Raw genomic sequence first — 230,686 nt, 5'->3', positions numbered from 1 at the left:
CTGCACGTCGCGGTAGTTAACGCTGAGGTGATCAACGATGAGTTTGGAAGCGATCGCCATAACAGTAGTTCCAGCGCAGTCTAAGGTTCAGGTCTCAGAACTCTCACCGACCCCTGCCTGGGGAAGATGCCCCCAGCTAACAGGAATTGTAGAGTCTGGTCTTGGAGCCACACCCAGTTTGGGTAACGGGGGGGCGAGCTCAAAAATGAAACGATTATGAAATATATTGTATCGTAAAAATGAAAGGAAAATGAAATACAGTCTATGCAACGCATCAGTCTTTTTTCACGGTACGGCAGCCTGCTGATTCTGGGATTGGCCGCAGGGCTAGGATTGGCCAGCTGCGAACCGCCTGAAAGTCGTACATCTACTGAGGGAGCCACGGCCCCAGAGGATGGCCGGCCCGCCGTGGTGGCGACCAGCACCCTGATTGCTGATTGGGCCAGCGAGGTGGGCGGCGATCAAATTGAGCTGACCAGCATTTTGCAGCCCGGTGCCGATCCCCACGTCTACGAACCCGTTCCCGCCGACAGCATTGCCTTTGAGCAGGCCGATCTAATTTTCTACAACGGCTACAACCTGGAGCCCAACCTGATTCGCCTGCTCAATGCCGCCGGGGTCAATGCTCGCCGGGTAGCCGTGGGCGAGGTCGTGCCGCCGCTCGACCTGGAGGAGGATGGGGCCACCGTGCCCGACCCCCATGTGTGGGGCGACGCCAGCAATGTGATTCCCATGGTCGAGACCATTCGCGATCAGCTAATTGAGTTGGCCCCCGACCAGGAAGCCCTGTTTACTCAAAACGCCGCCGCCTATATCGACGAACTCGACCAACTCCACAGTTGGATCGCAGATCAAACCGCCACCATTCCCCCCGACCAGCGGCTGCTAGTCACGACCCACGACGCCTTTCAGTACTACGCCAATGCCTACGGCCTCAGCGTCGTCGGCACCCTGATTGGCCTCAGCACCGAGGAACAGCCCAGCGCCCGCACGGTGCAGCAGCTAGTACAGACGATCCGCCAATTGGGGGTGCCTGCGATCTTTGCCGAAACCACGATCAACCCCCAGCTGATTACCACCGTGGCGAATGAAGCCGGAGTCACCCTGGCCCCTGAACAGCTCTACTCAGACTCGGTGGGCGCTCCCGGCAGCGGCGGCGACACCTACCTGACCATGATGGTTGCCAACACCCGCACCATTGTGGAAAATCTCGGCGGTACGGTGACTGAGCCAGGTTTTTAGCCTGAATTGAATCAGGTTCAGTAGATCGAAATTGCTTGTCTCTGCCCTCACCCCAAACCCCTCTCCCAATCCTGGGAGAGGGGCTCTGAGCTTTCCGGCTCCCCTGCTCCCAACATGGGAGAAGGGGCTGGGGGATGTAGAGCTTTGCTCTTCTTGAAGAGTGGGCCAGCGAGGGCTCTGTGATCTACTGAGGTTTAAAACCCTACCCACCGCTGGGGGGCAGCCCCTCCAGCACCACCAGGGCCTCGGTCACCTTTTTCACCAGGGGTGCCGCCACCGTCGATCCGTAGGCGTCGGCTCCCTGGGGTTCGTCGACAATGGCCTGCACCACGTAGCGGGGGTTGTCGATGGGCAAAATGGCCACAAAGCTGGTGATGCGGCCCCGACCGTAGCCCCCGGCCACGGCCTTTTGGGCGGTGCCGGTTTTGCCACCCACCCGGTAGCCGGGAATTTTGGCCGCGCTGCCGGTACCACTGTCCACCACCGCCTCCATCATGGTGAGCACCTGTTGGGTGGTCTGGGGCGAAAACAGCGACACCGGCTCAGGGAACGTAGGAGTCCAAACCGATTCCCCCGCTTCGTTGACCAGGCCCTTGACCAGGTGGGGGGTAATCAGCTTGCCGCCGTTGGCCAGGGTGGCCTGGAGCTGGAGCATCTTAATGGGTGACAGGGAAAAACCCTGACCAAAGGCGGTGGTGGCGGGCTCCACCAGGCTTCTGACGAACTGTTCGCGGTCTTTCATCTGACCAGAGGCCTCGGCGGGCAGGTCAATGCCACTGGGGCCATCCAGGGTGAGCCGCTGCAGCCAGGCAAAGTAGTCGGCGGCAGGCATTTTCTGCATAATCCGCATCATGCCCACGTTGCTGGAATACTTCAGCACGTCGGTGATGGAAATTGGGCCACGGCCGCCAGTGGTGGCAAAATCGTGGTTTCTGATCGTCCAGCGGCCAATCTGCATCTGGCCGCTGTCGTTGACCAACTCGTCGGGGCCAATCAGCCCCGCCTCCAGGGCGATCGCAATGTTGATCTGCTTAAAGGTTGACCCCGGCTCGTAGAGGTCGCTGATCGCCCAGGTGCGCAGGTGGTTGAGGTCAGCCCGGTAGTACTCGTTGGGGTCGTAGGTGGGCACACTGGCCAGGGCCAGGACTTCCCCCGTCGGCGCATCGATTACCATGACCGTGCCCCGCTTGGCCCGGAATTGTTGGACAGTTGCCTCTAGCTCCTGCTGGGCGGCCCGTTGCAAACGACTGTCGAGGGTAAGCTGAAGGCTGACTCTGCCCGTTTGCCAGGGGGGCAGGGGCTCACTGTCCGCCGGTGCGGCCAGGCCGGCCACCCCGGCGCTGTCCGCCGCCGCTTCCCCCGGTTCTGGCGGGCCGTAGAGGAGCGCCGGATCCACCGCTGCCACAGCCCCGTCCTGGGCCCCGTCCTGGGCCTCTAAATTATCTTCTGCAGCGTTTTCTGGGGGCTCAGGGGGGACCAGGGTAAGTTGCTCCTGGTAGGCCATTTCGAGGCCGGCCTGGGGCTGACCGTCAAAATTGACAAACCCCACCAGGGGCGCAAATAGGTGCTGCTGCGGATAAAATCGCTGCTGCTGAGCGTGCAGCTCGATGCCGTTGAGCCGCAGGGCGCGAATGCGGTCCACGCTGGCTTCGCTCAACCCATCGACCAGGCGAATGCCCGTGGGTTGGCGGCTAAACCGCTCCAGCAGTTCCGCCTGCGGCATCTCCAGCAGGGGGCTGAGCCCCGCCGCCACCTCTTGAGGCGACAGACTGAACAGCCGTGGGTGAACATACAAGGTATAGACCACCTGATCGACGGCCAGTACGTTGCCCTGGCGATCGACGATGGAGTGGCGCAGCTGCCGCTGAATAGAGGGCAAAAACCGCTGCTGCTGGGCCAGGCTGGCCAGGCTGTCGCCCTGGGACAGCTGTAACCAGGCCAGTCGCCCCGCGATCGCCACCATAGCGAGCACCAGCAACCCCCATACCAGCAGCACTCGCCTCTGGTTAGTAGCGGGTTTCATCGCCACAACGGCCCGTGGCCGAGGGCGTTGGCGGCGACGGCGGCGGGCAGAATAAGTAGAACTAGCCATGGATCAAGACGCCGATAGACAGTGGGCCAGGAACATTGGGGCTAGCCTAGTAGCCCAAAGGTACATCTACCTTGGGCAGGGCAAATCGACTGATAGCTGCAGCGGGCACCGCGGGAGACAAAGCCGTTGCCTGAGGCGTGGGCTTCAAAAAAATAACGCTATCCGGCTGGGGAGGCTGAAACCCCATTTCCTCCCCCCCCACCTGGCGGGCCAAGTGATTTTTGAGTACCTCGTTGGCCTTAGTCAGCTGCTGCTCATTGCGCTGAAGTCGACTTAGCCGCTGATTGGTCTGGTTGAGCTGGCGGCTGAGATAGACCGAGGTGCCATAGGTGAGCAGCGTCAGGACCACCAGCGACCCCGCCAGCACCGACGAAACCATGTGCAGCTGGGCCAGCCGCTGCACCAGGGGATTGGTTGCCGTGCCGGGGGAAGGCAGAACCACCGGAGGAGACGCCAGCGGGCTGGGCTCGGCTGGTAGCGGGGCCGCGCTATGGAGGTGCGGAGTAAGGGCTGTCGCTGCCCTCCGCCGAGACGGGAGCGGACGGGGCACATAGGATTTCAGCGCAGCAGACATAGACGACCCACACCAGTAGTAAAACTGAAGTCAGGATACTGCATTCTGAAAAACTTGAGCCATTACGCCGCAAAACTGCCCCAAGGCGTAGATTTTTTTGAGAGAAAACCCTAAGGGCTGTCACCAATTAGCAGCTCAACGCTCAAAAATGGCGGATTACAGCCCCTAGACTGTCTTTTGGGTCGGGCGTGGCAAGGCTGGATATATCGGGCTTTTGACCACAATTGATGACACGCCCTACAGCTTAGTCCCGCACTCCGAGCAGAAGTTGCTGGTGGAGGGGTTTTGATGGCCACAGCTAACGCAGAGAGCCGCATCGCTGCCCGCACCAATGCCGTGCACCTCAGGTAGACCAATCATCTGGTGGTTACCCTTGCCTGGGGCCACCATGGGGTAGCAGTTTTCGTCGCGGCGCACACCGACATCTAGCAGCACAGGCCCCGGGTGAGCCAGCATGGCGGCTACGGCTGGACCCAGCTGGTCGCGATCGCGCACCACCATCCCCTTGATGCCGTAGGCCTGGGCCAGCAGCTCAAAGTCGGGCATGCCCACCTCCATATTGGAGGAGGAGTAGCGCTCGCCGTGGAAGGCCTGCTGCCACTGCCGCACCATGCCCTGCCAGCCATTGTTGACGATCACCGTTTTTACCGGAATGTTGTACTGGGCCAGGGTGCCCAACTCCTGGAGGTTCATCTGGAAGCTGGCATCGCCGCTGATGCAAATCACCGTTTCATGGGGAAGGGCTACCTGTACCCCCATGGCCGCAGGCATGCCAAAGCCCATGGTGCCCAGTCCGGCACTGGAGACCCACTGGCGAGGGCCATTCTTCAGGAACTGGGCCGACCACATCTGGTGCTGCCCCACGTCGGTGGTGTAGTAGGCGTGGGGGGCCTGGGTGGCCAGTTCGGTAATCACTTCCTGGGGCGACAGCACGTCGGGGTAGCTCGGCACCACCAGCGGGTAGTCACGCTTCCAGCGGTCGATGCGATCGCGCCAGGCCGCCGTCTGGTTGGGAGGCGGCAGCTGATTCTCGGCCTCCAGGCGATTGAGCAAGTGGGTCAGCACCTGCTTCACATCGCCCACAATCGGCACCTGGGGAGCACGATTTTTGCCCACCTCCGCCGGGTCAATGTCGATGTGGATCACCTGGGCGCGAGAGGCAAACTCGTCCAGCTTGCCGGTGACGCGATCGTCAAAACGCGCCCCTACCGCAATCAGCAGGTCACACTCGCTAACGGCAAAGTTGGCGTAGGCGGTGCCGTGCATGCCCAGCATGCCCAGGGCCAGGGGATGGTGCTCGTCAAAGGCCCCCTTGCCCATCAGCGTGGTGGTAACCGGAATTTGGAAGTACTCGGCCAACTGGCGAACCTCGGCATGGGCACCGGCGGTGATGGCACCACCCCCTACGTAGAGCAGCGGGCGCTCGCTCTGACGCAGCAGCCGCAGGGCCGGATTTACCTGGCGCGCGTTCCCCTTAATGGTGGGCTTGTAACCGGGCAGGTTGACCTGACCAGGCTCGACGGGCACATAGTCAAACTCTGCCAGGCCAATGTCCTTGGGAATATCAATCAGCACCGGGCCAGGGCGTCCCGTCTGGGCGATGTAGAACGCCTCCGCCACCATGCGGGGAATTTGGTCGGGGGTGCGGGCGACGTAGGAGTGCTTCACCAGCGGCAGGGTGATGCCAAAAATATCGGTTTCTTGAAACGCATCACTGCCGATCGCGTGGCTGGGAACCTGCCCGGTGATTACCACCATGGGCACCGAGTCCATCTGAGCGGTGGCAATGCCGGTGACCAGGTTGGTGGCCCCAGGGCCCGAAGTCCCAAAGCACACCCCAACCTTGCCTGTGGCGCGAGCATAGCCATCGGCGGCGTGGGCCCCGCCCTGCTCGTGGCGCACTAGAATATGACTAATGCCCCCAGCTGCCTCAGCCCGGTAAAGCTCATCGTAGATGGGCAAAATCGCCCCGCCGGGGTAGCCAAAGATATGCTCTACACCGTGGCGTCTGAGGCTGTCGATTAGGGCATAGGCACCGGTGGCACGGCGCACAAGAACACTGCTAGGAGCGGCAACGGGAGTAGTCATAGCGGCGGGTGCTTGGGTTGGGCTTGGGCTAGAGTGCATTGCTGTAAGAAGAAAACTAAATCAGAACATTTTCTCCCTCGGGCCACACGGGCAGTGAACAGATTCACCGCCGCTGCTTTACAGGAATGGGGTTGCTAAATGCTGTTACATGAGAAACATTTCCCCCCATAGTAGCAGCAGAGGTCGGGGTCTTTATGGGTCAGGAGTCCACTTTGGGGTCCTGGTTATGAGCTGTTGATATTCATCCTACCTTCGGCATAGAGCAGCCCTGGGCCCTGAGCCGTCAAACTATGCCACTGGCCCTGTAGCGGCCCAGGGCCGCCTGCGATCGCTGACAGAGAAAGTCAGCTGCAGTCAGCTTTTGGCTGGGCTGATCAGCGGCGGTCTGACCAGTCCCTGTCACCCACCCCATGACCGCCTGGGGCTGCCGCCAGAGGGTCAGGTGAGGCACCGCTGGCTCGGCACAAAAATCATCATCCCCGGCCCCCAACCAGCGCGAGGTGTAATGGGTAAACCGGTCGTGGCTGAGTCGATGGGTGGGGATGGCTACATCGCGGGGCACGCCCCAGCCATCGACCAAAAACAGGGCCAGCACCGGGCCCCGGTGGCGCTGCCAGTGCGCCGCCAGCGCTGCCGCCCCCACACAGCCGGCGCTAAACGCCCAAATGATTAGCGCTGGCGGAACCGCCGCCTGTCCGATTGGCTGGGCCAGGGCCGTGTCAAGCGCCCGGCGCAGCGCAAAGGGGGACACGACCAGGGAGCCCTGGGGCACCCCGACCACCGTACTCAGCTGACTCAGCCTCTGATCCCGAGCCAGGGTGGTCAACACCTGCCCGCTATAGCTGGGGGAGTGCATTCCCCCACAGACCAGTAGAGCGACTGGCCGCAATCCCGACTCTGCAAGCACACCAGATACCACACTTTGAGCAGCTCTCAAGGGCGATTCATTCACCCATTACATTATGTAATACCTTGAAGGACCCCACTCCTGCCAAGACTAACAACGATTGAGAAACGATGCACTTTACATAGTTTTCACAATCACCTGAAAGAGAAAAATAATTATTTTCTAAAACTTAAGTAGGGCGATCGCCATTGGCCTGCATATATAGGGAGTATCTGATGGAGGTGGGACGTGTTTCGCTTCAGCGCTTTCAATCTTTTCCAGAGCTTGACTCTGACAACTAGCCCGACGACCAGCTCAGCTTCATTCCAAGGCTGAGGAGGTCGTCTCGACAAAAATTTGACTCAATCTTCGAATTCGGCATTCACGCCGTTCAAGCCAGCTTTTTTGCTGTTTAGCTTGATCCCTGACTTGATTAACCAGTCACGCCTAGGCTCATCTCTGCACATTCCTGGAGTTTAACCCTCATGAAGCAAGCGATTGTCAATCTAACTTTACCGATCGTAACTGATAAAATTGACGACATTTTAGCGGCCTATCCCCTCTACGAATATCGCCAGGTTTATGCCGTTCCAGAGCTGCGCCAAAAATTGACCGCTTACGTTCTCGCTCGGCTGCCCGTAGTCTACGTCACCATGGACAGCAGTGCCGCCTGTGAGATGACCTCAACCGGACACTGCTATTCCTCCGAGCAGCACGCTCAAATCCATCAACTCATTCACCAGGGAATTGATGCTCTGCTGGGGCGGCCTGAAGTTTGGCAACGCTGCCAGGGCAGAGAGCGGGTTGAAACCGAGCCTGTTCCATCCAGTTGGTTTGGGTAAGGCTGGGTTGGGCAGGGTTGGACTGACTCATCCTGGGGCAATGCCGGGTTTCCGTTCGGTTCTACCCATAGCTCAATGGGGGGCTCAGGGCTTAGTCTCGTAGTAGACAACAGGTTGTCTGAGATGGGCAACCTGGCAACTGTGGCTTATGGGTCGCAGTTGACTTCTCCCTGAGACAGGTGACGCCTTGGTGCAACAGTTTTCACCCCTGAGTTCATTGTTCCATGAGCCGCAAACCCCAACGGTTGCGGGCTCAGAGGATGCCCACTGGCAGCGGGAAGCCGCCCTTGGGTTACTGAGCGGTGGCACGGACGCTCTGCCCCAGGCCCACATGCAGGCCGAGCACGAATGGCTGGGTGGACTTACGGCCCTAATCAAGCTGCTGGTAGAACGTTCGGCAGCGGCAGCAGTCGCCGACCGGAGCAAGCCAATGCCGCTGATGGGCACAGTGTTGTCAGGTCCGTTTCCGGTGCTGCCCGATCGCCTGATGGGGCAGCGACTCTCCCACTGGCTTTTGGTGCCCGAGCCCCTGGAACAAATTCTTTCGGTGACGCGCCCGCTGCTGCCGGGCCACGGCCAGCGAGACACCGCTGGCCCCGCCTGCGATCTACAGATGGTGCCTTTGACCAACAACGATCCGCTGATGGGTGAGCGGTTTTGCCTGCTCTTGACCCAGCACTTTAGCCTGCTGCTGGTGCTGGGCTATGGCAGCAATGGACTACCGCAGTTTCAGTTTTCCTTTGACCCGGCGGTGGTGGAACAGGGGGTGCAACAACTGCGCGATCGCGTGGCGACCACCCGGCCCCCTCTGGTTCCAGCCCTCGATCGCCTGCTGGCGCAATTTCCTCCGGTAGAGCCCGACTACCGCCTGGTTACCCGCTACAGCCAGCTGCTACTTATGCAGCTCAGGCAGCGCTTTCAGCCCGACGCGGGAGCCGTTGGGCCACAGTCAACAGCGGCTATGCCGGCCCTGGCTCTGCCTGCTCGCCCTACCCTGGCGGCCTTTCAAACCGACCCCAGTCCCCACGTCGAAGCCCAGGTCAACCGCACCGCCTTTGCCGAACCAGAGGCCCCGCCCGATGACAGCCCCGACACCGAGCTGCTGAAGGCCATGGCCCACGAAATCCGCACGCCGCTGACCACCATTCGCACCCTGACGCGATCGCTGCTCAAGCGCAAAGACATCAGCGACGAGGCCGCCAAGCGCCTGCGGCAGATCGATCGCGAGTGTACTCAGCAGATCGATCGCTTCAGCCTGATTTTTCGCGCTGTGGAGTTGGAAACCGACCGGGCCGCCCGGCCGCGATCGCCCCTGTCGGCCATTTCCCTCAACCAGCTGTTCGACGACTCCATCCCTCGGTGGCAGCAGCAGGCCAGCCGCCGCAACCTGAGTTTGACAGTAAATGTGCCCCCCTGCCTGCCCATGGTCAACAGCGACCCGGCCATGCTCACCCAGGTGCTCACCGGGCTGATCGATCGCTTCACCCACAGCCTGCCCCCCTACAGCCATATCGAGCTGGCCGTGACCCTGGCGGGCCATCAGCTCAAACTTCAGTTTCAGTCGCAGCCCCCCGAAGGCTGTGCCCAGCCCCCCTCCGAAGCCGATTCATTCTCATCCCCGTTCAAAGCCCTGGGCCAGCTGCTCATGTTTCAGCCCGAAACCGGCGGTCTGAGCCTGAACCTGAACGCCACCAAGAATCTGTTCCAGGCCCTGGGCGGCAAACTGATCGTGCGGCAGCGCCCCCAGGCCGGAGAAGTGCTTACGGTCTTTCTGCCCCTCGAACCCAAAACTCTCTAATCCACCTCCGAACGCATCACCTCGATTCCAACCAGGAAGCTTGCGTAGGGGCAAACGGCGTTTGCCCAGCCAACCGGGGGTACTCAAAGCAAATTCAGCACGAGTTTGACAGACCGCCTGGTTTACGGGCGGTCTAGACCCCGTCTATTCAGGTATCCGTAGATACCCGTAGATAGAGGTCCGATCGGCAGGTAAATTTTTGTAGAGCTAGGGGATTTTAGCTAAAGTGGCCCGTTTTCGGCGGAGAGCCGCGATTTCTTTGGCCTGATTGGGCAATCTCAAACCAAGCTTTTACATCAATTCAGCTTGTGTTAATCGGCACGTCTGTCCCAGGCGTGGCGGTGTCAAGCCTCGGCCCCATGGGGCCTGGTCGCCCAATCCCCCAGGAGATTTCTATGCTCAAAAATTTCTGGTACGCCGTTGAATTTAGCGCCGCCGTCACCAGCGCTCCCTGCCCGGTGCGGCTGATGGGCGAAGACTACGTGCTCTACCGGGGATCGGATGGGCAAGTCGTGGCGATGCGCGATCGCTGCATTCACCGGGGCGCATCCCTGGCGGGGGGCTGGGTGGAGGGCAACTGCATCCGCTGCCCCTACCACGGCTGGCGCTACGACGCCGACGGCACCTGCGTCCACATCCCCGCCGACCAGCCCGGCACCCCCATTCCCAAGCGGGCCAAAATTGAAGCTTTCCCGGTGGAAGAGCACTACGGCCTGGTGTGGCTGTTTGTGGGCGACCTACCCGCCGAGGCACGCCCCCCCATTCCGCCTTTGCCCGAGTACGGCGACCCCGCCTGGCGCGCCATCACTGGGGAATACACCTGGAATGCCCACTATACCCGCGTGGTGGAAAGCGGCCTGGACAGCTCCCACGCGCCCTTTGTCCACTCGGTGTTCTTTAATCTGCGGGACGACGCGGTGGTACCCCCCTACGAGGTGCAGGTGGAGGACTGGAGCGCCACCGCCCGCACCGTCTCCAAGCCCCCCAAGCGGGCCGGGCTGCTGAAGCTGATCGTGAAGCGCGATCGCCCCTATTCCAGCGCCACCCTCACCGCCCACATGCCCAACATCAACCGCATTCACCTCGACTTCAACTTTCGCGGCTACCAGTACATCTACTTCGCCAGCAACATCCCGGTGGACGAAACCACCACCCTGACCAAGTGGATCGGCCTGCGCAACTTCCTGCCCCAGGCCTGGGCCGATTGGAATTCCCGCAAAAATACCAACGACACCTATTTAGAAGACAAAGCGGTGATCGAAAGCCAGGTGCCCCGGGTAGTGCCCCTGACCGGCGAAATTCTGCTGGCCTCCGACAGCCTGCAACTGGCCTACCGCAAGCTGATTCGCCAGTGCGTGGAATGGGGCTGGGCGATCGGCAGCGACTACGGCATCCCCCCAGTCTCGGTGGCCACCAACGGCAACGGCAAAGCCCCGGTCGAAGTCAGCGTCGGGTAGGCCGCCTTTTCCCAAAATTCTCTGGTGGGCAGTGCCCACCCTACCCATCCACCCATCCACCCATCCACCCATCCACCCATCTACCCATCCACCCACCTACCCGCCCACCCATCCACCCACTCCCCCACCGCCATGCTCGAAAACTTTTGGTACGCCGTCGAACTCAGCCACGAGGTGGGCTCCAAGCCCACGCCGCTAAAGCTCCTGGGCCACGACTACGTCCTCTATCGCGATGCCCAGGGACAGGTGATCGCCCTCGACAACCAGTGCGCCCACCGGGGGGCCAGCCTGGCCCTGGGCTGGGTGGAAGGCAACTGCCTGCGCTGCCCCTACCACGGCTGGAGCTACGAGCCCGACGGCCAGTGCAGCCACATTCCCGCCGATGCCCCCGGCACCCCGATTCCCAAGCGGGCGCGGGTGCGATCCTACCCGGTGCAGGAAAAGTACGGCCTGGTGTGGCTGTTTGTCGGCAGCCCCGAGCTACCGGCGGATCGCCGCCCGCCCATCCCCGAGTTCCCGCAGTTTGAAGCACCCGTGCGGCCCGCCACCTACAGCCGCCACGAGTTCGCCGCCCACTTCACCCGCACTATGGAGAATGCCATCGACACCTCCCATGCGCTGTTTATGCACAAGGGGGCGATCGGGGCCAGCAACGCGCCCCAGAACACCGAAATCGACGACTACGAGGTGACGGTGGGCGACTACGAACTGGCCGCCAGCCTGCCCATCAAGGTGAACCGCCTCAACGGCGTGATGCGGTTTGTGCTGCAACAGGACGACCCCGAAGCCCACAAGACCTACCGCTTTGCCCTGCCCAACGTCACCTACTCGGCGGTGCAGTTTGGCCGCTACAAAATCGAGAGCATCATGGTCCACATCCCGGTGGACGAGGCGATCACGGTGGTCAAGTCGGTGAACATTCGCAACTTCCTCAACCAGGTGCCGGGGTTGGGCCACTGGCTGGACGGCAACACCGCCCAGGTGGGCAACAAAATCATGCAGGAAGACGATGTGGTGGTCAAAACCCAGGTGCCCCAGGTCGCCCCCTACCAGGACATGCGGCAAGAACTGCTGGTGGCCAGCGACGCGACGCTGATCGCCTACCGCAAGCTGCTGAAGCGCTACGCGGTGCCCTCGGCCCTGCCGGAAACGGTGCTGCCGGTGGAGTCGGTGACGGGTTAGAACATGCCGTCCCCTCCTGGGAGGGGTGCCCGCAGGGCGGGGTGGGTCCGAGATCTGGGATGACCCACCCCTACCCCTCTCAGGAGGGGATGAGGCCGCAAAACCTTTGAAACCAAAGAATTTTCATCGAATTGAGGGCGGTGGGCAGTGCCCACCCTACGACAACTACCTGTAGGGTGCGTCATCGCCCTGTGTGACACAACGAAACCCACATAAGGAGAACGCCATGATGCCTGTCGTCGAGATCCCGATCGCCAACCGGACCTGGCAGTGGCGCGGCCAAGCCATTAATTATCAGCAAGCCGGTACCTCTGGCCCCGCCCTGGTGCTGATCCACGGCTTTGGAGCCAGCGTGGGCCACTGGCGCAAGACTATTCCGGCCCTGGCGGCCAACCACCGGGTGTTTGCGGTGGATCTGCTGGGCTTTGGCAAGTCGGCCAAGCCCGCCCCTGGGGAACCGCTGGCCTACGACTTCGACACCTGGGGCACTCAGGTGGCGGACTTTGTGCGGGAGATTGTGCAGGAGTCCGCGTTTCTGGTGGGTAACTCTATTGGTGGGGTGGTGGCGCTCCAGGCAGCGGTGATGGCCCCGGAGCAGAGCCGGGGAGTGGTGCTGGTGGACTGTGCGCTCAGGCAGATCTGCGATCGCAAGCTGCACACCCAACCCCCCATGCGCCGCCTGGGCCGCCCGGCGCTCAAGAAAGTCCTCCAAAACCGCGCCCTGGTGCACTGGCTGTTCGCCCAGATCGCTCGACCGGGACGGATCCGCGCCGTCCTCCGCACCGCCTACGGCAATCCCGAGGCTGTTACCGACGAGCTGATTGAACTGCTGCTGGAGCCCGCCCGCGAACCCGGTGCAGCCGATGTGTTCTGGGCCTTTATCAACAATTTCGACGGGCCGCTGCCGGAGGATCTGCTGCCGCAGATCACCTGCCCAGCGCTAATTCTCTGGGGCACCGCCGACCCCTGGGAACCGATCGCCCTGGGCCGCGAGTTGGCCAACTTCGCTGCCGTTGAAGAGTTCATTCCCCTCGAAGGGGCAGGCCACTGCCCCCAGGATGAGATTCCCGAGGTGGTGAATGGCCATCTGGAAGCCTGGGTGGCACGGCAGGGTGCGCCTGCGATCGCGCCCTCGGGAGTTTCGGTGGCTTAGCACGGTGCATTGCTTCGCGTTGGCGAAGCCTCGCCCCAGCGTTATGCACCCTACCCATCCACCCCTCACCCATCCACCCACCCACTCACCTACCCACCCATGTCCGTAACTCCCGTCAACGCCAAAACCCTCTCCGCACCCCGGCTGGTATTCATTTTCATCACCATCCTGTTCGACAAGCTGGGCGAGAGCCTGATTTTCCCGATTCTGCCGTTTCTGGTGGGGCGGTTCCAATCCGATGCCTTCACCCTGGGGATGCTGGTATCGAGCTATGCGATCGCCCAGTTTATCGCCATCCCAGTCATCGGTGCCCTGTCCGATCGCTACGGTCGCCGCCCGGTGATGTTGGTGTGTGTCCTGGGGACGGCGATCTCCTACTTTATCTTCGGCTTTGCCACCACCCTGTGGATGCTGTTCTTCTCCCGCATCCTCGATGGGGTGACCGGCGGCGTGGCCGCCACGGCCCAGGCCTACATTGCCGATATTTCGCCACCCGAGGACCGGGCCAAGAACTTTGGCATCACCGGGGCGGCCTTTGGCCTGGGCTTTACCCTGGGGCCAGCGGCGGGCGGAGCCCTGGCCAACATCAGCCTCAACCTGCCGGTGTTTGTGGCCGGGACCATTGCCCTGCTCAACTTTGTGCTGGGCTACTTTGTGCTGGCCGAATCCCTGGAGCCCGACCAGCGCCGTCCCCTAGCTCTGCGGGATTTCAACCCCCTGGGCCAGCTCAGCGACATTCTGCGCGATGGCCGCATCCAGGGCCTGCTGATTTCCTTCTTTATCTTTAACTTTGCCTTTGCGGGCTTCAGCAGTATTTTCGTGCTGTTTTTGAACACCCGCTACGGCTGGGGACCGAGCCAGGCGGCGATGGTGTTCTTCTTCATCGGCATTGTCTCCACAGTGGTGCAGGGGGGGCTGATTCGCCAACTGCTGCCCCGGTTTGGGGAGGCCAAACTGGCGGTGGCGGGGTTGGTTCTGGTGGCGTTGGCCTTTGGCGGGGTGGTGCTGATTCCGGCGGGCAGCCCGGTGCTGATTCCGGCCCTCTATACCACCCAGGCAATGCTGGCCCTGGGGGTTGGGTTTGTGATTCCGGCACTGCGGGGGCTGATTTCGATTCGCGTGTCGGCCCAGGAGCAGGGCAAAACCCTGGGCGGCAACCAGGCGCTGCAAAGCGTGGCCTCGATCGCGGGGCCTCTGTGGGCGGGCTGGGTGTTCGATCGCTCGGGCATGCTCTCCCCCTTCTGGATGGGGGCGCTGCTGCTGGTGATGGCGGTGGGCTTTGCGTTGACCAACCTACCCCGGCGACAGCTGACCACATAAACTCCATAAACCACATCACTGGATGGTCAATTTTTCGCCTGGGTGCCCGTCCTGCAAGATCCCGTCTAGGAGCCATCATGACTGCGCTATCACGTCAGGATCAACAAGTTGCCATCCCCGGCATTCTGGGCGGCCTCGGCCCTATGGCCCACGTGTTATTTGAGCAGCGCCTGATTCAGGGCAGCGCCGAACGGGGAGCTCAGGGCGACCAGGACCATCCCGTCTGGCTATTGGTCAACGGCAGCAATATTCCCGATCGCACCGAGAGCCTGCAGGGCAGCGGACCCGACTGTGTCCCTGGACTGGTGCGCTACGCGCAGCTGCTGGAGCGGGCGGGGGCCAACTTTTTAGTCGTCACCTGCAACACTGCCCACGGCGTTTATGACCAGGTACAGGCCCAGATTGGCATTCCCTGGATCCATCTTATGGCCTGCACAAGCGATTACATTCGCTACACCTATCCTGCGGTGCAGCGAGTGGGGGTGCTGGCCACGGACGGCACGGTGCGCTGTGGCCTCTACAGCCGCAGCCTGAGTCAGGCGGGCTTCACGCCAGTGGGCTTTGATGTGCATTCTCCCTGGCAAGATTTGGTGATGCAGTCGATCTATGACCCCGATTGGGGAATAAAAACCACAGGGACTCAGGTATCTACCAAAGCATTGACGGTATTAGAGCAGGCGACGAGTTGGCTCAAGACCCAGGGAGCGGACGTGGTGATTGCGGGTTGCACAGAGCTGTCTGTGGCCTTTGCACAAATGCCCACCCTACCCCTGCCCTGGGTGGATCCGCTAGCGGTGGTGGCCGACATCACCCTGGATCTGGCCTGGGGCCACCGTTCCCTGCCGCTCTGGCAAGCTGCCTAGGAGTAACTATGGTGCAGACATTGACGACGGCTCAGCCCTCTCCTCGCCTGGGGAAGGGGTTGGGAACCAGGGCCGCGAGAGCTGAGTGGCCCCTGCTGGTGGGCTGGGTACTGGGGCTACTGCTGGTTGTGACGCTGGGGTTTGGCAATTCGGCCCTGGCGGCTCAATCGCCTGCGGGAAATGCGATCGCATCGACGCCCCGAGCACAGTCCACGGCGGCTGCCACGACAGCCTCCCCCCGGCGATCGCCCCCAACGACCGCTGCCATCCCCGCCATGCCGCCCGAGATCGAGCGCATTCTGGCTCGGGGCAAGCTGACGGTAGCAGTGCTGGGCCAGGACAACGCCCCCTTCTTTATGGACAGGGAGGGGCAGCTCACGGGCCTGGACATTCAGCTGGCTCGCGCCCTGGCCGAACAGCTAGGGGTGGGTTTAGAAATTCACCGCTCGCCCCAAACCTTTGACCAGGTGGTGGATACGGTCTACGGGCGTGGGGCAGACATTGCGATTTCAAAAATTAGCCGCACCCTGAAGCGGGCCCAGCGGGTGCGGTTTTCGCGGCCCTACCTGCGCATGCGCCAGGGGCTGTTGGTGAACCGCCTGCAGATGGCCGAGCAAACCCAGGGGCGAACCATGGTCGAAACCATTCGCGACCTGCGAGGCCGGGTGGGGGTAATCCAGGGATCCTCCTACGTCGGTTTTCTCCAGCAAAAGTTTCCCCAGGCCACGATTGTGGAGTTTCCCACCTGGGAAGACACGGTAGCCGCGGTGGTGCGGGGTGAAATTCTTGCCGCCTACCGCGATGAACTGGAAATAAAAAAGGTAGTCCGCACCCAGCCCGACGCGGCTTTACAACTACAGACCATTGCCCTTACCGATACCCAGGATGCGCTGGCGGTGGTGCTGCCCTGGAGCAGTAGCCACCTGCTGGCCTTTGTCGATCAGTACCTGGATACCCTGACTGCCCAGTACACCGTAGACACGGTCCTGGATCAGTACGCCGACTACTGGGCTCCCCAGTCTCCCTAGCGACCGTAATTCTTTGGCCTTTTTGTTGTGGCACTCCCCATGGTTACTTCCCCCAAAGCCTATCTCCCCCGGCAGGCCTCGATCGATTGGTTGCGCAGCCCCTGGGCGATCGTGATCAGCGGTGGGTTAGGGGTGTTCATTGGCACCACCCAGCCCCAGCTCGCGGCGTGGATTGCCCCCTTTGGCACGCTCTACCTGGGACTGCTGAAGATGTGTGTGCTACCGATTTTGCTGTCGGCGATTACGAAAAGTTTGGGGCGCCTGATGCAAAGCCACGACGCGCGGCAGTATGTGCAGCGAATTGCGGTAGTTTTTCCGCTGAGTTTGCTGGCGGTCAGCGCGATCGCGGTGGCTATTGCCATCCTGGCTGGCCCCGGTCGCGACCTGTCCACCGAAACCCTCCAAACCCTGGGGGTGCTGGTCAACCAGTCCGGGGTCGACCTGGAAATGGCCCTCAGCGGTCCCCTGCCCGAGGCCGCAACCGGCGGCGTGACCACCCTGGTAGACAGCATGGTACCCGACAATATCTTTGCGGCCCTGAGCGAGGGGCAGACCCTAAAGGTGCTGCTGTTTGCGATCATTTTTGGCGTATCGCTGGGGCTGGTTAAGGCCCCCTCGACCACCGCCCTGTTTGATACCCTCGACAGCCTTTACCAGTCTTTTAATAAAGTCATCCACGGGCTGACCTACCTGCTGCCCTTTGGCCTGTGCAGCCTGCTGGCCTACCAGCTATCCCAGGTAGGGGTGGGAGTGCTGCTGTCCATGGTCGATTTTGTGGTGGTCGCGATCGCCACCTTTGCAGCCATCTACCTGCTCAGCACGGTGATCATCTGGCGGCGATCGGGACTGGGCCTGTGGGCAACGCTGCTGGCCCTGAAAGACCCCACCATTCTGTCGCTGGCCACCTCCAGCAGTCTGGCCTGTCTCCCCGCCGCCATCACCAGCCTGAGCGAAAACCTCAGGTTCAATGCTCAAACCACAAATTTGGTTACCCCCCTGGCGATTACCCTCTGCCGGTTTGGCTCCGTGATTTACTTTGCGCTGGCCACCCTATTTGTGGTGCAGCTCTACCAGCGTGAGCTGGGCCTGGCAGGGCTGGGCATAGTAATCATAGGTTCAATTTTGGCGGGCATGGCCACCTCCGGCGTCACCGGCATTCTGACCCTGACCATGCTGGGACTGGTGCTGGATCCACTCAAGCTGCCCCTGGAGGCGGTGCTGGTGCTGTTCATCGCCATTGACCCGCTGATGGACCCGTTCCGGACCCTGGGCATTGTCCACACCGGTATGGCCGCGACAGCCCTGGTGGCCAATCGGGAGGGATGAGGAGATGGAGGGATGAGGAGAAAGCCAACCTCACCTTCCTCATCCACCTCACCCCCTCACCTTCCTCATCCACCTTACCCCCTCACCTTCACCACCCACTCACCATGCCCCTCCCCTTTCGCCGCCCCAAACCCCCCGGACTTAAAGCCACCCTGGTCGGGGCGATGCTGCTGACGGTGGGGACGACGGCGGCGCTGGTTTATGTGCCCTGGTCGCTGGTGTCTAAGCGCAACATCGACACCATCGTTGACCAGGTGAACCAGGAGATCACCCTGGGTACCTCCCAGGAGGTGGAAAAGCTGTTTAACAATGCAGAATCGGCGCAGTCGCTGCTGAACAGCAGCCTGGGTCAGAATTTGATCGACCTGACCAGCGCCCAAGATCGGGAGCTGTTTTTGCTCAGCGTATTGCAGGCCAACCCCAACTTCACCTGGGTGCAGTATGGCGACGCGAAGGGCGATTTTTTTGGGGCCCAGCGGACCTCCGATGGCCGGCTACACTTCCACCTGCGCGACTGGGACTGGCAGAGCCGGAGCACGACGGCGACGGTCAATACCTACCAGAGCAGTGACGGTCGCCTGGAACCGGTCAAGACAGAAACTTACACTATGGATCCGCCATTCTTTGCCCCGGAGCGGCCCTGGTACAGAAACGCCCTGGAATCGACCCAGAAGCGAGCCTGGACGGTGTACGTTTATCGCTCGACCCAAACGCCTGGTCTAGATGCCACCACAGCGCTGATCAATCCCAAGGGAGAAATTTGGGGCGTGATCGGCGTCGGCATTGAGCTTACCCAGCTGTCGGAGTATTTACAGCAGCTGCAGACCAATCCTAACGGCGAGGCGTTTATCATCAATGCCCGGCAGGAATTGATCGCCTCAACGGACGTGGCGGAGGTGATGCCGACCCAGGGCAAGAACTCGGCGGACCCACACCTCCAGCAGCTAGAGACTGTAGAAAACCCTTTGCTGAGAATCGCCAGTCAGACCCTGCAGGAGCAGGGAGTAGACCTGAAGAACTTAACAGAACTCCAGCGCTTTGCTTTCAGGGATCCAGCTACGGGCAATCGCTACCTGATCTCGTTCACCCCCCTGGAGCAACTGGACTGGGTGGTGGGCACGGTGATCCCTGAGGCCAGCTACCTGGTGGAGGTGAACCGCAACAAGCGGATGCTGCTGGGCATCATCGCGATTTTTACCGGGATGACTGCGGGGGTGGCGGTGCTGATGGCCGATCGCCTGATTGCCCGCCCCGTGCTGGGCATTGCTCGCACCGCGGCAAATATTGAGGCCGAGCGGTTTGAGCTGGGCCAGCTGGGGGCGATCGCCCGTCGTAGCGACGAAATTGGCCAGCTGGCCCGCGTGTTTGACCGTATGGCGCAGCAGGTCTACAGCCGGGAGCAAAAACTAAAGCAGCAGGTGCGGGATCTGCGGATTGAAATTGACGAAGCCAAGCGCCAAAAGCAGGTCAAAGAAATTGTGGAAACTGATTTCTTCCAGGATTTGACCGCTAAGGCCCAAAAGCTACGCAACCGCAGCGACAGCAAAGCAGCGATCGCAGCTTCAAAGGAACCTGAGCAAGCGCTGCCAGGCTAATTCAGGCAAATCCAGGTGCACCGAATCAATTGGAATTGACGACAGCCCTAGATTAGCCAGCATCGCTCCAACCCGTAGTGCTCGTAGGTTCTCTGGTGCAGGGCAGCGTTCTGATCTGCTATTTGATGTCTGCCTAAACTGCTGATCGCGGTGGCACCACGCTGTAGCGCAGCTCAACAAAATTCTGGCCATAGGTTCTGGCCGACAGCAGCTTGAGCGGTGGATCCACGCGGCGGGGAAACAGCGGCGCACCGCCGCCCAGCGTGACCGAGGCAATCTGCACCACCATTTCATCCAGCAGACCAGCATCGTAAAACTGCCCCGCCAGGTCGCCGCCGCCGACAATCCACAGATTTTTGTCCCCGGCGGCGATCGCCATCTCGGCATGGATGGGCCGCACGTCGCCGCCCACACAGCGCACGTCGGCACCGGTAATCTCGGGCAGCTGGCGCGAGGTGAACACCCAGGCGGGCATCGGGTAGGGCCAGGGCTGGGGATTGTCGGCGTCCCCAAAGTCGTGGTCGTAGATCCACTGGTAGGTGGTCGAACCCATCGCGATCGCCCCCACCCCGGCCAGAAAGTCGTCAAAGGTGTTTGGCTCTAGCTCGCCGAACTGAAACAGCCAGTCGAGGGAGTTGTTGGGGTCGGCAATAAAGCCATCTAAGCTGGTTGCGGTATAGAAAATGGTGGCCATAGCAGACCCTGGTGGACGACGTTTGCCTTGAGGCTATAGCAGGTTCAAGTCGTTCAGGCAGCGGCGGGTAAGCTCTAGGCGGGCGGGGCCGTCGCTGTCCTGGCGCATGTCGGCATTGGTGGCAAACAGGTAGACGTTGTCGCCCTGCTCCAGGTAGCCGACGTACCAGCCAATTTGGGTTTGATCGGCCACACCATAACCAGCCCAGCCGGTCTTGGCGCGCAGCGTATAGTCGGGGGTGCGCTCGACGATCATGATGTCTTTTACCATTGCGATCGCGGCCTCTGAAAACGGCAGGTCGTTGTGATACAGGCGCTGCAAAAACTCTATCTGCTGCTGGGGGGTAATTCGCAGATCGCCCTCCAGCCAAAAGCTGTCGATCGCAGCAGGACTGCCGATGGTTTGGTTGCCGTAGCCCGCCGCGCTGACCCACTGCTGCATGCGATCGTGGCCAATGCGCCGGGCCAGTACCTGGTAAAACCAGACGGTGGAAAGGCTAAACGCCGTTCGCAGGTTTTGATCGCGGTTCCAGGCGGGTATCATGCGCTCAATGCCATCCCAGGTCAAAATAGCCAGATCGCTCTGGACAACACCCGTTTCGAGCGCAATCAACGAGTTGAGAATTTTGAACGTGGAGGCGGGCAGAAAGGGCTGGCGGTTGCGATCGCGGTTGTGCTCGTAGGTCACATTCTGGTTCAGGTCATGGATGATGATCGACCCTTCCACCCCCAGTTCTTGAAAGTGCCGAGCAAAGCCTTCCTCCACAGCGGCTGCCCTAGGGGCCGACTGCTGGGCGACCATGGGTGCGATCGCTCTACTTCCCGGTGTAGCCAGAGCAGCTGTAGCGGCGAGAACGACCACACTGCTGGTAACTAACCCCTGAAACCATCGATAAGCACGATTCATACGTTTTTACTGGGTGTTTAGCAAGAGGGTCAGCAGGGCGGCAGCACCCAGGGCGGCCACCGTTCGCACGTGGTTCCAGACTGTCCATAGGGTGAGGTACCTGACCCAGAGGGTTGCGCCCTCGGTGCTGTTTGGTTATACCACAGCCAGGGCTTGATTGAGCGGCACGTTAACGGCGGTCGTCACCAAAATGGTGCCTACCAGGTAGAGCAGGCTGCCAATGAGCAGGTAACCGGCACCGGGCTGATGGCCTTTGGCCAAGACAGAGAAAATCAATGCCAAACAACCCAGGGCGGTGCCAAACAGCGCTCCCATGAGCCAGGGGTTGATCACGGTTAGGTTAATCGACTGCCTGGCCGCGATCGCCGGTCTCAGCCCCTTTCACTTCAGCCATCAGTTCAAGCAGGCGATGGGCATGGCCCCCTACCAGTACGTGCTGCACCAGCGCATCGAGCGAGCCAAGCAGTTGTTGAAACAAACCAACCACTCTATTGTGGAAATCGCCCTGCTGTGTGGGTTCAACAGCCATAGCCACCTGAGCAAGCAGTTTCGCCAGCTCACCGGCACCACCCCCAGCGCCTACCGAAGAGCCCTCTAGTTGTGAACAAATTCGTGCTCTACAGCAAGCCCGGCTGCCACCTGTGCGAAGGGCTAGAAGAAAAACTTGCCGCCGCCCGCCATCTGCCCTTTGAGCTGGAGATCCGCGACATCACCACCCGCGACGACTGGTTTCAGCGCTACCAGTACGAGATTCCGGTGCTGTGCCAGGTGGTCCAGGGGGAATCGGGCCAGCAGGAACTTCCCCTGCCGCGCCTGTCGCCCAGGGCATCCCAGGCCAGGGTGGAGCAATTGATACAGACTTATTTGGGTCAGAGTAAGGCAGAATAGGTCAACTTCAGTGATGTGAGGAGTTGCTGACATGAAGCTGCGCCAACTGCTTGGGGACCTGCCCGCTGGGCTGATCGACGCCGGGTTCTCGCTGCCGGAGGGGGTGGGCGACCCTGACATCAAAGGCATCTGCACCAATTCCCACGCCTGCCAGCCGGGGGATGTGTTTTTGGGGATGCCCGGTACCCGCGTCGATGGCGGCGAGTTTTGGCCCAGTGCCGTGGAGGCAGGGGCGGCGGCGGCGCTAGTTTCCACCCAGGCGCTGGCGAACCGCCCAGAAATGGGCCATGCCTGGGTGGTGCCCATGACCGATATGGCGGTGGCCTGCGCGGAGGTAGCCGCCCGGTTCTACCACTACCCCGCCCGGCAGATGGGCCTGGTGGGGGTAACCGGCACCAACGGCAAAACCACTACGACCCATCTGGTAGAGCACCTGCTGAATGCGGCCCAACAGCCCACGGCCCTGCTGGGAACGCTCTACAGCCGCTGGCCGGGGCATCAGCAGACCGCCCTCTACACCACCCCCTTTGCCGTCGAACTCCAGGCGGAACTGGCTAAAGCACGGGATGCTGGCTGTCGCTACGCGGTGCTGGAGGTCAGCTCCCACGCCCTAGCCCAGAAGCGGGTCTGGGGTTGCCCCTTCGAGGTGGCGGTGTTCACCAACCTGACCCAGGACCACCTCGACTACCACCGCGACATGGAGGACTACTTCCAGGCCAAGGCGCTGCTGTTTAACGAAGCCTATTTGGCTGGCCGAGCAGTGGTGAATATCGACACGCCCTACGGCGATCGCCTCGTCGCCCAGCTGCCCACCGATCGCGTCTGGACCTACAGCACCCAAAATCCCAACGCTGACCTCTACACGGGTGACCTCACCTACCAGGCCAACGGCGTAACGGGAACATTGAAGACGCCGATGGGCACGGTGCCCTTTAGCTCACCGCTGGTGGGGCAGTTCAACCTGGAGAATGTGCTGGCGGCGGTGGGGGCGGCTCTACACCTGGGCGTTGCCCTGGACACCATTGCAGCAGCCCTGCCGGACTTTGGCGGCGTGCCAGGGCGGATGGAGCAGGTGAAGGTCTCCGACGCCCAGGACATCAGCGTGATTGTGGACTACGCCCACACCCCCGACAGCCTGAAAAGTTCCCTGACCGCCGCGCGGCCCTTTGTGCCGGGGCGGCTAATCTGCGTGTTTGGCTGCGGCGGCGATCGCGATCGCACCAAGCGCCCCCAGATGGGCCGCATTGCCTACGACCTGGCCGACGCCGTGGTGGTCACCTCCGACAACCCCCGCACCGAAGACCCCGAGCAGATCCTGCGGGATGTGGTGGCGGGGATTCCGGCCCAGCTGGGGGAGGATCAGGTGGTGGGCGATCGCGCCACTGCCATTGCCGCCGCCATTGCCATGGCCCAGCCGGGGGACGGCATTCTAATTGCGGGCAAAGGCCACGAAGACTACCAAATTCTGGGCACCGAAAAGATTCACTTTGACGACCGTGAGCAGGCCCGCCATTTCCTCGAAAAACGGTATAGTGCCTAACTTTTCTGTCGGCAAATGACGGCGTTTTGTGAAAACACGCAACATTCTCGCCGTCATTTTGAGCGGTTAAAGATACTCTAAAAGGTGCTAGCGCTGATCTATGCTTTGGTCAGTTCTAGTCTGGCCCAGGCCCGTTGGAGCACCATGCAGTCTTACCAAGAGCAAGAGGTGTCGCTACACCGGCTGCTTCAGCTGAGTGCGGCAACCCCAGACTACGTACAGGTAAAACCCAAGGGGTTTCGCACAATTCTGCAATCGACCGTAGAATTTCTCGAAGCCCAGAATATTCAGGCAAATTTACTGGTCAAACTGCCTGCTGGCGAGTCCTGGAGTGAAGATGTGCTGCGCTACAGCCAGGGGCTGCCGACACCGTATCAGGTGTACTGGTTCCTGCGCCCAGACACCAATCCCCTGTCGGTACCCCTGGGCGAGACAAACGTAATTGTCCCCCTCAGCCCTGGGCGGACCTGGCGCGGCGATTACTTTGTTGTGGTGCAGTCCGAGACCTTTGCGGCTATGGTGGTGGCCCATCGGCTGCAGCCCGCGTCTGCCAAAGCCCAGGGCACCGACCCTCGCCTGTCCTATACCGTTCAGGCGGACGCCGATACCGATGAGGAGGACGAAACCTCCCCGCCAGACGAAGCGATGGCGACCCGGCCATCGTACCTGTCGGTGTGCTGCTCGATTAACCCCGATCTGGTCGCCACTGTTGTCAACGCCATTTGCCATCAGGTCGGTCAAACCATGGCCGCCAGCGCCAACCCGGATTTGGACTGGTTGACGCAGCAGGGGTCAGAAATGCCAGCAGGGCAGACCCTCACCCCGACCTACCTGACTCTGGTCGATCGCTGGCTGAACTGGCAGCTCAAGCGTCAGGAGCATCTGCGCCAGTCGGCCTCGACCTATCGCCGTCAGGCCCTGGGCATGTCCAGCCTGTCCAGCCAAAACGAGGTGCTGCTCAACACGCTGCGCCTCAAGGATGACTTTCTCAACACCGTGGGTCAGGAGTTGCGCACGCCCCTGACCACCATCAAAACCGCCCTCACCCTGCTCGACTCGCCGCACCTGAAAGCCCCCCAGCGCCAGCGGTACATGGAGATGATCAGCCACGAGTGCGATCGCCAGAGTGCGCTGATCAGCGGTGTGCTCAACCTGCTGCAAATGGAAACCAGCGTGGGACAAACCCAGCTCGACCCGCTTTCCCTGGCAGAAACTGTGCCGCCCGTGGTCAGCACCTACCAGCCCCTGGCGGCCGAAAAGGGCATCCTGCTGGCCTACACCATTCCCACGCAGGTTCGGGCGGTTCAGTTTCCCGACAGCTGGCTGCGGCAGATCGTAATTCACCTGCTCAACAATAGCCTCAAGTACACCCCCAGCGGTGGTCGGGTGTGGGTAACAGCCCGCAGCACCTCAAAATTCGCCGAGCTGGAGGTGCGCGACACGGGTATCGGCATTTCGGCCAGCGATCTCCCCCACATCTTTGAGCACTTTTACCGGGGTCGCAACCTGCCCCCCAATGAAACCGAGGGGGCCGGGCTGGGGCTGTCGATTGTGCAGCAGCTGCTGCTTTCCTGCGGGGGAACGGTGGTGGCCCGCAGCCAGCCCGAGGAGGGAACGGCGATCGTGGTGCGGCTGCCGATCTATCCCAGCCGCCCCGACCGCTAGCCTGACAGGCCTTTTATCAACAGGCCTTTTGTCAATAGATGCCGTCGATAGGCGCGATCGCCGCCGCCAATAGCGGCTCATTGCCAAGACCGCTAGAATGCGTCTATCCATTGACTATGGGCCTGCACCGAAGTCACCGCCTTGACCCTACCTCGCTCTGCCACCTCAAGCCAGCCCAGCGACGCCAGCCTAGGCTCCCTCTACGCCCTCCTGGCCTACGGCAGCTGGGGGCTATTGCCCATCTACTGGAAGTTTTTTGGCGCCACCCCCGCCGTCGAAGTGCTCTGCCACCGCATGATCTGGTCCGCCGTGTTCTTGGGGGGCATTCTGCTGGTGCAGCGGCGATGGGGCGATCTGCGAGTACTGCTGAAGTCCCCCCGCCAAGTGCTGGTGCTGCTGACCACCGCCAGCCTGCTGAGCTTCAACTGGGGACTGTACATCTATGGGGTGAATAGCGATCGCGTGGTCGAAGCCAGCCTGGGCTACTACATCAATCCCCTGGTGACGGTGCTGCTGGGGTTTGTATTTCTCAAAGAGCGCCTGCTCCGGGGGCAGCTGGTGGCTGTAGCCCTGGCGGTGGTGGGGGTGGGCTACTTTGTCTGGCAGCTGGGTACCGTGCCCTGGATTGCCCTGGCCCTGGCCGTCTCTTTTGCCTTTTATGGGCTGTTGCGCAAGGTGGTGGCGGTGCCTCCCCTGGCGGGGCTGGCCATGGAAACGCTGCTAATCACCCCGATGGCGCTGGTGTTTATCGGCAGGCTGACCGCCACCGGGCAGGGCCACTTTGGCAGCAGTGGGGTGACGATGCTGCTGTTTATCGGGGCCGGGGTGGTCACCTCCATGCCCCTGCTGTGGTTCAACAAGGCGGCCAAACAGCTCAAACTTGCCACCCTGGGATTTTTTCAATACCTGGCTCCCTCCCTGTCGCTGCTGCTGGGGGTGTTTGTGTACGGCGAACCGTTTACCTGGATCCACGTCGTCACCTTTGGCTGTATCTGGGCGGCGCTGCTGCTGTACTCCGCGACAGCGCTGAGGGTGAGGGGAAGTGTGGGTGGGTAGCTAGCGCCAGTTTTCGCGGCGCTGGAGCGGGTTCATCAATTCGTTTAGGCCTTCCCCGACCAGGGACAGCCCCGTCACCATCAGCGTCAGAGCCAGGCCCGGAAACAGCGCGGTCCACCAGATACCCGTGGGCAACGCGTCGAGGGCCTGGCGAATGTCGGCCCCCCACTCGGGTACCTGCTCGGGCAGGCCCAGCCCCAAAAAGCCCAGCCCCCCCAGCACCAGAATGGCGTCGGCGGCGTTGAGGGTAAACAGTACCGGCACGCTTTGAATGACGTTGAGAAACAGGTAGCGGGTCAGCACCGTCCAGGGGTCGGCCCCCATGGCCTGGGCCGCTTCGACAAACAGCTCGGTCTTGACGCTGACGGTGTGGTTGCGCACCACCCGGTAGTACTGAGGAATGTAGGCAATGCTGAGGGCGATCGCCGCATTCACCACCCCCCGCCCCACCACAAAGGCCAGGGTGACCGACAGCAGCAGCCCCGGCAGGGTGTAGATCGTGTCCATAAAAAACAGCAGGGCGCGATCGAGCCAGCCGCCCAGGTAGCCGCTGACCATGCCCAGGGGCACCCCGATCGCCACGCTGAGCAGAGTGGCCAGCAGCACCACCTGCCAGGCGGCGCGGGTGCCAAACAGGGTGCGGGAAAACACATCGTAGCCTTGGCGGGTGGTACCAAACCAGTGGTCGCCGCCGGGGGGCTGGTGAATTGGGTTTTGCAGGGCCGTGGTGGGGTTGAGCAGCCAGCCCCAGCTCTGCAGCAGCGGCGTCAGCAGGGCAATCAGCACAAACGCCAGGGTAATGGCCAGCCCTACCCACATCAGCACCACCGACACGCTGGCGGCAGATCGGGTTGCAGATTGACGGCGAAAGGCGCGCAGCAGGGGCGATCGCGGCGTGGTAGCCATAGCGGCACCGTGAATAGACAGGCTCCTATTATGCCAGAGTTAGGCCAGCGCCCAGGGAAAGCCTGAGCGGCCCAGAGTCGAGTGCTTCAGCCCTACTGGGTTTCCAATCAATTGGGTGCAGGGGTTGAGGTGTACGGTTCAAAGTCGGTCGTGAACCCGAGACCCTGCACCTAAAACCCTCTAAGCTGTCTCTTGCGCTTGGCAGACTCCTGGGATCCCTTGACCTTGGCATAATGGTAGTCAAACCACCGCACTGCCCAGGCCAGGTTCACCCCCCACCCGATCAGCCGTAGCAGCGGCCCAACCGCAACTGGAGACGCCATGACTGTTACCGACAGCGCCCTTACACTACCCACCCCCGAAGCGCTAGCCGCTGTGGCGGCGGGGGCGAGGCTGGAGGGTCAGCAGATCACTGCGGCGCTGCTACGGGCCGAGCGACAGGCCAAACAGCAGCGGCAGTCGCTTTCGCTCGGGGCGCTGCTGGGCACCTGGCGGCTGCGGTTTACCGCTCCCAACAAGCCCACCTACAGAGCCGGAGAGTCTACCAGCAAAGGGTTTTATATGCCAGGGCTGGCCGTCGCCACCATCGCGTTTAGCCAGGACTCCGACCAGCAGCTGAGCATTCAAAACCAGCTTCAAGTTGGCCCGGTGCGGCTGCGATTTACCGGGCCCGCCAAATTTTTGGCCAAGAAAAACCTGCTGGCCTTTGACTTTGTGCGGCTTCAGCTCATGGTCGGCCGTCTGAATTTGCTCAACCTCCCCCTGCGCAGCAAAGCTGCCAAAGCAGGGGATTTCGCCGCTACTTCCGTCGCTAAGCTGCCGTTTTTCTCGTTCTTTGCCGCAGAAGAGGGATACCTTGCCGCCCGGGGCCGCAGCGGTGGTCTGGCCCTGTGGGCGAAGCAGCCCTAACCCCTACCCGATGTACCAATATAGCGATCGCTATGACTGAACAGCGGTCACTTCCGCCGAGGCAGAAATGACCGCTGCTAATGGACGGTTTCGCCCGTTGTTCAGCCTAGGCAAGCGTTTCAGGACAGTAGCCCAGACCCATCACAAACTGACGGCGAAAGGCTTCGATCTCTTCGCGATCGGGCTTGCCGTGGGAGACGATCGCCACCTGGTAGCGTCGCATCACATCGATGGGGGATTGTCCGGTTTCCAGTCCCCAGAGGGCCATCCGCACTCGAATGCCGGGGTCATAGGCGATACCCAGCTCGTTCATGTAGGCGCGAAAATCCTCAGCATCCGGGACGCCGATATTGTCATCCATTTTGACCCGAATGACCCATCCATCGATCTGATGAATCACCGTCATAAACTCCAGGGGCAATCTCGGGGTGCCCAGCAGATGTTCGACCACACGGAGGGTCAAACTGGCATTGGCAAGATAGTAGGTGTATTCCATCGTGGACCTTCAGACAGGTGCTACAGTTCTTATTGTCTTGGACTGGCCCTGGAACGGTTAGGGTTAAGTCCCCCTAACCCACATGGGTGTTTCCCCCCAACCTGGCTCGGCCATGCGCGATCGCGAAATACTGGCGTCTGAGACGTCTGCAAAGCACCATCCCGACTCCCCTGAATATTCCCTGGCGGCGTATCAATATACCCTGCCGCCCGAAAAGATCGCCCAGACCCCCGTTACCCCCCGCGACGCCTCCCGGCTGCTGGTGGTAGACGGTCCCACCACCCACCGCCACCACCACTTTCGCGACTTACCCACCCTGCTGCAGCCGGGCGATCTGCTCGTGCTCAATGACACCCGAGTCATCCCGGCTCGACTGCTGGGGTACAAGCCGAGCGGGGCCCAGGTCGAAGTATTTTTGCTTGAAGACCAGGGGGAGAACCGGTGGCTGGCCCTGGTGCGCCCCGGTCGCCGCCTCAAGCCGGGGGCTACGGTCCATTTTGGCCCCAACCCCGACCAGCCCGACCTGATCGCCCAGGTGCTGGATACCGACCCTGACACCAGCGGTCGCCTGCTGAGGTTTGAGCCCCAGGGCGAAGAATCTCTCTTTGCGCTGTTTGAGCGCCTGGGGGAAGTCCCCCTACCGCCCTACATCACCGATACGGCGGCGGCGCCCGAGCAGTACCAGACCGTCTATGCCGAGGCCCCGGGGGCGGTGGCGGCGCCCACGGCGGGGCTGCACTTTACGCCGGAGCTGTTTGAGCGGCTGGAAGAGAGGGGAGTGGGGCGATCGCGCATTACCCTCCACGTGGGCGTCGGTACCTTTCGCCCGGTGGAGACTGAGAACATTCGCGACCACAAAATGCACGGCGAATGGATTGATGTCTCGACTGAAACCGTCGCGCAGATTCAGGCGACCAAAGCCCGAGGCGGGCGGGTGATTGCCGTGGGCACGACGGTGGTGCGGGCCCTGGAGGGCGCTGCCCAGGGGGGCGAACTACAGCCCTACCAGGGCAAGGTCAACCTGTTTATCTACCCCGGCTACTGCTACCGGGCGATCGACGGGCTGATTACCAACTTTCACCTGCCGGGCTCCAGCCTGCTGATGCTGGTCAGCGCCCTAATCGGCCGAGAGCGCCTGCTGGACCTCTACGAGACTGCCATTGAGCAGGACTATCGCTTCTATTCCTTTGGTGACGCGATGCTGATTTTGCCTGAGGCAGTGCAGGGTGAACCCGGCAAAGCGTAGGGTCTGGCAACTCGGTTTGGCGGGTAGATTGACCGGACTGGGGCTGGGGTTAAAACTGCGCTAGTTGTTTCGAGGCCAGGGCTGGAAACCAGATGTCTTTTGCTCGTCACAGTTTATCGACTGCCTCGGTGCCCCTGTCGTACGCGCAATGGGGTGACGGCGAACCCGTCATGCTGCTCCATGGCCTGGCTGACCATGGCCTGGTGTGGGAGAGCTTGGCGGCAACCCTCAGCGATTCCGGCACGGAACCCGTCGCCAAGCGCTATCGCTGCCTCGCCCCTGACCTGCGGGGTCACGGTGACAGCGGTAAGCCCAACGATGCCGATGCCTACAATGCACTCGCCTTGGTTGACGATCTAGAGGCTCTGGCGATCGCCTGCAGCACTGACTCAATGACGGTCATCGCCCATTCCTGGGCCGCCAAACTAGCCTTGCTGTGGGCCAAACAGCAGCCTCAGCGCATTCATCGGTTGATTCTGGTCGATCCATTTTTTGTGAATCAGCTGCCGGGGTGGTTTCGGCCCACGTTCCCCTTGCTCTATCGCACCCTGCCCTTTTTGAAGGTGATGGGACCGTTTGAGAGCTACGCAGCGGCAGAATCCGTAGCCCGCACCCTGAAGCAGTACCGGGGCTGGAGCCCGCTGCAAGCGGCAGCGTTTAAAGCCGGTATGGAGCAAAAAGCTGACGGCACCTGGGGCAGTAAGTTTGCGATCGCAGCCCGCAACGGGGTGTTCAACGACATTCTGCAACAGGCAGGGCTGACAACGGAGCTGACGGTACCGACCCTGCTACTGCTGCCCGAGGCCGGACTCAACCGCACGGCCTGGCAGCTCAAACCCTACCGCACCTACCTGCCCCATCTGCAAGTGCAGACCATACCCGGCAATCACTGGCCCCACCTGGTAGAACCAGAGGCGTTTAATCAAAGCGTGGCTGGCTACCTGGGACGATGATCGGGAAAGGGGGCATTAGGTATAGGGTGCAAGGCCTAAGGTGCAAGGTTTTGGCAGCGGACCCATCCCTGAACCCTACACCTTGAACCTGGAACCTGGAACCTTCATCCCAACCCATCACAAATCAATCGTGAATCGAGCCATCGGGCATGATCGCCCCGGTGAGGATAGTGCCGGTGAGCTTGACCATAGTGCGGCCCCCCACGGCCACCTTTGCGCCGCTGAGGTCGGCTCCGCTGAGGTCGGCTCCGCTGAAGTCTGCGCCGATCAGGTCAGCCTCGCGCAGGTTGGCGTGGCTGAGGTCGGCCTGGAGCAGATTGGCGCGAAACAGTTTGGCCTTGCTGAGGTTGGCCCGGTTGAGGTTAACCTTGTGCAGAAAGGCATCGCTGAGGTCGGCCCCGCTCAGGTTAGCCTCGCTCAGGTTGCGGCCGGCAAAGTCTTTTTCGCGCAGGTTGGCCCCGCTCATGTCGGTGCCGCTGAGGTCAGGGCTCTGGCGCGATCGGTGGGTGCTGGTCGCGCCGTTGCGGGTGTGGGCGTTGTAACTGTTGTAGGAGTCGTTGGGCTTGCTGCCGGATGTGCCCTTGGCAGTCGTGCTGCCCCCAGCCGCTGAACTGCCGTTGGCGCTGGCCTGGCTTTGGCCGCTGGAGCTGCCGTTGGCACTGGAGCCTTTATCGCCGCCTACGCCTGCCGCTGCATCGCGTCGCTGCCGATAGGTCTGGGATGCACCAGAACTGGAAGCAGCCGATCCACTGGTGCCTGTACCGCTGGTGCTGGCGCTGCCGTTACTCTGTCCCGTGCCGCCGTTAGTCTGTCCGCTGCCGTAGTAGCTGCCGCCGTAGGTGCTGCGCTGGTAGCGGTAGTAGCGATTGTGGGAGGCCGATCGCGGCTCGTCGTCGGGATCCTCACTGGCGCTTTGGGAGCGAGGGCTGCCGTAGCCTTTGCTGGTGTAGCCACTGCCGTAGGCCGAGCGATAGTCGCTGGTGCCGTAGCTGGCGGTAGAGGCCCGATAGCCGCTGCTGGCGGTACCGTAGCGGCTGGCCGAGCTGGTGCTACTGCGGCCACTGCGACTGTGCGATCGCAGCAAGTCCCGCGCCTGGTTGAGCGCCTTAATTTTGTCCTGGGCCTTTTGGTACAGTCGCTCGTTGTCCTGGGGAATGCGGTCGGGGTGCCAGACAAACACTAGATCCTTGTAGGCCTGGTTGATATCCTCCAGGGATGCACCAGGCTCTAGCTCCAGAATTCGATAGGCGTTGTCCAGCTCACGCATGTAGAGGCTATCTCGCGTAGGGTGCTGAGGCCGGTGCTCAACTCATAACATTTTAGGCGGCTTCCCCCCGTAGCGTAAGGCCTGGGCGGTTATCTACCGTTTTGCTTAACGCCGTTAGGGACAAATTACGGCCAAATCCCTTGATTCTTCAAGAGAATAGAGGGGATCAGCGCGGCTTAATATACATACATTAAGTTCAGTGGGCCTGCTCGCAATTCCTGCGGGCCGCTGGTTAGCAGAAAGGAGATGGCTATGCGCGTACTGGTTATGGGTGGCACCCGGTTTATTGGGGTCTATCTTACCAAGCTGTTGATTGAGCAGGGTCACGAGGTCGTGCTGTTTAACCGGGGCAACCGGCCTGCCCCGGTCGCTGGGGTGCCAACCATTGTGGGCGATCGCACCGATGCCGACAATCTCAAAACCCAGCTCGCAGGCGAACGCTTCGACGCCATCTTTGACAACAACGGGCGCGAGCTGAGCGATACCCAGCCCTTGATTGAAATCTTCGGCGGCCAGCTCCAGCACTTTGTCTACGTCAGCTCCGCCGGGGTGTACCTCAAGTCTGACCAGATGCCCCACATCGAAGGGGATGCGGTGGATCCCAAGAGCCGCCACAAGGGCAAGTTTGAAACCGAGGCCTACCTGCAAGAGCAAGGGGTGCCGTTTACCTCGGTGCGCCCGGTCTACATCTACGGCCCGCAGAACTACAACCCGCTGGAGCAGTGGTTCTTTGACCGGGTGGTGCGCGATCGCCCCGTGCCCATTCCCGGCAACGGCATGCACCTTACCCAGCTCGGCCACGTGCAGGATCTGGCGGCGGCGATGGCGGCGGTGCTGGGCAACGAAACCGCGATCGGCCAGATCTACAATATTTCCGGCGAAAAGGCGGTCACCTTCGACGGGCTGGCCCGGGCCTGCGCCACTGCGGCTGGGAGAGATCCCGATGCACTCAAAATTGTCCACTACGACCCCAAAGCCTTTGACTTTGGCAAGGCCAAGGCGTTTCCGATGCGGGTGCAGCACTTCTTCACGGCAACAGACAAAGCTCAGGCGGAACTGGGCTGGGCACCCACCTACGACCTGGTCACCGGGCTCAAGGATTCGTTCCAGAACGACTACCTGGCCTCTGGCCATGACAAGGCCGAGGTTGATTTCGCCTTGGACGACAAAATTCTGGCCGCCTAAACAGTCTTGGTGTAGCTTGGCGTAGGGTGGGTATAGCCCACCATCAACCCTGCGGTTAGCAGATAAATTCTTAGTAATCCGCGGCGTAAGTTGGCCAACCATTCCTGACACCTGGCACCCAGCACCCAACACCCACAGCAAGGGTTGTTATAGTTCTGCCCGCCAATAATAGGCCACAGCCAACCGACTACAGATCTATAGATCTATGGAACTGTGGCCAGGGTTAACGGTGGGCACTGCCCACCCTACGCCTGGGTGATAATGGAAGGGTAGCTCCTGCTGTGCTATGACCACCAGCAATGATCGCCTCGATCGCATTGAAGCGCTAGTCGAAAAAAGTGCCGCAGCCATTGATAAAAATGCCTTAGCAATCGACAAGCTGACGGATGATATTGGGCGATTTAACGATCGCCTGGATACCTATGAAAAGGGCATGCGCTGGGTGGTACAGCTCGCCTTTGCGCTCCTGATCTCGGCCACAGTGGCCCTGATTATCAATGCGGCGGCATTTTTGGTGAAGCTGCTGTTGCCGAGCTGAGCGAGGTTGTGGCGATCGCCCCCCACTGGCTCAGCTTGCGATGGGCAAAAGTCTCTCCACAGATAGAATCTCTAACCCCTGGTTAAGACAATTGAGAACGCTTCTGTTTACGATGGAACCTGGCTCCCATCGACTCGTTGGCTAAACCCCATGGCTGCACGCCCCGATATTCTCTTTCTTGTGCTCGACACTCAGCGTGCCGATCGCCTCTCCTGCTACGGCTACGACAAGCCGACCTCGCCAAATTTGGACGCGATCGCAGCCGATTCCACCCGCTTCGCCCAGGCGGTCTCAGCAGCCCAGTGGACGGTGCCCTCCCACGCTTCCATGTTCACCGGGCTCTACCCCTCCGAACACACTATGGTGCAGTCCTATTCTGTGCTGCCCAAGGATTTGCCGACCCTGGCCGAGCGCCTGGAGGCCAGCGGCTATTACACTGCCGGGTTCTGCAACAACCCCCTGGTCGGCGTCATCAACAACGGGTTGCGGCGCGGCTTCACCAGCTTTCTCAACTACAGCGGGCTCTTGACTTCTCGACCGAACCAGGCGGGCAGCCATCCTGGCCTGATCAGCCGCTACCGCCAGTGGTTCAAGGGCAAGATCGCAACGTTCCTCAACCGAGTGCAAGATGCGTTTGCGCGATCGGATGCGCTCTTGGCGCTCAGTTTTACGCCGCTGATGGTGCCCCTGTGGCAGACGGCGCTGAGCTTTAAGGGCAACACACAAAAGTCGCTAGAAGACACCGCCAACCTGCTGATCAAACGGACTGGGGTACAGGCTGAGCAGCCCGTCTTTGCCTTTGTGAACCTGATGGGCACCCACATGCCCTACCACCCGCCTCGCCGCTACATCGAGCAATTTGCCCCCCACGTGCTGGCCGATCGCAAGGCCCAGACCTTTCTGCAACGGTTCAACGGCGATGTCTATGGCTGGCTGGCCCCGCTGACGGGCGCGCTGGACGATCACCAAAAGCAAACCCTCGACGGCATGTACGACGCTGAGGTGGCCTACCAGGATGCGCTGCTGGGGCAGTTCTTCGATCGCCTGAAAGTCTCCGGTCAGCTCGACAACACCCTGGTGATCATTTGCGCCGACCACGGCGAGCACCTGGGCGAAAAGCAGTACATGGGCCACAGCCTCTCAATCTACAATGAACTGGTGCGGGTGCCGCTGATCATCCGCGACCCGCAAAATCGGCTAGAGCAGGGTTCAGTGGTGGATGCCGTCGTTTCCACCCGTCGCCTGTTTCACACGGTGCTGGCCGCCGCAGGCATCGCCAACGAGAGGGAGCTGGCCCTAGATCTGGCCCACAGCCAGGATGCGCCCCAGCGGGACTACGTCTTTGCCGAGGCCATTCCGCCGCAGAATGTGGTCAACCTGATGCAGAAGCGCCAGCCGGAGCTGGTGAAGGAAATGGGGTGCGATCGCGTCCGTCGCGCCGTCTGGATGGGCCAGCACAAGCTGATCGAAACCGAAGGCTCAGTCGCCGAACTCTACGACGTCCTCGAAGACCCCACCGAGGCCCTCGACCTCAGCGCCATCCTGCCCGAAAATGTGGAGGTGCTGCAAGACTGCCTGCAAGCCTTCGCCGATCGCTCAGACCAATCCCTGGCCCAGGCCGCCGCCACCCGCGCCACCGACTACGACGACCCCGAAGTTCGTCGCCGCCTGGAAGACCTGGGCTATTTGGAAGATTAATTTGTGATGAGCCCAGAGATAAGCTTTGAGGGTCGTATCGTTAATCGCCAACGGATTATCGCTAACGGATGCGGACTTTGTATGGCCATCGCCAGAACGGTTAGGACATGACCCATGCCCCTGAAGCGATGGCGTATAGCCATCGCGCCACCCCAGTTTTTACCTTTAGAAGAGGCCAATGTCCTAAGCGCAATGGCCATCGCTATATTTATGGGGGAATATGAGTTGTAGCCCTATTCAGCAGCTAAAGCGCATTCTCGAGGACATTCGCCATGGGTTTAAAGCAGAAGCCATCGAAGCTTAGCGAACTGTATGACCAAGATTATGTGCTCTGGCTAGAGATGACCTATCAACGGCTGGCAGAACAACGGTTTACAGAACTCGATTTGCCTAACCTATTGGAAGAACTGGGCGACATGGGGCGCAGTGAAAAGCGAGCTTTGATCAGCAATCTAATTGTGGTGCTGATGCATCTTTTGAAATACGCTTATCAGCCTCAAAAACGCTCCAATAGCTGGCGATTTACCCTCAAAGAACACCGTCGTCGGCTTCAGGAAGCACTTAAGAGCAGTCCCAGTCTCAGAGCATATTTGACGCAAAATTTTGCCGAATGCTACGCCGAGGCCAGGGATCTAGCGGCTACCGAAACGGGGCTAGATCTAGAGGTTTTTCCTGAGACCAGCCCGTTTACACCCGAAGAAACCCTAGACCGAGAGTTTTTGCCGCAATAGACCTCTCCTGTCATCCACCCGCATACCCCCATCCACTCCATGTATCCTCCCGTCTCCCCCATCATCTTTGAGCTTGGCCCGTTTGCCCTGCGCTGGTACGGGCTGCTGATGCTGGCGGCGATTCTCACAGCGGCGACGGTGGCCGGACGCTACGTGGCCCGTCAGGGCGAAGACCCCGACAACCTCTGGGACATGCTGTTCTGGATATTGATTCCGGGGTTCATTGGGGCGCGGCTGTACTACGTGTTTATTCAGTCGCCGCGTGGGCCAGAAGGGCTGGGCTATTACCTCGAAAATCCGGGCCAGATTTTGCAGATCTGGGGCGGCGGCATTCACATTTTTGGTGGCTTTATCTTTGGGGCGATCGCCCTCTTCCTCTTTGCTCGCCTTCGCAAGCTCAACCCGCTGCCCTACCTCGACGGCATTGCTCTGGGGCTACCCCTGGCTCAGGCCATTGGCCGCTGGGGCAACTTCATCAACCAGGAACTCTACGGCCCGCCCACGACCCTGCCCTGGGGCCTGCGCATCGATGCCCAGCACCGCATCGCCCCCTACAACGACCTGGCCCAGTACCCTGACTCCACCCGGTTCCACCCGCTGTTTCTCTACGAGTCGCTGTGGAATTTTCTGGGCTTTGCGGTACTGTTCTGGGTGTCGCGCCGGTTTGAGCGACAGCTTAAACCGGGGGATTTGGCGCTGGGCTATTTGATCTGGTATCCACTGGGGCGATTCTTCATTGAGTTTCTGCGCACGGACTCGTGGTTTTTCCCCGGTACGCCGTTTAATGCGGTGCATATTTTGTCGGCGGGGGCGATCGCGATCGCCGCTTTCACCCTCTACCGCCGCCACCGCCGCGCCGTCACCTAAAGCTGCGCTTCCAGCTCCTCCAGGGCGTGGGATGTCCCCACCTGCCACGATCGCATCCCTACGTATCGGCTTAAGGTTGGCGTTTCATCACTCCGGTTTCCCAGACCGTTCTCGGATCGCTACAATGGGAAAATTGAGTATTTGTCGAGTTCAAAGGGTTTAAGTTCCCAGGGTCGCGAGTACTTGTGAACCCTGATCTCTACCCTTTCGCAAAAGAATTAGCCATGCCACTGCCTGTTGTTGCGGTTATCGGACGCCCCAATGTGGGCAAATCTACCCTGGTGAACCGACTGGCCGGGGCAAAGGATGCCATCGTCTACGACGAGCCGGGGGTAACGCGCGATCGCACCTACCAGCCCGCCTTCTGGCGCGATCGCGACTACCTGGTGGTCGATACCGGCGGCCTGGTATTTGACGACGACACCGAATTTTTGCCCTATATCCGCGAGCAGGCCCAGCTTGCCCTGGCGGAGGCCAGCGCGGCGGTGTTTGTAGTGGATGGTCAGGTTGGCCCCACCGAGTCTGACCGGGAGATTGCCACCTGGCTCAGGCAGCAGTCCGTCCCCGTGCTGCTGGCAGTGAACAAGTGTGAATCCCTCGATCACGGCCTGGTGCAGGCGGCTCAGTTTTGGGAGTTGGGCCTGGGCGAACCCTACGCCGTCTCGGGCATCCACGGCACTGGCACTGGCGATCTGCTCGATGCCCTGGTGGAGTTTCTGCCTGAAACTGTCGAGGAGGCCGAAGCCGAAGAGATCAAGGTCGCCATTGTCGGGCGGCCCAACGTGGGCAAGTCGAGCCTGCTGAATGCCTTTGTGGGCGAGGCCCGCGCCATTGTCAGCCCGATCTCGGGCACGACCCGCGATGCGATCGACATGCAGGTGCAGCACGGCGAGAAGATCTACCGCCTGATCGACACCGCCGGCATTCGCAAGAAAAAGAGCGTCGAGTACGGCCCCGAATTTTTTGGCATCAACCGCGCCTTTAAGGCCATTCGCCGCGCCGACGTGGTGCTGCTGGTGATCGACGCCCTTGACGGCGTCACCGAGCAGGACCAGAAGCTGGCGGGCCGCATCGAAGAGGACGGTCGCGCCTGCGTGATTGTGGTCAACAAGTGGGATGCCGTCGAAAAAGACAGCCACACCATCTACGACTTCGACCACCAGATTGCCGCCCGACTAAACTTTTTGGACTGGGCTAAGCGCATTTTCGTTAGCGCTAAGACAGGTCAGCGGGTGCCCAAAATTCTGGAATTGGTCGATCAGGCGGTGGAGCAGCACCGCCGCCGAGTCAGCACCTCGGTGGTCAACGAAGTGCTGGAAGATGCGGTAAAGTGGCACACGCCCCCCACCACCCGCCAGGGTCGCCAGGGCCGCATCTACTACGGCACCCAGGTCACCGTGCGCCCGCCTTCGTTCACGCTGTTTGTCAATGATCCCCACCTGCTGAAAGACAACTACCGTCGTTACGTAGAGCGCCAGTTCCGCGAAAACCTGGGGTTTGAGGGCACACCAATTCGCATTTTCTGGCGGGGCAAGGCCATGCGCGACCTGGAGCGCAACAACCCCAACCGGGCGACGAAAGTGTAAGGTGATCTTCGACCAATCTATTGATGCAACGGTGGGCGGTGCCCACCCTACGGCCAACTGTCCCAAGTCGATATAGATGGATCTTCTTCGCTCTCTACCCATTGGCCTTTACCTGGAGCAGCCGACCACATGGCTGCACCGGCTCGACCCTAGGGTCAAAATGGCCTGGCTGATGAGCATTTTGGTGTCGCCGATTCTGGCCAATGCCTACTGGCGGTTTGGGCTGGTGGCGCTGCTGGTGCTCCTTACCCTGGTGGGGCGAATTCCGTTTCGGGTGTGGCGGCAGCAGATGGGCTGGCTGGTGGTGCTCAGCGGCATCGTCATGCTGCTTACCTTTGTCATGCCCGATGGGCTTCAGGTCTCACAGACGCCCAGGTTACCGACTCCAGCGGCTATGGAAACCCTGGAGGATCCACCGGAGGTGCTACCGGAACTGCCCCAGCCGACGGGGTACCGCTACGTAGTGGTGGATTGGGGCCCGATTACAGTGACGCGGCGATCGCTCGATCTGGGCATTCGCGTCGGCACGCTGCTGTTTACCCTGATCTACGGCACCAACCTCTACCTGCTCACCACCGCGCCTGAGGAAATTACCGTGGCTCTGGAGGCGCTGATGGCGCCGCTGCGGTGGTTCAAGCTGCCCGTCACCGAAATTGCCCTGACGGTGACCCTCTCGCTCAGGTTTATCCCGCTGGTGCTGGAGGAAGTGCAGAATTTGGTGCGATCGGTGCAGACCCGCGCCATCAACTGGAAGAAGCTGGGCTTCCGCGGCTCGGCCCAGGTGTGGCTGGCGGTGATGGAGCGGCTGCTGGAAAATCTGCTGCTGCGGGCCGAACAGATAGCGGCGGCGATGGAGGTGCGCGGCTTTACCAGCCCCAACGAACACCGGGTGCGCTGGTACCAGCTGGTGCTCCGGTCATGGGACTGGTTTGCCCTGGGGCTGCTGGTGGTGTTCTGGTGGGCACGCTGGGTCTGGGGAGGGGAAATTTGAGCTGGTGGGTGCGATCGCAGCCCCTGGAGCAGCGTACCGGTAGCGATGTCTTTCAATCCCTCTACGGCGAGTTGCTGCGACAGCCGTCGACCACCGCCACGCTGGTCGCCCTACTGGAAAGTCCCTACCCGCTTCCGGCCCTAGCCCAGCCCCACGGTATCCACAGCCGGTTTTCCATTGCGGCCGGCCCCCCTCGGCAGCGAGATGGGCGGTTCCAGAGCTGGACTCCGGCGGTGGGCGACATTCTGCCAACCCTAAGCGAACGGCTGGCGACGGGCGAGCGGTTAGGCCTGGTCGGCGATGAGGCAGAGGCGGCTGAGCGCACCTTGCCTTTTATTGGCGGCTGGCTGGGCTGGTTGGGCTATGACCTGGCCTGGGAAATTGAGCGCCTGCCCACCCTCAAGGCCGACCCTCTGCCCTTTCCGATCGCGCTGTGGTACGAGCCTGCCACCTTTGCCGTGCTTGACCACCAGGCCCAGCGGCTGTGGCTGTTTGGCCCCGACTCAGCAGCTCTCGACGGGATGGAGAAGCAGCTGGCACAGCCCGAAGACAAGGCAGCCTTTGTCCCCGTCCCCGAGGGCGATCGCCGGGCCGTCACCCTGGGCATGACAGCGGCGGAATACCAGCAGGCGGTGCTGCAGGCCAAGCAGCACATCCAGGCCGGGGATGTGTTCCAGGTCAACCTGTCGCTGCGGTTTGCCACCGAGACCACCAACCACAGCTGGTCCCTGTACCGCAGGCTCCAGCGCATCAACCCGTCCCCCTTTGCCTGCTACTGGCGCACCCCCTGGGGCGATGTGATCAGCTGCTCCCCCGAGCGGCTGGTGAAGCTGCACAACGGCACCGCCCAGACCCGCCCCATCGCCGGCACCCGCCCCCGGGGATCCACCCCTGCCCAGGATGCCGAACTGGCCCAAACTCTACTGAGCAACCCCAAAGAGCGGGCCGAGCACATCATGCTGGTCGATCTGGAGCGCAACGACCTGGGTCGGGTCTGCCGGTGGGGCAGCGTGCGGGTGGACGAACTGCTGACGGTGGAATACTACAGTCATGTCATGCACCTGGTCAGTAATGTGGTGGGCGAGTTGCCGATCGCCCCTGGAGCTGGCAGTCCTGGGCATCCCCGACCCAATCGCACCGCTATCGACCTGATCCGCGCCGTCTTTCCCGGCGGCACCATCACCGGCTGCCCCAAGGTGCGCTGCATGGAAATCATCGAAGCCCTAGAGCCAGTGCGGCGCAGCCTGTTCTACGGCTCCTGCGGCTATTTAGATCGGCGTGGCCATCTCGATCTCAATATTTTGATTCGCACCCTGCTGCTGGGGCATAGTGAGGGCCACCCGTCGGCCGCTACCGTATGGGGGCAGGTGGGGGCAGGCATCGTTGCCGATAGCGATCCGGCTAAGGAGTGGCAGGAATCTCTGCAAAAGGCCAGAGCCCAACTACTGGCCCTGGGTTTGGAATAAATCAGCAAAAAGAGGGAAATCCTGGGCGATCGGATTGAAGAATGGATGCATACAGCACACCAGGTTCTAGAATGCATGTGGCGAATTGACCCAACGCAGCCATCGTCCTGACCAAAGGAAGAGTCTCTCCCAAACTTGAATGAGCACAGAAACCTATCTCAATCACCCAAATTTTGGCTTGCTCTTCAGAGTGTGCATGGTAGACGATGGGCAGGAGCTGTATGCCACGCTCTACGCTCAGCGCTTGTTTTTTGTGGTGACTCACTCCCCCACCGAAGGGCTGGTGTTTCAGCCCCTGGGCCGCAGTAACGCCCGCCTCCTGCTAGAAAGCCGTCTGCGTATTTTGCGGCGGGCGGGTCAGCAGGCCGACTACGATCGCCTCCAGCACACCTATAAGCAAACCTTTCAATGACCGCTGCCCCCAGCGCCCTGTCCCCCAACTTTGACGCCATTTACCAGAGCATTCCCCCCGCCGTAACGCTGATTGCGGTGACGAAGTTTTTGCCCGTAGAAGCGATTCGAGCCGCCTACGACAAAGGGGTCCGGCATTTTGGCGAAAGCCGAGTGCAGGAGGCGATCGCCAAGCAGGCCCAGCTGAGCGACCTGAGCGACCTGACCTGGCATCTGATCGGCCACCTGCAAACCAACAAAGCCCGTAAAGCAGTCGAACACTTCGACTGGATCCATTCGGTCGATAGCCTGAAGCTGGCCCAGCGGCTGGACCAGGCCGCCCAGGAGTTGGGCCAAAAGCCCCGCTGCTGCCTTCAGATCAAGCTAGTGCCCGACCCGCCCAAGTACGGCTTTGAAGCCACCGAGCTCGACTCTCTGCTGCCGCAGTTGGACCAGTTAACTCACCTCGACCTCTGCGGGATTATGACAATTCCGCCCCAGGGAGCCAGTCCCGATACCGTGCGGGAGGTGTTTATGGGTGCAAAAACCCTTGCCGACACCATTAATCAGCAAGGCTTTACCCGACTCCAGATTGCGCAGCTCTCGATGGGGATGTCGGGAGATTATCGGGAGGCGATCGCCTATGGGGCCACGATGGTGCGATTGGGTACAGTACTGTTTGGCTCCCGTCCGCTATCGCCCCCAGCCGCGACACCCTACGACTAAGCGATCTTCAGGCCCGATTTCTAACCCAAACTGGGGCGAGGGAAAGCGCGTGGGCCGGGGGTTAAGGCGATCGCCAACCGCCCTCGAACTCCAATTATTCTCTCAACCAGAATTTACGTTTAGCAGCAAAATCAAACCGCGCCCAGAACAATTTTTAACTAATTGTGAATTGGTTATTCTTTTTTTTGATTTCGTGTATACTGTGGTCTCAATATTCCGTTTACAGGATATTAATACGAAAGCCTAAACCTGCGTTAGCTCAGCGAGAAGCGTTTCACTGCGGTGTCGGTTATCCCTGGGTTTTCAGGTCAGGTTTAGGAGGTTAGATCCTCGCTCAGGGGTCCAACCATCCCCCCAGACCCCAGGTAGCCCCACTAATTTTCATAACTGCCGTTGCAAATGGAAATTTGGCGCTATCATGTCCCTCGGATAACCGGAGCAGAACGGCCCTACCGGTCTTTGACCAAGGGGTCACCCACCAAAGTGATAGTCATCGTGGAGTGTAAGTTGTGAGCAACATGTTTTCTAAACTGCGGGACTTCGTTGGCCTCAACGACCCAGCAGACTACGACTACGAGTACGAAGAAATGGATGGTGAGGAATATCAAAACCTCTACCAGGAAGAGAACACCCAGCCCATTGTGCAGCCCCAGCCGGAAGAAGTTCGGCGGAGCCGCCCCCGTCGCGAACGAATGATGCCCACTGATGCAGGAATGACCCCGATGGCCAGCAACGTAATTGGTATGCCTGGTGCTATGAACGGCACCTCCGAAGTGGTGGTAATGGAGCCTCGCTCCTTTGAGGAGATGCCCCAAGCCATCCAGGCCCTGCGCGAGCGCAAGTCGGTCGTCCTCAACCTGACCATCATGGATCCTGACCAGGCCCAGCGCGCCGTTGACTTTGTAGCGGGCGGCACCTACGCCATTGATGGCCATCAGGAGCGCATTGGCGAGAGCATTTTCCTCTTCACCCCCAACTGCGTCCAAGTCAGCACCCCCACCGAGTACGAAGAAGAGGTCTTCATGGGCCAGCCCCAGGGCATGCCCATGCCCGGTCAAATGCCCCCGGCGCCCACCTGGGGTGCAGAGCCCATGGCCCGTATGGCCTAGCGCGCTCTAGACCACTCACAACTCTGACTATCACTGCCCCCGGACTGGTTCTGGGGGCTACCTTGGGGTATGGTCATTCCTGACGGCACAAGTAAGGAAGTCGCAGGTGAGCGTATGCCCTTGGCAACATTTGGGGTTATCGGCGGCGGGATGATGGGAGAAGCTCTCATCACCCGCCTTCTTGATCAGAAAATTTTTACGCCTGGGTCAGTGATGGTGAGCGATCCCCAGGCGGCTCGGCGAGAGCTGCTGCACCAGAGCTACGGCGTGCAGACTACCGCTGACAACCAGTTAGTGATCGATTCGGCTGAGATAGTCTTGTTGGCGATTAAGCCGCAGATGCTGGCATCGGTAGCGGACCCTCTCAAGCCCCCAACCCGTGATTCCCCGCCGTTACTGCTGTCCATTTTGGCAGGGACGACCCTGGCCCGGTTGCAGGCGGCTTTTCCAGGCTGGGCGGTGGTGCGGGCGATGCCGAACACCCCTGCCACAGTGGGAGCGGGGGTAACGGCGCTAGCGACAGGGGAAGGGGTCAGCATAGAGCAGTTGTCCCAGGCCCGCACTATTTTCGCCAGCGTGGGCACTGTAGTCGAGGTGCCCGAGTATCAAATGGATGCGGTGACGGCGCTGTCGGGGTCGGGACCGGGGTACCTGGCCCTGGTGGTAGAGGCCCTGGCCGATGGTGGCGTGGCAGTGGGATTGCCGCGAGCCGTGGCGCTGGAACTGGCGATCGCCACCGTGCGCGGCACCGGCGAACTGCTGCACCAGAGCAACCTGCACCCCGCCGTGCTGAAGGACCGGGTGACCAGCCCCGGCGGCACCACCATTGCGGGCATTGGGGCGCTGGAAGCAGGCGGGCTGCGATCGGCCCTGATTGCAGCGGTGAAGGCGGCGTATCTGCGGTCTAAGGAACTCGGTCAGTCCTAATATCTGCTAGCGGTGTGGATGACAAGCTCTCCTCTATCTTGGAGCTGTTGGTATCTCTACTTGGTCTGCTCTAAACAGAGCGGTGACTTTGAGATCTCTCAAGAGTTGCTATCTGCCTTACCTAGACAAGGTACCAATGTAAGGTGCCGTGCCGATTAGTTTGTCAAGCTGTTTCTCTAGCAATACCAAAGCTTTCGGAGCGCTAGAGGAACCAAGATCGTGATCTACGGTTTTGAATAAACCATCAGCATATTCCACTGTGATTTTGCATGATGGCTGGCAGGTCATATCAGGCTCATAGAGATCAGCAAGAGAGCGAAAGTTGGCTTGGTGGAGTGCCTTCTCAATATCGGTAACTCTAGTTGTTGGCACAAGCCATGAGGCTGGCCCTGTAGTTTTGACGAAAAGTTCTCCTAGCCAGGTTACTGTGCCATTGGCTAGGAGCGTGACCTTGTATACGGGACATTCGCCAAAACACATACCTCGCTCTAGAATCACTTGGGCAATACTGGGCACATCTTGTTCCATAGAACCTAGCGAATTCAATAACCCATCAACTATGGCCTATACCACTGGATTATGGGGTAAATAGAGCTAGCTTTCGGTACTATCTGCTTCAAGGAATGTGTTACCACTGCGCTGCTTAAGACCCGATCGCCACTTCATTGACGGTTTGTGGCACGCGGGGATGACTACCACCAGTTCTCATAGCAACCTGCTCGGCCAAGTACTCCGCGTCGCGGGCGATGCCCGAGAAGCGGGCAGAACCCCAGGTGTAGAGCCAGGGCAGACCCAGGAAATAGAGCCCCGACACCGCAGTAACGCCTCGGCGATGGCCAGGATAGCCCTGACCATCAAACACAGGTAGCTCGATCCAGCGAAAGTCGAGCCCGTAGCCGATGCACCAGATCACCGAGGTGATGTTGGCCTCGCGGTAGTCGATGCCAGTTTCAACGGACTCCGGCTCCCACACGGGCCGATACGGAGGATCCAGAGGTGCGTCAATGCCGTTCTTCTCAATGTAGGCGTCGATGGTGCGCTTGATGCTCTCGGCCACGGCGTCGGCAGCGTCCAGGTTGGCCTTCAGGTCGTCGCCAAAGTGGAGCTGGGTGCCCTGGATCTCCTTCAGCCGCCCGTGGAGGGCCATGCCCTGGAGGGCGAAGTGGCGCAGGTCGATTTCGTGACCACCGTCGCGCCCGGTGACGTAGTGGTTGGTTTTGTGGCGCACGGTGTCTTTTTGGGGGTGGTTGTCGATCGCCAGGTCGTAGTAGCCCATCTGGTCGAGCCATTCCACCACGTCTTTGCCCCGGTAGCGGCGGGGCGATCGCGGCGCACCCCCCACGCACAGATGTACCTGCCGCCCGGCCAGGTGCAGGTCTTCGGCAATCTGGCAGCCCGACTGCCCCGTGCCCACCACTAGCACCGCCCCAGGGGGGAGCGCGGCGGGATTGCGGTATTCAGCGGAGTGAAGCTGCACTACATCGGGGGCCAGGCGCTCGGCCAGGCGGGGAATTTTGGGGGTGTGATAACCGCCAGTGGCCACCACCACCTGGTCGGCGGTGAAGGTGCCCTGGGTGGTGTTCACCTCAAAGGCAGTACTCTCTCCCCGCTGCACCCGCTCCACCGTCACCCCGGTCTTGATCGGCGGGTTGAAGTGGCTGGCGTACTGCTCGATGTACTCGACGATCGCATCGCGACCCATGAACCCCTCCGGATCGTCGCCGGGGTAGGGGAAACCGGGCAGCTGGCACTGCCAGTTGGGGGTGACCAGGCAGAACGAGTCCCACCGCTTATTGCGCCAGGAGTGGGCGATCTGGTGCTGCTCCAGCACCAGGTGGTCGATGCCCCGGCGGCTCAGGCAGTAGCTGATCGACAGCCCCGCCTGGCCGCCGCCAATGATGATTACGCCGTGGTGCAGGGACATAGAAATTGAGGATTTGAGATTTGGGAGGAATGGGCGAACTGGCTCAGTCTGCTCTGTACGCTAGGGTGTCCTGACCATTGGGCTTGTAACGTCGGCTACCGAAGGGCCGGGTCTGGTGGTAGTGGCAGGGGAAAGGGGGGCGATCGCGGCCCGCCATCTCCAATCACCACAAAATTGAGCCTCACCCCTATCACTTTCAACAGGGGTCAGCCGAATTTGAGGAGGAACACCGGAGGTTTGGCCGAGTTTACCTGTTGATTGCGGTAGACCCATGGGCTTTGTAATGGCTGATACGGGCGGTGGGGGCGATCGCCCCTAAGGTTCTGTTACATGCGGTTACGAATCCCTGACCGCCGCCAAGCTTTACAGAGGAGCTGAATCTATGCCTGAAGTAACGAAGCCAGCCAACCAGACTGGCGACTTTCTGGTTGATTACGAAGAAAAAGTATTCCCTGACGTGCAGGCGGAGCCCGGCGAAAAAGCCCTCATCACCTTTCACACCGTCGCCTTTGAAGGCTCCATTGGCCTGGTCAACCTGCTTCAGGCCACCCGCCTGATTCGCAAAGGTTTCGAGACCTCGGTGCTGCTCTACGGCCCCGGCGTCACCCTGGGGGTGCAGCGCGGCTTCCCCAAGCTGGGCGACGAAGCCTTCCCCGGCCATATGGCGATGAACAACCAGATTGTCAAGGTGATGGAGCTGGGCGGCAAGGTCTACGCCTGCCGCTTTGCCCTCCAGGCCCTCTACGGCCACGGCGAACCCTCCCTCATCCCCGGCATTCGCCCCATCAACCCCCTCGACGTGCTCGATCTGGTATTGATGCACCGCAAAGAAGGGGCCTTCATCCTCGACACCTGGACAATGTAGGTATCCTTCCCCATGGACTACACCAAAACCGTCCGCGCCGCCGCCGCCCAGATCAGCCCCGTGCTGTTCAGCCGCGACGGCACCACCGAAAAGGTGCTGGAGACCATCGCCCAGGCCGCCCAATCCGGCGTGCAGCTGATCGTCTTCCCCGAGACCTTCATCCCCTACTACCCCTACTTTTCGTTTGTGCAGCCGCCCGTGCTGATGGGCAAAGAGCACATGCGCCTGTACGAGGAAGCGGTGGCGGTGCCGGGGCCGGTGACCGATGCGGTAAGTCGGGCAGCGCGCTCCTACGGCATGGTGGTGGTGCTGGGGGTAAACGAGCGGGAGGCCGGTTCCCTCTACAACACCCAGCTGGTTTTCGACGCCGACGGCACCCTGGCGCTGAAGCGGCGCAAGATCACCCCCACCTACCACGAGCGCATGGTGTGGGGCCAGGGGGATGGGGCCGGGCTGAAGGTGGTGGACACCGCCGTGGGGCGACTGGGGGCACTGGCCTGCTGGGAGCATTACAACCCCCTGGCCCGCTACGCCCTGATGACCCAGCACGAGCAGATCCACTGCGGGCAGTTCCCAGGCTCGATGGTGGGGCAGATTTTTGGCGACCAGATAGAGGTGACCATGCGCCACCACGCCCTAGAGTCGGGCTGCTTTGTGGTGAATGCCACGGGCTGGCTGACGGCGGAGCAAAAGCAGCAGATTACGCCCGATGAGAACCTGCACCGGGTGCTGTCGGGGGGGTGCTACACCGCCATCATTAGCCCAGAGGGGGTGCCGCTGACGGAGCCGATTACCGAGGGGGAAGGCCTGGCGATCGCCGATCTCGACTTCTCTCTCATCACCAAGCGCAAGCGCATGATGGACTCCGTCGGCCACTACGCCCGCCCCGACCTGCTGCGCCTGACGGTGAATGCCGAACCCTGGTCAGTGGTGGAAATGCCCAGTGCTCATTCGGCCCAGGGCGCTGCTCCGGCCCTCTCCGAGGAGGAATCGGTAAAACCATCCTCCAACGGGGTTGAACTGACTGCCTAAGGAGAACCCTGGCTTCTCTTTCCACACCGGTCACTCCCAGCGGGTGACGCAGATTGACGCAGGTTTTATTGGGTATCGCACAGCAGGCCATGAACAAACAACGGCTGATTACGGAATTGCAGAGCCACGGGCTGCGGGTAGTGGACTCGCCCCCCGGCGCAGCGGGCAGGCGAGGCGGCGCAGGCCCCTCCGACCACCGCGCCATCACCATCGATGGCACCACCGTCATGGTGCCGGTCTACACCGATAGCGCCGCCCGATCGCCCTATACCCTCAGGGCGACCGCCGCCAGTCCGCTGCACCTGGAGGCTTCGGGGGAGGCGATCGCCCCCGTTGACGTACCCAACGCGCCCAAGTTCTACGGTCTCACCACCGCCGACGGCATCCCCTACTCAAAAATTGCCCTGCTCCACGGGCGCGACGTGCTGGCCACCACGGTGCAGCAGACCTGCATGCGCTACCGCGACCCCGCCACCGCCTGCCAGTTCTGCGCCATTGAGAAATCCCTGGAAGCAGGTCGCACGATCGCCCGCAAGACCCCGGCCCAGCTAGCGGAGGTGGCTGAAGCTGCCGTGCGGCTCGACGGGGTGACGAACATGATTATGACCACGGGCACGCCGAATACGAGCGATCGCGGGGCTGCCTACCTCACCGAGTGCGCCGCCGCCATTCGCCAGCGGGTGCCCCACCTGCCCATCCAGGCCCAGTGCGAACCGCCGGACGACTTCGCCTGGTTCGATCGCATGAAGGCAGCGGGGGTAGACAGCCTGGGCATGCACCTGGAGGCGGTAGACCCGGAGGTGCGGGCCAGAATCATGCCTGGGAAAGCCGAAGTACCGCTCACGGTCTACTATCAAGCCTTTGAAGCAGCCGTGAAAGTCTTTGGCTGGGGTCAGGTGAGCACCTACCTGCTGGCGGGCCTGGGGGACAGCCTGGAGACCCTGGTGGAGGCGAGCGATCGCCTGATTCAGCTGGGGGTCTACCCCTTTGTGGTGCCCTTTGTGCCCATCGGCGAAACCCCCCTGGCCCACCACCCCGCCCCCAGCAGTGAGTTTATGTTTGCCCTCTACCAGCGGGTGGGGGCACTGCTGAAGCAGTCGGGTATGGCCTCGGCGGACATGAAGGCGGGCTGCGCCAAGTGCGGCGCTTGCTCGGCGCTATCGACGTTTGAGGGGTGACCCACCCCTGCCCCTCCCAGGAGGGGATTGGTTGATTACCATTCACCTGATGATGAGGATCATGGCACTCCATCGCTACAGCTTTGAACTGGCCAAAACGCCCGCCGATATCCAGGGCTACTTCGCCCTGCGGCAGGCGATTTTCTGCGAAGAACAGGGTCTCTTTGACCACGACGATGCCGACGACCTTGATAGCCTCGCCTATCCCATTGTCGCCATCGACCATGAGGCCCCCAGTGCCGATCGCATCGTCGGCGTTGTCCGCATCTACGAAAAGTCGCCCCGCCTCTGGTACGGCGGTCGCCTCGGTGTTCACCCCGACTACCGCCGCGTGGGCCGCATCGGCAAAGGGCTGATCCACAAAGCAGTGACTACGGCAAATACCTGGGGCTGCGATCGCTTCCTCGCCACCGTGCAAGAGCAAAACGTCCGCTTCTTCCAGCGTCTCCACTGGGATTCCCTGGAGGAGATGGTGCTGCGCGATCGTCCCCATCACCTGATGGAAGCTGACCTGGCCCACTATCCCCCTGGCGAGGAGGTGCGGCCTGTTCTGAGCTGGCAGGAGCAGCAAGTATCGTAGGGTGCTGTACAGATTGGTAGGCTAGGATCCAATCAATAGTTATGATGGGGGAACGGGCAATGACAACCGGAGCGCGGGTAATTCATAGCGATCCTGATATTCTCGGTGGCACCCCGGTTTTTGTCGGCACCCGTGTACCTGTAAAAACCCTGCTCGACTACCTCGAAGCTGGGGATCCACTGGACGAGTTTCTAAACCATTTTCCCAGCGTTCAGCGCGAGCAAGCGATCGCAGCGCTGGAACTAGCCAAGCAAATGCTCCTGGCCTATGCGAATCCTGCTTGACGAGTGCGTTCCCCGCCCCTTCAGATAACAATGACAGATGAGGTAAGGTTATGGGAACTGGCCGCTGAACTGCGGCGATCGCTCGGCATTCTCCACAAGCGCGACATTCAGACCGCCGCCGATCGCCTGGGTCGCTACGTCCAGTCCACCGACCAAACCCCCATTCTGCTCGGCGATGACTGCGCCGCCATCCCCGACGGCGATGGCTACCTGCTGCTGGCCGCCGAGGGCCTGTGGCCCACCCTGGTGGAAACCGACCCCTGGTTTGCCGGCTGGTGCGCCGTCATGGTCAACGTCAGCGACATCTGCGCCATGGGCGGGCGGGCGATCGCCGTGGTCGATACCCTCTGGAGCCCGTCGCCCCAGGCCGCAGCCCCCCTCTGGCAGGGCATGGTTGCCGCCTCTCAAGCCTTTAACGTGCCCATCGTCGGCGGCCACACCAGCTGCCACAGCCCCTACGCCGCGCTGTCGGTGGCGATCCTCGGTCGGGCAACGAAGCTAATCACCAGCTTTAGCGCCCAGCCGGGGGATGTACTGCTACAGGTAGTAGATATGCAGGGCCAGATGCATCCGCAGTATCCCTTCTGGAATGCGGCCACGGAGGCGAATCGCGATCGCCTCCGCACCAACCTGGAGCTATTGCCCCAACTCGCCGAAGCGGGCCTCTGCGACACCGGCAAAGACATCAGCATGGGCGGCATTGTAGGGACAACCCTGATGCTGCTGGAGACTTCGGGCTGCGGGGCCGTGCTGGATCTGGGGGCAATCGCCCCACCCCCCGGCATTGACCTGCTGCCCTGGCTGCTTAGCTTCCCCAGCTATGGCTATTTGCTCAGCGTGCGCCCCAAAGCCGTAGACCAGATTCAGTCCCAGTGCCACCGCCGCAGCCTGGTTTGTAACCCCATTGGCACCGTCACCAGCGGGCACCGCCTGACGCTGAAGTTGAACGATGCCGCTCTGGACTTTTGGGATTTTGCTACCGACGCCCTGACTGGCTTTGCCCCAGCTGACTTATAACGCGCACTAATTTTCTTTTGTCAAAGCGTCGGGCTTATGGGCGGCTTGGCTGCCGGTCTTTTCGCTTTCCACCAGATACTGCGGCTCATCCTTAGAAGCCGCCACAGTATGACCTTTGATCTCGGTGCGGGAGGTCAACTTCTTAACCACCTTGCCAACGGTTTTTCCCTGGGCTGTATTCCAGGAAACTCGATCGCCTTGCTTAAACGTCTGCGTCATGGGTTTGTATTCAACAAAAAAGCAATTTAATGAAAGGTTGGCGGCTCAGGGCGTGTCATCAATTGTGGTCAAAAGCTCGGTACAGCAAGCTTTTCCACGCGACTCAAAAGACAGGTTTAGGGCTGTAATTCTTTAGTTTTTGGGCGTTTGGCAGCTAAGTTGACGACAGCCACTAGAACTCTCTCAATACACTCAATGATGACCGTGGCCCACAACCCACACGGGCTTCAAGCAGTCCTGCTGCCTAACGCGCCAGGGTCGTGGGCCGCAGCATCCTCGATTCAGGGGAGTTAGTCGTCGGTGGGTAGCGGACCGTTGTCCACGCCAGGCGTTAGGGTTCTAGCGTTCTGAGGATAGATTTCGGCCATGTTCTTGACGGCATCCGCCGACTCTTCAGCAATGCGCTTGAGTTTTTGACCGGGCTGTCCTTCCAGCGCTTCGTTTTCGGCCTGCCACTGATTCATGGTGCGAGGCCGGCCAACATCGCCTGCGGTCGGGATTTCGCTGTTAGATTGGGCCTGTCTGATAGCGTCTTGCTTAGCCTCAACACCACTGGCTGCCAAAAGAACAATAACGGCGGAGCAAGCCACTGCAAATTGCTTCCAGTGAATGCTGTACAGCACTTTTTTTAGAAATCCGAAAATCGCTTTCATCATAAATTACCTAACGAATTTGCCTGAACAAGAGTCAGCGACAGGCGATTCTAAAGGGCGCGTTGCCGATTGCTCCTGCCTTTGGTCACGGTACGTAACTCCTCAGGTAGCCTCATCGTTCAAAGGACGTATTTTCAAAAATAACAGGCTTGCATGGCTGGTATTTACTCTTGCTATCTGCTCGAAGAAAGAGGTTTTTGAATCTCAAGGATGAGAAAACAGTGAAATTAAACCGTAAGCCTGACAGGGGGCAGGCAGCAAATTTTGGACCTAAGGTGTGGAGGTAGTCCTTGTAGATAGTTATGGCTCGTTCTCAGGCCCCTAAAACCCATGCAATCGGCGATCGCGAACCGGGTAAGCATCCACTTAGAGATAGTCGATTTCAAGCCCTGGTTTGCCGTTTTTCTGAAGCCCTGGCTCGGGGAGAAAATGCCGTGCCAATTATGGATAATCTGCTGGCTATTTTAGGCCAGTGCCTCCAGTGCGATCGCGTCTTTCTATATTTTCGGTCCCCCGAGTCTCAGGCGGGGCGCGTCCCCGCTTGCTGGCGAAAGCAGGAATCGGTTCCCACCGTCTACGATCCAACCTGGAAGCTAGAATCGTCCGCGTTGCCCCAAACCGATCCCATGTTTGCAGCGGCGCTCAAAGCTCAGTCCAGCATTTTCATTGAAGACATCGAAACGGCCGGGCCTGAGGTGCTAAATCGAGAGTTTGAGCGCCAAACCTTTGGCCATCGAGCTTTGATTCACGCTCATTTGTGCTCCGAGCAAAAGCTGTGGGGCATCCTACAGGCCTGCATTTTTGACTCCCCTCGTCAGTGGAGTCCGGGCGATCGCCGCCTGATTGAACAAGCGGTGGCCTGGCTCACGCCTTTGGCCATTGAGTATGTGCACGCTCATCAACCCGATGCCCTCGCCCTGAGCCGCCCCTAGAGTGCCGCCCAGCCCCGAGCCAATCCTGGAGGCCCTGGGAAACATCCTGGGCCTCTGGTGATTTTGGCTCGCAACCGGCATCGCCCGCTACCGCAACAATGGTTTGACCTGCCCGCTCAACCAGCACCGACTATAGGTCTATGGGGTAAGACCTATAGCCTCCCTGACCCTCCCCCTGGGCAGATCCGCAACTAGCGATTACCTTTGCAACATCTGCCGGCGCTGGTCCGGGGCCACCGTGGACAGCCCCCGGTTGACGGCACTCAGCACCGCCAGCAGCGAGGCGGTGACAATGCTGCTGTGGATGCCCACCCCATGGATGGTGCCCTCCAACCAATCGGCGGCGATCTCGATCAGGGCGATCGCATCGGCGTCGCTACCGTGGCCGATCGCCTTCTCCTCGTAGCTGTGAATCCGAATCCCCAGGTCCAGGGCCGCCACAAAGGCATCGATGGGGCCGTTGCCCTGGCCCTCGCGGGTCAGCACGGTGCCGTTCACTTCCACGGTTGTGGAAATCGCCGCCGGGGTTTCGTCGTCGCGCCAGTGGTAGCTGACGTATTTAAACGGTGCATTGGCCCGCAGGTACTCCTGCTCAAACAAGTTCCACAGCATGGGGGCGGTCATCTCCTTGCCGGTGGCATCCATGGCCCGCTGCACCACCTGGCTAAACTCAATCTGCAAACGGCGGGGCAGGCTGAGGTTGTAGTCGCGCTCCAGCAAGAAAGCGATCCCCCCCTTGCCCGACTGGCTATTTACCCGCACCACCGACTCGTAGGACCGGCCCAGGTCCGCTGGGTCGAGGGGTAGGTAGGGCATATCCCACAGTTCTTCGGGATTTCGGGCGGCAAAGCCCTTGCGGATCGCGTCCTGGTGGGAGCCGGAGAAGGCGGTGAATACCAGGTCGCCCACGTAGGGGTGGCGGGGGTGAATCGGCAATTGGGTGCAGTCTTCGACAATGCGGGCCACCTCGTTGATGCACGAGAAGTCCAGCCCCGGATGAATGCCCTGGGTATAGAGGTTCAGCGCCAGGGTGACGATGTCCACGTTGCCGGTGCGCTCGCCGTTGCCAAACAGGCAGCCCTCAACCCGATCGGCCCCGGCCATCTGGCCCAGTTCGGCGGCGGCGATCGCACAGCCCCGGTCGTTGTGGTTGTGCACGCTCAAATCCACGCTGTCGCGGTAGGCCAGGTGGCGGTGCATCCACTCCACCTGGTCGGCAAACACATTGGGGGTGGCGCTTTCCACCGTGGCGGGCAGGTTGATGATCGCCTTGCGATCGGGGGTCGGCTGCCACACCTCCAACACGGCATTGCAAATATCCCGGGCAAACTCCAGCTCCGTCTGCGAAAACACCTCTGGCGAATACTGGAAGCGCCACTGGGTCTCAGGCCGTTCCACCGCCAGATCGCGAATCAGCGTCGCCGCATTCACCGCCAGGGCGATCGTCTGGGCCGGGTCGTGGCGAAACACTACCCGGCGAAACACCGGGGCCGTAGCGTTGTAAACGTGGACGATCGCCCGCTTGGCCCCCGCCAGCGATTCAAACGTGCGGCGAATCAAGTCTTCCCGGGCCTGGGTGAGCACCTGAATTTCCACATCGTCGGGCACCCGGTTTTCTTCGATCAGACGGCGCACAAAGGTAAAGTCGGTTTCGGAGGCGGCGGGAAAGGCTACTTCAATTTCTTTGAAGCCGATCGCCACCAACAGATCAAACATTCGCAGCTTTTGCGCTACGGACATGGGCTCAATCAGCGCCTGGTTGCCGTCGCGCAGGTCGGTGCTGAGCCAGATCGGCGGTTTAGTGATGACCTGGTTGGGCCAGGTGCGATCGGGCAAGTCTACGGGGGCAAAGGGGCGGTATTTCTCGGCTGGGTTGGTCAACATGGGAAATGTCTCGAATTTTAGATAGCAGTTGTGGATAGCATGAGGCGGAGATGGCTAGGGGTCGCCCGATTGGATGGTGGGCAGTGCCCATCCTACGGGGTCTGGGGTGCCAGGCGCATGCACATTGCGGCAGCGCAGGCTTCCGTACAGACTCCCTAAAGATGGTCAGGTCTAGGGGCAACCCGTGACCTGGGGAGGGAAACTATTCAGGGCATTTCGCCTTTATTTCAAAAAATTAGTTGCGCCCAAGGCGCAGCAGCAACCCCAGCCCTAGGAACAGGCTGAAGAGAGGGGCGAGGGATAGCTGCAAAGACAACATTGAAACGGGAAGGCGCAAAAATTGCACTACAGAGGAATCCTAACCGTACGGGAAACCGGCGTCAAGGGGCGAAAGCTTGAGATCAGCCGGAGCGACTCTGCCATCCGCAATCACCCGTCCCATCAACATCCCCAAGCCAGGGATTACACTATGGGAAGAGGGCGGCATTGCCCCCCAGGTGGTGTTTGAAATTTTGTCGCCAGGGAATCGTTTTGGCGAAATGCTGCGCAAGCTAGGCTTCTACGATCGCCACGGCGTTGAAGAATACTACATCTACGACCCCGACAAGCTGGAGCTGACCGGGCTCCAGCGGAGTGAAGCTAGCCTTCAGGTGATCGAAGAGATGAACGGGTGGGTTAGCCCCCGGTTGCAGATTCGCTTCCAAATGACTGACACCGGGCTGGAGCTCTACCGCCCCGATGGGCAGCGGTTTTTGACCTATACAGAGCTGGGTCAGCTGCTCGATCAAGAGCGCCAGCGGGCCGAACAGGAGCGCCAGCGGGCTGAGCAGGAAAGCCAGCGGGCCGATCGCCTGGCCGAACGACTCCGGGCGGCGGGCCCGGAGCCCGACGAGTTCTAGCCCTACCGCCTGCTGGCCCAGGAGCGTGAGCCTCAATTCGGCTGGGTTTATCTCTGGCTTTGCCATCATTGAGCTTTTGATGGCGTACTTACTCTGAATTGGTGACAATAGAAGGCGAGCCTCTTGCCGCTTTCGTTAGCTGGTCGGTTGTGCTGGGGAAACGCCACGGCCTCAGTATTTCCCCTGGCCCTCAGCCCCCTGTGTCTACTGGTGCAGGGGGCTTTGTAGACGCTGCCGCTACGGACGCTCCTTCCCTTGCCCTACCGTGCTCCTGTATGACCGCTGAACCAAACTTTGTCCTCGATCTCACCCTGGCGCTGGGGTGCTCTGCCCTAGGCGGCTATATTGCCCATCGGCTCAAACAGCCAGCCCTCTTGGGCTACCTGATTACAGGGCTAATCATCGGTCCCTTTGGGCTGGGGCTACAGACCGATGTCGAGCAAATTCAGGCCCTGGCGGAGGTGGGTATTGCCTTTTTGCTGTTTGCCCTGGGGGTTGAGTTTTCGCTGACGGAGCTGAAGCGGGTGCGGGCGATCGCCCTCAAGGGCAGCTTTTTGCAAATGGGCCTGACCACGCTGCTGGTGTGTTCGGTGTCACTGCTTTCAGGGACGGCTGATTCTCCGCTGCAGGGCGTTTTTCTGGGGCTGGTGCTGTCGCTGTCCTCCACGGCGGTGGTGCTCAAAACCCTGACGGACCGGGGCGAAACCGCCACCGTCCACGGCCAGGTGATGCTGGGCCTGCTGATTGCCCAGGACATTGCCCTGGGGCTGATGCTGGCGGTGCTGCCGGTGCTCAACCAGCCCGATGCCCTGGGGCCGGCCCTGGCGATCGCGGCGCTGAAGTTTGGGCTGTTTCTGGCCGGGGCGATCGCCCTGGGTCGCTGGGTGGTGCCCCAACTGATTCAGCACATTGCCGCTACCGAGAGCAGCGAGCTATTTTTGCTCACGGTGGTGGCTCTATGTCTGGGCATCGCCTGGGTCACCTCCATCCTCGGCCTCTCCATCGCCATGGGAGCCTTTGTGGCAGGGCTGATGATCTCCGAAATTGACTACGCTGACCAGGCCCTGGGCAAAATTTTGCCCCTGCGCGACACCTTTGCCTGCCTATTTTTTGCCTCCATTGGCATGCTGATCGACCCCAATTTGATTCTCAACAACCTGGGCAAAATTCTGGAGTTGGTGGCGCTGATCATGGTAGGCAAGGCGCTGATTGTGCTGCCGATCGTGATGGGGTTTGGCTACTCGCTCAAAACGGCGCTGAAGGCGAGCTTTGGCCTCAACCAGATCGGCGAATTTTCCTTTGTCCTGGCCCTGATGGGGCTGGAGCTGGGGCTGATTACCGAGCAGCGCTACTCTCTGCTGCTGGGCACGATCGCCATTTCGCTGATGCTTACCCCCCTGTGGATTAACCTCGCCCCCCGGGTGTCTGACTGGCTCCATGCCCTGCCCGTGCTGAAGGACTACCTCAACCAAACCGAGGAACCCAAGCTGCTGTCGGTACCCGCCGACCTGAAAGACCACGTGATTGTGGCGGGCTATGGCCGGGTGGGGGAGGTGCTGGTGAATGTGCTGCTCAGCCGGGGCTACCCGGTGCTGGTGATCGAAAACAGTGAAACCGCCATTCAGCGCCTGCGCAACCGCCATGCCCCCCTGGTGCAAATACCCTATGTCTATGGCGACGCCGACAGCGAACTGGTGCTGGAGAAAACCTCGTTGGAGACCGCCAAGGCCCTGGCCATTACCCTGCCCGACCCCGCCACCACCCGCCTGGTGCTGCAACGGGCGCTGCTGAGGGCGCCAGAGCTGGATATCATCGCGCGATCGCACACCAACGAAGAAATCGATGTGCTCACCCAACTGGGGGCCAGGGAAGTGGTGCAGCCCGAGTTTGAGGCCGCCCTGGAGCTGGGCTCCCACCTGCTCAACACCCTGGGGGAAAAGAGCCTGGAAATTCAGTCGGTGCTGGAGTGGATTCGCCAGGACCGCTACCGCAGCATTCGCCCGGTAGCCCAGGTGGGAAAGGGGTAGGGTATCATGGCTATTGCATGCGATCGATGGTGCGGTACTGGATCGCTTCGGCAATGTGATGGGTTTGCAAATCCTCGGCACCATCCAGGTCAGCGATGGTGCGACCGACTTTGAGAATGCGATCGGTGGCGCGGGCCGATAGTCCCAGCTTGCGGACTGCACCCTCCAGCAGGGTTTTGCTGGTGTCATCCAGGGGGCACCAGTGCTTCAGGTGGCGGCTCTGCATGTCGGCGTTGCACTGGAGGCTGGGTTCGGCTTTGAAGCGATCGTGGGCCCGCTGCCGAGCCGCCTGAACGCGATCGCGCACCGGTTCCGAGGCTTCCCCCGGCTGGTGCTGGGTCATCTCCTCGGGCTTGATGCGGCTCACCACCACCTGCAAATCGATCCGATCCATCAGCGGCCCCGAGAGGCGCGACCAGTAGTTTTCGCGGCTGCGGGGGCTACAGGTGCAGGGCTGCACCGAGTCGCCATAGAATCCACAGGGGCAGGGGTTGGTGCTGGCAATCAGGGTGAACTGGGCCGGGAAAACGACGGACTGCCGAGTGCGCGTAATGGTGACATAGCCATCTTCGAGGGGCTGACGCAGGTACTCCAGCACATCGCGCTTGAACTCGGTGAGTTCATCCAAGAACAAAATGCCCCGGTGGGCGAGGGAAATTTCCCCCGGCTTGGGGTAGCTGCCGCCGCCCACTAGCGATGGCCCCGAAGCCGAGTGGTGCGGACTGCGAAAGGGCCGCGTATTGACCAGCGTCCCCTTCTCCTTCAACAACCCCGCCACTGAATGAATCTGAGTCACGTCCAGGGCTTCCTCAAACTGGAGCGGCGGCAAAATGGAGGGCAACCGCCGGGCCAGCATAGTTTTGCCGCTGCCGGGTGGGCCGACGAAAATCAAATTGTGGCCGCCCGCCGCCGCAATCTCCAGCGCCCGCCGGGCCTGGGCCTGCCCCTTCACATCGCGCAGATCCAGGGCATTAGGAGCAGCACTCATGGCCAGGGTGGTATCGACCGCCACGGGGGAATAGCCAGCGGGATGGTTGAGAAAGTCGGCCACCTCCGACAGGTGGTTGAAGCTGTAGACGGTCAGCCCCGGCACCACGGCGGCCTCGCGTCCATTGTCGGCGGGCACCACCAGGCCGCGAATGCCCAGTTTTTGCGCCGCTGCTGCGATCGGCAGTACCCCGGCCACCGCCCGTAAACTGCCGTCCAGCGACACTTCGCCCAAAAACAGCAGGTCGTTGAGGGCGTCGGTATTGACCTGCTCTGAGGCGGCGAGAATGCCAACGCTGATGGGCAGGTCAAAGATGGGGCCTTCTTTGCGCAGGTCGGCGGGGGTGAGGTTGATCACCACTTTGCGCATGGGGAAGGGGAAACCCGCATTTTTCAGCGCCGCCTTGACCCGCTCGCGGGACTCCTGCACGGCGGTGTCGGGCAGGCCCACCACCACCACACCGGGCAACCCGCCCGAAATATCGACCTCGACGCCAACTTTGAGGGCATCGATGCCCACCAGCGCCGCGCTCCAAACCCTTGCCAGCATGGTTTATCCCCTGAGATGCCCTGATACCGAGGGTTAGGGTGCCCAGGGGAAGGGATGCGATCGGCAAGGGAGGCCGAATCTTATCGACTACCTTCAATGTGGTAGAGCATTACATCGCAAACAGGGGCAGACCAAAGAGAATCTAGCCCCTGCTTCGCCTAGTGTTATGCCTCTACGATCGCAGCCCTCGCCTGCGGGTCATCACGGCGATGTACTCGCCGCTGCGCCCGGTGGGGATAGGGGCCGACCAGGCGGCTCTGTTGCTGTTCTTCCCCGCCCAGAATCATTCCCCGCAGTCTTACCTTGCCAGCAGTAAGCTACAAGTTCAACCGTATTGTCTAGCCAATATCTAACGGACTCCTGACACCCCGCCCCCCTCAATTAAGCACATGGGTATAGATCATCGTTGTCTTGACATCCTTGTGGCCCAGCAGCTCTTGCACGGTGCGAATGTCGTAGCCATCTTCGAGCAAATGGGTGGCAAAACTGTGGCGAAACGTATGGCACCCAATCCGCTTAGCAATGCCAGACGCACGGACAGCTTGCTTTAGCGCTTTCTGCACGCCACTCTCATGCAAATGGTGACGACGAATAGCACCACTGCGAGGATCTCGTGAACGCCCTGTCGAAGGGAACACAAACTGCCAGATCCAGGCGCGATCGGCATGGGGATGCTTGCGCTCTAGGGCAAAAGGCAGGTAGACCGAGCCATAGCCCTGATCTAAATCCAACTGGTGTAGGCGCTTAACCTTGTGAAGGTGCGCTTGCAACGACTCAACCAAACTATCAGGCAGCATGGTCACCCGACTTTCATTCCCCTTGGTATCGCGTGCCACAATCTGACGCTGAGCAAAATCAAGATCCTTGATGCGCAAACTCAGCCCTTCACTGAGCCGCAAACCGCTGCCATACAACACCCGGATGACCAGACCATGCACCCCTGAGAGATTTTGCAGAATTGAGCGAACTTCACCTTTGGTCAGCACTGTGGGTAGATAGTTCGAGCGTTTTGCCCGCACAGTATCCAAGACTCCCAACTCCTGGTTCAGCACATTGCGATACAAAAACAAAAGGGCACTGAAAGCCTGATTTTGGGTTGAGGCAGATACGTGGCCTTCAACAGCCAGATGGGTTAGAAAAGCTTCGACCTCTGCGCTACCCATTTCCTTAGGATGGCGCTTGTTGTGGAACAAAATGTACCGGCGAATCCAGCCGACATAGCTTTGCTCTGTCCGATAGGAGTAATGCTTTAAGCGAATTGCGTCGCGGACTTGGTCAAGCAGCTTTCTGGGTCGAGATTCCATGACAAGGAAGGTAGAGGCAGTAGTTCCAATGTATTAAATGCCACATACTTAGTCTACGTGCCAACCATGAAGATTTGCTGAAGCTATCGGCATAACACCCATCAGAAAGCCTACTATGCGGAGCAAGGTATAGATAAACACCCCTATAAGGGAATTATCACGACTCAATTCGGCATAACACTCGAATCCGGGTAGATATATTGACGGTTTTCTGTATAAGATCCCATTTTAGGCAGATATGACGCATATTATCGGCATATCTGCCTTCAGAAGCGGCGATATGCTGTTTTGATTCTGACTAACTACTCTGCTACGGGGTGTTAGGCAGAATTTAGGCAGGAGAGTCAGCATAAGCAGTAGTTAGACCGACCTTTTTGCTGAAATGCTGAGCTGCGTGAGTCCTATCATCAATGTCCAATCTGAAGCCTTGAAACTTCTAATCTTGACGCTTTAGATGAAGAGTAAAATGGCGGAATAAAATGTTGTCGTTACACAAACTAGTATGTCAGTTGAAAATTCAGAGATCATCTTGGCTCTAATGGTGGAGCATATGAATGAACTTCGACACGTTGAAGAGCACAGGCAGTGGATTATCAACCTCATTATTATTGTCGTGTCGGGGGCTACTGCTATAGGCGGGAGCATTGGTTTTAGTACTGCTTCAATTCCGATATCAATTTTGGTGATTGCTCTGGGATTATTTGGAATTTTTGCAACGCTAAAACTCTACGAGCGTCAGCTTTGGTATCAAAATAGGCTCAAACTTCTAGTCGAGCAATTAGATGATTTCCAAGAAGGACTTGAGCTTGATCAATTATATAAACACGAAGTAAATCATAAAAAGCGTCACGGTTCTCTTTCGTGGGATGAATCAATTAGAATCAAATTTTCTTCAGTTAGAATGCACATGCTTTGGGTGATTTTCAACTTGCTTGTATGTCTTTTAGGCATTTTCATGCTTTTGATATCAACACTTTAATAATTCAAGTCAGCCCAACACTGCCTTGCAAAACAGTAGATACCGGATGGTCTAGGGATGATGAGCCATTCTGGTTTTTTCTAAGTTAAGCTTATGGTATAGCTCCTTAAGGTTGGAGATGTATATATGAATCTATCTGAAGTCCTTCCATCTGTCCGCCAGCTTTCCATCATCGAGAAGCTAAAGCTGATTCGGATTCTGGCAGAGGATCTAGAGGCAGTAGAGGATATCTCGCCCCTAGAGCCCTTCAAAACCTATGATTTGCCGACCCCTTACAACAGCTTCGGGGCTGGCGCTACATTAATGCATGCTTTAGAGTCAGCAGATCAGGCTTAATCGTCATGCGCTTCCGCTACTCCACTACCGATCCCTCCCAAAACGAGTTCGATAGCCTTCCACGGGTGCCTCTTATTCTTCGTCGCGAGGGGCGTACAGTTGAATCCCTTGGTCTGGTTGACAGCGGCGCAACCGTCAACGTTATACCCTATGAACTGGGTATACAGCTTGGGGCTACCTGGGACGACAGCAGAGCCATCATTCAACTGGCAGGGAATTTAGGCAACAAACCAGCTATGCCATTCTCCGCGATGGTTCAAATTGGGGATATCGCTCCAGTTCAATTAGCCTTTGCCTGGACTAAAAGCCCCAATGCGCCACTGATTCTAGGACAGACGAACTTTTTCATGGAATTTGATGTGTGCTTCTACCGTTCTAAAATGGACTTCGAGATTAAGCCTAAGTCGCCATAAACGGTCTAATCGGGATAGGGAGAATCCTCACGAATCCCCCCTCCCACACCACCCATCGTGCGGCTCCGCAATGGGCGGTTCTCAACCTACCTGCTAGACGAAGTAAAAGGCTAGCAGGGTCTTATCCCGCTCTTTGCGGGCGACTCTTGCCATTAGGACATCGTGGTTTACGGTGTCAAAGAACTTTTCCAAGTCCAAATCCACCACCACCCGATAGCCTTCCTTGACGTATGCCTTCACCTGTTTAATCGCGCCGTGGGCACTGCGGTTGGGACGACACCCAAAGCTGAACTCGGAAAACTCCGGCTCAAACAGTGGCGTCAGCACCTGTGAGATGGCTTGCTGGATCACCCGGTCTAGGACTGTTGGAACTCCCAACAGCCGCTCTCCCTTGCCCCCTGGCTTGGGGATGACGACCCCTCGACCATGACCCCGGCTCGCAGGTATCGGCCTATCAAGGCTAGCAGGGTCTTATCCCGCTCTTTGCGGGCGACTCTTGCCATTAGGACATCGTGGTTTACGGTGTCAAAGAACTTTTCCAAGTCCAAATCCACCACCACCCGATAGCCTTCCTTGACGTATGCCTTCACCTGTTTAATCGCGCCGTGGGCACTGCGGTTGGGACGACACCCAAAGCTGAACTCGGAAAACTCCGGCTCAAACAGTGGCGTCAGCACCTGTGAGATGGCTTGCTGGATCACCCGGTCTAGGACTGTTGGAACTCCCAACAGCCGCTCTCCCTTGCCCCCTGGCTTGGGGATGACGACCCCTCGACCATGACCCCGGCTCGCAGGTATCGGCCTATCAAGGCTAGCAGGGTCTTATCCCGCTCTTTGCGGGCGACTCTTGCCATTAGGACATCGTGGTTTACGGTGTCAAAGAACTTTTCCAAGTCCAAATCCACCACCACCCGATAGCCTTCCTTGACGTATGCCTTCACCTGTTTAATCGCGCCGTGGGCACTGCGGTTGGGACGACACCCAAAGCTGAACTCGGAAAACTCCGGCTCAAACAGTGGCGTCAGCACCTGTGAGATGGCTTGCTGGATCACCCGGTCTAGGACTGTTGGAACTCCCAACAGCCGCTCTCCCTTGCCCCCTGGCTTGGGGATGACGACCCCTCGACCATGACCCCGGCTCGCAGGTATCGGCCTATCAAGGCTAGCAGGGTCTTATCCCGCTCTTTGCGGGCGACTCTTGCCATTAGGACATCGTGGTTTACGGTGTCAAAGAACTTTTCCAAGTCCAAATCCACCACCACCCGATAGCCTTCCTTGACGTATGCCTTCACCTGTTTAATCGCGCCGTGGGCACTGCGGTTGGGACGACACCCAAAGCTGAACTCGGAAAACTCCGGCTCAAACAGTGGCGTCAGCACCTGTGAGATGGCTTGCTGGATCACCCGGTCTAGGACTGTTGGAACTCCCAACAGCCGCTCTCCCTTGCCCCCTGGCTTGGGGATGACGACCCCTCGACCATGACCCCGGCTCGCAGGTATCGGCCTATCAAGGCTAGCAGGGTCTTATCCCGCTCTTTGCGGGCGACTCTTGCCATTAGGACATCGTGGTTTACGGTGTCAAAGAACTTTTCCAAGTCCAAATCCACCACCACCCGATAGCCTTCCTTGACGTATGCCTTCACCTGTTTAATCGCGCCGTGGGCACTGCGGTTGGGACGACACCCAAAGCTGAACTCGGAAAACTCCGGCTCAAACAGTGGCGTCAGCACCTGTGAGATGGCTTGCTGGATCACCCGGTCTAGGACTGTTGGAACTCCCAACAGCCGCTCTCCCTTGCCCCCTGGCTTGGGGATGACGACCCCTCGACCATGACCCCGGCTCGCAGGTATCGGCCTATCAAGGCTAGCAGGGTCTTATCCCGCTCTTTGCGGGCGACTCTTGCCATTAGGACATCGTGGTTTACGGTGTCAAAGAACTTTTCCAAGTCCAAATCCACCACCACCCGATAGCCTTCCTTGACGTATGCCTTCACCTGTTTAATCGCGCCGTGGGCACTGCGGTTGGGACGACACCCAAAGCTGAACTCGGAAAACTCCGGCTCAAACAGTGGCGTCAGCACCTGTGAGATGGCTTGCTGGATCACCCGGTCTAGGACTGTTGGAACTCCCAACAGCCGCTCTCCCTTGCCCCCTGGCTTGGGGATGACGACCCCTCGACCATGACCCCGGCTCGCAGGTATCGGCCTATCAAGGCTAGCAGGGTCTTATCCCGCTCTTTGCGGGCGACTCTTGCCATTAGGACATCGTGGTTTACGGTGTCAAAGAACTTTTCCAAGTCCAAATCCACCACCACCCGATAGCCTTCCTTGACGTATGCCTTCACCTGTTTAATCGCGCCGTGGGCACTGCGGTTGGGACGACACCCAAAGCTGAACTCGGAAAACTCCGGCTCAAACAGTGGCGTCAGCACCTGTGAGATGGCTTGCTGGATCACCCGGTCTAGGACTGTTGGAACTCCCAACAGCCGCTCTCCCTTGCCCCCTGGCTTGGGGATGACGACCCCTCGACCATGACCCCGGCTCGCAGGTATCGGCCTATCAAGGCTAGCAGGGTCTTATCCCGCACTTTGCGGGCGACTCTTGCCATTAGGACATCGTGGTTTACGGTGTCAAAGAACTTTTCCAAGTCCAAATCCACCACCACCCGATAGCCTTCCTTGACGTATGCCTTCACCTGTTTAATCGCGCCGTGGGCACTGCGGTTGGGACGACACCCAAAGCTGAACTCGGAAAACTCCGGCTCAAACAGTGGCGTCAGCACCTGTGAGATGGCTTGCTGGATCACCCGGTCTAGGACTGTTGGAACTCCCAACAGCCGCTCTCCCTTGCCCCCTGGCTTGGGGATGACGACCCGTCGCACCGGAGCAGGGCGGTAGCGTCCATCTCGTAAGGTTTGGCGAATCTCTCCCCAGTGAAGTCGGGCGTAGGCCGCAAAGTCGTCCAGCACCATCCCGTCTATGCCGGGGGCACCTTGATTGGACTTCACTTGCTTCCACGCTCGGTGCAGGTTCTCTGAGTCGAGGACTCGCTCCATCAAATTCGTCTCTAAGGCTGGCTGCATGGGTCTACGCCAGTCCGCTTCTCCCCCATTCGGGTTCATCAAAACGGCTGAGTTTGTCATGGCTCCTCCTTTCTTGGTTAAGTTCGGCCCTTCGCCCTATCTGGCCCATTACAGGCCAGCGTTTGACTACTATGACCTCGGCTGACTTCTGCCCCCTTCAACGTTTGTTGCCAATCGTTGGGCCGTCCTCAATGCCTTAGGGTTCTGTGGCTACCCGGCCGTTTCCGGCCAGACCTCAATCAGACTCCCCTAGCCTCAAGGACTGCCAAAAGGGCAGACCTCCCCAGATAAGACCGTGAACTGTCGATGCGCAACCGCGTCATTTACCGTATCCCCTGAACCAAAAGGCTTCGTTGTGTTGTGCCAACTCGCCCCAGAAACTCGGCCTTCTATGACGTTTCTGTTCGTCGGCTCGCACCTTTGCCGCTGGCTTCCTCCAGACCCTCCCTCGCGGAAACGCCCTTGCCTTTAGCTAGTGGTTGTCCATCTCTCGGCTCCTATGACTTGCGAGCATTTGGATGGCTGGTTCTCCCACAGGGGACTTTCACCCCATTAGTTCACGCCCATGCTGGGCGTACTGTTGTCCATCTCTCGGCTCCTATGACTTGCGAGCATTTGGATGGCTGGTTCTCCCACAGGGGACTTTCACCCCATTAGTTCACGCCCATGCTGGGCGTACACACCTCAGCGCAGCGGACGGTCTAAAAGCTTTGGCTGAGTCTCAAAGGTGATCTGCCGCCGCTGGCTTTCACCGTTAGACAGAATTTAAAGCCTGGCTGGGAGCGCTCCTTGAGATAGCTGAGACACTGTCCTCGATCCTGTGGCAGTTTTGGTGGGTTGTCCTCTGGGTAGGCTAGCGTTGAGGTATTTAGCGCTGCCCTGCAAACTCTATGGCCCCTACCGCAGACATCATTATCATTGGCGCTGGCATTTCCGGCTTAGCTGCCGGGTGCTACGCCCAGATGAACGGCTACCGCACTCAGATCTTTGAAGCCCACGACCAGCCGGGGGGGCTGTGCACCGCCTGGCAGCGGCAGGGCTACACCTTCGACGGCGGCATTCACTACATCTTTGGCACTGGCCCAGGGCAGCCCTTCTACGAGCTGTGGCGCGAGTTGGGAGCCCTGGAGGGCGTTGAGTTTACCAACCAGAGCGAGTTTATGCAGATCCACGGTGCCCAGGGGGAGGTGCTGCGGGTACACAGCCAGCCCGACGAGTTGCAAGCGCATCTGCAAGCGCTGGCCCCGGAAGATGCCAAGCTGATCGACGCCTTTTGCAAAGGGGTGCGCAAGTTTAAAGAGTTTGACCTGTCGATGCTGCAACAGAAGCCCAAGACGCTGATGACGGCGGCGGACTGGGCCCGGCTGGGCAAGCAGGTGCTGCCCTTTATGGGCGTGCTGGGCAAATGGAGTCAGCTCTCCCTGAGCGACCTGGCGGGGCAGGTGAAAACCCCCTTTCTGCGGCGGGCGCTGCCCCACATGTTTGCCTGGCCCGATGTGCCGGTGATGGTGGGTATGTCGCTGCTGGCTTACCTGGACAACCGCAACGCAGGTCAGCCGATGGGGGCAGCCCTCACCTTTGCCCGCGCCATTGAGCAGCGCTACCTGGAGTTGGGGGGCGAAATTGTCTACTCGGCTCAGGTGGAGCGGGTGCTGGTAGACGATGACCGGGCGGTGGGCGTGCGGCTTTTCAACAACGAAACCTACCGGGCTAAGCGGGTGATTTCGGCCTGTGACGGCCGCCGCACCATTTTTGACCTGCTGCGGGGGGACTATATCAACCGCAGAATAGAAAAGCTCTACGATGGCCATTTGCCGCTGCATTCGCAACTGCAGGTGTCGCTGGGGGTGGCGATGGATTTTTCCCACCGTCCCCACTGGGTGACGCATTTGTTGGATCAGCCGATCGCGATCGCCGGCCAGGATCGCTACGAGATTGGCGTCAAGCACTACTGCTTTGACCCCTCCCTGGCCCCACCGGGCAAGTCGGTGGTGATTGTCATGCTGACCAGCCCCTACAGCTATTGGCAACAGCTCTATGGCCGCTCCGCCTACCATGCCGAAGAGAGCCAGGAAGCGAATATTTTGATTCAGCGACTGGAGGAGTTCTACCCAGGGCTAGGGGCCAGCATTGAATGTATGGATGTGGCCACGCCCCTGAGCTACGAGCGCTACACCGGCAACTGGCAGGGAGCCAGCTGCGGCTGGCTGCTGACCAAAGACACCCTGCCGCTGATGGTCAAGGGCGTGCCCAAGCGTCTGCCGGGGCTGGACAACTTCTATATGGTGAGTCAGTGGACCGAACCGGGGGGCAGCCTGCCGATCGTGGCGCTGTCGGGGCGCAACATGATTTACGAAATCTGCCGCGAAGACGGTCGGGTGTTTGAGGCGACGATACCAGGATAATCTTTCGCTGGCGAAAGGTTATGAAATGCGATCGCAGGTCAAGCTTCGTTGCAGTCCTGCGCCTGGGCCAGACCTTGGCGGGAGAATAGAAGTAAAGGATCGGTTGCAAAGAGCCATCCCGACAGGTGTCCACGCACCAAACAGGATCGAACCAGGAGGATCGGCCCATGCTATCCCTCACGCTCACTTACCACGACACGCTCTACCTGATGACTGAAATCGGGACCCTGGGGCTGGTGCTTTTCCTGTGCTGGCTCACCCCCCGCCTGGAGCACCATCGGCCCCAGACCTAGACCCGAGCTACTCTCCCATTCCTGTGGGTCAGGGGTTCTGGCCCAGCGCCACCAGTTCCAGTTCCGGGAGGATAACCCATGTACCGCAAACTGTTAGTTGCTCTGGACAATAGCGCCAGCAGCGCCGCCCTGTTTAACCATGCCCTGGAGCTGGCCCAGGCCACCGCGGGCACCCTGCTGCTGGTGCACTGCCTCTCCAGTCAGGATAGCGACACCCCAATGCCCATGTCGGCAACCCTGGAGAGCATTTACTGGGCACCGGGCACCGAGCTGGATTTGGAAGCCTGGCGGCAGGCCTGGGTGCGCTACGAAACCGAAAGTTTGGAGAACCTGCGCCGCTATGCCGCGATCGCGAATACCGCTGGCGTACCCACTGAGTTTCGCCAGCTGGTGGGCAGCCCCGCCACCGCCATCTGCAAAGTTGCCCAGGAGTGGGGAGCCGACCTGATTTTGATCGGCAACCGGGGCCGCTCAGGCCTCACCGAACTGGTGCTGGGCAGCGTCAGCAACCACGTTATGCACCGTGCCCCCTGTGCCGTGCTGGTGCTGAAGGGCACTGCCCTGAGCGAGACTGAGACCCCCGCTATGGCGGCGGAAGTTGCCTAATACCCCAGCCAAGCACGCACCCGCGACCCTGGTAGCTCCTCGCTCCAGGGTTTTCTACTGATAACGACCTGACTAAATCTGACGTCCAAACCCCAATCCCCAAAAAGCCCATTTTTTAACGACATAGCCGAGCCCAAGGTCGATGACAGTCGCCTTTTAATTTGTGGGGTGAACCAGGCAGGAGTTAGCATTAAAGAGCAGGGCGACGGGATCCGAAGCTCGGGGTAGTGCGATCGCGATGTAACGATTCATGATCTTTTTCTTCCACTTTCCTGGGGAAAACCGGGAAAAATCCGTGGAAAATCTCTGTCGTTAGAGGGGATAACCTCTGCCTGGGTGTGGATGTTGCCTGCCCCATGTCCATAGTTGTGGAAACTCAGGACGATTCCCCACCGCTTTTCCCCAGCCCCGTTAGTTCCCTAGCCTGCCCACTTCAAGCAATCTAGCTCTTTTCCCCAGTTTTCACAGCCCCTTCTATTACGACTATCTTTTAAATTTTTCTTCTTCCGGAAGGCAGACCTTGCCCCACAGAGAAGAGGTCAGCCAGGGCAAAAAAGGGTGATAGGATGAACACCCAATCAAAAAGTAGCCGTTTTCAAAACCGCTCAAAAGCTTTGTTTATAAGGGATCCAGGCTTCTGAAATCATTCACACATAGTAGGTTTAACCGGGATCTATAGCAAAGGTGAGATACTGCTAGTACGGAATTAGCCAGGTAGATGCCACAGGCGGGCATCTCAGGTTGACGTTCCCTATCCACTGCATTTTCTTTCTCCGTTGCCATGAAGTTTATCTGCCCCCAGAGCGAGCTGAGTGCCCAACTTTCGTCGGTTAGCCGAGCGGTATCGTCGCGCCCCAGTCGGCCTGTGCTGGCCAATATTTTGGTAACGGCCGACATCGAAAGTCAGTCAGTGACGCTGGTTGGCTTCGATGAAGTGCTGGGCATTGAAACGCGCTTCAGTGCCCAGGTTGACGAACCGGGCACCCTGACGCTGCCTGCTAAGCTCTGGGGCGATATCGTATCGCGCTTGGCCAACGAAGATATTACCCTCGAATCGGACGGCGACAGCACCACCGTCACTCTGACCTCATCCTCGGGCCGCTACGAGGTGCGGGGCCTCAGTGCCGAAGACTACCCGTCGCTGCCTACGGTGGAAGACGGCGAAGCGATCGCCCTCAGTGCCGATGCCCTGCTCAACGGGCTGCGGGGTTCCCTGTTTGCCACCAGCGGCGATGAAACCAAGCAGGTACTGACAGGCGTCCACCTGATGTCGGAGACCGATGCCCTGGAGTTTGCCGCCACCGATGGCCACCGCCTCTCGGTGGTGCAGACCACCGACGAAGCCGCTACCGAAACCCCAGCCATGGATGTCACCGTACCCGCCAAGGCCCTGCGCGAGCTAGAGCGCATGATCCAGGGCTACAACTCCAACCAGCCGGTGGCCCTGCGGCTCGATGAAACCCAGGTGCTGTTTGACCTAGGGGCGCAGCGCCTCACCACCCGCCTGCTGGAGGGGCAGTACCCCAACTACCGCCAGCTGCTGCCCAAGCAGTTTGCCCGCCAGGTCACCGTCGATCGCCGCCTGTTGATGTCGAGCCTGGAGCGCATTGCGGTGCTGGCCAGCCAGAAAAACGACATCATCAAAATCACTCTCAATTCTGACGAGCAGTCCATCGCGCTCTCGGTCGAAGCCCAGGAGGTGGGCAGCGGTCGCGAAGAGCTGCCAGCCCAGGTGACTGGCGACGACCTCGATATCGCCTTCAACGTGCGCTACCTGCTGGACGGCCTCAAGGCATTCGACACCACCGAAGTGCAGATGCAGTGCAATGCGGCCACCAGCCCGGCGGTGTTTGTGCCCCTGGGCGAAACCAAAATCACCTACCTGGTCATGCCGGTGCAGATTCGGGGGTAGGTCGCAAAGCGTGATTTGACACCATTCTTTGCAGATTGATGGGTTTGAGTAGTTTCAATTTCAAACGGGAGAAGAGGCTATAGGCCTTGCTGAATTGAGTAATGAATCTGTAAACTTAACAGCCTTTCATCGCCCCAGAATTGGGGGGCTAGGGGGCATATCATACTTGCATTCAGCAACGCCAGGCTATAAATTGCAGCTGCCTCCCTCTACTGTCGAAAAGCGTTAACGGCTTGAGAACGCGATTCTAGGGCAGCACAGTGGGCCAGGCGATCGAGGTCAATGCCCTGTACAACCTGGCTTTCGCTGGCTTGCTGATAGCCACCCGATCGCAGGCAATAAACACTAATGCGCTCTGCCTGCCAAAACCAGACCTCGGCAACGCCCAGGGCAGCGTAGCGCTTGAGCTTATCGGGGCCGCCGCTGGTAAATACCACCTCGATCGCCAGGTCTGGAATAGGCTTTTTAGGGCCAAAACAGTACGATTCATCGGCCTGAACCGAGGCGATCGCCTCCCGTTCTTGAGAGAAAGAGCCTGTGGCCACAAACTCGACCCCCTGACCCAGCAGATAATCTTCGATCAGGTAGCCGAGGTTGCCCTTGACAATCTCATGCTCTGGGGATGTGGACAAAATCTCTAGCTCCCCAGCGAAATAAAACAGACGAATGCCTGGCGAATCGGCAAACCCTTGCTGAATCGCTTTAAAGTTGTCCCAGCTTACGCCCGCATGAATAAACCGCTGCTCGGTAGGTCGATCGACAAGCTGAACCATCGCTACCCTCTGGGGTGTCTCCTCCTATGATGACCCATCGCTAGGCTGTAGGCATCGGTAGATCTTGAGCTACGGCTCTGGGCGATTCTAGAGATCACAGTGACCCAAACCAGCGCCAGCTCAAATGGGGCCGTACATGTCCAGGCCGTGGTCAAAACTGCCTAGAAATCCGACCAGTACGGCTAGGTAAAGAACGCCACCATGGCCAGGGTGCCGATCACCAGGGTCAGGGCCATATAGCGATAGTTTTGCCACCAGGGGATGCCTGCCAGGTCGCGGGTTTCGTCGTGCCAGGTGGAGCTTGACCAGGTCAACTCAGCGATCGCATCGGCCTCGGGCGCAGGGGTCAACAGCGTCACCCCCACAAAGATCAGCAGGCTGAAGAGCAGCAGCAGCCCGGTGGCGTAGAGAAATTGCAGGTCGTAGAGCTCTAAAAATTCCCCCAGCACAAACATGGTAATGCCCACCGGAATGCCCACCGCCAGGGTATAGAATGCCGCGTCACGGGTGGCCCGCCGCCAGAACAGGCCGCCCAAAAACACCGTCACCACGGGCATGGTGATGTGGCCGAGAAACGACTGAAAATACTCAACAATGGTGGGGAAGTTGGCGATTTGCGGTGCCCAAATCACCGCCAGGACCATCAAAACCGCAATGGTGATGCGGCCGTAGTAGAGGAGCCGCCGCTCGCTGGCCCCCGGTCTGAGTTTGCGGACAAAGTCGTTGGTTACCAGGGATGACGTGCCGTTGAGGGCCGAGTCCAGGGTAGACATTAGCGCCGCTACCAGGGCGGCCAGCACCAGCCCCCGTAGGCCCACGGGCAGCAAGTCAAAGGCCATAGCGGGCCACACCATGTCGGGGTCGGGCAGGTCGGGGTAGAGGGCGCGGCCCATAGTGCCGGGCAAAATCAGCAGAAACAGCAGCGGCAGCTGCATCAGGCCGCAAAACAGCGCCCCCCAGCGACCGTCGTTGACATTGCGGGCCGACAGCACCTTTTGCACTACCACATGGTTAGTAATCCAGTAGTAAATGCCCAACCACAGCACGCCGGTAAAGACCCCCGGCCAGGGCAAAAAGTCGTCGTCTGCGGGCTTAAACACCGTAAAGCCATCGGGCGGAGCGGCATCCACCACCGCCTGCCAGGAGCCCAGTTCTGAGAAAGCGACAAAGAAGATCAGGCCACCGGCGGTGAGTAGCAAAATCCCCTGAATGGTGTCGGTGACCATGACGGCGGACAGACCGCCGAGCAGAACGTAGATGCCGCCTAGGGTGGCGATCGCCACGATTAGCCAAAACAGGCCGATGTCGGGAAACAGCAGTTGCAGGGTGATGGCTCCGGCATACATCGCGCCAGCGGAGTCGATAAACATGGCTGTGAAGATCGAAAAACCGGAGAACAACAGCCGCGATCGCGCGTCATACCGCTTCTCTAAAAACTCCGGCATGGTGGAAATTTTGGAGTGCAGGTAGTACGGCAAAATAAACACCGCAAAAAAGCACAGCACCAGGGTGGCCATCCACTCGTAGTTCCAGACGCTGATGCCGTCTTCGTAGCCTGCCCCAGCCAGGCCCACGTAGGAGGTGCCCGACAGGTTGGCCGCCATCAGGGCAAACCCGATTAAAAACCAGTGGCTGCCCCGCCCGCCCAGAAAAAAGCTCTCCTGGTCCTCTTTTTTGCGGCCTACCCAAAAGCCGATGGCCAGCACCCCAATCACGTAGGCGACGAGAATGCCGAGATCTAGGCCGGTCAACTCAAACTGAATATTGGCTTCTTCCATGGGTCTAAAAACCTGTACTTGTCACATGAAAAACTGAGTTTAAGTGCTGAATCAAAGTAAGTTTTCGATACATATTTCCGCTTAATGACGCGAATTGAGCAGCCCAAGTCGCCGCCATAAAAAATTGTGGCGGCGGCACAGCTGCCGCTCTTTTTGCCGTGGACTACTGAGGGTTTAAAGCAATGAAAAATGGGTCGAGCAACCGTGCCCGACCGCTGCTTTATTGATGTGATCGAAAACCGAATGATAGGTATCGTATGGGGTCAAGAAAACCCCATACAACCTTCTTTGGACGGAGCCCCTTGCTCCTCGGATCTGTCGATGGATACAAATTTTTGAGATCTTAATCGCGGGGGCGGGGGACGCGCAGGCGGGGCGATCGCGGCTGTGCGACCAGTGTTTGCCAGAGATGCTCGTAGCGCTGGGTCATCACCTGGGCCGTCAACTCTGCCGCCGCCACCGCTCGGCCCTCCTGTCCCAGGCGATCGCGCAGGGCAGCATCCCCCTGCAGGCGGCGCAGGGCTTTGACCAGACCCATCACATCGTCTTTCTCGACCAACAGCCCGGTTTCACCATCCCTGACCGCCTCGGCTACGCTGCCCACCCGGGTTGCCACCACCGGACGGGCCGCCAGCATGGCTTCGGCGATCGCCAGGGGAAAGCCCTCCGATCGCGAGGGCAGCACAAAGATATCCACATTGGGCAGGTGGGCGCGGGGGTTACCCGCCCACCCCGGCAGCGATACGCGATCGCCGATGCCCAAATCCTGTACCAACTGCTCCAGGGCGGGGCGCTCCGTCCCCTCCCCCCAGATCACCAGGTAGGCGTCGTCGACCAGGGCGATTGCCCGCAGCAGAATGTCGTGGGCCTTCACCGCATCCAGGCGACCTGCGGTGGCCACAATCAGTCGGTGATCCTTCCGGGCCGGGGTGTGGGCGGGCTCGAAGGCGATGTCCGGTACCCCGTTGGGCACCGACAGCACCGAGTGGCGACCCAGGGCATAGAAATCCTCCATCCGCCGCACCGATGCCTCGCCCACGGCAACGTGGGCATCCACCCGCAGCGACAGGGCTCGCGTTCGCCACAAGGCCAGGGCATCGGTGGTTCGCAACGGCAGCTGATCGACCCGCACCACCCGCGCCCCCGGCACGGTCAGCGCTGCCGTCAGGCCGATGGCCCCGGCCCAGGGGGTACAGAGGTTGAGGTGGATAATGTCGGGCCGCAGGCGGTGCAGCGTGGCGGTGTGGGCGGCGAGGGAGCGGAGACCAGCCGGGGGCAGAACAATTTTTTCGGCGCTGGGGCGCTGGGCGGCGATCGCCTCGACAACCGCCGCTGAAACCCCCAGCACGGTGATGGCGAACTGGTTGGAGGCTCCTGCCACCAGATGACCCAGGCTCAGCTCGGCCCCCCCCATGCCCATAGAATCGGTGTAGACCACAACTCGCAGCGGCCTGGGAGCCGCACTGGCTAACGGTGTCAGGGTTGAATTCACAATCGGTAGTAGCAGTTTTTACCCTACCCATTCAGCCCTGCTTAGCCTACGGTTGCCATCTCTACCGGGAGTACTTCAACCCGACCGAAGGACGGAACCTGGGCCGAGCGCGGATCGCTTCCCCACACTCCCCTGCATTTTCTCGGCTTCAGGGGTCAGGGAGCTGCCAAGCGGGCCTGGCCGTCGGGGCACAAACTCAAGACCACGCAGCGATCGCAGGCCGGATTGTTGTAGAAGCAGCACCGCTGCCCGTGGAGCATCATCACCTCGTGGTGGTCGTAGACCTGCTGGGCGTTCCAATCCTCGGGCAGCAGCGCTTCGAGCACCGCATGGGACGGGCCGACGGCCAGGGTTTTGGTAATCAGCCCCAGGCGCTGGGCGACGCGGTGGTGGTGGCTATCCACCGGCAGCGCCCGCCCCCGCAGCTGACTAAAGCACAGCACCGCCGCGCTGGTTTTAGGCCCCACGCCGGGCAGCGCCTCCAGCCAGGCGCGGGCCTCGGCTACCGGCATCGCCTGTAAAAAGTCGAGCGACCACGCCCCGTTGGTGGCTTCGCCAATTAGCTTCAAGACCTGCTGAATGCGGGGCGCTTTTTGCTCGGGCCAGGTGCAGGGGGCGATCGCCGCCTCCACCGCCGCCGTGGGTGCATCCCGCACCGCTGCCCAGGTGGGAAACTGCGCCACCAGCTGTTTAAAGGCGCGGCCCGAGTCGTGGTTTTTGGTGCGGTGGGACAATAGCGAGGACACCAACTCACTCAGCGGATCAAGGTTGTGGAAGTAGGGAATGGGGCAGCCATACTCGGCACAGAGGCGATTGTGGATAGCGATCGCCTGATGCTGCAAATCTAGGTTGCTCGGTTGGCTTACCACATTCGCCCTACGCGCTCTAGTCAGCAGTGTAACGATTTGGGGGATGGGCAGAATTGGCCTGGGGAGAGAGTAATTGTAGGAAGAGGGTTTGCGGTATACGGTGCAAGGTATACGGTTTGCGGTTCTGCCTTGCACCGTATACCTTGCACCGTACCCCCAGCATTTTTCGTTTGATCGCTCCCAACCGATCGCCATGCTCCCTCATTGGAAAGAGGTTGCCCTGCCCTGGGGTCTTTAGGATGCGAGTAAAGGCAAGCCTTTGGGGCTCTGTCAAGATCGTTGGTTAGCATCACCACGGTCTTCCATGGCCCGCGCCGTCCTTGCAACGCTGCTCAACCCGACATACAAAACCATGAGCGATACCACCATTATCAAAGTCACCTCCGAAGCCGCTCCGACGGGAGATATGGGGCAAAAACACCTGGCCCTGAGCAAAAACCTGGCCATGCGGCTGTGGGAAAATGAGCAGCCCGGCGAGGCCAAACCCGAGACTCAGCGGCCCTATGAGGCGATCGGCTACGTGATTAGCGGGCGGGCGGAGCTGCACCTGGAAGGTCAGATGGTGGTGCTCGAACCCGGCAACTCCTGGGTGGTGCCCGAGGGCGCATCCCACACCTACAAAATTCTTGAGCCCTTCACCGCTGTTGAGGTCACTACCCCTCCGGCGGTGGTCCACGGGCGCGCTCGGTCGTGATCGGAAGCAATGTTAGCGTCCCCTGAATTCTCCCCAACGGAGCTCGGATTCGCCTGGCCCCCTAAAAGGACTGGGAGGTCAACCAACCGGAGCAGTTGGCCCCAATGCTGCAAACCCTGGAAGGCATCCAGCGGGAATTCAACGGCACCCAGTCTGTCGGCAAGCGGGTCTCCCTGTCGACCTGATTTTGCGGAGGGCTGTGCTGCGGCGGAAAGCGCTACGCGGGGGGTCTAACCACTGGCAGCGCCCCCCAATGCCATACCGCAATGCCCCTACAACCCGGAGGGATGGGGCCGGGTGCGGCATTCCCCCGGGGGGCCGATGGGGGGATGCCGCAGGCTCAGGGGCTTTCGCTCTGGCGGTAGATGGTCTGACCGGCTTTGATGGTTTCAAGCACCTGAATCTCGCCCATTTTCATCGGGTCTGCCGCCAGCGGGTCGGCGGAGAGCACCACCAAATCGGCCAGTTTGCCGACTTCTAGGGTGCCTTTGTGGTCTTCCTCGAAGTACTGCCAGGCGGCATCGGCGGTGATGCCGCGCAGCGCCTCAAAGGGGGTGATCCGCTGGTCGGGGCCGAGGTCAGCCCCGCCGGAGGTGACCCGGTTGACGGCGGCGGCGGCGACGGGCAGCATGCCGATACCGGCGATCGGGGCGTCGTGGTGCAGGGTAAACTTCATGTTGCGCTGGAGGGCCGACTGGGCCGGGCTGATGCGCGCCGCTCGCTCGGGGCCTAAAAACAGGTCGCGGTGGCGATCGCCCCAGTAGGGAATGTGAATGGGAAAGAACGACGGCACCAACCCCTGGGCCGCGGCAACATCGAGCTGGTCTTCTCGAATCATCTGGGCATGGATGATGGTGGTCCGCAGATCGGGGCGAGGCTGGGCTGAACGCGCGATCGCCACCGCCTCGATCAAGATGTCAGTGGCGGCATCGCCATTGGTGTGCACCAGCATGGGCACGCCGCGGGCATCGCAGCGCTCTACCCAGCCGGCCAGATCCTCCACCTCCATACTGGGGTAGCCCCGATAGCCGTCGCTGGGTACTTGCCCCACTGCCGGACTGTTGACCGCCGTTTCTGAGCTAATAAACAGATGCTCAGCGTTTTGGTCCCGGCATTTGTCGGCGGTGGGCTGGGTCTCACCGGGTTCGACATAGAAGGGCTGCGATAGGTAGGCGGTGTAGCCCTGAATGGAGCCATCGACCACCAGTTTGATACCGCCGTAGCGGAAGCGGCCCGTGGGGACACTCGAGCATTGGAACCGTTCTAGATCCGCTGCCACCTGGTCAAACAGGGCATCGTCTACTCCGGCGTAGAGGGGATAGCTAACCACATCAATGGGGAGTTTGTCGGCCTGGGCCATGGCCTCTAGCAGGGCCGCCGCCCCTTTGCCCGTTGAGCCATCCTGGGCTGTGGTAATGCCGGCGGCGGCATAGTACCTCAGCCCGGCCTCTAACAACTCCAGGGCTTTTTCGGGGGTGGGGGTGGGCAGGAGACCCGCCACCAGCATTAGTGCTGCCTCCTCCAGCACGCCGTTGGGTTCCTGGCTGCCCGGTTGCCGTTGAATGCGGCCCCCCTCGGGGTCGGGGGTGCTGGCGCTAATCCCGGCCTTGTCTAGCAAAAGGCTGTTGCAGGCGCACAGGTGGTTAGAAATGTGGACGAGCAAAATGGGATGCTCGGTGGAGACGGCATCCAGGTCTTCCTTCAGCGGATGGCGCATGCCCTCGGGGGCGGTGTCGTCGTAACCCCAGCCAATCACCCATTGACCGGGGGCGAGGTTTTTGGTGGCAATTTCCTCCCGCAGGATGCGCTGAATGTCTTCGATGGACTGGACTTCGCCGATGGGGTAGGGGTCGAGGTTGGCGACAGCAAACTTAGCCGATTGCATCACCACGTGGGAGTGGGGGTCGATAAACCCCGGCATCAGGCAGCGCCCCGCCAGGTCTACCAGGGTGGTGGTCGGGCCTTGCAACAACTTTACCGAGGCCAGACGGCCCGCTGCCATAATCCTGCCGTCTTTAACGGCCAGGGCTTCGACGCGATCGCCATCGGCCACCATGGTGACAATCGGCCCACCAAAGTAAATCGTGTCTACGGCATCCCCGGTAGCGGCTACCAGGGGCTGGCTGGCTGCCGGGGTAGACTTCATTGAGGCGTTGCCCCCCTGGGCCAGGTAGTGGGAGGTGGTTAAAATCCCGGCGGTGCCGAGGGAGAGTTTGAGGAAGTTGCGCCGTTGAATCAGATTGTGGCCTGCCGCCTCAAGGGTATCGGCCAAAAATGAAGCACAGCCGCAGCCCAGCTGAAAAAATGCTTTGAAGTCAGTCATGGTAATCTCTTCGTTAGTTTAGGGTCTGGACGGGGGAGGGCAGGCTCCAGTCCATTAGGGCGGCGATGTGCGTCCCCAGGGTGACGGGGTTAAAGGGTTTGGGGATGACTCCGGCGATCGCCATCTGGCTGTAGCGTTGGTAGTCGCTGGGCATGAGCCGCGAGGTCAGCAAAATAATTGGGATGGACCGGGTGCGCGGGTCGGCCCTGAGCTGCTGGTAGAGAGTTTGCCCGGCCCCATCCCCCCGGCCAGTTTCCAGCAAAATCAGATCCCATGGTCCAGAAGTGGCCACATCGAGGGCATAGCGTGCATCCGTTGTGGCGGCGTACCAACCGGCAAACAGCTCCAGGCTGTATTGGGTAACGATGGCCACCGCCGGGTCGTCATCGATATAGAGAACTTGCTTGGTGCGGGAATATAGCCCAATCTCTGGGCGCACTAACATGGCTTCCATGGGCGATCAGATCAGATATTTTCTGTGCTCTGAGCATAGGAATAAACTCAAGGTGCGCCTGTCCGAAACTTGCAACTTCACCAACGCTGAGTCACAAGTTTTTTGCAAAAATTTCAAGATCTTAGGGTTTGGTGTAAGGTTAAGACAGCCAGGATGCGCCTCAGGCGCGTTATTCCTGGAATTTTTCTGTGGCGTCCGGTGCACCTTATCAATGTCAATTGATACTTGCCAATTCATACCGATTGAGTTGATTTGTCAATTGAATGGCCTTTAGTCAAGCCCGATCGCCCCGCATAGCCTCCCAAAATGTTCTGACCCATTTACCTGCGGCACACCCGAGTTATTGGGGAGAAGGTTTCGCCCAGCAGCGCAAATTTGGCGACATTGATGAGCTAGCCGCCTATTGGTCTAACGAGGATGTCACGCTGACTCAGCTCAGTCGGCAGCCTTTGTCCTGCGAGGCATTTGTCTGGGGGTGCGACACAGTCCGCATTAGCTTTAGCCGCGCTAACTGCGCCATTAAGGCGATCGGTTCTAAGAAACCGGGGTTTATGGTATTTGTCTTTCTGCCCCAGGGTTGCCGTCATCCAGTGGTGTCCCACGGTCGATCACTCACTGCCGATTATACCTATGGGTTTGACCCCAACCGGGGGGTAGATATGGTGTTTCCTGGCCACACCACCCACTGTGTGGTTTACATTCGCCAAGATGTGTTTGAGGCCTGTGCCCAGGCCATGGATCGCGATGATTTAAATGCGAAGTTTTTTGCCCCCAACTATTTCTACCTGCCCAGCGCTCTACCATCGCTCCACACCTACTTGAACCAGGTCTATACCCTCTTAGCCCAGCGATCGCCCCTGTTGCAGCAGCCCACCTTTCACCGGCTGCTCCTGCAAGACTTTTTGCCGATGCTGGTGGCGGCCCTGCCTCTACAACTGGCTCCATCTACCCTGCGGGCCCCTGCGCTGCGGCGATCGCCCCTGGTCAAGCAGGCCGAAGACTACATGGTGGCCCACCTCGATCAGCCCCTCACCCTGGCCGATCTGTGCCAGGCGCTGGGCACCAGCAGTCGCGCCCTCTCCTACGGGTTTCAAGACATCTTTGGCATGAGCCCCATGGCCTACCTGAAAACCCTGCGGTTGATGGGGGTGCATCGGGCCTTAAAAACCGCCCACCCCGATCGGAACACGGTGACTAACATTGCCGGTCAGTTTGGGTTTTGGAGTATGAACCACTTCGCCCTCGACTACAAACAAATGTTTGGCGAGTCGCCCCAGGAGACATTGAAACGGGAGGGTCGGTAGGTGGTGCTAGGCGATTGGTGTTAGATATCTGTGCAGGGGGTGGGGTATGCGCTTTTCTAAGGTTTCTCCGATTCCTAGGCCCGTTGTGGGCTGGTTGCTCTACGACATCGCCAGTTCGAGCTATATCTTTCTGATTCCCTCCGTGGCCTTTGCGGTTTACTACCGGCAGGTTCTCTGCGGTGGGGTGGCCTACTGCGATGCCCAATGGGGGCTGCTGACCGCCCTGGCCCTGGTGGTGGCGGGGGGGCTGGCCCCTCTAGTGGGGGCGATCGCCGATTTGGGCAAGGTGCGGCATCCCCTGTTTGTCATTGCCACCCTGGGCTGCTGCATCGCTTCGGCGGCGCTGTTTTGGGCTCAGCCGGGGGCTGTGGGGTGGGGCGGGCTGGCCTTTGTGGTGGCCCAGGTGGGCTACAGTCTGGCCATGGGCCTCTACGATGCCTACCTGCCCAGCCTGGTACCGCGTCAGCGGTTGGGGCAGTTGTCGGGGTTGGGCTGGGGGCTGGGCTACATCGGTGGGTTGGCCTGCTTTTTTATTGCCCGTCCCTGGCTGGCGGGGGGGCTGGAGGCCGACAACCTGCCCATCTATCGGCAGACTTTTTTGCTGGTGGCGGTGTTTTATGGGATTGTGGCCCTGCCGGCCCTGGCCTGGCTGCCCCGCCAGGGGGGCGGCCACTATGGTCTTTCGGTCAGCCTGGTGCGACGGGCCTACCAGCAGGTGTTTTCTACCCTGGGCGGATGGCGAGATCGGCCAGACATCTTTCAGTTTTTGCTGGGCTACTACCTGATCTCCGATGGGGTGTTCACGGTGGGTAGTTTCACCGCAATTTATCTCACCACAGAATTTGGCCTGCCGATGAAGACGATCTTGCAGTTGACCCTGCTGTTCAATGCGATCGCCATTCCGGCCACCCTCACCTCTGGCTGGCTGAGCCGTCGCTGGTCTGCCCTGGGGCTGCTCAAATCTGCGCTGGGCATCTGGATAGTTACCCTGTTACTCCTAGTGTTTGGCACCCATCCCTCCATCCCCCTGCTGGCAGCCTGTGGGTTGGGGCTGGTGCTAGGGTCTACCCAGTCCCTCTGCCGGGGCCTGTTTGCGGAACTGGTACCCCAGGAGCAGGCCGCCGAACTGTTTGGGTTCAATGCCCTGGTGAGCAAGGTGTCGGCCATGGGTGGCCCCCTGCTATTTGGTCTGATCAGCGCCACCACCGGCAATCAACGGCTGGCCATGCTATCGGTGATGCCGTTTTTCCTGGTGGGGGGCTGGGTATTGTTGCGGGAGTAGGCTGAAAGTTGTGCGAGTGCCAGACAACCCTATCCGCTATCCTTACCTGTATACCCTGGGGGAAATAGGGACATAACCCTGGCTGGGTCGCCTGGAGGGGGACAACCCAACAGCGCCTGACAGCAAATCCGAATTCAATAACCCCCGATACCCAACCGGGCAACCCGGAGGGGCATTGGCAAACCCCGCCCCTCCAATCCCATAAACACCAAAAAACGCCCCAGAACTCTGGGGCGCTTCAAACCTTCATTCGACCTGTTCACAGGTAGGGCGGAGCGTTAACCCGCCCAGGGTGTCATAACCTAGCCGAGGATTGCAGGAGCCTGCAGTGCCACGGGAGTGACCTCACCGGCAGCGGCCAGATCCAGGGGGAAGTTGTGAGCATTGCGCTCGTGCATCACTTCCATACCCAGGTTGGCGCGGTTGATCACGTCCGCCCAGGTGCCAATCACCCGACCCTGGGAGTCCAGAATCGACTGGTTGAAGTTGAACCCGTTCAGGTTGAACGCCATCGTGCTGATGCCCAGGGCGGTGAACCAGATGCCGACAACCGGCCAGGCTCCCAGGAAGAAGTGCAGCGAACGGCTGTTGTTGAAGCTGGCGTATTGGAAGATCAGACGACCGAAGTAGCCGTGGGCTGCAACGATGTTGTAAGTCTCTTCTTCCTGGCCAAACTTGTAGCCGTAGTTCTGGGACTCGGTCTCGGTGGTCTCACGCACCAGCGAGGAGGTCACCAGCGAACCGTGCATAGCCGAGAACAGCGAACCGCCGAACACACCGGCTACACCCAGCATGTGGAAGGGGTGCATCAGAATGTTGTGCTCAGCCTGGAACACAATCATGAAGTTGAAGGTACCGGAGATACCCAGGGGCATACCATCCGAGAAAGAGCCCTGACCCAGAGGGTAGATCAGGAACACGGCAGTAGCCGAAGCCAGGGGAGCGCTGTAGGCCACGCAGATCCAGGGGCGCATGCCCAGGCGGTAGCTCAGTTCCCACTGACGGCCCATGTAGGCAAAGATGCCGATCAGGAAGTGGAAAATAATCAGCTGGTAGGGACCACCGTTGTACAGCCACTCATCCAGGGAAGCAGCTTCCCAGATCGGGTAGAAGTGCAGACCGATGGCGTTGGAGGAGGGCACAACCGCACCGGAGATGATGTTGTTGCCGTACATCAGCGAGCCGGATACAGGCTCACGGATGCCATCAATATCGACAGCAGGAGCGGCTATGAACGCGATGATGAAGCAGATGGTGGCGGTCAGCAGGGTGGGAATCATCAGGACCCCGAACCAGCCCACATAGAGGCGGTTCTCGGTGCTGGTGACCCACTGACAAAACCGCTCCCAGGCTCCCGCATTGTCGCGGGCGCGAAGAGAAGTAGTCATAGTAAGAGTGCCAATGAATAACAGCGAAAAATGGATACGGAATGGATAAATCTACCCATCCATATGCAGTGTAAAGTTCCTCTTTTCTCCAGAAAATTGTGAGAAACGAAAGTTTATTTCGCTGTACAAAAGTAAATGCATTAGCCCGGAGGCCAGCCCAGGCTTCGGCCCCCCAGCAGATGCAGGTGTAAATGGTAGACGGTTTGCCCACCATCGTCTCCAGTGTTGATCACCACTCGGTAACCGTTCTCGGTCAATCCCACCTGATCGGCAATCTGCTTAACGGTAAATAACAAATGGCCTAACAGTTCTTTATCTTCCGAAGTCGCATCCGCCAGCTTGGGTATTGGCTGTTTGGGAATCACCAGAATGTGGGTAGGGGCCTGGGGGGTGATGTCGGTGAAGGCCAGGCAAAGGTCATCCTCGTAGACAATATTGGCCGGAATCTCTTTGCGGATGATTTTGCCAAAGATGGTGTCGCCACTCATAGAAAAGCTGGGGCTAAATGACGCCGCTATTGTCGCACGGACCTGATCAATCACAAGGCTTTGACTCTAGTGGTTTCACCGCAGGGCCGTGGAGAACATCCCCATTGCAGCTAAAGCGGGAGCCGTGGCATGGGCAATCCCAGCTGTTCTCGGCCTGGTTCCAGGCGACAATGCAGCCCAGGTGAGGGCAGACCGCAGAGACCGTGTGGAGTTGGCCGCTGTCGTCGCGGTATGCGGCAATTTTGCTGCCCTTGTGGGTAACCAGTTTGCCCTCGCCGGGGCCAACGCTGTCGGGGGAGTCGAACAGGCCCTTGAAGCGATCGCCCACCCAGCGGGTGCCCACCTCCAGGTTTTGCTGAATGGAGGTGGCGGTCACAAAGGGGGCGGGACGGGTGGATTCGTATAGATCGGCCCAGGGGTTGGCAATGCCGAGAATGCGGTCCGACAGCACCATAGCCGAGAGGATCGACTTGGCCATCCCCCAAAGGCTGAACCCGGTGGCGACGTAGGTGTGGTCGTGGGCTGGGGTGAGGGGGCCAATGTAGGGCAGTTTGTCGAAGGAGATGTAGTCTTGGGTGGACCAGCGATACGCTGGCTCAACCCCGAAGGTCTTTTGCAGATAGCTCTCCAGGCGCTGAAAGCGCTCATCGGTGGCGCTGTCGTCGCCGACTTTGTGGCCCTCGCCACCCACCAGCAGCAACGTACCGCCGTCGTCGGTGGGGGTTGAACGAATGGAGCGGTAGTTTTCGCCGACGCCAATGTACATGTCTTTGGGGGCTTGCTCTGGGGCAATGCGGCCGCCAACAATGTAGGACCGTTTCGGATAGGTTTTGGCAAAGTATAGGCCAATGTCCAGAATGGGCAGGTTGGTGGTGATCACCACATCCTGGGCGGTAACGGTGGGGCCATTGTGGGTGATGACGCGGCAGGGACCTTCGCCATCGACGGTTTGGACGCGGGTTTGCTCAAAGACGTGGCTGCCGTTGCCGGGTAGGGTAGCGGCGATCGCCAGCATGAACTTGCGCGGGTGAAACTGGGCCTCATCGGGCATCACAATTGCCCCGGAGACCGGTAAGGGCAAATCGACGCTCTCGACAAAGCTGACGGGCAGGCCCAGGCGCTGGGCGGCCTCTATCTCGTCTTTGACCTTGGTTAATCCGTCGGTGTCGGTGGCAAAGGTATAGTTGGCCTTGCGCTCAAAGTCGCAGTCGATATTTTCCGCCGTAATCAGGTCGGCCAGACGGGCGATCGCGGCCCGATTCGATTCCCCAAACAGTCGGGCCTTCTCCTCGCCGTGTTGCTCGATCAGATCGGCGTAGATGAGCTGCTGTAGGGCGGCCACTTTGGCGGTGGTATGGCCCGATACGCCAGCCCCAATCCGATCGGCCTCGATCAGGGCTACGGTTTTACCCGCCTGCTGAAGCAGCTTGGCTGTGGTCACTCCCGCCAGCCCGGCTCCCACGACCGCCACATCCACCGTGACATCCTGACTTAGCGTCGGGTAGCTAGAGGGCAGGGTCGAGTCTATCCAGTAGGAAATATGGCGTCCGGTGAGGGTCATGGCGTAAGACCAGTGAGAGGGCTACCCTAATCCTCCCGAGTCCACACCCAAATTCTCATCTTCCATAGGTCGGAAATAAGTCGAAATTGCCATAGAAATGGGGAAATTTTGGCGAAACCAGCGAGAAAAACCGGCGGGTGCATGGGGGATGGTCCAACCAGTTTCAGATCATCCCCCCAACGGTTTCAACTTTTTCCCCTACGGATCAAGCCAACTACTCGTTCTCCCCGGGCCCAAAGTACTGGGAAACAAAGCTGCCGTGCAGACCGTAGGGCACGTGGTGGGGCAGCTTCAGTCGGGCTACAGGCCCGGCGGCAATGTCCTGACCCGCCAAAATTACCAGGTCAGAGCACTGGCGCTCGGCGTTGTACATCAGCACCAGCACCCAGCCGTCATCCTCCCCCTGACCCCCTGGGCGGGGCACAAACAGGGGCTCCCCCATGAACCCGCGCGGGGCTGCACTCCACACCTCGGTGTCGCCCGTGTGGGTGTCGAGCTTGAGCAGGGCTTGCAGTGGAGCGTTGCCCTGGGCAGCGTGGGCAGTCCCTATAAATAGATAGCGGTAGGGCCGCCCCAGATAGTCGGGGTGCAGGGTGGGAAACTCCACACAGCGGGTCAGCACCTTGCTCACCTCAGCCGTACCCGCCGCCATATTCAGGCTAAAGCGCCACAGTTCTCCCGCCGGAACGCTCTCAAAGTCAACCTCGCGAAAGTCGCTGGTGCCATCCAGGGACGGGAAACTGTCGTAACAAATAGAGTCAATAACAATTTGCCCGTCGCGTTCGAAGGCGTTGGCGTGGTGGAACACAAAGCAGGGGTCGGTCTCGATCACCTGCATGGGGTCGCCATTGCGGGGAACGACCAAAATTTTGGTTGGCTCTTTCGGGTTGAAGCGAATGCACTCTGCCGCACCCTTGAACCCCAGCAGAAAGGGAATGGGCCCAAAGCTCACCGGGTTCTGGAAGAAGATGGCGTAGTTGGGGGTGAGGGCAAAGTCGTGGATGAAGGCAAAGCCGGGAATGGTATGGCGGTGCTGACAGACGGCATTGCCCTCGGCGTCAAGTTCGTGGAGCGTAATGGTGCTGGACAGACCAGTTTTGAGTGAAAAGCCGACCAGCCGCTGGTCGCCGTGGTGGCCAGGGTCAATTTTGGGGTGGGCGGTGAAGGAACCGCCGGGGGCAATCAGCCCGTTCAGGTAGTCTAAACCCAGGGTTTCCAGGGTAGAGGGATCCAGTCGGTGTGGTTCAGCCGCTTCCCACAGGGCCAGTAGCTTGTTGGCCCAGTAGACGATGTGGGTATTGGCAATATTTTTCAGGCTGAGGTCGAAGGCATTGGTCAGGGGGCCGCCGGGCTTTTGAGTGCCAAACACGCCGCGAAACAGTGGTTTCTGCGCCGCCTGCTCGGCCACATAGCCCGCCGTGCGCACAAAGCGGTTGCGAAAGAAGGCCTTCCCATTGCGAATGACAATGCTGCTGATCATGCCATCCCCATCAAAGGGGTGCTTAACGGAGTGGCCGTTGACATCCAGCAGGCCGGGACCATTGCGAAATAGCGTGCCCTCAAGGTCTGCCGGAATGTTGCCCTCAATGTCGGTGATCCAGTAGCTGTGCTCGTTAGGCTGCGATCGGTAGCCGCTGCTCCAGTCTTCGACAGAAAAGGTGGTGGCCTCTGAACCGGCGGCGGCGGTCATGGTGGGGGAGTTGATGATCGGGTAGGTAGGCATTTCGATTTGGACGGTTAAGTAAAAATAGAAGGATCACAATCACAGATTGCATGACCCCAGAGGGCTGCGCCCATCTGTAGCAGGGTCTGTTTCGACTGAATTAGTCGGGGTCACCCACCGGAACGGGGTGCTCGGTGGAAGATGGGGCAAAGAGCGTGGTCGCCACCACCGCTGTTTCGGCGGGGGGGAGGTCTTCGGCATGGCTGTCGCCGACGCTCTGGGAGGAGGAGGAGGGCAGCAAAAACAGCAGCGGCAGGGGCAGCAGGGTGGTGAGGTTGGTAATCAGCACCAGCTCCCAGAGATTGTCGAAGTTGGTTTCGGTGACGTTGAGCCAGTGGGTGAGTAGTGCCCCCAGCTCGTGGGAGAGCAGCCCAGCCAGATTCACCACCGACATCAGCAGCGCAAACAGGGTGGCCTCCACCCCCGGGGGGCACAGCCGGGCCGAGAGCACCAGCACCGGCATAAAGGCGATTTCGCCCATGACCGTTAGCACCAGGCTGTCGCCCAGGCTAAACCACTCGTCGCCAATGCCCAGGCTGCGGTTGACGTGGGTGACCAGCAGCAGCATGCTCATGCCGAGGGCGCTGGAGAGCACCGTTGACCAGGCGAAGATAGTGCGAAAGGGCACCGTGCGCAAGAATCGCTGAAACACCCAGATGCCCAGCAGCGAGGCCAGACTGGTCACCAACCGCACCCGACCCAAAAACTCGGGCTGAAAGCCCAGGTCATTGGTGGTAAAGAAAAAGAAGGCGGCGTCGGCGGTGGGGGTGGCCTGCCAGAGGAAGAGAAACAGCGCGGGCATCCAGATTGCCCGCTGGCGAATGGCCTGCCAGAGCTGCCTGACCTGGTTGCCCACCACGGTCCAGCTGGGCGAATCAACCGGCTCCTCGGCGATCAGCACGGCAACCAGGGACACAACCAGCGGAAAAGTGGCGGTAATGCCAAACACCGCTCGGGTACTGATGTGCTGGAGTAGGGCTCCCCCCAGGTAGGCGGTCAGAATGCCGCCTACGGCTGAGGTGCCCCAGGCCAAAGACTGCAGTGTACCCGCCTGCCCCAGGGATTCGCCCCGGGCCCGCTCCACCACCAAAGAGTCGACAATCACGTCGCTGACGGCGACGGAGAGGGAACTGAGGGAAATAGCTGCGATCGCGGCCCAGCCCGTCTGCACCACCGTAGCCAGCGCCAGCCAGGCCCCGGCCCCCAGTAGCCCCGACAGAATCAGGTAGGGTCGCCGCCGATAGCCAACAATGGGCAACCCATCCGACAGCAGGCCAAACACCGGCTTGATCGTCCAGGGTAGGGTGGCAATTCCGCTGAGGGCGGCGACCTCGGCCGGGGTTAGCCCCAGGTCGTCTTTGAGGAAAAAGCTCACCGCCAGCCGGGCCAGCCCCAAAATGCCCTGCACAAAGTACACCAGCAAAATGGCTGCCAGCTCTGAGGTCAGCGGCTGGCCCAGGAGAATGCGATTCTCCACAAAGCCTTTAATGCCGCTGGTTGAAGGGGAAGAAGCCGCCATGAATCAGTCAGTCTTACCTAAGTAGCGTTTCAGGATTTGTTAAGAAATGTCAATCGCTCTCCATGATAACTTGATCGCCTCGGGACGGGAGGAGCAGTGAAGCGGAACCCGTCTATCCGCGGAGAGAGAGCCAGACTGGATCAGTCCTGAAACAGGCCAAGTTGGAGACTGCCTGGCAAGAGTCTAAAACCTCTGTCAGAGGATCAATGGCACGGTTGGCGCTCATGCCAGAACGTTGCTTGGGTGACTAGCCGCATTAACCTGACTTTGGGATCCAAAAACCTCTGCATAAGTAGACGCCTGCTCGTCAACAGGGTGGGGTAAAGGTGGGTCAGGCGGGATCGGTCTACAACTCCCTGGCCCGATCGCGAGGGTTCTGCCCAGAGTGCCCAGAGTTTAGGGGGTGGCCCTGGGAGGGGTTGAGCTGTCAGAAGGCTTAGCGGTACCTGGGAATTGGATTGAGCAAAATAGATGGTTTTTGGAGAAATTCCGCTGTTTCGAACCATTCTCGCCCCTGGCTGCCCCTGCTGTTCGCTTATTGACTCCCTTGGCGAATGCTGCAATAGTTGACCGTAATTCTCGGGTACGCACTAAATCCAGGTTAATTGACGGGTTTTGCCAGTTAGCATACGCCTGTTTTACCTGGGGACTTGGTATATTTGCCTAGGCTTCAGTTCTCTGTCTCCCTCATCAACCGATGCAGTATTCAGTCAAACTTCTCGTTGCCGCCCTGTTTGCCCTGAGCCCGGCCATTCACCCGGATCTGAGGCATTTTGCCCTGGCCCAGGTGGCCCAGAGCCCGGCATTCTCGCTGCCCGAAACTGTACCCTCAGGCACCACGCTGTCCATACAGAGTTCCCCCAACCTGGGCTTTGCTGCTGAAGCCCTGCAGCAGGAGTTTGAGGCCGCCTACGCCGGTACTGAGGTGGGGGTGGAGGTGACCAGCAGCGATCGGGCGATCGCGGCCCTGATCGACGGCGACATTGACCTGGCGGCGATCGGTCGGCCCCTCACCGACGAAGAACGAGCCCAGAATTTGAACACGGTGGCCCTGGAGCGGGCCAAAATTGCCATCATCATTGGCCCCGATAACCCCTTTGAGGGCAACCTGACCTTTGCGCAGTTTGCCGGTATGTTTCGCGGCGAGATCACCGACTGGTCCGAGGTTGGGGGAGCCCCCGGCCCCATCCGGTTTGTCGATCGCCCCGAGGACAGCGACACCCGCCGCTCGCTCAGCCAGTACGACGTCTTTCAGGGGGCCCCCTTCGAGACGGGGGCTACCGCCGATCCGGTGGCGGAGGATGACACGGCAGCGGTGATTCAGGCGCTAAACGACGACGGCATCAGCTATGCGATCGCGCCCCACGTGATCGATCAGCCGACGGTCGTCATTGTGCCCATGCACCAGACTCTGCCCGACGACCCCCGCTACCCCTACTCTCAGCCCCGCTATTTTGTCTACCAGGGTGAGCCCAGCCCAGCGGTGGCTGCTTTTCTGGGCTATGCCACTTCTCCCGCTGGGCAAGAGGCGCTGGCGGCAGCTCAGGTGGCCGAAGTAGGGGCCGTGACCGCCGCCGTCACCGCTCCCTTAGACCCTGCGACAGAAGCACCGGCCGAGGCCGACCCAGCCGACACCGACCCAGGGGCCGCAACGCCAGCACCGGCTGAAACCGCTCCGGGAGCAGCAACCAACAACGATGGCGGGTTTCCCTGGTGGTGGTTGCTCCTGCCCGTGGCCGCCCTGGGCTGGCTGGCCTGGCTGCTGGGGCGGGGCAGAGGCGGTATGAGCCCCAATCCTGATGCTTCCGTGATTGCCCCTGCCTCCGCTGACCCGCCGGTTCCCCCGCCTACCGCGGAGCATCCTGTTCCCCCTGTGGCGGAACCGCCGCCGGTTGCGCCGCCGCCGGTTGCGCCGCCCCTGGCCGATGAGCCTGTGGCCGCCGCTGTGCCCGAACCGCCGCCGGAACCTGTGCTGCCGCCGCCGCCTTTGCCTGACGCGGTTGTGCCTGGCCCCCCTGCGCCTGAACCCGTAGCTGAGGCCGAGGTCATTCCTGAACCGGTAATGCCTGAACCTGCGGTCATTCCCGAGCCCGAGGCCATCCCCGAGCCTGAGATTCCTGAACCTGAGATCATTGTGGTGGAAGAGGTACCGCCCGTCGCACCTGCGGTTGAGCCGCCTGCACCCACGGTTCCCCCCGTCGCGGCGGCGATGGGGTTGGCGGGACTGGCAGCGGGGGCAGCCGCTTCGCTGGCCAGCACCGAAGACCAGTCAGCGGTTGAAGCCAGCAAGTTTAATGTGGTCGGTCACCCCGCCGATGGCGATCTGGATCTTTCGACCATTGACGACGGTTTGCCTCCCCTACCCGACGGCTACGGCGACAGCCGCATCGTGCTGATGCCCCGCGACCCGCAGTGGGCCTACGCCTACTGGGATACGCCCCACACCCATAAAGAAGAGCTACGACGCCAGGGGGGAGAGCGACTGGCCCTGCGCCTCTACGATGTGACTGGAATCAACCTTGACTACCAGGCTCCCCACAGCCTGCAACAATTTGGCTGCGATGAGATGGCGCGGGAATGGTACATGCAGATTCCGGTCAGCGATCGCGACTACCAGGTGGAAATCGGCTACCTGGCGGGGGATGGCCGCTGGCTGGTGCTGGCCCGTTCCAACACCGTTCGCATTCCTCCCGTCTACCCCTCCGACTGGACCGAAGAGCACTTCCTCACCGTCACCTGGGAGGAAAACCTGCGCGGCAAAACGATCATGACCCTGGTCGATCCGCAGGGCATGGGGGCTGGTATGGGGCTGCACGAGCAGCTCTATGCCCTGGCTCACCCCGGTGAAGCCCTGCGAGTCGATGGCTCTCTGTTTGGCTCCATGCAGCACGTTGCCGGCTCCATGGCCCCGCCAATTAGCTCCTATGTCTTTGCCTCAGGGGCTGGGCTGGGGGCAGCGGCGATGGTGCCGGGGCTGACCATGTCTGGGGTGTCGGGCTTTACCCTGTCCGGATTCCCCGGACCCATGGCCGAGTTCCCCGGCCTGACTATGTCGGGTGTTTACACAATGTCGGGTGTTTACACAATGTCGGGTATTTCTGGCTTAACCCTGTCCGGCGTGGGCTTCTCGGCCTCAATGCCGCCCCTGCGACCCCGCAAGTTCTGGCTAGTTGCCGATGCTGAACTGATTGTCTACGGCGCGACCGAACCCGACGCCACCGTCACGATTGGGGGCACTCCCATCCAGCTGAGCGAAGACGGTACCTTCCGGTTCCAGACCTCCTTCCAGGACGGCACGATTGAGTACCCGATTATGGCGGTGGCTGCTGACGGCGAGCAGAGCCGCAATATTCACATGACCTTCGAGCGACAGACCCCCGATCGCCGTACCAATACCAAAGACGAAGCCCAGGAGGAGTGGCCCAATATCTAGTGCCGCTGCGCGGAGTGCAAAGGGCAAAATGCAAAACGGTACGCTAGCTGTGGTAGTGCAGTTCTTCGAGCCAGGTGCGCAGTTCGTCGGCAGAAGCGTGGTCAATGGCCACCTGGCTGATGGGGTCGTAGGCGTTCCATAGGGTTTGGCCAGAGGCATCGGTCGATTTCCACACCCGGGGTTCCGTGGTGGCATCCAGGCGTCTGAGCAGCCAGTGCCAGGCGGCTTTGAGCTGGATACCGGAGCTGCGGTTGGAGCTAATACTGTGGATGGGCCAATAGCTGGTATTCATAACGAGATCTCCTGATGTGTTGGGAGGGGTTTCACCTCAACATCAGCATAATTTTCTGTAGCAAGAAGTACAAAATCTTTCTGTCATGGCTGACATGAAAAACTTTCATAGGCTGTGGCTGATTTGTAGGGTCGTTGTCATGCCGTTGGGACACCCACAACCTGCCAAACCCTAGACCCTTTATCTGAAAGGGGTTTCAACCGGACTGGCTAAAGCTATACCCTTGTATAGAATTGTCAAAAGCCAATCTTCCTGAAAAACCGTAGCGTATTATACAGATATAGAAGAAATCGTTCATCTCTCTGCCTACAGGTTTGGTGCATGCCCCTCAGGCACCCGGCAAAGAGACGGAAGTAGGGACACTCCCGAAGGAACGCGCCTCACTACGTATCGCTTCTAGGAGGCGACATTATGAAACTCACCTATCGCGGCATCAGCTACGACGCTACGCCTAGTCCTGCTCCTCAGTACGGCCAAGCCATTGGGACAGGGACCTATCGCGGTGCCCCTGTTGTCTTTAATGCTCTGGCTGACCTGCCCGCTCAACCCTCCGCGAATTTGACCTGGCGTGGGGTTCCCTATCGCACAGGCACGGCACTTCCTGCTCCGGTCGCTCCGATCGAAATTCCGGCAGTGGCCGCCAGCCTGTCCGCCCCGGCTGTGGTTACCGAGACTGTTGTTGTCACTGAAACTATTGTCACGGCTGCACCCATGGCTACTAACATTCCTGACCTGGCAAGAAACCTGTTCATTCGCCGCCACCAGCGCAGCCGTCGGCGCGAACAGGGCATGATGGTGCGCTTAGCCGCTGAAGTCGGTATGCCCATAGAGGATGCGGCCCACTACGAAAGCCATATCCAGGGCAAAATGCCCCACGATTTCTCTGGCTACGATCGCAGCTCCACCGCCATGAGCTAGCCCTCAAGCCAATACGGCAAATGGCCCGGTGCGCTGGCACTCTGGGCCATTTTTTTGCGCGATCGCGCCGATGGCGGCCCACTCCGGCGGGCTCAAGGGCTGGGCCACAAACTGAGCGCCAAAGCAGTCGCTGGCCGCCTGGGTGAGGGCGGCCACAACCTGGTCGATCGCGAGGTGGCGCATGGCGATCTGCACCTGGCTGGGGGGTGGAGCCTGGGTTTGAAAGACCTGCTGCCAGAGGGTAGGGTCCGGGTATAGGGCGATCGATCCGTGCTGGAGCAGGTAGGCCCCCCGCCGCCGCTGGGCGCTGCCGATCACTTTGTGGCCCTGGGCATCGATTAGGTCGGCGCTGGTGGCGAGGGCAAAGCAGTTGGACGATCGCCCATAGTCTCGCCCGGGCTGGCCAAAGCTGAGGGGCACACCCAACGACTCCCAGCCCTGGATCAAAAACTGACAGAGCGTTTGATAGAGCTGGTGGCGATTTTGGTACAGATGGCTGGGCCACTGGCCTGCCCCCTGGGATGTCACCACCGCGTAGGTGAGATCGCCCTGGTGCAGCACCCCGCGGCCGCCGGTCGGTCGCGGCACCAGGTCCATGGGCTGTCCCTGCCAGACTAGATTTTGCCAGTGGGCCGGCATCTGCCTGCGCTGGCTGACGCCCAGGGAAATCGCCGCCGGGTGCCAGGTGTAGAACCGCAGGGTGGGGGGGTGGCCATGGTGCTGGTGCTGGTCGAGCAGCCAGGTGTCGATCGCCATCTGCATGGCACCGGGGGCGGCCAGCGGGGGAATCAGCCGCCAGGGGGTCGTGCTCACGGTGCTTCTCCGGCGTGGTAGGAGCTGCGTACCAGGGGGCCAGAGCGCACGTGGGTAAAGCCCAGGTCGTGGGCAATCTCCCCCAGCCGGTCAAACTCCTCCGGTGTCCAGTAGCGTTCGACCGGACGGTGGTCGAGGGAAGGGCGCAGGTACTGGCCCAGGGTGAGGCGATCGCACCCTGCGGCCCGCAAATCCTGCATTGCCTCGATTAGCTCGGCCTCGGTTTCGCCGTGGCCCACCATCAGCCCCGACTTGGTAGGAACGGTGGGGTCAAAGTCTTTAACCAGCGATAGGACGCGGAGGGAGCGATCGTACTTAGCCCCGCGCCGCACCGGGGCCTGCAGTCGCCGCACGGTTTCCAGGTTGTGGTTGTAGCAGGCGGGTTTGGCCGCCACCACCGTCTGGACACGATCGGCCTGACCAGCGTCGCGGGTTGGCCCGCCCCAGAAGTCGGGCGTTAGCACTTCAATGGCGGTGTCTGGATTGCTATGGCGAATGGTTTCCATCACCTGCACAAACCAGCCCGCCCCGTGGTCGGGCAGATCGTCCCGTGCCACCGAGGTCAGCACCACGTAGCGCAGGCCCAGCAGCCGCACCGACTCGGCCACTTTGTCGGGCTCGTGGGGGTCGAGGGTCGTGGGGGCGTGGCCTTTGTCCACCTGGCAAAAGGCGCAGGCGCGGGTGCACACCGACCCCATCAGCAAAAAGGTGGCGGTGCGGTTGGCGTAGCATTCTCCCCGGTTGGGGCAGCGGCCCTCTTCGCAAATGGTGTGGATCTGCCGCTCCTTGACAATGCGCTGCACCGTCGAAAGTTCGCTGGCGTTGCCGATGGGCCGCCGCAGCCAGTCGGGCATGCGCTCTAGTTCAGCCCGCAGCTGCCGTCGTCGATCCGCTGTAGAAGGAGTCATGGGCCACCGTAGGGTGGGCATGGCCCACCAGATTCTTTGCCGCCAGTAGGAGTCAACTCCACCAGCCCAGGGCAAACAATCATTTGCCCCTACTGGATTCTATCGCGGCTAATCTCCACTGCGACCTGGCCGGTGTAGTCCGGAATGGGGGGGGTGAGCTTGGTCACGCTGACGGTCACGCGCAGTAGCCGGGGGTCAGACTCCAGGGCGGCGGCGGCGATCGCCCCCGCCAGCCGCTCAATCAGCGCAAACCGGGCTTCCCGGATGATCTGCTGGGTGCCCCCGATCACGGTGCGGTAGTCGTGGGTGTCAGCCAGGCGATCGCTCACCGTCGCCGCCGTCAGATCTAAATACAAAATGATATCGGCCTGAAACCACTGGCCCAGCACGTTTTCTTCCGGCAGTGCCCCCGTGTAGCCGTAGGCGCGAATGTTGGTGAGGTGAATGGCATCCATGGTTTCGATCGCAAAGCCGTCAATACAGTTTGCTCCCTCGACTGACGGCAACCCTACCAACTAAAACCCCCCTTGATAAAGGGGGGCAGGGGGATCCTAGAGGGAAATGGGGTTTGAGATGGACAACTGCCGAGGGGCAAACAATCGTTGGTTCACTACTTGTTGAGCCAGCCCTTCAGGCGAGCCGCCACCTGGGGACGGCGCAGCTTGCGCATCGCCTTGGTTTGAATCTGGCGCACCCGCTCCCGCGACAGGTTGAAGATGCCGCCTACCTCCTCCAGGGTGTGGGTTTCGCCCGTGGCGAGGCCGTAGCGCAAGGTAATGATGTCCTTCTCGCGCTCGGTCAGCACCTCCGCCAGCACGCTGGTAATTTCCTGGCGCATCATGTTCTCGCTGATTTTTGACTCCGGCGTCTGGGTGCTGCTGTCTTCGAGCAACTCCATCAGCTCGGTATCTTCGCCTTTGCCTACGCGGTGGTTGAGGGACAGGGAGCGGCGGCGCACCTGCTGCAAACTTCTGAGCTGATCAACCGTCACATCCAGGGCATCGGCCAACTCTTGTTCGCTGGGGTTGCGCTGCAAATCGCGGCGCAGATCGCGGTGGGCTTTCTTCAGCTTGTTCAGCTTTTCCACAATGTGGATCGGCAGGCGAATGGTGCGGGCATCGTTGGCGATGGTGCGGGTAATGCCCTGGCGAATCCACCAGTAGGCGTAGGTCGAAAATTTGTAGCCCTTGTCGGGATCAAATTTTTCGGTAGCCCGGTTTAAACCCAGCGCGCCCTCCTGAATCAGATCGAGAAAAGGTACCCCACGGTTTAAATAGCGCTTGGCGATCGACACAACGAGCCGCAGATTGGAGCGAATCATTCGGCGCTTAGCCGTTCTGCCGTCGTGGAGCTTTTGGGTAAACTCTGCTTCGCTGAGCTTTAATTTCTCCACCAGTTCCTGTCGAGTCGGTTTCCGACCTAGCTCCTTCTGGAGTTTTTCGCTGGCAGTTTCCACCTTGGACAAGAATCGTACCTGGCGGGCCAGCTCAATTTCTTCGCTGGGTTTGAGTAGCGGGTAGCGGGCCATCTCTTTAAAGAAGGCCCCAACGGCATCGTCGGTGAGGGTTTTGCTGTAGCCCGTCAGCCCCATCTCGGACATGGCCTCTGACTGAGAAAACTTAGCCAGCACCTCCCGATCTTCGTCCCAGGCGGTGAGGTCAGGGGCGAGTTGGCTGTCCGCAGCGGAGACTTTTTCGGCCATCCGATTCAGGTCGGTGTCGAACCCGTCTATGGCGTCGTCGGGCCAGGCAATAGAGCTATCTCTGTCAGAGTTATACGTAGTATTCATGGGGTTAATAGAACGGTATACCTACAGGTCGAATCATGCAGATGTGGGGCATGTATATTCGGAGCGCCCTGCCGACGGCAACCCCTAACAAAAGACTTGATCCCGGAAACGGATCTTCGACTTATTTTGTGAGTCCACAATACGGATATTTTTGTGAATTCCCAGGCAATGTAACATTTCTTTGGCAACTTGCGTAGTGTAGCAGTGAAATCAAAAAGTGGACTGAAAATATAAGGGAAACCTTAAAGGAATTTTTGCTATCCTCGGGTACTTTGCCCAAGCATTGATCGGAGTCTAGGAATAATCACTTATGTCCTTTGGCAGAGTGGGGTTGCTGTTGGCGGCACCGGGGATCTCTCCAGGTTTTCCGATGAACCTCGCCGCCGAACTTTTCCACCCTGTGGAAAAGTTTTCCACAGAAAATAAGTTGTGGAAAACCTGTGGGTTTGGGGAAGCAAACCGTCAACCTCGTACACTGGCAGAGGTGACAGCAATGGTGTGGCAAGCGTGGGCCTTGGTGAGAGCGATACCCAGCCCCAGTGGGTCAATGTTTTGGTGGACTACGGCGGCCAGCCCGCAGAGTATACCTATGCTGTGCCCAATCACCTAGCGGTACAGGTGGGCGATATTTTGACGGTGCCATTTCGTCACCAGAGCATTGGGGGGATCGCGCTTTCCCTCTCCACCACCCCGCCCGCCAACCTGGTGCCCGGCCAAATTCGTCCGGTGGAGGGGGTGGTGGAGCAGCGGTTCTTTGCCCCGGCCTACTGGGCGCTGCTGCAGCGGGTGGCCCACCACTACCAGGTGCCGCTCATCCAGGTACTGAAGACGGCGTTGCCACCGGGGCTGCTGGCCAGGTCCCAGCGACGGCTGCGGCTGCGGCGCGATCGCACCGCCCACCCCCTGCCCCATCCCCTGACCCCAGGGGTGAACGATCTATTAGATGATCTCCAGCGATCGCCCACGGGGGACTACACCTGGCCCTACCTGCAGCGGCGCGGCCATAGTTATCGAACCATACAGCAGTTAATTCAGCTGGGCTGGGCCGAGTCGTACCTGGCTCCCCCTCAGCCGCCCCAGGCCAAACAGCGCCAGGCCGTCACGCTGGTCTGTGGCGATACCCTTCCCCCCGGCCTCACCCCTCGCCAGCAGCAGATTGTGGCCACCCTGCGCCGCCAGGGCGGTGACCTGTGGCTCAGCGACGCCCTGCAGCTCTGTCAGACCACCAGTCCCACCCTCAGGCGGTTGGCCCAGGCTGGCTGTCTGGTGATTGAATCGCGGGAGCAGCTGCGGGTCGAAGCCGGGCCAGCCCTGGCCCGCGATCAGCCCAAGCCCCTGACTCCCCTCCAGGCCCAGGCGCTCGATTCTATTAATAGGTGTGGGCAGGGCGGTCAGTTTTTGCTGCACGGGGTCACCGGGTCGGGCAAAACCGAGGTGTACCTGCAGGCGATCGCCCCACGGCTGGCCGCCGGGCAGTCGGCCCTGGTGCTGGTGCCCGAAATTGGCCTCACTCCCCAACTCACCGATCGTTTTCGCCGCCGCTTTGGGGCCCAGGTGCTGGTCTACCACAGCGCTCTGGCCGATGGCGAACGCTACGACACCTGGCGACAGAGTCTCAGGCCCCCCCAACCCCTGGTGATTGTGGGCACCCGCTCAGCGATCTTTATGCCCCTGCCAACCCTGGGGCTGATCATTCTCGACGAAGAACACGACAGCAGCTACAAGCAGGACGTACCCCCCTGCTACCACGCCCGCACCGTAGCCCGTTGGCGAGCCGAGTTAGAAGACTGCCCCCTGGTGCTGGGTTCGGCCACCCCCTCCCTCGATACCTGGGTACAGTGCCAGGGCCTAGGTGATGAGGGTTTAGAACCCGTAGGGTGGGCACTGCCCACCCTCTACCCAAACCTTACCGATTCACCCGTCGCCGAAACCCGCCCAGACTCCTCTAATAGCACCCCAATCCCTAAATCTTCCCCTACCCACATCCACCCATCCACCCATCTACCCACCCACCCATCCACTCCCCCCTCTCTCCCCTGGACCTACCTCTCCCTCCCCGAGCGGGTCCAGGCCCAGCCCCTGCCCCAGGTCAACGTTGTCGACATGCGCGACGAACTCCAGGAGGGCAACCGCAGCATTCTCAGCCGATCGCTGCAGCAAGCCCTGAGCGCCATGAAAGCCGAGGGCAACCAGGGCCTGCTGTTCATTCATCGGCGGGGGCACAGCAGTTTCGTCTCCTGCCGCAGCTGTGGCCACGTGATGATGTGCCCCCACTGTGATGTATCGCTGTCGTACCACCAGCCTGGGGCCACCAGCGCCATGACCTTGCGCTGCCACTACTGTGGCTTTAGCCAGGGCCATCCCAAACACTGCCCGGCGTGCAGCTCGCCCTACCTGAAGCACTTTGGCAGCGGCACCCAGCGGGTGGTCAATGCCCTGGCCGAAACCTTTCCCGACCTCAGCTGCATTCGGTTCGACAGCGACACGACGCGTACCAAAGGGGCTCACCGCGCCCTGCTGACTCGCTTTGCCGCAGGCGAGGCGGATTTGCTGGTGGGCACCCAAATGCTGACCAAAGGCATCGATCTGCCCCAGGTCACCCTGGTCGGCATTATCGCCGCCGACGGACTCCTATATATGAATGACTATTGGGCCAGTGAGCGCGCCCTGCAAATGCTGATTCAGGTGGCGGGCCGGGCGGGACGGGGTGCTCAGCCTGGCCAGGTGATTTTGCAGACCTACACCCCCGACCACCCGGTGGTCGAAGCGGTGACCCGGCACGCCTACGAGGGGTTTATCGCCACGGAGTGGGCGCAGCGACAGCTGTTGCAGTACCCCCCGGCGGGGCAAATGATTCTGCTGCGGCTGAGCAGCACCGACCCCAAGGCAGTGCAGGAGACGGCTGAAACCCTGGCCCACCGCCTGACCCGGCGTCTTCAGGACTCACCCTACCAACTGCTCGGCCCCGCCCCCGCTCCCATTCCCCGGGTGGCGCGCCGGTTTCGCTGGCATCTGCTGGTCAAGGGACCGCTGGGGCATCCTCTGCCCAACCTACAGGACCTGAAGCCCCACTGTCCGGCTGCGGTGAGCCTCACCATCGATGTCGATCCGCTCAATCTGGCCTAGACCGGGGCTGATAGGATCCTAAAAACTATTCTTTGCGGGAAATGTTGTTAGCATTGCTAACCGCTGTAACAACGGGTAACGATAGGTCAATAGCCTTCCCAGCCCCCCCTGCCTGTGATACTTTAGATATATCGAAGACAACTGAATAACCCGCCAGCCAAAATCAGTTTAATCACCTAAACAAGCTGGTGCTCTAGCAGCAACAAACCCAAAAACCGCTTTTCAACAACCCATCCAGAGGCGACCATTCCTGGTCTTTCCTATCCTAAATGCCGGTCAGGCAACGGGTTGTGCAAAGTAACTGTAGTATAGAGAGTTCGCCCATTTCGTTGAATTCTTTGTTCTTTCAAGAGGTGTTTAACCCGGTTAAGCAACCTATTCCAGCCACGGCAATCCTAATTTTGTCTGGCCCCTACACCAAAAAATACGTAACGAAGAGTGGCCATGACGGTCACTCTTCAGTTGTTTAAAGGGTCCTTAACGGGTTGCGGGCGCTCGCTCGAGTTTCCAACAGCCCCTGTCTTCAAAAAATGCGGGTTCCCTAAACACCCCAGCTTGAATCCTGATTGAGATTTCGCTGTTCCTGCTGTTACAAATGGAGTTGTGAGATTGAGTGGTCAGACACTGTGGCTGGCTTTAATCATTGGCAATAGCCGCTGGCACTGGGGCACTTTTGAGGGCGATGGTTCAGAACCTGCCCCTCAGGGCACTCGCTGGCTAGGAAGCTGGCACACGACACCCCTGTCCGAGGATCAGGTCCAGATCCTCCAGCGGCATCACTTTGCCCCTGAGGCCTGGCGGCAGATCGACCGGCAGGTCACCCTGCCGCCAGCCTTCATCGCCGGGGAAACCACCTGGCCTGCGCCTATCGATCTGTGGCTGGCGGCAGTGGTTGAGGCCCCGGTGGCCTGGTTGGCCAACTACCCGACGCTGCACCCGGTCACCCTGGGGGCGGTGCCGCTGCGCGATACCTACCCCACCCTGGGGATCGATCGCGCCCTGGCTCTAGTGGGGGCTGGCGATCGCTGGGGCTGGCCGGTGCTGGTGGTGGACTGCGGCACGGCCCTCACCTTTACCGCTGGCGTGGATCAGCGCCTGATTGGCGGCGCCATTCTGCCGGGACTGCGATCGCAGTTTCGCGCCCTTCACGCCCACACCGATCAGCTGCCCGCCCTCGATTTAGACCTCAGCCTCAGCCCGTGGCCCCAGCGGTGGGCTACCGACACCGCCGGGGCGATCGCCAGCGGCATTTTGCACACTCAGCTGGCGGGCATCCGCGACTTCATCGCCGCCTGGAGGGCCGACTGGCCCACCGGAGCGGTGGTGCTGACCGGGGGCGACGGGACGGCGATCCACGGGGCCTTAACAGCGCAGACCCCCAACCCCGCCCAGGGGATCCACCTCGATCCAGATCTGGGGTTTTGGGGGTTGGAGGTCTGCTATCGTCAGGGGGTAGGGGCTGTCATCAATTAGCCTTTGATGACCCAGAAGTCAACGGTTACAGCCCCTAGCTAGCCTATTTTTTGGGTCGGGCGTGGCAAGGCTTGATAACCCGGCTTTTGGCCACAACTAATGGCACGCCCTAGGGTGTCCGCAGTCCCTATAGACCTCGAATCCGGTTGCGGTAGGCGGCGGCATCGGTGCCGACCCCGGTGTTGGCGGCGAAGGTGCCGGCGCTGTGCATGTTCTGCAGGTTGTTCACCCGGTTGCCGGGGTTGGGGTGAGTGCTAAGAAACTCAGCGGTTCTGCCCCCCTCCAGCTTCCGCATAAAGCTGATGAAGCCCGTGGTGTCGTAGCCCGCCCGGCCCAGGTTGTTGAACCCACGGCGATCGGCGTCGTGCTCAGCCTCGCGGCTGTTGGGCAGCTGCAGGGCCAGCTGCACCCCCAGACCAACCAGGGCGTCTTGACGCACCCCCAGACTGCCCGCTACGCCACTGGCCAGCGCCTGCTGGCGCATCTGGTTGAGGGCGTGCCGTCCGGTGATGTGGCCAATTTCGTGGGCCATGACCCCAGCTAGCTCGGCTTCGTTTTCAGCGGCGCGAATTAGGCCGGTCTGAATGTAGACAAAGCCTCCGGTGGTGGCAAAGGCGTTGACGCTGTTGTTGTCCACCACCTGGAAGGTGTAGGGCAGATCGGGGCGATCGCTGGTGGCGGCCAGGCGTTGACCAATTTCGTTGATGTAGCTATTAATCGCTGGGTTGCGGTTGTACACTCGCACCCCTTGGGCCTTGAGCTGACGGTCGATCTGGGTGCCCAGATTGACTTCGTCACGGTTGGACATATTGCCCAGTTGAACGTAGCGAATGCCTTGAAAAATAAGATCAAACAGGCTGGCATGGGAAGGCGTGGGGGTAGCCAAACCGATGGTGATCGCCATCAGAGTGGCCATCAGGCCGTAGAGACCACGGCGCAAGATAGAATTTTTTTTGAAATATGTGAGAGGAGAAAGCATAGAAATGCCTCACGTGCTGCTGAGAGTCATGACTAATTCCATCTTGCCCTGCTCGGCCTGAGCCGGCCACAGGCAGTGGTCAATAATAAATTTGTCTCCTCTTACAGCAGAAAGCCTGCTTGGGCCTCTATCTGGCGGCAGCGGCAGATTGCAGATGCCGCAAAAGAGCCTGCCTGTGCTTCAATGGTATCGATCCTGGCGCTGTTCCAATATTGCGCTGGTCTAAACCATTCATCCCCTCCCCCGGTTGAGGGCACCCCAGCTATGACCCTCCTTGACGCTAAAGGTCGCCTGTTCGGCAAAGTCAGTATTTTAGATGTGGCGGCGGCCCTAATTATTTTGATGGTGCTGTTCGGCATTTTTCTGTACCCTGGCACGTCGGGCTCGGTGGCTCAGGTAGGGGCGACCACCAGGCCGGTGGAAGTCGATGTGATGGTGCGGGGTCTGACCTCTTCAGATCCGGCCCGGCTGTTTGAAACCATCCAAAATTCCGACACCACCAACATCATCATTCGCAACCAGCCCTACGGGCGAGTCAAGATCAAAGAGGCGCGTCTGTTGCCCCGCAGTACGGCGGTGCCCCAGCCCGACGGCACGGTGATTGCCCTGCCCGACCCGCGTCCAGAGCTGAACTACACCATCGATATGCTGATCACCCTGGAAGACAACGCCCAAATCACCAGCACAGGCCCGGTGTTTGGCAACAGCAAGGTCAAGGTGGGCACCCAAATTGAGCTAGACGGCGACCTCTACAACTTCAATACCAGCACCGTTGACGTGCGGGTGCTGGACAACTGAGCCGGCGTGAAAAGGGCCAACCTCTGAACCCTATAGTTCATGCTTCAGAGCGATCCAACCTCAGAGCAAACTAAAGAGCAAGCTAACCCTGAGCCTCCAACTCTGAGACAATGGATTCTGCTTACCCTGACCTATTCACCTGATGGCTATGACGGCGACCTCTATTGCGACCTCCCGCGTTAATTGGCAAGCGCTGGCGGATCAGGCCCTGGCGGGGGACGTGCTCAGCCGGGAGCAGGCCCAGGCGGTGCTGGCGGCCCCCGACACCGAACTGCTCGATCAGCTGGCGGCGGCCTACCGGGTGCGACGCTACTACTGGGGCAATCGGGTGCGGCTGCACTTTTTGCTAAATGCCCAGAGCGGTCTCTGCCCCGAGGACTGCCACTACTGCTCGCAGTCGAAGATCTCCAGCGCCGAGATCGAGAAATATCCGTTTATGGCCCAGGAGAAAATTCTGGCGGCGGCGGAACGGGCCAACAGCCTCAAGGCGGGCACCTTTTGTATGGTGATCTCGGGGCGATCGCCCTCCGATCGCGTGTTTGCTCAGGTGCTCGACGCGGTGCGCCAGGTCAAAGCCCAGTACCCCATGAAAATCTGCGCCTGCCTGGGGCTGCTCGACGAGGCGCAGACCCGGCAGCTGGCGGCGGCGGGGGTAGACCGGGTCAACCACAACCTCAACACGGGGGAGAACAACTACGGCGAGATCTGCACCACCCATACCTTTGGCGATCGCGTTGCCACCCTGGAGGCAGTGCAGTCGGCAGGGATGACCACCTGCTCGGGCGGTATCTTTGGCCTGGGCGAAACCAGCGACGACGTCATCGATATGGCCCTGGCCCTGCGGCGTCTGGAGGTGACCAGCGTGCCGCTGAACTTTCTGATTCCGATTCCGGGAACGCCCCTCGAAGGGCGACAGGACCTCAACCCGCGCCAGTGCCTGCGGATCTTGTGCCTGTATCGGCTGCTGCTGCCCGCCCAGGAAATTCGCATTGCCGGGGGCCGCGAGGTGCAGCTGCGGCAGCTTCAGCCCCTGGGGCTATATGCCGCCAACTCAATTTTTGTCGGTGACTACCTCACCACCCCCGGGCAGGCGGTCCAGGCGGACTACGCCATGATCCGCGACGCCGGGTTTGTGCTCGAAGGCCCCAACGGTGAAGAGATGGATGACATGCCCTAGGCCGCCTGCGATCGCATGACCAGATCCACCAGGCTATCCACCAGGCGCTGCGGCTCCATCGGCATGATGTGCTCACCGTGCATGACCGACTGGGTCATGATAAAGAAGACCGTAGCCCCCAGGATCACCCGCGCCGTGGCCTCAGGGTCGGGCAGGTTGAGTTCGGGGCAGCTTTTGAGGTAGGCGGTGAGCTGGTCGGCGGCGGGTTTGGTCAGATATTCAACAAAAGCCTGGGCCAGCTGCGGAAATCGGCCCGACTCGCCCGCCACCAGCCGCACAAAGTTCTGGTAGTCCAGGTCGTGTAGTTCGCTCTCAATGGCGTTGGTAATTAACCGGCGAATTACCACTTCGGGGCGGCCTTCCAGGTTGCCGTCCCCCATCACCTGCTGACAGCGTGACTCGGCCACGTACTGAATCAGCGATCGAAACAGCCCCTCTTTATCTTTGAAATAGTTGTAGACCGTGGGTTTGGAGACTCCAGCGGTGGCGGCCACCTTGTCCATACTGGTGCCCGCGTAGCCATTTTGCAGGAACTCTTGCATCGCTCCCTGCAAAATTTGTACGGCTTTGTCGTTGAGCACTGACGGACTTTGGACCACGCGTGGATACCTTCCTAACCGGGTTGACTCTTGTATACCACTTGACTACTCAGCGGCACAGTAGCCTAGGGCGCTAGGGGGTGTCATCCAGGGTGACCAAAAGCCTTGTATTTCAAGCCTTGCCACACCCGCCCCAAAAACCAGGCCAGGGGCTGTACCCGCTGCTTTTAGGACCTTCTAAGGCTAATTGATGACAGCCTTAGTCTGGGGTGCTGCTGCCGACCAGCCTCAGGCGATCACACCTGCTGAAATTTTCCCAGGCCACTCCAGCAGTAGTGTATAGCGCTATACCCCTGTGTAACTAATCCGTTGACTAATTTTACCAAACCGTTTAGTTTAATTGTAGTCCCTTGGCGGCAAGATGGGGGTTGAGTGGTCTAGCTCCCAGGCTCGGCCCTGGGCCTAGTGGCGCGATCGCTGGGTGAACTTTGCTGTAGTGACCAACGGGTGGGTGTGGCCGATGGCAACGCGCGTTTACCGAAACCTTAAGTGGCACCGTTTACTGCTGGCTCTTTTGACCACGGTAATTTTGGCCGACACCATGCCCCATCCTCAGCTGGCCCCGGGGCTGCTGCATGTCTTGGCGCTGCGGGTGGAGGCGGTGTTTCGTCAGAGCCAGTAGCGCCTGGGGCTAAGATTCCGTAAACTCATGGCCCAGCGCAGCGGTTTGGTGATTAAGCTAAGGTTGCCCCCCGCCTCGCCCCGCCCATGCTCTCGTCGTCTAAAACTAAGACCGCGGCTCTCTCTACCACCTACCGCGTCAAGGGTTGGGTGCAGCGCCAAATCAAGCGCGACTGGGTCAAGCTTTCCCTGGCCGGTCTGTGGCTGAGCTTTGTGGCTGCCCATGTGGCCACCGACTCGGTGCCGACGCAGCTGCTGGAGCGACGCCTGCAAACCCTTTTTTTTGAAATTCGCGGGTCGGCGGTGGCCCCTAACGACATTGTCATTCTGGCTATGGACGATGAGTCGTTCGGCCAGGCCGAGTATTACCGCACCGACCCCGATCAGTACAGCCACCTGGCCCCGATCGCGGGCAGTCCGTGGCAGCGCCAGGCCCACGCGATCGCGATCGAGCGACTGCTGGCGGCGGGGGCCAGAGCGGTAGCCCTGGATATTTTGATGTTTTCCGAAAGCAGCTATGGCCCTGCCGACGACCAGGCCCTGACCGATGTGCTGAGCCGCTACGGCGATCGGGTGGTGCTGGCCACCCGCGTCGACGATGCCCAGCTGCGCCAGGGGGCGCTGATTCGCCCCACCCCGCCCCTGCCCAAACTGCTCGATACGCCTGTTCACACCGGCAATATCAACTTTTTTATTGAGCCCAATGGGCGGATCCACCGCCACGGCCGGGCCTATCTCAACGGCTTAGAAGCCAGCCTGGCCGAAATTGATACGCTCAGCAGCCTGGAGAGCGATGTGGACAACACCCGCTCCTTTGCCGAGGCCACCCTCGATGCTGCTGGGGTAGACTACCCTGCCCCCCGAGGCGACGTTATCAACTTCTACGGACCGTCGCGCAGCTTTAGCCACGTGCCGTTTTGGTACGTGCTCGACCCCGACCCCTGGGCTGAATACCTCAACAACGGGCGCTACTTCAGGGACAAGATTGTGCTGGTAGGGGCCACCGCCAGATTTCTGCAGGACTTTCACCAGGCCCCTTTTTCAGAAACCCTGCTACACCCCGAGGCCATGGCCGGGGTCGAAATTTTAGCCAATGACATGGCCAACCTGCGCGATCACCGAGCGCTCCGCCTGGGCATTCCCAACCCCTGGCTGCGGGGGCTGCTGGTGGTGGTCGGCGGGACTGGGTTTGTGCTGCTGCTGCGGCGGTTTAACCGTCCGATCGCCCGCCTGGGCTGGACGGCAGCGGCCAACGGCGGCTGGTTTTGGCTCAGCTACGGTGCCTTTGCCGGGGCCGGGGTGCTCCTGCCCACCGGCGCCCCGATCGCCGGGTTGATGGTGCTGGGCAGCACCTACATTGTGGCCGATATCGTCACCGAACAGCTGCGCAAGCAGCGACTGCGTCAAACCCTAGAGCAGTACGTCACCTCCCCTATCGTGCAGGAAATCATCAGTCAGCAGGAGGACCTGCAGGACCTGCTGAAGCTGCGGGAGGCGGAGGTGATTGGCCTGCTGTTGGGCAACCGCTACCAGATTGTGCGGCTGCTGGGGTCAGGGGGCTTTGGGGAAACCTACGTGGCCGAAGATACCCAGCGCCCCGGGTCGCCCATCTGCGTTGTGAAGCAGCTGCGCATCATCAGCGATGACCCCAGGGCTCACCGTCTGGGCCGGCGCTTCTTCCAGGGAGAAGCCGAAACCCTGGAAAAACTGGGTCACCACTCCCAAATTCCCAGGCTGCTGGCCTATTTTGAGGCCCAAAACTCATTCTATCTGGTTGAAGAAATGATTGAGGGCCGTCTGCTCAAGGATGAGTTGGCCTGCCGCCGCCCCATGCCCCAGGCCTACGTGCTCGATCTGCTGCTGGGGCTGCTGCCGGTAATTGCCTTCGTGCACGACCAGGGCGTGATTCACCGCGACATCAAGCCCTCCAACATCATTCGGCGGCAGTCTGACGGACAACTGGTGCTAATCGACTTTGGCGCTGTCAAGCTGATCTCCAATAAGCTGGCCGATACGGGGGTCAACCTCACCTCCACTTCCACCATTGGGGTGGGCACCCAGGGCTATATGCCCAGTGAGCAGTCGGCGGGGCTGCCCAAGTTTGGCAGCGACCTCTACGCCCTGGGCGTCACCGCCGTGGAGGCGCTGACCGGCATTCCGGCCTATGCCCTGCGCCGCGACATCAATGGCGAGCTGATCTGGCGGCACGAGGCCCCTAACCTGGACCCCGACTTTGGCGATATTGTGACCCGGCTGGTGCTCTACGACTTCACCGATCGCTACCAGCGGGCCGAGGAGGTCCTGGCCGACCTGAGCCGGGTTGAGGGCGTGGTGCGATCGCACGTTCTCCCCGAGGGCATCCCTGACCCCGCCAGCCCCAATGACGGGAGAGCACTTTCCTACGGAGTGTGGATCGATAGCGTGGCCACCGACAACATGGAAGACCCGGAAGCGGGCGACGACCCCACCCGAATGCTGCCCGGTGACTGGTTTGACACTGCCGAAGAAGCCTCCGCCAGCGAACCAGACTCCGGCAGCGCCGAGGTCAACTCCTGAGTCGCTTAATCTCGCAACAGCCCCCTTAAGCTCAAGCTCCGGGCGAGGGAATGGTGATGTCGATGGGCGTCACGGCGGTATTGGGGGCCAGGGCGTCCAGGCTGGGCTGAATGGCCGCCGAATTGCCAACCACCAAAATAACCATCTGATCCGGGCGCAGATTGGCCTGGGCAGCGGCCTGAACCTGGGCTACGGTAGCCTCGCGCACCTGGTCCTGGAACTGAAACACAAAGTCCTGGGGGTAGTCGTAGTACTCGTAGCGAATCAGCCGAGCCAGAATCTGGCTGGGATTTTGAAAATTAAACACAAAGCTGTTCAGCACGGCATCTTTGGCCTGGGCGAGCTCCCCATCACTGACGGTCGCGGTGCGGATGCGGTCAATTTCCGCCAGCGTGGACTGGATAAAGGGCACTGTAGCCTCAGAGCGGGTCTGTCCACCGCCCACAAATAGCCCCGGGTGGTCGTAGCGGGGAGCCCAAAAGGCGTAGACCGAGTAGGCCAACCCCTGGCGCGATCGCACCTCGTTAAACAGGCGCCCGCTAAAGCCGTTGAGCACCTCGTTCATCACCGCCAGGGCGGCATGGTTGGGGTAGTCAAGCTGCCCCCCCAGGTGGCCCAGCTGAATGTAGCTCTGGGTGAGCTGAGGTTGCTCCACCTTGAACACCCCCGCTCTGGCCTGCTCCACCGTTGGCAGGGCTGTATCCAGCGCCGGACCAGTCCCCTGCCAGCGGCCAAAGTAGTCGGCGACCCACTGCTTCATCTGGGCGCTGTCAAAGTCGCCCACAATGCCCAAAATGGTCTGCTCCGGGCGAATCGAGGCCTGGTAAAACCGCTCGACGTCCTGCCGCTCAATGGCGGCCAGAGTAGCGTACTCCACCGTGCGGGCGTAGGGGCTGTTGGCCCCGTAGACTAGCTTGCGAAACTCTCGACTGGTGATGCTGTCGGGGTTGTCATTGCGGCGGGCAATGCTGCCGCTGTACTGGCGCTTGAGCAAATCAATTCTGTCATTGGCAAAGGCAGGCCGCTGAACCACATCGGCGAACAGGGCAAAGACGTCGGCGACATCTTCAGTCAGGGCATTAAAGCTGGCGCTGCCTTCGCTGGTGTCGATGCTGGTCTCGATCGACGCGGCCCGCTGCTCCAGGGCCTGGTTGAGGGCGTCGGCGGTCAGGCTAGTGGTACCCCCCACCCGCATGGCCTCGCCCGTCAGGCTCGCTAGTCCAACCTGTTCGCTGGGCTCAAACCGTCCGCCCGTGCGAAAGGTGGCGCTACCGCTCACCAGGGGTAACTCGTGGTCTTCGAGCAGGTAGACCACCAAGCCATTGGGCAATTCGTAACGCTCGTAGGCTGGAATTTCAATATCGCGCAGGGGCGGAAACTCCAGCTCGTCGTAGTGGCGCGGTGTGAGAGCACTGGCCGCGGGTTGCCAGGCCAGCAGCAGTACAGCGAACACCCCAACCAGGGCCAACAGCGGCATCATTCGACGCCGTAGGCTGCGGCGGGTACCCATAAACCAGCTAATCGCGTTCATCACTGTGCGTTCCAATACCGTAGGTCTGAAGGGTGACTATCCTGAAGAGGCCTGTTCTGGCCGCTCATACCATGGCGGGACAACAGGGGTCGGCCCGCTGGCCGCCTCGACTACTCAGCCGAAGCCTGTACCAGCTTGCCCACGGTACGGTTTTCGGGGCGAAACAGGGTCTGCGCCACCCGCTGAATATCATCCGCCGACACCGTCTCAATCGCCCTGAGGTTGTCGAAGATATTGCGCCAGTCGCCAGTTTTAGCCTGGTACTCGGCCAGCAGCGAGGCCATACCGCTATTGGAGGCCAGACGCCGCAGCAGGTCGGCCCTGGCCTGAGTGGTCACCCGGTCCAGCTCCTCTGGGCTGACGAGCTCCTGCTGTAGCCGCTCTAGCTCCTGGGCAAACAGTGCCCCAATCTCCTCAGGCGCATGGCCAGGGGCGGTGAGGCCGTAAAGCAGAAAAATATTGTCGTAGCGATCGCCCGGAAACCCATTCAAACTGCCGATGTCGAGGGCTACCTGGGCGTTGTCTACTACGGTCTCGTAGAGTCTTGAGGTGCGCCCCCCCACCAGCAGGCTATCAACCATGCCGTAGATGACGTGGTCGGGGTCATTCAGGCTGGGCCGGTGGTACCCCTCCAGATACCAGGGTTGAGAGGGCAGCGCCAGGGCAAACTCCCTCGGTGCGGTCTGGGGCGGCTCGTCAACGACGGGCTCAGGCGGCACCGCCCGAGCCTGGTAGCGACCGAAGTAGACCTCAGCCAACCGCCGCACCTCGGCGGGGTCAACATCGCCAACCACAGCTACAGTCAGGTTTCCAGGCCCGTAGTAGGTGTCGTAAAAGGTTTGAATGTCGTTGCGGGTGGCCAGAAGCAGGTCCTCCTGGTAGCCAATCACCGGACGGCGGTACGGGTGGCTGACGAAAGATTCCTCCAGAAAGCGCTCAATCATGGTGCCGATGGGGGAATTGTCGACCCGCATGCGACGCTCTTCCAGAATCACCTCTTTTTCCTCGAAAAATTCCCGAAAGACCGGGTCTAAAAAGCGCTCCGACTCCAGCGACATCCACAGCTCCAGTTTGTTGGCAGGCAGGCTATAGAAATAGCGGGTTTCGTCGGCGGAGGTAGTGGCGTTGAGGCCCACTCCCCCAGCCTGCTGCACAATCTGGCCGTACTCGTTTTGCACTACAAAGCTGGCCGCCTCCTGCTGTAGCTGCGCCAGCTGCCCCTGGAGCTCAGTTGCCCTGTCGGCATCGCCAGCGGCGTAGGCGATTAAAAAGTCATCGAAGATGGCATCGAGCTGGGTAAAAAGCACCTGCTCCGCCGCAAAATCCCTGGTGCCAATGCGGCTGGTGCCCTTGAAGGCCAAATGCTCCAGGTAGTGGGCCACACCAGTTTTCCCATCGTCTTCGTCCACCGCCCCCACGTTGGCATGAATCATAAACGACACCACTGGAGCCTGGTGCCGCTCCAGCACAATAAACCTCATGCCGTTGTCGAGGCTGAACTCGGTGATGGCCTCCGCTACCCGGTCCAGGTAGGGCTGAATTGACTGAGCGGTCTGCATGGGCTGGCGTGCCGCCGCCGGGGCAATTGGCCACCACAGCCACAGGCCCACGAAAGCCACCAGGCCTATTAAGGCTGGGCGCAGGCGTACTTTGCCGGCCCAAAAACCTCGAACCGTGGGTGGTTTTGCGTTCATAAGCGGTACTCAATCAGAGGATTGGCGTAAGGTATTGGCCGGGGAAGGAGTCAGACCCCGACTCTCAGGATAGTGGAGTCCTAGGGACAATGACCACTGGGCCTCCCGATGCTCAGGTGGTCTGGGTTGAGGCTGTGCCCAGTCAGCCTTAGGATGGTTGTCAAAGCCTCAAATCCTGGGTAGAGTTCCTTTAGAACCTTGACCAGGGCCTGCGAGCGAAAACCGGACCTGCCCGTTGGCCTGGGTGGAAGCGATCGCGCTTGCCATCCGCCTGACTACCACCGGGCCTTTTCGGGTTTCTTTCACCGATCTAAGCGTCCCGTCTAAGCGCATTGAACCACTGCAGATGGTGATAGGGTGGTCAGCCCCACCGATATCGGCCTTACTAAGCACTAAAGGTAGCCAAAGACGACAAAAAGGGGGCAGGCTTTGACACGGGCGGTGGATAGCTCAAATCTGGAACTGTGGGGCCGTCGGGCCTTAGCCGCAATTTTTTTGTCTGGTCAGGTGGTCATGCACCTGATCTCGCGCCCCATCCACCGTCGCAACACCGTCGAGCAAATGGCTGCGGTCGGCCCAGAGTCACTGCTCATTGCACTGATTACCGCCGCCTTTGTGGGCATGGTGTTTACCATCCAGGTGACGCGAGAATTTCTGAGCTTTGGGGCGGGCGCTGCGGTGGGAGGGGTGCTGGCCCTCACCTTGGCGCGGGAACTGGGTCCGGTGTTGACGGCGGTGATCATTGCGGGGCGGGTAGGTTCAGCCTTTGCCGCCGAAATCGGCACCATGCGGGTTACCGAGCAAATTGACGCCCTGCAAATCCTCAAAACCGATCCCATCGACTACCTGGTCATTCCCCGAGTAATCGCCTGCGCGCTCATGCTGCCATTGCTCAACGTGCTGTCCTTCATCACGGGGATGACTGGGGGGCTGCTGATTGCCACCAACCAGTACAACATTCCCGTTTCGGTCTTTTTAGATTCCGCCAAAAACTTCCTGTCCATTTGGGATCTGGTCAGTTCGCTGATCAAGGCTTTTTTCTTTGGCATTTTGATCGCTGTCATTGGCACCAGCTGGGGGCTCACCACCACCGGCGGTGCGAAGGGGGTGGGCCAATCGACCACCACGGCGGTGGTGACGGCCCTGCTGGCTATCTTTATCAGCAACTTCTTTCTGTCCTGGCTGATGTTCCAGGGCACTGGTAGTGCGGTGATCAGCAACTTCTAGGGGCGATCGCCTTCAAATCTGCTATCGATGAGAGTCTGCCATCGACGAGAGCTGTTGAAGCTTTGATTGAACGCTGTATGCATAAATTCAGAACAGGATCTGGCCTGGCCTGACTCTGGCCGCTGAGCCATCTATACTTTCAGGTAGTCCCTTTGGGTTAACTAGCTGTGACGTCTACCTCCGCCACCACCTACACCGATTTGTCCCGCAGCTATCGGATTCCCCTGGCTATCCTCAGCCTGGCAATTCCCCTGGCGCTGCTCAAGCTCTGGCTGGGGGCTGTGGTGGGTCTCTTTGGCTTGTTTTTGCTGGTGCAGACCCTTACGCTGACGCTGCGATTTACCGACAGCGCCCTGGAGGTATACCGGCGCGACACGGTCATTCGCCACTTTCCCTACGCCGAGTGGCAGCATTGGGAAATCTTTTGGCATCCAATTCCCGTGCTGTTTTACTTCCGTGAGATTAACAGCATTCACTTTTTGCCGGTGCTGTTTAGCCCCAGCGAACTGCGCACCTGTTTAGAGACTCACTGTGCAGCGGCTAAAGATGAACCCTAGGCAGGGGCAGTGGTTGGGGAGGTCTGGAGCGAAGGCGAACCTGACCCTCATCTGATACCCTGACATCAGGGTCTATGGGAGCCGTTATGACCGCAGAGGAGTTACCAAAATCCAACCTGGGGCCAGAGAGCAGGGGGGGCAACGGCAGTTTCGAGTCTGGTATGAGTCCGGCCGTGTCTGAGTCCGCTGGTCTCAAGTCAGACTGGAGTACGCGCATAGACGCCCTGCGTCAGCAGGAAGCTGACCTGAAGCGCAGCATTGCCGAGCTGCAGACAACCTACAACCGCCTCACTCAGGATCAGTTTCAAAAGATTCAGGCCGATATTGGCCGCATGGTGCAGCAGGGCACCATCGATTTGGAGCAGCGCAAGCGATCGCTGCAAAAAGAAATTGAAGCGCTGGAGCGCCGCCAGGAGCGCATTCAAACCGAGATGCGCACCACCTTTGCGGGCGCTTCCCAGGACCTGGCGGTGCGGGTTCAGGGCTTTAAGGACTATCTGGTGGGCAGCCTGCAAGACCTGTCGGCGGCGGCGGAGCAGCTCAACCTGTCCTCGCCGGGGCGATCGCGAGGTACCTCCCCAGGGGAGGATCGGGGCCGCTTCGAGACCGAGTTCCGATCTGAGCCAGCGGCTGATCGCAGTTCGAGTCGCACCGCTGCCCCTCGCCGGGCTGGGGCCGACCCTGCCTCCACCCAACCTGCCTTTGCCTCCAACGCGTTTCAGGACCAGACCGAGCGCATTCGCAGCCTGCTCGACCAGTACCGGATGCGGCCCGACTACTACGGGCCGCTCTGGCAGCTGCGGCGCACCTTCGAGCCGATCCACGCCGATCGCGTGTCCAACTGGTTTTTTGCCCAGGGCGGGCGCGGCGCGGTGAAGAGCATGGGCAGTCGCCTGCAAAACGTGCTGGTAGCCTCGGCGGCGCTGTCGATTCTGCACGCCCTCTACGGCAACCGCCTGCGTACCCTGGTGCTGTCCAATAGCCCCGAGCGCCTGGGCGACTGGCGACGGGGGCTACAGGACTGCCTGGGCATCTCTCGGGCGGACTTTGGCACCGGGCAGGGGGTGATGCTGTTCGATGCGCCAGAGCCTCTGGCCCAGCGCGCCGATCGCATTACCGCCGACAATGGGCTGCCCTTCATCGTCGTAGACGAAGCTGAGGCGGTAATTAGCCTGGCGCTGCTCCAGTTTCCGCTGTGGCTGGCCTTCGCCCCCGACCCGATGAATCCAGTGGTTGAGTCTGACTACTACTAGGGGTAAGGGGCTGCCAAACCCAAAATGATCAGGTAGGAGGGTTTACGGTCTCAGGTTTCGGGTCCACGGGTGGGCTTGAACCGCAGAGCCTAAGCCTCGCTCAGAGCGGCGATCAGGCCATCGACGACCCGGTCCAGGGCAACCGATCGCGAGGCCTTAACCAGGACGCGATCGCCCGGTTTCAGCATCTGGATCAGGTGCTGGGTGAGGCTGCTGTGGTCGGCAAAGGCGATCGCCTCAACGTCGCTTGCGCCTTCGGCCAGTGCCCTGGCCTCCTCCGGATCGGCCAGGGTCAGCAGGCCATCCAACCCCAGCTGGCTGACCACCTGCCCGACCTGGCGGTGGAGCGCCACCGATTGTTCTCCCAATTCTTTCATGGTGCCGAGTACGGCAAGGCGGCGCTGGCCTGGGGTTTCGGCCAGCAGGTAGAGGGCAGCGGTCATCGACTCGGCCCCGGCGTTATAGGTTTCATCGAGCACCACAATGTCGTGGGGCAGCCGCACCTGGCGGGCCCGACCGCTGGGCAGATCGACGCTGAGGCCTGTGCTGAGTCCTCGCCAGTCAAGGTTGAGGGCCTGCATCACGGCGATCGCCGCCAGCAAATTCAACGCATTGTGGCGACCCGGCAGGGGCAGGGGCAACCGGACGCCCTCCACCTCCAGGGTTTTGCTGTCGAGCAGGTGCCCGTGTACATCGCCCCCCTCCAGCCCAAAAGTGAGGGTGCGATCGCCCCACACGGTGCTGGCGGTGCTCATCAGCCGGGCATTGTCGTGGTTGAGCACCGCTGTGGCCTGGGGCGGCAGCTCCGCTAGGAGTTCACACTTGGCATCGGCAATGGCCTGCTCCGACCCCAGCCGACCGATGTGAGCCGTTCCCACATTGGTGATCACAGCCACATCGGGGACGGCAATCCGGGCTAGGCGGGCGATTTCTCCCGGCCCACGCATACCCATTTCCACCACCCCAAAGCGGTGGTCCGGCTGTAGCTGCAGCAGGGTTTTGGGAACGCCAATGTCGTTGTTGTAGTTGGCCTGGGTTTTGAGCACCCGCCCCTGGGTGGCCAGCGCGGCGGCAATCAGCTCCTTGGTGGTGGTTTTGCCCACTGAGCCGGTGATGGCAACAATGCTGGCGGCCTGCTGCGATCGCCACCAGTGGCCGAGGGCCTGGTAGGCGGTCAGGGTGTCGGCCACCGGCAGACAGGGCAGGTGGGGTAGAGACTTGCCCTGCTCTACCACGGCTGCGATCGCGCCCTGGGCGATCGCCTGCTCCACAAAGCTGTGGCCGTCAAAGCGCTCCCCCACCAGGGCTACAAACAGGTCTCCTCCCCGTAATTCCCGCGTGTCTGTGGTAATATTTAATACCTTTTCTTCCTGGGTCTGGGGCGGAATACTTTCCAGCGAGGCCCCGATTACCGCCGCGAGGGTAGCTAGTGATGAAAAACCCATGGCTTCACCTAACGTGTGCTGCAGGGATGGCACTAACCGCTTGCGACCAGCGTCCCTCTACAGAGTGACCTGATTGTAGGGGAATTTGGGTAGGGAAAATTGACAAGCCCGCCCCCGCCTTTGGGTACTCTACGCCTGAATCTCTATCGGGTGTAGCTATGCGGCAGTTTGTAGGGTTGGGCGACTGACGGCGGTGATGGTTCTAGGCCCTCTTCCCATCGGTACCACTGTGGCTTAAAGTCTTGGAGATTGATGGAGGAAGGGAGTAGACACCACCGATGGCTGAAGACTGAGGTCATGTTCATGCTTACCTTACGGTCTGGTAGCAAACTTTACCGGAATTTCGTTAACGCCTCTGACATAATCTCAGAAACTAGAAAATTCACGCAGTAATCTAGAGGTATTCAAGCGGCAGCCCGGTGTAAAAACTGACGCGGACAAGCTTGTCTACCGCCTTTAATAAGGTTGAGGACCGATACTGCCATCGAGACCGTGCATCTTCCAGCTTCGTACTCTAGCTGTTGGTTATTTTCCAAAGTTTTTCTCATCCCAACCGATGGGGGGCTACACGCGTAGGCCTATCCGGGGATGGGGCAAGGGCGGTGAATCCGTGAAGACAAAAGCGACCTATAACAATCGAATCACTACCGCCGACGAGCAGCGCCTGTACAGTCATCTGCTGGCCTGTGTGGCGGTAGAGTCTCCCGATGCGATGATTGATCGATTTCAGTCATTGTTTTTGGATGGATGCGGCTACCCCGATCGCGATGTCGTAGCTGCCCTCGACCGCCTCCTCGCCAGTCCCGAAATTGAAGAATACTTCCGCTTCGTTCTCAATCGCTGCTGCCACATTCTGATCAATCGCTGGCAGACCAACACCCAGCTACAGCCGGCCATTCCCATTTTAGTTGAGCTACTGGAGTCAGTCCCCAACGATCGGGTGCTGGAACTGTCGCGATCGCGATCGGTTCGGCGTCTGCGGCAGGTCACCCACGGGTTCCGCGACACCGAGCAGTATCTAGCTCTGAAGCGCCTGGCCCGCATCATTGAGGCGCGGCACTCTGCCCTACCCCGTCCCCGCCAGGCCGAGGCGGTGCCCCTGGGCTCACTGATCAACCGCTATCCCTACCTCTACGAACACTGCCTGGTGACCGAAGACAGCGACCTCCAGCATCAGCAGTACGTGCGCTCCATACAGGTGGAGGCCCAGCACAAGTTTGAGGTCGATCTGACCCACTACGTCACCTATCGAATGCGCCAGGGGAGGCTGCATCGCCAGGGGCAGACGGACGGCATCCAGAAGCTGCGGGTGGTGCCCAATCCCACCCTGCTGAACGATCAGGACCTGGTTTCCTCCCTCAAGCACTTTGCCCGTCGCCGGGACCACGGCCCGAGCTACCGTGACGGAGCCCAGCGCTTTTTACTCACCCACAACCAGGGGGCCTCGTTCCGAGAATTTAAAGAAGACCTGTTTGACTACATCATGGCTGACGTGAACGTGGGCTACAGCCAGCGTCAGTTCAAATCCATGCTGGAAGACCATCTGCTTTCAACGTTTTCTGACAGCGACGGTCGGCCCGTAGATGACTTCCTCCGGGTGCGCACCTGCAGCAATCTGTTCAATTTTCTGGTGGTTGATCCTACTGCCGGCCGCCAGCACTACGTTTTCCTCGACTTGATCAACAATTTGGGGCCGGTACAGACCACCGGGTTGCTGCTGAGAATTTTGCTGATCTGCCACAAGGTGAAGCCTTTTCTGGAGCGGCGCTTCTCCGTGTTGTTCAACCACTACGAAACTGCCTCCAGCGAAACAGTAGCCTGGCTGGTCAACATGTTTGAAAATATCAACATTGCCCTTAGCCTCAACTTTGGCAGCGTTGATCTCTCCCATACTCACTCCCGCTAGTCGAAGGCGGTTGCCGAAGACGGTGTTAAAGTCGTACCACGCACCGAAGATCTCCGTCAGTCACCATGTACGACCTTGTTTCTGCCGCTCTGGGCGCCCAGCAGCTTACCCAGGCTGCTCAGCTGATCAAGCAGTGGCAGCAAAAGACCCCCCAGGATCCGTGGCTGAAGCTGGCTATTGGGCAGTACTGGGAGGCCAAGGAGGAGTTTGAAAAAGCTCAGGTCACCTATACCCGGCTGCTCCAGAGTACCGCCAACCCCAAGGTGATGCTGAATGCGCGCGAGGGCGTGCGGCGGGTGCGCGATCGCCTGGCCCAGCGCCGCGAGCACGAACTCCTGGCCGCCAAGCAGCAGCCGGGCGCGACCACGGCGGCGGTGCTGGCCCTGGAACCGGTAACAGGCGATCGCCGGGAGGCCGCGGCCCAAGGCCTGGCCCGCGTCATGCAGATTGACGCCTACACGGCCCGCACTCGTCTGCCCAGCAAGTCCTGGCGACTGCTGCGGGTGGGGCCAGCGGGAGAACTGCAGTACTTCTGTGAGCAGCTACAGGCGGTGGGCACCCCGGCCCGCTGGGCCACGACCGACCAGGTAAAGGGGTTGTCCACTTTTCGAGTGCAGGCAATTCAGGCGCTGGAGCCACAGCTGACGGTGGTATGCCAAAACCAGGCTGGTCAGCAGGGCACTATTCAGCTCGCCTGGGATGACATTACGCAGTGGGTGGTAGGGCAGCTACCCATCTATGAATCGGTTGTAGATCTAGATGCCCGGGGCAAGCTCAAGCGCAAAGACGCCACCCAGGACTTCAGCGAGATCATTGATTGGCATTTGCACCAGCGAGGCTGTGTGCTGCGGTTTTGCGATCGCACCTACAAATACCGCGATTCTGTGTCCCTGCCTCCGGGGGCGGTGCCTTCCTCACCGCTGATTGCCTCGGCCACCTGGAAAGCGATGCGAGCTTACTTTGAAGACTGCATTGCCCCAGCACCAATCACTGACTTTAATGGATTCGGGGAAAGCGCCCTCGAGCTGATCGAGCTGCTGCCTCCCTTTGAGACCCACATCGACCTGGCGCGATCGCTGCCCTCGGCCTGGGATGTGGGCTTTCATCTCTACAGCAGCCTCAGGTTTTTTGCTGCCGCCCCAAACCCGACCTAAAGCAAACCCGGATCCGCTGATGGCAGATCCGGGTTTGTCATGGAGTATACATACGATCCGGCGATCGCTCAACACCCAGACCGTGGGATCAAGTTTGGCCAAAAGCCCGGTATATCAAGCTTTGCCAAGCCCGACCCAAAAGCCAGGCTAGGGGCTGTAAGCCTTGATTTCTGAGCGTTTAGCGCTAATTGACGACAGCCCCTAGTGATCTGTCAGGACTAAATTTGTAGGTTGGGTGGCGCGCTAGCAGAACCCAATAAAGCTAGCTGCTGTTGGGTTTCACTTCGTTCCACCCAACCTACGAGAACCCTAAATTTTAGTGTTGACGTTGCACTAGCTGCGGTGGTGAGTTAGCGGGCCTTGACCTGTTTGGCCATATCCATAAAGGGCGACAGGCTGGGGCCGGGACGGCGACGGCGAGGCAGAGCCGTACCCACGCTGGTCAGATAGTTGGTGGCAAAGCCAGTGGGCACGGGCCCTGCGGGCGTCGCTGGGGCGGGGGCTTTGGCCTCCTTTTGGGCCGGAGCCTTGGCGGCTGGAGCGGCAGTTTTAGTGGCCTGGCTAGACGCCTTCGCCGGAGCGGCTTCTACAGCCTTAGCCGCGGGAGCGGGTTCGCTGGGGGCGATCGCAGGCTGGCTGCCGCTGTCAACCTCATCGAGTTCCATGAAAAATTCAGACTTTTTGCCCAGACCCACCAGACCGCCAACGGTCTTGAAGATGCCGCCAATCAGCCCAAAGATAGCCCCAAAAATAGCCTTGATTAAACCCATGGGTATGTCCTTGAAGAATCTGCGTTGTTGATCTAATTATCAAGTTCCGTTACGCCTCATCACAAGGCGACGGAGTAACTAGATACAAAAGTTAATTTGTCTCTCAGGGATCCTACTTGCCGACAGGGTGGGTCAAAGACGGTCGGTGGACTGGGTGCGATCGCCTGGCGGGTGCAATCTATCCCAAGCCTGGGCGCCGAAGTCACCGTCGACCTCTATTTTTCGTGAGCAAAGCAAATTTGTGTAAGCAGACCCTTTATTTCTCTTAAAACTTCGTTAGCATAATTAATGACGAAGTTAACTTTTATTAATCCCATGATTGCTCAGCAACGCATCCTATCCCTTGGCCGCCTTGCGCTTCAGCCAAATCAGTCCGTAAATATCGGTTTTCAGATTTCCTGGACAATTCTGAGAGTTGTAGCCGGTATCGTTATGATTCATAACGGTCTCGACAAGCTGGCCAACATCGAAAGCTTCGCCCAGGCCTATGTGGCCTACCTGGGGCTGCCCTTTCCCATTACTCTCAGTTACATGGCCGCCTTTACCGAGCTGATTGGCGCTCCTCTGGTCGCTCTGGGCCTGTTCACCCGACCCGCCGCCCTGGGCCTGTTTTTTACCATGACGGTAGCCATGTACCACCACGTTAAAGTGGCAGGGCTGAGCATTCCCTACCTGGAGCTATCGGCCCTCTACGCAGCCACCTTCCTCTTCTTTGCCATCAATGGCGGCGGCCGATTTTCTGTGGATGCGCTGTTGACCAGGTTGCTGGGTGGTCTGCTGACACAGCAGGCGGACGGTAAGCGGGCGTCCCTGGAAACTGTCTTTCAGCTCTCGGATGACGCTAAGGCCGAAACCAAATCCGGTCTGTAGGTTTCCCATGCGTTCTTGCAGCCCCAGGTCGACTTTTACCTGGGGCTTTTGAGAGGCTGATGCTGCTTTAGGTATGGGGTTCGCCAAACAGCACCAGGGAGCAAGTCGCTTCGTCGATCACCTGGTGGGTAACATCGCTCACCGCTAAGCCGCCCGCCGTGCGTCGCCGCATCGATCGCAGCACAATCATGTCGTGGGATTGAGCGGTTTCGAGAATGACATCGGCGGGGTTGTCGCCAGGAAGAGTGCGCAGGTTCCAGCTAATTTGGGGACCTTCGGTCATGGCCTTACTGAAAGCGGTCTCTAGGGCTTTAACCTGATCGTCGGGGGTGTGGCGATCGCACACGTGCAGCAGAGTTACTGAAGCATTGTGAGTGTCGGCAAACACTTGGGCAAAGCGCACCGTGCGGACGGCCTGGGGAGTGACCGTTTTCATTGGCACCAGAATGCGGTGAATGTGGATCGGCTCGGTGAGCAGACGGGCTACGGCAACCGGGCAATGACTAGACCAAAACACCTCATCCACCAGGGTGCCAAACAGTCTGGCCCGAAACCCTCGACGACTCCAGCCCAGTAAAATTAGGCTGGCGTTTTGTTCACGGGCGGTGCGAGTAATCCCTTCCGAGACGTCGTCATCAATCCGCAGCACCGAGTAAGCCTGAGCGTTGAGATCCTGGCTCAGGGTTTCTGCCTTGTGCAGCAGCTTGCGACACTGCCCCAGGGTATTTACCAGGTTGGGGTCATCCATGTGTACGTGGGCGCGGGCTACCGTAACCGGAATGACAAAGCCCTTTTCGTGGCTCGCTAGCAGAGCCGCCATCTCAATCAGGTAGCGCTGGGTTACGGGGTTGTAGATGGGCACCACCACAGTAAAAGGGCCAGTAATGTCTGAGCCCTGGTGGTTGTCAGGGTTCGCTCCGTAGTCAAACCACAGCGAAGCCGTCTCGACGCGGGGCAGCTTGGGATTGATCAGCCGACCCGCAAAGCGAGCGGTGAGCAGTGGCCCGACTACCGACGTGACCAGCATCATGACAATCACGGCATTAAATTCCAGACCTGAAATAATGCCCTGTTGCAAGCCGACCAGGGCTGCAGCCAGAGTCGCCGCCACCTGAGGCATCGACAGCGACCACATGGTCAACACCTGGGACCAGCTGTAGCCGTAGAAGGGCTTGGTGGCCATTGCTGCTACAAACTTGCTGAGGATGAGGGTGCCCGTCAGCGCCAGGGTAAAGGCCAGGTTGGTCGTCATCGACTCCACAAAGACTTGCAGGTCGAGCAGCAGCCCCATGCAGACAAAGAAAAATGGAATGAATAGCACCCCGCCGACAAACTCCACTTTTTCTTTGACCGGGCCGTTGCCCACCACATCGTTGACCGCCAGCCCAGCCAAAAACGCCCCCACAATTTTGTCCACGTTGATCAGCTGCGATCCCACCGCCGCCAAAAAGACCGCCGCCAGCACGAATAAAAACTGGTTACCCTCGCGATCGCCGTTGCGTTGAAAATACTGCTTGCCGGCCCAGTCGATGCCCACCAGCACGGCAATGGCGAAAATTCCCAGCATGAACAACTGGGTCGCTACAGTCTGCGCCGAGAATTCTCCGGCCTCGGCGGCAACGCACATGGCCAAAACCAGCAGCGCTCCAATATCGGTAAAGATGGTGGCGCCAACGGTAGCGGTTACAGCCGGTTCTTTGGTTACCCCCAGCCGCATCACAATTGGGTAAGCCAGCAGGGTGTGGGAGGCCAGCAGCGATCCTATTAGCACGGCTGCAATCCAGTCGAAGCCAAAGGCCCGGCTGAGCAGCAAGCCTGTGGTGAGGGGCACTGCAAAGGTGGTAAAGCCAAACCCCAGGGAGCGGTTGCGGGTGCGCTTAAAGTCTTTAAGGTCAATCTCTAGCCCAGCCACAAACATGAGGTAGATTTTGCCCACGTCAGATAGCAGGGTTTCCACATCGCCAGCGGGATCGAGTAAACCCAGGACGCTGGGGCCTAGGATGACCCCCGCCGCTAGCAGCCCCACCAGTCCCGGCAACCGCAGCCGCTCAAAAATGGGCGGAATAATCAGTGTGACCAGCAGCAGCACCGTAAATGACACGATGGGGCTGTCGGGTAGAAAGTTCAGCAGTCCGTTCACGACAGCGCCTCCATTACCAATTGTCCATGCCGCTGGCACGCCACCCCAACGATGAAAAGCTGGGCTCTTTTCAGGGCAAATCCGAATCGCATAACTCCGGTGAAAACAGGAGGTTTGCGCAGGGGCAAACGGCGTTTGACCGGCCCCACCGAGGGTAGCCAAGGCGAATTTAGTATAAGGCTTTGTAGCCATAGCCAGAACAGTCAGGCCATGGCCGATCCGCTTTAGATGGTGGCTGAAGGCCGTTGCGCTGCCCCTGGTCGCAACCGTGGTAAGGGAGCAATAGGCCAAACGATGGCCCTCGCTACCATTGCAGCGCGATGAACGATCGCAGCGAGCGCCAGCAGAGCGCTGCCTTCGCGATCGCCCCAGACCAATTAGAAAATGTCTCAGGCGGACTGACTAGAGCCATCCCACTAGAGGGCTGTCTAACCGATTTCACAGAGTGGGGTACGGGCTTACCGAATGGCGACTAAGGAAGGTACCTCCCGCAGCTTTTCTAACCCCTGGGCCAGACAAGCTATATGGCGATCGCTGTCGTGTCGCTCCTGGGCGATCGCCGCCGCCATTTTACCCAGGCGATCGGCCTGCTCTGGATGGTCTAAAAGCTGCTCAATGGCCTGGCGCATGGCCACTGCATCTCCAGGTTTGACTTGAACCACTCCCCCATTGTCGGCGAGGTAAACCCCTAGGCCCTCGGTCTGGGTGACCACTACTGGCCGGGCACAGGCCATTGCTTCCATCATGCCCTGCACACCGGCGGCATAGCGGTTAGGAAAGGTTGAAACAACCACAACATCCGCATCGCGATAGAGTTGCAGCAGATCAGGCCATTCGTAGAACTGGCGACTCATGTTAGCGGGCAGCACCTTTGGAAAAGCCTTCTTAAGATTCACAGCATCCTGAGAAAAGCCGGTGACCTTAACGTCCACTGGCAGATCCTCCGTTGCGGCCGCCAGAGTGCGATAGTCTCGTTTCTCCAACCCAGCACTTACAATGATGGGTCGCCGCTTTCGGGGCGACGGTGGACCCGGCGAAAAGAAATTGAGGTCGGTTTGATCCCAAACAAAGCTCACTCGTTCATCGGGGAGCTTAAGGAACTGCTTCAAGAACTCTGCTTGGTGCTGAGAGCAGGCTGCAAACCAATCTACCTTAGAGGCTGCCCGGAGCACCCGGAGCGCAACGCGGCTGCGGGGGCGATCGAGATTGTGGGCAAAGATAGCGAGCTTAGGCCGGTTCGGACGGTCTTTCAGCAGCCCAGCCAGAGGCAACCCGGCGGCAGCACTGTTGCAAAAAACCGTATCCTCTGGGCCAAACTGATGAACAAGTTTTCGAGCGAAAGCCCAGTTTTGTGGAGAGCCTATCAGCTTGCTCAGGAGGTAATCTTGGCGGTTCGTGGGCAGTTGCTCAGGAGGGGCATGAACGGTGGCCCCCAGGCGTTTAGCCAACTGCCCCATGGCATGGCGGGGAGACAGTCCCAACCTGGCTTGCTCAGCTTGGGCAGCTAAATCCATCTCGCGATGGAGCACAATGTGATAATTCATATAATTGAGATGCTTTGGAGACAACTATACGGAACGGGCTCAATGTTCGATCAACATTGTCCTGGCATGCTCACCCTACACTCCCCCAAGAAAGCTGGGATCGCCATAGTTTGAAGCGATATTGCTGGACTATTCTCCACCCTGGAATGTATCCGCCTGTTTAACCTGTCTTCGACATCAGTCTATGACTGCGGAGAGCTTTGGTTAGCCTCTAGAAACTATGGCAAAGAATTTGCGATCGCACCTGTCAAAAGGTATAGAAGCTAATTCCTTGTTGTGCTGTCTGCTGACATTAGCTGATTACAGGAGTGAATTATTTCCTTAAGAACGATGGGTTAACAAGGGAAATATTGAAGGCTTCAATACGGCGACCAAGACTACAAATAGTGTTTCTATTTTATTAGCTTGCTAAGGCTAAAGATGGTGGTGTAATTGACTAAGTGCCGATGAAGAACAGATTAAAACTGAAGCAAAGCAAGGTTGGGAATTATTTTGCTGTACTTTCTAGAACAAAGAGGTTAGATAAGAAAATTTTGTATCTAATGTCCTTTTCTAAGGTGGAAAAAAGGAAGCATGGCCTATCGCTACCGCCCAGCAGACAGCCTATGAAACCATTGCAGGAAAGGTTTTTCTTACCGCAAAGTCCCACCACAAATTGTCTGTCAGCAGAGAAGTGCCTTTTCCCGGCGTTGCTGGTTATGAATCGGGGTTGTGTAATTCGGATTTGGTATAACACCCTTTTTCCCAGTGCTGGGGTTCTTTAGAGCCATCGCTCGTGGGGCAAGGCGATGGCTCTGGGGCCTGAGGGCTCTAGAAGCTTAAATCCCCAGGCGCTGGTAAACCTGATCGAGATTGCGCAGGTGGCGATCGGGGTTAAAGCAATGGTCAAGCTCTTCAGGCGATAGATGACTTGCAACCTGTGGGTCAGCCTCAATCAACGCCCTAAAGTTACCGTCGTCGGTATTCCAGGCCTGGTGGGCGCACCCCTGGACGATCGCGTAGGCCTCTTCGCGGGATAGCCCCTTGTCGACGAGGGCCAGCAGCACCCCCTGGCTAAACACCACACCGCCGTAAACATTCATGTTGCGGGTCATATTCTGGGGGTAGACCAGCAGGTTTTTCACCAATTCAGTGGTCTCCACCAGCATGAAGTGGGTGAGGATGCAGCTGTCGGGGAAGGCCACCCGCTCCACGGAACTGTGGGAGATGTCTCGCTCGTGCCACAGGGCTACGTTTTCCAGGGCGGCCATGGCATTGCCCCGCAAAATCCTAGCCATTCCGGTCAGGCGCTCGGAGCGAATGGGGTTGCGCTTGTGGGGCATGGCCGAGGAGCCCTTCTGTTTTTTGGAGAAAAACTCTTCGACCTCCAGCACGTCGGTGCGCTGGAGGTTGCGGATTTCTACCGCAAACCGCTCGATGGAGGCTCCTAGTAGCGCCAGAGCGTTCATAAACTCCGCGTGAATATCGCGGGAGATCACCTGGGTGGAGGCGGTATCGGGGCGCAGACCCAGATTTTGGCAGGCCAGGGCCTCGATCTGGGGGTCAATGTTGGCGTAGGTGCCCACCGCGCCGGAGATCTTGCCGACGGCGATCGCATCCTGCAGATGAGCCAGCCGCTCGCGGTGGCGCAGCATTTCCGCCAGCCAGCCCGCCAGCTTAAACCCAAAGGTAATGGGTTCGGCGTGAATACCGTGGGATCGCCCGATCATCACCGTGTCGCGGTGCTCCTGAGCCCGGTAGCGAATGGCCTGGATCAGCTTCTCCACGTGGATCATAATCACCTGGAGACTGTCGACGAGCTGAAGCGACAGGGCTGTGTCCAGCATGTCGGAACTTGTCATGCCCAGGTGGATGTAGCGCCCCACATCGCCCACGTACTCGTTGAGATTGGTGAGGAAGGCGATCACGTCGTGGCGCACCTCAGCCTCGATCTCGAGAATGCGCTTGGGGTCGAATTTGGCCTTGGCCTTGATCTCCGCTACCGCTTCCCGGGGAATATAGCCCAACTCGACCTGAGCTTCGCACACGGCGATCTCGACCCGCAGCCAGGTTTTGAACTTGTAGTCGTCGGTCCAGAGGTCGCCCATTTCGGGCAGAGTATAGCGTTCAATCAAGGCTTTGGTCTGAATACAACCGTCCCATTTTACCCGGCTGTTCTCCGGGATGGAGAATTGCCGCACTATACTTCATCCCGACCTGGGACCGCGATCGCCAGGACCACGGTCTCCTCCAGCCAAAACCAGTGCTCTGTCAAACCTAGGTTTGTAGGTTGGGTGGGGCGCTAGCAGAATCCCAAAAGGCTGACTGTCGTTGGGTTACGCTCCGCTTCACCCAACCTACGGGAACCCTAATTTTTAGCTTTGACGCTGCCATAGCGGCATTTTGCCGCTATGGCAAGCGCTCAGCGTTTTGCTGGGCGTAGCTCAAGTTGGGCTGGTACTCTACGGCTTTTTGTTGAGCCGTGGCGTAGTTGGGGTCAGAGTCGGGAACCCGCTGCATCAGGTCAATTGCCAGGGCCCAGGTGTCGGCCACCTCCTGCCATTGAGCCGATGTTGCCGCTGTCTGAGCCTGGTTGGCCGCTGTCTGGGCGGCGTTGACCGCCTGCCGGAAGAGGTCAGCCTCGGCCACGACCTCAGGATCCGCTGGCAGCGAGTCTAGATTTGGGGCCGCAGGCTCGGTGACTGTGGGTTCGCCTGTACCCGGCTGCCGCAGCCGCCCCAGCAATCCATTCAGCAGTAGCCCCGCCAGGGCCAGCACCAGGGCCCCCAGTCCCAGCCCTAGAATGAGTCGCAGGGGCAGACCGGATCCGCCCGATCGCCGTACGCTGCCGTCGTCGTTAAATTGATCGGGGGTGAGCGAAACGTGAGTTGAGGGATCTGAGCCAAATTCCTGAATAAAATCGTCGGTGGCATCGGGCTCATCGTCCATGGGGGCTGTGCCGTTGCGGTCTTGAATAAAGCCGTTACTGTCCTGCCCGCTGTCGCTAAAGGCATCGACTCCAAAGTTATCGTCGCCAAAGTCCGGGCTGTCAAAGTCGGCATCATCCCCAAAGTCTGGGCTATCAAAATCCGTTTCCCCGTTGAAGCTGCCGACATTAAAGCCGGGGGTTTCAAATCCAGCAGTACCAGCAAAATCACTGCCCTCCAGCTCCACCGATTCAAAGGCTAAGTCCTCGTCTGATTGATCGCTAAACCCCAGAGGAACAGGGGAGGGTTCGGCGTCGAACTCGGAGTAGCTCTCAACGGGCTGCTCCAGGAAGGTATCGTCATAGGCGTTTAGCGGACTGGGGCTGTCGTCCAGGGCAAGATCGGGGGCAAAATTTCCCGCTGCTGTCTGATCTAGCTCCATGGTAGAGAAGGGCAAATCGGTGTCCTGGTCCGGAGCAAACCCTGGGGTGGTACTGGTATCAAATGTTTCAGGGAAGCTTTCTGCCGCAAAGTCGGGAGTGGCGCCAAAGTAGGGAGCCTCGTTTTCTACAAAGGCCTCTGCTTCAAAGGGGTTGGCAACCGAATCTAAACCATCATCTAAACCATCAGCTGGTGCGTCTAGAACCAGATTGGGGTCAAATTCGGTGCCCAGATCGGCCTCGGCTACGCCGCTCAGGTCGACAGCGAGATCTGGGTCAAAGCTGCTATCGGCGTCTTCCCAGGCTGGCATAGCCAGGTCCCCAAGCTCAGCCTCTGCCCCAGGGACCGCCCAGTCTGCTTCCGGCTCCGCCCCAAAGGCTGGGTCAACAGCAGCGTCCGGGTCTTCGACGGCAAACTCCTGATTGGCAGACAAAGCATCGCCGAGGGGATCTTCATTCAGCTGGTCGGCGGAAAAATCCTCCGTGACCCCCAGGTCTACCTGATCGCTGAAGGGGACGCTTAAATCTTCGCCGTTGTCCAGGGCCATGGGGTCAAAGTCAGCGGTGACATCCCAACTGGCATCGGCCTCATCCCCCAAAGGGAAATCAGTGGTGGGCTGGTCCCAATCGTCGGTAAGGGGCTCCGCTGCCAGGTCGAGATCGGCAGCCGCGCCCAGGTCTTCAAAGACGCTCTCCTCAGGGGTGGTCAGCGGCGGGGGGAAGTCGTCGGTTTCCAGAGCCTCAGGCAGAGCCTGATCAACGGTTCCTAGATCGTCCGTTCCTAGATCGTCCGTTCCTAAATCGTCCCATGCGTCCGTACTCGGGCTGTCGACGGTCAGGTCGGTATCGAACGCGGCCAAGTCATCGACGGCGGCGAAGTCGGCGGCTGCAGGTGCAGGGGTACTGGCCTCGGCATCGTTCCACAGATCGTCTAGATCGGTGTCAATGTCGGGGGCTTTCACCGCCGCTGGGGTGTTGAAGTCAAAGCCGGAGTCAGTTGGGGGAGGCTCAACGCCTGCGATCGCGTCCAAGTCATCGGTTGCATCCAGATCCAGCCCTGCGTCGTCGTCGAAGTCGCTAAGCTCTTGGTCCAGCTCGTTATCAGTCTCTAGACTCGCTGCTGGGCTCACGTCTGGAACTGCCGCTTCGCCATCAAAGTCCAGGTCAAAATCGGCGGTGTCAAACCCCAGGTCGGTGCTGAAGTCATCCTGTGTGAAACCTTCGGTCGCCCCCAAACCCAGGTCTAGATCAGTGCTACTCGTGTCTGGGTCAGCGTCAGCAAAGCTCAGATCGAGGTCGAAGCCAGCGGTCTCCAGCTCCAGTTCCTCGGCGGCACTGGCTGCGCCCAGGGGATCGGCTGCATCAAAACTGAGGTCCAACCCGTCGGCGGTAGGTTCTTCGGCCCAGTCCAAATCTAGTTCGGCGGCATCGGTGGTGCTCTCGCTCAGCCCCAGGTCAAAGTCCAGGTCGCTGGTGGGGGTAGATTCGGCAGTCTCCTGGTCAAAGTCCAGATCGAGGTCCAGATCTGTGCCTGGTTCTTCTGTGCCTAGAGCGGCGAGGGCATCGGCTTCAGACGATCCGTCGCTGAGGTCGAGGTCGAAATCTAGATCGAGATCCTCAGCTTCGGCGGCAGATTCGGTGTTGGTTTCAGTGAGACCGAGATCAAAGTCGAGGTCCGCTGGCTCGGCGGCAGGCTCGGCGGTGTCGGTGAGCCCCAGATCAAAGTCAAGGTCCGCTGGCTCGGCGCTAGGCTCGGCGGTGTCGGTGAGCCCCAGATCAAAATCGAGGTCGACGGGGCTGGCGGGGCTGTCGTCACTAAGCCCCAGATCCAGGTCGAAACTGTTCTCACTGGCCAGATCGTCACTCAGGCTGCTACTCAGGTCATTGCTGCCAAAGTCGTTGCTGCCCAGATCGAGGTCGAGGGCAGCGTCGGTACCCTCGTCAAAGGTAAGGTCGAGGCTGTCTGCGAGGGCCGGTTCGGCGTCGGCATCGCTCAGATCGCCCAGATCGAGACCAAAGTCGCTGTCGGTAAAGTTCAACTCAAAGTCAGCAGGCGCTTCTGGCCCCGGTTCAGCATCGCCAAGATCCAAATCCAGGTCCAGATCGGTGCCGCCCAGCGCGGCATCTAACCCGTCGAGATCGCCAAATTCGGTGGTATCCAGCGCTGAACTGTCGAGGTCTAGCCCCAGATCTAGGTCGTCGCTGGGGAGATTGTCTGCCGCGATCGCATCTCCGGCGGCGGTGTCGAAATTTAAATCAAAATCCAGGTCGTTGGGGGCCGTTTGCAGCACCAGATCTTCACGCCAGGCGCTGGTGTCGGACCCCGACTGCTTGCCGCTCACCGTCAGGTGGTGAACCGTCGCCAGCTCCAGTCCGGTAATCCCTTTTTTGACGTAGGCAACCAGATCGGCCTGATTGGGAATTTCAGCCCCTTCGAGGTTGACCTGGAGCGTACTTTCCTGCTGCACCACATGGGCGGTAATGCCCTGGGCCTCGAGATGGCGATTCATCAAAGCCGCGATCGCGTCTGGGTCACCCTGGCGGGCCAATTGCAGAACATTGGGAGGCGTAGTAGACATAGAGGTCTATTGAATTCGATGAATTCAGCGCAAGGGCCGGAGAATTCCCTATAGTATGCCCGTGCCGACTGATATTGGCACAATCAACCTTTAGCGGCATGCGAACCTGGTGAAATAGCGTCCTAAATGTTAAGGAATTTGTTGATTTAGCTGCTGCAAAAGACTTTCCAACTGCCGCTGGGCCTCACCATAGCGCTGCCAGTCACCCTGCTGAAGCGCCTGTTGCCCCGTCTGATAGGATTCCAGGGCAGCCTGCACCAGCTCGGCTGTGGTCGTGGTGATCGGCGCAGGAGTTCCCTCGGGGGGCGCCGTGGTTGGCGGTGTGCTCGCTTCTCCAAAGATAACATCCAGGCTTTGCTCCAGGGTTTCGCGCATCACGACGCGATCGGCGTAGGCAACGATCACCCGCCGCAGCTCGGGCAGTTCGCCCTGGTCGGCCCGCAGGTAGATGGGCTGCACGTAGAGCAGCGACTGCTCCACCGGAATCACCAGCAGGGTGCCGCGAATCACCCGCGACCCCTGCTGGCTCCAGAGGGTGAGCTGCTCTGAGATCTCTGGGGTCTGGCTGATGCGGGCTTCGACCTGGGTGGGGCCAAACACGAGCTCCTGCTTGGGAAATTCGTAGAGCAGCAGTTGGCCGTAGTTGTCGCCGTCGGAGCCGCCCGCCATCCAGGCGATCATGTTGTCGCGGTTGGCGGGGGTAAAGGGCAAAATCTGTAAAAACTCCTCCCGCTCCAGGCGGGGTAGCTTCATGATGATGTAGTAGGGCTCCATCGCCTGGGTGGCCCCGTCCTCCTCATGTTCTGGAAAGCGCCACAGGTCTTCGCGGTTATAGAAGACCTCGGGATTCTCCATGTGGAAAGCCCGATACATCTGGGCCTGGACGGTAAAAATGTCCTGGGGGTAACGCAGGTGATCGCGGTAGCTGGCGGGCAGATCGTCCATCGACTTGAACAGGGCAGGGAAGATGCGGCTGAAGGTGGCCAGCAGCGGATCGCTGCGATCGCGGGCATAGAATTCGATTGTGCCGTCGTAGGCGTCGACGAACACCTTGACGGCATCGCGGATGTAGTTGATGTTGTTGCGCACCAGGGGATTGGTGCTCTCGACCAGAGAGATCAGGTCGGTGCGGTAGTTGAGCGGCTCGGCGTAGGGGTAGCGATCGCTGGTGGTGTAGCCGTCCAGCACCCACTTGATGCGCCCGTCCAGCACGACCGGGTAGGGGTCGCTATCGTAGGTTAGGAAGGGAGCCACCTGGCGCACCCGCTCGGTGATCAGTCGGTGATAGTGAATGCGGGTCTCGGGGCTGAAATAGTTGGAGATGAGAAGGCGAGCATTGCCCAGGTCGTAGGCATAGAACAGACGCCGCAGCCACGAGTTGAGCTGCACCCCCCCGACTCCGGTGTAGCGGTAGGCGGCGTTGGTGTCCCCCAGGGGGTAGTCAAACTCGTCGGTGTTGGCCCCGGTAAAGATGTAGTTGCGGGTGCCTTCGCCGTAGTAGATGCGGGGCTGGTCCAGGGGCAGATCGACAGTGCTGTCGGGGGGCACGTTGCGAATGAAAAATTCCGGTAGCCCGTTGGCGGTGACCTGGTTCACCGGGCTCATCACCACCCCAAAGCCGTGGGTGAATTTGAGCTGGCGGTTGATCCAGTTCTGGGCCTCCGGCGGCAGCTGCTCCACGGGCAGTTCCCGGGCCGAGAGGGTGACCTGGCGGTAGTCGCCGTTGAGGGTGTAGCGGTCGATATCGACATCCTCAAAGTTGTAGTAGAGGCGAATTTCTTGCAGCTGCTTGTAGGTGCTCAGCAGCGGGGCGTAGTCCCACAGGCGAATGTTGCCCACCGTGGGGGTGTTGGCATCGATCGCCTCGCGGGTAAGGTCATTTTCGGCGCGAAAGGGTTCTGTGGCAACGTTATCGAGGTTGTAGGCCTGCCGAGTAAAGGCAATATTGTGCTCGATATAGGGGCGTTCCAGGGTGAGCTCGTTGGGCTCGACCACAAAGTTTTGCTGAAACCAGGGGTACAGCCCATTCACCAGCACCAGCACCCCCAGGTAGATGGCAATGCCAAAAATAGGCAGCGAAAAACCACTGCGGGTGAGGGCCACCACAAACAGCATTGCTACCGCCAGGGTGACAAACCCCATCAGCCTGAGGGCTTGCAGGCGGGCGTGGACGTCGGTGTAGCCAGCCCCAAAGATGACCCCGCTGCCCGAGTACAGCAGCCCGTAGCGATCGAGCCAGAAGCCCGCCGCCAGCACCACCGCGATCGCCGCCAGCAGCAGGCACAGGTGGGCCTTGGCCTCCCCGGTGAGAAAGTACTTCCAGCCGCGCTCGGGGCGCACCTCCCCCTTCAGGGCGTAGACCCCAGCGGCAATCAGCAGGGCCCACACCAGCAGCCCCAGCAGATCCTCCTGGAGGCCCTGCCACAGCGGCAACTGAAAGATGTAGAAGCCAATATCCCGCTGAAAGATCGGATCGACGGTGCCAAAGGGGGTGGGATTGAGAAATTGCAGCACCCGCTGCCAGGCCCCGGCGGCCTGGAGGGCCACCCCCAGGGTGATCACCAGGATCAGCCCCAATACCCCCAGATGGATCATCCGCTCCAGGTAGTTGCGCTGGGTGAGGTCGCTGTAGCGGCTGAGGAAGCGGTAGCTGCGATCGCGGGTAATCCGCTGGGCGATCTGGTAGTTGACCCACAGCACCCCGGCATAGAGGATCGCTGTCCCCAGCCCCAACCCCAACTGCCACCGCAGCCGCAGCCAGAACACTGACCCATAGCCCACTGACTCAAACCACCACGATTCGGTCAGTAGATGGACCAGAGCACCGGAGAACACCAGCAGCAGGGTGATAGCCACCAACCAGGGCAGCAGGCGACGCAAACGCCAGGTTTTTGCGGGGGAATAGGTCACAGGGGAGGGGCAACGTGAGGGATTTACCAGGGCTCGATCCTAGCGTAACGGCCCCCAACTCCTGTATTTCGGTGAAGTTTTTTTGACCTGGGCCCGGCAGGCTCAGCGATCTAGAGCATCTCCTCCAGGGTCTGCTCGTACTCCTCCAAAGCCGCCAGCACCAACCCTAGCTCTCGGCGGTGGGGTTCGCTGGGGTCGAGCTGGTAGCGGAGTTGGGCTTTGCGGTAGCGTATTTCCTGTCGATCGCGTCGAGCTTCCTGTCGATTTCGTCGAGCTTCGCGTTCTGCTCTCTCATTTTCGCGTTCTCTTCTCTCATTCTCGCGGTTTCGTGCCTCAGCCTCGCGGTCTCGTGCCTCAGCCTCGCGGTCTCCTTCTCGATTTCGACGGTTCCACTCAACGCCGAAATTAGCCAGTGCAGCCAGGAGGGCTGCCACAGTGAGTCGGTTGCTCCAGAGCTGGGGCTGGGCGACGATGCTGAGGAATTGGAAGTCTTGTTGGTCATAGAACCTCAGAAACGCGACGGCGATCGCCAGTACTGTAACCAGACTGCCGGGCAGCAGCCCCAAAAAGTTGATCCACACCCGACGGTTGAATAGTGCCATTTTACGCCATCTCCCCTGGGCTCCGGGGCCGCCAAGACGGAGTGATTGTCCTTAGCATTCCCAGCTACCCCCGACCCCCGATAGTCGGCGCTATTATCAACATTTAATAAGCTCCTGCGGAATTGCCAAAATTGAGCGGTAGTTACCTGGGAAACCTTAAGCGTTAGCGATCCTCAGTCCTCCTCCTCGGTGCCCCAGCTATGAGCGAATACACAGGCATGACCCCCACCGTGATCATCGGCGTGGGGGGAACCGGCAAAGAGATCTTGATCAAAATTCGCCGCATGGTGGTGGAGCAGTACGGATCCCTGGATGCGTTGCCGATTGTGTCGTTTTTGCACATTGACACCGAGCAGAATGCGCGGGTCTCCGAGGCGCAAACTGTACTGAAGCAGGATATTTCCCTGCGGCCCATCGAGCAGATCTGGGCCAAGGTGGAGGACGCCAAGGCGATTCTCAACAAGCTCTCGGCCTACCAATACCTGGACGAGTGGTTCCCCAGCGAGCTGAAGGGCACCGATTCGATTCTGGCGGGGGCGGGGCAGATTCGCGCCCTGGGGCGGTTTGCCTTTGCCCTCAACTACCCGCTGATCAAAGACTATTTCAACAAAGCCAAGGGGCGCATCGTCGGCCACGAAAAGTTCATGCTCGATCGCTGGAAGGTGCAGCTCGACAAGGGCATCAACATCTTTGTGGTGTGTTCGCTCTCGGGCGGTACCGGCTCCGGCATGGTGCTGGATCTGGCCTACAACCTGCGCGACTGGGTGCCGATCTCCGAGCTGCCCCAGACCAGCGCTTTTCTGGTGCTGCCGGGGGCGTTTTCGGGGTTGGGCGATCGCGTCATTGCCAATGCCTACGCCGCCCTGATGGAGCTGAACCACTACAGCCGCAGCGACACCCGCTTCGACGCTCAGTACAGCGACAGCCAGAGCGATCGCATCACCAGCCAGAGCGGTCTCGACACCCCCTTCAACTTCACCTACCTGGTGGGCAACAGTAACGACAAAGTCACCTTCCCCACCCTGGGGGACGTGCTGGAGATGGTGGCCCAGAATGTGTTTCTAGATTTCACCTCCGGCTTCAGCCAGTACAAAAAGCTGGTGCGCGACAACGTGCGCAAACACTGGGCCAGCCCAGACGCCCTGGGCTACCCCCAGAACTTCATGAGCTTTGGCCTCTCCAGCGTGCAGTTTCCGGTGGAGCGGGTGCTGAACGCCTGCTCGGCCCGCCTGGCGGGCAAGCTGGTGGACTGGTGGAGCAACCCCACCCCCGCCCCCGCCGCCATGTCCGACCTGATTCGCACCGAGATTTTGCCTGGCCTATTTCTGGCCGAATCGGAGCACGATCACCAGATCATCGACAGCATCAGCATGGGCGACAACAAAAAGCCCTACGCCAAGGAAGTCGCCGACTGGGTGGCCAGCATCCGCAAGCGCCGCAACGACCTCAACATCCCCTTCGAGAACCTGCAACGGTTCATCTCCAACGAAGAAGAAAAGTATCGGCCCCACTTCCACGACACCGGCACTGACCCCAAACGCTGGAGCGACTACTTCCAAAAAATGTGGGACAACCTCAGCTGGCTGATCCCCGAAAAGCGGCGGGAACTGCGGGAAGCGGTGTACCAGATGGTGGAAGACCGCTTCCGGGGGCCAAAGTTCACCCGGCAGTTTTTGGAAGTGCTGATCGAGGTGTTTGCCGACTTTCGCAGCAAATTTGACCAGGACCGCCAGAAGTACTGGTTGCCCAGGGAGCGATCGGCCCAAAACGCCCTGCAAACCCTGCTGAAGCAGATCGACAACCACGCCAAGCAGATGATGATGCTCAACCGCAAGAAGGTCATCGAAGACGACTTTCAGGGCATCATGCAGGCGCTGGAGCAGATCTACGTGTCCAAAGTCGAGGTCAAGGCCCGCACCCTGGGGGTGATGCTGCTGGACGGCCTGCGGGAGGAAATCGACCAGCTTTTGGTGGATCTGACCGCCTTTGAAACCGTGCTGACCACCGTGCAGAGCGAGCTGCGCGACAAGGAGCGGGTCTACACCCGCGAAACCAGCGGCCTGACGGTCAACGGCATTCTGCTCTACGACGAAAAGGAGATCGACGCCGCCTACCGCAGCACCGTCGCCGACCAGGAAGAAACCCTCTGCCAGACCCTCTCCCAGCAGGTGCTGGAAGACCTGCGGCTGCGCCTGTTCGACCTCTACCCCTTCGACGCCCTGAAGACCAAAGACCTCTACGAACGGCTGCTGGGGCAAGCCATGGAGGTGTTTCGCCGCCGCAGCCAGCTCGACATCTCCACCGCCCGCAAGTTCCTGGAGCAGTACCCCACCGTGGAAATGCAGGAAGCCCAGATCAAGACCACCTTTGAGAAGTCGGAACCCTTCCTGCGCCTCAGCCAGGAGCAGAAAAAACTGGGCTGGGACGACAAGCTGGAGAAGTACCAGAAGCTGGTCGGCATCCAGGGGGGCAGCAAACCCACCGACCCGGCGGTCTCCGCCCTGCTGCCGATGATCCGCAAGACCAGCACCGTCACCGACAAGGAAATTCGCCCCCTCAACGACCCCTACCACATCTACTTTGTGCAGGAGACCGGAGCCTTCCCGCTGCGGCTGATTGAGGGCATGGAACGGATGCGATCGCTCTACCGCGCCGTGGGCCAGGCCGACCACAACCCCCTGCACACCCACCAGGACTACCGCCAGTTTGGCGATGTGATGCCTGAAACCAGCAACGAACGCCAGGCCCGCTACAACCTGATGCTGGCCAACGCCCTGGGCCTGGTGCGCCGCGAAGACAACCGGGTGACGGGCTTTGCCGAGGTCAAATTCACCTACCGCGACAAGCTCACCGGCTTCGACAAAACCGAAGTCATGGGGGCCACCTGGGCCGAAGCGGAGGACTTTCTCCTCACCGACCAAAACCGCCGACTGGCAGAAACCCTGGACAACAGCATCCGCGCCATCGGTGAACAGGCCGCTACCAAACCTCAAAAGCAGGTCCTCTACACCCAGGTGATGACCTACCTGCAACAGCAAGAACAAACGCTCCCCGGTGGCTCCGATAGCGACGAGTACAAGCGCATCCAGGCGGCGATCGCCGACTTCGTCACCACCCACCGCCTCTTCATCCCCGGCGAATCCGCCGCGCCCGAAGCCCCCGTACGGGCGCACAGCAGTGCGCCCCAACCGCCCCAACCGCCCACCCCCTCTTCCCCCTCTTCCCCCTCTCCCCAATCTCCCCCCCCTCCCCCCGCCCTCGACTCCGAAAACCTGGCCAAATACGCCAAGCTGGTCGAAACCTGCTATCGGCGAGGCAATCCCTCGCCCACGGAGCTAGAGCTGCTGGAGAAATTCCGGGTGAAGTACGGGGTATCGGTGGAACAGGCGAATGCGATCGCCGCCCAATACCAACCTCAAAACACCCTCGAACAGGCCGCCGCTGAATACGCCCTGATGTTCCGCGCTTTCATCGAAAATGACGGCGAGGTTGACCTGGAAGAACAGGCCCAACTGCTGGAACTCCAGGAAGAACTGGGCCTGACCAATGAGCAGGTGGCGATTATTGAGGAGAACGTGCGATCGGAATTGGCTTAGGGAAGTGCATACCCCAAAATATCTAGTACACTGAGTCAGAAATTTCTCAACTATTGTAGCGCAGTCGTCGTGTGCTTATGGCAAGCCAGAAACTTGCGCAGCGGTAGATTTACTTCCGCCTCAGAGTACTAGCTAGTTAGCATACCTTGTGATTAGTCTGGTTTGGAAAGCTGAAATATTAATTTTACAATCTGGAGTAACTGAGTGGCTAAGAAAGAAGCAAAAACGGATTTCTGGGTTCATGGTTTATTAAAAGACGCTGGCATTGAGTTAGAACCTCAAGGAAGCACCATTCTTGAAATTGACAAAGCCCTAAAGACAGCATCCAAGAGCGGTTCTGGCAAAGTAGGTTTTCCTGAGTTTGTTGGTGTAGTTAAAGACTTTCTTATTGTTATTGAGAACAAGGCCGACTTAGCCAAACACATAAAACTGGATTCCAAGGGCTTGATAAGCCTTGTAGCAAAAGATGTTCAAGATTTTTCCGTAAATGGAGCTCTGTTTTACGGCCAGCATCTAGCTCAAAATACTTTATATAAAAAAATCATAGCATTCGGGATTTCTGGTGACGAGAAAAAGCACAAAATCAGCCCTTTATTTATTGATGAGACAGAATACTATCGTGAGCTACCCGAGGTAGAGTCTTTTATCTCATTCAACGAACAAAACATTTCTGAGTATTACATCAGAGAAGTTCTTCAGGAAGATACTGATCGAGAGAAAGAGCTGGCCGAAATCCTCAGAGATGCCGCAGAGTTACATGAAGACTTGCGTAATTATGGAAATCTCAAGGATATTGATAAGCCGCTTATCGTTTCAGGGATACTTCTTGCATTGCGTGAAGCAGAATTTGGTAGCTTTGAAATTGATAACTTGAACGGCGATGAAATTGATACAGATGGCGAGAAAATTTACAACTCTATTGAGAAAAACTTAAAGCGTTCGAGAGTTTCACCAGAAGTCAAGAGAGACAAGATCCTAAGTCAATTCTCTATCATCAAAGATACTCATCTTCTGAATGAACTGAATTCAACATTAAACAAAACACCTCTCAAGCACTTTACTGAATTTTTGCATGAGAAAATTTACAAAAGCATCAAGTATACAAGCTCGTCAGAAGATTACTTGGGGCGATTTTATGGTGAGTTTATGTCATATTCCGGTGGAGATGGGCAAACACTTGGAATTGTATTAACTCCAAAGCACATCACCGATTTATTTTGTGAATTGGTAGGCGTGAAAGCTGATGACGTGGTTTTTGATCCTTGTGCTGGAACTGCTGGCTTCTTAATTGCCGCAATGCACTATATGCTTGCCCAAACCGGCAACGAAAACACCAAGAAAAATATTCGGCAAAAACAACTACATGGTTTTGAGTTGCAGCCTTATATGTTTACCATTGCTACAACCAATATGATTCTTAGAGGCGATGGCAAAAGCAACTTAATCAATTGCAATTTTCTAAAAGAAGCCCCAAACAAGCTACAACTCAAGGCAGCTACGGTTGGGATGATGAATCCGCCTTACTCACAAGGATCAAAGAAAAACCCTGACTTGTACGAAATTGCGTTCACCGAGCATCTATTGGATTCTTTAGTTGAGGGTGGCCGGGCTATCGTAATTATTCCTCAATCTTCGGTTACGGGCAAAACTCATGAAGAAAAAGCCATTCAAGCTAATATTCTCAAAAAACACACCTTGGAAGGCGTTATCACATTAAACAAAGACACATTCTATGGCGTTGGGACTATGCCCTGTATTGCCATCTTTACAGCAGGTGAGCCACATATTGCAGATAAAGAGTGTAAGTTTATTGATTTTAGAGAAGATGGCTTTAAGGTCAGTCCCCATATTGGCTTAATTGAAACGGAACAAGCTAAAGATAGAAAACAACACTTGCTGGATGTTTGGTTTGACCGAATCGAAGCAGAAAGCAAATTTTGTGTTAAAACGACTGTTGAAGCCAATGATGAGTGGCTACATAGCTTCTATTACTTTAATGATGAAGTCCCCTCCGATGCAGAATTTGAAAAGACTATTGGAGACTATCTCACTTTCGAGTTTTCAATGATTATGCAAAATCGAAAATATTTGTTTGAATCTTTAGAGACGGATGAGGCTGAAAATGTTGTTGAATCTTGAGGATAAAGATTGGAGTGAATTTTTTATTGAAGATGTTGCTGAAATATTATCAGGAAGAGATATTTATGAAGCAGAACGATATGCTGGAAATACTCCGTATATTTCTTCTACTGCAAAAAATAACGGCATCAGCCATTTTGTAGGAAACAGTAACAATACGTTAGAAGAAAACTGCCTTTCAGTGAATCGTAATGGTTCCGTGGGTTATTCTTTTTATCACCCATATAAGGGACTGTTCTCAAATGATTGCCGTAAGTTACGTCCGTATAACAAATCAAAATACGTTGGGCTCTTCCTATCTACTCAGATCTGTAGTCAGCGTGATAAGTATAACTACGGTTATAAGATGGGAACGGCAAGACTAAAACGCCAAAAAGTTATGCTTCCTATTAATGCTAGTGGAGAACCTGACTGGCAATTCATGGAGAATTACATAAAAGCCTTGATGGAGCAAAAAAAAGCTGAGTATATCAAGCATTGTCGAAAAGAATTAGCCAGGCTCAAACTCAAAGATATCGAACCACTTGAAGATAAGGAGTGGCATGAGTTCTTTATTGAAGATATAGCAGAGATTAAGGCTGGCAGACGTTTAACTAAGGCTGATATGAAAGTAGGCAGAAAACCCTTTATTGGTTCAACAGACTCTAACAACGGCATAACTGCTTTTGTTGCAAATACCAATTCCTCAGAAGACAGCAATATTCTTGGTGTGAATTACAATGGCAGTGTTGTAGAAAACTTTTATCACCCATACACCGCCATTTTTTCAGACGATGTAAAACGCTTATCTCTCAAGAGCATTGAAGGAAGCAAATATCTATATCTTTTCTTAAAAAATATAATTCTAAAGCAGAAGAGTAAGTACCAATACGCCTACAAATTCAACGAATCACGCTTGAAACGTCAAAAAATCATGCTTCCTGTTACCAATATTTGTACACCTGACTATGAGTATATGTCTCAGTATATGATAAATTTAGAGTATAAGAAGCGCAAAGAGTTTCTTGATTTTTGTACTAGTAATACAAGATCAAGCACTCAAGAGAAAAGCTAACAAGGCAATATGCTGGACTCGTCAATTCGCCGCTGATTTTAGAGTTACCTTGGCAGAGAAATACTTGCTATCAGTAGAAGATATTACACTGTAGGAATATGGAAACTTAGCTAGGGAACAACGAAAGAGTATGCTAGCCCTGAGTTACCCACACATTGAGAAGCAAGACGATCAACCTGTCCGATTACAGCGACTTCCACGGGTTCGCGTCGCCCAGATCGCCATGGATTACCTTGCCTACGGTTGGTCTGTAGAGAAAATATACTGATTTCTCTATTGAAACGCTAAATCATGCAGTCTGATCAGGCATCATCTATCCAGTTCGTTACCATATATAAAGCCCCTCAAAGAGGCAAAGGCAAAAAACTACTAGAAAAAGGATTTCAACTCGATGACTTCCCCTACAATCCTCCCTACTTCGATGGCAAATGCTACTTCGCTGGCCCCAATGACAAAAGCATTGCCGAAGAGTTCAACCAAAGCTACCAAGAAGGCATCCTTGAAGTCACTATTGATCGAGAGGCTTACAAGCAGTATTTCCAGTCATTAGAGTATTGCTATGATGAGCAAGACGGTCTCAGAAGAGTTGAGGTAGTCATCCCTCAAAATCTATTTCCAGTCCTAAATCAATTTTCACGAGTCCTTAAACCACGGTGAGCAGAATGGATGACACAAGTTGGGAGCAAGTCAAATCTCGATATAAGTTGGGCCAGTTTGTGCAAGGCGAAGTTGAGTTTCATGCGCCTTTTGGGGTTTTCCTAAAAATTGACGAATCTCCAGCACAAGGATTAATCAGAATTCCTGATTTTCTAGATGAAGGAGAAATGAATGAATCGATGTATCCAGAACTTGGTGAAATTGTAGGTGCAATTGTCGTTGGCTATAACGAGAGCAACCGCCGCGAAATTTATCTAAATGCAAAGCCCAGCATTTTACACAAAGCTCTTGTCCCTCTCAAGACACCAGCCTTCGCTACTTAGTGAGTGGAAGCCAGAATGGTTATTTCAACCGGCTCTTCTGGGTATCTGGTGATAAGCCAGCCTTATATCAAGCTTGGCAAGGGTTTCAGCCCCTCAATCGGAAGTGAAGTGTATCACGATATACAGTCTCAGTCATAAACCCAGAAGAGCCTTTCAACCTGACCTTAGAATTCTATAGAAGGGGTGTGATATGTCAGCAGCAATTCAGGACATTTACAACCACGTTTTATCAACTCTATCGCCTAATGAACGCCTCCAACTAGCAACCCTTATCCTCAATAACTTGGTTCAGGGAACTGTTGGTGTGGATGACAGCGATACCTGGACAGAACAAGATCAACTTGATCTCACGACATTTTCTCTTCAATATGCGATGAGTGCATTTCCGGAAGATGAGGAGATGACCGAGTGAGTTGCAGTCCGGGTGACATAGTAACGGTTGACTTTCCTGGTGTGACAGGCATTAAACGCCGCCCAGCCGTTGTACTGTCTTCCAACGAGTATCATGACCTTCGCCCTGATGTCATTATTGGCCTAATCACCTCTCAAACCAAAAGGCTGGGCACCACAGATTATGTGCTTCAAGACTGGCAGACCGCAGGGTTGAGGGTGCCATCGGTTTTCCGTAGCTTTATCGTGACCTTGCCCCGCTCCGCTAACCTAGTTGTAATTGGGCACGTATCGGCAAAGGACTGGCAAGGCATTAAAGCTTGTGTCAAAGTTGCCTTCGCTGCAATGGATGGCCATAACTCTTGATGCATACCCAGTGAGGAGGTTTCTGGCAACAAATTTGAAGTCACTGAAAGAGAGAGACAATATGGCGCAGGTAAAAGTCTTCTACGAACCAGAAACCGAGTTGCTGACAGTCTTCTGGCAACCACCTAGAAAAGAACAAATCAGCACCGAACTAGGTGATGGAGTCATCCTAATCAAAGACTCCACAACAGGAGAACCCATTGGCTTGGAAATTCTCTCCTACCATCCTGGTGACGATCGCTTTGATGCTGTCAGCGTTGAACTGGGACAGCTCAGTCCCATTCAGTAGGCAGACTTGAGTGAGACAAGATAGAACCCATGCAAGATTGAGAGATTCGTCAAGCCGAATTGACAAATCTCTAACAAAAGGGTTAAGCAGAACGTCTGATTTTTTAGATGAAGGAGAGTTGAGTGAGTTGATCTATCCAGAAGTCGGCAAAATCGTAGGTGCAGTTGTCGTTGGTTATAGCGAAAGCAACCGGCGTGAAATTTACCTAAACGCAAAACCCTGCATTTTGCACAAAGCTCTTGTTCCCCTCAAGACTCCTGCTTTTGCTTCTTAAAAATTAAGTTAATTGAAGACTTCATAAATTAGCCTTAGAAAAGGCGAAAAAAGTTTGATACAGATTAGTATCCAACCCTTTCCGCCCGATTTTACCCTTTGAAACCGAAGAAGTGGTTTAAGCAGCGATCGCAATTGCAAAATCCCGTCGCCGTCTAAAGCATTAGTTCCCAGGCATAGCTCCGGTTTGGCTGCGGGAGTCAATTTTGTCAGCTTTAAAGGTCCACTCGCCGTTGCTGTCCTGCATGAAGGTATTTTTGACCGAGTTCCAGGCAACTTCGCGAGCGCCGTCTTCACTAAAACCGTCCTGGGAAGCAGCATTGAATGCGGCCATAAAGATTTGCTTTGCCTCCTGAGGCAGAGACTGGGTCTCTTGCGGCAGCTGGTCTACATTTTCGTAAGGCATGAGGTTGTCTCCTTAATCATGCATGTTCTTGCGTAGACCTTAAAAGATTGGCACTGGCCTCAACCTCCGTCTTTCGCAATAAATTCAGTGCGTTTTTCCGTTGCCCTAGGGCAGGGATCGCTCTGGGTTGCGGGCCATTTTCCCTGCTCAATTGCCCGTCCTGCCGCTAGTTCGCCCCTGATTGCGCGAACTGAGTTTGGTGATTGGCCAGGGCGCTGCTTGGCCGCCTAAATCCGACTTTTTCTGGCGGCGGTTCACCCCCTGTCCAAGGGCAAGATGGATCTAATCAATCCCGCTTAATTTTTATGCACGTACAAAAAAACTGGCTGCCGCGAGTGGCGATCTCTCTGGTTGGCTTCGAGTTGGGGCTGGCCCTAGTCTACCTGGCCACGGTTTACCGGCGTGGGGAGGCGGTGCCGCTGCTCGACCTCAACGGTCTGCGATCGCTGCCCTCCTGGCTCCAGGCGGCGCACCTGTTTGCCATCGGTGGCCTGTGCCTGGTGCTGCTGCGGTATCGCCAGCGCATGGTCCGTCCGGTTTCCTGGTTTTTGCCCAGCGCCCTGGCGCTGCTCAGCTTCTACGGGGGAGTAGACGAGCTGACCAAACTTCACCTGGCCCTCAACCAGGTCGACTGGAAACTGATCTACCTGGGCATTTTGATCGCCATTCCGGTGCTGGGATGGCGAGACCTGGCCTGGATCTGGCAATCCCATCGCGCCTCGGTCCTGTGGGTGCTGGTAGGGATAGGCGTTTTTCTGCTGGGTGGGTTTGGGGCCGAGGCGGCAAAGGGCGCGATCGCCGCAGAACTGGCCAGCCATTCCTTCGCCCAGGGCCTTTTCCTGGGCGAACACTTCAGAATCACGATTGAAGAATTTGGCGAACTCCTGGGGGAAACTTTCATCCTCTACGGCATAGCTAGTTTTGTGACGCAGGTGTTGCCCCCCCGCGCCGCCCCTGATTCCGTTCCATAGAGCTGCCGTCATGCTCTATGATGCGGCCTGCCGGGTCGTTAGGGCATAATAGCCGCTTAAATGTGTTGGTGAACTATGCGATCGCCCCTCTCCACCCTGCCCAAGGCTGAACTCCACATCCATATCGAAGGCTCCCTAGAGCCTGAAATGATGGTGGCCCTGGCCCAGCGCAACGGCATTCAACTCCCCTACGAATCGGTGGAGGCGGTGCGGGCGGCCTACCAGTTTGAAAACCTGCAGTCGTTTCTCGACCTCTACTACGCCGGAGCGCAGGTCTTGCAAACCGAGCAAGACTTCTACGATCTCACCTGGGCCTACCTGCAAAAGTGCGCCGCCCAACAGGTGCGCCACACCGAAATTTTCTTCGACCCGCAGACCCACAGCGATCGCGGTATTCCCTTCGAGGTCGTACACAGCGGCATCACCCAGGCGCTTAAGGATGCCAGGGCTGAGCTGGGGGTTTCCTCGGCGCTAATTCTCTGCTTTTTGCGCCACCTCAGCGCCGAGGCCGCGATGGCTACCCTGGAGCAGGCCCTGCCCTACCGCGACAGCATCATTGCCGTAGGGCTAGACTCATCGGAGTTGGGGCATCCACCCGCCAAGTTTCAGACTGTGTTTGACCGGGCGCGGGCCGAGGGGTTTCTCACCGTGGCCCACGCGGGGGAAGAGGGACCGCCGGAGTACATTTGGGAAGCCATTCGTCTGCTCAAGGTGGCCCGCATTGACCACGGCGTGCGCTGTGTGGAAGATCCAGCCCTGGTGGAGTACCTGGTTGAGCACCAGATCCCGCTGACGGTGTGCCCCCTGTCGAACATTAAGCTCTGCGTATTTGAGACGATGGCCCAGCACAACCTCAAACACCTGATGGATCTGGGCTTGTGCGTCACGGTGAACTCTGATGACCCGGCCTACTTTGGCGGCTACCTGGCCGAAAATTTTGACGCGGTGGAGTCGGCCCTGGGGCTAACGCCCGCTCAACTGGTGCAGCTGGCCAAAAATTCCTTCAAAGCGTCGCTTTTGTCCCCAGCGGAGCAGCAGCCCTACCTAGAGGAACTATCGGTTTACTAAGAGGGCGGCGTCAACAGTAGAAATGAGGGTTCTCCTAGGGTGAGTTAGGGCAAGTGGGGGAATCTTTTTTAACTAGCCCACCGTTTACACATAACTTTACTGATTGAAAAAGCTAAGATTACGATGCTGCCATAAAGCACTGTCTGGGCACCCTGTACATCAGTGTTTCCGTCTACCCAGTCGTGCCCATTCTGCCTCGTCAACCCACCCGAAAGTCTCCCATTACCGACAACCCACTCCGCAACCCAGGGCAGTCCCTCGACGAAGAACTCCTTCGCCTAGTGATTGACGATGTCGCTCCATGGGCATTTGCCATTTCATTTGGTTTTGTGTTCATATTCCTAGAGTGGTTTCGCTGGCTGACCAAGTCATATTCTCACCCCCTAATTTTCACAATCCTGCTGCTCGCTGGCATTGGGTATGCCGTTTTTAGGCTTTACCGCGTCCGGCAGACGATCAAGCGTCTGCGAATGGCCAGGGATGGGGAGAAAGCCGTCGGCCAATATTTGTCCGACTTGCGCGAGCAGGGCTACCGCACCTACCACGATGTCATTGGTACAGGCTTCAACGTCGATCACGTGATTATTTCTGACCGTGGCATCTACACCGTAGAGACCAAAACCTACAGCAAGCCTGAATCGGGTCGCCCAACCATCATCTTTGATGGCGAACAGCTCAAGATTAACAATACGGCCTTTGCCCAGCCCGATGCCCTTATTCAGGCCCAAGCCCAGGCAAAATGGTTGCAAACTCTATTGAAAGAATGCACTGGCAAAGACTTTGCAGTCAAACCCGTGATCGTCTTCCCCGGCTGGTTTATCGAAACCACGCCTGCGGCAAAATCTTCTCCGGTCTGGGTGCTGAACCCCAAGGCGCTACCTGGTTTTCTCAACCACCAGCCTCAAGTATTACCTGATGAAGATGTGAAGCTAGCGTCTTACCATCTATCCCGCTACATTCGCTCCACCGGAAAGCCAGCAAGCAAGGCTGTCTAGGGCATTAGGTCGTCTAGCCGCAGGCGATAGGCAGGGCATTGGCCTCTAGCTTAGACAAATTGGCCACCTGACTGGCATGGTCAATGTCTAGACCGACCAGATGGCCTTAGCTAGTTCAATTATGCAGTTAAATGGGGGATGGTTCTGAGGGCTGACCGTGGCCCTGTGCTGTTTCCCCCCGGCGAGGCCCTGTGTCTGACGCAAAACCCTCTCGTTCTCTCGCCAATATTGCGGGCATTGTGGCTGCGGCCACCATCCTCAGCAAGTTTGTCGGGCTGTTTCGCCAGCAGGCGATCGGGGCGGCCTTTGCGGTGGGGCCGGTGGCCGACGCCTACAGCTTTGCCTACATCATTCCCGGCTTTTTGCTGATCTTGCTGGGGGGTATCAACGGGCCATTTCACAGTGCGATCGTCAGCGTGGTAGCGCGGCAAGACCGCAAAGACACCGCCAAGCTGATCGAGGCGGTGAATACCCTGGTGGGGCTGATCTTGATCGGGGTGTCGCTGCTGCTGTTTGTGCTGGCGGGGCCGATTATTGACACCATTGCCCCCGGCCTATCGCTGGCGGACACGGTGGCCCGCGACATCGCCGTGCTGCAACTGCGGATTATGTCGCCCATGGCCCTGCTGGCGGGGCTGATTGGCATTGGCTTTGGGGCGCTGAACGCCGACAGCCAGTTCTGGCTGCCCTCGATCAGTCCGATTTTCTCCAGTGGGGCGGTGCTGGTGGGGCTGGGGCTGCTCTACGGGGCGATCGGTGGCGACATCACCAACCCGGAGTACTACCTGCTGGGGGGGGCGGTGCTGGCGGCCAGTACCCTGGGGGGCGCGGTGTTGCAGTGGCTGGCCCAAATTCCAGCCCTGTGGAAGTCGGGGCTGGGGCGACCGCGCCTGCGCTTCGACTGGTCGGTGCCGGGGGTGCGCGAGGTGATGCGGGTGCTGGTGCCCGCCACCCTGTCCTCGGGGATGCTGCAAATTAACCTGTTCACTGACCTGTTCTTCGCCTCGTTTATTCCCGGCACGGCGGCGGCGCTGAGCTACGCCAATCTGCTGGTGCAGACGCCCCTGGGGATTATCTCCAACGTGATTTTGGTGCCGTTTTTGCCCATGTTCGCCCGGTTGGCGGCCCCGGAAAACTGGCCCGAACTCAAGGGCCGCATTCGCCAGAGCCTGCTGTTTACGGCACTGACCATGCTGCCCCTGGGGGCGCTGTTTGTGGTGCTAGCCCTGCCCATTGTGCGGGTGATCTACGAGCGGGGTGCCTTTGACGAGGACGCCTCGGCCCTGGTGACCTCGGTGCTGATGGTCTACGGCATTGGCATGTTTGTGTACCTGGCCCGCGATGTGCTGGTGCGGGTGTTCTATGCTCTGGGGGATGGGCAGACGCCTTTTCGCATCAGCCTAATCAACATCGTTCTGAACGGGGTGCTGGACTTTTTCTTCATTCGTTGGCTGGGGGCACCGGGTCTGGTGCTGGCCACGGTGGGAGTGAATGTGTTTTCGACCCTGGCGCTGACGGCTATGCTGCACCGCAAGCTGCGGGGGATGCCGCTGCGGGAATGGGGCGGCGCGATCGCCCTGCTGACCGCCCTAAGCTTCGTCGCGGGCACTGCCGCCTGGGGCACTCTGCAAGGTCTGGAAGCCGGGCTCGGCACCGAGGGCTTCGGGGTGCTGGCGCTACAACTGGTGATCCCCGGCGGGGTGGGGCTGCTGGTATTTACGGTGGGGGCGTTTCTGCTGCCCATACCTGAGGCCAAGCAGCTAGCCGCGCGGCTGCGGGAACGGGTGCGGCGATAGAAGGTCAAGGTTTGTAACTGACCAGGCAGATCGCCAGCCGGTTGCGGCAGCGCCTGCGGCAGTACGCTACCCAACAGGCTGGCGACTTTGTCGCGGATGGGGCGACCCAATGGCATCCTCCCTGTATCAGCAATGGTCACCCGTTAAGCTACCAATCCAGGTCTTCTGCTGTGATGGAAGATAATTCATACCGCCACTCATTTCCTTGCCGACGGCCAATATGAAGATGAGCGCTAGGGTGCGCCTGGGGCTGAACGTGAACTGTCCGTTCAGACGTTGTGTTATTCGCCAGAGCAGCTTGATACTGCTGCTTCGAAAGGGGCTTAAGCGTTTGTGTTTTTACGCTGTAGGTGGTGGGCTGACGAGTTTCAAGATCCCACCAGTAAAGGTTGTCCCCCTGTTGTTTTATGTCACTGTGGCGGCCCAATCGCGTGTAGTCACCATTCCCATGGCGCACCCAAGATTCGACTTCGTAGGTGTTCAAAGTTTGCTTTTCTTCAACATCTAACGTGACCAAAAGCGTTCCCGCCTCATCTAGTAGCTGAGGGTCCCTAGGCAAGTATTTCTCAACTGTTCTCAGTTCTGCCAATTCCTCTTCGATTGGCAGCGGAGTTAACTGACGGGTGGGGATGTCAAAAAAGTAGTAGGAGTCTCCCCACAGTAAGGCCCTTGAACCCGCCAAGGAGACAATACGCCACGATTGTCTGGTGCGATCGCGGTTCTGAAAGCGCTGCAAAATATCAACTTGGTTGGAGACAATATCATAGGTGCCAATCGCCCAGCTGCCTCTGGATATCACCCGTTGCGTACATTCGGCACAATACTCGCATGAGTAGAAATATTCCTGTTCTGCTGCAAAGAGAACCGTGCGCTGATCTGCCATCAGTTCGTGGCTGCCAAAGGTAGCCCTCGATTCTAATTTGCCACATGTAAATACACTGAGCGCATTGCATCCCTGAACCAGCAGAACACCCAGCATCAAAGTCAGACACCCGCCTAAAATCTTCATCGCGTCAGCGCCCCGCACCACTGAGACAGTTTTATTGAACCCGTGGACAATTTCCGGAATGGGTCTCCTCTGGATTGAAGTAGATCTTGTCTTGCCCCCTGAGCCTGTTGCCTGCCATGGAAAAACTGAAGATCTACTACCGGGTTGCCAGCCTGACCCTAGTACCCCGAGGCATAAGTCAGCCAACCATTCCTGACACCTGACACCCGAGACCTGACATCCTCAGCAACGGTGGCCATATTTCTGCCAGGCAATACTAGCCTACACAGGCTGCACCAGAATTGCCCCAGAGACAGCGAACCAAGTCCTGGCGTCTCTGCAATCCCTCGAATAGATCAGGGCATCTTGACAGCAATAGCTTGGTTTTAACGCTCTACATAGGTTCTTATGATCGCGCTGTCGCTTCGCTCTCTGATTGAGACCCAATACGCCGACCAGGTGCAGGCCTTTGAGCGCTCCCCCTGGTTTCAGCGCCTGGAGCAGGGCCAGGCCACCCCCCAAGAGTACGATGCTTTTATTTTCAACCTCTGTCAGACCCACCTGAAGAGTCCGCAAATTCTGGCCTTTCTCTACGCCGTGGCCCCGCCGGAGGCCGCCCCCCAGATCAAGCACAACCTGCTCGAAGAACTGGGACTGGACGAGGTGGCGATCTGCCACCCCGATCTGCTGTATCAATTGGCGGCGGCGGCGGGGTTTGACGGCGATCGCCAGACCCGCCTGGCCGAGGCCGCCCAAGCCCAAATTCGGCAGCTCTGCACCGATCCGCTGCTGTTTGGCACTATGCAGGAGCTGGGGCTGTCGGTGCTGCTGGAGGTGACCTGCTTTGAGTGGATGCTCTCTCGCATGGCCGGGCGCATGGGCCAGGCCCTGGCGACCCATCGGGGCCTGCCGCCTGGGAGCCTGACCTGGTTTCACCACCATTCTGAGGTCGATATTCGCCACGCCGAGGAGGGGTTGGACAGCGTGGAGCAGTACCTGGCCTACTACGAGATCGAGGCGGAGGATCTGGAGACGATTCTCGACATCACCTTCCGCGAGAACATTTTTGCTAAGCGCTACTTTGCCGACCTGCCCTCGCTGGCCGGAGCTGCCCATGAAAATTGTTGAGGCCACCCTGTTTGCCCTGCAAATTCCCTTTGTGGAAGCCTTTGCCCACAGCGTGCGATCGCGCAGCAGTTCCGACTCCATCGTCGTGCGCTTGCGGGCCGACGACGGCACCGTGGGCTACGGCGAAGCAGTGGCGCGGCCCTACGTCACCGGTGAAACCGTGGCGGGCTGTCTGGAATTCATGGAGCGCACCCTGTGGCCTGCGGTGCAGGCGAATGACTACCCCCGCTGGGCCGGGCCGGGGGCGATCGCCTGGCTGGAGTCCCTGGCCCTGCCCGCCGCTGCCGATCCTATGGCCCACCCCGGCGTGGTGGCCTGGCACGGGGCGCGCTGTGGCTTTGAGCTGGCCCTGGTGGACTGTCTGCTGAAATCTGCCGGGGTCTCCCTGGGAGAACTGCTGCCGCCCCGGCACCCGGTCACCTACAGCGGCGTGATCACGGCCAGCAGCGTGGAAGGCGCGGTGAAGCACGCCAGGCGGTTTAAGCAGTTTGGCCTGCCCCACATCAAGGTGAAGATCACCGGAGAGTCGGATCGCGAACGGCTGGCGGCGATTCGCGCAGCGGTGGGGCCAGAGATGTCACTGCGAGTGGATGGCAATGGGGCTTATAGCGTGGAGGGTGCGATCGCCACCTGTGAAGCCCTGGCCGAATTCCACATTGACAGCGCCGAGCAGATGATTCCGCGTGGTAGTCCCCAGGAGTTAGCAACGGTGCAGAGGGCCACCGCCATTCCTCAAATGGCCGATGAGTCGCTGATCACCCTGGCCGATGCCGCAGCATTGATTGAGGCTGGGGCCTGCCGGGGCTTTAACCTGCGGCTGGCTAAATGCGGGGGGCTGGGGCCAACCCTGGCGATCGCCGAGCTGGCCACCGCCGCTGGGGTGGTGGTGCAGGTGGGCTGTCAGGTGGGTGAGACGGCGATTCTCTCGGCGGCGGGGCGGCACCTGGCGGCCCACTTGCCCGAGATCAGCTTTTGCGAAGGCTCCTACGGCAGCCTGCTGCTGCGGGAAGATCTCAGCCGCCGCCCGATTCACTTTGGCCACCAGGGCCTGGCAAAACCGCTCAAAGGGCCAGGGCTGGGGGTGGAGATTGAGGACGAGCTGCTGGAGAAGTACGCCCAGCAGACCATTACCCTTTCAACCGAGGGGGCGTGAGCATGGCCAACCTCTACACCCTCGGCCTGCGCTGGCAGGGACGAGCCCTGAAACACCGACTGGAGGCCGCCACCCAGGAGCCGGAGCAGGCCCAAACGCAGCTGTTGCAGCAGTTGCTCAGCCACCACGGCGACAGTCAGTTTGGCCGCGAGCACCACTTCGATCGCATCCGCACCCCGCTCGACTATCGCCGGGCCGTGCCCATCCGCGACTACGAAGGCTTTCGGCCCTACGTGGCGCAAATGCTGGCCGGGCAGGAGCAGATTCTGGTGAATGAGCCGGTGCGGATGTTCACCATGACCAGCGGCACCACCGGGCAGCCCAAGTATATTCCGGTCACCGCTGGGGTCGAGCGGGGCGGGGCAGCGCTGATGCGCCAGTGGCTCTACCGCATTCTGCAAGAGCACCCGACCTTTTTGAACCGGGCGGTGGTGGGGATCGTCAGCCCGGCGATTGAGGGCTACACCCCCGGCGGCATTCCCTACGGCAGCCTATCGGGGCGGATCTACCAACAGATTCCGGCCCTGATTCGCCGCCGCTACGCCATCCCCTACCCGGTGTTTGAGATCCCCGACTACGATCGTCGCTACTGGGCGATCGCCCGCTACGCCCTGGCCCGGCAGGTGTCGTTTCTCTGTACGCCCAACCCCAGCACCCTGAAGCGCCTGACCACGGTAATGACCGACCAGGCAGAGTCGCTGATTCGCGCCATCCACGACGGCGCAGGGGGCGAGGGCCTGCCCGTCCAGCGGCCCCAGCCGGAGCGGGCCAGACAGCTAGAGCAAATTTTCGCCACTACAGGAGCCCTGCGGCCTCGGGACTGCTGGCCCCACCTGGCCCTGCTGGGCTGCTGGACGGGCGGCTCCGTGGGAGCCCAGGCCCGCCAGCTCACCGCCGACTACGGCCCCCTGCCGATTCGCGATCTGGGCTACCTGGCCAGCGAGGCCCGTATCACCCTGCCCTACCAGGACAACACCCCCGCTGGCCTGCTGGATCTGACCCTGAATGTCTACGAATTTATTCCCGAAGACTGCGTGGACATGGCCGACCCGCCAATTCTGCTCAGCCATGAGCTAGAGCCGGGGCAGCGCTACCAGATTTTGCTCACCACCCCCGGCGGCCTCTACCGCTACCACATCAACGACGTGGTGGAGGTGACCGGGTTCTACCAGCGATCGCCCCTGGTGGCCTTTTTGCGCAAAGGGCGCGACATGAGCAACCTGACCGGGGAAAAGCTGCATGTCAACCATGTGCTGGCGGCGATCGCAGCCCTCCAGCGCCAGTTTCACCAGCCCATCGGCCCCTATCGCCTGGTGGCCAATGCCGAGGCCATGCGCTACGAGCTGTACTGGGAAACGCCTGACATCCCCAGCCAGGACTGGGTTCAGCAACTGCTGTCAGCCCTAGATACGGCTCTGGCCGGGAACAACACCGAATACGCCCAAAAACGCGCCTCTCAACGGTTGAATTTCCCCTGCCTTCACCGCATGCAGCCGGGCTGGGCAGAGGCAACCCAGCGCCGGGCCGTGGCCCAGGGCCAGCGGGAGGTGCAGTACAAATGGCCGGTGCTCACCCAGCAGCCCCTGCCGCTGGATACGGAGGCGATCGCGCAAACCTACGAGCTGACGCTGCCCTATGCCCACCCCCCCTATGCCCACCCCCACTGACGGTCTGCCTCAACATCTGGTGCCTGGTCGGCGGCTGGTGCCCTACCTGTGGGGGCTGACCCTGCTGTTTTTGCTGCGGGTGCTGGGACAGGTGCTGGTGGCCTGCTGCCAGGTGCCCTTTTTGCCGTCCATGCCCCACTGGTATTCGGGCCTGCTGCCCTACCCGCTGCTGTTGCCCAGCCAGCTGCTAATTCTGGCCCTCCAGGTCAAAATTAACCGCGATCTGGCCCAGGGGCGGGGCTGGTTTCAGCGGCCTCGCCCTCGCCTGGGCCGGGGCTTGCAGTACTTTAGCTATGGCTACGCCCTGGTGATGGTGGTTCGCTACGGCCTCACCATGGCCCTCTACCCAGAGCGCCGCTGGCTGGGGGAGGGCACCATTCCGATTGTGTTTCACTGGGTGCTGGCCGCCTACCTTTGGCTCTGGGGCCAGGGTCATCGCACCGGGGGGAAAGCATGAAGGCAGGAGGTTTTCGTCATCGCGTACGGTGGCTGTCATCCAGGTGGGTCTGGCTGGGGCTGCTGGCGGGGCTGACCGCGCTGCTGCTGCTGCTCCTTGGGCGGGGTAGCGCGATCGCCGCCGCCTGGCTGGGCCACCAGCTCGACTATCCCCCCGCCCAGTACGGCGTGCGCTTAGAGCGCCGGGTAACCGTGACCGCCCCTGACGGCACGGCGCTGGTGGCCGATGTCTACCATCCCCGCACCGCCGCCCCCACCCCCACCATTCTGGTGCGGATTCCCTATTCCAAACAGCTCAAGCACATTCTGTTTGCCCGCACCGTGGGCCATCTCTGGGCCAGTCACGGCTACACCACCGTGATTCAGGGCACGCGGGGCCGGTACGAGTCGGGCGGCAGCTACGATCCGCCCTTTCTGAACGAGGCCCAGGATGGGCGGGCCACGCTGGCCTGGATTGCCCAGCAGCCCTGGTACGACGGGCACATCGGCATGTGGGGCGGCTCCTACTTTGGCTATACCCAGTGGGTGCTGGCCGACCAGACGGATCCGGGGTTATCGGCCCTGTTGCCGCAAATCTCCAGCACCGACTTCTACGGCATGTTCTACCCCGGCGGCGCGTTTTCTTTAGAGAGCGCCCTCTACTGGGCCACCCTCAGCTACGGCCCCCGCGATGTGCCGCTGCCCCCGGAGCAGCTCCAGCGGGGCTTGGCGGGCTGGCCACTGATCGAGGCCGACGATCGCGCGGTGCAGAACATTCCGTTTTTTGACACCTGGGCCAGCCACACGGAGCGCGATCGCTACTGGCAGTCGGTCGATGGCACCGATCGCGCCCGTCGGCTCCAGGCCCCGGCCCTGCTGATGGCGGGCTGGTACGACCCGTTTTTGCCCACCCAGCTGGCCGACTTTCAACAGATCCGCGCCGCCGCTGCCCCCGAGGTCGCCGAGGCCACCCGCCTGGTCATCGGCCCCTGGACCCACGCCAACACCGTCACCTTCCCCGACGGCAGCCGCCCCCGCAACTACCGCTTCGAGAGCATTGGCCCCAGCCTGCCCTGGTTTGATCAGCAGCTCAAAGGTGACCCCGAGACGGCCTACCCCGAGCCGGTGTTGATCTACGTCATGGGTGCCAACACCTGGCGGGGTGAATCGGCCTGGCCCCTGCCCCGCACCCGCTATACGCCCTACTACCTGCACAGTAATGGCCGGGCCAACACCCTGAATGGCGACGGACTGCTCAGCCTGGAGCCGCCGGGGGAGACTGAACCCAGCGATCGCTTTGTCTACGACCCGCAAAACCCGGTACCCAGCGCCGGGGGCACCATGCTGGGACCAAATGCAGGCATTCAGCCCCAAAACGCGGTGGAACAGCGGGATGACGTGCTGGTCTATACCAGCCCGCCCCTGGGCGAGGCGATCGAGGTGACGGGGCCGGTGCAGCTGCGGCTCCAGGTTGCGACCACCGCACCCCACAGCGATTTCACCGCCAAATTGGTGGATGTCTACCCCGATGGCAGGGCCTACAACGTGTCTGAAGGCATTCTGCGGCGGGGCTACGAGGGCGCGATCGACAGCGATGGATTGGAGGACATCCAGACCCCTACCGAAATCGCGATCGACCTGTGGCCCACCAGCCAGGTCTTTTTCCCAGGCCATCGCCTGCGTCTGGAGGTATCTAGCAGCAGCTACCCCCGCTTCGATCGCAACCCCAACACGGGCGGCAACATTCCCACCGAGCGCCAGCCGGTCAGCGCAACTCAAACGGTCTACCACCACGCCGCCGCCGTCTCCCAGCTGATTCTGCCGATCATTCCGGAGTAGGTTCCCCCTCAACCAAAATCGACTCTGCTTACTACGCCAACATTGCTGAATTGAGACAGGAAACGGAAAAGGCGCTAGAACGCCGGTTTAGTATGTCTAAAATTCCGCAACTGCCGCCTCAGGGTCTAAAGATCCCTACCCACTCCTTTGCAGGACAGAGGTTTAAACCGATGATCGGCCAGTCCTTTCCGTGGGGTGAAGGGCGGCCAATACTTGTTTGCGCCCCAGTAGGGGCGACGCCATTCTCGTAGGCCGCAGGACGTGCGAAGCCGGGGGGCTGGGGCCAGCGAAATGGCCCCGGCGGCAAGTCAGGCTTTCACCAACTACCATTGCTTACGTACCCTTGGCCCCACTACGATCAGTTCTGGCATAATCCCTGCGCGGTGCATTGCTGTGCGTTGCCGAAGCCTCGCCTTAGCGTTATGCACCCTACAACAATCCCTGTTTTCAAGCCTGGACAAATGTGGGGATCACAGCAGGGCTGGCACATAATGGGCTAATGCAGGCAACCGCAGGATGCACGGTGAACCCTATGGTGGCAGCTACACCCGTCGATCGAGAGACAGTACTGACCGAGATTCGCGCCGGGCTCAGGCGGGGGCAGCAAGAGCTGGCCGACTGGGCCGGGGGACGGCTGGCGGTGTCGGCGGTGCCGGGGTCGGGCAAATCGACCGGGATGGCGGCGGCGGCGGCGATCGCGATCGCCCGCCACCAGCTCCACCTGAACCGCCAGCTGGTGCTGGTCACCTTTACGCGATCGGCGGCGGCCAACCTCAAGGCCAAGGTGCGCGGCCACCTCAAGGCGCTGGGCCTGCCCCAGACCAGCTTTACCGTCTCTACCCTACACGGTCTGGCCCTGGCCATTGCTACCCGCAACCCTGAACTTTCCAACCTGAGCCTGGATACGCTAACGCTGGTTTCCCCGGCCCAGAACAACCGCATTCTGCGGGCCTGCGTAGAGCAGTGGATTGTGGCTAACCCCGACCGCTACTACCGCCTCGTCGATGGCCGCCAGTTTGACGGGGAGGAGACCGAACAGCTCCGGCGGCAGTCAGTGCTGCGGACTGAGGTGTTGCCCAGCCTGGCCCACACCGTGATCCGCGAAGCCAAGAGTTCCGGGCTGATGCCGGGTGAACTACTGGACCTGGCCCAAAACGTCCACTACACTCGACCAACGGATGGGGCAGACTACGACGTGCTCACCATTGCGGCGGGGCTGTACGATCGCTACCAGACCCTGCTTCAGCAGCGGGGCTGGATCGACTACGACGACATGATCCTGGGTGCCCTGCGGACCCTGGACGACCCCGATAGCCGTCGTTTTTGGCAAGGGCGCACCTTTGCTGTGTTTGAAGACGAAGCGCAAGATTCGTCGCCCTTGCAGAGTCGATTACTGACGCTGCTGGCGGGGGACCCTGAGGATCCCATGGCTGAACCTAACCTGGTGCGGGTGGGGGATCCTAACCAGGCGATCAACTCAACCTTTACCCCAGCGGATCCGGTTTTCTTCAACCAGTTCTGCGATGCCTGTCGGACAGAGAACCGGCTGGTGACCATGGATCAGGCGGGGCGCAGCAGCGGGGTGATCATGGCCGCCGCCAACCGGATGCTGGCCTGGGTGAACCAGGCGCAGGTGGCTGGGCCAGAGACCCCCTTTCGCGACCAGGCGATCGCCCCGGTGCCCCCCGACGACCCCCAGCCGGGGGCCAACCCAGACCCCCTGGGGGCCGGGGTGGAAATTCTCTCGCCGCCCACCACGCTGGATGCGGTCAGGCTGATCGTCCAGCGGGTCAGGGACCTGTTTACCGAAAACCCTGACACCAGCTTTGCCATTCTGGTGCGGGAGGGTCGCCAGGGCAGGTATGTGGGCGACCTGCTGCGCGATCCCGAGCAGGTGGGGGTAGACCTGGCGGTGCTGGGGCTCAAGTTCTACGACGTGGGCGAGCAGGACCGCCAGACCAGGGTGCCCGAAGACATGCTGGCTCTGCTGCAATTTATCGAGCGGCCCCACTCCGCCGATCGCCTCAAGGGAGCGCTGCGGGTGCTGGTCGATCGCCAGCGCATTCCCACCCAGGATCTCAATGCCCTGGCCCAGGCTCCAGAGCAGTTTCTCTATCCCGGCCCGCTGGATGCGCCCCCCGACACCGAGGCCGCCCGCGCGGCGCGGCGCTACTGCACCGGCCTGCTGCGATCGCGCCTCGAACTGCCCCCCTACAGCCTGTTTTCCTTCATTGGCCTCACCCTGGGCTACAACCAGAGCGAGCTGGCCACCGCTGACAAGCTGGCCGCCCGGGTCAGCCAGCAAATTCGCAGCGAAAACACGCTGCCAGCCGCGATCGCCGTGCTGCAAGACATCGTTGGCTCCGAGCGCTTTACCGCCGTCGATACTGAAGACACTGACGACCTCTACACCCGCCCCGGCCAGCTGACGCTGATCACCATGCACAAGGCCAAGGGCCTCGACTGGGACGTGGTGTTTCTGCCCTTTCTCCACGATAAAACCATCCCCGGCACCCTGTGGGTACCGCCCCAGGGCGAATTTTTGGGCGACTTCACCCTGGCGGAGGTGGCCCGCGCCCAGATCCGCGCCCACGCCCACGGGGCAGACGGCGCCATTCCCGACATTCTGAGCGCCTGGGAGCAGGCCAAACGCCTCAAAACCGCCGAAGAGTATCGCCTGCTCTACGTCGCCATGACCCGCGCCAAGCGCCTGTTGTGGATGTCGGCGGCCCAGCAGGCCCCCTTTACCTGGAGCAAGCCGGAGAATGTGCAGGCGGCGAGTCCTTGCCCGGCGGTGGCGGTGCTCGGGGAGTGGGTGGGGAGGTGAGTGGATGGGGGGATGGGTGGATGGGTAGGGGTAACGGGTAGACGCAGGGGTCTGGCAATACCAGCAGGGGTCTGCCCATACCAATCCTCTGTGTCGCGCCAGCGATGCACCGTTGCCAGGGCTATTTTTTTGGCAAAGCCGAGTCACCTAACCTCCGAGTCCAAACCGGAGCCCTGTGTAGGGATATAGGGGGGTAAGCCACAGCTCACCCCGCCAAAGTCCAAAATCGCAAATCCAAAACCGCTAATCGATCCGCTCGATTTGCCAGAGAATTTGGTTTCCTTCCCGCCGCACCCGCGACACTGACCAGTTACGCCAGGCCCAAAATTCGCCCCGGCTGGTCACGGCGCTGGCGTTCACATCCATGAGATCGGCCAGCTCGGAACTGGTGATCAAATAGCCCTGCTTAGCAATTTCATCGGCAATTTGCAGCGTTTCGAGCACGTTGCGGAGGTTATCAACTCTAACCTCGCGCGGTAAAGAATCAAAGCTTTCGCTAATCGGAGAAGTTCCAGAGTCTGCCATAACGCATGATGCCGTCCAAAGCTAAAAACAAGCTAAATTTTACCTTTAGAACCTCAAATTAAGGGAAAACTAGCTCACAAATTACCTATCCTTCTTATTAAAAATACTTATATCAGATATTAGATTTTCCTTAAACAAAATTTAGAGGTTGATTTTGGCACAACAGAAGAATAGTTGGCGGGTAGGCACGCCAACTATTCTGTAAAGTGGCTACACGCCGCTGGCTGAGGGGCGTTGACGCTCTTGTCGAATTAACAAATAGCCGACTGCCAACCAGAAAATTAGCAGCCCACTGGTGATGGCCAGCACGGACAGCAGGCCCAGGCGAGCGATCAGGGCCGGGGCTGCGGCAGTAAACAGTCCACCCCCAACAATCGGTTCAAAGAAGAGCTGTTTGTAGGCAAAACCCTCAAACGCTCCGGTGCTGTTGTCAGGATCGACCATGCGCAGCAGCAAAATGCCCGTGGCCGTCACCCCCATCGACTGACCCATGTCGCCAACGCCTTTTTCAAACCAGAAGCTGGGAAACAGGCGCGGTGCCCACCACAAAAAGACCAGCACATTCCACAAAATGCCGACGACACTGAGAATAAGAAAAACCCCCAGGTTGCCGCCGATAACGCTGAGCGAAATCGTGGCGATCGCCGATATGACCACTACATCTAGGGCTACTCCGGCGATGTTCTGCACCATGGGGCGAATCACTAGCGCTCCTAGCCCCAGTCGATTGAGCAGTGACTGGGTAATAATGCCGCCAATCAGGGCCAGCGGAAACAGGGGCACATAGCTAAACAACTCGAAGCCACCGTCACCCCCCCAGGTAGCCGCCTCAACCCACTGTAAGGCTGACAGAATCAGCCAGCCGATCGCGATCGCCAGGCCGACAATGGCAAAGTTGATCGACAGCGGATCGATCAGCAGGTTACGCAGCAGTCGGGCTCGCTCCCGACGCAGCTCGGGGGTTTCGGCCACCACATTGAGGTCGGGAATTTCCTCTGGTTCCATCACCCGACGGCTGACGGTGTCGATGTGACCCTTGCGGCGGCCCCAGTCGGCCAGGGCGGTGCCGCAGATGATCCCCGCCACAATGCCCACCGTGGCCAACCCAATGGCCAGATCGGCTCCGTCGTCGAACCCCAGATTGACCAGGGTGTCGGCCATGCCCCCGGCGGTGCCGTGGCCACCCTCAAAGCCAATTTCAATCAGGGCTGCCGCGATCGGGTTGACGTTGAATAGCGGCACCAAAATCAGCAGGGTGGCCAGGCCGCCGACCACGTACTGCCCCCAGGCCAGGGTTTGCCCAAAGACCACCTGGGGAGCGGCCTTGCGCCAGATGTCGCGCGGGGGCGGAATGGTTTCGCCTAAAAACAGGGCCGCAAACACAACGTTGATAAAGACCCCCGGGGCCTGGGACCACACCGCGCGAATATCTTCGGCAAATAGACCGCCCGCCAGCAAAGTGTCGGGGCCAAACAGGGCCGTTGCGATCGCTCCCAGGGCCTCTGGCCCCAGCAGCAGCGCCAGCGCCCCCGCCACGATGGAGGCCGGCAGATAGAGCCGCTGGAACCAGGCAATCCGCTGCTTGAGGTAGCGCCCCAGCAGCAGCAGCAGCGCCAGCAGGACAAAGGCAAATAGAACAGTACGCAGGTTGAACAAAAGGTTTCTCCAGGTAGGTGCAAGGAGGACCAGCGGCAATGCCAACCCTCGCCACTGCTATACAGCCATTGATTCCATGGACTTGCAGTAACTCTGGGCACATGCATTAAATTGTTTAAGGGGAGAATAATCCTGGTTGGTTCGCATTCAGGGGTGGCTTCTGCGGCTCAAGCCCTGATTGCTCCAGGCATTCCCCCGTCGTTCCTAACCCTGAGGTATCTCCGTGGCCAATTCTGATCAAATCAAGCAGCACATTGCCCTGACCACCAAAATCAAATTCGACAACATTGTCCCCGTCAAAGGCGACGACCCCCGCAAAATGCGGATCATGGAGCACGTCAAGAAGAGCCTGGGCTAGAGGTGTGGATGGGTAGGTGAGTGGGTGGGTTGGCGGGTTCTGGCGCTTGTAAAACCACTGGGTTTGGCCGTTGCCCACTTACCTACAAATAGCCCGCCGGATTCACGGGATTCCCGTTCTGCCGTACCTCAAAGTGCAGGTGAGGGCCGGTAGAGAGGCCAGTAGAGCCCACCGCGGCGATTGTTTGCCCCTGCTGCACCGCCTGCCCCTCGCTGACCAGCAGGCGGCTGGCGTGGGCGTACAGCGTACTGATGCCGCCGCCGTGGTCGATGATTACCGTTTGGCCGTAGCCGCCGTACCACCCCGAGAAGATGACGCGACCCGAGTCGGCGGCGTAGATGGGGGTGCCCTGGCTGGCGGCAAAGTCGATGCCCGCGTGGAACCGGCTGTAGCCCAAAATGGGGTGGCGGCGGTTGCCAAAGCCGCTGGAGATTCTGCCGTTGGCAGGGAAGACGAACCGCCCCGTGCCGCGAATCACCCCCGTGCTGGCCGCGATTTTCTGACGAATCAGGTTGGCGATCTGCTCGGAGTCGCGGGCTAGCTGGGCTTCGGCGGCCTCCAGAGCGCTGCGCTGGTCTTTGAGTCGGGAGATCAGCTGTTTCTCTTCGCTGGCCTCGGCCTCGTACTGCTGCTTCTGGGAGAGTAGTTGCTGACGCAGCAGAGCAACCTGGTTGCGCTTTTCCTCAACGGCAGCCTTTTGCTTTTGAATGGCTTCGGCTTTGGCCTTGAGGTCGGCCAGCACCTGGCGATCGGCGGCGTAGACCCGCTTGAGCTGATACTGGCGATCGAGAAATTCGTTAAAGTTCTGGCTTTGCAGCAGCACCGCCCAGCCCTCGCTGCCCTGCTGCCGCTGCAAGAACTGTAGCCGGGCCACGGTGCCCGTGCGGACCTCTTCGTAGTCCTCCTCGGCCTGCCTCAGCTGAGCTTCAAAGTCCTTGAGTTCTTTCTCCGCCTGGCTGAGGCGAAACTCGGTTTCGGCGATCTGGTTGGCGGTATAGACAATGCTGTTCTCCAGGCTTTGAAGGGTCGATTCGGAGGTGGCCTGGCGGTTTTGCAGCTCGTTTTGCTGCTGCTGAAGCTGGTTGCGCTGCTGTTCGAGGGTTTTTTGCTTGTTCTGCAACTCCTCGATGGACTGCGCCACCAGGTCAGAGGAGGTCGCTACCCCCCGGTCTCCCGCCGTGAGCCCCAACCAGCCGACCAACACCAGGGCCAGCCCCAGGCTCAGCCACCGCCGCCAGCCCCCAGATCGCCTGGGGCTCACGGCGGAGAATCGATCGGTTTGCAGCATGGTCACAGGCAGTCCCTGGAATGAAGAGTTCGAAGCTCAACCCCTGGCGGTCGGCGCGCCGCTGGTACGAATGGCTAAGCCGATCGCTACCAGCCCAAAGACCAAAATGGCGGCCCCGGCCAGCCGATTTAACCACTTCAGCCGGGCGGGTGTCAGCCTTTGGCTAAAAAGTGTTACACCCCAGCTCAGGCACAACCACCACAGGGCCGATCCCAGAAACACCCCCACAATTAAAGCCAGTGAGGCAGCCCACGACTGGCTGCTACCCACCAGGCCCAGCCCGGCAAAAATTGCGATGAAGGAAAGAATAGTCGCGGGGTTGGTCAACGTCAAGACCAGGGTGGAGGCGTAGGCCCCCCACAGCCCCCGGCGGTCAACCTGAGCCGCCTCGGTGGCCGGGTTGGCCCGCAGGGTGGTAAGGCCCAGATAACAGAGAAACAGTCCCCCGACCAGCTGCATGGCGCGGGTGTGGCTGGTCAGCAGATCCGCTACGGCGGTGAGGCCAAAGCCAGCAATGCAGCCATACAACCCGTCGGCGGTGGCGGCCCCCAACCCCGTCACCAACCCCATCCGCTGGCCCTGGGTGAGCGACCTGCGGATGCAGAGCAAACCAATAGGGCCGACCGGAGCGGCGATCGCCAGCCCCAGCCCCATTCCTTTCAGCAACATCCAGCCTTCCATAGCCCCTCCTTAAGGCTCGTGCAAGTGGTCTAGGGATGGCACCTGGGTCTCTTTCACCGTCGAAAGCACAATCAGGGTGCGGGTTTTGACTACGCCTTCGATGGCTTTGAGGCGATCGGTAATCAGCGACTCCAGGGCGCGGGTGTGGCAGCAGCGCACCTTCAGCAGGTAGTCGTCGTCGCCCGTGATGTGGTGGCACTCCAAAATTTCGGCACTGGCCTGCACCGCTGCCAAAAACCCCTCACGATGGCGCGGCTGGTCGAGGGTCACTGAGATAAACGCCGTTAGATCTAGCCCCAGGGCTTCGGCATCGAGCAAGGCACTGTAGCCCTTGATAAGGCCGCGTTCTTCAAGTTTTTTGACGCGATCGGCGGCGGCTGGAGCCGACAGACCCAGCTGCCCCGCCAGCTCGGCCCAGGTCATGCGCCCCCGCTGACAAAGCAGAGATAGAGTTTTGATGTCAAGGCTATCGAGTTCCATAACCTTACTTTAGTACTCTTGGGAGGCTTTTAATCTTATAAACCAATCCCTAGTTAAGAGTTTCCTGTGGTTTACTGAAATTCTTGTAAGGGTATCGCACGCAATGCCCCTACAGGGGTCTTCGCCGTCCGTCTTGCGCCGCTGCCCCAATCCAAAACCCCATCTATGCCTTTCGGTAGAGAAAATGTGGCACCTTAGGAATGGCGCTTTTCACTGCTCTGTTGGGAGAGGATCATGGTTTCTACAATTCGCGGCTACCTACAGCCCATTGCCGACTTCTTTGCCGGGTTTGGCACCCCCGAGCCGATCGTCCACTGGGGCCACCCGCTGATGATGGGCATCGTTATTTTTGTGATGGGCAGCTTTACCGCCTACCTGGGCTGGAAGGGCCGCATTGGCAACGACGACCCCCAGAAAAAAGCCGAAAACCGCCACACCCACAAGCGTCTGGCCCTGTGGATGTTTACCTTTATTAGCCTGGGCTATACCGGCGGCGTGCTGTCGCTGGTCATGCAGGAGCAAGACATTTTTCAAAGCCCCCACTTCTGGACGGGCAGCCTGGTGATTGCCCTGCTAGGGCTGAATGGGGCAATCTCGTTTAGCAAGTTTGGCGGCGGCAAGCCTGCTCTCCGCACCGCCCACGCCTACCTGGGCAGCGTGGCCCTGGCGGTGATGTTTGTCCACGCCTTTTTGGGCCTGCGCCTGGGCCTGTCGATTTAGTTATTTCTTTGTTGATCAAAAGCCCCGGAGCAATCTTGCTCCGGGGCTTTTGCTTACTCTGCCGCTGGGGCGTAGCGGCGGGTGTGGATGGCGAGATACTCGTCCTCGCGGCCTGTGGGTGTGAGCTTGGACCAGCGATCGGGGTCGGCATAGCCAAGAGCCCCGAGCTGGTGAATGGTATCGCGCACGGCCCCGTGGTCACCGATCGCAATCAGGCGCACCAGTTCTTGGTTACGCACGGGCAGTTGAAATTCGTAAGTCATGGGTGTTCACCTTCGGTAAAGAAAACGGGGAACCGCCTAGGGCATCCCGTAAGGGTGCCGTACCGAAGGCTTGACCTAAAATAGGTTCAGGCATTTCGGCTTAGCTACGATAAGTCCGGAATGATTAGGGGTTTGGGAGAGGTACCAGCTCTCTCATTCCCCGCCTAAACCATTCCCCGCAAGAAATAATGTACTAAATATGCTCTAAAAGCTCAACCGTATTGATAAGAAGCTATGACAGGACAAGCAAATTACAAGGCAAATTTCGTACTATGAAGCTATGCCAACGGTTCTAAGAAAAGACGGGTTTAGCTTTCGCATCTATTCCGATGACCACATTCCAGCCCATGTTCATGTTTTTAAGGGCGGTGGCGAAGCCAAGATAGACCTGGGAGACAGCTTAGCTAATCCTAAACTCGTAGAACTGTACGATATGAGTAATAAAGATGCTAGAAAAGCGCTAGAGATCGTTTTTGAGCACCAAGTTGAGTTATTACAGCGTTGGATGGAGATTCATGGTTGATCAAATAGATGAAGCTCAGTTTTTGGCAGATCTCCGAAGAGCTAGAGATACTGCGGTACAAGCAGCTAGAGTAGAGCCACGGGCAATAGACGCCAGTTACGATGCACAGAACCGATCGATCATGGTGCGATTAAATAATGGAGCCATTTTTAGTTTTCCCCCTGATATCGCTCAAGGGTTAAGTGGTGCTGCACCAGAAGACTTAGCTATGGTAGAAGTTACACCTAGTGGCACAGGGTTGCATTGGGAAAAGCTAGATGCCGATTTTACTGTATCAGGGCTGCTCAATGGAGTGTTTGGCACCCGTGCTTGGATGACAAAGCTGCAAGAGCGCTGGCAAAATCAGCAAGCTTCTTAAAACTACCCGTACTTATAAACCGAAGAAGCTAGAGTTCGACCAACCCTAAAGCTGATGTTTTTGCCTTGTCAAAAAGCGATCGAGTTGGTTGGCAAAGGCTTCGGTATCGCGCTGGCTAAACGGTCGCGGCCCACCGGTTTCTACCCCGCCGCTGCGGAGTTCATCTAAAAAATTTCGCATCGATAGGCGCTCGCGAATGTTGCCCTGGTCGTAAAATTCGCCGCGCGGGTTGAGGGCATAGGCTCCCTTTGCAATCGCATCTGCCGCCAAGGGAATATCTGCCGTAACCACCAAATCGCCAGGCTGTAGCTGCTGGGCAATGTAGTTGTCGGCCACATCTAGGCCCGATCGCACCTGCACTGCCTCAATGTAGTCAGACCCAGGAATTTGCAGTTCCTGGTTTGCCACCAGCGTGGTTTTCACCTGCACACGCTTAGCAGCCCGAAACAGAATCTCTTTAATCACATTCGGGCAAGCGTCAGCATCAACCCAGATCTGCATAGTTTTATGCTTCTGTTTTGATAGCGAGGGTTGCATCTAAACGTTCTGCCAACCAAAGCTTAATGATAGCCTCGCGCTGCACGCCTAAACGCCTGGCTTCCTTATCTAAGGCAGCTAACATCCACTGAGGAAAAGTAATTTCAATGGCTTGAGGCTCTAGTCCAGGCCGTCTAAGGGTAGAAAGATCAAAATACTCTAGAACGTCTTCGCCTTCGTCAAACTTGTGATCTAGGTCTTCAGCGTTCATAGAGAAATACCTCATTGTCACGAGAACGACGAACAGAAATAATCCGAATACTTGCCCCTCGATAGGTAATAATTGCAGATCAGATCTTCCCCTCAATCGCGCCAATCACCAAAGAACGGGGTTCCACGTTTGATGTAGCCTCTAACTCCACCCGGTATTGATCGCGCCAGAGTAACTTAGCTGTTTCAAAGTCAATGCCGTGTTTAGCTAGGTTGCTTCGACTCTTATTAACATCATACTCAAATTGCACTCTGCAGCCCTGCAAGACACCAAGATATTCAACAGCACAAGTCTAGCAAGTACAGCACTTACCATTGCCAAAGGAGCAACAAACAACGTTTAGCAATGGCTGGCTGCTCAATCGCACTGCAAAATTTCTTGATAGTCTTCGGCCTTGAGCTTGCGCTCCATTAGGGCGGCGACCGCTTCTTCGGCAGAAATGTCACCCTTGAGCAACAGGTACACCTGCTGGGCGATCGGCACCGAAATTTGCTCGCGCTGGGCAATGTCGTGGAGCACGTAGGCGGTGTTGACCCCCTCAGCGGTGCTGCCCAGTTCCGCCAAAATTTGCTCCAGGGGCTTGCTCTGAGCCAGACCGTAGCCGACGCGATAGTTGCGGCTGAGGGCACTGGTGCAGGTGGCGAGCATGTCACCCAGCCCCGAGAGGCCCAAAAAGGTTTCGGGCTGGCCGCCCAGGTGGGTGCCGATCCGCATCACCTCGGGCAGGGCGCGGGTGATCAGCGCCGATCGCGCGTTTGAACCCAGCTCCAGCCCTTCGCAGACCCCGACGGCGATCGCAATCACGTTCTTGAGCGTGCCGCCCAGCTCGGCCCCCAGGGGGTCGCTGCTGCGGTAGGTGCGAAAGTTTTCCCCTGCAAACAGGTGCTGCACCGCCTCAGCAGCGGTTTCATTGGCGCAGGCGATTACCGTAGCGGCGGGCAGCCCCGCCTCAATTTCTTTTGAGAGATTGGGGCCTGAGAGTACGGCCACCGCGTGGTGCGGAAACGCTTGCTGAAAAATCACCGAAGGGGTAAGGGTTGTCTCAGGATCCAGGCCCTTGGTGGCGGTCACAAATATGGTGGTTTCAGGAATGTTTAGCCCCCGCAGCCGCTGCACCAGCTCCGGCACCCCCTTCATCGAGATGGCCGACATGATCACCTCAGCCCCAGCGACGGCATCCTCCAGGGAAAGATCGCCGCTGCGCGACCATACCCGCACCGTATGGCCATTGCTGTTGGCAATGTGGGCCAGGGCTTTGCCCCAGGCACCGGAGCCGAGGATGGTGAGGGTGATCTGGCGATGTTTGTAGTCTTCAAAGACCTGGGCGAGGGTGGGGGTGGCGAGCATGGGAGTGGGTGGGTAAGGGGTGGACGGGTGGGGGGTCGGGGGTGGATGGGTGGGAGGGGTAGTGTAAATGAATTGCTTACTCCCTACTCCCTACCCCTACTCTCTTCAAGCGGTTTGTAGCAACGGGCTCTCCTGCCCCATGGCGTAGTCAGGGATGCAGTTGGTCTCCATAAACTGGTGGTAATCGCGGATATTGCGATCGCACTGCTCCTCGCTCCACCCACAGTACTCGCCCAGCACCTGAGCCACTACGGGGAGCGCATCAAAGCCGTAGTTGCGGTGCATGGCCACCGTGGTGCGGCGGCGCAGGATGTCGACAAAGGTATAGGCCATTTCGCTCTGGACGGCAAAGACGATTTGGGCCTGGATGTCGTGGGCGTAGTCGACGATGGGCTCGACCAGGGCGGGGTGCTCATCCACCAGGGCCAGCAGGTCGCCGGTGCGAGCGCCGTAGATGCCGATCAGGTGGTCGAGGACGGCGGTGTGAATGCGGTGGCGATAGCGATCGTGCCACTGGCCAACGCGGCGATCGTCTAGCAAAAGGGCTCCGGGCAGCGATCGCTGGTGGGTAGGGCAGGGGGGCACCGCCTCACCCCGCTTGCGGAAAACCGCATCGACAAACTCTTCGCCCACCTGGCGATGGGTGGTGAGTTTGCCGCCAATCAGCGAGATCAGGTTGGTGGCCCCTTCCTGGCTGTGGTCGTGGAGAATGTGGGCGCGGCTGATGCTGCCCGCTTTTTTGCCCTCGGCGTAGGGCAGGGGGCGCACCCCAGCATAGGTAAAGCGCACGTCCTGGCGGGTGAGGTGGGCGGCGGGCAGCACCGCGTTGGTTTCCTTCAGCAGGTAGTCAATTTCGGCGTCGTCGGCCTTGATATTGTCCAGGGCACCGCTGTAGCGCTCGTCGGTGGTGCCGATCAGGTACTGGCCCAGCCAGGGGATAATGAAGAAGGGCCGACCGTCAGACTTGGCCTCCACATAGAGGGCGGAGCTGGGCGCGCCGGGAAAGGCATCGACGATGATGTGGCTGCCCTTGGTGCCGCCAATTTTTTGCCCCCGGCTGACGGGGGAGTTGCTGAGGCCACACACCTCGTCGACCCAGGGGCCAGAGGTATTGACCACCACGGTTTGCTCGTGGGTGGCCACCTCAAAAGTGTCGTCGCTGAGCAGATCGCGGCAGGTCAACCCGGTAATCCGGCGATCTCGCAGCTGAATATCCTCCACCTGGGCGTAGTTCAAAACCGTGGCCCCAGCCTGCTGAGCGTCGAGGACATTTTCAAAGCAGAGGCGCTCGGCGTGCTCAGCCTGGGCGTCGTAGTACTGGGCGGCTCCGGCCAGGTCGTCGGCATCTACGGCGCGAAACAGCTGCCGGGTCTTGGGGCGCGACAGCATGCGGTGGTTGGGCAGCGACTTGTCGTAGCTGAGCACGTCGTAGAGCACCATGCCCACCTGAATGATGCGGTAGCTGCGCGAGCCGCTGCGGTAGATGGGAATCGTCATTTGCAGGGGCTTGGCCAGGTGGGGCGCTTGCCGCAGCAGCACCTCCCGCTCGTGCAGGGACTCCCGCACCAGGTGAAACTCGAAGTACTCCAGGTACCGCAAGCCCCCGTGGATCAGGCGGCTCGACCAGCTGGTGGTGCCGCTCCCAAAGTCGCCTTTCTCAACTAGCAGGGTACGCAGCCCGCGCAGGGCCCCGTCCCGTGCGGTGGCGGCACCGTTGATGCCGCCGCCGATGACGATCAGGTCGAAGGGTTGGGTGGTGAGGGGTTGCAAGTTACGCATGGGAGTGAGGAGGTCGGGGTTTACGGGGGCGAGAAAACAGGGACTAAGACCGTTGGGCGCAGCACTGGCACGACCCAACTGCTGACAGCATGCTTTCTCTTGGCAGCCTAACGCATCGGCTTCAGGCGAGATCTGAGGTAAAAAGCCACGGTAGGGTGGGCACTGCCCGCCACCCACTGGGCGCTATAGCCATGGGTATAGTCAGCTTTGATTGGCCAGGGGTGGCGATCGCCTCAGCTACAGGTCTTAACTTGGGTGGGTTGAGATCCTCCTACACAGGGGGCTGTCCAATAGCGCGAGGAGATCCCAGGGTTTTGCGGAGGCAGTGGGTGCGACCGATAGATCTGGGGAAGAACCCTGGGATCTAAAGCCTGGGATCACCCTGGGATCTGGAACAGGTCAGGCGATCGCCAGTTCCCGTTCACCTTCTGGTTCCGCAATGTCGATCGCATTGGCTTCCCTAAACATGTGGTTGGCCCACTGCTGCACGTCGTACTGGGTGATGGCGTTGTGCATGGTGGTCATGCGGCGACGCTGCTCCTCGGGCGACATCGCCAGGGCCTGGTCAATGCAATCGTCCATGTTCTGGTCGGAGTAGGGATTGGTGAGAATAGCATCGGGCAGCTCCACCGCCGAGCCGGTGAACTCAGAGAGCACCAGCACCCCATCTTCGCCGCCGTGGGCCGCGATGTATTCTTTAGCCACCAGGTTGAGGCCATCGCGCAGGGGCGGAATCCAGGCGATGTCGGCGGTTTTGTACAGCGCCATCAGGTCGTCAAAGGGAATCGGCTCGGTAAAGAGCTGAATGGCGTTCCAGGTGAGGGTGGAGTATTTGCCGTTGATCTGCCCCACCAGCTGCTCGATTTCGCTCTGGGCGGTGCGGTAGACCCGCATACCGGCGGCGGCTTTGACGGCGGTCATAATCAAGTTAACCTTGCCGCGCAGCTCGGGGCGGCGCTCCAGCAGCCGCTCGAAGCAGAGCAGCATTTCTTTCGCGCCCTTCACGTAGTCAACCCGGCCCGCCGAGACGATGATCTTGTTGTCGCCCAGGTCGTTGCGAATTTCGGCCACGCGCTGCTGCACCGAGGGCTTGTTGACCATCTCGTGGATGTAGCCGGGGTTGGTGCCCACGGGGAAGGCGTCTACATTGACCACGCGGCCTTTGTATTCGAGCCGGGTAGTCATGTCGGGTTCGGCCAGGGCGGTGCCGAAGGGGGTAAAGGCCTCGGGCACGGGCTTGCGCTCAACAATATTGACATCGCGCAGGCTGCGGGCGGCGGAGACGAAGTTTTCGACGTAGCGGGGGATGTGGAAACCGCACAGGTCGCAGCAGAGCAGGCTGTCAACGATCGCCTCGCGCCAGTGCAGAATGTTGAACACATCGGCGGCGGGGAAGGGGGTGTGGTGGAAGAAGGCGATCTTCACATGGGGCATTTTTTGCCGAATGTAGAAGGGCGTCAGCCACAGGTTGTAGTCGTGAATCCAGATCAGGGCGTCGTCGGCAGCCTCTTCGCAGGCGGCTTCGGCAAACAGCTTGTTGATGTACTTGAAGTTTTCCCAGTCGGAGCTTTCGTAGGTGAAGTGCTCGGGGAAGGAGTGGAGGATGGGCCAGATCGCCTCTTTGGCGGTGATGTAGTAAAAATCTTTGACCCGCTCAGCGCTGAGGGGAATGCGGCGGATGACGGCGCGATCGCTCCAGCCTTCCATGGTTACGCGGTCGTCAAAGCTCTCTTGCTTATCTTCGGCCACCTGCTTCCAGGCGACCCAGGTGCTGCTGTCGGCGTTGGCAAAAAAACTTTTTAGGGTCGGCACAATGCCGTTGGGACTTTTTTTCTCGCGATAGACGGTTTTGCCGTTTTCAACGACCTCGTCGTAGGGTTCGCGGTGATAGAGAATGACTAAAGAGGATTTCATTATGGCTTGTTGCTCCTGGCTTGTTTGCTTTTGGCAATGCGCGCGGGACGGCTGCTGTGTAAACTCCAACAGAGATCGTTACATTACGTAGCAATTCTATGTATACAGAGCTACGTAGGCATCTACCTGGGGGTATATCCCTATGCCTATAGGTAGAGGCCATGACTGGATTCTATGATCTTTGTGAGCATTGCCCAAATTTCTGGAGCCTGCGCGGGGCTACAGCGGCAGAGATTTTTGAGCCATAGCTGAGCGTAGCCGAGGGTTCCAAACACCTGATTTTTTAGGGTTTTTAGGGATAGCTTTGTCCTGGCAGAGGACGAACGATTTAGCGCCAAAATAGTTTTTTAGCTCAATCAGCCGATGCCTACAGGTCAAAAGGGCTTGGTAGGCTAGATCTACTGCTGCACCTAGCGTTTCGCCCCATGCAAGTTCTCCCTGCCCAATCCGCCGATTCCGCCGCCTTAGAACCATCGCCCAGTCAAACCGTGGTGCTCAACATCAGCGGCATGAAGTGCGCTGGATGTGTGCGGGCGGTGGAAAATCGCCTGGCTCAGGTAGAAGGGGTGCGATCGGCGACGGTCAACCTGGTGACGGAGGTGGCGGTAGTCGAAACAAAGATTGGCGCGGTAACGGCGGACTACCTGGCGGAGCAGGTGGCCCAGGCGGGGTTTGGGGCGACGCCGAGAACCAGCGATGGCGATGGCGACGACCTGACGGCCTGGGTCGAAGCTAAGCGGGCCGAACAGCAGCAGCAGGGGCGGCGGCTGGGGGTGGCGATCGCCCTCCTGGTTCTCTCCGCCATTGGCCACCTCAACCACTTCGGCTGGCTGACCGTTCCCGTGCTCAGCGACCTGTGGTTCCACGCTGTACTGGCCACGGTGACGCTGGCATTTCCGGCCCGAGCGATCTTGGTGGATGGCTGGACCGGGTTGCGGCGGCTGACCCCTAACATGAATACCCTGGTGGCCCTGGGCAGCGTCAGCGCCTACCTGGCCAGCGTGGTAGCCCTGGTGTTCTCCGGCCTGGGCTGGGAGTGCTTTTTTGACGAGCCGGTGATGTTGCTGGCGTTTATTTTGCTGGGCCGCACCCTGGAGCAGCGGGCGCGGTACCGGGCGGCGGACGCGCTGCGATCGCTGGTCGAACTCCAGCCTGCCGTGGCCCGACTGATCTCCAACCCCGCCACCGCTGGGATCGCCCAAACCGGGGTCGAAGTGCCCGCCCGCTGCCTCCAGGTGGGCGAGTGGGTGCAGGTGCTGCCCGGCGAAAAAGTGCCCGCCGACGGCACGATAGTTTCGGGCCAGAGCACCGTGGATGAGTCGATGCTGACCGGCGAGTCGATGCCGGTGTTGAAGCAGCCTGGCGACGGGGTAACGGCGGGCACGCTGAACCAGAGTGGCGCGATCGCCCTCCAGGTCACGGGCACCGGCCAGAATACCGTGCTGGCCCAAATGATTCGCCTGGTGGAAACCGCCCAGAGCCGCAAGGCCCCGATCCAGCGGTTGGCGGACGTGATCTCGGGCTACTTCACCTACGGGGTGATGACTTTAGCCACCCTCACATTCCTGTTTTGGTATTTCATCGGTCTGCACCAGTGGCCAGAGGTGATGCATTCGGCTCTGGGTATGGCCCACATGGGGCACACCATGACCTACACCTCTTCAACACTGCTGGTGAGTCTAAAATTGGCGATCGCCGTCATGGTCGTCGCCTGCCCCTGCGCCCTGGGCCTCGCCACCCCCACCGCCATTCTGGTCGGCTCGGGTCTGGGGGCCGAGCGGGGTCTGCTGCTGCGCGGCGGCGACAGCCTCGAAACCATTGCTCACCTCGACACGGTGGTGTTCGACAAGACGGGCACCCTCACCCTGGGCCAGCCCGCCGTTACCGAGGTGCAAGCTCTGACGGATGACCTGAGTGAGGCCGACATTGTGCAACTGGCCGCCACCGTTGAAAGCGGCACCCAACACCCCCTGGCCAAGGCCATTCACCAGGCAGCAGCAGCGCGAGAACTGGATCTGCTGCAAGCCGATGAGTTTGATACTCAACCCGGTCTCGGCGTCGCGGCTCAAGTTACCTGGCGAAACACCGTACAGCCCTGCGCCCTGGGCAACCAGCAGTGGATGATCGAGCGAGAAATGATGTTGGATGCCGACGTGCAAGATCAGGCCAAGGCCCGGGCGGAAGCGGGGCAGACGGTGGTGTATGTGGCGCTGGGGGATGCGGTGGTGGGATTGGTTGCGATCGCCGATCAGCTCCGCCCCGATGCCGCCGCCGTAGTCAAAGACCTGCAAGACCAGGGGCTACAGGTGCGGGTGCTGACGGGGGATAGAAAGGAAGTGGCGGGTGCGATCGCCGCCCAGATCCACCTCAACCCCGACCAGGTCACCGCCGAAGTTTCCCCCCAGGGCAAAGTCGATGCGATCCGCCAGCTCCAAGACAGTGGCCACACCGTAGCGCTGATGGGCGACGGCATCAACGATGCCCCAGCCCTGGCTCAAGCCGATGTCGGCATCAGCCTCCACTCCGGCACCGACATCGCCATGGAAACCGCCGACGTCATTCTTATGGGCGACCAACTCTCCGCCCTGCTCGAAACCCTCACTCTCAGCCGCGCTACGTTTAACAAAATTCGCCAAAACCTGGCCTGGGCCTTTGCCTACAACCTGGTGGCGATCCCCCTCGCTGCAGGGGTGCTGCTCCCCACCGCCGGAGTCAGCCTGACCCCCGCCGCCGCAGGCGGCATGATGGCATTTAGCTCGGTGGCGGTGGTGGTTAACTCCCTTCTGCTGCGCCAGGAATGATCTAGTTGCTATTAATATGGTTCTATCAATAATTTTTCCAAGAAAGAACACTCAACTAACTGTCTTAGCGGTATAGCATCAGACTAACGAGGATATCACAGCATTAAAGAGCGTTTAGGTTTCATTCAATTACTGGTACTGCAAGACGAAAATACAATGCTGAGAGAAATAAAAATCGAAAATTTTCGTAGCTTCAAGTCTTTCGAGCTTCGTAATCTCGGCAGATTAAATTTGTTAGTAGGCACTAACAATAGTGGAAAAACATCAGTTTTAGAGGCCATTCAACTATTGTGCTCGAGGAATAATCTTGAGCCCCTTAGAGATTCAATGGTCAGTCGAGGTGAATACTCCTGGGATGAACGAAAAAGGTACAGGGAGCTAGATGTTTGCCATCTTTTCCATGGGCATCAGATTGAACCAGGTAGCGAGTTTTCAGTGTTAGGCACAGGTGAAAGTAGACTAGAAAAGCTCACGGCAAAAGTAGGGTTGCGACCACTTAGAAGACTTTACGAAAAGACTTCTGACAATGGTGAACAGCTAAAAATGCTTGACGATTACGTTTTTGAAGATAGTCCAAACGATTTCAATGTCCTAGATCTTACTATCAAATGGCTTTATGGAAATGAGCAAGATGCCTGGGAACGACCATTGTCAAGCGATGGAAAGTTAACGGAAGACTATATCCGTCGGTTAAGACCAATAGGACGTGCAAAAGGCTTGGACACAAAAACTCAGTTCGTCACGTCATCGGCACTTACATCTGAAAGGACGATAGAGCTATTTGAGCAGATTGTGCTAACTCCTGAAGAAAATCTGGTACAGGAGGCTCTTCAAGTTATCGAACCTAGAATCGAGCGAATTGCATCACTTGGATCTGAAAGGTTTCGTCGCTCCGAAGCACGCGGAGGGTTTGTAGTGAATTTGTCTGATGGTGAACAAAGGGTGCCTATTGGAAGTATGGGAGATGGCATATGGCGTATGCTAGGACTCGCACTATCAACAGTCAGTTCAACTAGCGGTGTTTTGTTTGTTGATGAAATTGATACTGGCCTGCATTTTACTGCAATGTCCGATATGTGGAAATTAATATGGGAAACAGCGAAAAGACTCGATGTACAAGTTTTTGCGACCACACATAGCAGTGATTGCTGGACTAGCTTAGCTACCATCGTTGACCAAGATATCTTGTCAGAGGATGGAATTACAATTCAGAGAATAGAACGAGACCAAAGCGTAAGCGTTGCATTTAGTGAGTCAGAAATTGTCATTGCTGCCAAAAGGGGCATTGAGGTTCGATAGCAATGATAAGTAAGTACACAACCAAGAAACTAATTGTTGAAGGAAGTCAAGACAAGAGAGTAATTCCAAAACTAATGGAGGCAAACGGAGTTGATTGGGGGGAATCAGCAAGCAACGCAGTTGTTTATATAGAAGATTATGGTAGCGATGGGTTTATTAATACAGATTTTATTTCCACAGAACTTAAAGCTTCTGGCTTGATAGCCTTAGGTATGGTTGTAGACGCTGATGATAATCTAGATGCGCGTTGGGGGAGTATTAGAAATGCTTGCCTGAAAAGCATTCCTGATATTCCTGAATATTTGCCGGAATCAGGCTTGATTCATACTACAGGTTCTGGGATAAAATTTGGAGTCTGGATCATGCCAGACAATAAAACTCAAGGCATGCTTGAGACTTTTTTAACATATATGATTCCTACAACTAGCCAACTGTTATGGGAGTATGCGAAAGAAGTATCCCAAGAGGCTTCAAGAAAAGGAGCCTCTTATATTGAGGCTCATTATGATAAGGCTTGTATATATACTTGGCTAGCTTGGCAATCTCCACCAGGCAGACAATTACACAACGCCGTTACAGAAAGGATACTGGAGCCAACACACATAGAGGCTCAGAACTTTGTGAGTTGGTTTAAAGAGCTATATGACCTGTAATACCAATATTTGATAAAGATGATCATAATCCAACGCCTAAGAGCCTTGCTACTCAATGATTCTAGTTTTGGTTTTTCCGCTCGCTTCACATTGGATTGGTATTAGCTATGTCAATTGATCAATTAATGACTGAAGCGCTTGCTCTTCCTGACAATCTCAAAATTCAGCTTGTGGAGGAGTTGTTGGCAAGTTTAGAAACAGTAGATGGGGCTATTCAAGCCGAATGGATTGCTGAAGCCCAGAGGCGGCGGGATGAAATTTTGGCTGGCACCGTACAAACCATTCCTGGGGATGAAGCACTTGCTCAAGCGAGAAATCTTCTGAATCAATGAAGTACGTTTTTCATCCAGAGGCACTGGCTGAATATTCACAAGCTATCCAGTACTATGCCGAACAGCGGGTTGACCTGGCACAGGCTTTTATTGATGCGGTTGAGAATGCTGTCTACCGCTTGCGAGAAGCCCCAAACCGTTATCCTAGCGTTGCTCCAGGCATCAGGCGGTGTATAGTTCGCAAATTTCCGTACAGCATTTTATACATGGTTGAGGCAGATTCTATTTTGATTTTGGCAGTTACCCACGGCAAGCAGAGGCCAGGGTACTGGCGATCGCGCCTCGGATAGTTTGATCAGGCAACCTTGCCCAAGCAATGGTGGAAATCACCTATCGACCTCTGACAAAAGCGCGATCGCCCCATGGCCGAACTCCTGCTGTCGTGGCAAGCCAGACGTTTTGAGCCTCAAAAGCAGGCCTGATACTATTGGTGTGGCCCTTGAGTGGCGACAAGGTTTCTATGGCCAATAGCTCAAAAGATTTGAGGCTAAAACCGACATTCCGCAGGTTGACAAAAAGAATATTTGGCGGGGCTGAGGTAAGCTCAGGGCAAGCCATGGGATCGCGTCTTGGAGATAGAGAATCTAGATCAGCGGAGCTCACCGACATTTCGCTGATCGCCAACGAGCAGGTGGTGATTCTGGTCACCGACCAGGGCTATATCAAACGCATGCCCGTGGCCACCTTTGAGGCCCAGAGCCGCGCCACTCGGGGCAAGGCCGGGGCCAAAATGAAGGAAGACGATGGCGTGCAGCACTTCATCACCTGCTACACCCACGACTACCTGCTGTTCTTCAGCGATCGCGGCGTCACCTACGCCCTGCGGGCCTACCAGATCGCCGAGGGCTCCCGCGCCTCGCGGGGGATGCCCAGCAGGTGGCCGCAGGCTTCGTGGAAAATCACGCCGCCAAACTTGTTGGCCATGATCACGGGGTAGGTGCCCGACTCCACGTAGTCGGCATAGAGCATTTTGCCCGCCGACTCGGCCACATCCGCCGAGGCCGAGCGAAAGTCCCAATTGCGCAGAAAGGCCGGGTCACTGGTGTCCCCTGCCCGCTGGCCAATGGATGAGTGGGGGCGATCGCCTGGGTTGAGCAGGTGCCGCAGGGCGGCGATCGCCCCGGCACAGGCAAACACCGGCAGGGTGTAGCCGGGACGCGGTGGTATGGATACGCCTTCTACCATCTATTTATCTAGCCCGATGCTATCTAAACTGATCCCAAACCGGCAGAGCTTTGACTGTTTCTACGGTCAGATCTAGCAGTGGCAGACGCCCGCTTTGATGGTGGCCGATGCGGCGTTCTACAGTGAACCCAACCTCCAGCAGGTGGGGAGTTTGCCCTGGTTGAGCCGAGTGCCACAAACCCTCAAAGCGGCTCAAACCCTGGTGGATAGCGCCCCCGATTCGCTGAGCGAGAGGCCCTGTGACCTCGACGGCTATCGGCTGTGGGAACAACGGCAGCGCTACGCTGGGGTGGAACAGCGCTGGATTCTGGTGGAAAGCCCGCACCGACGCGAGTCAGAGGATTGGCTCAAACCCCTCGAAAAGCAGGAAAAGGGGCTGCAACGGTCGTTGCGCCAACTCTGTAGCCAGGTGTTTGCCTGTAAGCCCGATGCCATGGATGCACTCCTGCGCTTTCAAGACTCCCTCACCGGCTACACCCTGACTCAGGTGGCGCTGGTCTCGGTCGCTGCTAAGCGTCCCCCCGGTCGGCCCAAGCGCTCTCAACCCTCAGACTCACCGACGTTAGGCTATCAATGGCAGGCGACCCTGGAACGCACCGCTGAGTATGAGGCCCAGTGCCAACAGCGCTATCGTCGCTTCATTCTGGCTACCAACGTCCTGGATGACGACACCTACCCGGCCCAGCGCCTGCTGCAAGAGTACAAAGCTCAGCAGCACGTTGAGCGCGGCTTTCGCTTTCTCAAAGACCCCCTCTTCTTCACCAGCAGTGTCTTTGTCAAAAAACCGCAGCGGGTTGAGGCCCTCGCCCTCGTCATGGCCTTGACGCTGCTGGTCTACAGTCTTGGCCAGCGCAAACTCAGAGCGCAGCTCGCCCAAGCCGATGACACGGTGCTCGACCAAAAGCAGCGCCCCACTCGCAATCCGACCTTTCGCTGGATTTTGCAGAAGTTTCAGGCCATTCACTTGGTCTCTATCGGCTCTTCTCAGCAGGTCAGCAACCTCTCAGAAGAACGCAACAAAATCGTTCGCCTTATGGGCTTCCCGGCCTGCCGGTACTATCTCCTAAATTAACTCCTGTCAACCTGCGGAATGTCGGCTAAAACGCTACGGCAAAGCGCTGGCGGTGGGGCTGGCCTCGGCGCTGGGGCTGTTGGTGGTGGCTGGTGCTGGCCCTATGCCGCCTTTCGCCTCAGCCCCTGGCCCTCAGCGCTGCTGATTCGCAGAGCCTTTGATGCCGGTGCGGCAGACATTTCTGCGGCCCTCGAATCCCACTTGCCAGATACCGTATCGTCGATTCTCGATGAGAACTATGCGGTAGGCGATCGCAATGCCTACCTCGATGTCTACTTTCCCGCCGACCTGGCCGAGGGCGAGACGCTGCCGACGGTAGTGTGGAGCCACGGCGGCGCGTATATTTCAGGCGACAAAGAACAGATCGGCAACTATGCCCAGGTGCTGGCTGCTCGCGGCTTTACCGTCGTCAGCGTCGGCTATTCCATCGCGCCGAGGGCCACGTTTCCCACCCCCATTCGCCAGGTCAACCAGGCGCTGGGGTATTTGGTCAAGCACAGCGATCGCCTGCATGTAGACCCCAACCGCCTATTTTTGGCCGGAGACTCGGCGGGGTCTCACATCTCAGCTCAGCTCGCCGTGGCGATCACCGAGCCCACCTACGCCCAGGCGCTCGGCATTACTCCCACGGTGACTCCCGAGCAGATTGCGGGCATGGTGCTCTACTGCGGACCTTACAACATCCATGCGGCTAACCTCAGCGGGGCCTTTGGCTGGTTCATGACTACCGTGCTGTGGTCTTACAGCGGCGACAAAAATTTTTCAGAAAACGCCTACTTTTCTCTGGCCAACGTGACCGACTACGTTACCGCCAACTTTCCGCCATCGTTTATCTCGGCAGGCAATGCCGACCCGCTGCTGCCCCATTCGCTGCCCCTGGCCGATCGCCTGGAGCAACTGGGGGTGCCAGTCAATACCCTATTCTTTCCCACCGATCACGAACCGGGGCTGGGCCACGAGTACCAGTTTGTTTTAGACAGCGAGGCGGGTCAGCTCGCCCTAGAGCGGTCGGTTGAGTTTTTAGAGCAGTCCACCGGGCCTGCCAATACCCCCAACACGTCACCGCAGTAGCTGATCGATCATGCGGTTGGCCTGTGATTCGTAGCTGCCGCCAAATAGCGTGAAGTGGTTGAGGATGTGGTACAGGTTGTAGAGCGTTTTGCGGGTCTTGTAGCCTGCATCGAGCGGGTAGGCAGCATTGTAGGCGTCATAAAAGGCAGCAGGGAAGCGGCCAAATAGTTCGGTCATGGCGATGTCCACCTCGCGATCGCCGTAATACGTCGCCGGGTCCAAAATCACCGGCTCACCCTCCGTCGTCACCGCCGCATTGCCCGACCACAGGTCGCCGTGCACCAGACTGGGGGCCGGGTCGTGGTTTGCCAGCAGATCGCCCAGCACCATCAGCAGCTCGTGCTGACGCGGAAACCGCCCGCCGCGACGGCCCGCCAGGCGAAACTGGTGGCGCAGCCGGTGCTCGCGGTAAAACTCCAGCCAGGTGGCCGTCCAGGGGTTGGGCTGGGGGGTGGCCCCAATGGTGTTGTTCTGGTGCCAGCCAAAGCCTTTATCGTGGGTCACCCGGTGCATGGCGGCCAGCGCCTCGCCCATGCGGCCCCAGGCCTCGCCGCCGCCGCCCAGATCCAGCCACTCCAGGGCAATGTAGGCCGAGCCATCCACTATGCCCCAGGCGATCGGTTTGGGCACGCGAATGGTCTGGCTGTCGTACATCTCCTTCAGGCCCAGGGCCTCGGCCTCGAACATAGCCACCTGCGACGCCTGGTTGAGCTTAATGAAAAACGACTGGCGGCCGTCGCTGAGCTGGTAGGCCTGATTGATGCAGCCACCTCCCACCGATCGCCGGTCGGCCACGGTAAAGGCGGTGCCAGTTTTGGCGGCAATATGCTGAGCGATCGCAGTCCACATACTCAACCCGCCCTAAGCTGCTGGCTGGAGGGCAACCACGCCGTAGGCCTCAGCCGAGAGGTAGCTCTGGGCTGCCCGCAGCACATCTTCGACGGAGAGCTTCTGGATGTAGGCCGGGTAGTTGAGGCCTTCGGCGATGTCGCCAGTCAGGGTGTGGTAGTAGCCGTAGAGCCCGGCCCGATCGCTGGGGGTTTCGTTGGCAAACACAAACCGATTGGCCACCTGGGTCTGCACCCGGCGCAGCTCGGCCTGGCTCACCGGCACCTGGGTGATGGTGGCAATGTGCTGGGCGATCGCGGCCTCGACCACCGCCAGATTCTCTGTTGGCAGCTGGGCCGACACCATAAACACCCCCTGGTGGGCCAGGGTCATGTTGCTACAGCTAATGCTGGTCACCAGCTTGCGGTCTTCGCGCAGGTCGCGCACCAGCCGCGAGGTCAGCCCCCGCCCCAAAATTGAGGCCACAATATCCAGGCCATAGGTGTCGTCGAGCTGGGCTATTCCAGGCACTCGCCAGGCCATCAGCAGGCGCGCCTGGGCCAGGGCTGGGTCAATGTGGACAGCCCGCCGCACCGACTCGAAGGGGGGCTCCAGGTCGCCGGGCACCAGGGGCTTAAATCGCTCCATTACGGCAGGAGTAGCGGGGGGGGTGCGCTGGGCCATGGCCCGGTCAAATCCTTCGGCCACCGTGGCAATCAGCGTTTCCACCGACAGGTTGCCCACCGCCACCGCCGTCATACTCTGGGGCTGGTACCAGGTGCTGTGGAAGGTGCGCATCTGTGCCGGGGTCAAGGTTTCCACCACCGAGGCCGGGCCCAGCACCGGGCGACGGTAGGGCAGGCGGTCGAACACCAGTTCCATGGTGCGGGCGTAGGTGCGGCGGCGGGGGTTGTCGTCGGCGCGGCGAATTTCTTCTAGAATCACCGGGCGCTCGCGCTCAAAGTCATCGTCGCTGAGGCGGGGGGTCATCACCATCTGAATTTGTAGCGGCGCCAGGGCGACAAAGTCCTGGGGGGCGGTGGTGATGTAGTACTTGGTATAGTCCTGGCTGGTGGCGGCATTGGTAAAGGCCCCGCGCTCTTCCACCCGGCGCTCAAACTCGCCGCACTGCAACTGCTGGGTGCCCTTAAAAATCATGTGCTCCAGAAAATGGGCCATGCCGTTGATGGCGTCGCTTTCGACCGCCGAGCCCACCCGCAGCCAGAGGCTCAGGTTGACGACCTCCAGAGGCATTTGCTCAGCAATGACCGTCAGGCCGTTGGGCAGGCGACGAATGGTGGGAGAAACCAGGCGAGAAGGCAGATCAGCGGTCGCTGAGAGCAAAGCCATAGCAAAAATTCGCAACCTGAAAAAACATTAAGCCTGAAAAACGCAAACCTTAGAACATCTTAACGACTGAATCGCCTGCCTGGCACATCCATACCCTGACGCCCTGACCGTTTCTCCAGCCAACCGCAGAGCAATGTTGCGCCCGTAGCGGGAGACAGGGTTTCGTGTCCGGGCCAAAATGGCAGAATTCAGTGTCCCATTCTGGCGAAAGTATTGTAAATTCCTGGTATGCGGCCTATTCCGGGGAGATTTCATGGGCACCTGGATCAAAGAAACAGACATTGCGATTTACCTGATGCAGGGAGGCTACTGGATCTCTCGAATTACCAAATACCCCTCCAGCACCAACCCCAAAGAGCAGGTGGTCAATATTGGCAGCATCCGAACCTGGTTTTTGCGCAGCGACTACCCCCGCGCCATGACGGTGTCCATCGGTACCGGAGCACCGGAGCCACAGCCCCTGCCGCCGCCGCCACCCCCACCGCCCCCACCGGGCAACACCATCAACGCCGCTGGCTTAGAAATTGTGAAAGGGTTTGAGGGACTGAGTCTCAGTGCCTACCCCGACCCCGGTACCGGCGGCGAACCCTGGACCATTGGCTACGGTCACACCTCTGCCGCCGGGCCACCCCAGGTGTACCGGGGGCTGACCATCACCCGAGCCGAGGCTGAAGACATTCTCAAGCGCGACCTGGCCAAGTACGAAAAGGTGGTGGCCAACGCGGTCACCCGCACTCCCACCAGCGATCAGTTTTCGGCCCTGGTGTCCTTTACCTTCAATGTTGGTCCCGGCAATTTGCAGACCTCGACGCTGCTGAAGAAACACAATGCGGGCGACTTTGCTGGGGCTGCCGAAGAATTTGGCCGCTGGGTCTACGCCGGGGGCAACGTGATGCCCGGCCTGCAGCGACGGCGCCGGGCCGAACGGGCCCTCTACCGCAGCGAAAACTGGCAGCAGTTTATGTAGACCCCGCTGAATTTGGTATGCGGGTTTGGGGATGGTGCGATCGCACCATCCCCAAATTTTTGTGGGTAGGTCGCTACGATAAAGAGCATTAAGAAAGAAGCATTAAGAGCTGTAAATCGCGGCTCCAAAGGATGGGGCCAGGTGGGGAAAAATAAGTTGTTTCCCCCTGGTTAATCTGTCCCTAAACGGCCAAAGCGTGAAGTCCTCCGTCCCGTTTGCCCTCCAAGAGCCGCCTGTATGAACGATGATGGGATGTCGATTGCCCCCGACCCCTCGCCCGCAGGGCGGGCACAAACCGCAACGACTGACCCCATCAGTGAGCCGCAAGCCCCTGAGCAGCCTTTTCGCACCCTGCTGAACAGTATGGCTCTGGCCGGGTTGATTACCGATACCGGGGGCAACATCGTCTTTTGCAACGACTACCTGCTCGAGCTGATCGGTTGGCAAAGCCAGGACGTCGTCGGCCGCAGCTGGTTTGAGCTGTTTGTTCCCGCTGAGCAGCGGCAGGAGCAACAAGCGCTCTTTGCGGCGGCGATCGCCCGCAGGCAGTGCCCCACCCACCACAGCGGCGAAGTATTAACCCGCAGCGGCGATCGACGTCTGATTGCCTGGAACTATACCGTCTGGGCCAGCCCTGAGGGCCAGGTCCGGCAGATCGCCAGCCTGGGCCAGGACCTCAGCGAGCAGCGGCAGGCCCAGCAATCGCTGCACGGCGTTGGGCTCGACCTGGGCGATCGCAGGCCGACCGATCAGGCCCTGGTCGACGCCCACCAGCAAATGCAGGCCTTTATCGACAACACCCCGGCCCTGGTCAATATCTTTGATATCGATGGGCGCTACCTGCGGGTCAACCGGGCCACCGCTGACCAGTTTGGGCTGAGGCCCGAGGAGATCGTCGGCAAAGCCTTTGTCGACCTGCTGCCAGCGGTGATCGCCAACACCTTTATGGCCCGAGTGCGGCAGCTGGTGAAAACCCAGACTCCACTGACGGTCGAAGATACGCTGCAGCTGGGCGATCGGCAAAAGGTCTACCGTTCCGTGCTGTTTCCGGTGGGCACCGATGGCGACAACAGCCCCATTTTTGGTTCCGTTGCCACCGACATCACGCTCCTGGTCGAAGCCCAAACGGTTCTGCGCCGCCAGGCCGAAGAGGAGCGCCTGATTCGCACCATGACCCAGCACATCCATCAGTCGCTGGATGTGAACGCAATTTTGCAGACCACCGTGACCCAAATCCGGCAGTTCTTGCAGACCGATCGGGTGCTGATTTACCGCTTCAACCCTGACTTCAGCGGCACCATGGTAGTCGAGGCGGTGCTGCCCCCCTGGGCCGCCACCCTGGGCCTCACCGTCGAAGATACCTGCTTTCTGACCAGCCCTGAGCTGGTCCACAGCTACCGCCAGGGCCGTACCCACCCTATCGGCAATGTCAGTCAGGCCGATATCGCCCCCTGCTACCGAGCGTTGCTGGCGCGGTTTCAGGTGCAGGCCAACCTGGTTGTCCCGATCAACTGCGGCAGCGAGCTGTGGGGGTTGCTGTGTGTTCACCACTGCCGAGGCCCACGCCAGTGGCAGTCCCAGGAGATCGCCCTGCTGGTTCAGCTGGCCGACCAGGTGGCTATTGCCCTGCAGCAGAGTCAGCTGCTGGATCAAACCGCCACCCTGGCCCGCCAGGAAACGCTGCTCAACAATATCATCAGCGCCATCAGCGACAGCCTGGAGCTCAACACCCTACTGCAGCGAACGGCAACCGAAATGCTGCAGACGTTTCAGGCTAGCCGGAGCCTGGTGGTGCTCTGCCAGGCCACCGACGCCTACCTAACCCACACCAGCACGGCCAGCGTGCCGGGCTGCGACAACTTAGAGGGGCAGATTATCCCGATCGAGGGCAACCCCCACGCCCGGAAAGTGCTGCAACAGGAAGCCCCGGTGGTCGTCAACGATGTCACCCAGGAGCCCGTCTTGGTCCCACAGCTAGGCCTGGCCCTAAAACTCGAAATTGGGGCCATACTGGCGGTCTCCATTCGCTACCGGGGCGTGGTCAAAGGCATTTTGAGCGTGCACCAGTGCCCCCATGCCCGGCAGTGGAGCCAGGATGAAGTCAAGTTGATCAAGCGGGTGGCCGACCACCTGGCGATCGCCATTCACCAGGCCGAGCTGTACGCCCAGGCCCAGGGGGAGCTGGCCGAGCGCAAGCGGCTGGAGGCCCAGCTGCGCTACGATGCCTCCCACGATCGCCTCACCGGCCTACCCAACCGGACTTTATTCCTGGAACGGCTGGCCCAGGCGCTCGATCGGCTGCATGACCAGGGCCAGTCCAGCACTGCTCCAGGCTCCTGGTCCTCAGATGGCCCGATCGATTCCTGCGGCGATGCCGGGACAGAACGCTCTGCGAATCGCCAGTTTGCCCTGCTGTTTCTCGACCTCGACCGGTTCAAAGTCATCAACGACAGCCTGGGCCACACCATTGGCGATCAGCTGCTCCAGGTGGTGGCCCAGCGCCTGCAGACCTGCCTGGGCTCAGCGGATCTGGCTGCCCGTCTGGGGGGCGACGAATTTGTGGTGCTGCTGGCCGACCTCAGCGATGCCACCGATGCCATCGCTATGGCCCACCGCATTCATGCCATTCTCGAAGCCCCGGTGCTGCTGGAGGGCCACGAGGTCTTCATCCACACCAGCATTGGCATTGCCCTGAGTTCACCCGCCTACACGGACCCCAACCAGATCCTGCGCGACGCCGACATCGCCATGTACAAAGCCAAGGGCAGCAACCGCGAGTACGCCATTTTCGATGCCCCCATGCACGCCCTGGTCGTCCAGCAAATGCAGCTCGAAAACGACCTGCGCCGTGCCCTGGAGCGCTCAGAGCTGAGGCTGTTCTATCAGCCCCTCGTCGATCTGGTCACCGGGATTCCCCAGGGGTTTGAGGCCCTGGTGCGCTGGCAGCACCCCCAGCGGGGGCTGGTGCCGCCCCTGGACTTTATTCCCATGGCCGAGAATCTAGGGTTGATCACCGCGCTCGATCGCAGGACCCTCAATCAGGCCTGCTGTCAGCTCAGCCAGTGGCACCGGCAGTTCGCCGCCAGCCAGGCGCTCAGCGTCAGCGTCAACCTCTCCGGCAAGCAGTTCGTGCGCCCCGACCTGATCCAGCAGATCGACGGGGCCCTGGTTCGCAATGGTCTCCAGGGACGGCATCTCAAGGTCGAAATTACCGAAAGTGTGCTGATTCAAAACGCCCAGCTGGCCATCGATCTGCTTCAGCAGCTGCGCCAGCGCCACATTCAAATCTGTATGGATGACTTTGGCACGGGCTATTCCTCCCTCAGCTACCTGCATCGCTTTCCCATCGACGTGCTCAAAATCGATAAATCCTTTGTCACCACGCTGAACAGTCCTACCCAGAACCAGGGCAACGACGAGATTGTCAAAGCCATTCTGAGCCTGGCCGCCAACCTCCACCTCAGCGTCATTGCCGAGGGGATTGAAACCGCCGAGCAGGCCCACTACCTGCGATCGCACCACTGCCAGGGTGGGCAGGGCTACCATTTCTTTCCGCCCCTGTCGGTAGAGGCGGCCACGGCCCTGATCGGCCAGCTCAACCGCTCGGCCCTCCGGCCTAGAACGGAAACGGCTTATAGGGAAGCCACTGGGCCCACAGCTTGGCCAGAGTGCCGTTGACAATCAGCTGATTGAGGGCCTGGTTGAGGGCCTCTAGCAACTCCCGGTTGCCTGGCAAAACGCCGATGCCAAAGGGATGCTGGGTGGGTAGCTGAAAGGCTACCCGCAGGGTACCGGTATCGGCTTCGGTCGTCAGTAGGGGCAGGGCATCGCCCACCAGCGCGTCGATCGCGCCCTCTCCCAGGGCCGCTAGCAGGGTTGACAGGGTCTGATCTGCACCCACAAAAGTTACCCACTCCAGGTCGGGTAGCGCTTCATGCAGGGCGATCGAGGTGGTGCCCGCTAGGATGCCGAGGCGCTTGCCCGCCAGGTCTGCGGCCGTGTGGATGGGGCTGTCTTCGCGCACCAGTACCGCCTCATCAAACCGCCCATAGGGACGGGTAAAGTCGGCCCAGGCGCGGCGATCCTGGGTAATCGCCTGGCTAAACCACACCACGTCGTAGTTGCCGGTGCTGAGGGCGGGGTAAAACTGGTCGGGGGCAATATCCACCCAGACGGGCTCCAGCCCCAGCACCTCGCCAACGGCCCGCGCCACGGCGGGTTCGTAGCCCAAGCGTTCCCCCTCCTGGATAAAACTCATGGGTCGAGCGTCAAAATCGCTGGCGACAATCGTTAGCTGAGCAGGGCGAACGGTGGTGAAATCCATAAACGGTGCGAACAACCATAGTTATCCGCTATTGTGACACCAAACCTGGTCGGCCTTAGAGGGCTGTCGCCCTCCGCTGACCATCCCCCGGTGCCGGGCCCCGGCCATCCCTTGAAATCGCCCACCATTCATGGAATGGTGAAGACAGTACTGCAAGCCTGCGCGAGTTCTGAATGACTGTTGGTATACCCGCTTCCGATCCGGCCTTTGCCTCCCTACGCGACTTTCGACCCCTGTTGCTGAAGGCCCACAAAATTTTGATGGACGCCGAGAAAGACCGTTACGAAGCCAGCCACGGGGCGATCGCCACCAAGGGTGACTACCTGCGGCTGGTGCTCAGCCACGAGCAGTTTAGCTGGCTGCGGCCCATCTCTCAGCTGATTGTGCAGATCGACGAGGTGCTGATGTCGAAGCAGCCCCAGCCCGTAGAGCGCGCCCCCGAACTACTCAACCAGGCCCGCCATCTGCTGCACGACACCGAAATTGGCCAGGTTTTTCAAGACCGCACCGAGTCCGTAGCCCGCCATAACCCCGAAATGGCCGCCATGGCCCAGCGCATGGACGAACTGATGCAGCCCTACGCCCCTGAGGCTAACCCCGACACCCCTGATTGACAGGGACCACGTGCAGGCGTCCATCCTGTGCAAAGATAAGAGGATTGCAAACAGAATGTTCCCACCTGGGTACCAGGCGCTAGGGAGGATTGAGTAAGAGCGAGTGTGTGTTATGAATGTTGGCGATCGCGTCCGAATCAAAGAATCCGTGATTTTTTATCACCACCCGCTGCACCGCAACGAAGCCTTCGATGCCAAGGGCCTGGAGGGTGTGATTATCAATATCCTCACCGACTACAAGGGCCGTCCCATCAGCCCTAACTTTCCGGTGCAAGTCGAGTTTGAGGTTGAGGGAGCCAAGCGCCCCATGCGCGCCCACCTCAAGCGTGACGAACTAGAGAGCGTTTAATCCCGAATCCCAGTTGTATACACCTGCCCCGTAGGGGCGTAGCATGCTACGCCCCTACGGGGTTCCTGGTTATGAATCGGGGTTACCAAATCCGATTTTCTATAAACCCCCTAATTCCGACTATTGGAGACTGTCATCCATCAGCTACCCGTAGGGTGTATCCGCGCAGCGATGCACCGACTAGGGGCTATACCAGGAGCAGCTATCCAGCCAGGTTTAGGGTTAAAACCCCTAGATCGGGCGGCGGTTGAACCAGCTCAGCAGGTTCAGCTCCGATCGCATGTGTTCAAGGTCTTGCTGGTTTTCAGCCGCCACCTGGTAGTACCACTGGCAGTAGTCCTCCAGGCTGGCCCGATGCTCCAGCTCCAGGCGAAACTCCTGGGCGGCCTGATGCAGCTCCAGGTACTCGATTATTTCCTGAGAGGTCGCCAGCGATCGCGGCCTTAGGTATTCAAACATAGCCCTCTGGAGCGTCTAGGCTCATCATAGCCTTTTGGCCAGGGGGAGGGAGTTGGAGGGTGGGAGGGTGAGGGAGTTGGAGGGTGGGCGAGTTCCCTACCCGCCTACCCACCTACCCACCTACTTCCCCCGCCCCCAGCAGCGCCGCCACCGCTACACAGCCCCAGCCAGCGATCAGTGCCGCACCCCCAAGGGGAGCCACGGCCCCCAGCAGGTTTTGCCCAGTCAGAGCCAGGGCATACAGACTGCCTGAAAAAATTCCGGTACCCACCACAAACGCCCAACCCGCTGCGATCAGCAGCCCTGGTGCGCCCAGCCCCTGGGCCAGCACCACGGCGACCAGCAGCAGGGCCAGGGCGTGGTACATCTGGTAGCGAGCGCCGGTCTCAAAGATGGTCAGCAGGCGATCGCTGAGCTGCGGTCGGAGGGCGTGGGTGGCAAAAGCTCCTGCCGCCACCGCTGTACCGCCCAGTACCGCCGCGATCGCCACAAAAAGTCGAGCCGTCCCCATAGTTACCCTTTCATCTAGTGCCCTACGGCGTAAGTCAGCCAACTGTTCCTGAAACCTGAAACCCAGCACCTGAAACCCTCAGCAATGGTTGCCCTATTTCTGACAACCCGTACTAGTTGGCTGAAGGTTCTCGTACCGCTTCCACCAGGCGAGAGAAGTAGAATCGCGTTTTGGTCATCGCCCGCCGCTCAATGTGCCAGCCGTCCGCTTCCAGGGCTTTGACAATATCGGCCTCCCGATGCAGGTAGGCCCGGGTGGTCTTGCTGGGGCCTGGAAAGAACTCGCCCACCCGCTTCAGGGCGCTGTAGCACAGAGTTTTGGGCGCAAAACTCATGATCAGACGCGATTCAGCCAGGGAACTCAGGTGGCTGATCATGGCCTGCACCTTGTCCTGGGGGTAGTGGATCAGCACGTCCAGGCAAATGACCGTGTGGTAGCGCCCGCCCAACTCCTCCAGGTCCTTGACCTCAAACGTAGGCAGGTTTTCGCCCCCCAGGGTGGCCTCGGCCCGCTGCCGGGCCTCCTCGACCATTTTGGCAGAAATATCGCTGGCGTAAACCTTGGCCCCAGCCTGGGCCAGCGGAATCGAGAGACTGCCCACGCCGCAGCCAGCGTCGCAGCAGGTCAGCCCGGCCAGGTTGCCGTCGGCCTCCAGCCAGCCCAGCAGGGTATCCACGGTGCGCTGATGGCCCTTGCGAATGTCGAGCTGAACTTTGTTGACCTCGCCATCGCCGTAGATGCGCTGCCAGCGGTCAAATCCAGTGGCATTAAAATACTCACGGACCACGGTCTTATCGTCAGTGACAGTCATGGGCTGGCTTCGAGGTTTGCGAACTTCTGTAAAATTCTATGATGTTTTGCTGCACCAAAACCCTCCGCAATGAAACTCAATCTTCCCCAATCCCTTGGCAGGCCTCAGCCAGAACCCGCCCGGGACATCACCAGTGGCATGATGGGAAAGCACGTTTCGATCGCACTAAAAGGCTATGGTTACTCCCGAAATTGGCATCATTATGGGCAGCGACTCCGACCTGCCCACTATGGCGGCTGCCATTGAGGTCTGCGCCGAGTTTGGGGTGACCCATGAGGTGGCAATTGTGTCGGCCCACCGCACCCCCGATCGCATGGTCAGCTATGCCAAGACCGCCCGCGATCGCGGCCTCAGGGTAATTATTGCTGGAGCAGGCGGAGCCGCCCACCTGCCGGGCATGGTTGCCGCCCTCACCCCCCTGCCGGTGATTGGCGTGCCGGTGGTCAGTCGCACGTTGCAGGGGCTCGACTCGCTCTACTCCATTGTGCAAATGCCTGCCGGCATTCCGGTGGCCACGGTGGCGATCGGCAACGCCAAAAATGCCGGGCTGCTGGCGGTACAGATCCTGGCTACCGATCGCCCTGCCCTCATCGACCGGGTCGCCCAGTATCGTCACGAGCTAGAGGCATCGGTGATGGCCAAGCAGCAAAACCTCGATCGCCTTGGTCCCCAGGCCTACCTATACGACCAGCTATGAGTATTTGTACTCATAGAATGAAAGTCTCTTCCCTCAAAGCGGCTTTAACGATCCAGAAATTTGTGGTTAATTAAGCCTATGTTTTGAAGCTATACGGGGAATGTAGCGGTCTCTCCGAACGCTATGTATCGCCTGATACAGATTGACTGCCTCAGAATTGATGGAATCAATTTGTTCTGTCTTTACGCAAATTCCTCTGCCTACTAGCGTCAAAACAATGCTCGGGCAGATTAGCAGAAGTTTTCCAGGCATTCGGCTCCCTTGGTTGTTGTCAGGAACTTGCTGCAGTTGCATCGCGGCTCGCAGAATTCATCTTTTCTGTGAGCTTTAGCTCCCATACGGGTCTGTCTCGCGGCCACAGGGCTGAGGGTTCAGGTCTAGATACATCGGCCGTGTTCACTGTCTGATTGTGTTGAAGGAACGTCTGTTGAGATGTCTAATCTAGTGTTGCGTAATCGTTCTAGGTTCCGAAAGCGGTCTAAGACCGGCTTTTGGAACACCAGCGTGCCACCCTTCGATCAGGCGATTAAGCGCCTGTTTGGTCGCGTTGGCGGCTGGGCTTGGGTAGCCTGCATTCCTCTGACTTTGGTGATTTTGGCCACCTGGGGAGTTGCTGCTCACGCTCAAGAGGAGTTGACCGTAGATGATCTGCAAACCACCCTCGATAACATCTGGGTGCTGATTGCCGCTTTCCTCGTTATCTTCATGAATGCCGGCTTTGGCATGCTGGAGACCGGGTTTTGCCGCCAGAAGAATGCCGTTAACATTCTCACCAAAAACCTGATCGTCTTTGCCCTGGCCACCATTTCCTACTGGTTTATCGGTTTCTCTCTCATGTTCGGCGGCGGCAATGGCTGGGTCGGCTGGGGGAACTTCTTCCTCGGCGGCGATGCTGAGCTTTATGGACTGGAAACCGGCGTTGGCCTGACCAAGGACACGTTCTTCCTGTTCCAAGCCGCCTTCGCCGGTACGGCTGCCACCATTGTGTCGGGGGCCGTTGCTGAGCGGATTAAGATCATTGACTTCATCATCTTCAGCGTTTTACTGACGTCGATTGCCTACCCCATTACGGGCCACTGGGTCTGGAGTGGGGATGGCTGGCTCGGTGCCCTGGGCTTCCATGACTTTGCCGGTTCTACGGTGGTACACTCCGTCGGCGGCTGGGCGGCCCTGATGGGTGCAGCCTTCCTGGGTCCCCGCATGGGCAAGTACACCGCTGAGGGTCAGGTCAGCGCGCTGCCCGGCCACAACCTCAGTATTGCTATGCTGGGTTGTCTTATTCTGTGGATTGGCTGGTTTGGTTTCAACCCCGGCTCTGAGCTGGCTGCCAACCTGGCTGTGCCCTACATTGCGGTTACTACCAACCTCGCCGCTGCTGCGGGTGGCATTGCGGCTACCTTTACCTCCTGGGCCCTGAGCGGCAAGCCTGACCTGTCGATGACCATCAATGGCATTCTGGCCGGTCTGGTGGGTATCACCGCTGGCTGCTACGTCGTGGGCTATGCTGGCGCGTTCTGGATTGGTCTGCTGGCGGGCGTCCTCGTGGTGTTCTCGGTGGGCTTCTTCGACAGCATCAAAATTGATGACCCCGTGGGCGCTACCTCTGTGCACCTGGTGTGCGGCATTTGGGGCACCCTGGCCGTGGGCCTGTTTGCTAACCCCAACAACTTCACCCAGGCGGGTGATCCTGAGGCTATTGCTGGCCTGCTCTACGGCGGCGGCATTGGTCAGCTGGGCGTGCAGATTCTGGGCATTCTCAGCCTTGGCCTGTTCACGGTTGTTGTCTCCAGCATCTTCTGGCTAATTCTCAAGTCGGTGCTGGGCCTGCGGGTCAGCGCCGAAGAGGAGATGAAAGGTCTGGATATCGGTGAGCACGGTATGGAAGCCTACAGCGGCTTCCTGAAGGACACCACTGATATGACTGGCGTGATCTAGTCACCCCAGCCTGTCTTGATTAGTGGGAACTAGGTTCTAATCGGTTCTGGCAAGTTTGTTCAGGACGATGTCAATTCATCTGCGGCTGGGGCATTGCCTCAGCCGCTTGTTTTTTGAGCCCAATTCTCAACTCTGGGACCCAGCTATAGCTGTAGCCAGTCCGGTTGAGACCTGTTCTAAATGAACGTTGATGGGAATATTCTGGGGGTTGTGGGTGTCCTGCCCAGCGTGACTACGCCTGGAACTCAAGCTGGAGAGGCCAAAAGCCTATCTTGGCAAATGGTTACAATGTTGCTTTAGGCGTAGAGGGCAACTGGTAGTCTAGGTGGAAGTAACTGCTGCCGATGCGAGTAGGGTTCATTAGGGCTTGCCGAACCTCAGGTCAGGTAACCCCTCGGTGGAGACGCTACACATCGACGGTTCCCTATTTTGAACCATGAGCAATTCCACATCTGTCGTGGAAGAATTGCTGACCGCAATTCCCCAGCTTAGACCCAGCCTCTATTTCAAAACCTCGCTGACGGCGTTGTCCCATGCTATGGAGGATCACGTGCTGGCGGGAACTGCAAAGTTTTTGGTGATCGCCAGCTTTCAGCAGGAGCGGTTTTATCTCCAGGAGGCCAATCGCTACCTGCGGATTGCAGAACTCACTGACCAGGTCTACGTGTTGTCAGCCCTGGGCACCAGCTTTGTCAGTCGCTCGGACAACTATGAGACCATTGCCTTTGAGGCCGACGATGCCCTCACCCAGGAATGGCATCTGGTGGTGGTTGGGGAGGACTACAGCGCCTGCTTAATCTGCCGGGAGCGATCGGTACCGCCCACCGATGGTCCTCCCCTCGACCAAACCCGCCGGTTTGAAGGCGTCTGGACCCAGGATCGCTACGTTGCCCAGGCGGCGGCGGGGCTGCTGCTCGATCGCATTGTGGGGTATCGCCCCGATCTGGCCGACAAAGTTGCGATCGCCCGCCACCGCTACATCGACCCAACCCTCACCCCAACCCAGCGTCCGGACGGCAGCGGCGGCCCTGACCCCTTCACCCAGCGCCTGGTCACCTACCTGCAGGCGGGGCAGTACAAGCTGCTCAAGGCCTATAAAGCCATCACCGCCCAGGAGCGTCGCGAGCGCCTGGTCAACTCCATTACCTCGGTGGTGCGCCAGTCCCTCAATGCCGACGAAATTTTTGCCAAGGCGGCCCAGGAACTCGGCCAGGCCATGCGCGTGTGTCGCTGCCTGATCTATCCCTGCAGCGCCACCGATGCCACCGTGGTGATTGCCCATCAGCACCTGAATGGCAACGTGGGCTCCCTGCTGGGCGAAACCTGGCCCCTGGCCACCAACCCCCTGTTCGACTACGTGCAGGACACCAAAGAGACCATCGCCATTGCCGATACCCAGGCCCGCGACTCCCCTTTCCGTCAGGAACTAGAGGCGATTCAACCCCTGATTGAGCAGTGGCAGATCCAGTCCTGGCTGATTGTGCCCCTGACCTACCAGGGCAGTCTGGTGGGCCTGATCGAACTGCACCACTGCCAGCCCCAGGCCTACGAGTGGAGCGAGGACGATACGGCTCTGGTCGATGCGATCGCTGCTCAGCTCAGCGTCGCCATTATTCAGGCCGAGGCCTATGCCAACCTGCAGGACCTGAACCAGCAGCTCGAAGCTCTCGATCGCACCCGCGCCAACCTGATCGCCATCACCGGCCACGAGCTGCGCACCCCCCTCTCCACCATTCAGGTCTGCCTCGAAAGCCTGGCCACCGAGCCCGACATGCCCAACGAGCTGCGGCAAATCATGCTGCAGTCGGCCCTCGAAGACGCCGAGCGTATGCGCAAGCTGGTGCAGGACTTTCTCACCCTCTCGCGGCTGGAGAGTGGCCGGGTGGAGTGGAATCTGGAGTCGCTCTCAATCCAGGAATGCGTTGATTTAGCGCTCAGCAGCATCCACGTCAGCCAGGACGACGGCGAAAGCCCGAACATTAGCGTCAAAATTCCTAAGCAGGTGCCCCTGGTGCGGGCCGATGGCGAGTGGCTGGTCGAAGTCCTGGCCAAACTGCTCGACAATGCCCAAAAATTTACCCCTACCACCGGCAAAATTACTATTCAAGTCACCCGCTCCAGCCCCACCCACCTTCAGGTCACCGTGGCCGACACCGGGCGCGGCATTGAGCCCAGCCGTCTCAATGCCGTCTTCGACCGCTTCTACCAGGAGGAGGGAGCCCTGCGCCGCACCACCGGGGGTACCGGCCTGGGACTGGCCATGTGCCGTCAGATTGTCGAAGGGCTGGGGGGTACCATCTGGGCGGAGTCGGCGGGTAAAAACAAAGGCAGCCAGTTCCACTTCACGATTCCCATTGCCCAGGGCAAGCTGGATGGTCGCAGCAGTCGCAGCAGTCGGTCGGGCACCAAGCAGCCCGTTACCGTCCCTGGCAACCCGTCGGTACTCCTCGATGACTGAACGGATCCGTTTAGCTGGCTCATCTCATCCTACCGTTAGGATAGGGACATGGCCCGTTAGGGGCCGTAGTCGGTAGGCAGGGCAAAGGACGGGCATGGGCGATCGCCAACCACCAAAACCGACCTCCTCGTGGGCGACTCCGCTGACGGAGGCCTGGCAGCACTTGCGCGATCGCGCCAGCCAGCTGCGGCCCACCGAGCAGCTGAGCCGCTGGTTCAACGTCGATGACGACAGAGTAGCCGACATTTTAGCGGCGGTGCGCGAGCAGTTGCCCACCACCGAGGCCCTGCTGATTGGCAAACCCCAGGCGGGTAAAAGCTCTATTGTGCGGGGGCTAACCGGCGTCTCTGCCGAAATCGTCGGTCAGGGGTTTAAGCCCCATACCCAGCACACTCAGCGCTACGCCTACCCCTCCGAAGACCTGCCCCTGCTGATTTTCACCGACACTGTAGGGCTGGGCGACATTACCCAGGCCACCGATGCCATCGTGGTCGAGCTGGTGGCAGACCTCAACCGCAGTAGCAAAGCGCGCATTCTGATCTTGACGGTCAAAATTAACGACTTTGCCACCGATACCCTGCGGCAGGTCGCCCTACAGCTGCGGCAGCAGTTCCCCTCCGTGCCCTGTCTGCTGGCGGTGACCTCCGCCCACGAGGTCTACCCGCCCTCCCAAACTGACCATCCCCCCTACCCCCCCGACCTGGACGCCGTTCGTCGGCCGTTCGAGGCCATTCAGGCCAACTTTGACGGGGTCGTCGATCGCACGGTGCTGATCGACTTCACCCTCGACGAGGACGGCTTTGACCCGGTGTTTTACGGCTTAGAGGCGCTGCGCGACGCCCTGGCCGACCTGTTGCCCGAGGCGGAGTCCCAGGCGCTCTACCAGCTGCTCGACGAGCAGGCCGAGGCCGCCGAGCAGCTGGGCAACCTGTATCGGGACGTGGGCCGACACTACATTTCTGCTTTTGCGGTGATGGCCGCCACCCTGGCGGCGGTGCCCCTGCCCTTTGCCACCATGCCCGTGCTAACGGCGCTCCAGGTTTCCATGGTGGGGCTGCTGGGCAAGCTCTACGGCCAAACCCTCAGCCCCTCCCAGGCGGGCGGCCTGATCAGCGCGATCGCGGGCGGCTTCTTTGCCCAGGCCGTAGGCCGAGAGCTGATCAAGTTTATTCCCGGTTTTGGCAGCGTAATTGCCGCCTCCTGGGCCGCCGCCTACACCTGGGGACTGGGCGAAGGAGCCTGCGTCTACTTCGGTGACCTGCTGGGCGGCAAAAAACCCGACCCCGAAAAAATTCAGGCAGCCATGCAGGAAGCCTTCACCCTGGCTAAGGATCGCTTCAAGGGTGGGGGATTCGACACAACGCCTGCTTCCCCCTCAGATCCTTAGCCGCTGTGGCTAATCCACCCGGTGCTTCTCTTTCTCTCCACGCTGTTTGCGCAGCGCCGCCAGACCCATGCCTACCAGACCAGGCAGCAGTGCAGGTGTTGGAATTGCGTGAGGCTCGACTTGCACGTTAGTAACAAACATTGGTGTGCTCCCTGGCTCTGGTGGTAATAGTCCACCTGGAGCAAACAGTCTGGGGAAAACAAGGTCTACTCTAAGCTGTTCGCCAGCTGTGAACCTTGCGTAAGGCCTTTCATTTTCCTTAGATGAGAAAGGGGTAAAGCTAAATATCTTGATTGTAGGGATTTTTCCCGTATTGGGGCCTATAAATCGATAGACGTCAGTGCCCGTAGAGACGTTTGTAAATAAAGAATTCAGACTAAACGAAATGAAGTTGTCATCCAGGTCGATATCCCAAATGCCACCAAATTGCTTCAGTTCGATAGTAGGCTCGTTGCTATCAGGGTTGGGGGGAGTGACTACAACCCTCGTCGGCCCTTGCACAATAGGTATTGTTCCCTCATAAGGAATCCTTATGGACGGATTGTCAGAGTCCACGAGAAAGTTTTCGACGATTACAGGGCTACCCAACGAGAACGCCTGCGCCGAGTTGGCCCAAACTGGGCCCAGAATTAGGGCAGTACCAACTGTCAGGCCAATGCCTGCAAGTCTCTCCTTCATCTGCTTCTCCGAAACGGGGGCTTTTACTAACTACGAGAGGCAGATGCACAATCCGGGGACTCGCGGACAAACCTGGGGGAAGGACGCGGTTCATACTCCGCCCACGTTCTAACAAAAAATACGTAAACTTGCCCAAGATTGAGTCAGAAAGTTTACCAAGCCTTAATGAAACATTCAAACTTTAAAGGCGATCGCCCCTAGGGTGAAACCACCCGCCTGTGCCGCTGGCAGGAAGACATGGGCGGAATAATTCAATAGAAAGTTGCCCAGGCGTGTCCACCGATACAGAGTATTGATCGCCTTCGACTCAATCTGTAGAGAAAGACATGTCAGGAAAACTCTGTGAGCGCTGCTCTCCCAGGCGTGGATAGCCCCGGCGTTGGTGTGCCCAACCAGGCGCGACTGCTGCTCGATCTCCAGCGGGTAAACAAAATTGCCCAGCGGCTGTCGGGCTGTCTTGAAACCGAGCCCCTGGCCCGGATGGTCACCGACGGGCTGGTGCATCAGTTTGGCTGCGCCTTTGCCCGCATCTGGGTAGTGGAGCCCGATCGCGCCATGCTGCGTCTGGTGGCGTCGTCGGGGCTCTACACCCACACCAACGGCTCCTTTGCGCGGGTGCCGATGGGGGCCTACAAGGTCGGCAAAATTGCTCAAAACCGGGTGCCCTTCCTCAGCAATCGCCTGGCCGAGGAAGCCTGGGTCAAAGATCGGGACTGGGCGATCGCCAACAACATTCAGGGCTTTGCGGGCTATCCGCTGATGACAGGCGATCGCGTGATTGGCGTGCTGGCCACCTTTAGCCACAGCCCCATGGCGGCGGAGTTTCTCGAGGTGCTGCAGGTGCTCTGCATGACCGCAACCATCGCCCTCGATGCCGCCCTTCAGGTCGGTGCTCAACCGCCTGGAGCCAAGCACAACCCTATCGCCCGGCCCACCCTTTCCGATCAACTGGCCCACCTGTTGAGCACAACAACGATGGCCCTGGTGGGCACCGAAAGACCTTTGCTCGATTCTGTGAGCTGCCTTTTTTTGCGCCTGGGCGAATTGCTCAACGCGTTTCACTGCGATTATGCCCGACTGGTCTACGGCGCTACTGAGGTTACCCTGGAGGCCATTGTGGCCCTGCCCACCCCCACTGGCAGTGGGCCCGAGGCGGCCGTGGAGGACGCTCAACAGAACGACGCTAGGCCTACCGTGGCCCACTGGCGATCGCGCTGTCGCCTGCTGAGGTTCATGGCCACCTGCCTGGGAGGCAGTCTGCAAACCCAGCCCGGTCCCCAGCAGCAGCTGGTGCAGGTTCTGCTGCGGGTCCCCTACAGCAACGACACCTCCGGCGCGAAAGTGAGCATTCAGTGTCGCACAGCCCTGCTCCAGGCGGCCCTTACCGCGATGGCCTATCAAGCTGGGCTAACGGTCTGCGATGCCTCCGAGGCTGAGGCGGTAGTCATCACCGATAGCGAAACCGTGGCCAGCACCGCCGATCGCGTGCTCTGGATGCGCGTTAGCCCCTCTAGCCAGCCGTCGCCATCGGTCGCAGGCACCCTGGACTGGGGGGTAGAGGCTGACCAGCTGCGCCGGGCCGTCCATCAGGTGCAGTCAGGCCAGCCGGTCGAGGCTATCCCTTTCCCCAGTGCGCCTCAGCCCTCCCAGCGGGAGCGCGAGATCATAGCGTTGTTGGCCCAGGGACTGCGCGATCGCGACATTGCCAACCAGCTGTACATCAGCGAAAGTACAGTAAAATTCCACATCAACAACAGCCTTGCCAAGCTGCAAGCTAAAAATCGCTACCAGGCTGTCTACCAGGCCGCCGTCTATGGGTGGATTTAATTAGCGATGGCCATTAACGCCTAGAACATCTGCCGCTGGCTTTAGCCAGACCTGGGACAGCGCCATAGCCATACACCCCGGCTGTCTCAGTTCTCCCCCTCGGTGGGTACAGTAAGCCCACAACCCGCGCTCCATCGTCTCCTGAATTCAGGAGTCAAATCCTATGGATGACCTGATCAGCCTGCTCATTCAAGTCTTGATTGCGATCGCCTGCGCCTTTGCCGCCAACCTGCTCATCCCCCGCCGCGTGCCCGGCAAACTCCTGGGCTTGGTACTGATTGGCCTGGTGGGCGTCCTGGTGGGCCAATGGGTTGCGGACTACCTGCTTCAGCAGTACAACTTCACCACCCCCTGGCTGACCTGGAGCTATCAAGGGGTGCCCGTCGTGCCTTCGGTGATTGGTTCTGCCATTGTGCTCTACATTGTGACCGCATTTTTGAGCTGGGGCCGCTACGGCAACCGGTAGACCAGCCCCCTTACTAAGTTAGGCGTTGAGTTAGTCACATGCAGCTTTGCTGAACTCAGGAGCTGTAGCGCTCCTCGGCCCAGGGCTCACCCCGACGGTGGTAGCCATTGCGCTCCCAGAACCCGAGGGCAGGCTTGGCCAAAAACTCCACGCCATTGATCCACTTGGCGCTCTTCCAGGCGTAGAGGTGAGGAACTACCAGCCGCATTGGGCCGCCGTGGTCCGGGGGCAGGGGCTCCCCCTCCAGGGTGTGGGCAAAGAAGTTTTCGGGTCGGGCAAAATCCTCAAGCGTCAGGTTGGTGGTGTAGCCACCGTAGCAGTGCAGCATCACGTCTGTGGCCGCTGCGTCCACCTCCAGCTGCGCCAGCAGATCGGTGACGCGAATTCCCCGCCAGGTCACATCCAGCTTTGACCAGGTGGTAACGCAGTGAAAGTCAGCGGTAAAGTCGGTTTGGGGCAGCGCCATCATGTCCGACCAGCCGAAGGTTTTAGGCGTGGCCAGCCCGGTAATGGCCAGGGACCAGTCCGCCTGGGTGAGGTGTGGGGTATCGCCATAGGTCAGCACCGGAAAGCCCTTGGCCAGATGCTGCCCCGGCGGCACGCGATCGGCCAGTTCTGGACCTGGTTTTTGGAAATACTTGCCGGCCATAGGGTACCTTGCACGTCAGGGCACCCCCATTGTCGCCTAACTCAGATGGACCGCAAGCGTCTACAGGCAGGGTTGCGGTGCAAAGCGTAGACTCCGCAGCGGCCCAACCTAAGCGGCTAAATCTCGAATCAAGCGCTTGAGCCAGTGGCGCGATCGCACATCCACAAACGCTTTGCAGTGAGCGCATTGACGAATGCCACTTACTCCAATCCGAAGTAGATGTTTACTGTTGCAGTGAGGACAGTGATGTTGCTGAGCCATAGCGATTTGAAGAAAATCTGCATCAGCGGGCTTTACCCCTAGAGAGGCATTGGGGGACAAGCCCTGCCGATATTTATCATTGTGACGCGCTGCGCCTGGCTCTTAGAGTGCCCAGAGACAGTGTCTCAATCGTCTTTAAAGCCTAAATTTCAGCCCAAAAAAGAGCTGCACCCTGACCTGCGCCAGAGTGCAGCTAAACAAGCTGTATGGACCGGTTCTGCCTAGTCGATTTGAGGGGACGTGGCAGTAGCCAGTTCAGCCACCGTCACCCTGGGAGCAACCATAATGTGAGCGTAGAGGGGGGGGTTTTGCCCAGCTGCCAGCACTGTCGTCTGGGCGCGACTGGCCACCGCGACGGTTTTAGCATCGTAAACCTGGGTTGCCAATTTTGGATACAGGCCAATCCCGATGATGGGCACCAGTAGACAGAGGGCCACAAAGGCTTCCCGTGGCCGGATGTCTAGCATGTTGGGCACCTTGGCCACCACCTGCCCGGCATCTCCGTAGAAGATCCGCCGCAGCATCGAGAGCAGATAGATGGGGGACAGCACTACGCCAACCGCAGCGCCGATGATGATGGCGGTTTTGAAGGTTGTGCTGTAGACGTCGCTGGTGGCCATACCCAGAAATACTGCGATTTCGCTGACAAAACCGCTCATGCCGGGTAGGGCCAGCGAGCCCATGGCAGCCGCTGTAAAGAAGGCAAAGGTAGTTGGCATTTTGCGAGCCATTCCACCCATGACGTCCATGTCGAGGGTGTGAGTGCGTTCGTAGGTCACCCCAGACAGGAAGAACATGACCGCCGCAATCATGCCGTGGGAGATCATCTGCAGCATGGCTCCGCTCATGCCCAGGGTGGTGAATGCCGAGCAGCCAATCAGCACAAATCCCATGTGGGCCACCGAGGAATAGGCCATGCGACGCTTCAGGTTGTCCTGACCGAAGGCCGTCATTGAGGCGTAGATGACGTTGACCACGCCCAGAATGGCCAGGAATGGCGCAAAGTAGAGGTGAGCATCGGGCAGCATCTCAATGTTCATGCGGATGAGGCCATAGCCCGCCATCTTGAGCAACACCCCTGCCAAAATCATTGACACGGCCGCAGGTGCCTCACTATGGGCATCGGGCAACCAGGTGTGCAGCGGAAAGATGGGCAGCTTGACCGCAAAGGCCACCAGAAACGCCGCGTATACCAGCAGCTGGAAGGTCAGCGAATAATCTTTCTGGGCTAACTCCGTCAGGTTGAAGGTGACGGTGTCGCCGTAGAAGGCCATGGCCAGAGCCCCGACCAGAATAAAGATAGAGCCGATCGCGGTGTAGAGAATAAATTTAGTAGCGGCATATAGACGCTTCTGACCGCCCCAGATGGAGATCAGGAGGTACACAGGCACCAGTTCCAGTTCCCACATCAGGAAGAACATGACCAGGTCCTGGGCCAGAAATACCCCAACCTGAGCGCTGTACATCACCAGCAATAGGCTGAAGTAGAGGCGGGGCCGTTTGGTGACGTTCCAGGAGGCCAGAATTGCCAGAGTGGTGACCAGGCCGCTGAGCACAACCAGGGGCATGGCCAAACCATCGGCCCCCAGGGACCAGGTGAGACCCACCTGGGGTACCCAGCTATACTGCTCAACCAGCTGTAGACCAGGCTGATTGAGGTCGTAGAAGTTGGCAAAGGTGTAGAGAATTAAAGAAAATTCGATGAAGCCAATCCCCAGGGCGTACCAGCGCAGGGTTTGCCCATTGCGGTTGGGCAGCACCGGTATGGGCAGGATGGCCAGCAGCGGCAGGATAACTAGGGTCGTCAGCCACGGAAATTGCTCGGTCAGCATGAGAATTTGCGTGAGTATATAGAACAAAACAGCCAGCGCATTGAGGTTCCGGTTTGAGTGTCTGACACGAAGCGGACATATACCCTGGAGGGGCCATCGGTAAAATGGCTGACCTCTGCTGTTCGCGGCGGCCTACCCTAGGCGAGAAGGTCGGAGGATTTCAGCGCACAAGTCGTTGCCCAAAAGCACGACGGAGGAACCGGAGTGAAAGATGGATAGAGAGATATACCTATCTTTGCGCTCGTTTCCAGTATAGGAAACTTAATAAACATTTGATACGTAATTTCCGGTAAAGATAACGAGAACTTTTCGCTAAAAGACCCAAAACCGTTGCTATACAACGGTTTTGGGTCAAAAATCATTTAATTAAATAAAAGTGATTACTCACATTTAGAGATGTCAATAGTGTGAAATGCCTAATTTGCTAGCGCCGGGAGCCTTCCGGCGCTACGATCGCCCGCTGGTAAGGGGTGTGACAATTAGGCAACCGTTTCCAGTCGCCCTCCCCGGGTCTCTAGAGCCAGGGCCAGGGCGGTAACGCTTTGCCCCTCCCTTTGCCAGGCAGTGGTCATCCCCTCAGCGACCGCTGGAGCTGCCGTCGCTGGGGCCAGGGCCAGCAGCGTTGGCCCCGCTCCACTGATCACCAGGCCGTAGGCCCCTGCGGCGATCGCCCCCTCGGCCACGGCAGCGTAGCCGGGAATCAGGGTTTGCCGGTAGGGCTGGTGGATCCGATCCGCTAGGGCCACCCGCAGCCAGTCGCCGTTGCCGCTCTCCAGACCGCGCAGCAGCAGCCCCAGGTGGGCGGTATTAAAGATCGCATCGGTGCGGCTGTAGGTGGCGGGCAGCACCCGGCGGGCCTCGGCGGTGGACAGCTCAAAGTCCGGGATGGCCACCACGGGCACCACGTCGCTGTGCCAGGGAATCGGGCAGAGGGTGGCGGAACCGTCCTCCCCGGCTACCGCCAGTTGGCAGCCCCCCACCAGGGCGGGCACCACGTTGTCGGGGTGGCCTTCGATCGCGATCGCCAGTTCTGCCAATGCCGCTTGGTTCAATGGTTCGTCACAGAGCCCATTGGCCCCCAGCAGCCCGCCGACTATGGCGGTGGAGGAACTGCCCAGCCCCCGGGCCAGGGGTAAATCTAAGTCAATGGCGATCGCCACTGCCGGTACCACCAGTTCTCGACTGCGGAAGTAGTGAGCAAAGGCTTTGTAGGCCAAATTGGAGCTGTCTGTGACTACCCGCTCCGCCTCTTTCCCCTGCACAGTAATCGTGACCGTCCCTGCAGCCTGGTCGAGGGGTGTGAATTTAAAGTGATTGTAGAGGGTCAATGCCGCTCCCAAGCAGTCGAAGCCGGGGCCAATGTTGGCAGTGGTCGCTGGGACAGTTACCAAAATGGATCGAGACACCGCCACACCTCCGGCAGACAAGGGACAATCAGGTCAAGGATAGTAGCACCTTTGGGGGTGCGGGTGATCCGGGCCGGGGCAGTGGTGACTTGCCTGCGGATTCGCTACGGTTAAGGGGCATGGCAACGACACAGCAGAACTGGGGGGGAAGCAATGACACGGATGAAACGGTGGATGCAAGTCGGCTCGGCGGTGACGGTAGGGACTGTAGCGGCGACAGCGATCGCCCCTGCCTGGGCTAACCCAGGTCCCGCCGACCCCGCGATCGCGATTCCCGCCGCCCAGGCCCAGGCCGCCCCGCCCCAGCGGGTGCTGCCCTTCACCGATGTCTCCCCCGACCACTGGGCCTACGAGGCGTTGCTCAACCTGGCTGGCACCTACGGCTGCATCAGCGGCTACCCTGACGGCACCTTTCGCGGTGAAAACGCCGTCACCCGGTTTGAGTTTGCGGCGGGCATGGACTCCTGCCTGAGTGTAGTGGCGGGTATGGCGGCCCAGCAGGCGGAAGCGCGCGATCGCGAGGTCCAGTCCCTGATCCAGTCCATGGAACAATCCCTAAGCGAACTCCGCCAACTCGAATCCGACCTGCCGGAACTGCCCTAGGGCCAGAAAGAACTCCGAGTTCTGGTGCGTAAGCCAGCCAGTCTGGGGCCACCAGGAAAACTCAAACTCGGAGTTCTGCGAGAAAGGTTTTGCAGGCTAGAAATCTGCCCTGGCGGCGATCGCCCCCGTCACCCGCTCCAGCACCTCCGCCACCGGTAGCGCCCCCAGTTCCCCCTGGGCCCGGGTGCGAATACTGAGGGCATTATCCTCTAGTTCTTTTGCCCCCACCACCGCCATGATCGGCACCTTGGCCTTTTCGGCATTGCGGACCATCTTACCGAGGCGATCGCCGCTGGCGTCCACCTCCACCCGCACGCCCTGGGTCAAAAGCTGGTCAGCCACCGACTGAGCATAGCCCAGCTGCTCCTCGGTGACCGGCAGCAGCCGCATTTGCACCGGAGCCAGCCACAGCGGGAAGTCCCCGGCGTACTCCTCGATCAAAATGCCGATCAGTCGCTCCAGGGAGCCAAAGGGGGCGCGGTGAATCATCACCGGGCGCTGGCGCGAGCCATCCTCGGCCACATACTCCAGGTCAAAGCGCTCCGGCAGGTTGTAGTCCACCTGCACCGTGCCCAGCTGCCACTCGCGCTCCAGGGCATCGCGGAAGATAAAGTCCAGCTTCGGGCCATAGAAGGCCGCCTCACCGGGGGCTTCAAAGTACTCCATACCCAGGGTCTGCACCGCTCGACGAATCGCATTCTGGGAGGCCTCCCACACCGCGTCGCCGCCGATGTATTTGGTGGACTCCGGGTCGCGGAAGCTGAGGCGGGCTTTAAAGTTCTTCAGCTTCAGGCTGCGGAACACGGTGAGGATCAGATCCACCACCTTGAGAAACTCATCGTCGAGCTGCTCCGGGCGCACAAACAGGTGGGAGTCATCCACCGTAAAGCCCCGCACTCGGGTCAGCCCCCCCAGTTCCCCGGACTGCTCGTAGCGGTAGACCGTGCCAAACTCCGCCAGTCGCAGGGGTAGCTCCCGGTAGGAGCGCAGCTCACTCTTATAGATTTGGATGTGGAAGGGGCAATTCATCGGCTTCATGACAAACCCTTCTTCGGCGGAGCGGGCGTCATCATCGTCCGCCATCAACGGGAACATGTCCTCCCGGTAGTTTTGCCAGTGGCCCGAGGTCTTAAATAGATCCACCCTGGCAATGTGAGGAGTCACAACCCCCAGATAACCCCGCTTGGTCTGCTCTTCCTTGAGGAAGGTTTCTAGCGTAGAGCGCAGCACCGTCCCCTTCGGGGTCCAGAGGGGCAGTCCCGGCCCCACATCGTCAGCAAAGATAAATAGCCCCAGTTCCCGGCCCAGCTTGCGGTGGTCGCGGCGCTTGGCCTCCTCGCGGCGGCGCTTATACTCCTGGAGCTGCTCTGGCGTTTCCCAGGCGGTGCCGTAAATGCGCTGGAGTTGCGCCCGTTTCTCGTCGCCGCGCCAGTAGGCCCCGGCCACACTCTCCAGTTCAAAGGCCTTGGGGTTGAGGTCAGCGGTACTGGCCACGTGGGGGCCAGCGCACAGGTCCCACCACTGGTCGCCCAGGTGGTAGAGGGTAATGGGCTCTTGCAGGTCTTGCAAAATCTCCAGCTTGTAGGGCTCCCCCAGGGCCTCAATGCGCTGCTGGGCCTCCGCCCGGCTCACGGTTTCCTGCGTGACCGGCAGCTTTTTGTTGATGATCTTGATCATCTCCTTTTTAATCGCCTTCAGATCTTGCTCCGTGAAGGGCTCCGGGCTGTCGAAGTCGTAGTAAAAGCCGTAGTCAATCCAGGGACCAATGGTGACTTGCGCCTTGGGAAACAGGTTCTGCACCGCCATCGCCATCACATGGGAAAAGGTGTGGCGAATGCGTTTCAACGCCTCTGACTCGCTGGTGCGAGGTAGGGCAACGGGCGCAGTGGGCTGAGGGGCAGACAGGTCAGTTTGAGCCATTGGTCAACGCTGAAGGCAAAAAGGTTTGACCTCTAGTTTAGCGACTATTGGCTCAACCCAAGATTGGGCTAGCGCTGGAGAGTACGGTAATCTGCCCTTCGATAGGGGAAATACCCCACTCAGTTTGCCCCTCGCTTAGGTACACTAGAGAGGCAACGGCCCGGTGTAAGTGATCTGCGGCTGTTGTCAACAGGATAAGTTTTAGACAAGAATTGCGCTTTTGCCGTCTTGTGCTATGCTGTGTTCCTGAATCCAGGGTTAATGCCTGCGCAAGTTTCAAGGGTGTGCAGCTTCTCCCGATTCAACGTTCTGAAGAGCTTTTTAAATCGAAAATATGACTGAAGCAATCGCCGACTTAGTTGTCGCTCACCCCATGGTGAAATTTCAGCGCCAAGTTGAGTCTTTAGTTAAGAAGTCCAAAGTTGTTCGCCCCAGCGACCCAATCTGGAAAATTGCCTTTCTCTTTGGCGATGACTGGGCCCATTGGAAGCAAGAACTGGAAGAATTCGACTTTTCGACCCAAGATCCGATTCAAGACCTGCTGGCGGTACAGTCCTGGGAAGAAGACTAGGGCAGGGGGCGGAATACTCTGGGCAGTATTGGAATGCCCAGGGAGTCATGTCCTTGCCGTGACTTATCAACCTCTGAGGTCATGCCACCTACGGTGGCTGCAATCCATCCGATTCCAGGCAGCTCCTCAGTTAACAGCTCCTTAGTTAACTTGTAATAGTTGACAGGTCGGGCTGTAGCTTAATCCGGACAAGAATGGTCGTGATGTTGTCATGGCCATTTTTTTCGTTAGCCAGATCGATTAGCTGAGCTACTCCATCGGACAGGTTGGCCTTGGCGCTCAACAGTCCCGCAAGGTGGGAACTGGTGTGGCGCTCAAGCAAATCGTTGTCGCTCAGCCCGTCGGAGCACAACACCAGCAGCGTGTCTTCGGTAATCTCGTGGTATGCAATGCTGGGTACCAGGTCTTCCTTACCCCGAGGGCCGAGGGCCTGGGTCAGTTGATAGGCATCAGGGCGAGCATAGGCGAGGGCTGGCTCTACCCCGCGGTTAATTTCGCGCTGCCCCACCTCGTGATCTAGGGTGAGCTGCCGCAACCCCAGACGTTTGCTGTAGCCGTAAAGGCGACTATCGCCGACATGCACAACAGCGACAGAGAGGTTGTGGACCAGCACCATGACCAGGGTAGTCCCCATGCGACCGACGCCGGATGTAGCGTTGGACTGATTGATGTCAAAGATGGCCTGGTTGGCTGTGACTACCGCCTGGGTCAGTGTGTCGTGGTCGGGCAGGCGATCGCCCCCCCAGTGCTGGGTCAGGTACTCCCGCAGGGTGCGTACCGCCAGCTGGCTAGCCACTTCTCCAGAGGCATGTCCGCCCATGCCATCGCAGAGAATATAGAGTCCCTTCGCCCTCAGAATAGTGCCCTGGGGACCGCTGACCCGGTGTAGCTGGGTCTGGGTGAAAAACCAGTCTTCGTTGTGGTGACGCTGCTGACCCACGTGGCTTTGACCGGCGTCGTCAAGGAGAGCCAGTTTCATCGGCAGCACCATGGTGGGCGCTTCGATGGGGCCGTTGCCGTCGTCGTCGGTCAGTTCCTGGGTGTCAAAGGCCGCGTCAACCTCCAGGTCAAAAGGATCGATCGCGGCTTCTTTGGCGATCGCGCGATCAGTTTCTTTGATCAGGAGATCAACACCGATGTCGCTGGTGCTGTCAGTGTCGTTATACTCGTCAACCCAGGCGGGCATTCCCCCTTCGACCCCAGGCATGGAGTAGTCTTGGGCCGCTTCGGCCAGGGTCGCCTGCATCTGCTCAACATCGGTGATTGTTCCTTCCACCAGGCCGTCCACCAGGGTTTGCACCTGAAGTGGTAGTTCGGTTTGGCCGCTGATTAGCAGAGTTTGCCACATCCGTCCCAGAGCCTGGAGCGGCAGCGGCGACGAAGACTCCGCAGCGTCGATTTCAGTCAGGCAGATCAGGCTATTTTCGTTGAGAGTCAATCGCTGGGGATTGAGCAGTGTGGCCTGCCCCTGCCATGGGGCCAAAGCCTGCCACAGCAGCGTCGTTTCAAACAGCCACTGGAGGTGCTGAAGCGGGTCGTCAATTGCTATCCACCCCGTCGAGAAGGGCAGCCAGATGGCGCGATCTTCGATCAGCAGCAGCGTGCGCTCGGGGGTTTGCCAGGCGTGGTGCAGCTCGGGAATGGCCGGAAAATAATCGGCCTGAAGCGCCAGATAGGGATAGGCCGCAGGGGGGACTCCCACCGCCAGGGGATGAACTGTGGGATCGAGGGTGGGGTTTTCGAGCCAGGCCGCCTGCAGGTCTTGGAGGGGGGAGTCAGCCTCGGGTTGGCAATCGATGACAACCCAGGGGGTGGAACTGGCTGCCCCTAGAGCCGCAGAGGGGTTTGTGAGTCGGTAGCGGCGATCGCTGTCGAGGTACTTATCATCGTAGAGATCGGCAAGACCAAGGGCTGGCGCCCCGGGGGCGGGAATATCAATCACCCGCCACCGTTCAAGGGGCTGGCCACACTGTTCGCAGGACCGCTGTGAATCGGGGTTTTCAAACTCACAAAAGGGGCAGGTTAACATCCTAGCGACGATCCAAAATGAGGCCAGTCAGCCAGCCCACAGGGATATTCCCTCCATCAAAAACCCGAAATTCGACCATTTCGGTAGGGCTAGAACAGGCGGTTAGACAACATATACAAATACACCCTACTGGCCAAACGGCATGGGTACAGCATGTTAAGTATGACATGGGTAAAGCCCAAAGCTGCCCTATTGCAAGCTCATGGTAACTTACTGCCTCTACCCTAACCTGCTTCACCATCGATTCTTGACCTGCTCTCAGCCAGACTGCGTAGGCAGCTTTCTGATAATCAGCTTCTACCGCTTTTAAGGCGCAGCAGTCGCTGCCGCTCCTGGGTTGTAGCCGAGCGCCACTGGCCTGGCTCCAGGGTACCCAGCTGCAGGTGGGCGATCGCCACGCGCACCAGACGCAACGTCGGATGTCCTACCGCCGCAGTCATGCGCCGGACCTGACGGTTTTTGCCCTCCCGCAGGGTCATCTCCAGCCAGGCGGTGGGAATGCTTTGGCGAACGCGAATAGGCGGGTTTCGCGGTGGCAGGGCTGGGTCTGTCGTCAGCAGTTGCACCTGGCAGGGTCGGGTGCGATATCCCTGAATAGTGACCCCGCCTCGCAGGTGATCCAGGGCAGCAGCGGGCGGTGTCTGCTCGACCTGAACCCAGTAGGTGCGCGGGTGAGCAAAGCGTGGATCGCTCAGCCGATGCTGTACCTGACGGTCGTTGGTCAGCAGCATCAGGCCTTCGCTGTCGCGATCGAGGCGTCCTACCGGGTAGACCTCCGCGACGGGAATAAAGTCTTTGAGAGTGGGGCGAGGCTCAGCAGCGGTGGCAGGGGGAGTACTCCCCTGACTGAACTGACTGAGCACGTTGTAGGGCTTATAGAAAAGGATGTACTGGTATGCCACGGCGTTAGCTCCGGGCGGCCAAGGGGCTGTGCCCGATGAAATTGATCACACACCCTAAGAGTTGCAATGAAATGTTGCAGCTCTTGTGGAAATGTTGAGAAACCACAGCGGTCAGGGTGAGACCGATATGCTGAACTCTATAGGACTGATCGTGGCAGGACAACACCATGGAATTCGGGAATAAGTATCGCTTCTCTTGCACCCTCACCTTCGGCGACATCTATGGCCAAATTATTGCCTGGCTGGTGATTTTGTTTATCAGCCTGGCGGCATCCCTGGCGCTGATGGGGGCGCGGCAGCCCGTGGTTGCCCTGGCTGCCGTTGGACTGATTTTGGTGCTGTCGCTGCCGTTTTTGCTGTTTGCCTTTGTCACCACGCTGTTCAACCACATAGAGTTTGAGCCGGTCGAGGTCAGTCAGTCCTCCCCTAACCGGCCCGAAAGAACGGTTAGCTCCACCTCTCCGGCTCGGGCGTAGGCCGCCTACTCCGCTGGGGCAGGTGCTGGTTCGACAAGGCCTGCCCCGCCGTCGCTGCCTTCTGGGACTGCCTGGCCCTGGGTAGACATTAGCTCAATTTGATCTTTGAATTGGGCGGGAGCCAGCGCCGTAGCCTGGGCAAAGAGGGCCTGGGACGTATCGACATCCCCCTGATCTTGAAGCACCAGTGCCTTGGCCAGCACCGGACGAAAGTCCTCCGGTGCCGCTTCAATGGTTTCGTCATAGAGGGCAATGGCCTGATCGGGGCGGTTGACCTCTACATGTACCTGGGCCAGCAGCAGCTTCACCGATGTGACGTCAATTCCCGCGGCTCCGCCCTCCGCCTCCAGCCGATCGGCGGTTCTGAGGGTGTCTTGCAGCAGGCCAATGGCGGCTTGGGGACGCTCCTGCTGCACCAGCAGCACGGTCAGCCCCTGCAGTGCGTTCATGTTGCCGGGCTGCTGATCGAGCACCTGCCGATAGGTTTGGGCGGCTCCTTCTAAATCGCCCAGCTGCTGCTTGGTTTGGGCCAGCAGTACGGCATAGTCGGGCACTCCAGGGTTGAGCTCGACCAGTTTTTCTAGAGGGCCAACCACGCCGTTGATATCGCCTAGCTGAATGCGCGTATCCACCAGGCCCTGGAGGGCGGTCTGGTTTTCGGGTTCGCGCTCCAGCACCAGTTCGTAGCCTCTGGCCTGGGCCTCAAGTTCCGCCTGCATGGCAGCGGGGTCAGCCGGTGGGCTGGCATCGGGTGTACTGCCGGCCCGGCGGTTGTCGTTGCTGCCCAGGATTGGTAGCAACGACAGCGACAAGAAGGCGGCCAGGGCCAGCGTCAAGACAGTACCAACGAGCCAACGATTGCGGTTTGCGGTCACGGGTTTACCTCATCAGGGAGCGGCAGGAGCGCGATACCCACCAGAGGGCGATCGCGCGGGTTCAACGGTGCTTCAGGTAAATGATTCTAGCGCTTCGGCCCCAAGCCGGGTTTGGCCTGGGACGAGCCAGGGGCAGAACCAGGGTTACAGTAGCAAAGAAGTTGCCAAAAAGCTCAGAAACAATACGGATTGCTAACCGTCTGCGTTGGAAAATGAGAATAGTCGCTTAAGCCGCTGTGGTTAGCCCTGAGGAACCCGACTTTTGGCCGTATTTGGTCAGACCGTAAAGTCCTCAGTAGGTTGCGTAAACCGCTTAAATATTTGCCCCACCCATGTATATGAGAAGGCGAATGTTACGCTAGGCTTACAGGCTAAGTCATGCGCAAAGTACCGTTGCGCGGGGTGGCTAGTTGATGTTGAGAGGGAGATCGGTGGTGTCATGGGTTCTACAGAGCAGGACGCTTTTAAAAGCGACGTTAACGCTAAGAATGGCATCGATAAAAATGGCATCGACCAGGGGACGACATCGGCTGCAGACCGGCCATCGCTAATGTCTCCTCCCCAGCGCCCGGTGCGTCCGGTACGCCCCGCCGGGGCCCCAGAGAAGCCCGCTACCGCCAGCGTCAAAGCCCCAGCCAAGGCCTCTGCCGCCCCAGCGGCCAGTGCAGTGGCGGTGGTGGAGCCCCCCGCCCCAGACCCTGAGGCCTACCGCTATCAGCCCATTGCTCCCCCCAGCGAGCCCATGCAGTACCGGGCCATTGGCCTGGTGCGGGGTACCTACGAGCCCAGCGAGGCCGACCAGCTCAACCGGGGCAACCTCACCACGGAAGACGGCCACGTAATTGATGCAGTGCTGCTGGGCCGCATCACCAGCCTGGTGAAGAAACACATCGATCTCTCCGCTCCCCACCTGTGGGTGGTCTATCCTCGCACCCGCCGCGAACTAGACAACGACGACCAGGATTTGCACCTGCAAATTGTCGGGGTTTGGGAGCCTGAAACTCTGGGTTTGCCAGGGGAAGCTCCCGCCAGCGACGATGGCGATACGGACGCCGACCAAGCCGATCCTGGCGAAAAACCAGATCTGAAAGATCTGCCCCCTGTGGACGACAATTTCTTCTCCATTCGCGGCGAGGTGGTGAAGTATACCCCCGAGGACCAGTGTATTGCGGTCAAAATTTTGCAGGGGGTAAAGCGTACCCCAGGCTCGTCCAAGCCTTTCAAGCTCCTGCTTCACGGCACCATTGAAGGTCGTACCGTCGGGTACTTTTGGGATTTTAAGGTCAGGCGCGAAGCCAAGGTGCTGGTGCTGAGCGAGGCGACGATGGTGGGCATTGTGCCACCCAAAAAGCGCGCCAAGGGCAGCGGTGGCGGTGGCCCTCGGCGGGGCAAGCCGGGTATGCGCGGTGGCCCGGGCGGCAGCAGACCGCCTATGCCCAGCCGTCGTCCTACGGGGAGTAAAGGCAGCGATGCCAGTGCGGACCGGACGGCGAGTCGCCCCAAAAAGCGGGAGGAAAACCGCGATAGCAGCGCTGAACCGTCGAGCTAAAGCCGATCGCAGCTCCTATTTCCCCTGAGCGTCCTGGGGTAAAAACGCGCGATCGCGAGGCAGGGCGGCCACCGGAGCCGCCAGCTCAAACTGGCCTGCTTCAATCCAACTCTTGAGTTCGTTGGCCACCTGGCGAGCCAGGTAAACGCTGGCCAGGGGGGCTGTGCGCACGGATTGCCCCTCAATGGTGATGCTGCCTGACTTGAGCTGCGCGTAGCTAACCAGGCCAAAGGTGGGCCGTACCCGCCGGGGAATCGAGAAATCCATCACCGGAGCCACAATGTCGGCATCCTGGACTGCGCAGTAGGCCGCCACCCGCTCGTTGAGGATGGGAATGGGCACTCCCACCCCCAGCATGAGCGAGGGGCCGTAGCCCTTGAAGTAGCAGCCCCGCACCCACTCAGGGCGCATCTGCTTGGCGTCGCCAATGAGCGCCAGGGTGGCGGCGGGGCCAATCGGGGTGCGGTTGGGCAGCCGTCGCTGCAGCGGAAAGTGCTGGGTACCTTCCCAGGCCACGTAGCCCACCCCGCCGCCAAAGAAAATCCGGCTCCCAATGCCAATCGCCTCCAGATCTGGGTCATTCAGCAGGGGGGACAGCGCCCCTGGATTGGCGTAGACCGCATTGCCCAGACGCGGCTGGAGCGGCCCCAGGTAGGTGGAGAGGGTGCGATCGCCCCCATTGACGCCCACAATGAAGTTTTGATATAGCCCGCGGGGGCTAAACAGGTAGAACTGGTTGATGCTGTCGCGGGTAATGGTGGTTTCGAGGGCGGTGCGCGGATAGCAGTCGGTACTGTGGCCCGTAGCCTGAAGCGGAACGCTGCGCCCCGCGACCAGATCGGCAATCACATGGCCGCCGCCGTGCTCGCGCACGACGTCGGGGTCGCCCAAATCGGTCCCACCGCGTCCGGCTACGGCGGGCTGACTGGCCCCTAGGCACACATCCACTGCCCCAAAGCCAGCGTAGGCAGGCACTCCATCCAGGTAGCACTCCAGCAGCTTGATCGGTGGGTCGGTGTGCCCCAGGTTGAGCATGGCACCCGACGACTCCATGGGTTCAAAGGTGCCGGTCACCACTACATCTACGGCCTGGGCAGCGGCGGCAACGCCCTGCTCTTTGGCATGGGCCTTGAAGGCTTCAGCAGTCTGTACCACCACCGTGCCCTGGCGAATTTTGTCATTGATGCCGTCGATGGTGCGCATGGGCGGGCCTAGGAGTTAGAGCTGCGCCGCAGCCAGAACAGACTCCCCATAATTGCCGAGGGAGCCAGCAGCAGCGCCACAACCACCCCGAGGGCGGGATTGTTCTGCCCGGCCGGGACATCGACCAGCAGGAGTGGCAAAGCGTACTTGATCCCGGCACCGATACCCGCCGAGAACACAATCACTTTAGCCGCAAAACTAAGGTTAGAAGAATTCATGGGCCCAAGACTAGAATTTGCCCAGCGTTCGGGAAGCAACCCCAGACGAGTCCCCCTACGCGGATCGCCGCACGTTGAGACAACACCACTCCTGCCGCCGCCACAGCGTGGCCACCACCCAGCCGTGCTGCTCCAGGGTATCGGCTACCAGCTTCGACTGCTCCAGCAGAATGCCGCTGAGAATGCCCCAGCCATCAGCGGTGACAATGGTGTGCATTTGAGGAATCAGGTCCATGATCACCTCCGCCAGAATGTTACACACAATGCCATCGACCGGAGCCGTGAGCTTGGCCGCGATCGCATCCAAACTGCCGTGGATCAGCGGCAGCTGCTCCTCCGTCAGCCCGTTGAGGGTACGGTTGCCCACCGCAGAATGCACGGCCAGATCGTCGATATCGGCTGCGTAGGACTTTTTCGCCCCCAGCAGCAGCGCCCCAATGGAGAGAATACCGGACCCACAGCCAATATCGGCGATGGTGACGTCGGTCTTTTCGTAGGTTAGCCTCATTTCCAGCGACTCAAGGCAGAGCTGGGTGGTGGGGTGGTTGCCGGTGCCAAAAGCAACCCCTGGGTCGAGTCGCAGCACCAGGCGATCGTTGTCGGCGGGGGGCTCCAGCCAGGCGGGGGTGATGAGAAAGCGATCGCCGATCGGCTCCGGTTGCCAGTGGTCTTTCCAGCTTTTCGACCAGTCCTCCTCATCGATTAGCTGCCAGCTGATACGAGGCGGCACCTGGTCGCTACAGAGGGCATCTTGCTTGATCAGAAGCGCTAGAGCAGAAAGATCCAGCAATTCCATACGGTGCTGGGGGAAATAGGCCTGCACAATGCAGGAGGAGCCGCGCTTTTGGGTCGAGGTGCCCTGGCTGCCAAAGCTGTCAAACCGCCAAAAGACCGTATCCTCCAGGGCTGGATCGCACAGTACCTTTACTTCCCACCAGGTGTTGACCACAGCCATTTTGAACGCCCTACCCTTTGCCCATCCTACAGATTAACCGTATAGGCATCGCGAATTCCCGGCACCTTGAGAATCTCTTCCAAAATACCCTCCGGCAGCGGGTCATCGAGGCTCAGCGCCATCACCGCATCGCCACGGACAATTTTGCGGCCCACCTGCATACTGGCAATGTTGACGTTAAAGCTGCCCAGCAGGGAGCCAATCTTGCCGATGATGCCCGGCATGTCGCGGTGCAGGGTAAACAGCATGTGCTGGGTGGGCGGCACGTTGATCGGGAACTCGTCGATGTCGGTGACGCGAATTTCGCTGCCCCCCAGCAGCACCCCGGTGACGGAGTGCTCACCCAGGCTGCCCTTGGCGGTGAGGTTGAGCGAGCCGGTGTAGTCGCGGATGTCGGCGTCGCGGGTTTCGATCACGTGAATGCCGCGCTCCTTGGCCTCAATCGAGGCGTTGACGTAGTTGACCCGCTCCTGCAGCGCGTGGGAGAGCAGGCCCTTGAGCGCCGCCACCATGATCGGCTGGGTGTCGCCCCCGGCGATGTCGCCCTGGAGCCGCACGGTGAGTTCCTCCACCCGGCCCCCAGCTAACTGCCCCACCAGGTTGCCCAGGGTTTCGGCCAGCTGCAGATAGGGGCGCAGCTTTTGCATCACCTCGGGGCGCAGGCCGGGGATATTCACCGCTGAGCGGGCCGGCAGCCCCAGCAGCACATCGCGGATCTGCTCCGCCACGTCGATGGCCACATTCACCTGGGCCTCTTCGGTGGAGGCTCCCAGGTGGGGGGTGAGAATGATCTCTTTGCCCAGGTCCCGCAGCTCCGACTCGCCCAGGGGCTCGGACTCGTACACGTCCAGGGCCGCACCGCCGATGGTGCCCTCCCGCAGGGCCTTAGCCAGGGCCGCTTCGTCAATGATGCCGCCCCGGGCGCAGTTGATGATCCGCACCGTGGGCTTCATGGTGGCCAGGGCCTGCTCATTCACCAGGTGCGTGGTCTCGGGGGTCTTGGGCAGGTGCAGGGTGATGTAATCGGCCTCGCGGAACAGCAGGTCCAGCTCGACCAGGCGGCAGCCCAGCTGCTCAGCGCGATCGGCGGAGATAAACGGGTCGTAGGCCAGTAGCTTCATGCCCATGGCCCGGGCCACGGTGGCCACGTGGGAGCCAATTTTGCCCAGGCCGACGACGCCCAGGGTTTTCTTATAGATCTCGACCCCGGTGAAGTCCTTGCGCTTCCATTCCCCAGCCTTGACGGAGCGATCGGCGCTGGGAATGTAGCGGGACATGGCCATCATCATCGCCAGGGCGTGCTCGGCGGCGGCGATGGTGTTGCCCTCGGGGGAGTTGACCACCACAATGCCCCGGCGGGTGGCCTCGGGCACGTCGACGTTATCAACTCCGACCCCGGCCCGACCGATGATCTTCAGGTTCTGGCCCGCCTGAATGACCTCTTTGGTGACCCTGGTGCCAGAGCGAATCATCAGCGCGTCGTACTCGCCAATGGCCGCCACCAGGTCTTCAGGCGAAAGGCTGGTGTTGACGTCAACCTGGGCGACTTGGGAGAGAATGTCGAGGCCCGCCTGATCGATGGGGTCGGAAACTAGAACCTTGGGCATGGGTCAGCCATAAAAATGTCACAGGGATCTACTTTACTGCAAAGGCGGAGCGGGGCATTAGTGTGGGGAGTACTTTTGGGTGGATGGGTGGATGGGTAGGCGGGTGGGTGGGTAGATGGGTAGGCGGGTGGGTGGGTAGACGTGGGCTGTAGGGTGCATCGGCGCAGCGATGCACCATTGCTCAGCGATCGCCCCAGTCTTCTAGCGCCCGAAAGCAGTCAGATAGCACCACGTTAGAAAACAGAAAACCTTCGGGATCGCTGAGGCGCAAACAGTGGAGATTGTCCCAGGCGTCGCCCTCAAGGATGACAAACCCCTGTTCAATGTGGGGCTTGAGGGTTTGCTGGAGAATGGCCCAGGTTTGCGGTGCACAGTGCGATCGCAGGTCCTCCCCGCTAATCCCCTCCCGCAGCCGCAGCCCCACCATCAGCCGATCCAGCAGTTGCTCCTTCGGGGGCGTGGGCGGTTCGGTGTGGACTCCGCCCGATTGCCGGAACGCCTCCACCCATTCGCCGTAGGTGCCTAGGGTGCGGGGGCGACTGACTCGCTGGTGCTGGGTGTAGCTGGTGGCCCCGAGGCCAAACCCGTAGTAGGACTGGTTGCGCCAGTAGGTCAGGTTGTGCTGACACTGGTGCCCTGGCTGGGCATAGTTAGAGACTTCGTAGTGGTCGTAGCCCTGGTCGGTGAGGAATGCCTGGGCGGTGCGGTACATGGTGGCGGTTTGGTCGTCCGTGGGCAGGGGGGCATCGCCCGGTTGGTATCGCCTGGCAAAGACGGTTTGGGGCTCAATGGTGAGGTCGTAGATGGAGAGGTGGTGGGGCTGGAGGGCGACGGCTTTAGATAGCCCGGTTTCCCAGGTTTCCAGAGTCTGGTGGGGCAACCCAGAGATCAGATCCAGGCTCCAGTTGGCCATGGCGACCTGGTGCAGCCAGTCCACGGCCCGGTACACGTCGGCGGTGCGGTGAAAGCGGCCACAGCGCTCCAGGGTGGCATCGTCCAGGGCCTGCACCCCCAGGCTGATGCGGTTGATGCCTGCGGCCAGATAGCCCTGGAGGTGGGCCAGATCAAAGGTGCCGGGGTCCATTTCCATGGAGATTTCGGCGGTGGGGGCGATGCCGAAGCGGCGATCGAGATGGGCGAGGATGGTTTCAAGCTGGGGCACCGAGAGCAGGGAGGGGGTGCCACCGCCGAAGAAAACGGTTTGTAGGGGGTGAGGGTTGAGCTTGGGAGTGGCTGCAATTTCTGTGCAGAGCAGTTCTACATAGCCCTCAACGGTGCCGGAGGTTTCGCCCCGTTGCTGGTTGCCAAGGACGGAGATCGGGAAGTCGCAGTAGAAGCAGCGGCGGCGGCAGAAGGGAATGTGGATGTAGGCGGACGTTGGAGGGTTGAGATCTGGGGGGTTCTGGGTCATGGCCAGAGCCTCCCAGCGAGAGACTTAGGGGCAGAGCCAGATCTGCCGCTGGGGACATTTCGATTGTCCCCAGACCCCCTCGACCAGGGCGTTCCGCCGCCCTGGACCTCGCGGAAGGTTTGATCTGTAGGCGGCGGGTCGCGCTTCGCATCGGTCGCGGCTTGTAGGTGATCGGTGGGGCGATCGCTCATTTGCATGGATTTGACCTGTGTTAGAGCAGGCTAACACTATCGCCGAGTTTGAGGATTTGCCCGCCCTGGCCCACGATGTTGGTGTTGACCGCCAGCTTGTAGAAATGGTTGAACCGCTTGGGCGGGGCCCAGGCGGGCAGGGTGGCGGCGCGCTGCTGGGCGAAGGTCTTTTGAAAGCTGGCGGTGGCGGTGCCGGTGTCGCTGTCGCGGGTGGGGACAACGCAGCGCTGGCAGGGGTTGATGCCCTCTAGCACCACATCGCCAATGGTGAAGCGAACAGAGGTGCCATTGGCGCTAAAGAGCTGATCTTCCCAGAAGGCGGGGACGCCGTCGATCTCCAGGTTGGTGCGGAAGCGGCGGCGGGTTTCCTCCAGGCTCAGGCCATACCAATCAGCCACGGTTTGGAGGGTGGCGGTGCTGATCACCGTGGGGCCAGCGGCGTGGGTATCGTCGGGAAAGCCCAGGTCGCGGTTTTCTTGCAGGGTGACGGGTTGCTGAAAGTAGTCGCTGAACCAGGCTTCTAGGGCGGGTCGCTGCTGGTGTAGGTGAAAGGTGGCGGTGGGGCGATCGCCCGCGATGGCCAGGGTGATGGATTCGCCAGCCTCCGAGAACGTCGATCGCAGCCGTTGAATAGCGGCGGTGCGCTTGGCGTTGACAAACCGGTTTTGGCGGTCGAAGAGGGCGTAGGTGCGATCGCCCCTCAGCGCTCCACTGCCCAGCACCGTGGCCTGGGACACCGAAACCCCATCCAGCGACTTGACCGGAAAAATGTCAATGCGAGCTAGATGTGGCGTCATACCGTCCAGCGCCCCAGCAGACCTGTGTCCCCCCTATCCTAACCAGCCAAGCTCCAAAATCCGCACTCCAAAATCTGTTTTCTAGCTCCTCCCCACCGCCTCACCGCCTTTGCAAAAAAAGACCCCTGAGTTAGCTATCCTCAGGGGTCTGAATCAGGGTGCATCTACCACTCCCATCTCCTGGGCAGGCGGCGAATTTCCGGGGAAATACCTGGAGTTCATAGATACTTGAAACAAAGTGGCTATGATCAGTGGGCTTGTGTAAATTCTTCGCCCATCCCCTATGGCTCAGCCTGTGACCTCGCCTAAAATCCAAGATTTTCCCGCTAACAGTCCCCTGGCCCCAGCGGTCTATATTGTGGGGGCCGGGCCAGGTGACCCGGAACTGCTGACGGTGAAGGCGCAGCGGCTGCTGAGCCAGGCGGATGTGATTCTCTACGCCAACTCCCTGGTACCCCAGCAAATTCTGGAATGGACCCGCCCCGACGCTGAGCGCATTGGTACCGCCACCATGACTCTGGAGCGCATCCTGCCGCTGATGGTGGAGCATGTACGGGCCGGAAAATCCGTCGTTCGCCTGCAATCAGGGGATCCCAGCCTCTACAGCGCCATCCACGAGCAGATACAGGCCCTGGTAGAGGCGGAGGTGCCCTTTGAGGTGGTACCGGGCATCAGCGCCTATCAGGCGGCGGCAGCCAAGCTCAACGCCGAGCTGACCATTCCGGGCCTGGTCCAGTCGATTATTCTCACCCGCATCAGCGGGCGCACCCAGGTGCCCGAGGCGGAAAACCTGGCCTCCCTGGCGGCCCACAAAACTAGCCTCTGCCTCTACCTCAGTGCTCGCCATGTGGAGGAATCCCAGGCGCAGTTGCTCCAGCACTACGAGCCCGATACCCCGGTGGCGATCTGCTTTCGCATCGGCTGGCCCGACGAGCAGATCGTAGTAGTGCCGCTCTCGGAGATGGCTAAGGTCACGCGGGAAAAGGACCTGATACGCACCACGCTCTACGTGATCAGCCCGGCGCTTCGGGGGCAGAAGGTCAGGTCGCGCCTCTACAACCCCGACCACACCCACCTGTTTCGCCCCCGCCAGGGCTCTGCTGCGCCCTCAGACGCTACCCAGGACGCCGTGGCATCCCAGTCTTGACCCCCGGCGGTTCTGGGCTTAGAGTATCTGCATGCAAGACTTAAAATAAGCCTCTAGGGTTCCGGTTTGGCTGACGCGCTAAATGGCTGGTCCGAGAGAGGCGGGTTGGTGATTTCTAAAGTTACTAACTACACGGCGGGATAAAAGCCCGGGAGAACATGAGGAGCTGTGAGATTTAGCTTCTTAAAATCTCCTGGGCTTTTTAGCTCATTCCTCAAAGCCTGCAATTTGATTGACTCAGCTCCGTGCAACCCTGTGAGGCTTTCCCATGACCGACACACCAAACGATCCCGTATTTCAAAGCCCCAATGGCAGTTCCTCCGAGGCCCAGCGGGCACTGGAGATGGAGGCCCGCCTGCCCCTCACCGGCTGGCAGCAGGAGGTCTCCCAGGGGCTAGAGTACGGCCTGGAGGCGGCGGCTAGCATTCGCGATCGCACCATCCCCACCTTCTCCCGAGGCGAGCTGCCCCACTACGCGGGCATCAACACCTTCCTCAAAGCGCCGTATTTGGAGGACGTGCGCCGGGTGGGCGAGTTTGACGTGGCGATCGTCGGCATTCCCCACGACTCGGGCACCACCTACCGCCCTGGTACCCGCTTTGGCCCCCAGGGCATTCGCCGCATCTCCGCCCTCTATACCCCCTACAACTTTGAGCTGGGGGTAGACCTGCGGGAGAACATCACCCTCTGCGATGTGGGCGATGTGTTTACCATTCCGGCCAACAACGAAAAGTCCTTCGACCAGATTTCTAAGGGCGTGGCCCACGTGTTTGCCTCCGGCGCGTTCCCGATCTTGCTGGGCGGCGACCATTCCATCGGCTTCCCCACGGTGCGGGGCATTTGCCGCCACCTGGGCGACAAAAAAGTCGGCATCATCCACTTCGATCGCCACGTCGATACCCAGGAGACCGACCTGGACGAGCGCATGCACACCTGCCCCTGGTTCCACGCCACCAACATGGCCAACGCCCCGGCCAAGAACCTGGTGCAGCTCGGCATCGGCGGCTGGCAGGTACCCCGCCAGGGGGTGAAGGTCTGCCGCGAACGGGCTACCAACATTCTCACGGTCACCGACATCACCGAGATGGGCCTCGATGCCGCTGCCGACTTTGCGATTCAGCGGGCCACCGACGGTACCGACTGCGTCTGGATCAGTTTCGACATCGACTGCATCGACGCGGGCTTTGTGCCCGGCACCGGCTGGCCCGAACCCGGCGGTCTGCTGCCCCGCGAGGCCCTCTACCTGCTCAAGCGCATCGTGCAGGAAACCACCGTCTGCGGCATTGAAGTGGTGGAAGTCTCTCCTCCCTACGACATCAGCGACATGACGGCGCTGATGGCCACCCGCGTCATCTGCGACACTATGGCCCACCTGGTGGTGTCGGGCCAGCTGCCCCGTCGGGAGAAACCCAGCTACATCCACGAAGAAGCCAACATGAACGTGGATCAGCCCTGGGAGTAGGGCATACGATGTTATTCCAAGAACCGGGCCTCGCAGAACAAGCTAAAACTTGGCAATTTTTGGAGCTGTGGGTAGATCTGGTTCTGTTTCCGCCCAAAGTTCTGATGTTAATCGGCGATCGAGACGGGACTTGCCGAATTTTTAATCCTGGAGCGGATTATAAGCTGATAGTTTCTCACTCCAGTTATGAAGCAGCAAAGGAATGGCTGCTGGAGGATGAATATGAGCGGGTTCAAGGCCAACTATTGGCCGAGGAAGGTCTTTGATTCGCCGACCCATAGAAAATATGGCCACACAATAACAAGGTTGTATAGCAATTCCAGTGCACCATTCTTTCGTTCCCTGTTATGCACGAAACCGACATGACTAAGGCACTGATTCTCACGGTGCGTGACTGGTGGGAGGCACAGCCAGGAAAGCCTGCGATCGCCAAAGTCCACCTCACCGTGGGCAAGTTCACCTGCGTAGAACCGGTAAGTCTGCAATTCGCCTTTGAGGTGCAGACCAAAGGCACCTTCCTCGACGGGGCCGAACTGGCGATTAACGAAACGCCGCTGATTGCCTACTGCCACGACTGCCAGAGCGAGTATCAGCCCGAAATCGGTCTGCAATACGCCTGCCCCACCTGCAAGTCGCCTATGGGCGACATCCGCTCCGGGCGGGAGCTGAAGATCGATCGGGTAGAGTATGCGGAGGCGACCAGCTCAACGTCTCTCCTTTAGGCCTGAGATAAACTGAGATTTAGATAAAGGCAATAGGCCACCAACCATGACCTCTCAAAATCGCTTCTTAGATCAGTTACAGGTGCTCAATGCCCTCTATCAAAGGGGCTACCACAGCGATCTCATGGAGCGCTCCCTCGCCAAAATTATCGAGTTAGAGCATGGCCAAGCTCTACAACAGGCCTCAGACCTACAGGCTAAGCTCCAAGTCTACGAAACCCAGTATCAGATGTCCTCAGACACCTTTTACCAACAGTTCAACGCCGGAGAGCTAGGCGACAGCATGGATTTCCTTGAGTGGAGCGCCTTTTACGATATGTGGCAATCCGTTCAAACTCGACTCGGCGTCTTGCAATCCATCGGTAGCTAATGGATGCTCAGCAGTATCTTAACGAGATCAAAACCAAATTAATTGCCAGCCCTATCGTTGAGTCTTTCTCAATCGTTGAGGAAAGAGATTTACAAGACAGAGGTTACTTTCGGACTCGGGTCACACTAACAAACGCTGATTTTCTTGAAATCGCAGAATACTTCGTCATCATCGAAGACCAACCCCAGCCAGATCGCTATCGCTACCAATGGATGGATAGCACTCAGAAAACACTCCGCAAGCGTTGGGACAACGTCCCTCACTTTCCAAACCTGCCTAACTTCCCTCACCATGTCCATATCAATGCCGAAGACAATGTTCAAACCTCCATACCCAGAGGCCTCACAGAATTTTTGACTTTCCTGGAGTCAGAGATTATTCCAGGATGCTAGTTCGTTTATTTGTACTAGCCTTGCTCTAAAATCCAAAATCCCCAATCCAAAATCTAAACTCCTCCTATGCACCAAACCTTTGACGCTGCCCTCGGCATTGACCTGCTCCACGCCAACCAGGCGGGGGCCGACCACAACCGTGCCCACTTCGATCGCTGGGGCATCACCTGTCTGAACGTGATGAGCAGTCCGGGGGCGGGCAAGACGGCGCTGCTGGAGAAAACCCTGGCGGCGCTGTACGGCGAACTGGCGATCGCCGTCATCGAAGGCGACATGACCACCGAACTGGATGCCGATCGCCTGCGCCAGTACGGGGTGCCGGTGGTGGCCATCAACACCGGGCGATCGTGCCACCTGGACGCCCAAATGGTGGCCGGGGGCATCCACACCCTGGAGCATCAGCACAATCCCAAGGCCCTCGACCTGGTGCTGGTGGAAAACGTGGGCAACCTGGTGTGCCCCGCCGAGTTTGAGGTGGGCGAACACGCCAAAGTCGCCCTGCTGAGCGTCACCGAGGGGGAGGACAAGCCCCTCAAGTACCCGATCATGTTCCAGGAGGCGGACTGCCTGCTGATCACCAAGATCGACCTGGCCCCCTACCTGGAGGTGAGCATCGAGCAGATCGCCGCCAACGTGCGGCAGATGAACCCCGACGTGACCATCCTGCCTGTGTCCGCTAAAACCGGAGAGGGATTGCAGCCCTGGCTGGATTGGATCAAAGCCCGGGTTCAACTCATAGCAAATACTGGCAATTTTCAACTTTCAAATTGACACGAACTCTGCTTAGCTGCTAGCCTGTCAAAGGCACTGGGATAGGCTCTTTCCAGCCTGCCGATGCCAATTGTCTTTTTAAGGCACTGACCAATGGAGATTCTCGGTAGTAGTCACTCGACTACGCTACTTGAATCTAACGCTTCAGACGATAGCCCTGAACACAGTTGTGGCCAAGGCTGGCAGTCGATTTGTGTGGTGACGGCTCTTTTTGCCCTAGGTTAGGGCTGAGCGGTTCACCTCCGGTCGCTGCAAGGGCGGCGACTGCGGGGAGAGGAGGTGAACCCTGGACGGTAGTGATTTATGCGTTAATCCAGCGCGGCAGAGCGTTGGGGAATAGTGCTGCGGGCTGCGATCGCCCTGGGGTAATGCTCAGGTCAAACCACTGGGCGGAGAGGCTGGTTGCCGTGGGTCTGGGGTGCGATCGCGACCTCCTGCGGGTTGCCTAGAGCATCGGTTCAGGGTGTCCAGATCCCAGGGTTCTTGGAATTAACCATGAATTTTGGGGTATCCCAGGACAGAACCCTGGGATCTGCATCCGCATGCCCAGATCCCTAGGGCAAACGCATACTCAGGAGGAGAGTAGCCGAATTAGGTAGTCATTATCCCATCCTGCTTGCAAGCGTTTAGCCTTGATACCCCCTTTGGCAAAAGCGTCCTGACGCAGCAGATTGAGGGCGATGTGACGGACGACGGCCAGATTAGCGGGGGCGTGGTCTTTACGAATTCGAGAGGCATCTTCGTGGAAGGCGACATCGAGCACCCAGTGGAGCTGGTTTTCAATACCCCAGTGGCTGCGCACCCCTTGGGCAAAGCGTTGGACATCGCCGTCAAAACTAACGAGATAGTAGCGCTGCTCAATGGTCGGGGGTTGACCGAGGATACGGCGTTCAGCCTCCACGAGGCCAACGCGTTTTAAGCCAACCCAGCGCTCAGCGTTGATGAGGTGCTCGACCCCATCGAGCAACCAGTGGCGGCGGATGTCGATGCGCCCGTGCCCAGGGGTGATGGTCTGATGAAACTCGTGGGAGATGTCCTTAAAGTCCTGCTGCCGCGCCCAGGTAAACACCTGCTCGACATCCTCGTGAATGTTGCCCTGATTGCCTTTAAGGCTCAAGATGTAGTCGCCACGGCCTTCGATAATCTGGTGAGCAATGGCGGTTTGAGTGCCCATGGCATCAATGGTGACTAGGCATCCCTGGAGGTCCAGAACCTTCAGAAGCTCTGGAATCGCAGTGATCTCGTTGGATTTCTCATCCACCTTGACCTGGGCTAGTACCAACCGCTGCTCATTGGCCCAAGCACTCACCATATGGATGGCTCCCTTGCCGCCCCCTCGGTCATAGGAGTGGCGCAATGTCTTGCCGTCAATGGCTATCTGTTCGCTTGAGCCGAGGTGGGCGACGGCCTTGACCCACGCGACAAAGCAACTCTGAAAGGCGGCGGAGTCTAAGGCTGCAAACAATCGGGCGATGGTGTCGTGGGAGGGAATTCCGTGGGGTAGGCTCAGAAAACCGCGCAGCCAAGCTTCTTTGGCACGGCCATAGGCCGCAATATCTACCCAGCTATCGGCTCCACAGATCACCGCACAAAGCGTGAGCCCGATGATATCGAGCAATCGATGCTCAACCAAGTGGCTACAGCGAGGGTCGTCTAATGACTGAAAATGCTCGATTAACGGCGATAGGGGCTGGGCAGAACACATAACTCACTTCCTAGAAATGAGTCTTAATATTCTCATCTCGAGTATGCGTTTGCCCTACCCAGATCCCAGGGTTCTTAGGACTGACCATGAATCCTGGGGTAGCCTAGGATAGAACCCTGGGATCTTTGTCGGCGTAGTGGTTCGCTATGCCAGCACTCCCAAAGCACTCTTCAGCGCCCTTGCCACTGTTTAATTTTTGAGTTCAGAAAGCCCATTTCTGAGCCCTCTTTCTATTGCAATTTTGTTGAGTGAAATCACTCCGACAGGTAGATTGTTGGCTCTTCCGGATCTGTGGTTGAAAGTGTGCTGGCTGATACATTTTACTTTCCCTGCATTCGCTGAAAGCCTTGCTGCGCCTGAATATTAGCCGAGCTTATCACCCTGAACCCGGAAGAGCCTGATTGTTTTGCCGAGTTGCAGTTAGAAACGGGCTTCCTTTGGGCTGCCATTAGGCCCTTGTTAATCACCCCATTTTCCCTTCAAAGGAGGTGCGCCATGCGCCAAAACGTATTGAACGATCTGCTCCAGCCCTTTGCCCTGGAGGCCGCCAAAAAAGAAGCCAACAGCATTGCTCCGGCGGAGTTGGTGCAACTGCTGATGGAGATTGAGCCCAGCAAGCGGGCGATCGCCTTTCGTCTGCTCGACAAAGACAAGGCCATCCGCGTGTTTGAGTACCTGCGCCCCGACGACCAGGCGGAGCTGATTCAGGCCATGGAGAGCCCGGAGATCTCCGCCCTGCTGGAGGAGCTGGACGTGGACGATCGCGTCCGTCTGTTTGAGGAGCTGCCCGCCAAGGTCACCAAGCGGCTGATTGCGGGCCTCAGCCCCCAGGCTCGCGCCGCCGTCAACCTGCTGCTGGGCTACCCCGAGGGCAGCGCCGGACGGCTGATGAACCTGCGCTTTTTGACCGTGCGCAGCACCGCCACCGTGGGGGCGGCCCTGGCCACTGTGCGCGAGTCCACCCTGGAGCCCAGCGAGCTGGCGCTGATCTTTGTCATTGATGAAGCCCGCTACTACCGGGGCTTTGTGCGTCCGGTGCAGCTGCTCAAGGCCGACCCCAGTCAGCTTATTGCCGACCTGCTGGATGGGGAGACCATTGCCATCAGCGCCACCGACGACGAACTCAGGGCCGCCAAGCTGCTAAAAACCTACGACCTGCCAGCCATTGCGGTGGTGGATAGCGAGGGTCGCCTGATCGGCGACATCACCTTCGACGACGTGATCGACCTGGTGGAGGAGGAGGCCACCGAGACCATTCTGGAACAGGCCGGGGTGGGCAGCCTGCTCAACCGCGATCGCGGCTGGAGCGAGAAATTGGTGCGGGGGCCGTCCCTGTACTCCATCCGCCTGCGGATCATCTTTCTGATCGTCACGCTGATCGGCGGGTTTTTGGTCGGCGGTGTGATCGAGCGGTTTGAGGAAACCCTGGAGGCGGTGGTGGCTGCGGCGATCTTTATTCCCCTGGTGATGGACATGGGCGGCAACGTGGGCACCCAGTCGAGCACCATTTTTGCCCGGGGCCTGGCCTGGAGCCAGATCAGCCCGCCGCAGTTTATGGCCTACCTGTTCCGCGAGGTCCGCATTGGCCTGGTAATGGGGTTGATCTTGGGCAGCATTGCCGGGGGAGTGGCCTACCTGTGGCAGGGAGAACCCAACGGCATTCCCCAGCTGGGGCTGGCGGTGGGCGTTGCCCTCACCATGGTGATCACCCTGGGGTCATTCCTGGGGGCATCGCTGCCGATGGTGATGCTGCGGGTTGGATTTGACCACGGCCCCGCCGCCGATCCCTTTCTCACCACCATCAAAGATTTTCTGGGGCTGTTGATTTACTTCAGCCTGGTGGGCTGGCTGGTGGGCATCGCCTGAGCGACCCGTTCACCAACCCTCAGGTTTAACCCAGAGTTTACGGAGCTTTGGTAAACAATCGAAGGGCTGCGGCAGGATTTTGGATTTTGGCGGGAGGAACCCCTTCGATCAGAATCAGGCTGGAATGAGGTGGCAAAGCCCCGGGCAACCAATCCCCCAATCCAAAATCAAAACTCTAAAATCCCGAGCGCGTTATTAATACAGGGGAGACAGCCAATGGACTGGACAGAGTTTGCGGTGCGGCTGACGGTGGCCTTTTTGCTGGGTTCGGCCCTGGGGCTGGAGCGCCAGTGGCGGCAGCGGATGGCGGGGTTGCGTACCAACACGCTGGTGGCCACCGGGGCGGCGCTGTTCGTGCTGCTCTCGGTGCTCACCCCCGACGAGGCCAGCCCCACCCGGATTGCCGCCCAGGTGGTCTCGGGCATCGGCTTCTTGGCCGGGGGCGTGATTTTGCGGGAGGGGCTGAGCGTGCGGGGGCTCAACACTGCGGCCACCATCTGGTGTGCGGCGGCGGTGGGCAGTTTGGCGGGGGCGGGCTATTTTGCCCCGGCGTTGATGGGGGCGATCGCCGTCCTCATCGCCAACACCGTGCTGCGCCCCCTCGGCTACCGCATCAACCAGCAACCCCTTCAGGGCACCGAGCTGGAGCTGTGCTACCTGTGCGCCCTCACCTGCCGCAGCGCCGACGAAGCCCACGTGCGGGCAGCGCTACTGCAGTCCCTCAGCACGATTCAAATGCGGCTCCGGTCCCTGACCAGCGAGGATCGGGAAGACGCCAAAGACAAAGTTGAGGTCGAGGCGGAGTTGGTCACCCAAACCCGCAACGACCAGGCGTTGGAAAACATTATCAGCCGCCTCAGCCTGGAGCCAGGGGTGACAGCGGCGAGCTGGCGGATCATTGAGCAGGAGTTTGGCTAATCCTCACCATCTCACAACCTCGCTACCCCCACTACAGCGGCCCCAGCAGTCGCCGCACGGCACCGCCGACGGCCCGCTTGACCTGTTGTTTGCGCCGCCAGCGCTCAAACTCTTTGCGGTAGCTGTAGTTGTTGGGGCGGTAAATGCGCCAGGCATCCCAGGCGATCTGCAGCGCCCAGGGGCCAAAGACAATGTAGAGTAGCGGATTCCATAGCCAGCCTCCGGTCACCAGCTGAAATACCAGGGCTCCGCCACCCCAAATGGCAAACTGTGCAATGTCGTTTTGTAGCCGCTGTTTGCGCTGGCCGTCAAACACCTTCTGGTCGGCAATTTCGTATTTCTTAACGTCCCACTCGCGCTCGGCGGCGGCGATCGTTTCAGGGGCAATGCCCAGTTCGTCGGCAATTTCTAGTAGCTGGGTGCGGGAGAGCTCGCCGGACTCGGTCTGCTGGGCGATCGCCAGGCTCAGGATCTGCTGGGCATCTTCAGCCTGATACAGAAACTCGCCATCCCTGACGTATGCGTCTGTGGTTACATCAGCCATCGCTGCCCTCTTGCCCGTGCAATAAACTCAGTCAAAATCCAGACCTGAAGGCTTACCGGTAGAAAACCCTAGCCACGAGCTGGACTCAATAGACCGCCCCGGATTGACCTAAAGGCTCTCTTATCTTTATAGACAAAATTCACCCTGGTTGGAGGGGCGGTTGGGGTACGGAAAACCTGTTGCCTTGGCCCAAACCGCGTCAGTGTGGCCCTTGCCTCCAATAGGGGAATCCTAGCAGTTGGATACGCATCTTAACCATCGGAGTGTGCACTATGACCCAACTGGTCCCTATCCGCCTGGAGGATGGCACCGAGATCTATATGGAGGCCACCGAAAATGTGGTCACCCCCGACTCGCCCCCCAGCCCCAGCCTCGACGGCGAAACGACCCGTACCGCCAAAGGATGGAACAGCGCCAACCAGGCTGTTCAGGTTCAGGCAGCCCAGAGCTTTAAGGCCATTGAAGGTACCATTCGCACCTACACCAGCTACACCCTAAACGCCTTCAAAGACATGGCCACCGCCAATGTTGAAAAAGTCACCCTGGAGTTCGGTCTTAAGGTCGGCGGAGAGGCAGGAGTTCCCTACGTCACGAAAGGTACCGCCGAAAGCAACCTGAAAATCACAGTGGAGTGCTCGTTTAACTAACGTCCTTTTCCTTTGCGGGTTCAATCCATCGTCGTCACTCCAACTGGGTTTCTGTGCAGTAGTTCCGTCAAAAGCGGCCCTGGCAGAAACCCAGTTTTTTGCATGGGTGCTCGATAGCGAGTCAGCTGAACTGAGCAACGCATTGGGTTGTCCCATCTCACAACCAGAGGCTATGTTTCTCCGCCAAAGGGGTTGAGCATAGATTTGTTGTGCCAATTCTTGGCCAATGTATAATAATTTGATGATAAAGCTTGAAAAATAAGGGTTTCCATCGAATCTTTTCTACCATTCTGTTGGCTCTAACCTCTGTTTTTGCGTTTTATCCCTCCAGATAACCCCCGTCCACGCTGGAGCTGCCTCTGCGGTATTGCTGCCTCTTGGCTTTAGTTTTTCCTGTTGGCCGCTCACGACAGTTCCTGAAAATCCGAGTTCATCACCACCCACCATCGCGACAAGGGAATGAGATTTTGCAGGGATTGATGAAGGAAAAACCTATCTTAATCACCTGTTGTGCCGCTGGGGGAGCCCTGGTTGTGTTGGCAATGGTGGTGCGTTCGGATCCGGGTAACACCCCCTCGCTGCCGCCCCCGCCGCCCAGCCCCGACAGCCTGAGTATTCAAACGGTGCCTGTGCCCCCACCGCCGGGAGTAAGTCAGGACATTTTGCAGGACCGCCTGGAGCGCGACCTGACCCGCCAGCAAGATCTGGTCACCAGCCTGCAGGACGAGCTGCGGGCGCAAAAAAACCTGGCCGACGATCTCAAAGCCCAGCTAGCGCGACAGCAGGCCGAAACGGACAAAGTCCTGGAGCAGCTCGATACTTACCAGGAGGCGGTTGAGGCCATGACGTCTCAGCAGGTGCGCCTAATTGAGTCGATCCCCCGCAACAACGAGACCCAAACCATGCTGCTCTGGGGCATTTTGGGGCTGTTTATGCTGCTGGTGCTGGGGGGTGGCACGGCCTTTGCCATTTTGGTGATTTGGCTGATGCACTTACAGCGGCGCACCGTTCAGCCGCCACCGATGGTTTACCCCATGCGAATGCCGCCCAACCCATACCCCTACTATTACGAACGGCAGCCCCTGCCGCCCCCGGGCCAGCCCCAGGCCTATGTGCAGTACGATATCCGACCCTACCAAGATTGATCCTGAGGCCTGCCAACGGGGGGATAGGCCTGCCGAGGGTGGCTCGAACAGGAGCAGGTCTGGCGATTGTAGCTGTGCAACTTTGCCCGGGCAACTGGGAAGAGTCCGCCCTATCCACAGCGGCATGGGGGAGAATGACAGGGTGCGGTTGAAGGTAGGGGTGAGCACAGCCTCTTGATCCTCACCCTCGCCGCTATGTCTCTGTAGCCTTTGCAGCCGATGGCCATGACCCTCACCCAGGTTTGGGGTGCTTTTTTGATTTTTGTGCTGGCGCCGGTCGTGGGAGGGTTGCCCCTCACCGGGTGGTCCACCCGCCTGATCTCGGGGCGGCAGTTGCGGCGGGTGGGCACGGGCAATGTGGGCGTGTCGGCGGCGTTTTACCACGGCGGCAAGGTAGCAGGGATTGTGGCGGTGCTGCTGGAAGCCGCCAAGGGAATTGGCGTTGTGCTGCTGGCCCGATACTATTTCCCGGCGGACCCGGTCTGGGAAATTATCGCCCTGATTGGGCTGGTGATGGGGCGCTACTGGTTTGCCAAGGGGGCGGGCACCACCAATGTGGTGTGGGGCATTGTGGTCCACGACTGGGTGACGGCCCTGCTGGCGTTTATCATGAGCGGGCTGGGGTTTACCATTTTTCGGGAGCGCCGCCAGGGGCGGCTGCTGGCGCTGGTACTGCTGCCGCTGATCACCGCCCTGCGCCACACCGATGGAGCGCTGGTGCTGGCGATGACCTGCCTCAGCCTGTTGATCGCCTGGATCTATCAAAAACTGCCCGACGATCTGGATTTGCCCGAGGAAGAAGGACGCTTGGAGTCTCGCACCATGTTTCGGTTTTTTCGCGGCGATCGCGCCCTGGTGGCCCTCGACGCCCCCCTGGACCCGGCCAAGTTTGGCCACAAGGCGGCCACGCTGGGCCAGCTGCGGGCCTGGGGCTACCCGGTGCCGCGCGGCTACGTTCTGCCCGCCGGAGACGACCCTACGGCCCTGCTGGCGATCGCAGACCCTTCTCCCACCCAGCCCCTGGCGGTGCGATCGTCTGCCCTGGATGAAGATACCGGTACGGCGTCGGCGGCGGGGATGTACCAGTCATTGCTGAACATCGGCGATCGGGAGGAGCTAGCCGAGGCGATCGTGCGCGTCTTCTCGTCCTACAGCGCTCCCCGAGCTAGGGAGTACCGCCAGCGGCAGGGCCTGCCCGAACGGGGGCTGGCGGTGATTGTGCAGCAGCAGGTGCAGGGGCAGTTTTCGGGGGTGGCCTTTAGCCGCGA

The 230,686-nt window shown here is 59.3% G+C and carries 213 protein-coding genes, 1 pseudogene and 2 riboswitches (2 of these 216 cut by a window edge); of the genes and pseudogenes, 122 read left to right on the top strand and 92 right to left on the bottom strand.

The features are described 5' to 3' along the window. Positions 1–60 carry the 5' portion of a metal ABC transporter ATP-binding protein gene (locus NF78_RS14640; RefSeq protein ID WP_035987469.1) on the bottom strand. 681 nt of this gene lie to the left of the window's left edge, so the window shows 60 of its 741 coding nt (coding positions 1–60); it begins with the start codon at positions 58–60; the stop codon falls past the left edge of the window. Between the two features lie 204 nt (positions 61–264). Here NF78_RS14640 and NF78_RS14635 point away from each other — a divergent pair, with 204 nt between their 5' ends. Further along, complete coding sequence (locus tag NF78_RS14635) at positions 265–1,242, top strand: metal ABC transporter substrate-binding protein (protein WP_035987467.1); 978 nt, start codon at positions 265–267, stop codon at positions 1,240–1,242. Between the two features lie 202 nt (positions 1,243–1,444). On the opposite strand, the gene NF78_RS14630 is transcribed toward NF78_RS14635, so the two are convergent. The 4 genes from NF78_RS14630 to NF78_RS28300 form a co-directional block, all read right to left on the bottom strand. After that, positions 1,445–3,334, bottom strand: a complete 1,890-nt coding sequence (locus NF78_RS14630) for a peptidoglycan D,D-transpeptidase FtsI family protein (protein ID WP_035987465.1) — start codon at positions 3,332–3,334, stop codon at positions 1,445–1,447. Between the two features lie 46 nt (positions 3,335–3,380). Further along, complete coding sequence (locus tag NF78_RS28305; RefSeq protein ID WP_052050484.1) at positions 3,381–3,776, bottom strand: hypothetical protein; 396 nt, start codon at positions 3,774–3,776, stop codon at positions 3,381–3,383. Positions 3,777–4,145: 369 nt separating this feature from the next. Beyond that, positions 4,146–5,996: a biosynthetic-type acetolactate synthase large subunit gene (ilvB, locus tag NF78_RS14620; protein WP_197064843.1), complete on the bottom strand. Its 1,851-nt coding sequence runs from the start codon at positions 5,994–5,996 to the stop codon at positions 4,146–4,148. Between the two features lie 283 nt (positions 5,997–6,279). Continuing rightward, positions 6,280–6,852, bottom strand: a complete 573-nt coding sequence (locus NF78_RS28300; RefSeq protein WP_052050481.1) for a hypothetical protein — start codon at positions 6,850–6,852, stop codon at positions 6,280–6,282. 515 nt (positions 6,853–7,367) lie between these two features. On the opposite strand from NF78_RS28300, the gene NF78_RS14610 reads away from it, so the two are divergent. The 10 genes from NF78_RS14610 (at position 7,368) to NF78_RS28295 (ending at position 19,446) form a co-directional block, all read left to right on the top strand. After that, the gene (locus NF78_RS14610; protein ID WP_052050477.1) at positions 7,368–7,724 is read left to right on the top strand and encodes a late competence development ComFB family protein; all 357 of its coding nucleotides are present in this window, start codon (positions 7,368–7,370) and stop codon (positions 7,722–7,724) included. 190 nt (positions 7,725–7,914) lie between these two features. Next, positions 7,915–9,522: a sensor histidine kinase gene (locus NF78_RS14605; protein WP_197064842.1), complete on the top strand. Its 1,608-nt coding sequence runs from the start codon at positions 7,915–7,917 to the stop codon at positions 9,520–9,522. 395 nt (positions 9,523–9,917) lie between these two features. Next, positions 9,918–10,979, top strand: a complete 1,062-nt coding sequence (locus NF78_RS14600) for an aromatic ring-hydroxylating dioxygenase subunit alpha (RefSeq protein WP_035989832.1) — start codon at positions 9,918–9,920, stop codon at positions 10,977–10,979. A gap of 24 nt (positions 10,980–11,003) precedes the next feature. Beyond that, positions 11,004–12,161, top strand: coding sequence for an aromatic ring-hydroxylating dioxygenase subunit alpha (locus NF78_RS14595; protein ID WP_156119768.1), 1,158 nt, complete (start codon positions 11,004–11,006; stop codon positions 12,159–12,161). A gap of 226 nt (positions 12,162–12,387) precedes the next feature. Next, entirely contained in the window at positions 12,388–13,314 is a 927-nt protein-coding gene (locus NF78_RS14590; RefSeq protein WP_035987461.1) for an alpha/beta fold hydrolase, read from the top strand. A 99-nt stretch (positions 13,315–13,413) separates the two neighbouring features. Further along, positions 13,414–14,634, top strand: coding sequence for an MFS transporter (locus NF78_RS14585; RefSeq protein ID WP_052050471.1), 1,221 nt, complete (start codon positions 13,414–13,416; stop codon positions 14,632–14,634). A 77-nt stretch (positions 14,635–14,711) separates the two neighbouring features. Then, entirely contained in the window at positions 14,712–15,497 is a 786-nt protein-coding gene (locus tag NF78_RS14580; RefSeq protein ID WP_035987458.1) for an aspartate/glutamate racemase family protein, read from the top strand. A gap of 8 nt (positions 15,498–15,505) precedes the next feature. Further along, the gene (locus NF78_RS14575; protein ID WP_072016084.1) at positions 15,506–16,525 is read left to right on the top strand and encodes a substrate-binding periplasmic protein; all 1,020 of its coding nucleotides are present in this window, start codon (positions 15,506–15,508) and stop codon (positions 16,523–16,525) included. A 39-nt stretch (positions 16,526–16,564) separates the two neighbouring features. Continuing rightward, a complete protein-coding gene (locus tag NF78_RS14570; protein WP_052050466.1) occupies positions 16,565–17,851 on the top strand; it encodes a dicarboxylate/amino acid:cation symporter in 1,287 nt (428 codons plus the stop codon). A 104-nt stretch (positions 17,852–17,955) separates the two neighbouring features. Continuing rightward, positions 17,956–19,446: a cache domain-containing protein gene (locus NF78_RS28295; protein WP_052050463.1), complete on the top strand. Its 1,491-nt coding sequence runs from the start codon at positions 17,956–17,958 to the stop codon at positions 19,444–19,446. A gap of 133 nt (positions 19,447–19,579) precedes the next feature. Here the strand turns inward: NF78_RS28295 and NF78_RS14560 are convergent, their stop codons facing one another. The 3 genes from NF78_RS14560 to NF78_RS32980 form a co-directional block, all read right to left on the bottom strand. Beyond that, positions 19,580–20,140, bottom strand: a complete 561-nt coding sequence (locus tag NF78_RS14560) for a dihydrofolate reductase family protein (RefSeq protein ID WP_035987456.1) — start codon at positions 20,138–20,140, stop codon at positions 19,580–19,582. Between the two features lie 33 nt (positions 20,141–20,173). Next, positions 20,174–20,941, bottom strand: a complete 768-nt coding sequence (blaOXA, locus tag NF78_RS14555) for a class D beta-lactamase (RefSeq protein ID WP_197064841.1) — start codon at positions 20,939–20,941, stop codon at positions 20,174–20,176. Positions 20,942–21,181: 240 nt separating this feature from the next. Then, a complete protein-coding gene (locus tag NF78_RS32980) occupies positions 21,182–21,361 on the bottom strand; it encodes an anthrone oxygenase family protein (protein WP_052050460.1) in 180 nt (59 codons plus the stop codon). Here NF78_RS32980 and NF78_RS14545 point away from each other — a divergent pair. The 5 genes from NF78_RS14545 (at position 21,360) to rarD (ending at position 26,195) form a co-directional block, all read left to right on the top strand. Beyond that, entirely contained in the window at positions 21,360–21,644 is a 285-nt protein-coding gene (locus NF78_RS14545; RefSeq protein WP_052050457.1) for a helix-turn-helix domain-containing protein, read from the top strand. The genes NF78_RS32980 and NF78_RS14545 overlap by 2 nt on opposite strands. A gap of 2 nt (positions 21,645–21,646) precedes the next feature. Next, positions 21,647–21,934, top strand: coding sequence for a glutaredoxin family protein (locus tag NF78_RS14540; RefSeq protein WP_035987450.1), 288 nt, complete (start codon positions 21,647–21,649; stop codon positions 21,932–21,934). Between the two features lie 31 nt (positions 21,935–21,965). Then, entirely contained in the window at positions 21,966–23,474 is a 1,509-nt protein-coding gene (locus NF78_RS14535) for a UDP-N-acetylmuramoyl-L-alanyl-D-glutamate--2,6-diaminopimelate ligase (RefSeq protein WP_035987448.1), read from the top strand. Between the two features lie 144 nt (positions 23,475–23,618). Further along, on the top strand, positions 23,619–25,139 hold the full coding sequence (locus tag NF78_RS14530; protein ID WP_035989822.1) for an ATP-binding protein: 1,521 nt from the start codon (positions 23,619–23,621) through the stop codon (positions 25,137–25,139). Positions 25,140–25,280: 141 nt separating this feature from the next. Then, positions 25,281–26,195 carry an EamA family transporter RarD gene (gene rarD / locus NF78_RS14525; protein ID WP_035987446.1) on the top strand — a complete coding sequence of 305 codons (915 nt, stop codon included), beginning with the start codon at positions 25,281–25,283 and terminating at the stop codon, positions 26,193–26,195. Here the strand turns inward: rarD and NF78_RS14520 are convergent, their stop codons facing one another. After that, on the bottom strand, positions 26,196–27,101 hold the full coding sequence (locus NF78_RS14520) for an ABC transporter permease (protein WP_035987444.1): 906 nt from the start codon (positions 27,099–27,101) through the stop codon (positions 26,196–26,198). It lies immediately after the preceding gene. A gap of 321 nt (positions 27,102–27,422) precedes the next feature. Between NF78_RS14520 and NF78_RS14515 the strand changes: the two genes are divergently transcribed. Then, positions 27,423–28,010, top strand: coding sequence for a hypothetical protein (locus tag NF78_RS14515; protein WP_035987442.1), 588 nt, complete (start codon positions 27,423–27,425; stop codon positions 28,008–28,010). A 106-nt stretch (positions 28,011–28,116) separates the two neighbouring features. On the opposite strand, the gene NF78_RS14510 is transcribed toward NF78_RS14515, so the two are convergent. After that, entirely contained in the window at positions 28,117–28,506 is a 390-nt protein-coding gene (locus NF78_RS14510) for a hypothetical protein (RefSeq protein WP_017299034.1), read from the bottom strand. 82 nt (positions 28,507–28,588) lie between these two features. Here NF78_RS14510 and queA point away from each other — a divergent pair, with 82 nt between their 5' ends. Then, complete coding sequence (gene queA / locus NF78_RS14505; RefSeq protein WP_318655473.1) at positions 28,589–29,752, top strand: tRNA preQ1(34) S-adenosylmethionine ribosyltransferase-isomerase QueA; 1,164 nt, start codon at positions 28,589–28,591, stop codon at positions 29,750–29,752. Between the two features lie 92 nt (positions 29,753–29,844). Continuing rightward, positions 29,845–30,705: an alpha/beta fold hydrolase gene (locus tag NF78_RS14500; protein ID WP_035987440.1), complete on the top strand. Its 861-nt coding sequence runs from the start codon at positions 29,845–29,847 to the stop codon at positions 30,703–30,705. A gap of 124 nt (positions 30,706–30,829) precedes the next feature. Here the strand turns inward: NF78_RS14500 and NF78_RS29485 are convergent, their stop codons facing one another. After that, positions 30,830–31,972, bottom strand: coding sequence for a pentapeptide repeat-containing protein (locus NF78_RS29485; protein WP_035987438.1), 1,143 nt, complete (start codon positions 31,970–31,972; stop codon positions 30,830–30,832). Positions 31,973–32,224: 252 nt separating this feature from the next. Here NF78_RS29485 and NF78_RS14490 point away from each other — a divergent pair, with 252 nt between their 5' ends. From NF78_RS14490 to proC, 12 genes are all read left to right on the top strand, one after another. After that, a complete protein-coding gene (locus tag NF78_RS14490) occupies positions 32,225–33,157 on the top strand; it encodes an NAD-dependent epimerase/dehydratase family protein (RefSeq protein ID WP_035989819.1) in 933 nt (310 codons plus the stop codon). A 286-nt stretch (positions 33,158–33,443) separates the two neighbouring features. Next, entirely contained in the window at positions 33,444–33,695 is a 252-nt protein-coding gene (locus NF78_RS14485) for a hypothetical protein (protein WP_052050450.1), read from the top strand. Between the two features lie 150 nt (positions 33,696–33,845). Next, positions 33,846–35,393: a sulfatase gene (locus NF78_RS14480; RefSeq protein ID WP_035987436.1), complete on the top strand. Its 1,548-nt coding sequence runs from the start codon at positions 33,846–33,848 to the stop codon at positions 35,391–35,393. 272 nt (positions 35,394–35,665) lie between these two features. Continuing rightward, a complete protein-coding gene (locus NF78_RS14475) occupies positions 35,666–36,124 on the top strand; it encodes a DUF29 domain-containing protein (protein ID WP_035987433.1) in 459 nt (152 codons plus the stop codon). A gap of 39 nt (positions 36,125–36,163) precedes the next feature. Next, positions 36,164–36,991 carry a prolipoprotein diacylglyceryl transferase gene (gene lgt, locus NF78_RS14470; RefSeq protein ID WP_035987431.1) on the top strand — a complete coding sequence of 276 codons (828 nt, stop codon included), beginning with the start codon at positions 36,164–36,166 and terminating at the stop codon, positions 36,989–36,991. 224 nt (positions 36,992–37,215) lie between these two features. Beyond that, entirely contained in the window at positions 37,216–38,577 is a 1,362-nt protein-coding gene (gene der, locus NF78_RS14465) for a ribosome biogenesis GTPase Der (RefSeq protein WP_035987429.1), read from the top strand. A gap of 76 nt (positions 38,578–38,653) precedes the next feature. Next, positions 38,654–39,568 carry an energy-coupling factor transporter transmembrane component T family protein gene (locus NF78_RS14460; protein ID WP_035987427.1) on the top strand — a complete coding sequence of 305 codons (915 nt, stop codon included), beginning with the start codon at positions 38,654–38,656 and terminating at the stop codon, positions 39,566–39,568. Further along, positions 39,496–41,034, top strand: a complete 1,539-nt coding sequence (locus tag NF78_RS14455) for an anthranilate synthase component I (protein WP_081972629.1) — start codon at positions 39,496–39,498, stop codon at positions 41,032–41,034. The genes NF78_RS14460 and NF78_RS14455 overlap by 73 nt, the downstream gene beginning before the upstream one ends. Positions 41,035–41,230: 196 nt before the next feature. After that, complete coding sequence (locus NF78_RS14450) at positions 41,231–41,446, top strand: PII-interacting protein PipX family protein (protein ID WP_412768525.1); 216 nt, start codon at positions 41,231–41,233, stop codon at positions 41,444–41,446. Beyond that, positions 41,443–42,150 carry a YggS family pyridoxal phosphate-dependent enzyme gene (locus tag NF78_RS14445; RefSeq protein ID WP_052050447.1) on the top strand — a complete coding sequence of 236 codons (708 nt, stop codon included), beginning with the start codon at positions 41,443–41,445 and terminating at the stop codon, positions 42,148–42,150. Before NF78_RS14450 ends, NF78_RS14445 begins: the two co-directional genes overlap by 4 nt. Positions 42,151–42,668: 518 nt before the next feature. Next, entirely contained in the window at positions 42,669–43,259 is a 591-nt protein-coding gene (locus NF78_RS14440) for a cell division protein SepF (protein WP_197064902.1), read from the top strand. A 114-nt stretch (positions 43,260–43,373) separates the two neighbouring features. Next, on the top strand, positions 43,374–44,186 hold the full coding sequence (gene proC / locus NF78_RS14435) for a pyrroline-5-carboxylate reductase (RefSeq protein WP_035987421.1): 813 nt from the start codon (positions 43,374–43,376) through the stop codon (positions 44,184–44,186). Between the two features lie 117 nt (positions 44,187–44,303). Here the strand turns inward: proC and NF78_RS31175 are convergent, their stop codons facing one another. Beyond that, the gene (locus NF78_RS31175; RefSeq protein ID WP_156119767.1) at positions 44,304–44,714 is read right to left on the bottom strand and encodes a DUF6438 domain-containing protein; all 411 of its coding nucleotides are present in this window, start codon (positions 44,712–44,714) and stop codon (positions 44,304–44,306) included. Positions 44,715–44,829: 115 nt separating this feature from the next. Next, a complete protein-coding gene (locus NF78_RS14430; RefSeq protein ID WP_035987420.1) occupies positions 44,830–46,110 on the bottom strand; it encodes an MSMEG_0569 family flavin-dependent oxidoreductase in 1,281 nt (426 codons plus the stop codon). 382 nt (positions 46,111–46,492) lie between these two features. Between NF78_RS14430 and NF78_RS14425 the strand changes: the two genes are divergently transcribed. The 6 genes from NF78_RS14425 (at position 46,493) to NF78_RS14400 (ending at position 51,066) form a co-directional block, all read left to right on the top strand. After that, complete coding sequence (locus tag NF78_RS14425; protein WP_035987417.1) at positions 46,493–46,975, top strand: MSMEG_0572/Sll0783 family nitrogen starvation response protein; 483 nt, start codon at positions 46,493–46,495, stop codon at positions 46,973–46,975. Positions 46,976–46,987: 12 nt separating this feature from the next. Beyond that, positions 46,988–48,007, top strand: coding sequence for a Nit6803 family nitrilase (locus tag NF78_RS14420; protein ID WP_052050446.1), 1,020 nt, complete (start codon positions 46,988–46,990; stop codon positions 48,005–48,007). Between the two features lie 89 nt (positions 48,008–48,096). Further along, positions 48,097–49,185, top strand: a complete 1,089-nt coding sequence (locus NF78_RS14415) for an MSMEG_0568 family radical SAM protein (protein WP_035987414.1) — start codon at positions 48,097–48,099, stop codon at positions 49,183–49,185. 61 nt (positions 49,186–49,246) lie between these two features. Then, positions 49,247–49,765: an MSMEG_0567/Sll0786 family nitrogen starvation N-acetyltransferase gene (locus tag NF78_RS14410; RefSeq protein ID WP_035989810.1), complete on the top strand. Its 519-nt coding sequence runs from the start codon at positions 49,247–49,249 to the stop codon at positions 49,763–49,765. A 59-nt stretch (positions 49,766–49,824) separates the two neighbouring features. Next, positions 49,825–50,049, top strand: coding sequence for a DUF433 domain-containing protein (locus NF78_RS14405; RefSeq protein ID WP_052050442.1), 225 nt, complete (start codon positions 49,825–49,827; stop codon positions 50,047–50,049). A gap of 30 nt (positions 50,050–50,079) precedes the next feature. After that, positions 50,080–51,066 (top strand): sll0787 family AIR synthase-like protein, encoded by a 987-nt coding sequence (locus NF78_RS14400; RefSeq protein ID WP_035987411.1) that lies wholly within the window; start codon positions 50,080–50,082, stop codon positions 51,064–51,066. A gap of 6 nt (positions 51,067–51,072) precedes the next feature. Here NF78_RS14400 and NF78_RS14395 read toward each other — a convergent pair whose 3' ends face one another. Both NF78_RS14395 and NF78_RS28280 read right to left on the bottom strand, forming a co-directional pair. Beyond that, positions 51,073–51,285, bottom strand: a complete 213-nt coding sequence (locus NF78_RS14395; RefSeq protein WP_035987409.1) for a DUF2945 domain-containing protein — start codon at positions 51,283–51,285, stop codon at positions 51,073–51,075. Positions 51,286–51,575: 290 nt separating this feature from the next. After that, complete coding sequence (locus NF78_RS28280) at positions 51,576–51,941, bottom strand: hypothetical protein (protein ID WP_052050439.1); 366 nt, start codon at positions 51,939–51,941, stop codon at positions 51,576–51,578. Positions 51,942–52,240: 299 nt separating this feature from the next. Here NF78_RS28280 and NF78_RS14385 point away from each other — a divergent pair, with 299 nt between their 5' ends. Continuing rightward, complete coding sequence (locus tag NF78_RS14385) at positions 52,241–52,870, top strand: GAF domain-containing protein (protein WP_225885298.1); 630 nt, start codon at positions 52,241–52,243, stop codon at positions 52,868–52,870. A 198-nt stretch (positions 52,871–53,068) separates the two neighbouring features. On the opposite strand, the gene leuA is transcribed toward NF78_RS14385, so the two are convergent. Continuing rightward, on the bottom strand, positions 53,069–54,754 hold the full coding sequence (gene leuA, locus NF78_RS14380) for a 2-isopropylmalate synthase (RefSeq protein WP_035987405.1): 1,686 nt from the start codon (positions 54,752–54,754) through the stop codon (positions 53,069–53,071). A gap of 395 nt (positions 54,755–55,149) precedes the next feature. Between leuA and NF78_RS14375 the strand changes: the two genes are divergently transcribed. After that, on the top strand, positions 55,150–55,653 hold the full coding sequence (locus tag NF78_RS14375; protein WP_072016083.1) for a Uma2 family endonuclease: 504 nt from the start codon (positions 55,150–55,152) through the stop codon (positions 55,651–55,653). A gap of 275 nt (positions 55,654–55,928) precedes the next feature. Then, complete coding sequence (locus NF78_RS14370) at positions 55,929–57,680, top strand: cation:proton antiporter (RefSeq protein ID WP_035987402.1); 1,752 nt, start codon at positions 55,929–55,931, stop codon at positions 57,678–57,680. Between the two features lie 10 nt (positions 57,681–57,690). Here the strand turns inward: NF78_RS14370 and NF78_RS14365 are convergent, their stop codons facing one another. Together NF78_RS14365 and NF78_RS14360 are read right to left on the bottom strand one after the other, a co-directional pair. Beyond that, entirely contained in the window at positions 57,691–59,217 is a 1,527-nt protein-coding gene (locus tag NF78_RS14365; RefSeq protein WP_035987399.1) for a YifB family Mg chelatase-like AAA ATPase, read from the bottom strand. A gap of 377 nt (positions 59,218–59,594) precedes the next feature. Then, on the bottom strand, positions 59,595–60,521 hold the full coding sequence (locus NF78_RS14360) for an integron integrase (protein WP_035989796.1): 927 nt from the start codon (positions 60,519–60,521) through the stop codon (positions 59,595–59,597). Between the two features lie 502 nt (positions 60,522–61,023). On the opposite strand from NF78_RS14360, the gene NF78_RS14355 reads away from it, so the two are divergent. The 3 genes from NF78_RS14355 (at position 61,024) to NF78_RS31855 (ending at position 62,249) form a co-directional block, all read left to right on the top strand. After that, positions 61,024–61,500, top strand: a complete 477-nt coding sequence (locus NF78_RS14355; protein WP_035987396.1) for a hypothetical protein — start codon at positions 61,024–61,026, stop codon at positions 61,498–61,500. A 126-nt stretch (positions 61,501–61,626) separates the two neighbouring features. Beyond that, positions 61,627–61,836 (top strand): hypothetical protein, encoded by a 210-nt coding sequence (locus NF78_RS14350; protein ID WP_035987393.1) that lies wholly within the window; start codon positions 61,627–61,629, stop codon positions 61,834–61,836. Positions 61,837–61,841: 5 nt separating this feature from the next. After that, a complete protein-coding gene (locus NF78_RS31855) occupies positions 61,842–62,249 on the top strand; it encodes a hypothetical protein (protein WP_197064840.1) in 408 nt (135 codons plus the stop codon). Between the two features lie 93 nt (positions 62,250–62,342). Here NF78_RS31855 and NF78_RS14340 read toward each other — a convergent pair whose 3' ends face one another. The 8 genes from NF78_RS14340 to NF78_RS14305 are packed head-to-tail and all read right to left on the bottom strand — an operon-like array spanning position 62,343 to position 65,326. Further along, positions 62,343–62,627 carry a reverse transcriptase/maturase family protein gene (locus NF78_RS14340; protein ID WP_263970606.1) on the bottom strand — a complete coding sequence of 95 codons (285 nt, stop codon included), beginning with the start codon at positions 62,625–62,627 and terminating at the stop codon, positions 62,343–62,345. Beyond that, on the bottom strand, positions 62,606–62,977 hold the full coding sequence (locus NF78_RS14335) for a reverse transcriptase domain-containing protein (RefSeq protein ID WP_072016082.1): 372 nt from the start codon (positions 62,975–62,977) through the stop codon (positions 62,606–62,608). The genes NF78_RS14340 and NF78_RS14335 overlap by 22 nt, the downstream gene beginning before the upstream one ends. Next, on the bottom strand, positions 62,956–63,327 hold the full coding sequence (locus NF78_RS14330) for a reverse transcriptase domain-containing protein (protein ID WP_072016082.1): 372 nt from the start codon (positions 63,325–63,327) through the stop codon (positions 62,956–62,958). The genes NF78_RS14335 and NF78_RS14330 overlap by 22 nt, the downstream gene beginning before the upstream one ends. After that, a complete protein-coding gene (locus NF78_RS14325) occupies positions 63,306–63,677 on the bottom strand; it encodes a reverse transcriptase domain-containing protein (protein ID WP_072016082.1) in 372 nt (123 codons plus the stop codon). The genes NF78_RS14330 and NF78_RS14325 overlap by 22 nt, the downstream gene beginning before the upstream one ends. Then, positions 63,656–64,027, bottom strand: coding sequence for a reverse transcriptase domain-containing protein (locus NF78_RS14320; protein WP_072016082.1), 372 nt, complete (start codon positions 64,025–64,027; stop codon positions 63,656–63,658). The genes NF78_RS14325 and NF78_RS14320 overlap by 22 nt, the downstream gene beginning before the upstream one ends. Then, the gene (locus NF78_RS14315; protein ID WP_072016082.1) at positions 64,006–64,377 is read right to left on the bottom strand and encodes a reverse transcriptase domain-containing protein; all 372 of its coding nucleotides are present in this window, start codon (positions 64,375–64,377) and stop codon (positions 64,006–64,008) included. The genes NF78_RS14320 and NF78_RS14315 overlap by 22 nt, the downstream gene beginning before the upstream one ends. Beyond that, the gene (locus tag NF78_RS14310; RefSeq protein ID WP_072016082.1) at positions 64,356–64,727 is read right to left on the bottom strand and encodes a reverse transcriptase domain-containing protein; all 372 of its coding nucleotides are present in this window, start codon (positions 64,725–64,727) and stop codon (positions 64,356–64,358) included. The genes NF78_RS14315 and NF78_RS14310 overlap by 22 nt, the downstream gene beginning before the upstream one ends. Further along, entirely contained in the window at positions 64,706–65,326 is a 621-nt protein-coding gene (locus NF78_RS14305; protein WP_263970605.1) for a reverse transcriptase/maturase family protein, read from the bottom strand. The genes NF78_RS14310 and NF78_RS14305 overlap by 22 nt, the downstream gene beginning before the upstream one ends. Before the next feature lie 890 nt (positions 65,327–66,216). Between NF78_RS14305 and NF78_RS14300 the strand changes: the two genes are divergently transcribed. The 4 genes from NF78_RS14300 to dnaN all read left to right on the top strand — a co-directional run bounded on the left by NF78_RS14300 (position 66,217) and on the right by dnaN (position 70,542). Further along, complete coding sequence (locus NF78_RS14300; RefSeq protein WP_035987383.1) at positions 66,217–67,731, top strand: phytoene desaturase family protein; 1,515 nt, start codon at positions 66,217–66,219, stop codon at positions 67,729–67,731. Positions 67,732–67,898: 167 nt separating this feature from the next. Then, positions 67,899–68,024: a hypothetical protein gene (locus NF78_RS32975; RefSeq protein ID WP_263970604.1), complete on the top strand. Its 126-nt coding sequence runs from the start codon at positions 67,899–67,901 to the stop codon at positions 68,022–68,024. Positions 68,025–68,102: 78 nt separating this feature from the next. After that, positions 68,103–68,630, top strand: a complete 528-nt coding sequence (locus tag NF78_RS14295) for a universal stress protein (RefSeq protein WP_035987381.1) — start codon at positions 68,103–68,105, stop codon at positions 68,628–68,630. 781 nt (positions 68,631–69,411) lie between these two features. Beyond that, a complete protein-coding gene (gene dnaN, locus NF78_RS14290; RefSeq protein WP_035987379.1) occupies positions 69,412–70,542 on the top strand; it encodes a DNA polymerase III subunit beta in 1,131 nt (376 codons plus the stop codon). A 209-nt stretch (positions 70,543–70,751) separates the two neighbouring features. Here dnaN and NF78_RS14285 read toward each other — a convergent pair whose 3' ends face one another. The 4 genes from NF78_RS14285 to NF78_RS14270 form a co-directional block, all read right to left on the bottom strand. Next, a complete protein-coding gene (locus NF78_RS14285; RefSeq protein ID WP_035987377.1) occupies positions 70,752–71,315 on the bottom strand; it encodes a Uma2 family endonuclease in 564 nt (187 codons plus the stop codon). Between the two features lie 182 nt (positions 71,316–71,497). Beyond that, entirely contained in the window at positions 71,498–73,093 is a 1,596-nt protein-coding gene (locus NF78_RS14280; RefSeq protein ID WP_035987375.1) for a sodium:solute symporter family transporter, read from the bottom strand. Positions 73,094–73,436: 343 nt separating this feature from the next. After that, positions 73,437–74,585, bottom strand: coding sequence for a glycosyltransferase (locus NF78_RS14275; protein ID WP_197064839.1), 1,149 nt, complete (start codon positions 74,583–74,585; stop codon positions 73,437–73,439). A 155-nt stretch (positions 74,586–74,740) separates the two neighbouring features. Further along, positions 74,741–75,454, bottom strand: coding sequence for an endonuclease III domain-containing protein (locus tag NF78_RS14270; RefSeq protein ID WP_052050437.1), 714 nt, complete (start codon positions 75,452–75,454; stop codon positions 74,741–74,743). Positions 75,455–75,758: 304 nt separating this feature from the next. Between NF78_RS14270 and NF78_RS14265 the strand changes: the two genes are divergently transcribed. Beyond that, complete coding sequence (locus tag NF78_RS14265) at positions 75,759–76,148, top strand: cupin domain-containing protein (protein WP_263970603.1); 390 nt, start codon at positions 75,759–75,761, stop codon at positions 76,146–76,148. 340 nt (positions 76,149–76,488) lie between these two features. Here NF78_RS14265 and NF78_RS14260 read toward each other — a convergent pair whose 3' ends face one another. Next, entirely contained in the window at positions 76,489–78,471 is a 1,983-nt protein-coding gene (locus tag NF78_RS14260) for an amidohydrolase (protein WP_052050434.1), read from the bottom strand. Positions 78,472–78,484: 13 nt separating this feature from the next. Further along, complete coding sequence (locus tag NF78_RS14255) at positions 78,485–78,925, bottom strand: response regulator (RefSeq protein WP_052050431.1); 441 nt, start codon at positions 78,923–78,925, stop codon at positions 78,485–78,487. 263 nt (positions 78,926–79,188) lie between these two features. Between NF78_RS14255 and NF78_RS28270 the strand changes: the two genes are divergently transcribed. Both NF78_RS28270 and NF78_RS14245 read left to right on the top strand, forming a co-directional pair. Next, positions 79,189–80,229 carry a helix-turn-helix domain-containing protein gene (locus NF78_RS28270; protein WP_052050427.1) on the top strand — a complete coding sequence of 347 codons (1,041 nt, stop codon included), beginning with the start codon at positions 79,189–79,191 and terminating at the stop codon, positions 80,227–80,229. A gap of 46 nt (positions 80,230–80,275) precedes the next feature. Then, positions 80,276–81,511 (top strand): MFS transporter, encoded by a 1,236-nt coding sequence (locus tag NF78_RS14245; RefSeq protein ID WP_081972624.1) that lies wholly within the window; start codon positions 80,276–80,278, stop codon positions 81,509–81,511. Positions 81,512–81,813: 302 nt separating this feature from the next. Here the strand turns inward: NF78_RS14245 and psbA are convergent, their stop codons facing one another. From psbA to NF78_RS14220, 5 genes are all read right to left on the bottom strand, one after another. Next, positions 81,814–82,899, bottom strand: a complete 1,086-nt coding sequence (gene psbA, locus NF78_RS14240; protein ID WP_035987366.1) for a photosystem II q(b) protein — start codon at positions 82,897–82,899, stop codon at positions 81,814–81,816. Between the two features lie 140 nt (positions 82,900–83,039). Next, complete coding sequence (locus tag NF78_RS14235; protein WP_035987363.1) at positions 83,040–83,387, bottom strand: histidine triad nucleotide-binding protein; 348 nt, start codon at positions 83,385–83,387, stop codon at positions 83,040–83,042. A gap of 46 nt (positions 83,388–83,433) precedes the next feature. Continuing rightward, positions 83,434–84,948: an FAD-dependent oxidoreductase gene (locus tag NF78_RS14230; RefSeq protein ID WP_035987361.1), complete on the bottom strand. Its 1,515-nt coding sequence runs from the start codon at positions 84,946–84,948 to the stop codon at positions 83,434–83,436. A gap of 214 nt (positions 84,949–85,162) precedes the next feature. Then, entirely contained in the window at positions 85,163–86,671 is a 1,509-nt protein-coding gene (locus NF78_RS14225; RefSeq protein ID WP_197064838.1) for a carotenoid oxygenase family protein, read from the bottom strand. A 100-nt stretch (positions 86,672–86,771) separates the two neighbouring features. Then, the gene (locus tag NF78_RS14220) at positions 86,772–88,190 is read right to left on the bottom strand and encodes a folate/biopterin family MFS transporter (RefSeq protein WP_052050424.1); all 1,419 of its coding nucleotides are present in this window, start codon (positions 88,188–88,190) and stop codon (positions 86,772–86,774) included. Between the two features lie 697 nt (positions 88,191–88,887). On the opposite strand from NF78_RS14220, the pseudogene NF78_RS33495 reads away from it, so the two are divergent. Then, positions 88,888–89,694 (top strand): annotated as a pseudogene (locus NF78_RS33495) (substrate-binding domain-containing protein); the annotation flags it as partial. Positions 89,695–90,399: 705 nt separating this feature from the next. Continuing rightward, complete coding sequence (locus NF78_RS33490) at positions 90,400–91,623, top strand: DUF4912 domain-containing protein (protein WP_263970636.1); 1,224 nt, start codon at positions 90,400–90,402, stop codon at positions 91,621–91,623. Between the two features lie 43 nt (positions 91,624–91,666). On the opposite strand, the gene NF78_RS14210 is transcribed toward NF78_RS33490, so the two are convergent. After that, positions 91,667–91,915 (bottom strand): hypothetical protein, encoded by a 249-nt coding sequence (locus tag NF78_RS14210; RefSeq protein WP_035987358.1) that lies wholly within the window; start codon positions 91,913–91,915, stop codon positions 91,667–91,669. Positions 91,916–92,204: 289 nt separating this feature from the next. Then, positions 92,205–92,295: riboswitch (Glutamine riboswitch) on the top strand. Between the two features lie 31 nt (positions 92,296–92,326). Here NF78_RS14210 and NF78_RS14205 point away from each other — a divergent pair. Further along, positions 92,327–92,833: a DUF4278 domain-containing protein gene (locus NF78_RS14205; protein WP_035987357.1), complete on the top strand. Its 507-nt coding sequence runs from the start codon at positions 92,327–92,329 to the stop codon at positions 92,831–92,833. 3 nt (positions 92,834–92,836) lie between these two features. Here the strand turns inward: NF78_RS14205 and NF78_RS14200 are convergent, their stop codons facing one another. The 4 genes from NF78_RS14200 to NF78_RS14185 form a co-directional block, all read right to left on the bottom strand. Then, a complete protein-coding gene (locus tag NF78_RS14200; RefSeq protein ID WP_035987355.1) occupies positions 92,837–93,646 on the bottom strand; it encodes a lipoyl protein ligase domain-containing protein in 810 nt (269 codons plus the stop codon). Then, the gene (lipA, locus tag NF78_RS14195; RefSeq protein WP_052050667.1) at positions 93,643–94,554 is read right to left on the bottom strand and encodes a lipoyl synthase; all 912 of its coding nucleotides are present in this window, start codon (positions 94,552–94,554) and stop codon (positions 93,643–93,645) included. Before lipA ends, NF78_RS14200 begins: the two co-directional genes overlap by 4 nt. Before the next feature lie 89 nt (positions 94,555–94,643). Continuing rightward, positions 94,644–95,060 carry a dihydroneopterin aldolase gene (gene folB, locus NF78_RS14190; protein ID WP_263970602.1) on the bottom strand — a complete coding sequence of 139 codons (417 nt, stop codon included), beginning with the start codon at positions 95,058–95,060 and terminating at the stop codon, positions 94,644–94,646. A gap of 104 nt (positions 95,061–95,164) precedes the next feature. Further along, a complete protein-coding gene (locus tag NF78_RS14185) occupies positions 95,165–96,343 on the bottom strand; it encodes an RNA polymerase sigma factor, RpoD/SigA family (RefSeq protein ID WP_035987353.1) in 1,179 nt (392 codons plus the stop codon). A 507-nt stretch (positions 96,344–96,850) separates the two neighbouring features. Here NF78_RS14185 and priA point away from each other — a divergent pair. Together priA and NF78_RS14175 are read left to right on the top strand one after the other, a co-directional pair. Then, positions 96,851–99,469: a primosomal protein N' gene (gene priA, locus NF78_RS14180; protein WP_072016080.1), complete on the top strand. Its 2,619-nt coding sequence runs from the start codon at positions 96,851–96,853 to the stop codon at positions 99,467–99,469. A 609-nt stretch (positions 99,470–100,078) separates the two neighbouring features. Further along, positions 100,079–100,942 (top strand): pantothenate kinase, encoded by an 864-nt coding sequence (locus tag NF78_RS14175; protein WP_052050419.1) that lies wholly within the window; start codon positions 100,079–100,081, stop codon positions 100,940–100,942. Positions 100,943–101,069: 127 nt separating this feature from the next. Here the strand turns inward: NF78_RS14175 and NF78_RS14170 are convergent, their stop codons facing one another. Beyond that, entirely contained in the window at positions 101,070–101,921 is an 852-nt protein-coding gene (locus tag NF78_RS14170) for a M48 family metallopeptidase (RefSeq protein WP_035987349.1), read from the bottom strand. Between the two features lie 264 nt (positions 101,922–102,185). Between NF78_RS14170 and NF78_RS14165 the strand changes: the two genes are divergently transcribed. Beyond that, on the top strand, positions 102,186–102,719 hold the full coding sequence (locus NF78_RS14165; RefSeq protein ID WP_035987347.1) for a DUF4330 domain-containing protein: 534 nt from the start codon (positions 102,186–102,188) through the stop codon (positions 102,717–102,719). A gap of 148 nt (positions 102,720–102,867) precedes the next feature. After that, complete coding sequence (bioB, locus tag NF78_RS14160) at positions 102,868–103,896, top strand: biotin synthase BioB (RefSeq protein WP_035987345.1); 1,029 nt, start codon at positions 102,868–102,870, stop codon at positions 103,894–103,896. Here bioB and NF78_RS14155 read toward each other — a convergent pair. Next, positions 103,893–104,495 carry a TetR/AcrR family transcriptional regulator gene (locus NF78_RS14155; RefSeq protein WP_035987344.1) on the bottom strand — a complete coding sequence of 201 codons (603 nt, stop codon included), beginning with the start codon at positions 104,493–104,495 and terminating at the stop codon, positions 103,893–103,895. The genes bioB and NF78_RS14155 overlap by 4 nt on opposite strands. Before the next feature lie 460 nt (positions 104,496–104,955). Here NF78_RS14155 and NF78_RS14150 point away from each other — a divergent pair, with 460 nt between their 5' ends. Next, positions 104,956–105,117, top strand: coding sequence for a hypothetical protein (locus NF78_RS14150; RefSeq protein WP_156119766.1), 162 nt, complete (start codon positions 104,956–104,958; stop codon positions 105,115–105,117). Between the two features lie 86 nt (positions 105,118–105,203). Then, positions 105,204–107,672: a serine/threonine-protein kinase gene (locus NF78_RS14145; RefSeq protein ID WP_052050416.1), complete on the top strand. Its 2,469-nt coding sequence runs from the start codon at positions 105,204–105,206 to the stop codon at positions 107,670–107,672. A 31-nt stretch (positions 107,673–107,703) separates the two neighbouring features. On the opposite strand, the gene NF78_RS14140 is transcribed toward NF78_RS14145, so the two are convergent. Together NF78_RS14140 and NF78_RS14135 are read right to left on the bottom strand one after the other, a co-directional pair. Then, positions 107,704–109,203, bottom strand: a complete 1,500-nt coding sequence (locus NF78_RS14140; protein WP_263970601.1) for a M16 family metallopeptidase — start codon at positions 109,201–109,203, stop codon at positions 107,704–107,706. 110 nt (positions 109,204–109,313) lie between these two features. Beyond that, complete coding sequence (locus NF78_RS14135) at positions 109,314–110,897, bottom strand: M16 family metallopeptidase (protein WP_081972620.1); 1,584 nt, start codon at positions 110,895–110,897, stop codon at positions 109,314–109,316. A 441-nt stretch (positions 110,898–111,338) separates the two neighbouring features. Between NF78_RS14135 and NF78_RS14130 the strand changes: the two genes are divergently transcribed. The 3 genes from NF78_RS14130 (at position 111,339) to NF78_RS14120 (ending at position 113,934) form a co-directional block, all read left to right on the top strand. Continuing rightward, positions 111,339–112,124, top strand: a complete 786-nt coding sequence (locus NF78_RS14130) for an MlaE family lipid ABC transporter permease subunit (protein WP_412768524.1) — start codon at positions 111,339–111,341, stop codon at positions 112,122–112,124. A gap of 167 nt (positions 112,125–112,291) precedes the next feature. Next, positions 112,292–112,681 (top strand): DUF3119 family protein, encoded by a 390-nt coding sequence (locus NF78_RS14125; RefSeq protein ID WP_035987336.1) that lies wholly within the window; start codon positions 112,292–112,294, stop codon positions 112,679–112,681. 161 nt (positions 112,682–112,842) lie between these two features. Continuing rightward, positions 112,843–113,934, top strand: a complete 1,092-nt coding sequence (locus NF78_RS14120; RefSeq protein ID WP_263970600.1) for a DUF3086 domain-containing protein — start codon at positions 112,843–112,845, stop codon at positions 113,932–113,934. 89 nt (positions 113,935–114,023) lie between these two features. On the opposite strand, the gene NF78_RS14115 is transcribed toward NF78_RS14120, so the two are convergent. Further along, on the bottom strand, positions 114,024–115,379 hold the full coding sequence (locus NF78_RS14115; protein WP_035987330.1) for a UDP-N-acetylmuramoyl-tripeptide--D-alanyl-D-alanine ligase: 1,356 nt from the start codon (positions 115,377–115,379) through the stop codon (positions 114,024–114,026). Between the two features lie 610 nt (positions 115,380–115,989). On the opposite strand from NF78_RS14115, the gene NF78_RS14110 reads away from it, so the two are divergent. Next, on the top strand, positions 115,990–117,285 hold the full coding sequence (locus NF78_RS14110; RefSeq protein WP_035987327.1) for a hypothetical protein: 1,296 nt from the start codon (positions 115,990–115,992) through the stop codon (positions 117,283–117,285). Between the two features lie 65 nt (positions 117,286–117,350). Further along, positions 117,351–118,439, top strand: a complete 1,089-nt coding sequence (locus tag NF78_RS14105; protein ID WP_052050414.1) for a hypothetical protein — start codon at positions 117,351–117,353, stop codon at positions 118,437–118,439. A gap of 350 nt (positions 118,440–118,789) precedes the next feature. On the opposite strand, the gene NF78_RS14100 is transcribed toward NF78_RS14105, so the two are convergent. Beyond that, positions 118,790–119,209, bottom strand: coding sequence for a hypothetical protein (locus NF78_RS14100; protein WP_035987324.1), 420 nt, complete (start codon positions 119,207–119,209; stop codon positions 118,790–118,792). Between the two features lie 432 nt (positions 119,210–119,641). Between NF78_RS14100 and NF78_RS14095 the strand changes: the two genes are divergently transcribed. Further along, positions 119,642–120,079: a DoxX family protein gene (locus NF78_RS14095; RefSeq protein ID WP_412768523.1), complete on the top strand. Its 438-nt coding sequence runs from the start codon at positions 119,642–119,644 to the stop codon at positions 120,077–120,079. A 67-nt stretch (positions 120,080–120,146) separates the two neighbouring features. On the opposite strand, the gene NF78_RS14090 is transcribed toward NF78_RS14095, so the two are convergent. The 6 genes from NF78_RS14090 to NF78_RS14065 all read right to left on the bottom strand — a co-directional run bounded on the left by NF78_RS14090 (position 120,147) and on the right by NF78_RS14065 (position 133,200). Beyond that, a complete protein-coding gene (locus tag NF78_RS14090) occupies positions 120,147–122,219 on the bottom strand; it encodes a cation:proton antiporter (protein WP_035987318.1) in 2,073 nt (690 codons plus the stop codon). Positions 122,220–122,677: 458 nt separating this feature from the next. Continuing rightward, positions 122,678–123,763 (bottom strand): glycosyltransferase family 4 protein, encoded by a 1,086-nt coding sequence (locus NF78_RS14085; protein ID WP_072016079.1) that lies wholly within the window; start codon positions 123,761–123,763, stop codon positions 122,678–122,680. A gap of 818 nt (positions 123,764–124,581) precedes the next feature. Beyond that, a complete protein-coding gene (gene purB, locus NF78_RS14080) occupies positions 124,582–125,877 on the bottom strand; it encodes an adenylosuccinate lyase (protein ID WP_035987315.1) in 1,296 nt (431 codons plus the stop codon). Positions 125,878–126,151: 274 nt separating this feature from the next. Next, positions 126,152–129,688: a hypothetical protein gene (locus NF78_RS14075; protein WP_156119765.1), complete on the bottom strand. Its 3,537-nt coding sequence runs from the start codon at positions 129,686–129,688 to the stop codon at positions 126,152–126,154. A gap of 129 nt (positions 129,689–129,817) precedes the next feature. Beyond that, positions 129,818–132,598: a UPF0182 family protein gene (locus NF78_RS14070; RefSeq protein ID WP_035987309.1), complete on the bottom strand. Its 2,781-nt coding sequence runs from the start codon at positions 132,596–132,598 to the stop codon at positions 129,818–129,820. A gap of 110 nt (positions 132,599–132,708) precedes the next feature. Beyond that, positions 132,709–133,200, bottom strand: coding sequence for a hypothetical protein (locus NF78_RS14065; protein WP_035987304.1), 492 nt, complete (start codon positions 133,198–133,200; stop codon positions 132,709–132,711). A 200-nt stretch (positions 133,201–133,400) separates the two neighbouring features. On the opposite strand from NF78_RS14065, the gene NF78_RS14060 reads away from it, so the two are divergent. The 8 genes from NF78_RS14060 to NF78_RS14030 all read left to right on the top strand — a co-directional run bounded on the left by NF78_RS14060 (position 133,401) and on the right by NF78_RS14030 (position 142,014). Further along, positions 133,401–136,796 carry a tubulin-like doman-containing protein gene (locus NF78_RS14060; RefSeq protein WP_225885297.1) on the top strand — a complete coding sequence of 1,132 codons (3,396 nt, stop codon included), beginning with the start codon at positions 133,401–133,403 and terminating at the stop codon, positions 136,794–136,796. 204 nt (positions 136,797–137,000) lie between these two features. Then, positions 137,001–138,935 (top strand): class I SAM-dependent DNA methyltransferase, encoded by a 1,935-nt coding sequence (locus tag NF78_RS14055; RefSeq protein ID WP_035987301.1) that lies wholly within the window; start codon positions 137,001–137,003, stop codon positions 138,933–138,935. Beyond that, a complete protein-coding gene (locus tag NF78_RS29480) occupies positions 138,919–139,989 on the top strand; it encodes a restriction endonuclease subunit S (RefSeq protein WP_197064837.1) in 1,071 nt (356 codons plus the stop codon). Before NF78_RS14055 ends, NF78_RS29480 begins: the two co-directional genes overlap by 17 nt. A 291-nt stretch (positions 139,990–140,280) precedes the next feature. Beyond that, positions 140,281–140,646, top strand: coding sequence for a hypothetical protein (locus NF78_RS14045; RefSeq protein WP_035987299.1), 366 nt, complete (start codon positions 140,281–140,283; stop codon positions 140,644–140,646). Between the two features lie 5 nt (positions 140,647–140,651). After that, positions 140,652–140,969, top strand: a complete 318-nt coding sequence (locus NF78_RS14040) for a S1 RNA-binding domain protein (protein WP_035987296.1) — start codon at positions 140,652–140,654, stop codon at positions 140,967–140,969. Between the two features lie 190 nt (positions 140,970–141,159). Continuing rightward, positions 141,160–141,381, top strand: coding sequence for a hypothetical protein (locus NF78_RS14035; RefSeq protein ID WP_035987293.1), 222 nt, complete (start codon positions 141,160–141,162; stop codon positions 141,379–141,381). Continuing rightward, on the top strand, positions 141,378–141,725 hold the full coding sequence (locus NF78_RS33485) for a type II toxin-antitoxin system PemK/MazF family toxin (protein ID WP_072016078.1): 348 nt from the start codon (positions 141,378–141,380) through the stop codon (positions 141,723–141,725). Before NF78_RS14035 ends, NF78_RS33485 begins: the two co-directional genes overlap by 4 nt. 61 nt (positions 141,726–141,786) lie before the next feature. After that, on the top strand, positions 141,787–142,014 hold the full coding sequence (locus NF78_RS14030; protein ID WP_035989749.1) for a hypothetical protein: 228 nt from the start codon (positions 141,787–141,789) through the stop codon (positions 142,012–142,014). Positions 142,015–142,450: 436 nt separating this feature from the next. On the opposite strand, the gene NF78_RS14025 is transcribed toward NF78_RS14030, so the two are convergent. Then, positions 142,451–142,693, bottom strand: coding sequence for a ChaB family protein (locus NF78_RS14025; RefSeq protein ID WP_035987290.1), 243 nt, complete (start codon positions 142,691–142,693; stop codon positions 142,451–142,453). A 305-nt stretch (positions 142,694–142,998) separates the two neighbouring features. Between NF78_RS14025 and NF78_RS14020 the strand changes: the two genes are divergently transcribed. The 4 genes from NF78_RS14020 (at position 142,999) to murJ (ending at position 147,523) form a co-directional block, all read left to right on the top strand. Further along, a complete protein-coding gene (locus tag NF78_RS14020) occupies positions 142,999–143,664 on the top strand; it encodes a hypothetical protein (RefSeq protein ID WP_035987287.1) in 666 nt (221 codons plus the stop codon). Between the two features lie 75 nt (positions 143,665–143,739). Beyond that, positions 143,740–144,732, top strand: coding sequence for an adenosine deaminase (locus tag NF78_RS14015; protein WP_035987284.1), 993 nt, complete (start codon positions 143,740–143,742; stop codon positions 144,730–144,732). Between the two features lie 281 nt (positions 144,733–145,013). After that, the gene (locus NF78_RS14010; RefSeq protein ID WP_197064836.1) at positions 145,014–145,727 is read left to right on the top strand and encodes a nuclease-related domain-containing protein; all 714 of its coding nucleotides are present in this window, start codon (positions 145,014–145,016) and stop codon (positions 145,725–145,727) included. A 191-nt stretch (positions 145,728–145,918) separates the two neighbouring features. Then, positions 145,919–147,523: a murein biosynthesis integral membrane protein MurJ gene (gene murJ / locus NF78_RS14005; RefSeq protein WP_035987281.1), complete on the top strand. Its 1,605-nt coding sequence runs from the start codon at positions 145,919–145,921 to the stop codon at positions 147,521–147,523. A 148-nt stretch (positions 147,524–147,671) separates the two neighbouring features. Here the strand turns inward: murJ and NF78_RS14000 are convergent, their stop codons facing one another. Continuing rightward, entirely contained in the window at positions 147,672–148,532 is an 861-nt protein-coding gene (locus NF78_RS14000) for a hypothetical protein (protein ID WP_035987279.1), read from the bottom strand. Between the two features lie 387 nt (positions 148,533–148,919). Here NF78_RS14000 and NF78_RS13995 point away from each other — a divergent pair, with 387 nt between their 5' ends. From NF78_RS13995 to NF78_RS13970, 6 genes are all read left to right on the top strand, one after another. Further along, positions 148,920–149,639: an iron-containing redox enzyme family protein gene (locus NF78_RS13995; protein WP_081972619.1), complete on the top strand. Its 720-nt coding sequence runs from the start codon at positions 148,920–148,922 to the stop codon at positions 149,637–149,639. After that, the gene (locus NF78_RS13990; RefSeq protein WP_035987277.1) at positions 149,626–150,792 is read left to right on the top strand and encodes a mandelate racemase/muconate lactonizing enzyme family protein; all 1,167 of its coding nucleotides are present in this window, start codon (positions 149,626–149,628) and stop codon (positions 150,790–150,792) included. The genes NF78_RS13995 and NF78_RS13990 overlap by 14 nt, the downstream gene beginning before the upstream one ends. Before the next feature lie 2 nt (positions 150,793–150,794). Beyond that, positions 150,795–152,459, top strand: coding sequence for a GH3 auxin-responsive promoter family protein (locus NF78_RS13985; protein WP_072016077.1), 1,665 nt, complete (start codon positions 150,795–150,797; stop codon positions 152,457–152,459). Next, entirely contained in the window at positions 152,443–152,916 is a 474-nt protein-coding gene (locus NF78_RS13980; protein ID WP_052050411.1) for a hypothetical protein, read from the top strand. The genes NF78_RS13985 and NF78_RS13980 overlap by 17 nt, the downstream gene beginning before the upstream one ends. Next, positions 152,913–154,733 (top strand): CocE/NonD family hydrolase, encoded by a 1,821-nt coding sequence (locus NF78_RS13975; protein ID WP_081972618.1) that lies wholly within the window; start codon positions 152,913–152,915, stop codon positions 154,731–154,733. Before NF78_RS13980 ends, NF78_RS13975 begins: the two co-directional genes overlap by 4 nt. Before the next feature lie 532 nt (positions 154,734–155,265). After that, positions 155,266–157,560 carry an ATP-dependent helicase gene (locus NF78_RS13970; protein ID WP_081972617.1) on the top strand — a complete coding sequence of 765 codons (2,295 nt, stop codon included), beginning with the start codon at positions 155,266–155,268 and terminating at the stop codon, positions 157,558–157,560. Positions 157,561–157,803: 243 nt separating this feature from the next. On the opposite strand, the gene NF78_RS13965 is transcribed toward NF78_RS13970, so the two are convergent. Beyond that, positions 157,804–158,085 (bottom strand): hypothetical protein, encoded by a 282-nt coding sequence (locus tag NF78_RS13965; RefSeq protein WP_035987273.1) that lies wholly within the window; start codon positions 158,083–158,085, stop codon positions 157,804–157,806. A 210-nt stretch (positions 158,086–158,295) separates the two neighbouring features. Further along, positions 158,296–159,741: a sodium/glutamate symporter gene (locus NF78_RS13960; RefSeq protein ID WP_035987271.1), complete on the bottom strand. Its 1,446-nt coding sequence runs from the start codon at positions 159,739–159,741 to the stop codon at positions 158,296–158,298. A gap of 223 nt (positions 159,742–159,964) precedes the next feature. Between NF78_RS13960 and NF78_RS32970 the strand changes: the two genes are divergently transcribed. Beyond that, positions 159,965–160,099 carry a hypothetical protein gene (locus tag NF78_RS32970; RefSeq protein ID WP_263970599.1) on the top strand — a complete coding sequence of 45 codons (135 nt, stop codon included), beginning with the start codon at positions 159,965–159,967 and terminating at the stop codon, positions 160,097–160,099. A gap of 82 nt (positions 160,100–160,181) precedes the next feature. On the opposite strand, the gene NF78_RS13955 is transcribed toward NF78_RS32970, so the two are convergent. The 3 genes from NF78_RS13955 to NF78_RS13945 are packed head-to-tail and all read right to left on the bottom strand — an operon-like array spanning position 160,182 to position 162,548. After that, on the bottom strand, positions 160,182–161,387 hold the full coding sequence (locus NF78_RS13955; protein ID WP_052050409.1) for a murein hydrolase activator EnvC family protein: 1,206 nt from the start codon (positions 161,385–161,387) through the stop codon (positions 160,182–160,184). Positions 161,388–161,423: 36 nt separating this feature from the next. Then, positions 161,424–162,068: a LysE/ArgO family amino acid transporter gene (locus NF78_RS13950; protein ID WP_035987267.1), complete on the bottom strand. Its 645-nt coding sequence runs from the start codon at positions 162,066–162,068 to the stop codon at positions 161,424–161,426. Between the two features lie 9 nt (positions 162,069–162,077). Further along, entirely contained in the window at positions 162,078–162,548 is a 471-nt protein-coding gene (locus NF78_RS13945) for an Lrp/AsnC family transcriptional regulator (RefSeq protein ID WP_035987265.1), read from the bottom strand. A 234-nt stretch (positions 162,549–162,782) separates the two neighbouring features. Here NF78_RS13945 and NF78_RS13940 point away from each other — a divergent pair, with 234 nt between their 5' ends. Then, entirely contained in the window at positions 162,783–163,268 is a 486-nt protein-coding gene (locus NF78_RS13940) for a DUF4079 domain-containing protein (RefSeq protein WP_035987263.1), read from the top strand. A 53-nt stretch (positions 163,269–163,321) separates the two neighbouring features. On the opposite strand, the gene NF78_RS13935 is transcribed toward NF78_RS13940, so the two are convergent. After that, on the bottom strand, positions 163,322–163,531 hold the full coding sequence (locus NF78_RS13935) for a hypothetical protein (RefSeq protein WP_035987260.1): 210 nt from the start codon (positions 163,529–163,531) through the stop codon (positions 163,322–163,324). Positions 163,532–163,811: 280 nt separating this feature from the next. Here NF78_RS13935 and NF78_RS13930 point away from each other — a divergent pair, with 280 nt between their 5' ends. Both NF78_RS13930 and NF78_RS29465 read left to right on the top strand, forming a co-directional pair. Continuing rightward, positions 163,812–164,054, top strand: a complete 243-nt coding sequence (locus tag NF78_RS13930; protein ID WP_035987258.1) for a DUF4160 domain-containing protein — start codon at positions 163,812–163,814, stop codon at positions 164,052–164,054. After that, positions 164,047–164,412, top strand: coding sequence for a DUF2442 domain-containing protein (locus NF78_RS29465; protein ID WP_156119763.1), 366 nt, complete (start codon positions 164,047–164,049; stop codon positions 164,410–164,412). Before NF78_RS13930 ends, NF78_RS29465 begins: the two co-directional genes overlap by 8 nt. Before the next feature lie 45 nt (positions 164,413–164,457). Here NF78_RS29465 and NF78_RS13925 read toward each other — a convergent pair whose 3' ends face one another. The 6 genes from NF78_RS13925 to ggpS form a co-directional block, all read right to left on the bottom strand. Next, on the bottom strand, positions 164,458–164,913 hold the full coding sequence (locus NF78_RS13925) for a YaiI/YqxD family protein (protein ID WP_035987256.1): 456 nt from the start codon (positions 164,911–164,913) through the stop codon (positions 164,458–164,460). A gap of 4 nt (positions 164,914–164,917) precedes the next feature. Beyond that, positions 164,918–165,160 carry a type II toxin-antitoxin system BrnA family antitoxin gene (gene brnA, locus NF78_RS13920; protein ID WP_035989733.1) on the bottom strand — a complete coding sequence of 81 codons (243 nt, stop codon included), beginning with the start codon at positions 165,158–165,160 and terminating at the stop codon, positions 164,918–164,920. Between the two features lie 79 nt (positions 165,161–165,239). Then, positions 165,240–165,410 carry a BrnT family toxin gene (locus NF78_RS33480; RefSeq protein WP_412768522.1) on the bottom strand — a complete coding sequence of 57 codons (171 nt, stop codon included), beginning with the start codon at positions 165,408–165,410 and terminating at the stop codon, positions 165,240–165,242. Between the two features lie 107 nt (positions 165,411–165,517). Continuing rightward, a complete protein-coding gene (locus NF78_RS13915) occupies positions 165,518–166,507 on the bottom strand; it encodes an NAD(P)H-dependent glycerol-3-phosphate dehydrogenase (protein WP_052050407.1) in 990 nt (329 codons plus the stop codon). 105 nt (positions 166,508–166,612) lie between these two features. Next, entirely contained in the window at positions 166,613–168,286 is a 1,674-nt protein-coding gene (locus tag NF78_RS13910) for a glycerol-3-phosphate dehydrogenase/oxidase (RefSeq protein ID WP_035987254.1), read from the bottom strand. Positions 168,287–168,685: 399 nt separating this feature from the next. Then, a complete protein-coding gene (gene ggpS / locus NF78_RS13905) occupies positions 168,686–170,200 on the bottom strand; it encodes a glucosylglycerol-phosphate synthase (protein ID WP_035987252.1) in 1,515 nt (504 codons plus the stop codon). Positions 170,201–170,625: 425 nt separating this feature from the next. On the opposite strand from ggpS, the gene NF78_RS13900 reads away from it, so the two are divergent. From NF78_RS13900 to NF78_RS31170, 6 genes are all read left to right on the top strand, one after another. After that, positions 170,626–173,001, top strand: coding sequence for a heavy metal translocating P-type ATPase (locus NF78_RS13900; RefSeq protein ID WP_035987250.1), 2,376 nt, complete (start codon positions 170,626–170,628; stop codon positions 172,999–173,001). Between the two features lie 156 nt (positions 173,002–173,157). Beyond that, entirely contained in the window at positions 173,158–174,300 is a 1,143-nt protein-coding gene (locus tag NF78_RS13895) for an AAA family ATPase (protein ID WP_035987248.1), read from the top strand. Between the two features lie 2 nt (positions 174,301–174,302). Next, positions 174,303–174,953 (top strand): DUF3226 domain-containing protein, encoded by a 651-nt coding sequence (locus NF78_RS13890; protein WP_197064835.1) that lies wholly within the window; start codon positions 174,303–174,305, stop codon positions 174,951–174,953. A 107-nt stretch (positions 174,954–175,060) separates the two neighbouring features. Next, a complete protein-coding gene (locus NF78_RS13885; protein WP_035987246.1) occupies positions 175,061–175,285 on the top strand; it encodes an addiction module protein in 225 nt (74 codons plus the stop codon). Further along, positions 175,282–175,575: a type II toxin-antitoxin system RelE/ParE family toxin gene (locus NF78_RS33475; RefSeq protein ID WP_072016076.1), complete on the top strand. Its 294-nt coding sequence runs from the start codon at positions 175,282–175,284 to the stop codon at positions 175,573–175,575. Before NF78_RS13885 ends, NF78_RS33475 begins: the two co-directional genes overlap by 4 nt. A gap of 266 nt (positions 175,576–175,841) precedes the next feature. After that, positions 175,842–176,222 (top strand): DNA gyrase C-terminal beta-propeller domain-containing protein, encoded by a 381-nt coding sequence (locus tag NF78_RS31170; RefSeq protein WP_318655471.1) that lies wholly within the window; start codon positions 175,842–175,844, stop codon positions 176,220–176,222. Here NF78_RS31170 and NF78_RS33250 read toward each other — a convergent pair. Beyond that, the gene (locus tag NF78_RS33250; protein ID WP_035987242.1) at positions 176,114–176,470 is read right to left on the bottom strand and encodes a hypothetical protein; all 357 of its coding nucleotides are present in this window, start codon (positions 176,468–176,470) and stop codon (positions 176,114–176,116) included. The genes NF78_RS31170 and NF78_RS33250 overlap by 109 nt on opposite strands. A 97-nt stretch (positions 176,471–176,567) precedes the next feature. On the opposite strand from NF78_RS33250, the gene NF78_RS13870 reads away from it, so the two are divergent. Both NF78_RS13870 and NF78_RS13865 read left to right on the top strand, forming a co-directional pair. Next, positions 176,568–177,542 (top strand): IS1634 family transposase, encoded by a 975-nt coding sequence (locus tag NF78_RS13870; protein WP_052049762.1) that lies wholly within the window; start codon positions 176,568–176,570, stop codon positions 177,540–177,542. A gap of 18 nt (positions 177,543–177,560) precedes the next feature. Further along, complete coding sequence (locus NF78_RS13865) at positions 177,561–178,613, top strand: alpha/beta hydrolase (protein ID WP_052050404.1); 1,053 nt, start codon at positions 177,561–177,563, stop codon at positions 178,611–178,613. Here NF78_RS13865 and NF78_RS13860 read toward each other — a convergent pair. Next, entirely contained in the window at positions 178,602–179,462 is an 861-nt protein-coding gene (locus NF78_RS13860; protein WP_035987240.1) for a fructosamine kinase family protein, read from the bottom strand. The two genes, NF78_RS13865 and NF78_RS13860, sit on opposite strands and share 12 nt — an antisense overlap. Positions 179,463–179,474: 12 nt before the next feature. Further along, positions 179,475–180,791: a M16 family metallopeptidase gene (locus NF78_RS13855; protein ID WP_035987237.1), complete on the bottom strand. Its 1,317-nt coding sequence runs from the start codon at positions 180,789–180,791 to the stop codon at positions 179,475–179,477. 253 nt (positions 180,792–181,044) lie between these two features. Between NF78_RS13855 and NF78_RS13850 the strand changes: the two genes are divergently transcribed. Then, complete coding sequence (locus NF78_RS13850) at positions 181,045–181,758, top strand: lysozyme (RefSeq protein WP_081972615.1); 714 nt, start codon at positions 181,045–181,047, stop codon at positions 181,756–181,758. A gap of 237 nt (positions 181,759–181,995) precedes the next feature. Then, the gene (locus tag NF78_RS28260; RefSeq protein WP_052050403.1) at positions 181,996–185,436 is read left to right on the top strand and encodes an EAL domain-containing protein; all 3,441 of its coding nucleotides are present in this window, start codon (positions 181,996–181,998) and stop codon (positions 185,434–185,436) included. Here NF78_RS28260 and NF78_RS13840 read toward each other — a convergent pair. After that, positions 185,375–186,097 (bottom strand): substrate-binding periplasmic protein, encoded by a 723-nt coding sequence (locus NF78_RS13840; RefSeq protein WP_225885296.1) that lies wholly within the window; start codon positions 186,095–186,097, stop codon positions 185,375–185,377. The two genes, NF78_RS28260 and NF78_RS13840, sit on opposite strands and share 62 nt — an antisense overlap. Before the next feature lie 158 nt (positions 186,098–186,255). Here NF78_RS13840 and NF78_RS13835 point away from each other — a divergent pair, with 158 nt between their 5' ends. Beyond that, complete coding sequence (locus NF78_RS13835; protein ID WP_052050400.1) at positions 186,256–186,696, top strand: hypothetical protein; 441 nt, start codon at positions 186,256–186,258, stop codon at positions 186,694–186,696. A gap of 112 nt (positions 186,697–186,808) precedes the next feature. Further along, entirely contained in the window at positions 186,809–187,045 is a 237-nt protein-coding gene (locus tag NF78_RS13830; protein ID WP_035987231.1) for a ferredoxin-thioredoxin reductase variable chain, read from the top strand. A gap of 231 nt (positions 187,046–187,276) precedes the next feature. Here NF78_RS13830 and NF78_RS13825 read toward each other — a convergent pair whose 3' ends face one another. The 3 genes from NF78_RS13825 to bchM all read right to left on the bottom strand — a co-directional run bounded on the left by NF78_RS13825 (position 187,277) and on the right by bchM (position 188,826). Beyond that, positions 187,277–187,504: a hypothetical protein gene (locus NF78_RS13825; RefSeq protein ID WP_052050398.1), complete on the bottom strand. Its 228-nt coding sequence runs from the start codon at positions 187,502–187,504 to the stop codon at positions 187,277–187,279. 112 nt (positions 187,505–187,616) lie between these two features. After that, a complete protein-coding gene (locus NF78_RS13820; RefSeq protein ID WP_035987229.1) occupies positions 187,617–188,015 on the bottom strand; it encodes a DUF423 domain-containing protein in 399 nt (132 codons plus the stop codon). A 112-nt stretch (positions 188,016–188,127) separates the two neighbouring features. Beyond that, positions 188,128–188,826 carry a magnesium protoporphyrin IX methyltransferase gene (bchM, locus tag NF78_RS13815; protein WP_035987227.1) on the bottom strand — a complete coding sequence of 233 codons (699 nt, stop codon included), beginning with the start codon at positions 188,824–188,826 and terminating at the stop codon, positions 188,128–188,130. Between the two features lie 175 nt (positions 188,827–189,001). Here bchM and purE point away from each other — a divergent pair, with 175 nt between their 5' ends. The 4 genes from purE (at position 189,002) to NF78_RS13795 (ending at position 195,303) form a co-directional block, all read left to right on the top strand. Beyond that, the gene (gene purE / locus NF78_RS13810) at positions 189,002–189,523 is read left to right on the top strand and encodes a 5-(carboxyamino)imidazole ribonucleotide mutase (RefSeq protein ID WP_035987224.1); all 522 of its coding nucleotides are present in this window, start codon (positions 189,002–189,004) and stop codon (positions 189,521–189,523) included. A 504-nt stretch (positions 189,524–190,027) separates the two neighbouring features. Then, a complete protein-coding gene (locus NF78_RS13805; protein WP_035987222.1) occupies positions 190,028–191,458 on the top strand; it encodes an ammonium transporter in 1,431 nt (476 codons plus the stop codon). A 436-nt stretch (positions 191,459–191,894) separates the two neighbouring features. Next, positions 191,895–193,916 (top strand): DICT sensory domain-containing protein, encoded by a 2,022-nt coding sequence (locus NF78_RS13800; protein ID WP_072016075.1) that lies wholly within the window; start codon positions 191,895–191,897, stop codon positions 193,914–193,916. 94 nt (positions 193,917–194,010) lie between these two features. After that, positions 194,011–195,303, top strand: a complete 1,293-nt coding sequence (locus tag NF78_RS13795) for a GTPase family protein (protein WP_035987220.1) — start codon at positions 194,011–194,013, stop codon at positions 195,301–195,303. A 9-nt stretch (positions 195,304–195,312) separates the two neighbouring features. Here the strand turns inward: NF78_RS13795 and NF78_RS13790 are convergent, their stop codons facing one another. Further along, the gene (locus NF78_RS13790) at positions 195,313–195,981 is read right to left on the bottom strand and encodes a PTPA-CTERM sorting domain-containing protein (protein WP_035987217.1); all 669 of its coding nucleotides are present in this window, start codon (positions 195,979–195,981) and stop codon (positions 195,313–195,315) included. Between the two features lie 342 nt (positions 195,982–196,323). On the opposite strand from NF78_RS13790, the gene NF78_RS13785 reads away from it, so the two are divergent. Together NF78_RS13785 and NF78_RS13780 are read left to right on the top strand one after the other, a co-directional pair. Continuing rightward, a complete protein-coding gene (locus tag NF78_RS13785; RefSeq protein WP_225885295.1) occupies positions 196,324–197,808 on the top strand; it encodes a LuxR C-terminal-related transcriptional regulator in 1,485 nt (494 codons plus the stop codon). A gap of 163 nt (positions 197,809–197,971) precedes the next feature. Beyond that, positions 197,972–198,274, top strand: coding sequence for a hypothetical protein (locus NF78_RS13780; RefSeq protein ID WP_035987213.1), 303 nt, complete (start codon positions 197,972–197,974; stop codon positions 198,272–198,274). Positions 198,275–198,329: 55 nt separating this feature from the next. Here the strand turns inward: NF78_RS13780 and NF78_RS13775 are convergent, their stop codons facing one another. From NF78_RS13775 to thrB, 4 genes are all read right to left on the bottom strand, one after another. After that, positions 198,330–198,923, bottom strand: a complete 594-nt coding sequence (locus tag NF78_RS13775) for a sulfite oxidase-like oxidoreductase (RefSeq protein WP_035987211.1) — start codon at positions 198,921–198,923, stop codon at positions 198,330–198,332. Between the two features lie 108 nt (positions 198,924–199,031). Continuing rightward, on the bottom strand, positions 199,032–199,184 hold the full coding sequence (locus tag NF78_RS33470) for a hypothetical protein (RefSeq protein ID WP_156119762.1): 153 nt from the start codon (positions 199,182–199,184) through the stop codon (positions 199,032–199,034). A 221-nt stretch (positions 199,185–199,405) separates the two neighbouring features. Then, entirely contained in the window at positions 199,406–201,016 is a 1,611-nt protein-coding gene (locus NF78_RS13770; protein ID WP_035987209.1) for an NAD(P)H-quinone oxidoreductase subunit 4, read from the bottom strand. A 479-nt stretch (positions 201,017–201,495) separates the two neighbouring features. After that, positions 201,496–202,422 (bottom strand): homoserine kinase, encoded by a 927-nt coding sequence (gene thrB / locus NF78_RS13765; protein ID WP_197064834.1) that lies wholly within the window; start codon positions 202,420–202,422, stop codon positions 201,496–201,498. Positions 202,423–202,584: 162 nt separating this feature from the next. On the opposite strand from thrB, the gene NF78_RS32965 reads away from it, so the two are divergent. Continuing rightward, a complete protein-coding gene (locus NF78_RS32965) occupies positions 202,585–203,025 on the top strand; it encodes an S-layer homology domain-containing protein (RefSeq protein ID WP_263970598.1) in 441 nt (146 codons plus the stop codon). 96 nt (positions 203,026–203,121) lie between these two features. Here the strand turns inward: NF78_RS32965 and thrS are convergent, their stop codons facing one another. Beyond that, positions 203,122–204,945, bottom strand: a complete 1,824-nt coding sequence (thrS, locus tag NF78_RS13755) for a threonine--tRNA ligase (RefSeq protein WP_035987202.1) — start codon at positions 204,943–204,945, stop codon at positions 203,122–203,124. Between the two features lie 334 nt (positions 204,946–205,279). Here thrS and NF78_RS13750 point away from each other — a divergent pair, with 334 nt between their 5' ends. Continuing rightward, positions 205,280–205,516 (top strand): DUF4327 family protein, encoded by a 237-nt coding sequence (locus tag NF78_RS13750; protein WP_035987200.1) that lies wholly within the window; start codon positions 205,280–205,282, stop codon positions 205,514–205,516. A 145-nt stretch (positions 205,517–205,661) separates the two neighbouring features. Here NF78_RS13750 and NF78_RS13745 read toward each other — a convergent pair whose 3' ends face one another. Next, positions 205,662–207,545, bottom strand: coding sequence for a serine/threonine phosphatase (locus tag NF78_RS13745; RefSeq protein WP_035987199.1), 1,884 nt, complete (start codon positions 207,543–207,545; stop codon positions 205,662–205,664). A 290-nt stretch (positions 207,546–207,835) separates the two neighbouring features. Beyond that, positions 207,836–208,447 carry a pseudouridine synthase gene (locus NF78_RS13740; protein ID WP_035987197.1) on the bottom strand — a complete coding sequence of 204 codons (612 nt, stop codon included), beginning with the start codon at positions 208,445–208,447 and terminating at the stop codon, positions 207,836–207,838. Positions 208,448–208,614: 167 nt separating this feature from the next. On the opposite strand from NF78_RS13740, the gene NF78_RS13735 reads away from it, so the two are divergent. Continuing rightward, entirely contained in the window at positions 208,615–208,923 is a 309-nt protein-coding gene (locus NF78_RS13735) for a hypothetical protein (RefSeq protein WP_035987195.1), read from the top strand. A 5-nt stretch (positions 208,924–208,928) separates the two neighbouring features. Here NF78_RS13735 and NF78_RS13730 read toward each other — a convergent pair whose 3' ends face one another. Further along, positions 208,929–209,798 (bottom strand): tetratricopeptide repeat protein, encoded by an 870-nt coding sequence (locus NF78_RS13730; protein ID WP_035987193.1) that lies wholly within the window; start codon positions 209,796–209,798, stop codon positions 208,929–208,931. Between the two features lie 550 nt (positions 209,799–210,348). Here NF78_RS13730 and NF78_RS13725 point away from each other — a divergent pair. Beyond that, a complete protein-coding gene (locus NF78_RS13725) occupies positions 210,349–211,347 on the top strand; it encodes a hypothetical protein (protein ID WP_052050392.1) in 999 nt (332 codons plus the stop codon). 15 nt (positions 211,348–211,362) lie between these two features. Here the strand turns inward: NF78_RS13725 and NF78_RS13720 are convergent, their stop codons facing one another. From NF78_RS13720 to NF78_RS13695, 6 genes are all read right to left on the bottom strand, one after another. Then, entirely contained in the window at positions 211,363–212,550 is a 1,188-nt protein-coding gene (locus NF78_RS13720; RefSeq protein ID WP_035987191.1) for a homocysteine biosynthesis protein, read from the bottom strand. 8 nt (positions 212,551–212,558) lie between these two features. Beyond that, on the bottom strand, positions 212,559–212,768 hold the full coding sequence (locus tag NF78_RS13715; protein WP_035987188.1) for a hypothetical protein: 210 nt from the start codon (positions 212,766–212,768) through the stop codon (positions 212,559–212,561). Between the two features lie 55 nt (positions 212,769–212,823). Then, a complete protein-coding gene (gene prmA, locus NF78_RS13710; protein WP_197064833.1) occupies positions 212,824–213,723 on the bottom strand; it encodes a 50S ribosomal protein L11 methyltransferase in 900 nt (299 codons plus the stop codon). 26 nt (positions 213,724–213,749) lie between these two features. After that, positions 213,750–215,330 carry a phosphoglycerate dehydrogenase gene (gene serA / locus NF78_RS13705; protein WP_035987186.1) on the bottom strand — a complete coding sequence of 527 codons (1,581 nt, stop codon included), beginning with the start codon at positions 215,328–215,330 and terminating at the stop codon, positions 213,750–213,752. Positions 215,331–215,511: 181 nt separating this feature from the next. Further along, positions 215,512–216,741: a radical SAM family heme chaperone HemW gene (gene hemW / locus NF78_RS13700; protein WP_035987184.1), complete on the bottom strand. Its 1,230-nt coding sequence runs from the start codon at positions 216,739–216,741 to the stop codon at positions 215,512–215,514. A gap of 211 nt (positions 216,742–216,952) precedes the next feature. Further along, entirely contained in the window at positions 216,953–217,729 is a 777-nt protein-coding gene (locus tag NF78_RS13695; protein WP_035987182.1) for an MOSC domain-containing protein, read from the bottom strand. 295 nt (positions 217,730–218,024) lie between these two features. Here NF78_RS13695 and cobM point away from each other — a divergent pair, with 295 nt between their 5' ends. The 8 genes from cobM (at position 218,025) to NF78_RS31160 (ending at position 223,042) form a co-directional block, all read left to right on the top strand. Next, complete coding sequence (cobM, locus tag NF78_RS13690) at positions 218,025–218,876, top strand: precorrin-4 C(11)-methyltransferase (RefSeq protein ID WP_318655470.1); 852 nt, start codon at positions 218,025–218,027, stop codon at positions 218,874–218,876. Positions 218,877–218,918: 42 nt separating this feature from the next. Next, a riboswitch (guanidine-I (ykkC/yxkD leader) is annotated at positions 218,919–219,033 on the top strand. Positions 219,034–219,144: 111 nt separating this feature from the next. After that, entirely contained in the window at positions 219,145–220,338 is a 1,194-nt protein-coding gene (speB, locus tag NF78_RS13685; protein ID WP_035987179.1) for an agmatinase, read from the top strand. An 8-nt stretch (positions 220,339–220,346) separates the two neighbouring features. Continuing rightward, entirely contained in the window at positions 220,347–220,604 is a 258-nt protein-coding gene (locus NF78_RS13680; protein ID WP_035987177.1) for a hypothetical protein, read from the top strand. Between the two features lie 81 nt (positions 220,605–220,685). Then, a complete protein-coding gene (gene hypA, locus NF78_RS13675; protein ID WP_035987174.1) occupies positions 220,686–221,060 on the top strand; it encodes a hydrogenase maturation nickel metallochaperone HypA in 375 nt (124 codons plus the stop codon). Positions 221,061–221,106: 46 nt separating this feature from the next. Further along, complete coding sequence (locus NF78_RS13670) at positions 221,107–221,430, top strand: hypothetical protein (RefSeq protein WP_035987172.1); 324 nt, start codon at positions 221,107–221,109, stop codon at positions 221,428–221,430. After that, on the top strand, positions 221,430–221,822 hold the full coding sequence (locus NF78_RS13665; protein WP_035987169.1) for a DUF6516 family protein: 393 nt from the start codon (positions 221,430–221,432) through the stop codon (positions 221,820–221,822). Before NF78_RS13670 ends, NF78_RS13665 begins: the two co-directional genes overlap by 1 nt. A gap of 66 nt (positions 221,823–221,888) precedes the next feature. Beyond that, positions 221,889–222,593: a hydrogenase nickel incorporation protein HypB gene (gene hypB, locus NF78_RS13660; RefSeq protein WP_052050389.1), complete on the top strand. Its 705-nt coding sequence runs from the start codon at positions 221,889–221,891 to the stop codon at positions 222,591–222,593. A gap of 296 nt (positions 222,594–222,889) precedes the next feature. Continuing rightward, the gene (locus tag NF78_RS31160) at positions 222,890–223,042 is read left to right on the top strand and encodes a hypothetical protein (RefSeq protein ID WP_156119761.1); all 153 of its coding nucleotides are present in this window, start codon (positions 222,890–222,892) and stop codon (positions 223,040–223,042) included. Positions 223,043–223,164: 122 nt separating this feature from the next. On the opposite strand, the gene NF78_RS13655 is transcribed toward NF78_RS31160, so the two are convergent. Further along, positions 223,165–224,298, bottom strand: coding sequence for an ISAs1 family transposase (locus NF78_RS13655; RefSeq protein WP_035987167.1), 1,134 nt, complete (start codon positions 224,296–224,298; stop codon positions 223,165–223,167). A gap of 495 nt (positions 224,299–224,793) precedes the next feature. On the opposite strand from NF78_RS13655, the gene mgtE reads away from it, so the two are divergent. Further along, positions 224,794–226,164, top strand: coding sequence for a magnesium transporter (gene mgtE / locus NF78_RS13650; protein ID WP_035987166.1), 1,371 nt, complete (start codon positions 224,794–224,796; stop codon positions 226,162–226,164). A gap of 216 nt (positions 226,165–226,380) precedes the next feature. Further along, entirely contained in the window at positions 226,381–227,082 is a 702-nt protein-coding gene (locus NF78_RS13645; protein WP_035987164.1) for an MgtC/SapB family protein, read from the top strand. A 31-nt stretch (positions 227,083–227,113) separates the two neighbouring features. Here NF78_RS13645 and NF78_RS13640 read toward each other — a convergent pair whose 3' ends face one another. Further along, entirely contained in the window at positions 227,114–227,626 is a 513-nt protein-coding gene (locus tag NF78_RS13640; protein WP_052050386.1) for a 2TM domain-containing protein, read from the bottom strand. A gap of 272 nt (positions 227,627–227,898) precedes the next feature. Between NF78_RS13640 and NF78_RS13635 the strand changes: the two genes are divergently transcribed. From NF78_RS13635 to NF78_RS13625, 3 genes are all read left to right on the top strand, one after another. Next, positions 227,899–228,273, top strand: a complete 375-nt coding sequence (locus NF78_RS13635) for a CU044_2847 family protein (RefSeq protein ID WP_035987162.1) — start codon at positions 227,899–227,901, stop codon at positions 228,271–228,273. Positions 228,274–228,815: 542 nt separating this feature from the next. Continuing rightward, a complete protein-coding gene (locus tag NF78_RS13630; RefSeq protein WP_156119760.1) occupies positions 228,816–229,418 on the top strand; it encodes a hypothetical protein in 603 nt (200 codons plus the stop codon). A gap of 225 nt (positions 229,419–229,643) precedes the next feature. Continuing rightward, positions 229,644–230,686, top strand: the 5' end (the start) of a protein-coding gene (locus NF78_RS13625) for a glycerol-3-phosphate acyltransferase (RefSeq protein WP_035989710.1). Its footprint extends 1,942 nt past the window's final position; 1,043 of the gene's 2,985 nt are visible here — the first part of the coding sequence; it begins with the start codon at positions 229,644–229,646; the stop codon falls past the right edge of the window.

Origin of the sequence: Leptolyngbya sp. KIOST-1 (assembly GCF_000763385.1) — a bacterium.
In the GTDB taxonomy this organism is placed as follows: domain Bacteria; phylum Cyanobacteriota; class Cyanobacteriia; order Phormidesmidales; family Phormidesmidaceae; genus Nodosilinea.
The sequence above is the reverse complement of the archived record's forward strand: the minus strand, read 5'-3'. Positions and strand labels throughout refer to the sequence as shown.

Coding starts and splice junctions, on each gene's coding strand:
- NF78_RS14635 (WP_035987467.1), top strand. CDS start 265: ATGCAACGCATCAGTCTTTTTTCACGGTACGGCAGCCTGCTGATTCTG.
- NF78_RS14630 (WP_035987465.1), bottom strand. CDS start 3,334: ATGGCTAGTTCTACTTATTCTGCCCGCCGCCGTCGCCGCCAACGCCCT.
- ilvB (WP_197064843.1), bottom strand. CDS start 5,996: ATGACTACTCCCGTTGCCGCTCCTAGCAGTGTTCTTGTGCGCCGTGCC.
- NF78_RS28300 (WP_052050481.1), bottom strand. CDS start 6,852: ATGCACTCCCCCAGCTATAGCGGGCAGGTGTTGACCACCCTGGCTCGG.
- NF78_RS14610 (WP_052050477.1), top strand. CDS start 7,368: ATGAAGCAAGCGATTGTCAATCTAACTTTACCGATCGTAACTGATAAA.
- NF78_RS14600 (WP_035989832.1), top strand. CDS start 9,918: ATGCTCAAAAATTTCTGGTACGCCGTTGAATTTAGCGCCGCCGTCACC.
- NF78_RS14590 (WP_035987461.1), top strand. CDS start 12,388: ATGATGCCTGTCGTCGAGATCCCGATCGCCAACCGGACCTGGCAGTGG.
- NF78_RS14585 (WP_052050471.1), top strand. CDS start 13,414: ATGTCCGTAACTCCCGTCAACGCCAAAACCCTCTCCGCACCCCGGCTG.
- NF78_RS14580 (WP_035987458.1), top strand. CDS start 14,712: ATGACTGCGCTATCACGTCAGGATCAACAAGTTGCCATCCCCGGCATT.
- NF78_RS14575 (WP_072016084.1), top strand. CDS start 15,506: ATGGTGCAGACATTGACGACGGCTCAGCCCTCTCCTCGCCTGGGGAAG.
- NF78_RS14570 (WP_052050466.1), top strand. CDS start 16,565: ATGGTTACTTCCCCCAAAGCCTATCTCCCCCGGCAGGCCTCGATCGAT.
- NF78_RS28295 (WP_052050463.1), top strand. CDS start 17,956: ATGCCCCTCCCCTTTCGCCGCCCCAAACCCCCCGGACTTAAAGCCACC.
- NF78_RS14560 (WP_035987456.1), bottom strand. CDS start 20,140: ATGGCCACCATTTTCTATACCGCAACCAGCTTAGATGGCTTTATTGCC.
- blaOXA (WP_197064841.1), bottom strand. CDS start 20,941: ATGGTCGCCCAGCAGTCGGCCCCTAGGGCAGCCGCTGTGGAGGAAGGC.
- NF78_RS14545 (WP_052050457.1), top strand. CDS start 21,360: ATGAGCCAGGGGTTGATCACGGTTAGGTTAATCGACTGCCTGGCCGCG.
- NF78_RS32980 (WP_052050460.1), bottom strand. CDS start 21,361: ATGGGAGCGCTGTTTGGCACCGCCCTGGGTTGTTTGGCATTGATTTTC.
- NF78_RS14535 (WP_035987448.1), top strand. CDS start 21,966: ATGAAGCTGCGCCAACTGCTTGGGGACCTGCCCGCTGGGCTGATCGAC.
- NF78_RS14530 (WP_035989822.1), top strand. CDS start 23,619: ATGCAGTCTTACCAAGAGCAAGAGGTGTCGCTACACCGGCTGCTTCAG.
- NF78_RS14520 (WP_035987444.1), bottom strand. CDS start 27,101: ATGGCTACCACGCCGCGATCGCCCCTGCTGCGCGCCTTTCGCCGTCAA.
- NF78_RS14515 (WP_035987442.1), top strand. CDS start 27,423: ATGACTGTTACCGACAGCGCCCTTACACTACCCACCCCCGAAGCGCTA.
- NF78_RS14510 (WP_017299034.1), bottom strand. CDS start 28,506: ATGGAATACACCTACTATCTTGCCAATGCCAGTTTGACCCTCCGTGTG.
- queA (WP_318655473.1), top strand. CDS start 28,589: ATGGGTGTTTCCCCCCAACCTGGCTCGGCCATGCGCGATCGCGAAATA.
- NF78_RS14500 (WP_035987440.1), top strand. CDS start 29,845: ATGTCTTTTGCTCGTCACAGTTTATCGACTGCCTCGGTGCCCCTGTCG.
- NF78_RS29485 (WP_035987438.1), bottom strand. CDS start 31,972: ATGCGTGAGCTGGACAACGCCTATCGAATTCTGGAGCTAGAGCCTGGT.
- NF78_RS14490 (WP_035989819.1), top strand. CDS start 32,225: ATGCGCGTACTGGTTATGGGTGGCACCCGGTTTATTGGGGTCTATCTT.
- NF78_RS14485 (WP_052050450.1), top strand. CDS start 33,444: ATGACCACCAGCAATGATCGCCTCGATCGCATTGAAGCGCTAGTCGAA.
- NF78_RS14480 (WP_035987436.1), top strand. CDS start 33,846: ATGGCTGCACGCCCCGATATTCTCTTTCTTGTGCTCGACACTCAGCGT.
- NF78_RS14475 (WP_035987433.1), top strand. CDS start 35,666: ATGGGTTTAAAGCAGAAGCCATCGAAGCTTAGCGAACTGTATGACCAA.
- lgt (WP_035987431.1), top strand. CDS start 36,164: ATGTATCCTCCCGTCTCCCCCATCATCTTTGAGCTTGGCCCGTTTGCC.
- der (WP_035987429.1), top strand. CDS start 37,216: ATGCCACTGCCTGTTGTTGCGGTTATCGGACGCCCCAATGTGGGCAAA.
- NF78_RS14460 (WP_035987427.1), top strand. CDS start 38,654: ATGGATCTTCTTCGCTCTCTACCCATTGGCCTTTACCTGGAGCAGCCG.
- NF78_RS14455 (WP_081972629.1), top strand. CDS start 39,496: ATGGGACTGGTTTGCCCTGGGGCTGCTGGTGGTGTTCTGGTGGGCACG.
- NF78_RS14450 (WP_412768525.1), top strand. CDS start 41,231: ATGGTAGACGATGGGCAGGAGCTGTATGCCACGCTCTACGCTCAGCGC.
- NF78_RS14445 (WP_052050447.1), top strand. CDS start 41,443: ATGACCGCTGCCCCCAGCGCCCTGTCCCCCAACTTTGACGCCATTTAC.
- NF78_RS14440 (WP_197064902.1), top strand. CDS start 42,669: ATGTTTTCTAAACTGCGGGACTTCGTTGGCCTCAACGACCCAGCAGAC.
- proC (WP_035987421.1), top strand. CDS start 43,374: ATGCCCTTGGCAACATTTGGGGTTATCGGCGGCGGGATGATGGGAGAA.
- NF78_RS31175 (WP_156119767.1), bottom strand. CDS start 44,714: ATGGAACAAGATGTGCCCAGTATTGCCCAAGTGATTCTAGAGCGAGGT.
- NF78_RS14430 (WP_035987420.1), bottom strand. CDS start 46,110: ATGTCCCTGCACCACGGCGTAATCATCATTGGCGGCGGCCAGGCGGGG.
- NF78_RS14425 (WP_035987417.1), top strand. CDS start 46,493: ATGCCTGAAGTAACGAAGCCAGCCAACCAGACTGGCGACTTTCTGGTT.
- NF78_RS14420 (WP_052050446.1), top strand. CDS start 46,988: ATGGACTACACCAAAACCGTCCGCGCCGCCGCCGCCCAGATCAGCCCC.
- NF78_RS14415 (WP_035987414.1), top strand. CDS start 48,097: ATGAACAAACAACGGCTGATTACGGAATTGCAGAGCCACGGGCTGCGG.
- NF78_RS14410 (WP_035989810.1), top strand. CDS start 49,247: ATGGCACTCCATCGCTACAGCTTTGAACTGGCCAAAACGCCCGCCGAT.
- NF78_RS14405 (WP_052050442.1), top strand. CDS start 49,825: ATGACAACCGGAGCGCGGGTAATTCATAGCGATCCTGATATTCTCGGT.
- NF78_RS14400 (WP_035987411.1), top strand. CDS start 50,080: ATGACAGATGAGGTAAGGTTATGGGAACTGGCCGCTGAACTGCGGCGA.
- NF78_RS14395 (WP_035987409.1), bottom strand. CDS start 51,285: ATGACGCAGACGTTTAAGCAAGGCGATCGAGTTTCCTGGAATACAGCC.
- NF78_RS28280 (WP_052050439.1), bottom strand. CDS start 51,941: ATGATGAAAGCGATTTTCGGATTTCTAAAAAAAGTGCTGTACAGCATT.
- NF78_RS14385 (WP_225885298.1), top strand. CDS start 52,241: ATGGCTCGTTCTCAGGCCCCTAAAACCCATGCAATCGGCGATCGCGAA.
- leuA (WP_035987405.1), bottom strand. CDS start 54,754: ATGTTGACCAACCCAGCCGAGAAATACCGCCCCTTTGCCCCCGTAGAC.
- NF78_RS14370 (WP_035987402.1), top strand. CDS start 55,929: ATGACCGCTGAACCAAACTTTGTCCTCGATCTCACCCTGGCGCTGGGG.
- NF78_RS14365 (WP_035987399.1), bottom strand. CDS start 59,217: ATGCTGGCAAGGGTTTGGAGCGCGGCGCTGGTGGGCATCGATGCCCTC.
- NF78_RS14360 (WP_035989796.1), bottom strand. CDS start 60,521: ATGGAATCTCGACCCAGAAAGCTGCTTGACCAAGTCCGCGACGCAATT.
- NF78_RS14355 (WP_035987396.1), top strand. CDS start 61,024: ATGTCAGTTGAAAATTCAGAGATCATCTTGGCTCTAATGGTGGAGCAT.
- NF78_RS14350 (WP_035987393.1), top strand. CDS start 61,627: ATGAATCTATCTGAAGTCCTTCCATCTGTCCGCCAGCTTTCCATCATC.
- NF78_RS31855 (WP_197064840.1), top strand. CDS start 61,842: ATGCGCTTCCGCTACTCCACTACCGATCCCTCCCAAAACGAGTTCGAT.
- NF78_RS14305 (WP_263970605.1), bottom strand. CDS start 65,326: ATGCAGCCAGCCTTAGAGACGAATTTGATGGAGCGAGTCCTCGACTCA.
- NF78_RS14300 (WP_035987383.1), top strand. CDS start 66,217: ATGGCCCCTACCGCAGACATCATTATCATTGGCGCTGGCATTTCCGGC.
- NF78_RS32975 (WP_263970604.1), top strand. CDS start 67,899: ATGCTATCCCTCACGCTCACTTACCACGACACGCTCTACCTGATGACT.
- NF78_RS14295 (WP_035987381.1), top strand. CDS start 68,103: ATGTACCGCAAACTGTTAGTTGCTCTGGACAATAGCGCCAGCAGCGCC.
- dnaN (WP_035987379.1), top strand. CDS start 69,412: ATGAAGTTTATCTGCCCCCAGAGCGAGCTGAGTGCCCAACTTTCGTCG.
- NF78_RS14285 (WP_035987377.1), bottom strand. CDS start 71,315: ATGGTTCAGCTTGTCGATCGACCTACCGAGCAGCGGTTTATTCATGCG.
- NF78_RS14280 (WP_035987375.1), bottom strand. CDS start 73,093: ATGGAAGAAGCCAATATTCAGTTTGAGTTGACCGGCCTAGATCTCGGC.
- NF78_RS14265 (WP_263970603.1), top strand. CDS start 75,759: ATGGCCCGCGCCGTCCTTGCAACGCTGCTCAACCCGACATACAAAACC.
- NF78_RS14260 (WP_052050434.1), bottom strand. CDS start 78,471: ATGACTGACTTCAAAGCATTTTTTCAGCTGGGCTGCGGCTGTGCTTCA.
- NF78_RS14255 (WP_052050431.1), bottom strand. CDS start 78,925: ATGGAAGCCATGTTAGTGCGCCCAGAGATTGGGCTATATTCCCGCACC.
- NF78_RS28270 (WP_052050427.1), top strand. CDS start 79,189: ATGGCCTTTAGTCAAGCCCGATCGCCCCGCATAGCCTCCCAAAATGTT.
- NF78_RS14245 (WP_081972624.1), top strand. CDS start 80,276: ATGCGCTTTTCTAAGGTTTCTCCGATTCCTAGGCCCGTTGTGGGCTGG.
- psbA (WP_035987366.1), bottom strand. CDS start 82,899: ATGACTACTTCTCTTCGCGCCCGCGACAATGCGGGAGCCTGGGAGCGG.
- NF78_RS14235 (WP_035987363.1), bottom strand. CDS start 83,387: ATGAGTGGCGACACCATCTTTGGCAAAATCATCCGCAAAGAGATTCCG.
- NF78_RS14230 (WP_035987361.1), bottom strand. CDS start 84,948: ATGACCCTCACCGGACGCCATATTTCCTACTGGATAGACTCGACCCTG.
- NF78_RS14225 (WP_197064838.1), bottom strand. CDS start 86,671: ATGCCTACCTACCCGATCATCAACTCCCCCACCATGACCGCCGCCGCC.
- NF78_RS14220 (WP_052050424.1), bottom strand. CDS start 88,190: ATGGCGGCTTCTTCCCCTTCAACCAGCGGCATTAAAGGCTTTGTGGAG.
- NF78_RS33490 (WP_263970636.1), top strand. CDS start 90,400: ATGGGGTTGGCGGGACTGGCAGCGGGGGCAGCCGCTTCGCTGGCCAGC.
- NF78_RS14210 (WP_035987358.1), bottom strand. CDS start 91,915: ATGAATACCAGCTATTGGCCCATCCACAGTATTAGCTCCAACCGCAGC.
- NF78_RS14205 (WP_035987357.1), top strand. CDS start 92,327: ATGAAACTCACCTATCGCGGCATCAGCTACGACGCTACGCCTAGTCCT.
- lipA (WP_052050667.1), bottom strand. CDS start 94,554: ATGACTCCTTCTACAGCGGATCGACGACGGCAGCTGCGGGCTGAACTA.
- NF78_RS14185 (WP_035987353.1), bottom strand. CDS start 96,343: ATGAATACTACGTATAACTCTGACAGAGATAGCTCTATTGCCTGGCCC.
- NF78_RS14170 (WP_035987349.1), bottom strand. CDS start 101,921: ATGCTTTCTCCTCTCACATATTTCAAAAAAAATTCTATCTTGCGCCGT.
- NF78_RS14165 (WP_035987347.1), top strand. CDS start 102,186: ATGACCCTCCTTGACGCTAAAGGTCGCCTGTTCGGCAAAGTCAGTATT.
- bioB (WP_035987345.1), top strand. CDS start 102,868: ATGACGGCGACCTCTATTGCGACCTCCCGCGTTAATTGGCAAGCGCTG.
- NF78_RS14150 (WP_156119766.1), top strand. CDS start 104,956: ATGGCAACGCGCGTTTACCGAAACCTTAAGTGGCACCGTTTACTGCTG.
- NF78_RS14145 (WP_052050416.1), top strand. CDS start 105,204: ATGCTCTCGTCGTCTAAAACTAAGACCGCGGCTCTCTCTACCACCTAC.
- NF78_RS14140 (WP_263970601.1), bottom strand. CDS start 109,203: ATGAACGCGATTAGCTGGTTTATGGGTACCCGCCGCAGCCTACGGCGT.
- NF78_RS14135 (WP_081972620.1), bottom strand. CDS start 110,897: ATGAACGCAAAACCACCCACGGTTCGAGGTTTTTGGGCCGGCAAAGTA.
- NF78_RS14120 (WP_263970600.1), top strand. CDS start 112,843: ATGAGTCCGGCCGTGTCTGAGTCCGCTGGTCTCAAGTCAGACTGGAGT.
- NF78_RS14115 (WP_035987330.1), bottom strand. CDS start 115,379: ATGGGTTTTTCATCACTAGCTACCCTCGCGGCGGTAATCGGGGCCTCG.
- NF78_RS14105 (WP_052050414.1), top strand. CDS start 117,351: ATGTACGACCTTGTTTCTGCCGCTCTGGGCGCCCAGCAGCTTACCCAG.
- NF78_RS14100 (WP_035987324.1), bottom strand. CDS start 119,209: ATGGGTTTAATCAAGGCTATTTTTGGGGCTATCTTTGGGCTGATTGGC.
- NF78_RS14095 (WP_412768523.1), top strand. CDS start 119,642: ATGATTCATAACGGTCTCGACAAGCTGGCCAACATCGAAAGCTTCGCC.
- NF78_RS14085 (WP_072016079.1), bottom strand. CDS start 123,763: ATGAATTATCACATTGTGCTCCATCGCGAGATGGATTTAGCTGCCCAA.
- NF78_RS14075 (WP_156119765.1), bottom strand. CDS start 129,688: ATGTCTACTACGCCTCCCAATGTTCTGCAATTGGCCCGCCAGGGTGAC.
- NF78_RS14065 (WP_035987304.1), bottom strand. CDS start 133,200: ATGGCACTATTCAACCGTCGGGTGTGGATCAACTTTTTGGGGCTGCTG.
- NF78_RS14060 (WP_225885297.1), top strand. CDS start 133,401: ATGAGCGAATACACAGGCATGACCCCCACCGTGATCATCGGCGTGGGG.
- NF78_RS29480 (WP_197064837.1), top strand. CDS start 138,919: ATGTTGTTGAATCTTGAGGATAAAGATTGGAGTGAATTTTTTATTGAA.
- NF78_RS14045 (WP_035987299.1), top strand. CDS start 140,281: ATGCAGTCTGATCAGGCATCATCTATCCAGTTCGTTACCATATATAAA.
- NF78_RS14040 (WP_035987296.1), top strand. CDS start 140,652: ATGGATGACACAAGTTGGGAGCAAGTCAAATCTCGATATAAGTTGGGC.
- NF78_RS14035 (WP_035987293.1), top strand. CDS start 141,160: ATGTCAGCAGCAATTCAGGACATTTACAACCACGTTTTATCAACTCTA.
- NF78_RS14030 (WP_035989749.1), top strand. CDS start 141,787: ATGGCGCAGGTAAAAGTCTTCTACGAACCAGAAACCGAGTTGCTGACA.
- NF78_RS14025 (WP_035987290.1), bottom strand. CDS start 142,693: ATGCCTTACGAAAATGTAGACCAGCTGCCGCAAGAGACCCAGTCTCTG.
- NF78_RS14020 (WP_035987287.1), top strand. CDS start 142,999: ATGCACGTACAAAAAAACTGGCTGCCGCGAGTGGCGATCTCTCTGGTT.
- NF78_RS14015 (WP_035987284.1), top strand. CDS start 143,740: ATGCGATCGCCCCTCTCCACCCTGCCCAAGGCTGAACTCCACATCCAT.
- NF78_RS14000 (WP_035987279.1), bottom strand. CDS start 148,532: ATGAAGATTTTAGGCGGGTGTCTGACTTTGATGCTGGGTGTTCTGCTG.
- NF78_RS13995 (WP_081972619.1), top strand. CDS start 148,920: ATGATCGCGCTGTCGCTTCGCTCTCTGATTGAGACCCAATACGCCGAC.
- NF78_RS13990 (WP_035987277.1), top strand. CDS start 149,626: ATGAAAATTGTTGAGGCCACCCTGTTTGCCCTGCAAATTCCCTTTGTG.
- NF78_RS13985 (WP_072016077.1), top strand. CDS start 150,795: ATGGCCAACCTCTACACCCTCGGCCTGCGCTGGCAGGGACGAGCCCTG.
- NF78_RS13980 (WP_052050411.1), top strand. CDS start 152,443: ATGCCCACCCCCACTGACGGTCTGCCTCAACATCTGGTGCCTGGTCGG.
- NF78_RS13975 (WP_081972618.1), top strand. CDS start 152,913: ATGAAGGCAGGAGGTTTTCGTCATCGCGTACGGTGGCTGTCATCCAGG.
- NF78_RS13970 (WP_081972617.1), top strand. CDS start 155,266: ATGGTGGCAGCTACACCCGTCGATCGAGAGACAGTACTGACCGAGATT.
- NF78_RS13965 (WP_035987273.1), bottom strand. CDS start 158,085: ATGGCAGACTCTGGAACTTCTCCGATTAGCGAAAGCTTTGATTCTTTA.
- NF78_RS13955 (WP_052050409.1), bottom strand. CDS start 161,387: ATGCTGCAAACCGATCGATTCTCCGCCGTGAGCCCCAGGCGATCTGGG.
- NF78_RS13950 (WP_035987267.1), bottom strand. CDS start 162,068: ATGGAAGGCTGGATGTTGCTGAAAGGAATGGGGCTGGGGCTGGCGATC.
- NF78_RS13945 (WP_035987265.1), bottom strand. CDS start 162,548: ATGGAACTCGATAGCCTTGACATCAAAACTCTATCTCTGCTTTGTCAG.
- NF78_RS13940 (WP_035987263.1), top strand. CDS start 162,783: ATGGTTTCTACAATTCGCGGCTACCTACAGCCCATTGCCGACTTCTTT.
- NF78_RS13935 (WP_035987260.1), bottom strand. CDS start 163,531: ATGACTTACGAATTTCAACTGCCCGTGCGTAACCAAGAACTGGTGCGC.
- NF78_RS13930 (WP_035987258.1), top strand. CDS start 163,812: ATGCCAACGGTTCTAAGAAAAGACGGGTTTAGCTTTCGCATCTATTCC.
- NF78_RS29465 (WP_156119763.1), top strand. CDS start 164,047: ATGGTTGATCAAATAGATGAAGCTCAGTTTTTGGCAGATCTCCGAAGA.
- NF78_RS13925 (WP_035987256.1), bottom strand. CDS start 164,913: ATGCAGATCTGGGTTGATGCTGACGCTTGCCCGAATGTGATTAAAGAG.
- brnA (WP_035989733.1), bottom strand. CDS start 165,160: ATGAACGCTGAAGACCTAGATCACAAGTTTGACGAAGGCGAAGACGTT.
- NF78_RS13915 (WP_052050407.1), bottom strand. CDS start 166,507: ATGCTCGCCACCCCCACCCTCGCCCAGGTCTTTGAAGACTACAAACAT.
- NF78_RS13910 (WP_035987254.1), bottom strand. CDS start 168,286: ATGCGTAACTTGCAACCCCTCACCACCCAACCCTTCGACCTGATCGTC.
- ggpS (WP_035987252.1), bottom strand. CDS start 170,200: ATGAAATCCTCTTTAGTCATTCTCTATCACCGCGAACCCTACGACGAG.
- NF78_RS13900 (WP_035987250.1), top strand. CDS start 170,626: ATGCAAGTTCTCCCTGCCCAATCCGCCGATTCCGCCGCCTTAGAACCA.
- NF78_RS13895 (WP_035987248.1), top strand. CDS start 173,158: ATGCTGAGAGAAATAAAAATCGAAAATTTTCGTAGCTTCAAGTCTTTC.
- NF78_RS13890 (WP_197064835.1), top strand. CDS start 174,303: ATGATAAGTAAGTACACAACCAAGAAACTAATTGTTGAAGGAAGTCAA.
- NF78_RS13885 (WP_035987246.1), top strand. CDS start 175,061: ATGTCAATTGATCAATTAATGACTGAAGCGCTTGCTCTTCCTGACAAT.
- NF78_RS33475 (WP_072016076.1), top strand. CDS start 175,282: ATGAAGTACGTTTTTCATCCAGAGGCACTGGCTGAATATTCACAAGCT.
- NF78_RS31170 (WP_318655471.1), top strand. CDS start 175,842: ATGGGATCGCGTCTTGGAGATAGAGAATCTAGATCAGCGGAGCTCACC.
- NF78_RS33250 (WP_035987242.1), bottom strand. CDS start 176,470: ATGGTAGAAGGCGTATCCATACCACCGCGTCCCGGCTACACCCTGCCG.
- NF78_RS13870 (WP_052049762.1), top strand. CDS start 176,568: ATGGTGGCCGATGCGGCGTTCTACAGTGAACCCAACCTCCAGCAGGTG.
- NF78_RS13865 (WP_052050404.1), top strand. CDS start 177,561: ATGTCGGCTAAAACGCTACGGCAAAGCGCTGGCGGTGGGGCTGGCCTC.
- NF78_RS13860 (WP_035987240.1), bottom strand. CDS start 179,462: ATGTGGACTGCGATCGCTCAGCATATTGCCGCCAAAACTGGCACCGCC.
- NF78_RS13855 (WP_035987237.1), bottom strand. CDS start 180,791: ATGGCTTTGCTCTCAGCGACCGCTGATCTGCCTTCTCGCCTGGTTTCT.
- NF78_RS13850 (WP_081972615.1), top strand. CDS start 181,045: ATGGGCACCTGGATCAAAGAAACAGACATTGCGATTTACCTGATGCAG.
- NF78_RS28260 (WP_052050403.1), top strand. CDS start 181,996: ATGAACGATGATGGGATGTCGATTGCCCCCGACCCCTCGCCCGCAGGG.
- NF78_RS13835 (WP_052050400.1), top strand. CDS start 186,256: ATGACTGTTGGTATACCCGCTTCCGATCCGGCCTTTGCCTCCCTACGC.
- NF78_RS13830 (WP_035987231.1), top strand. CDS start 186,809: ATGAATGTTGGCGATCGCGTCCGAATCAAAGAATCCGTGATTTTTTAT.
- NF78_RS13825 (WP_052050398.1), bottom strand. CDS start 187,504: ATGTTTGAATACCTAAGGCCGCGATCGCTGGCGACCTCTCAGGAAATA.
- NF78_RS13820 (WP_035987229.1), bottom strand. CDS start 188,015: ATGGGGACGGCTCGACTTTTTGTGGCGATCGCGGCGGTACTGGGCGGT.
- bchM (WP_035987227.1), bottom strand. CDS start 188,826: ATGACTGTCACTGACGATAAGACCGTGGTCCGTGAGTATTTTAATGCC.
- purE (WP_035987224.1), top strand. CDS start 189,002: ATGGTTACTCCCGAAATTGGCATCATTATGGGCAGCGACTCCGACCTG.
- NF78_RS13800 (WP_072016075.1), top strand. CDS start 191,895: ATGAGCAATTCCACATCTGTCGTGGAAGAATTGCTGACCGCAATTCCC.
- NF78_RS13795 (WP_035987220.1), top strand. CDS start 194,011: ATGGGCGATCGCCAACCACCAAAACCGACCTCCTCGTGGGCGACTCCG.
- NF78_RS13790 (WP_035987217.1), bottom strand. CDS start 195,981: ATGAAGGAGAGACTTGCAGGCATTGGCCTGACAGTTGGTACTGCCCTA.
- NF78_RS13780 (WP_035987213.1), top strand. CDS start 197,972: ATGGATGACCTGATCAGCCTGCTCATTCAAGTCTTGATTGCGATCGCC.
- NF78_RS13775 (WP_035987211.1), bottom strand. CDS start 198,923: ATGGCCGGCAAGTATTTCCAAAAACCAGGTCCAGAACTGGCCGATCGC.
- NF78_RS33470 (WP_156119762.1), bottom strand. CDS start 199,184: ATGGCTCAGCAACATCACTGTCCTCACTGCAACAGTAAACATCTACTT.
- NF78_RS13770 (WP_035987209.1), bottom strand. CDS start 201,016: ATGCTGACCGAGCAATTTCCGTGGCTGACGACCCTAGTTATCCTGCCG.
- NF78_RS32965 (WP_263970598.1), top strand. CDS start 202,585: ATGAAACGGTGGATGCAAGTCGGCTCGGCGGTGACGGTAGGGACTGTA.
- thrS (WP_035987202.1), bottom strand. CDS start 204,945: ATGGCTCAAACTGACCTGTCTGCCCCTCAGCCCACTGCGCCCGTTGCC.
- NF78_RS13750 (WP_035987200.1), top strand. CDS start 205,280: ATGACTGAAGCAATCGCCGACTTAGTTGTCGCTCACCCCATGGTGAAA.
- NF78_RS13745 (WP_035987199.1), bottom strand. CDS start 207,545: ATGTTAACCTGCCCCTTTTGTGAGTTTGAAAACCCCGATTCACAGCGG.
- NF78_RS13735 (WP_035987195.1), top strand. CDS start 208,615: ATGGAATTCGGGAATAAGTATCGCTTCTCTTGCACCCTCACCTTCGGC.
- NF78_RS13725 (WP_052050392.1), top strand. CDS start 210,349: ATGTCTCCTCCCCAGCGCCCGGTGCGTCCGGTACGCCCCGCCGGGGCC.
- NF78_RS13720 (WP_035987191.1), bottom strand. CDS start 212,550: ATGCGCACCATCGACGGCATCAATGACAAAATTCGCCAGGGCACGGTG.
- NF78_RS13715 (WP_035987188.1), bottom strand. CDS start 212,768: ATGAATTCTTCTAACCTTAGTTTTGCGGCTAAAGTGATTGTGTTCTCG.
- prmA (WP_197064833.1), bottom strand. CDS start 213,723: ATGGCTGTGGTCAACACCTGGTGGGAAGTAAAGGTACTGTGCGATCCA.
- serA (WP_035987186.1), bottom strand. CDS start 215,330: ATGCCCAAGGTTCTAGTTTCCGACCCCATCGATCAGGCGGGCCTCGAC.
- hemW (WP_035987184.1), bottom strand. CDS start 216,741: ATGACCCAGAACCCCCCAGATCTCAACCCTCCAACGTCCGCCTACATC.
- NF78_RS13695 (WP_035987182.1), bottom strand. CDS start 217,729: ATGACGCCACATCTAGCTCGCATTGACATTTTTCCGGTCAAGTCGCTG.
- speB (WP_035987179.1), top strand. CDS start 219,145: ATGACCGACACACCAAACGATCCCGTATTTCAAAGCCCCAATGGCAGT.
- NF78_RS13680 (WP_035987177.1), top strand. CDS start 220,347: ATGTTATTCCAAGAACCGGGCCTCGCAGAACAAGCTAAAACTTGGCAA.
- hypA (WP_035987174.1), top strand. CDS start 220,686: ATGCACGAAACCGACATGACTAAGGCACTGATTCTCACGGTGCGTGAC.
- NF78_RS13670 (WP_035987172.1), top strand. CDS start 221,107: ATGACCTCTCAAAATCGCTTCTTAGATCAGTTACAGGTGCTCAATGCC.
- NF78_RS13665 (WP_035987169.1), top strand. CDS start 221,430: ATGGATGCTCAGCAGTATCTTAACGAGATCAAAACCAAATTAATTGCC.
- hypB (WP_052050389.1), top strand. CDS start 221,889: ATGCACCAAACCTTTGACGCTGCCCTCGGCATTGACCTGCTCCACGCC.
- NF78_RS13655 (WP_035987167.1), bottom strand. CDS start 224,298: ATGTGTTCTGCCCAGCCCCTATCGCCGTTAATCGAGCATTTTCAGTCA.
- mgtE (WP_035987166.1), top strand. CDS start 224,794: ATGCGCCAAAACGTATTGAACGATCTGCTCCAGCCCTTTGCCCTGGAG.
- NF78_RS13645 (WP_035987164.1), top strand. CDS start 226,381: ATGGACTGGACAGAGTTTGCGGTGCGGCTGACGGTGGCCTTTTTGCTG.
- NF78_RS13640 (WP_052050386.1), bottom strand. CDS start 227,626: ATGGCTGATGTAACCACAGACGCATACGTCAGGGATGGCGAGTTTCTG.
- NF78_RS13635 (WP_035987162.1), top strand. CDS start 227,899: ATGACCCAACTGGTCCCTATCCGCCTGGAGGATGGCACCGAGATCTAT.
- NF78_RS13630 (WP_156119760.1), top strand. CDS start 228,816: ATGGTGGTGCGTTCGGATCCGGGTAACACCCCCTCGCTGCCGCCCCCG.